The following is a 230,686-nucleotide window of genomic DNA, read 5'->3' on the forward strand; positions in this document are numbered from 1 at the left end:
TTCGGATGATCCCATTATCTGGCGGGATGCGTACAAGTTTGAATTCATCAACCAGCTGTTAGGTGGAGTGGAGTGGCAGGACCTCAACTTTCTGCTAATTGACCTGCCGCCAGGGACCGGGAATGAATCGGTAACGACGATTGATCTCATCGGTGATGTCACAGGTTGCGTTATTGTATCCACTCCACAGGAAGTAGCCCTGTTAGACTCCAGAAAGTCGGTTACCTTCGCGAGGGATAGTGAGCTTCCCATCATTGGTATTGTGGAAAATATGAGCGGGTTAGATTGCCCCCATTGCCACCAATCCATTGAGTTGTTCAGAAAAGGTGGGGGTGAAGCCTCGGCCGCGGACATGGGCGTCCCCTTCCTCGGCCGTGTACCACTGGATCCGGAAATGGTTCTCCAGTGTGATCGTGGCGAACCCTATGCGCTGTTTCATTCGGATCTTCCCACGGCTGACTCCATTCATGGCATTGCAAACAAAGTGGAGGAGTTCTGTAAAAAGAAAGATTCGCTGGTGAAGGTGTCGGCGAGGCCGGCTCCATTCAAAAAGGCCTAACCGGTCGCCTCGAGCGGGTCGTGGGTGTGTTTCCCTATTATCTGGCTAATTGATTAGAACGGCAGAGCCTGGCCGGGTGTACAAGCATTGAATGTGTATAAACTACCGTAACGAAATAAAAAAACAGATGTTTAGTGTGCTCGTGGCGGGACTCTGAAGAGGGTGCCGCTGTCTTCAGAAAACAACTTCAACCTTCCGAATGATTAGGCAAGACTCATGGATCAGCTTACTTTGTTAACTTCCGCCCAACAAACTGTCCTGGATGCGGCGCATCCCTTAGGCTGTGAAAAAATCGGGCTCCTTGATTCCCTCGGCAGGGTTTTGGGAGAAGACATTCTCGCCCCACGATCCAATCCTCCATGGGACAATTCGGCGATGGATGGCTTTGCCGTCCGGTGGGCCGACATTAAGCAGGACTATGCCATTACTCGAATTCCGGAATTGACTATTGTGGAAGATGTCGCAGCAGGAGCTGTGGCTACGAAAACCGTCGGCCCAGGCGAAGCGATTCGAATTATGACCGGAGCCCCCATGCCGGCCGGAGCAGATACTGTCGTGAGGGTGGAATACACGGAGCCTTCAGGGACGAAGGTGCGAATCATGAAGACTGAAGCCGGTCAGGGTTCCAACATCAGACCAAAAGGGGAAGATGTGACGGAAGGAGAGTGTATCATTCCAAAAGGGACCCAACTGCGTTCCGGGGAAATCGGCATGTTGGCCATTCTGGCCAAATCTTTTGTCCTTGTGTCGCAGCGTCCTCGAGTGGCCATCCTTTCTACAGGAGATGAATTGGCGGATCTGGATGAATCATTTGATGAGCATAAAATCGTAAATTCCAACAGCTATGGCATTGCTGCTGCGGTTCAAGAGTCGGGAGGAATCCCTGTCCTCTTGGGAATTGCCAAAGACAACCCTGATTCCTTAAAAGACAAAATCCGACAGGGGCTCACCTGCGATATTTTGGTATTATCGGGTGGAGTCTCCATGGGAGATTATGACTTTACCAAGCCGGTGTTTGCCGAACTCGGTGCAGACATGAATTTCTGGAAATTAGCGATTCGCCCCGGACAGCCGGTAGCCTTTGGTAAAATCCAAGGAAAGTTGGCGTTTGGCTTGCCGGGGAATCCCGTTTCTTCAATGGTTACCTTTGATCAACTCGTGCGACCAGCCATGTTGAAAATGGGCGGACATCGAAAGTGGGAACGACCGGTTGTGAAAGCCATTTTTCAAGAAACATTCTCCAAACATCCCGACCGGCGGCATTTCCTCCGCGGCATTCTTCAACAGGAAAATGGGGTCCTCACGGTCCGGACGACCGGTGGCCAGGGGTCCGGCATCCTCACCTCAATGGTGAAAGCGAATGGATTCATTGATGTACCGGAAGAGGTCGAATCTCTGAAGCCGGGCGATTGGGTAAACGTCCAACTATTATCACGAAATTTTTAAAAGATATACGACATATTTTTCATCAGTCACGCTGTCTTTTTGGCATCATTCGACCTCATAGAAGGGAGTACAGGCTTCATCATGACACCTCCCATTTTGGGTTTTGTTGGCCGCTCCAACAGTGGCAAAACGACCTTGATTGAACGGCTTATTCCGGAGCTGACTCACGCGGGTTATCGAGTGGCCACCATCAAGCATGCGGGGCATGGGTTCGATCTCGATACTGAAGGCAAAGACAGTTGGCGCCACAAACGCGCAGGGGCCAGTACGGTCATTGTCTTGTCCAAGGGTAGCCTGGCCATGTTTGCTGATGTTCCGGAAGAACTTCCTGTCGATCAAGTGCGGGACCGATTCATCAAGGGAGAAATCGATTTAATTATTGCCGAAGGCTGGAAAAGCCACGGGTTTCCGAAAGTCATCGTTGTGCGCGAGCAGCTACAAGAAGTAGATGTGTCATTAGATGGTTTATTGGCCGTGGCTTCAATGAAACGTATTGAATGCTCGGCCCCATGGTTTGATCGGGATGACGTCCAAGGGCTGGCGCAACTGATCATGAAAAAGTTCCCGCTGCAAAGGGATTCGTAACGTTCATGGGAAAAGGCCTGACCCTCATTGCGGCCACACTCCTGGTGCTGGCTTTAGGAGGGGCCGCGGCTATCCCGCTGACCAATCAGCCCACCTTCTGTGCGAGTTGTCATACCATCAGACCATCCTACGATTCCTGGGTACGATCCAGTCATAAAGATGTCACCTGTGTCGATTGCCACGTCCGTCCAGGTATTTCCGGGTTTATTCAGGATAAAGTCTTTGCCGGAATAGAAGACGTCGCGATCACCGTTTTGGGAACCCCGACCGAACCGCATAACCTTGAATCCCATGTAGCTTCTTCCGTGTGCATTGGTTGTCATCGAGCCATCTTGCGGGTGACGGAAGTCTCTGCGCGTGATTTGCCCCAACCGGTCAAGGATGTCGGGCTAATCATGAATCATCGGGAACACATGGAGGCGTTTCAGAAACGCGGAAAAGGGGAGGGGTGTACGACCTGTCACGGACGGGTCGTACACGGGACGCCGATTAAAGGGTATCCCATTGTGATTCCGCGCGGGCATGTCAAACTCGATGATCAACCACATGAGCCGGATCATCCAAAAGACTCGGCGCTCTGGAAAGCGAACATGGCCGATTGTCTGCGCTGTCATGATGGGGAACAACGTTTCGAGAGTGAAGTGCTGAGCAATCGCTGTGAAACTTGTCACCTGCCCGATAAAATCGGTGGGTTTTTGTTTTGATACCAGCCTCAGATTCCATGGCTTCCCCCGTCGTTGAAGTTCGAAATCTCACCAAGCGATTTCAGGGTTTTACCGCCGTCGATAATATTTCCTTTGACATCAAAAAAGGTGAAATACTCGGTCTCCTTGGGCCGAATGGCGCCGGCAAAACCACCACCATTCATATGTTGTTAGGGCTGATCACGCCGACCGGCGGGAACATTCATATGTTCGGACTTGATCTGGCCACACATCGGGAAACCATTCTGAAACAGGTGAATTTTTCCTCTACCTATATTTCGATGCCTTTTTCTTTAACGGTAGAGGAAAATCTCAAGGTCATTGCGAGGCTTTATGAACTCAAGCATATCCAGCAACGCATTGATGATATTGTGAAAAAGCTGGAAATGGAGGACATTCGGCATCGACTGACCAGGAAACTATCTTCAGGCCAAATGTCGAGGCTCACCCTGGCCAAAGCCATCATGACCGAACCCAAAGTGCTGTTTCTCGATGAACCCACCGCGAGTTTGGATCCTGATATCGTCAATAAAATCAAATCGTTCTTGAAAGAATATCAACGCTCGGAAGGCTTGAGTATTCTCTATACCTCACACAACATGCGGGAGATGGAGGAGATGTCCGATCGCATCATCTTCCTGCAACGGGGCAAAATTGTGGCGGAAGGTACCGCCTCCGAAATCATTCAACGCTACGCTCAACGAGATCTGGAAGAGGTCTTTTTGAAACTGGCCAGAGAGCAAAACGGTCCATGAGTCTCGGTCGTATCCTTGCCTTGTTGTCGCGTCATATGTATCTCTACAAGCGAAGCTTTGCCCGGTTACTGGAGATCTTTTATTGGCCGTTTTTAGATTTGGTGGTCTGGGGATTCATTACAATCTACCTGGAAAAGGTCGGCATGCAAGTGCACGGGGCCGTCACTTTTTTTCTGGGAGCGTTGATTTTGTGGGATGTGTTGTTCCGTGCACAGCAAGGCATTGCTGTCTCATTTTTGGAAGAAATGTGGGCTCGAAATTTGATGAACCTGTTTGCCAGTCCGTTAACAGTCGGAGAATATCTCGTTGCGACCATGACCATGAGTGTGCTGAAGGTTACTGCCGTGGGTGGGTTGATGATGCTTTTCGCCTGGGTGTTTTATTCCTACGACATTCTCCAGATGGGCCTTTCCTTGCTTCCCTTTGTTCTCAATCTGGTCATATCCGGCTGGATCATTGGTGTGCTTACTACCTCCATCATTATGCGCTTTGGACAGCAGGCTGAAGTGCTGGCCTGGGGTATGGTCTTCCTTTTCCAACCTATCTCATGTGTGTTTTACCCGATTGAAGTCCTTCCCCCTGTCTTGCAATCCATTGCCTGGATGGTCCCTCCTGCACATATCTTTGAAGGGATGCGTGCGGTCCTCACCACAGGAAGCGCACCGGTGACTCATTTGCTTTGGGCCGCGGGCCTCAATTGTGGCTTCCTTGTGATCATCGTGGCATGGTTCTACCATACCTTCAATATCTGTAAAGAGCGCGGTATGCTGGTTCGGGTGGGGGAATAGGTTCTTCCATTAGACTAGTCGTTTGTCATCATTTTCCCATTAAAACGTATAGAAATCAAAGAAAAGTGAAGGCACCTCAGAAAACCTTTGGTTATTAAAGAAGGAGAAGTCGGTTCGATAAGCAGGGTGTTGTGGGGTATCAAGCGAATGGATCTGAGCCGAATGGTAAGTTTAGCCGGCCCCTCAAGGATATCAGCGCGGGGGTTGGGGACCATGAATTCTTGGATCCATAATCATATCTTCCTGTATCGAATTTTCATGATGATCGGTAGTCCAATAGGACCTACCCAAGCCGTCCGGATCCCGATCGAAGCTCTGCCCCCTGCCGTCCTGGCTTTTCATTTCCTCTCCTAACTGGCCTTCCTCTACAAAACGCGTACGAAAGACATTCGGCACGTGCTGAGTATTGTCCGGTTGATCAGTATTCTCTCGTTCGAATTCCTTAATTATGCTGATACCTTGTGTGGTCAGTTTCCATGCCTCAAAGTCACGTCGACATTGCTCCAGATCTAATTCGCACCAGACGAAATGCTTATCATCCAGTGTGCTGAGATAGAGATCAATCTGTTCATCAACAGTATTATGGGTCGAATGCTGCGATGCGCAGGCACCAAGGAGTACGAAGAAACTGACAACACCAAGGGTACAATTATTTCGCATATCCACCTCCGATAGCTCACCCTATCGGTTGGATGCGAATATCCTATATATGCATGAACGACACGTTAAGCATGTTATGTGAAGATCGGATGGTTTAGAGATGAACGGGGTTTGTTTTTTGCCGTTTTTGACGATTTGAACGGATTTACATAGTCCTCACCCTGTTTCCTGGGCAGAGTTGTTAAAAGCTTTAGCCTTGCTTCGTTTCTGTAGAGCAGATGATACCCTCGTTCAAAACCTATGTTTTTTTATTTGATTTTCTGGGCTGAAATGCCGGCTGCAATAATTGGCACCCCAGGCTGCCGGGTCGTTGACTCAAACTCCCTAACTATGCGATTTTCCTACCGTGCGCCCGTAGCTCAGTTGGATAGAGCACCGGCCTTCTAAGCCGGGGGTCGCAGGTTCGATTCCTGCCGGGCGCACCATCTACACCAAAACAATCAAATCGTTGGAAGACCGCATTTCACTGATCCAATTTCTGCTTCAAGCTTAGTTCCAATCACCCACCATTTTGTTCAATCCTCGCTCTGGGCCATCCATTTCGGACCACTCGGATACTTTTGTCACGGATTAAAAATGCGCTTAGCTTAGATGGGTATGCCTCTTCCCTGAGGACACCATCCTTACCCTCGAGTTGGCATGATGTTAAAAAGAATAATCCTTTCTTGAATTAACGATCTGCATTTAGGCGGAGAAGCCTGTTGCCCTGATAAGTTAAAAATCTCTAAGAAAACCTCCCCGATCCTTACTCAGCCAGGATTAAGGACTCCCGTCCTCCGTGATTAGCTCGCTTGGAAGACTTAACAGAGAAGTATAGGAATATGGCCAGATCGTTCATGTCTCGGTAGCTTCCCGGAATAATTCCGGCAGGGTATTCCAGAAATCATTATAAATTTTCCAATGGAGCTCAACGGGTTAGTTCACTATGCTGCCATCCATTGATGGTGTTATCCCTAAATACCGTGAACAACCAGAAAAGTTCTTTGTCGATAACTTCAAATGACCAGATTATATCCAGAAGAGATGAAGGCGAAGATGTTTTTGGGCTGCTCGATATTTAAAAAGTCAACAGACTATTTGGGCTCAGTACTTTTATGCGGGAACTTGATTCTGAATGCTTCTGGCATCCCTAAGAAACTTAATCCTACTTTCTGACTTCTCACCATATAGAACATTGAATCCATGGTCCGGCAGGGATGCAGAAATAATTGCCGGAGAATAAATCCACAATAGAGAATGTAGGAAAAGAAGCCAGCCTTCCCTGAAGAGCTCAGTCTCTTTTGGGGGTATCACAATCAAAGGGATGTTGTTGCCTCGAATGCGATATCTGGATGGGTGGAGTGCGCAACTTTGTATTACTCAAGGGCACTTAGGGATCTGATTATTTTGTCTCCTTCAGAGATGAAGTAAATTTTTGCTATGAGATTGCCGAAAAGGTCAAGAAAAGGAAAGTCTGAAATGCTGACTGTCAGAGAACATGTTCGCCAGGATACAAAAGTTCTGGAGTTATCCGGTCGTTTTGATTATGACTCTAAGCTTGGGCTCGAAGTGGCTATTCTGGGTGCTCAGGAAATAGGATGCCATCATATTATTCTCAATTTCTCGAACATTACCTGGATTGACTCGATGGGTTTGGGGCAAATGTTTCTTTGGTACCAGCGAATGAAGTCCGATCGCATTCAATTGAGTATTGTAAGTCCTCAATCCCATGTAAGAGAGTTGCTGGAATATGCGAATTTGCATCAGGTGATTCCCATCTATCAGTCCGAGGAAGAGGCCGTCAGAGACAGCGGCCGTTGATCCCCGTTAGATCTTTCTGGGATTTTTGAAAATCTTCTGATCCAGCCTACATGATTTATTCCGGAAGCCTTAGTTCCTGGGGGTTCCTTCGTTCATCCCTCGGCTGATACACAGGGGAGATTTGTATTCCCAGCATATCAAGGCGAGATGATAAAAAAATCCCCTGTGAGTGTGACCCACAGGGGAGAATGTTTAAGCGTTGGCTATGCGTTAACGGTTATTTAAATCGACGGTCAAATTCTTTCACGACTTCATTTGTGAGATCTAACCCATCTCTATTGTACAGCACAATTTTTAGCGTGTTTTCACTACCTTTATCAATGACCACATCAAAGCCATGGCGTGCGGCCACGGCACTTGTGGCTTCTTCGATTTTCTTCATGTATTCCTGAACCAGGTCTTTTTGTTTTTGCCCGAGTTCATTCTGGAAATCCTGACCTTGCTTTTGCCAGGCTTGATATTTTTGCGCAAACCGTTCTTGTTTGCGTTTTTGTTCTTCCTCACTCATTTTGGAGTTGGACTCTGCGGCTTTGAGTTCTTCCTGAAGACTCTCCAATTCTTTTTGATCATTTTTCATCACGGTTTCTCTGGCTTGGGCATGTTCCTTCAAGGCCGCCAAGGCGCGGCTTCCCGCCTTTGACTTTTCAATCACGGTCTGGGGATCAAGGACACCGACGCGGAAGGAATCTTTTCCAGCGGCAAGGACCTGCTGTTCCGAAGTCAGACTCAGGATACAGATACCGGTGATGAATAGGACCCCAACAAGTTTTGTCAAACCATTCACACACATCTTCTTCATGCTTTTCCCTCTAGCGTTTAAAGGATAACCCTCCACTCGGTCTGAGATGCCGAAGAGGCTAAAATTACTGGTAAACCTGATGAGAGTACCGACGGTAGGCGGAGCTGTCAAGAGTCACAACTTCTTGTGGATAAACAGTATTGCTGTTGTAAAGTGCTCTGATATCTCTTGCAGCCGAAGCAAAAGATATTCGCTCCTCCTGAGGATAAGGTCGAATTTGGGCTCGTTGCGAGGGGCTGATGATCCTGATTAATGGGACTATATTTTTGAAGAGCCTGAGGAAGCAGGGTTGCAATTTAAGCCGGGATATCATGTGGATAGGATCTCGGTTAGTTATGTTGTCGTGCCGGTGCCCCCGGCCAGTGCATCTGCATGAGGAGTCAGGACTTACTGCTAGTAGAAGCCACGGGTCCAGTGGAGGCACCGGAACTTGACGATGTCCCTGATCCCGAAGTCGTCCCTGATCCGCTAGACCCAGAGGAAGAGGCAGAGGGTGCGGCTGTGGAGGTTGTTGAACTGGACCCACTATCAGAGCTGGTCGAACCGGTCTTGGTGTCTGTTTTGGATTCGCCGGTGCTGGTATCAGCGGATTTTCCTTTGTTCTCCGATTTACTCTCGGGCGCTTTGAGTTTGTCCGAGTAGTCCGTAATATACCATCCCGATCCCTTGAACATAATGGCGGGAGCCGAGATGACTTTAGTGACGGGTTCCGCTTTGCCACAACCACAGGCTAACTGATCGCAGGTTTGAATAGGAGGATCTGACATTTTCTGTTGAATTTCAAAACGCTCACCGGTACCGGTGCATTGGTATTCATAAATGGGCACGGGCTACCTCCAGAAAGTAAACGTCAATTAAGGGGATTTGTATCCATATGGTTATTAAGAATAAGGCTGATTCTAATCAGGTCAAGGTTTGGTGTTGTTTGAATTAAAAAAATGTAAGCCGGACTGAAAGCATAGGCTACTCAAGTTTAGCCACGGCCTCGGTAAGGCGTTGCAAGCCCTCCTCAATGACCTCCAAGGTTCCAGTATAGGAAAACCGCAGATGCGTGGAACTGCCGAACGGTTCACCTGGGACGCACGCGACTTGCGCTTCTTTGAGAAAAAAATTGGCAAAAGCCAGCGGTGTGGGCAAGGATTCTCCCTGGAATCGGCGGCCCAGGAGTTGAGCAACACTCGGGAAAGCATAGAAGGCGCCTGCAGGCATAGGACAGTGAATACCCGGGATCCGATTTAACCCCTCGACAATGGCCTTTCGCCGGATATCCAACTCCTTCACCATGTGTTGAATAAACGCATCTGCCCCGCGGATGGCCCCAATTGCTGCCTTTTGAGAGATGGAGCTGGGGTTTGATGTGCTTTGGCTTTGGATGTCACCCATGGCCTTAATCAGCGTCTCGGGTCCAGCGGCATAGCCAATCCGCCATCCCGTCATGGAATAGGTTTTTGACACCCCATTGACAATGATGGTGTTCTTGGCAATGTCTGCTCCGAGTGAAGCGATGCTATGGTGTTGGTGCCGGTCGTAAACCATCTTTTCATAAATTTCATCAGAAATGATGAGCAGATCATGTTGGAGCGCTATCCGGGCAATACCTTCTAAAGTTTCCCGGTCATACATGCTCCCGGTCGGATTACACGGAGAATTGAGAATGATCGCCTTGGTGCGATCCGTGACTACGGATTCCAGCGCCTTTACGTCAATAGCATAGCCGGACGACTCGGAAGTCCGAAGAAAGACGGGCTTGGCATCTGCCACGAGGATTTGTTCAGGATAAGAGACCCAATAGGGTGCGGGTATAATGACTTCATCTCCGGCCTCAAACAAGGCCAATGCGAGATTGAATAAGGTGTGTTTGGCTCCACACGATACCAGGATTTGCGACCTTGAGTAGGTCAGCCCCTGATCACGTTGAAATTTTTCAATGATGGCCTCTTTGAGATCATCAATGCCGGTGACAGCCGTATACTTGGTGAAACCGGAGCGAATGGCTTGATAGGCGGCCTCTTTAGCCTCTTCAGGAGAATCCAGGGAGGGTTCTCCCGCAGTAAAATCGAAGACCTGCTGCCCTTGCGCGACCAGAGCTTTCACTGTTGCGGAGAGTTGCAACGTGGGGGAGGGGGTAATGCGAGTCGTTCGCGCGGCAAGGTTCATTCGGCATTTCTCCGTAATCGACCCTGGAGCCATTCGGCAACCTCGGGATGAAGGAAATGGTGGAGGGGACCGCCAACCGAGGCGACCTCTTTGACCATGCTGGAGGTGAGATACGAAAATTCCTCACTCGACATCAAAAAGACGGTTTCCAGGCTAGAGTCAAGTTTTCGGTTCAGCAGGGCCATTTGAAATTCATGTTCGAAATCTGACACGGCTCTTAGTCCACGAATAATGGCCAAAGCTCCGCGCCTCCTGACGTAGTTCACCAGTAAGCCGTCAAACGGTTCAACCGTGACACCCTTGAGGTCGCTTGTGGCGATTTTGGCCAATTGGACTCGCTCGTCTAAGTCGAACAAAGGGGCTTTTCGAGGGTTGGGAGCCACGGCGACGATCACCTGCTCGACCAGCCGGAGGCTCCGGGCAATGACATCGGTATGGCCCCGGGTGATAGGATCAAATGTACCTGGATAAATGCCGATAGTCATTGGTCAAAGTCTTTTGCGGTGAGGGAAACGGGTCGGTAAAAGGTCAATGCCGTATCCCCATAGCGGGCGGTTCGGATGAGCGACCATTTTCCAAGAGGAATTGGAGGAGCGGTTTTATGGAAATGTTCATAAATGATTCGACCGGTCGGGGCCATGACGTCCGCTTCCTCTAATTGATGCAAGATCTGTTGAACATTCGGGAGCCGGTAAGGCGGGTCCATGAATATCATGTCAAACGGACGCCATCCTACCAAAATTGAATTTTGGATGGCGAGTGACGCATCCTCAATGAGGACCTTGCTTGATGGGCTAACCTTGAGTTGGGTAAGCATCTGCTGAATCCTCGCTCCGGCCAATGGATTTTGCTCAACAAAGAGCGCCTTAGTCGCTCCCCGGCTTAAGGCCTCCAGTCCCACTGCTCCTGTCCCCGCGAATAAGTCAGCCACGGTGGCATCCTGAATCTGGCCGCCCAATATAGAAAACAGCGCTTCTCTGGCCCGCTGGGAGGTTGGACGGGTGGTTCGCCCAGGAAGTGTAGGGATTGTTCGACCTTTAAATTGCCCTGCAACGATCCGGATAGAAGATGGTTTCATATGGGAGTGGACGATATCATAATTCTGGAAACCTCAACAATCTCAATAACAGAATGGGAAGAATCGTTTTTGACGAGGTGAAAATTAGCTGCGTATAGTTCAACCCACGCTTGTACGGCATACCCTGGTATTATCAGTATGAATGATCTACCCCCAAAAAAGGGCATTCAATCCTGGCCTGAGAAGGAGCGGCCCCGCGAACTCCTTCTAAACAATGGCGCTCAGGGTTTATCTGATGCTCAATTGGTGGCCATCCTGCTGCGGATCGGGCGGCCCGATTCCTCAGCAGTGGATGTGGCATTGGACCTCCTCGCCCGGCTCAAGGGACTGCGGGGTCTGGCCAATCGAAGTTTGCAAGAACTGTGTGTCGTTCCAGGAATTGGTCCGGCAAAGGCTGCTCAAATTCTCGCAGCCGTTGAGTTGGGAAAGCGGGCCTTAGCGGTTCCGTTAACTGCGGGATTACGGATTCATCATAGCCATGATATTTATCAGCATTACTATCCTCTGTTGCGAGACCTTCGGCATGAGGTCTTTAAAGCCCTGTTGTTGGATGCCAAGCATGGGCTTATTCGAGATGTCACCGTTTCGGAGGGAAGTTTGACCGTGAGTATTGTTCATCCGCGGGAAGTGTTCAATCTGGCCGTACGAGAATCTGCGGCAGCAGTCATTTTTGTCCATAATCATCCCAGTGGTGACCCTCATCCCAGCGAGGAGGACCATGCCTTAACCCGTCGACTTATGGCAGCAGGAGAAATTTTGGGTATCCGAGTATTGGATCACATTGTGATTGGGGATGGGCGCTATGTGAGTTTTGCGGACGAAGGCTTTCTTCTTTCTTCAACGCCCACCTTGGACCATTGATTGCCTCAGCTTTTTCCTCTAGATTTTCTTGATCTCCACTTTTGTCACCGCTGCTTCAATCCGTGGTTCTGAGTAGCTTTTCATGAGAAATTCATGGTAAAAATACGTGCTGTTTGTGGTTTCCGCTTTCAGCGTCTCCATGTTTTTTAAATTCCTGCTTTCATCATAAGGATCAGATATGGCCTCCATTACTCAACAAGAAGTCGAACATGTCGCCCAATTAGCCCGCTTAGACTTATCGGAAGCGGAAAAACCCATGTTTGCCGACCAATTGAATCATATTTTATCGTATGTGGATCAATTGCAGGGGGTGTCGACGGAGGGCGTCCCTCCTACGGCCTCCGTCGCTCATGAGGAACAGCAATTCCGTGAGGATAGCCCACGCGAATGCTTGTCTGTGGAGAAGGCGCTGGCCAATGCCCCGGAGTCACATAATGGATTTTTTGTCGTCCCGAATATATTAGGAAAATAAAACCCACCCGAGATATTGAGAATGCTCGGTTTGAGCATGACAAGGAAAATAGGAATTTAATATGTATCGACAATTGTTACGATGTAAAATCCACCGGGCAACCGTCACCGGTTCCAGTCTGGAGTATGAGGGGAGTTTAACGATTGACGAAGACCTGATGGAGAGGGCAGGTATTATGTCTTATGAAGCGGTGATGGTATCCAACTTGAATAACGGAGAGCGGTTTTCGACTTACGCCCTTCCAGGGACTCGTGGCAAGGGAGAGATCATTTTAAATGGTCCCACAGCCAGGTTGGGAGTGATTGGCGATAAAGTCATTATTTTTTGTTATGAATTATTCAATGACGAAGAAGCCAAGCGGCACGTCCCTCAGATTATCCAAGTCGATCATCAGAATAAAGCAAAGTAGCCAATTCCCGTGTGAGCGGGTTGCTCCGGTTGAAGGCCTGTTTCTTTTCATTTCCTTTTACCCACTAATCCAGAATCGGTTTTGTATGTCTCTATTTAAACTTACGCTAAAAGAGCTTCAGGGTAAATTTACCGCTGGTGAGATTAGTGCTGTGGATATCGCCAGGTCTTATTCCCTGCGGCTCAGCCAGGTGGAGCCGAAAATTAAAGCCTATATTACCTTGACACCAAAAGAGACGCTACTCCAACAAGCCAAAGCGATTGATGATGGTCTGAAAGCCTGGCGAAAAACACAGCCGCTCATGGGCATGCCATTGGGTATTAAAGATAATATTTGTACTGAAGGGATCCGGACGACATGTGGATCTCGAATGTTGGAAAGCTTTGTTCCTCCTTATGACGCCACAGTGATGAGTCGTCTTCGAACTCACCAACCTTTGATACTGGGCAAAACCAATCTGGATGAGTTCGCCATGGGTTCATCCACGGAACATTCGGTGTTCGGGCCGTCCAGAAATCCCTGGAATCAAAAGTTTATACCGGGAGGATCCAGTGGAGGATCGGCTGCTGCAGTGGCAGCCGATGAATGCGTGGCGGCATTAGGCTCTGATACCGGAGGGTCCATTCGACAACCTGCGGCTTGTTGCGGGGTGGTTGGGTTCAAGCCAACCTATGGGCGGGTGTCTCGCTTTGGGTTAGTTGCCTTTGCCTCATCCTTGGATCAAATCGGCCCTATTACCAAAACCGTAACGGATGCGGCTATCCTGCTGAATGTCATTGCCGGATTTGACCCGATGGATTCGACTTCCGCTAATCGTGACCTCCCGGATTTCACCAAGGCTGTGAAGAAGAAAGATATCAAAAAACTTATTATCGGGGTGCCGCGGGAATATTTTTCTGAGGGGCTTGATGCAGAAGTCCATGAAAAGGTTCAAGATGCCATACAGGTGTTGCAGGAGCTGGGCGGGACCATTCGCGAAGTGACGCTTCCCTTAACTGAACGGGCCATTGCAACCTATTACCTCATTGCCACGGCAGAGGCCAGCTCTAATTTGGCTCGCTATGACGGGGTCAGGTTTGGTTTTCGTGCCAAGGAGTCCCGGGAATTGGCAGAAATGTATCGGAGCACGAGATCGCAGGGGTTTGGCCCTGAAGTGAAACGGCGTATCATGTTAGGAACCTATGCCCTGAGTGCGGGATATTACGAGGCGTATTATGGGAAGGCCCAAGCTGTTCGCACCTTGATTCAACAGGAATTTGATGCCGTGTTTCAGGAGGTCGATCTGTTGGTGAGTCCGGTTATGCCGACGCCTGCCTTTCGATTAGGAGAGCGATTGGACGATCCCTTGCAGATGTATTTGTCCGACATTTATACCATTCCTGCGAGTTTGTCCGGACTTCCAGCAATTTCTGTTCCCTGTGGTTTGAGTAAAATGGGACTTCCTATCGGATTACAACTGATGGGGCGTCCGTTTGAAGAAGCCATGGTCTTGCGTGCAGCCTATGCCTATGAACAAGCCACGGACTGGCGAATGAAACGACCCGTAATTCGGTCATGAAAGGATAGCGAGGTATGGTGGATTTGGCAGCGATCATCATTGCCGTGGCCTTTGTAGTCTTGGTGGGCTATCTAGTACCAATGATTCTTCAAGTGAAACGCACGGTTGGGCAATCAGAGCGCCTGCTGATTCGCCTGAACCATGAATTGCCGGGATTATTGAAAGACGTCAAGGGGACCAACGAAAACATTTTAGCGTTAACCGATCAAGCCAGGCTTGGTATGGATCGGGCCACTATTTTCCTGAATGCAGTAGGAGATGTGGGGGAAACCGTGAATCAGGTCCATCAGACCGTTCGCGGGAAAGGGGGTGCCCTTGCTGTGGGCGTTACCAGTGTCCTTGCCGGACTCAAAGCAGCCAGTTCGACTATGAGAAAACGTATCCATAAAGAACAAAAAGGAGGGCCATCCTATGGCAACTAATCATTCAGGTGCATCAGCAGGATCGGTGGCGTTGGCATTTTTAAGTGGAGCGCTATTGGGAGCCGTGACCGCGATCATGTTAGCCCCTCAGCCGGGTAGAGATTCCCGTGAACGAATCACGGGGTATGCCCGGCGAACGGGTGAAGATTTACGAGACATTAAAGAACGGGCCACGGATGCGGTAGAAGATGTCGTGGGTCGTGGCCGTGAACTGGTGGAAGAAATTTCCTGTGCCGTGCGTGAAGCCTTGGATGCGGGTCGGGATGCTATGCGCCGCGAACGTGAAATGAAATCCCTGGATTAAGATTTAAGAACAGACGAAATCGAGAGGAATGGCTCTGTTGCGCTATGGCCTATGAACCAGTAATAGGAGTGGAGGTGCATGCCCAACTCCACACACAGACGAAATTGTTTTGTGGCTGCCCGACCTCTTTCGGTCTCCCTCCGAATACTCAGGTGTGTCCAACCTGTCTGGGGTTGCCAGGAAGTTTGCCGGTGCTCAATCGACGTGCGGTGGAAATGGCCGTCCGCACGGGACTCGCGCTTCACTGCGAGATTATGCTGACGAATCAATTCTCCCGAAAAAATTACTTGTACCCTGATCTGCCGAAGGGCTATCAAATTTCGCAATTTGATTTGCCGATCTGCGGACCCGGATGGCTGGACATTTCCCTCAACGGAGAATCAAAACGCGTGCGGATTCGCCGGGCTCATTTGGAAGAGGATGCCGGAAAAAATGTTCACGATGTACCCGTGGAAGGCAGTGGTGTCGATTTAAATCGAGCGGGGACCCCATTATTAGAAATTGTCACCGAACCCGACTTACATTCGTCCGACGAGGTTGATGCCTATTTGAAAACCCTCCATGATCTTTTGGTTTATCTGGATGTGTGTGATGGGAACATGGAGCAGGGGAGTTTTCGTTGTGAACCGAATGTGTCGCTTCGTCCACGGGGGCAGGACGTTCTTGGGACCAAAGTCGAATTGAAAAATATCAATTCCTTCCGTTTTGCCAAAGAGGCATTAGATTTTGAAATCTCCAGACAAACCGAGGCATTAATGGAAGGCGAAGCCATCCGTCAGGAGACCAGGCTGTGGGACGTTCAGAAAGGGCAAACGGTTGTCATGCGAAGCAAGGAAGAGGCTCATGACTATCGGTATTTTCCCGATCCGGACTTACTGTCCATCCGGATGGATGCGGAGTGGGTTGAATCGTTGCGTCAGACTATTCCGGAACTTCCCGCCGCCCGCATGAAACGATTTGTGTCTGAATATCAACTCCCTGAGTATGATGCAAAGATTCTGACCGACTCCAAAAACCTGGCCGACTATTTTGAGGCCTGCGTGCAACACTTTCCCCAACCTAAAACAGTTAGTAACTGGGTGATGGGCGAATTACTGCGTGAGCTCAATGCCGCTAACACCAGTCCCGAATCTTCCCCGGTAACTCCCGAACAATTAGTAGGACTCTTACAATTGGTAGAAAATGGGACTATTAGCTTGAAAGTTGCCAGAGATCTCTTCCCGGAATTTTATGCCAGTGGAAAAACTCCGGAACAATTGGTGAATGAGAAAGGTCTGGTCCAGGTTTCCGATGAGGGTATTCTGGGAAAACTGATAGAGGACGTGCTGGCCAAGCATTCGACTCAAGTAGAGCAATATCGTGGCGGAAAGGAAACCGTATTAGGTTTTTTGGTGGGCCAGGTGATGAAGGCGTCACAGGGCAAAGCGAATCCTGGCAAGGTCAATACGCTATTAAAACAGCATCTTGCATCTTGATCTAAGGCTCATCTCGGGGTACAAGATTAAGACAGGTGCCATTATTCACGATGTAAAGGAATGACAGTTTCTATGAGTCTTATTCAGAACATTACCTCACGGATGATTCTGGATTCTCGCGGGAATCCAACGATTGAAGTGGATGTGCATCTTGCCAGTGGCGTGGCTGGTCGAGCGGCTGTTCCCTCCGGAGCCTCCACGGGGACCCGTGAAGCCTTGGAACTGCGGGATGGGGATAAAAAACGATGGATGGGCAAGGGCGTCGCTAAAGCCCTAGCCGGGATTCAAAAGCAAATGCTTCCGGCTCTTCGAGGCATGGAAGCCCAGGACCAGGTCGGCGTTGACTCCCGATTGATTAAACTTGATGGAACCAAGAGCAAGACGCGATTAGGGGCCAATGCCACACTTGGCGTGTCCTTAGCCGTGGCGCGGGCGGCGGCACAGGAGCAGGGAATTCCCCTCTTTCGTCATCTTGGCGGGATTTCGGCTCGGGAATTGCCGGTGCCTATGATGAATATCATCAATGGTGGTGCGCATGCAGATAATGGGCTTGATATCCAGGAATTCATGATTATGCCCGTTGGGGCCAGGAGTTTCGGCGAAGCCCTCAGGATGGGAGCGGAGATTTTTCATCACCTGAAGGCCATCTTGAAATCCAAAAACATGAGCACAGCGGTCGGGGATGAGGGCGGATTTGCGCCTGCGGTTCGGTCGAATGAAGAAGCCCTGGATTTCATTATCCAAGCGATTCACCAGGCAGGCTATCGCTCAGGAAAAGATGTGGTATTGGCTCTTGATGCGGCGGCCAGCGAGTTTTTTGAGAAAAAGATGTATCATGTGCGGAATGGGGTTAAACCCAAAATGTCTTCAGGTGAACTGGTTGAGTATTATGCCAAGTTAGTGAAGCAGTATCCGATCGTCTCGATTGAAGATGGGCTTGATGAAAGTGATTGGGCCGGATGGAAACAGCTTACAGATCAACTCGGGGATCGTGTGCAGCTTGTCGGAGATGACTTGTTTGTGACCAATGTCGAATTTTTGGGTCGAGGGATTCGTGAAGGCATTGCGAATGCTATCTTGATCAAAGTAAACCAAATCGGCACGCTTACGGAAACGATTGAAGCGATGCGTATGGCCCAGCGGGCCGGCTATGGAGTGGTGGTGTCTCACCGATCCGGTGAGACGGAGGATACGACCATTGCAGATTTGGCTGTGGCGTTAAACGCCGGGCAGATTAAAACAGGTTCCCTGTCTCGTACGGATCGTTTGGCCAAATATAACCAGTTACTCAGGATTGAGGAGACATTAGGCTCAGCTGCCTTATATCGGGGGAAAGCTGTTCTTCCAGTACAAGCATAATTTTCTCGTATGCGTCCTAATAATAAGAAACGGGCATCCACTGGGCTTGGGGGTGATCTGTTAGAGCGCCTTCCAATGGTTGGGGCCTTTTTGATGATGAGTGTGCTGGCGGGTACCATGTTTTTTAATGCTGATGGATTGCCTTTATACTTTCATATGCGAGAAACGCGTCAGCATTTGACGGAACAAATCCAGCAGTTACAAGACATCAATGCCTCGATCGAAGAAGATATCATGCGTATTCAACGGGACCCGCACCGACTGGAAGAACTGGCCCGAAATCGTTTGGGTATGGTTCGGCAGGGAGAAGTGGTCTATCAATTTGTAGAACCGGTCCCTTCCTCGTTTACGGCCCGACCTTAGCGGCAAGACTTCTTGCGACTTACCCCTGTAACCCTTCATACTCATTCATTGCTGTTTCTTTGGTTTTCCCATACTTGAAAGCTTTTCTATGAAATCAGGTCAATTAGCCATTCTCGGCCGACCCAATGTCGGCAAGTCGACGTTGCTCAACGCATTGGTACGGGAAAAGATCGCCATCGTCTCTGATAAACCACAAACAACTCGAAACCTGATTTTAGGGGTGGGGCATTACCCTGAAGGTCAGCTCATTCTCATTGATACGCCTGGCCTCCATACGCCTCACCATCGTCTGAACACACAGATGGTGGAATCGGCCTTAGGGACCCTGACTCAATCCGATGTGGTCTATATGGTTGTGGACAGTCAGGTGTTGCCGGGTCCTGGGGACCGACAAGTTCTGGAACAGATCCAGTCGTCTCATCAAGAGCGACCATTTAAGGGGGTGTTTTTATTATTGAATAAAGCCGATGCGGTCGCCAAATCCAGGCTGCTCCCCCTTATTGGTCAATATCGCACATGGTTTCCATGGACAGAAATCATCCCCATTTCCGCCAAGACCGGAGTAAATATCCCGCAATTAGTTGAATTAACCTTTGCATGTCTGCCCGTATGTTCGGAATTAATGTATGACGAAGATTTTTTGACCAATCAACCTATGCGCCATATGGCTGCGGAGCTCATTCGTGAAAAAGTGCTGGCCCAGACGTACGATGAATTACCGTATGCTGTGGGTGTCTTGATCGAGGAATTTCAGGAAGAACCAGGCTTGACGACCGTTCGAGCCGTTATTCTTGTCGAAAAAACCAGTCAAAAAGGGATTGTGATCGGGAAAAAAGGCATGCGCCTCAAAGAGATTGGGCAAAGTGCCCGGTTAGATATGGAGCGACTCTTCGGCATGAAGATTTATTTGCGGATGTGGGTGAAAGTGCAGGAAGGCTGGCGTGATAATGTTCAAGTGTTGGATGAACTGGGATATGGATGAACAATGAGTGATTATGGCCTTAGTATTCATTGCTGACCTGTAGAACGTACTTGTAAACTGCTCATGCCGCTCTTAAGAACTCGCGCGGTCATTATTCGAAGCCAACGATGGGGTGATGCCGACAGAATTGTCACTCTGTATTCCCCCGATTTGGGAAAAATTCGATGCGCCGCTCGGGGCGCTCGCCGGATGAAGACACGCTTCGGGGGAGTTCTTGAGCCTTTTGGGATTATTGATGTCACGCTATTCCAAAAAACTCCTGACGCTTTGGGGCAGATTAGTCAAATAGATCTGGTCAGAAACTTTAAAGCCCTACGTGAAGATTTAAGCGTGATGGCTGCTGCGGCCAAGATGGTACATATGGTGGAGCTGATTACGGCCGATCGTGATCCCAATCCGGAAATGTATTCAGCGCTGGTATATGCCCTGGAACACTTAGTCCCGGAGAGGGACGTGGCCCTCACCACATTATTATTTCAAATTCATGTGCTGGGCTATACTGGTTTTCGTCCACAAATTGATCGGTGTACTGAATGCGGAAATATAGCCTCCCCTCACATGCCTCAGTGGTTTTCGCCTCGATTAGGGGGGATGGTATGCCACGTCTGTGGTCAACGGGGTGTAGGGCGGGTACTGTCTATTTCTAAAGGCAGTTTAGCGTTTATTGAACAAGCTCGACGCCTGCCTATGGCCAGTCTGTCTCGATTAAAAGCGATCGGAAGGGTCAGAATTGAGGTGGAAGAGGCGATTGATGCCTATTTTCAAGCAGTCGTCGGAAAAGCTCTTCCAGCATTTGAACAATGGGTTTCTATGCCCCACTCATAAGGACAATTAAGTATGACTTCTCAAACATCACTTGAACCGACGGATATGGAATGGCTGGAAAACGGGGTTTTGGGCATTACGTGGAGTGATGGGCATAAGGGCATCTATCCGGTTCGATATTTGCGCCAACATTGCCCCTGTGCAGCCTGCACGGACGAATGGACCGGGGAGTTGCGTCTTAAGCCGGACTCCATCCCACTTCTCATACTCTTACAGGATATAGAGCCGGTTGGGCGCTATGCCTTTCGATTTAAATGGAGTGATGGGCATGATACCGGGCTTTATTCCTATACGGCACTACGCCGTATGTGCCAATGCGACATTTGCCAGCCCAATAAGCCCAGAAGCAAGCAACTCCTCTAGGTTCTCATGTTTTTTGTTTTTCTTTGCCTCAGGATACCCCCACGTAAGAAAGGCCTGTGATGTCCTGAAATAAGGCCTCAACCGACGATTTTTCAAAAAATGCCAAACTGGAGGCCTGAAAGAATTAATTGAAAAATAGGGAGGGAGCGAGTTTAGTCAACCAGGGCTTCCTGGAAAGAAAGAGAAACAGGTCGAACGGTGGTTAGTTGTTCCATCGCCTGATTGGCTTTACTGACGTAATAGGCATATTGAGGTTCAGGGTAATTTTTCAGGATGGCCTGAAATGTGCGCAGTGCCGTTGGCCAATCTGCTGACAATTGGGCGACTTCAGCGAGATGAATTGAGCAGGAGGCAGCCATGGCTCGAGGATCGACAGCCAGACGTGAACCTCTCGCCGTAGACCATTTTTTCAGAAAGGCGGGGACTGGAATCGGAGAATCGTCAAGTGAGATCGGTTTTGGTGCTGAGGCTAAGACGTCAAGATTGGCCTGCATGTGCTGGATATCCGAGCCAGCTACACAGTGGTTATAGGCGTCCCAAATCCCAAGAAAATCATGATCTTCCATGGCCAATTCTCCAGTGGATTTTGGCTGGAAACCCTGACATCCGATAACGGTGATCGAAAGTAAAATCAGCAGGATATATGTAATACGTGTTGAAACAAGAAACTTGTTGTCCATATTTTAAATAATTCCTAATAAATCATATTTTTTAAAAGGCAATATCAAAATAGCTCAAGGACGCAAAATTTATGCTAAAAAACAATTATTAGGAATGTGAATTTTTTCCCGTAAAATAGCAATATTGACACTCGATTGAGTGCCAAAACGTATATTAATTACCACATTGTGTTGTTTTTTTATCACAAACGCCAGTGGCTTTAAATTTAATGATTTGCATTAGCTTTGGTAATGAATAAGGACCATCTAAAAAATTTAACGAAATGGTTTAATTTCATATTCGGCGAACAACTGCTTCGTTTCCGGATGAAATGTGTAGCCTTTGCCTTGGATAATATCCTGGTTTTTAAATAGCGGAACGAGTTGCCCTGTAGGATGCAGATACAGCCCTCGAAGAGGAACGGATCGTTTGGCATGGCGGATAAGATGGCAGGGTATAGGCCTGATGGCCTGTAGCCATTCAGCCAGATCCTGCGGATTCCCGATAGAGGCTGAGAGAAGAAGAAGCCGTGCTTGAGATGGACACAAAATAATGGTTTCTTCCCACACCACCCCCCGCTCCGGATCCGCGAGATATTGGGATTCATCCAAAATGACCAGCCCGAGAGTATGCAGCCGTAAATCGATCTCCCCGCTGGCGGCATCATAAAATAAATTTCTCAAAATTTCGGTCGTCATGACCAGGAGCGGGGCTTGCGCGTTGTCGCGCCGGTCTCCGGTTAAAATCCCGACTTGATCCGGCCCAAAAAGGTGGGTGAATTCCATAAATTTTGTATTCGAGAGCGCTTTCAGTGGAGAGGTGTAAATCACCGTTTGGTTGAGGGCCATGGCCTGTCTGATCGCTTGTATGGCGACATAGGTTTTTCCGCTTCCCGTTGGAGCACTAACGATGACATCTGAATGCGCCAGATGCTCCACCGCCTCAGTTTGCCAGGGATCAGGAACAAAAGGTTGGGGCTCAGGAACGCCAATCCCCTCCAGGATTTGCTGAAGCGTGATCGATGGCTGAAAAGGGCCGAAGGTGGGCCTCTTCTTATTGGGGCGATTTTTTCCTTGAAAGGGCGAAGCGGGAATTTGAGGCCGTGTTGCGGCGCGGGCTTCTTGTGCGGCCAGGCGTTCCCTGCGGGTAGTCAGGATCTGCTGCAGTTCCGTTTCGATGGCCAGAATCTGGTCTGGTGGAAAGGCCAGCATTAATTCAACAAGTCGATGTTTCCCGAGACGAAAATGGCGATGGATGCGGCCTCTCGCCATGTGATGTAAATATTTTACCGGTAAACTTTGGAGTTCACGTTTGAGATCATCATGATGCATGGCGTTTTGTTCCCATCGGTGGCTATGGAAGTTCTTGCAGGACTTCCCGGCGCATCGTCACCATCGCCGAGTGGGCGGTATCGGCCAGGCTGGGATGCGTAACCTTGAGTCCATATATTTGAGAGAGAAATTCCAGAGTTCTGGCTAAAAGGCGATACACATCCCCTTCGGCCATGGATGTGGAACGAACCAGTGAAGCCCAAGTAAGCTGGGGATTGCCGATCCAACTTTCCACCAGTGCCGCGACATCCGAGCGCAACAAGGGTGGAGGTTCATACGGGCTCAAAGAATCAGCGACGGCCCGCACCTGGGTCAACATGGAGGCCAGTCCAGACGGGAGGCGCATGTAGGATCCCGGACGATCATCGTCATGGGAAATACTCGCCATCACGCCTGCTAACAATCCTGGAGCAATACCTGAGAAGGCTTCCATACGAATCAGTTCTGTGATGAGTAAGGAATGGTTAATACGAATGAGTCTAGCCCATTCACCGTCAGCGGTGAGTTGCGAGTTGGCGGTGATATATCCGAATTTATGGAGTACGTCGGCTTTTTGTTGAAACCGGTGCCACAGTCCATCACGGAGCGCTTGAATCGTTTTGGTCAATTGCTGGGATTTCTGGCGAAGTTTCGATGCCAGGGGAAAGTCTTTTTTGCATGCCGAATGGGAGGGGCAGGTGGGACAGGGAAATTCCTCCGTTAATATTTCTGCAAGGAGCGGATCGTCTTTTTCCTGGGTTTCCGGCAAAATCGGGACGGTGGGCAGACGCGCAGGCAATTGGGAGAGCTCTTTCTTGAGTTGAGCGAGCACTTGTGGCTGACACCAGGGAATAGTGCGAGAGGGCTGAAACTCAAACAGACGGTCGTAGACCTGAGTGACCGAATGGGCAGGACACTCACCCAGGGTGCCTTTTGCTCGAATCACAGATAACATTGGGGCAAAGGTTCCACGACTTCGATACTGACGGAGAATAATCGCCGGACCTTTTGGCAGTCCGATGAGGCGTCCCGGAGTTAGAAACGGAAGGCAGGCCGTCAGGAAGGGCGTGTCGTTGGTTACGATAGGATGTCGGTGCGCCTTGCGCCGCCGGGCCAGATCAAAGCCTTTCCATTGAGTGATCCAGTCGGCGCACTCCCTGGGTCCGTAGGGTGTTAATTGTTCCTTGATCTGATCCAGATGATCTTGATGAATACTGGATCGTTGATTCAGCTGAAATTGCGCAAAGCTTTTTGCGAGGAGTCCCTCAATCTGATCCAGGGAATGGGCCTTTAGCAGATTCAGCACCATGGGATAGGACACCACAAATTGACTGTCAATCGGTTCCGGATAGCCTGTGAGTCCTTTGCCAAGAATGTGTAAGTCAATATAAGGAGAAGGCGTAATGACCACCACACCCACCAAATCTTTGCCTCGACGGCCACCGCGGCCGGCCAGCTGTTGAATTTCACTGTTTGTCAGATCCGTGAAATCCTGCGATTTGCGCACGCTGGATTGGGTAATAACCACGGTTCGTGCCGGGAAGTCGACCCCCGCAGCCAAGGTCGTTGTGGCAAACACTGCATCCAATAAACCCTGGCGCATGAGTTCTTCAATCGCAATTTTCCAGGAGGGGAGATGTCCTGCGTGATGAGCTGCGACTCCGAATTCTTGTACAACAGGAATTAAGGGGTGATGCTCAACACTCGGGAAGTCTTGGGTAAATTTCTCCAGAAACTCCCGAATAGCCTCCGAGCGTTGAGTCGACATCCTGGCAGAGCTGTGGGCAAAAGTATCAATGGCCTCATCACAGGCCCGGCGAGACGTCAAAAAGACAATCGCGGGGGTCAGGCGATGCCGGCGGAGTATTTCTATGAGATCAACAGGATGAATGGCCGGTGGCATGGATACTAAAATTGTAGCAGGAGTCGGTGGTTGAAAACACTAATTTGATACAGATCGATTAAAAGAAAAGAAACCATGCTCTTTGCCTTCACTATGGGTGGTGAGATGAGCAGCCAGGAAGAAACGTTCGTTAAGGTCTGACGTATTGGACCGATAAAGTTTTTTAAGATTATGGCCATTGAAGTCATTATACGTGGAACTCAAGGCGCTACCGTCGTAGATTTTCATGGTCGGCTAGATATGCATTCCCGATGGCATGTGAAGGCCATTATCAATCAATGTTGCCATACCGAACAAGAGCATCTGATTCTCAACCTCAAAGGCTTAACGTTTGTGGATAGCGCTGGATTGGGTTTTCTGGTGTTGTGCTCTTATCAATTCAAGGAATTACGACGCAGGATAAGTTGGATTCAACCGCAAGGTTGTGTCGGGGAATTGCTTCAAAATCTCCAAATCCATGAACTTATCTCGGTGTGCCAGTCCGAACAGGACGCCTTATCTGCGGTCTCTCCCTCCTAAATTCTGCTCATTCCGAGTTTTACGGAAACGATGTTGGTGGCTAAATCGCTGGGATGCTAGCATCGAAGATTGCCCAAGAGGCAGCCCGTTTCTGGGCAGCCAAGTCCTTCTCTCTCCTCTTTACTTTCCAAAAGTTTCCCCCTCACCAGTAAGTGATTTGCCCTTGCCAGCACGGTCTATAAAACGGCAAGATGATTTTTTTGTAATGAAGGCTCAAGGGGCACGGATGAATCAACGGGTGATTCTTTTTAAGATGCCAAAAGAATGTATTACGTGGAGTGAATCAATGGCGAAGGGTATCGGGTAGGGAAAAATAAGGTGTGTTGAAATCATCAAAGAGGAAAATATGCACTTTTTTCTGTCAGGCTGTTTCTATGGATGTCATAACCAGTAGAAAAAGCAGGTATTCTTTAAGTCGATAGTTTCATACACACGTGTTGAGAAATTAAAGATGAGACCCCCAGGGTGGACTGAATGGTCACTGTTCCCCGATTAATGAGTCGATTGTATTTTCCAATTAGGTCGCGTCCTGGATACTGGAATTCCGGGTTGACTCTTAAGGTCAAATTTTGAGGGAGGAGATTTGTGTGATGGATGGGTATCGGGGCAAAAGACAGGAAAGGCAATGGAGAGTCCTCCCCGTGTTCATCGTGGGGTTGGTGTTGTGGGCTCTGCCGAGCGGAGGAATGGTGAGTGCCTATCAGGAAGAGGTGGTTGCCGGTGGAGGGTCGATCACTGGCGTTATGAAATTTGAGGGAATTGTTCCAACGTCCAAATCCTATAAAGTCACCATGGGAAGCAATCCCGAATTCTGTCAGACCATTGCGGACAAAAAAGGGTTCATCAATATTCCGAAAGTCCGTGTGTCTTCCAAACTGCACCTGGCGGATGTAGTCGTTTTTCTGCAAGAAGTTGATCGTGGGAAACCTCTCCCGAAAGAAGGGCCGATCCTGGCGGTGGACCGATGTCAATTTGTGCCACGAGTCATCGGTACCGTGGCTGATCAAAATCTCCGGCTGGCTATGCGCGATCCCATTCTTCATCAGATTCGGGGGTGGGAAATGTTGGATAATGGCCGGCTGCCGCTTTTTCATATTCCCGATTTGGGAGAGGGGGGCGAAGCCACGCTTCCACTCAAAACACGGCGTAGCAGCATTATCAAATGGTCATGTGATCAACACAGCTTTATGGAAGGTTGGCTTTTGTTAACCGCGAATCCGTATGTGACGGTATCCGACGACCACGGGCTTTTTCGATTGACGGATATTCCTGCTGGCACACATACGGTCGGGGCCTGGCATCCGGTGCTGGGTTATCAGGAAACCAAGATAACGCTCATTGCGGGCCGACAGGAAACCCTCGAACTCACGTTCGTATCCCCATCGAACCCATAATGCGTGCTGGGTCAATCGGCGGCTGATCAGGCCATCGATAAATTTCTTTAAAACCATGGCATGTGGAATTTGACTATGTTGAATTTTGTTTTTCTTCTCAGTATCTCGTCATGACTTCGTTTTTTCACCGGCTCTCCCGTTCGTCTGGTTTCTAGCATGAAAGATTCAAAGACCTTTATCAGTCTTTGTCTCGTCGGTTTTTGCAGTTTTGTCAGTTATGACATGGTGCGTCGACCGGCCCTGGCTCTGTTTGTAGAAAGCCTTGGAGCCGGCCCATTCCTTGTCGGCCTCTTAGTGGCTGTCTCGACAGTGACCGGTATGGTCCTCAAGCTTCCGATAGGATTGCTCTCCGACCAGATCAATCGAAAACGGTTGATGTTGGGAGGAGTCTTGGCCTTTGCGATTCCGCCTTTTCTTTATCCGTTCACCTCGGATCTCTGGACGTTAGGTATACTCCGATTGTTTCATGGATTAGCGACCGCGATGTTTACGCCCCTGGCCTTAGCGATGGTGGCAGAGCTTTTTGCCAAACGCCGGGGGGAAGCTTTTGGCTGGTATACCTCGGCAACCCAGGGCGGGGGACTGCTGGGTCCAATGATTGGGGGAGCTATCGTCTATCAATATGGATTTGCCCCCACGTTTCTCCTAGCCGGATTGTTTGGGATGTTGGCTTTAGTCTTCTTCTGGATGATCCCCCGGACGCCCAGACCTTCGCGTGTCCGCCAATATTCCCTCCCTGCCCTATGGAAGGAAATGGGTGAAGGCCTCCGCCGAGTCTGCCAGATCCCACCCATCCTCATCACGAGTAGCGTGGAAGCTGCCAAGATGATGGGCAACGGCACGCTGATGGCGTTTTTACCCCTCTATGGATTGACAATCGGATTGAACGCCGCCGAAATCGGGGTTTTGTTTGGAGTGCAGGCGTTGACTTCGTTTATTGCCAAACCAGTGATGGGGCGAATTTCTGATCGTGGGGCCAGGCAGCCGCTGATTTTTGGCGGGCTGTTTCTGTGCGGTCTCATGGTCATGATTATTCCCCAGATCCAGGGGTATATTCTGTTATTAGTGGTCGCCGGAGCGTTTGGATTTGGCGAAGCGGTGGTAACGTCTTCGACCACTGCCCTGGTTGCTGATTATTCAGAAGGAAAAGATCTGGGAGCTGGTATGGGATTACGGGGAACCATTATGGATTTCGGGCATGCAGGCGGACCGCTCCTGGCCGGCCTACTGATCCATACCTTTGGTTATGGAGGAGGGTTTTTCTGTATTGGGGTCCTTTTATTACTGACGGCGGCATTTTTTGGTGTCACAATGATGGGGATCAAAAAACCAGTTGTGTTATAATGGCTTTTTCCTGAAGGGCAGGCAAAGGAGTCGAACGCCATGAATGAAGAAATGGGAACCGGTGATCTCATCATCGGGATTATGGCGTCCATCGGGGTCGTGATCTTAGTGCTGGTCTTTATTGTGGTCGTGAAAAATGTTTTCTTAAATAAAGACAGCGATATCCAATAACCAAACAGGTGGGACATGTTTAGCGGAATTGTTGAGGAAATCGGTGCGATTCAGGGAATCGATAAAGGTTTGGCTGGTGCAAAATTTTCCATTTTGGCTTCGCTGACTTTAGAAGATCTCAAACTGGGAGATAGTATTAGTGTGGCCGGTGCCTGCTTAACGGCAAGCCAGGTGGGTGATACGGGCTTTTCAGTGGATGTGTCCACCGAAACATTGAACTGCACAACCTTAGGCACCATTACTGTCGGGACACCGGTTAATCTGGAACGTGCCATGAAACTCAATGCCAGGATGGGAGGCCATCTGGTTACAGGTCATATCGATGGCACTGGTCTTTTGCGTGCCCGACAGCAGGATGGAAATTCGATTCAACTCACCATTGAAGCGCCAGAGGAAATTATCCGGTATTGTGTGCCAAAAGGCTCCATTACGGTGGATGGGATTAGTTTGACCGTCAATGCTGTGTCGGATCGTTCCATTGCCGTAGCCATCATTCCGCATACCGCCAAAGTGACCACTATGGGCCTTAAGCAAATAGGGGACATGGTCAATCTGGAATCCGACTTAATTGGAAAGTATGTTGAACGCTTGTTGCAAGCAAGCGGAGCTCTCCCGCCAAAACCCGCCACGGTGATCAATCGAGACTATCTTGAAAGACGTGGCCTGCTATAGTTTCCTTCCACCTGTCATGTCACAAGATTTTTCCCCAAAACCCAAACATCCTCTCTGGCGATTATTTGCTGTCGTCACCCTCTTTGTTATCATCATTCCCGCAACCTTATGGGGCATCGTTCAACTCTACGAAATCATTTGTGCCTGGTGCGGCTGCTGTAGTGCCATTGATCGTCCACCCACCAGGTAGATTCCCACTCAGGAATTTACCGACATCTTCAATGAATGAGGAGAGCGGGTTTTTCTCCTTATGTATTCAAGCAAATTATACAACCCAAAAGATTTTATCTTAACCCTAATCCTGGCTGGTGGGGTTTTCACGTTTGACCTCCTGCTCCCGCGAGGATTTGCGGAAGAAATGTTGTACACAGGGGTGGTGTTCTTTGCGACCCAACGTTTGCCACGAAGGATGGTATATGTTGTGGCCATTGGATGCACCGCTCTCACGATCATAGGCTTTGCCCTCACGTTTTTTGCCTCCGAGGGGGCACCTTCATCATTGAGTTGGCCATTCCGGTTTCCCATCATCAACCGAGCTTTTTGTATCGCCGGTATTTGGGGCATTACGCTGTTGGCCCTCCAACGAAGGCGGGCGATGGAAGCTCTTCGAACCAGTGAGGATCGATTTGGGCTGGTCGCCGAAAGCATCAAGGATTATGGAATTGTGATGCTGGATCCGGAAGGGAAAATCGCCAGTTGGAATGCCGGTGCGGCGCATATTTTCGGTTATTCCACGGGCGAGGTTCTGGGTCGGCCTCATGGCGTGTTATATGCACCCTTAGCTATTGATTCGGGCGTTCCAAGCAATTTTCTTACTGAGGCTAGAGTTTCGGGGAGTGTCATGAAGGAGGAATGGTTGATATGCAAAAACGGGTCGAGGTTTTGGGGGCATGTGGGCATCACCGTCTTACGTGATGAACATGATCAACTTCATGGGTTTGCCGCGGTGATGGGGGATCTCACCAAGCGAAAGCAGGAAGAAGACGTTATTCGAGCCCTGCTTCGTCTGAGTGAAAAATTGAATTCGACATTCGTGCTCGAAACGCTTCTGGACGAATTGGTAACAGAAGCCATTCAACTGGTCCAGGCCCATGCCGGGTTTGCCGGGTTGGCCTCGGGTGAAACGTTGATATGTGAAAAATATATTCAAGGTCGGACAATAACCCCCTGTCATCGTTCCTGGTCTGCGGGGCAGGGATTACCCGGCTGGCTTCTCCTGCATAAGACGGCCTATCTCACGAATCAAGCACAGGAGGACAGACAGATTGAGATGGATTTTCGTCAAGCCTTTAATATTCATTCAGCTTTAAGCATTCCGATTCTGGATGCCAAGGATACTCTTTTGGGATGTATTGAAGTCCATAACAAAGAGAAGGCCAGTGGCTTTACACATGTTGATCAGCAAACCATGATTGGGGTGTCGCAAGTAGCCTCTATTGCCATTCAGAATGCCTTGGCCTATCAAAAACTTCAAAAAGCTGAAGCGCTTCATAGCCATCTGTTGGACAAAATCATGACGGCTCAAGAAGACGAGCGGCGTCGAATCAGTCGGGAATTACATGATGAAATTGGCCAATCGCTAACTTCTCTTCTGGTTAGACTTCGTGCGGCTGAGGATGAAGCACGTTCAGATGGAATGGGAGCCCGGGTGAATGATCTTCGAAAGATTACGAGCACGATACTGCAGGAGGTTCAGCGACTGGCAAAAGGTCTGCGTCCAAGCGTACTGGATGATTTTGGACTAGAGGAAGCCATCTCCCGCTATGGGGCCGAATTTAGTTCGACCTATGGGATAGAGGTGGATGTAGCGCAAAACTGGCAAAGTAAGGACCGACTGGCTCCCGCAGTAGAGACCGCATTGTATCGAATTGTTCAGGAAGCGCTGACAAATGTCGGCAAATATGCCAAGGCCACTACCGTGTCAATACTTCTACAGCAAAATCCGGCACAGATTCGACTTATTGTGGAAGATAATGGCCAAGGATTTGACGTCCAGGCGATTGTTCAAAAGGCTGCGGCAGGTGCGCATCTTGGCCTGCATGGAATGCGGGAGCGAACCCTGTTGCTCAATGGTTCGATTTCCATTGAATCATCTGCCGGAACCGGAACCACCATCTATGTCAACATCCCCTTAAAAGGAGAGGGGGCATGAAGATCCGGATTTTTATTGTCGATGATCACGCAGTCCTCCGAGCGGGATTGCGCCTCTTGATCAATGGGCAAGCGGACATGGAAGTCGTTGGTGAATCCGGAGACGCCGCTTCCGCCATTGGGGTTGTTCGAGACCTGATGCCTCATGTCATAATCATGGATCTGGCCATGCAGGGTCATATGCATATTGATACAATCGGCGAACTGAGAAAATGTTGCCCTTCCGGGTACATTCTTATTCTGACGATGCACACCGAAAGCGGCTACGTTCGCGGGTCATTAGCTGCCGGCGCTTCCGGGTATGTCGTCAAGAGCGCGGCCGACACTGAATTGTTAACGGCGATCCGTACCGTGGCCCAAGGAAAGACCTTTGTGGATTGGACGGTAGGGAAAGGGGTGGGGCAGGATCTCTCCGGAGCCTCCAAGAAAAGTCTGGCCGACAGGGCCCCTGGATTGCTGGGACAACTCAGTCCGAGAGAGCGCGAGATTTTCCGTCTGGTCGCACAAGGGTTTACCAATCAGCACATTGCCGATCAATTGGGGATTAGTATCAAATCGGTTGAAACGTATCGTGCAAGGGTTATGGAAAAACTTGGTCTTCGTAGTCGTGCCGACCTTGTGCAGTTTGCTCTGAGTTGTGGTGTGCTGACGTCCGGAAATCTTCTCTAAACTCCCACCCCCTTCCTCGATTGAACAATATTTCAATCGGTCTTGTGTGGTCCTGTCAGGTTTTCCCCTCTGCCATTTCATCCGTTTTCCCGTTAATTTATCCAGTAAGAGCAGAAAACTCAATCGCATAAATCTTTTCTTCCATTTTCGCCGGTATTTCTTTTTAGCAACAGGCACGATGGAGGCTAATCTACAATAGAGATAAAGGTCATGTTCTTCTCCGAGGCACCCCCCAACACACACGGCAGCAGGCAGGACGCCTGATTTGCCGAAAGTCATGGTTTCGAAGGATTTCATTCATAGAGGAGTAAGAGAGACGATGCCCATGATTCATGGACTGCATTTCAATAACCTTCGAGGGGATATCTACGGTGGAGTGGTGGCGGCTGTGGTCGCACTACCATTGGCCCTCGCTTTTGGAGTGGCTTCAGGGGCCGGTGCGATTGCCGGGCTCTATGGCGCTATCTTTGTCGGATTGTTCGCATCCGTATTCGGGGGGACCCCTGCGCAATGTTCCGGCCCCACCGGTCCCATGACGGTGGTGATGGCTGGAATTCTGGTTCAATTCTCTGACCATCCCGCCCTCGCATTTACGGTGGTGATCATGGGTGGGGGGATGCAAATTTTGTTCGGATTGCTCGGATTCGGGCATTATATTGCCCTTGTTCCCTATCCGGTGATTTCAGGATTCATGAGCGGAATTGGATGCATTATTCTTATTTTGCAGGTGGGACCGCTTGTTGGATTCGAGGCCAAGCCGGAGGGAATTTATGCCAATCTGGTCGCCATTCCGGAATTTTTATCAAATCCTTTCCCCCAAGCGACCATTCTGGGGCTTCTGACTATTGCGATCATGTATCTGACACCAGTACGAATGAGTCAATTGATTCCTCCCCAACTGCTGGCCCTATGTGCAGGCACCCTGGGAGCCTATTTCTTTTTTCCTCACGCACCCGTGATTGGAACTGTTCCGGAAGGTTTTCCGTCTTTGATGATCCCTGATATGGAGAGCAGTGTATTTCTTCTAATGATAGAGGGGGCGGTGGTGTTGGCTCTTCTAGGAAGTATCGATAGTCTGCTCACCTCCCTGGTGTGTGACAACATGACCCGTACCCAACATGATTCGAATCAAGAATTAATTGGTCAGGGAATTGGCAATATGATGGCCGGCCTATTTGGTGGGCTTCCGGGAGCAGGCGCGACAATGCGGTCGGTGGCAAATATTCGGAGTGGCGGCCGAACGCCCCTGTCGGGAATCCTCATGTCATTGGTGTTATTGGCCACATTGCTGGGGCTGGGACCGTTAGCGGAACAGATTCCTTTGGCTGTGTTAGCCGGGATTTTATTCAAGGTGGGGCTGGATATTATCGATTGGAGATTTCTCCGACACTTGGTCAAAGCCCCACGAACCGATGTGCTGATCATGGGAGTGGTACTGATCATTACGGTTCTTGTGGATCTCATCTCGGCTGTTGGCGTGGGTATCGTCCTGGCAAGCCTTTTGTTTGTCAAGCGCATGGCCGAACTTGAATTAGCCAATTTACGGGTCATTAGTGAGCCGACACAGGAGATCCCGTTTCATCCTGAAGAAAAAACGATTCTTGAACGCAACAACGGTCGGATTGTCCTGATTCATGTCGATGGCCCGATGAGTTTCGGTTCGGCAAAAACCATGGTGAGACGCCTGGAGTCGCTAAAAGGCTTCAACACTTTTACCCATGTCGTTCTCGATTTAACGGATGTGTCGGCCATTGACGGAACTGCCGCCCTTGCGGTTGAAGATATGCTTCGCATGGTTGAGGCACATCGCCAGAAGCTATACTTTGTGGGAATTAAACCGGGAGTCCTTAAAGTTCTGGAAGGATTGGGGGTTTTGGACCACATTGGACCTGAACAACGGTACGACCTTCGATTGGATGCCTTGCGTCATGCCGATCAAGGATCTCATTTTCCACCTAAAGATGAATTCTCCGGTGCGCAACGGGCATGACCAATATTCTGTGTTCCCTATTAGGTTGAAAAGGATTGGCCACGGATGTGATCGCTAGAGCTTTTGGGGCATGGCTCTGCTCAGGAGCATGAAGGTTTGTCATTATCCCTGCCTGGTTGTCTGCTTCCCTGTCTGAATAGAGGGGGCATTCAGGGTTATCTGCCCAGCGACGAATGCAATGCTAACAAATAGAAATTTTTGACTCCGGAAATCGGTACAGTGTTCTTCCTTTTTCCTGAAATGAGCCGAGCCCGAGCAGCAACGGACCAAATCGCCCGATGAACATGCAGAGAATAATGACAAATTTACCAAAGCTTGTCAGGGATGCAGAGAGGCTTAGTACGCCGCCATTGCCCACGGAGTACCCGGTTGTTCCCAAGGCCGACGCGACTTCAAACAGGAGAGAGAGAAATGGATGACTTTCAACCATGGATAAGAGGTGCGTGAACACGGTCAAAAGAAGCATGGCGAGAATAGCCAATGCCAGGGCCCGGTGGACGACCAGCGTCGGGACCCGGCGCCAAAAAAAATTCACGTCTTCACGATGCCGCAAGATGGTCCACACAAACATCCCGATAATCCCGAACGTGGTCGTCTTGATTCCACCAGCGGTCCCTCCGGGTGATCCACCGATGAACATGAAAATGACAATGAGATAGAGAGAGGCATTACCCAATTGACTCAAATCTATAGTATTGAAGCCTGCCGTCCTGGCAGAAATTGCATGAAAGGTCCCCACCAGGGCTTTATCGATCGTTGGTAAAGCTCCCAGGGTTTTGGGGTTATTCCATTCAAGAAACAAGAGACTCAAAGCTCCTCCGACAATCAGGCAGCCGGTAATGACAAGCACCAGTTTGGAATGTGCCTGAAGGCGGTGACGTTCTCCTCGAAAAAATTGCGCCACGTCAAGCAGGACAATAAATCCTAAGCCTCCGATAATGATCAAAATCGGCACGACCAGATTCACGGTGACGTCGGTCTGATAAGCGATCAAATTTGTTGAAAATGAAGAAAATCCGGCGTTATTGAAGGCGGATATCGCTTGAAAGGTTCCATGGTAGATTGCCTGACCAAGCGGATAGTCTTGAAGAAATCGAATGCTTAACAACATAGCACCTGACAGTTCGAGTGTAAAAGTCCACAGGACAATGGTCTTGATAAATGGAATTAATCCTTGCAAATTGAGTAAACTTAAGGCTTCAGCCATCATCAGCCGATCCCTCAATCCTATTTGACGCCCCATAGTCAGAAGCAGCATGGTGACAAGCGTCGCGTATCCCAGTCCGCCAATCTGAATAAGAATGAGAACAATCGTATGGCCAAAGATCGTAAAGTCTGTAGCGGTGTCGGCAACGATCAGGCCGGTGACGCAGACAGCTGATGTGGCGGTAAATAGCGCGTCAATGATTGACAATGGTTTTGACGCCGGTGTTGCCCATGGAAGCAGTAAGAGGATCGTGCCTGTCATAATGGCGGCGACTCCTCCCAATACCACAATCGTGCCTGGAGAGAGTCGATGGAGTTTAAGAAACCAAGGGGGAGAATATCGAGTTACAGGGGTTCGCGGAGACAAACGTACGCGGTCGGAGGCAGTCTTCACGTGACTAGAAATATATTAAAAGATCCGAGCCATTCGTTTCGACGAATTATGGCGAGACCGCATTGAGTCTGAAGCATTATAGGCCAAATGTAAAACGAAATACACCGAAATAATGAAAGAAGAATCCTGCCAAACCCTGGGGATTTACCCTTCGTAGCTGAAATGTAACCACAGTCTGGAATTCAAAAGACGTCGAACCAGAATGCTTGGGGAAAGCCCTATGAAAGTCACAAAATCAACAAATAGGTTATGCTAAAGAGCTGCGCGAAAGACTGTTGAAAAGTTTGACTCATAGAGAGCCTGTACTTTTTCCCATGTGTTGGCTACTATTTTCACTTGAGAATTGACTGTTCTACCTCCACGATATCTTCCGCGGATTCTGTGCGGACTTTTACAAACCGTGTCTTCGCTTGGTTTTTTCAATTTTTGATGCCGGGCATGAAATCCGTTCGGAATGGGCCACGGTGCCTGTCCTTGTTCACCATATGAAAAATCTTTCTATTGAAAAACTCATACAGGTGGGATATCGCTATGTGACGAAATCGCAAGGTCGGTTTTATCTCTATTTGGCGATTTTTTGTAGCGTTCTCGTGGTATTGGATGCCGGCTCGTTCGAATTGATTCGCGGAATGAAACTGAAGACATTTGATGTGATCATGAAAAACCGGATCCTGTTTCACAAAGCCGACCCCGACATTGTGATTGTGGATATTGATGAAGCCAGTTTGGAGGCCATGGCTCAAGAATATGGCCGGTGGCCCTGGCCCCGTCAGGTTTTTGCGGAATTTCTGGAAACCTTAGAAGAGCAACAGCCCTCAGCGGTGGTGTTTGATATTTTATTTAGTGACCCTGATGTGTTCAATCAAGAATCGGATTCGTACTTCAACGACGTCGTCAGTGAATCGGAAAATACATTTTTCCCCATGATGCGGTTGTCTCCAACGAATGATGAACTCAGCAAGGTGACCCCTTCCATGATTCCCGGCGTAGAGCCCGTTCATGGCGAGGCACAAGAAGAAAAAGGGATTGCCCTGGTCCTGCCCGCCTTCACCGGCATTTTACAGAGCGGAAGAATGGGGACCAACAATGTCTATCCGGACCGGGATGGCATTGTGCGCCAGTACCCCATCTATCGCGATCATTTTGGATGGCGTGTACTTTCCCTTCCTGCCAAGCTCGGAGAACGGCTGGGGTGGAGACTCCCGAATGATTCAAATGTGTTTTTAAACTGGCGTGGAAAATTCGGCGCCTTCAGATCGGTTCGCTTCAGTGACGTTTTTGAGGATTTCTTAAGGAGGGAAAAGCAACGGGCTTCGGATGAATTCACGGACAAGATTGTGATTGTCGGGTCCACAGCCGCGGCCCTGTTCGACACCAAGCCCACACCCATGGAGAAGATTCATCCCGGTGTGGAAATTCTGGCCACGGCGATTGGAAATATCAAAAACGGAGATTGGATCACCCAGGCCCAAAACCCCTGGCTTTTTACGGCTCTGGCCCTTGGACTCATCTGGGCGACAGCCTTGGCCTTTTTGACCGGGGTGAAACGAAAAGCCATTGATATGGTGTTTGCCGGTTCGCAAGTGGGTTTGATGGGCTTTACTTTCGCGAGCTTGAATCTGACCACCTACTATCTTGATTTAACGGCACCCATCACCGCCGGATTGATCTATTTTTCCCTCGCGCGGGTGTATGCCTATGCCGAGGCCACGATCATGGAAAAATATGTCTGGCTCAATGTGGAAGAGGGGGTGGAGGGATGGCAATATACCGTGGTGGCGGTGGTGCAACCGGAGAGCTTGGAGGAAATCCCGGAAGGGAGATTCCTGACCCTGCTAAAGCATGGCCTGTATGGCAAAAAGGTTGGATTCACGATAGAAGCCTTCTCACGGAAACCTGCCGGCATTGAAAAAGCCTTTCAGAATATGTTCCTCATCTATTGGGTGGAAAATCATGTACAAACGAAGCCATGGCAGGTGGAAAAATCCGGTGAACAAACGGTAGCGCTGGTTCGGGAAGTGGTTCGAAGCATCTGTGAGAATGATAGAATAGGATGTAAGCTTGGATGGTGCCAAGGTCCGCTGACCTATGGAAATGAAAATTCCAGACTGGAGGCATGGCAACATTTAGTGATTAAAGCCATGGTTAATCTCAAGGAGCAGCCGATTGAGATTACCGCATGATCCTTTACCCGAAAATCCCACCACTCATTCAGTGATGCACCCGGAACCGCGGTGTATACACAAGGCAAGGAGGAGGACGGTGATGATGAAATGGTTAGCCTTCCTGACAATCGTCATGATTGGAGTCTTTCCCGAAGAGGGGAAAGCTTCGGATCCCGGTGTCGCTCTTAGAACGTGCCAGGTCATGAGCGAACCCTTTAAAGATGCTCGAGAAGTCCTATCGTTAAAGGAAGGGGATCCTGTGGAGATTCTGAGAAGAAAAGGCGGATGGTTAGAGGTGTCCCGAAAAGGTAAAACCGGATGGGTAAGAATGCTCTATATCCGGCGGGGAGGCGCTTCGGAAAAGGTTTCCGCCGTAACTGAAGCCTCAGGAGTGTTGGGCATGGCCACTGGGAGAGCCGGTACTGGAAATGTTGTGGCTGCTACCGGAGTTCGCGGATTAGATGAGGAGGAGTTGAAAGAGGCCGAATTTAATGAACAGGAATTACAGACACTCAAAACCTATCGGACTTCAAAGAAACAAGCACAAGAATTTGCCAGTCAGGCAGGGTTACAAGTACAAAAAGTTCCGTTCATGCAGCCGACAGACGGGAATTAACATATGAGCCATCAACATCATATGAAGAAAAATATACGCGGTGAATTTTTAGGGCCCGGTCCTCTAATGTTCCACAATCAACAGGCACGTGCGGGTTTGAAAGGATTCCTTCTGCGTGCATGCATTTTGACATTGGTATTCTCCGGAATGGGAAGCCTCACGCATGCCTTTGATTTGGGTGATGCCCTCAAACAATTAGGGCAGCCGGATGAAACCACCACAGGAAAAACACAAGACGGTACTCCGCAGAAACAAACGGGCAAGAAAACTCCATCACTGACAGACCTGACCGACCTGGTCAAAGGGACTTCCACAGAAGAGGAAATAGCCATCGGGCAAGAGATTGCCGGACGACTGCTTGGGGCTGCGCCCCTGGTCAAGGATGAACGCTTGCAACGGTATGTCAATCAAGTTGGAAAGTGGCTAAGTCTGCAGAGTGGAAGAACCGACCTTGATTGGTATTTTGGAGTGATTGATTCCGACGATATCAATGCCTTTGCTGCCCCGGGTGGATTTATTTTTCTCACCAAAGGTTTGTATCACCAACTTCATTCTGAAGCCGAATTGGCCGGAGTCCTGGGACATGAGATCGGTCATGTTGTCAAACAGCATCATCTGACCATCATTAAACAAAGCCAGGCGATTGATATGGGAAGCAGTTTGTTTTCCCAAAAACTCGGCAAAATAAAGAATGAACAAGCGAAGCAGGCCGTGAATAATCTTATCGGAAGTGGAGCAGAAGTGATGGCACGCGGATTGGATAAAGACGCCGAATATCAGGCCGACAGAATTGGGGTGGTGTTGGCCACCAGGGCCGGCTATGACGCCTATGGCCTGCCAATGGTCTTGCAGGAAATTGGTCATGCAGGTCTCAATGACAGCAGCGTTGCCTTATTATTTAAGACTCATCCCCATCCAGACTCGAGATTGGCAGAACTCGGTGATTCCATGGGAGAGACCTTTGATAAATATTCTAACGGCAAAATCATGAAAGACCGATTTTACACACTGTCAAAATAACAAGCTCGAGTTCAAGCGATCCGCAGTGGATTCGCTTTGCTCAGAAATACCAGAGACTTTTGCGTGATTAACCGCGAGAACCGGCGTGATCCTTGCGTAAATGGTGAAATGGCAAAAGTCCGTATCGGGAATATCCTTCGGCTTATTATTTCCGCTTTCGAAAAATTTTGCTATTTCATTGGGGGAGGCAAGAACTTAATCGGCGCTGACCGGGGCACGGATCAAATGCTCTGTTTGAAAGCCAAGGCGCTGAGTAAAGGAGACCATGTCCTGATAGCTGGCTTCATCGATCGAGGGGGTTCGTGCCAGGATCCAGAGGTAGTCACGATCAGGGGTGCCGACGATCGCAAGCCGGTAGTCGGGATCGACCCGAAGTATCCAATAATTCCCCTGCTCTGATGAGGTGAGTAACGCCACAAGTTTAGCGGCCCACTGATCGAAGACCACATTCAACTTTGCCCGATGTTCAGGGTCAACAACTGTGGCCACACCCTCAATGCTGATTTCCTCGCCGGTTGACGTGGTACATGCGTTCCGGACGGCAACCTTCCCCGAATCCAGTAACCGGTATTCGGCTGTCGATCTTACGCAATTTCGTTGCCCCCACATCGGCAGTCGTGCTATTTCATGCCATATTCCGCTATACCGGGAGAGATCAACTGACAACGCGGTGGGTAATTGTCCAGCCGGTTCAACGCTTGAACAGGCACCTAGCATCAAGCAGAAGACTCCCATTGTCAAAGTTTTCAACATGTCAACAATCCTGGAAGCAGGAGACCTTTACGGGACCTTTTAAAATTTCTCTATCTTATCATGCTCTCCCGGCAGGTGCATCTTCAGGCCAATGATTCCCACTTTATGGAGTGTACTGGTCGGTACGTGGTCCACAACCAGCCGTTACTCGTGAAGATCTCCTGCCGGCTTCAGATGCTCTTGGTTGAAGGGGGTTCCGCGGATGTCCAAGGGCCCTGGAGGAGACTCATCCTGCTAAGGTAAAGCGATGAGAACGGTTCAATTCCGACTTATCCTGTCTTGCAAGTCCCTAACAGGAATCCTGTCTTTTGATGACGTTCATGAAGAAACTTTCATGGGGTATTCATGGTACCTTCATTTGCGTGTCGTATTTTGATCTTTGAACCTCATGTGAGGACACATGTCGTTAGCGTATGCAGCCAAAAAGGAAAAGAATTTCGATGAACAATTCAAAAGGCACCGATTGGCCTAGCCGTTGAGTGCAGGGAGACCACACATGGAAAGAGAGTTAAGCACTGTGAAGATCGGCCTGGCACTCGTGTTGCTGGGGCTCTTGTTTGGGGTGGGAATGGGTAGTGTGTTTGGGGTCAATGAAGATGTGTTCAAGGATTATATTGCACAAGGGGTCCTGGCCAATCCGGATGTGCATGATTCAAAAAGTGCTGACAAAATTTGGCGGTACGCTCAACGGGCCCATTTCCATGCCACAGGAATTGGGGCGTTTTCACTTGGCCTGATCATCATTGTCATGTTTTCCACCCTCACACCCACCTATAAGAAAGCGTCGGCCATCCTTCTGGGGCTAAGCAGTTTTTATCCACTCTCCTGGTATACGATGTTCTGGTTGGCGCCGTCCATTGGTCGGGGACCGGCCCACGCGCATATTCTGACAGAGTTCTTTGCTTATACCGGGGTGGGTGGTCTATTGCTTGGAGCTTTTATCCTCTGCGCGAATGTGTTTCTGGGCTCCTTTCGAGAGAAACCCGGAACGTAGTTATCCGTTTGAGATGACCCGGAATCCCCGGTGAAAGGGGGCCTCCGCAAGCCAAGCCTAACCGTAACCAGAATGGTTACAGATGAAATGGCCACAACGGTATCGTTGTGTGTACCGGTCCACATTTCTTCCCGATATGCTTTTTATTATTTTTGAGAAGCCGGGTCTTGGAATGCACCCTTTGAGGCGAGTGGTTTGCTCTCAAGGCCATCATGGGATATGGCTTGACTTAAAACATGAGGGAGGCCTGCAATGTGAATGGTAGGTGACGTATTAGAAATTTCAGAAGAAAAGATGAAAGGACTGAACAGAAAAAGTAACAACAGCAGCGGCCAGAAGACAGGGGTTTTTAATGGACAATCAATGCAGTCCTGAGATGGAGTTATCCGGGGTTTGGGCTTTTGCTTTCCTGTGTATGTGTAGCTCATCGGGCTGCTCATTTAAGGTCGTAGTGATCACCTTGCCGTCCTGACACCGATTTTGTCCTTATCGGATATTCATTGAGATTTATTGATGGTCCTCATCTGAACATTTCAGGCCTCACTTGAAGTGTCAGGCCCGGTTACCACCAGGGTTCCTTGCATGATGGGATGAAATGAACAATGGTAAGGATACTGGCCGGGAGGTAAATGACGTAGCGTGAACGTGCGGTTGGGGCCAAGAGGGCCGGAATCAAAGGCACATCGTTCCCCGTTCTTACATTCATCATGAGTGATGGAATGAAGATCGGCGGTCGGGTTTTCCCAGGAAATAAGAGTGCCTGTTCTAATGTGGGCGATGTTCGGGGAATAATAGGGAGAGAATGTGCCGAGGATAATTCTAAAGGTAGATGGGCCTGCTGATGCGAAAGGTGCTACCCAAAAAAGACTTACCATCAGAAAGATAAAAACTCTTCTTACTAGTTGTCCATACACCGCAAATAGTGTCGTCATCATTTTCTCGTTTTTGATTGAATTTTGTGTGACCACTTTTTTTAGTTATACCTCTCAATTAGTTCCTAGATAGCATTTGGGGAAACCCTTTCCCAAAATGGTCTTGGAAAATATCTCATCTCATTATACACGTTACGGTCCTGGTGTCGTCAGAGGAAGGAGAGCTATCCCGAGGCCTTTAGGAAGTCCGCTCTCTATGTGAGAAATAATACAATCCGCATATTTTGTGGAAGAATAGGGGGAACAGATTAAAGGGAAATTTTATGTGGTCCAGTTGAGATGGACACCTCGAAAAGATCGCCACCGAAGCTGTGTTATGGGGAAGTCATGGGAGGAAACCGAAGACGGCAGACTTTTATATGGAACAAATCCGGCATATTTCTTCCACCTTAATATTCTTCAAAAATCCCCTCACGGTTGCGTTTCTTGTTGATGCAAACTACATTACCACTTTGAAAGCTTACTTGAAGAGGGAAGTCGTGGAAGAAACCATCCTCCTCATTGAAAGTGAGCCTGAAAAGCCGAAGGCCCTCCTTTGCTGTCTGTCGACAGATGACCGGGTCTTGACCGCGAATGCCGAGAAACATGCCCGGAAGGTCCTAGACCAAATTCCCCCCATAGACGTCATCTCATTCGATGACCGAATTGCCGATGTTTCCAGCGACGAATTCAATCAAGAAATTCAGGCCGTTGGCTTCTTCTCCAAACTGCGTCTCATCTGGTCGACCATAATGCCAGCCTGTCTTGGCCCCGGACCGGGACACTCAACATGCCCTATGGAGTCACGGCCACTGGTTCCTGGTTAATCGTGGCAGATACCGCAAAGTCCCCATTAATTGGTCTGCATGCTTCCAACCCCCAGACAGGAGCCAAGGCGCAGACGTTGGCCGGCCAACCAACTTTTCAGGCTACAGGGGATAATCAATGGAGTTTTCCCGTGAGGGGAAGTTTGTGCTTGCCTTATCATGTTCAGGTGTGTGGCACGTTTGTCGTGGTGTCGGACAAAGGCAACAACCGTGCTCAACTGTGGGACATTGATGGAGCCTGGCTTTCAGGATGGAAACTGTAACCCTAAGAAGCTCCAACGAACAGGCTTTCACTATCCAAGTGTCTGGATTGGTCCAGGGTGTCGGTTTTCGTCCGAGGGTCTGGCAACTGGCTCGACGCCTGGATCTTCGAGGGCGTGTTTCCAACAATGGAAAAGGTGTTCAAATTCTGGTGGCCGGCGAGGAAGAGAACCTCAGGCAATTCATTCATGAACTGACTCACAATCCTCCACCACTCGCTAAAATTGCCGAAATCTTCACAAGGGGCATTTCCCTGTGTGAGGTCCCCGAAGACACGTTTGTCATTGCCGGTACCGACAAAAGTCCTGTGCAGACCGGCATTGTTCCGGATGCGGCCCCTTGTCCGGAGTGCGTGAAGGAAATATTCGATCCATTTGCACGGCGCTACCGCTATCCCTTTACCAACTGCACGCATTGCGGACCCCGCCTGACGATTCAGGAAGGGATTCCCTATGACCGGCCTTCCACCACACTGAAGGATTTTCCTCTGTGCGAGGCCTGCCTGAAGGAATATCAGGACCCCCAAAACCGCCGATTTCATGCCCAGCCGATCGCGTGCCATGCATGCGGACCGAAGGTGTGGATTGAACGTCTGGATGGAAAACCCGTGACGGTGCATTCCTATACGATGCTGGATGAGGCCGATGCGGTCTGCAGTCTTCTCCAGAAAGGGCACATTGTGGCCATTAAAGGATTAGGCGGTTTTCAACTTGCCTGCGATGCCACCCGGGAGGACGCGGTCAGCCGGCTTCGGGCCTTAAAACACAGGGAGGGAAAACCCCTGGCATTAATGGCGCGCGATCTGGAAGTGATTCGCCGGTATTGTGCGGTAGGGGAGAGGGAAGCCGAACTCCTACAAAGCCAGGCGGCCCCCATTGTCATCCTTAAGCGCCATCCGGAGAGGGCCCTTGCGCCAAGTGTCGCGCCCGGCATGTCGACCTATGGATGTATGTTAGCCAGCTCACCGCTGCACCATTTGATCCTCCACCGCATGGCTCAGCCGATTGTATTAACCAGCGGAAACCATGCCGGCGAACCCCAGTGGATCGACAATGACCAGGCCAAAGTACATTTGAACAACATTGCCGAGTTTGTGGTCCTGCATAATCGGGGGATTGCCCAACGTGTTGACGATTCGGTGGTCAAAGTCATGGATCAGGTCCCACGGGTGCTGCGACGCAGTCGAGGGTTTGCGCCCATACCCATAGGGTTTCCCCAGGGCTTTGAACACAGTCCTGCGATTCTTGCTATGGGCGGTGAGCTCAAAAATACCTTCTGCTTTCTCAAAGATGGACAAGCCCTGCTTTCCCATCACATTGGAGATTTGGAAGACTCGTTGACCTATGCCGATTATCAACGAGCCATCTCTCATTACCAACACCTCTTTGAGCACAAACCTGACTGCATCGCCGTTGATTTGCACCCGGAATACCTGTCGAGCAAGTTGGGACGGGCCCAAGCCAACTTCGGACATCTTCCGGTTTTTGATATCCAACATCACCATGCTCATCTCGCGGCCTGTCTGGTCGAAAATGGGATTTGCGTAACAACTGCACCGGTCCTTGGGGTAGTCTTGGATGGGTTGGGCTATGGGGAAGACGATACGATGTGGGGCGGCGAATTTTTGCTGGCGGATTATGCGGGCTTCACCCGGGTGGGCACCTTTAAGCCCGTGCCAATGCTCGGCGGAACTCAGGCCATTAAGGAACCGTGGCGAAACACCTATGCGCATGTGATGGCAGAAATGGGATGGGCGGAATTTGCGATGAACTACTCCGATCTGCCATTGTGTAATTTTCTCGAGAAAAAACCTCGCGTGATGTTGGATCGCATGCTGAACCACCGGATTAATAGCCCACTGGCGAGTTCCTGCGGTCGGTTGTTCGATGCCGCCGCCGCTGCGATGGGTATTTGCACAGAACACGTGTTCTATGAGGGGCAGGCGGCAATGGAGATGGAAGCGCTGGTGGATGAGGACACACTTCATCATGAGGACGAATCGTTGGCGTATCCATTTTCTATTTTGCGCCTGAAGCACTCTGGATTACCCTATGTCGAACCGTTGGGAATGTGGCAGGCCCTTTTGGGCGACCTTATCCTCCACACGCCCGTTCCGGTCATGGCCGCACGGTTTCATAAGGGACTTGCCAACGTGATTTGTCAGATGGTTACACAGGGCTCACAATCTCCTGACGGTCATGACCGGCATCAAACGGTAGTCCTTTCAGGTGGCGTGTTTCAAAATCAGGTGTTGTTTGAACTCGTGAAAGGCAAATTGACGGCAGAAGGGTTCAACGTCCTTTCCCACAAACAGGTTCCCATGAACGATGGTGGCATTGCCCTTGGACAGGCCGCGATTGCCGCCGCTCGTTCGTTGCAAGAGACCAATGAGGTTCGATCCACATGTGTTTAGGCATACCCGGCCAAATTGTAGAAATCAGCAATGTGGAGCATAAGCTCGCGATCGTGAACGTGGGTGGAGTTCGACGGGAAGTGAATATCGCTTGCATTGTCGATGAGGAGCATTCCCCTGTGTCATGTGTGGGGGATTGGGTGCTGATCCACGTCGGATTTGCCATGAGTCGTATTGACGAAAAGGAAGCTAAGCGGACGCTAGAGTTGCTGACTGAAATGGGAGAAGTGCAAATAAAAATCCAGGCGATGCGTCAGTCAAATACCTCCTAAAGGATAGCCGCGTGTCTAATCACAAAACATTAGCCTCCCTCTATCCCTTCCTGCAGCCGTCTTCGAAAGATTCGGCACGTGTACAAGCCGGATTGCTCGAATCGGTGAGAATGAAATCACAAGATAGCCGGCAGGTCATCCAAACCTTTTTCGACGCACAGGCCGAAAAAGTCTTGGCCGCTGCCATGGCCATAGCGGATATGTATCAACGAAACGGGCGCCTGTTTACCATGGGCAACGGCGGATCGAGCTGTGATGCGGCCCATATTGCCGTGGAATTTTTGCATCCAGTCACCACCGGGCGCCCTGCGCTCCCCGCCGTCAATCTTGCGGCGGATCAGGCCATGATGACCGCTGTGGGAAATGATGTGGGGTTTGATCACATTTTTGTGCGCCAGTTAATCGCTCAGGGAAAGTCCGGAGACGGATTGATCGGCGTGTCCACCAGCGGCAATTCCGAAAATATTATGCGGACTTTTGTGAAGGCCAAGGAGATGGGATTGACCACCATCGGCCTGACGGGGGGAGCGGGCGGAGCCATGGCCACATCTTCTGCCATTGATCATTGCCTGGTTGTGCCGACTGAGAGTATTCACCGGATTCAAGAGTGCCATGTTTTGATCTATCACATTCTTTGGGATCTCGTGCACACCCTGCTTGCTGATCATCGCGGCGCGTCAGCCACGAAAAAGGACACCCCATGAAATTTGTCGATGAATTTCGGGATCCCCAAAAAGCCCGGATCCTTCTCCAGGAAATTGAGGGGCTGGTGAGACGAATACCCGTCTGCCGCGACCGGCCCATTTGGATCATGGAGGTCTGCGGTGGGCATACACACACCATCTTTCGCTATGGTCTCCATAACATGCTCCCGAAGGAAGTGGAGTTTATCCATGGACCGGGCTGCCCGGTTTGCGTCCTGCCACGAGGCCGCGTGGATGACTGTATTGCCCTGGCTGAACGGGACGAGGTGATCATGACCACATTCGGGGATGCCATGCGAGTGACCGGCTCAAAGAAAAATCTTTTGCAAGCCAAAGCCGAGGGAGCCGATGTGCGCATGGTCTATTCTCCATTAGACGCCTTGAATCTCGCGCGAGTGAATCCTGCTCGAGAAGTCATATTTTTCGGGCTTGGTTTTGAGACCACCATGCCCAGTACGGCGTTGACCATACTCCAGGCAAAGCAAGAAGGGATCAACAATTTTTCGATCTTTTGTAACCACATCACGATCATTCCCACGATCAAGGCCCTTCTGGATTCTCCTGATCTTCAGCTTGACGGCTTTTTGGGCCCCGGCCATGTGAGCATGGTGATCGGAACGAAGCCCTACTCATTTATCGCTGAATTTTATCGAAAGCCCATCACCATCGCCGGGTTTGAACCACTGGACATTTTGCAGTCCGTGTGGATGGTTCTGAAACAATTGGCGGAGGGACGCTGTGAAGTCGAAAATCAATATACACGGATTGTTCCTCCTGATGGGAACACGCAAGCGTTAGAGGCTATTCAAGAGGTGTTTGAACTCCGGGAGTTTTTTGAGTGGCGGGGGTTGGGGTCCATCGATCACTCCGGGGTCCGGGTCCGTGAGGAATTTTCTGCGTTTGACGCTGAACGAAAATTTCCTCTTCCCAATCTGAAAATTGCCGATCCCACGTCCTGCCAATGCGGGGAAGTGTTGAAGGGGGTGATTAAGCCGAGCCAATGTAAGGTTTTTGGTATGGCCTGCACTCCCCAAAATCCCTTGGGAGCGTTGATGGTTTCGACGGAAGGCGCCTGTGCCGCCTACTACAACTACGGCTGGATTCCTGAAGAAGATCTGCATGCAACCAGAAGCTCCGTATAAGAAAATGAAAAATCTAAACGATCAGTTGAATATGATGAATCCTGAATCGCTTATTTCCTCTCAACAGGCTTTTGTCAGGGCCAAGCCCATGCAGAACCGAACCACTAACAATGAACGGATTACCCTGGCTCATGGGAGTGGCGGCAAAGCCATGCGAGATCTCATTCAGAATCTGTTGGTCCCAACCTTTAATAATCCCCTCCTCGATACCTTAGAAGATCAGGCCACCATCCCGTTGGGAGAATTACTCCAACATGGTGACCGGCTGGCGTTTACGACGGATAGCTATGTTGTGGATCCCTTATTTTTCCCGGGAGGCAACATTGGCGAATTGGCCGTGAACGGGACGGTTAATGACCTGGCGGTCAGCGGGGCACGCCCGCTATTTTTGTCTTGCGGACTGGTGATTGAGGAAGGTTTTCCCTTTGAAACCCTCGCCCTCATTGTCGAAGGTATGAAACAAGCGGCTGATCGAGCTGGTGTATCCATCGTCACGGGCGATACCAAAGTCGTCGAAAAAGGTTCCGCGGATAAGCTCTTCATTAACACGGCGGGTATCGGTGTGATTCGAGAAGGGGTGGCCATTGCGGCAACTAAGGCTCAGGCGGGGGATGCCATCATTACGAACGGTTTTATCGGTGACCACGGCGTGGCCATTCTTCTGGCTCGAAATGAATTGGCCCTGGAAGCCGATGTCCAAAGCGACACTCAGCCGGTCCACGATCTGGTGTCCCATATGCTGGATGTCTGTTCCCGGATCCATTGTTTGCGTGATGCCACGCGCGGCGGGTTGGCCACCGTCCTCAATGAATTCGCCTCGGCCTCAAATGTGTCGATTCAGATCAACGAACCCCATGTGCCTGTTCGAGAATCGGTTCGAGGGGCCTGTGAAATTCTCGGACTCGACCCTCTGTACCTGGCCAATGAGGGAAAAATTGTGGCGGTGGTCCCTTCTGAGAACGCTCACGAACTTGTTGAAGCCATGCGGGACCATCCCCTAGGCAAAGACAGCGCTATCATCGGGAAGGTCAACGCCTCACCGGCAGGAACCGTGATACTTGCCACCACCTTCGGAGGAACACGAATCGTGGATACGCTGGTGGGCGATCAATTGCCGCGAATCTGCTAGAGAAGAATAGTCATGAAATTTATGACGTCTGAAATACTGGAAATCCTTGAGGAGGGGCAACTCTACCGGTTGACCTATGCGGCGGGTTGGGCTCTGTCTCATGAGCGATAAGGGGATCGTTCGGACCGGGCAACCCCCTTCAGACTCTCTCGATCTCGAAAAACTAAAAGCCGTTCTCACCGGGCGGCTGCGGCATGAATCCTTAGCGGCTCTTTTTAACATCACCGCCAGTGGGAAATCCACTGCTCTGGACAGGTTCACATGCACGAATTAGGGATCACTCGAAATATTGTGGCCATTGTCACAGAAAAGGCCGGTGGAGAGCCGGTGAAGCGCGTGACGATCGGCATCGGTAAACTGAGTGCGGTCTTGCCGGAAGCGATCCGGTTTTGTTTCGACATTGTCAGTCAAGGAACCGTGGCGGAGGGTGCTGACTTGGAGATCCTTGAAATACCGGGAACAGCTGAATGCCGAACCTGTGGAACGCATTTTGAACTCGAGCAACTCTACGGCCAATGTCCGTGTGGTTCTGTCGACATCACGCGGCTCACGGGAGAGGAACTGCTTGTGAAACACATGGTGACAGCCTGATGTGTACGACATGCGGGTGCTCTGATTCAGCCAATCCGAGAGTGACGAACTTGCAATCCGGGCATACCGATAAAACCATCCCTTCAAATGCCGATCACTCTCATTCCCATAATGCCCATGATCATGGGCACCACCATCACGAGCATGAGCTTGGTTCTCAACATGATCGGCGACACGAACACGAAACCACTGTTCACCTGGAACAAACCATTTTAGCGAAAAATGATCGCCTGGCTGAACGAAATCGTGGATGGTTTCTCGGCAGAAACATTGTGGCCCTCAACCTCGTGAGTTCGCCGGGCTCAGGTAAAACGACGCTTCTCGAACGCACGATTCATGATTTGAAAAATGCCATATCCATTTCGGTGATCGAGGGGGATCAGGAAACCCTATTTGATGCCCAGCGCATACGAAAAGCGGGGTGCCCGGTCGTACAAATTAATACCGGAGCCGGGTGCCATTTAGAAGCCGACATGTTGGCACGAGGCCTGGAAACGCTCCGGCCTCCATCCAATTCACTAGTGTTGATTGAAAATGTCGGCAATCTGGTCTGTCCTGCGTTATTTGATTTAGGGGAACAGGCGAAAGTCGTGGTTCTTTCCGTCACGGAAGGGGAAGACAAGCCGTTAAAGTATCCGCACATGTTTCAACATGCCAGCGTCATGATCCTGAATAAAATCGATCTTCTGCCTCATCTCACGTTTGATGTTACAAAGTGTCTGGAATTTGCTCATAAGGTGAATCCCAATCTTCAGGTGTTTCAGATTTCAGCCACGACTGGCGAGGGACTTCAACACTGGTATGACTGGGTCACTGCACAGATCAACGCTTCAAACAGGCAGGGTGTTCGCTAATGGTCAGTTTATTGGTGCTCGGGTTTCTGGTGGGAATGAGACATGTAATCCAAGCCGACCCTCGGCGGCGGGCGCCACACTTGGGACCAAAAACCATTCGGTGGCCAACACGCTCAAGCAGGGATTGATCTGGGGGCTGGGACATACGATCACGCTTCTGTTGTTTGGCTCAATGGTATTCCTTCTTGAAGCCGCGGTTCCAGAACAACCGGCCAACTTGCAGGAATTAGGCGTGGGCGTCATGCTGATTACACGATAGGGTTGAGCCTCTTGAGTTAACCTTTCGGTCCTTCCCAAAAATCAAACATTATTCTCTCCTAAACGTAAATTCAATTTTTTGAGCTTCAGCGGGCTCAGGTACAAGGATTTAATCTAAGAATACGCAATCTGCAATCAGGATTTACTCCTCGAGTGTTGAGATGTCTCCAGGGTCCTGGCCGAGTTCCTTGGCCTTTAAGACCCGGCGCATGATTTTGCCGGAACGGGTTTTTGGTAGTGATGGGACAATTTCAATTTCCCGTGGGACGGCGATCTTGCCTAATTCCCCTAAGACATGATCCTGCAAACTTTTGATGAGATCGGGCGTTTCCTGTTGCCCTTGCTTGAGGATGACAAAGGCCTTGATCTGTTCCCCGGCGGTTGGATGCGGTTTGCCGATAACGGCCGCTTCCACCACCGCTTCATGGCTGACTAAGGCGCTTTCGACTTCAGCGGTACCGATCCGGTTCCCGGCGACTTTCACGACATCATCCGCCCGGCCCATAAACCACAAGTAGCCGTCTTCATCTTTATGACACACGTCGCCGGCGGTATAGACCCCGGGAATGGTATTCCAATACAGGAGATAGCGATCCGGCTCGTTATAGATGGTGCGCATCATCGATGGCCAGGGTTTTTTAATGACGGCAAAACCGCCGCCATGCTCCACCGTGTGGCCTTCGCGGTCCATGACATCCGCTTCGATGCCTAAAAACCCACGGGTGGCAGAACCCGGTTTGAGCGGGACGCAGGGGAGGGGTGTGACCATGATCATGCCCGTTTCCGTCTGCCACCAGGTATCCATGATGGGTTTGGTGCCACCGGTCACCCGATGGAACCATTCCCACGCTTCCGGATTGATCGGTTCACCCACCGATCCTAAAACCTTGAGGGAGGAGAGGTCGTATTTTTTCGGCCAGTCCTCTCCAAATTTCATGAGCAGCCGAATGGCCGTCGGGGTGGTGTAGAAAATCGAGACGCCATAACGTTCAATGAGATCCCACCAGCGCCCCGGATTGGGATAGTCGGGTTTGCCTTCCGCCGTTAAAATCGTGGCTCCGTTTAAGAGTGGTCCATAGACAATATAGCTGTGGCCGGTGACCCATCCCGGATCCGCCACACAAAAATAGACATCTTCATCTTTCAGGTCGAAAACATATTTGGTCGTGATGTAGGTCCCCACCATATAGCCGCCGTGAACATGGACCACCCCTTTGGGTTTTCCCGTGGTTCCTGAGGTATAGAGGATGTAGAGCGGAGTTTCGGAATCGAGCTGTTCGGCTTCACACTGTGGAGATTGGTCTTTGAGCCAGGCTTCCCAATCCAATTCCTTCGGGGCTTGAAGCGGCGAGGATGATTGTTCCCGCTGGACTACGATGACTTTTTCCACGGTCGGACATTTGGCAACGGCTTCATCGACGACCGGTTTGAGGGGAATTTTCCGACTGCGGTCATACCCCACATCCGCCGTGATGACCACCCGCGCTTCGCATGCCTCTATGCGTGCCGCTAATGCTGTGGCACTAAAACCCGAATACACCACCGTATGGATCACTCCGATGCGGGCACAGGCCAACATGGCCACAATTTGCTCGGGGATTTTCGGGAGATAAATGGTCACCCGGTCGCCCTTGTTGAGGCCCAGGCTTTTGAGGGCATTGGCGCACTTGTTGACCTGCCGGTATAACTCGCCATAAGTCAGGATTCGTTCCTGGCCTTGTTCTCCAACCCAAATAACGGCCACTTTGTTTTTTCGCCAGGTTTGGACATGGCGATCGAGGCAGTTATAGGCAATATTGCAGGTCCCTCCCACGAACCATTTGGCCCAGGGATAATTCCATTCCAGAACTGTATTCCAGGGAGAAAACCAGTGGAGTTCCCTGGCAATGCCGTCCCAGAATTTTTCAGGGTTCGCAATGGACTGCTTGTAGGCGCTTTCATAATCTTGAATATGGGCGGCAGCGGTGACGTCGGGTGGGGGAGGAATGACCCGGGTTGATCGTTGCAGTGTTTCAATATTTTCACTCATCAGGTTTGTTCCTCCTTAGTTACTCTTTTATACACCATCAGAAACATGTTTTCTCAGCGGGAAGGCTGATAAGCCCATTATGCTGCCCTTGGCTCGTTGCTTCAAGAGGGCAGGGGGTAAAGACCATAAAAAAGAGGTGAGTATTGAGGAGGGTTTGGAGGCGATGAATAGGAGACCCGCCGCTGAACGCAAGCTGTTGAGAGGTTTATTGACAATGGCATTGAGATGGATGAGAGGTGTTCAGAGGGGCTGCGTTTTTTAATTAAGCGCGTGGCGGGGGTTGGCAAGTTGGGCTTGGAGGTGTCCATATTTCGCAGCGTAATCCTGTTGACTACGGCGAATGACCTCATGGGCTTCTTCGCGGCCATACACATGTGTGATTTCACAATTCTTTTTTTGAGAGCCGGGAGCATCTTTGTAAGTCAGGAAGTAATGCATGAGACGTTCCACAAAGTGAACCGGACAGGCTTTGATATCTGTCCATTGTTCATGGAGCGCATCACCCTTAAGGACGGCCACAATTTTATCATCGGCCTCATCCCCATCGATCATACGCAAGCCACCAATCGGAATAGCCTGAAGCAAAACATCTCCATGGATAATGCTTTTCTCAGTCAGAACGCAAATGTCTAATGGATCCAGGTCACCGACGAGGCCGGGCCGATTGGTACATTTGGCGCTGAATGCTGCGACGGACTGCCCGCAGTAGGTTTGAGGAATTAATCCGTATAGCGTGGGGCACACATTGGAGTAGCGCTGGGGGCGGTCCACGCGTAAATGGCCGGACTTTTTATCCAATTCATATTTAACCGTGTCGGTGGGCACAATTTCGACATAGACCGTGACGGTGAGGGGTGCCTCTTCTCCGATTTCGACACCGTGCCACGGATGAGATTTACAGGGAAACCCAAAATTTTGCCAAAGGGAGAAAAATTCTTGTTCGTTCATGAAGTTTTTCCAGGTGTGGGATGAGTGAGCCCGGTACAGGCGCAATGACCTGCACTAGGTTTCGGTCTGAACCTTCCTCATCTTAACCGGCTTCGCTTGCGGAGGATGCGTAGTTAACTATTGAACAGAACGAAGAAAAACGAAGCAGATGTGTAGCCAACCGAAAGTAAAGTTACCGTTTTGTCTGAGGTTGATGGGCCGGGTGAAGCCAATCAAGGAAGGTTTTGACGGGATTAAAGTTGGCGCGAGGAATTTCCACGAAAATGGTAATCCAATGTGCCATTCCTCCATTCCACAAGCCTGGCCATTCCAAGGCTTTGAGGGGACGACCCTGGTAGGATTTCATGCCGATGAACCCGGTTCCGGGATCGACGTACTCCAGGAGGTTAAAGGGATTTCCCTGAAAATCACGGACTCCGCAGACCAAATCAACCGGATTGAAATGAGTTCCGGAGGCAAAGAGTTTTTGTTGGGCTTCAGAATCGGGATTGACTTGTGATTGCTCGACGATTTGCCTGGACGGGGCGTCCTCGGGATGCGCAACCCAAAATGGCCCTCCACCCGGATCGCCGGTATTGGGGACCACACCACAGACCCGGATGGGCCGATTCAAATACTGCTTTAACAATGTGGCTTGATCGGGAAGCGCCAATTCTCGATACGATTGGGGAAGTGGAAGAAGGAGTTCATGCAGGATACAGGATTCCGCCTGATGGACACTTTTCGCATCTGCGGGGAGCGAGCTGAGTTGTGCTATATGGTGAAACACATGTTGTTGTAGCTCAACCAGGTAGCCTCCCAATGCCTTTCTCCATGCGACGATCGAATCTTTCAAATAGTCGGGGACGACGTTGTCAATATTGGAAATAAAAATAATGTCTCCCTGGTAGTCATTTAAATTTTCCAATAGCGCCCCATGCCCTCCCGGTCGAAAAACCAGCGTGCCATCTTCGCCACGAAATGGCTGGTTGCTCGAGTTCAGTGCGACGGTGTCGGTCGACGGTTTTTGGAAGGAGACTGTGCAATCGAGTTTCCACCCCTGTTTTTCGAAAGTCTGTTGGATGGTATGCAAATGGGTTTGAATGGCCTGTTCATATTGCGGAGAAACGGTCAAATGAATCTTTATTGAATTGAGTTGATTCGGATGATATCTGATAGCTTCGTGAATATGTTCTTCGAGTGCAGTTCGAGGACCTTCCGGATAGCGATGGAAGGAGAGGAGGGCCTTGGGCAATTCGGCATAGCCAAGGCCTGGCGTCTTCAGGACTGCTTGAAGAATCGTATTGAGATCATGTGTATGCTGGTCCGTTGGAGGGGGTTGTCCCTGCCCATGGAGATATCGTTCTAAATCGGGAATAAACGGGAAATCCTGTAAGCGCGTCCAGGCTTGATCGACAGCGTGGGGCAGAGATGGGGCCTGATTGGAAGAGGATTCGGGTGAGGCCTCCTGGGACAAAAATTTAAGGAGGTCATTGAACATACGAGTGGCGGCTCCGGATGCAGGTATAAATTTACTGACCCGGTCCGCCTGCCGGGCCCCTTCAAATTGTTGTTGATACCGGGGGAAGTGTTCTGGCTGGAGTTGGATAATCCCATCGTTCAACCGGCATGGACGAATGATGGTGATCGGAGGGACTCCATGACGCAGTCGCTGAAGTTGTGATTCCACCTGGAATGTGGAAATCCCGCGGCGTATTAACTCAAGATGATCCTCAGGCGTCAGCATAGCGTTTGTATAATTCAGTTTAACCCAGATTGATCAGAGATCACATCAGATAGAAGTTGTATTTCATGATGAAAAATGTCAAAGTTTTCATGTCCTGCATTCGACAAAAATGTAATTGTAAACTGCCATGACGTCTCTGTCATGTGCATGCACTCAGGCAAGGAGGACTATCATGATACAAAGCGTGAAATCGTTTCAAGGTCTCGCGGCATTAGGGATCTTCCTTTTGGGAATTTCTTCCGGTTGTACCATCAAAGCCACACTTGATACGACTTCGGATGGCGTAACCAATTTTCTGTCTTCAACGTCGGGCAAATCCTGGTGGACAGAGGATGGGCTTGTCAAACATGGCGAACATGCCAGAGTCTTTGTGGTGACGAACCATGACATCCTCCTTCAAGAAATCGCCCAAGGGCATGGGGAATATGTCCAGGCCTTCGGGACGATTTTAGGTGTCTCATCTGATCACCAGGCTCACTTTCAGGAAGTGATTCAGAACGAGTATCCCGTCCTGGTCGAGATACCCATTTTTCTTGGAGATGATCAGTTAAACAGGTTTATCGGTCATGCCCAGCAAGCCGGGATGTATGCAGCGTCCTCAAATCTATAAACCCTGTTGTGTTTAACAGCACGGCCACGAGGGTGTTTCCCTTGTGTGACATTCATCATTAGCCAAACAGCACTTAGGCGATTAAAAGGATGGAAGCCATGGTCAAGGCTCTGCTCCTCCTTTTAAAAAGCCCAGGCCAATCTTTACCGCACGTCTGGTGATTTCGGCCCATTTGGCTTCCGGATATTCAGCCAGGGCTTTGGCCGCTTTTCCATCCTGAATGTCCAGGTCTTTTACACGGATAATGCCATCCTCAATTGTTACATCAGCCACAATACATCCTCCTTGGTTTTCTGCATGTCTCGAATGATGATGAATACAATTCGATGTGAGACAGGGTGAGATGGTAAAAAGTCCAAATTTCTTGACAGGTTGTAGGTCCAATGCTAGCATTTTCTTAGCCCGTCTGACAGGAAACTCTGATAAAAATTTTCTAAAAAAGGTTAAGGTACCCTAATGAATGTACAAGGCCATGATCTGCGTCGGAATGTTCTCCGCATCGGAGGGTGTGTTCTTTTCGCTTTCATGCTTGTGGCATGTGGAGGGCCTCCCAAGTGGGTTCAGGAAGGATCGGGTGTGATGAATGCCGATGATTCCAAGTCCATTTATGGTGTCGGGGCTGTCGTGGGTGTGAAAAATGAACCTCTCGCTTGGGAAACTGCTGAAAATCGTGCACGCGCCGAGTTGGCAAAAACGTTTCGCACCTATACGGCCTATCTGATGCAGGACTATGCCGCTTCAACCTCTGCGGGAAATTTCACCAAATCAACGGAAGAGCAAAACGTAGAACGGGCGGTCAAGACCTTTTCGGCTGTTACCCTTAATGGAGTTCGTCCCATTGACCGTTACAAGGACGACGAGACCTCCACATACTATGTATTGACCAAGCTGTCTTTTGCAGAAATGAAGGAAGCGCTGCAACAAGCGCAGGAACTGGACGAAGAGGTTCGGGACTTTGTCCGCAAAAACGCTGAAAAAGCCTTTAAAAAACTGGAGGAGGAAGAAGCCAAGCGCCCGGGAGGGCTTTGACTCAGGCTTATTGGCGGCCTTTAGCCTTCTTGATTCATCATCACAAAGGAATCACCTTGTTCCCCATTACTCGATTCATCAAATCCTGCGCGGTTGTGGTCCCCTGCCTCTGCCTTTTCGTATTGGGCGGATGCGGAAAGGAAAAAAAGGTAACCAGAGTAGACCCCGGGGTCGTGACCGATTTTAGTGGCCGGTGGAATGACACGGACTCAAAGTTAGTGGCCGAAGCCATGATGAAGGAAATGGTGAGCCGGCCCTGGTTGGAAAACTTTTCGAATCAACACAATCGAGTCCCGACGGTGATTGTCGGGACCATCCTCAATAAAAGTCATGAACATATCGATGTGGGCACCTTCGTGACCGACTTGGAACGGGAAATGACGAATTCTCAAAGAGTGCTCTTTGTGGCAAGTCAACGGGATCGCGATGAAATTCGTCAGGAACGACAAGAGCAAGCGGTTCATGCCAGGGAAGATACCCAGAAACGCCCGGGGCAGGAACTGGGAGCGGATTTTATGATGAAGGGCACGATTAGTACGATCGTGGATGAATCCGATGGGGTCAAAGGGATTTATTATCAGGTTGATCTAGATCTCATCAATGTTGAGACGAATGTGAAATCCTGGTACGGGCAGAAAAAAATCAAAAAAGTCGTCGAGCGTAAACGTCTCCTCTTTTAACGCAGGGTCATCCAATCCCTTCCGTAACGCGCGGTCGGTTGTTCGGTCCTTCTCTCCCCCTGGCTTTAATCGTCAGGGGCCTTGTGTTCCACTTGCCCACCCTGGCCCTAGTGCCTTCTTCTCCATGAGAGTTGAACCGAGAATCCTCCTGCTTGCCTTCGGAGCCATCTGGTTTGTCGGCTGTAGCGGCTCTATGTCCCACTACGCCAAGGTAGAACGTAGTCTATCGGCAGGGAACGCAGCCCAGGCTGTGACAATTATTCAATCGGCAAAGCCCGACTATGGAGATAAGAATCGCTTGCTCTATTTACTGGATGAGGGCATGGTGCTGCATTTGGCCGAACAATACGCTGAAAGCAATAAGGTTCTGGAGAAAGCGTATACTCTTGTCGAAGACATGTATACCCGGTACCTTCGAGACGAGGCATCAGCTCTACTCGTGAATGAGGCTCAACGACCCTTTGAAGGCGCTCCTTATGAACATGTCATGATTAACGTGGTGAAAGCGCTGAATTATGCAGCCCTCCAGCAATGGAATGAGGCGTTGGTGGAGGGACGGAGAATTGATCATCGTCTCAATGTGCTGCATGACCAACAAGAGGGAAATGAGACCTACCAAGAAGATCCGTTTGCCCGGTATTTGGTGGGGCTGCTCTATGACATTGCCGGTGATCTTAATAATGCCTATGTCGGATATCGAAAGGCCGAACAAGTCTATGAGGACAGTCGGGAGTGGTCCCGTGTTGTTTTTCCGGATATCCTGAAAGCTGATCTGATTCGAACGGCAGAACGATTGGGGTTGTCTGATGAAGTCCAACAGTATCGTGAAAAATATCCGGAAGTCAGTCTTGCTTCAGTCTCTGATGGCTTATCCCCTCAGGCCCAACTTATAGTGATCAGTTACCACGGCCAAGGACCCAAGAAAGAAGATGTCATTATTGATGTTCCCGTGAGTTTAGACGCCTTGTACCTGGTGGCCCTTACCAAGCCCTGGTTTGGCCGGAGTACTCGGGACACGCGAGGCGGGGAGTCTCTGCTGTATGGCATTCACGGACAAATCGCGCGAATTGCCTTGCCCCGGCTTACGGTGAAAAAAACCTCGTTAGCCCATGATGTAATTGAAGGCACAAATCAGACTGCCAGTTTTAAAACACAATCGGAGCGGGTGTATGATATTGCCGCCGTAGCCGAAAAAAACCTCGCCGATGACTATGATGGACTCGTCCTCCGGGCAGTGGCTCGATCCGCCATGAAAATGGCCGCGGCTGAAGGCATCACCATTGGGGCGAGAGCGGCCGCGGGACGGAACAATCAGGATTGGGTCGGCTTGTTAGTGGGCGCAATTGCCAGAATTTTTGCCCTAGCCACAGAAGAAGCTGATCTTCGGTCGTGGCGAACTCTTCCAGGTGAGCTTCAGTTGACGCGACTCTGGGTTGAACCGGGTGACTATTCCGTGGCAATCCAGTCCATGGATTACCAGGGACGGAAGGCTGGAGAGTCTCACCATCATCGTCTGCAACTTCTCAAAGGCGAAACAACGCTTGTCATTCACCAGAGTTTCCAATAAGCCATCATGAATATGCTGAGAATAGTGGTATGGAGTGGAGTATGCATTCTAGCCGGGGGCTGTTCCTGGTTCGGCAGGGAGACTCCCCCTGAATGGATCATGTCGCCTCACCAAGCATACCCCGTGGAACGCTATCTCACCGGTATTGGAGAAGCCGAATCCCGGGCACAAGCTGAAAAAAGGGCATATGCCGCGGTTGCCAGAGTATTTTCTGCGCAGGTGAACACCCAATCGATGGATCATGAAACGTACTCCATTCAAGAGTCCGGGGTGGGGAGTCAAACCCGACGGGAGTTACAACTCGATCAACGGACACAGGTGACGACCAGCAAAGCCCTGGAAAATGTCCAGATATTGGACCTCTGGTATCAGCCGTCTACCAGACATTTTTGGGCTTTGGCGGGCCTCGACCGGCAACAAGCTGAGAAGGCCATTCTGGAACGATTACAGGAATGGGATACCAAGATCGAGAATATGATTCATCAAGGCCGAACACATCCTCAGAAAATTCAACGCATCCGGGGTTACAAAGAAGCCATGATTTTATTAGCCGATCGGGATACCCTCAATACCGATCTCCGGGTGATCCGCACCAGTGGAGACAGTCTACAATCATCCTATCGTATCCCAGAGATCCAACGTGAATTTATGGATTTTGTCGCCCAAAATTTGGTTATTTCGGTGGCGATTGAGGGAGAATACCATGAGGACATTGAACGGGCGATTTTGGAGGGGCTCAAGCAAGAAGGCTTATTAGGCCATCCCGCCGATTCAAAGTCCTCGGAGGTTGCGGACCTGGCTATTGTTGGGCAGGGACAATTTTGGGTCGTGAATTTACCGGATCCCCTGTTCAAATATGTGCGATGGTGTGGGGATATCGATATCTATGAAAATCCTTCTCATCGACTTATCGGGGTGATTTCGGAGACGGGGCGGGAAGGGCATGTGACCGAAAGGGAAGCACGGATTCGTGCCAGCAAAGTCATGCAGGAGGTCATCTCCAAAGAAATCGCCCGTCTGCTCACTCGATCCGTGTTTAGTACCGAACCGGACCCGTCACAGAGTCAGAGAGTTCCCAACGCCTGTTCTCGCTAACATACGGTCTTCTTGGTCTCTTAATAGACGTCTCTTGATAGATTGGGTCAGTCAGACAAATTGGGAAAAGGCTAACACGACAAGTCCTGCTTCAGGCCGTGGAGAAGTCTTTCCCATTCTTGGGTCTTGCCGATTTGCCGGTGCCGGCGGTCCCCCAACGATTCATTCGTGAAATCGGGCAAGGCCCTGAGTTCCTTTTGTGATTGTTGCACCTTTTCATCAGCCTGTGCGAGATATTGGCATACACCCCGGGAGGCCGGAGGCTGCCCTCCCGCTCGTTCAAAGAGTGCGAAGGCACGGTAGCCCTGTTCTTGGCCTCTAAATAGGATTTCTGCTGCGTGATACAGAGAGCGGGTCTGTTGGGACTCTTCCTTTTGAGCGAGAATTTTTGCCATGAGAGCGGCCTTCCCAATGGAGAGTGCAGCGCCCTCAGCGTCTCCATTCGCAATGGCCTCTTCGGCATGTTGTTCCAAGCGGTCCATTTCCCCGAGCTCTCCGACCATTTGTGTGGAGCCTCTTTCCGCAGAGGCAACCATGAGGACCATAAAGACAAGACCAATGCAGGGAAGCCGGGTGGAGACCAATCTCATGCCCTCAAGAGATAGGCATCAGGAGGAATCTCGCGGATGGGACATTGGCTGGAATTCAAAATATCCCCGTCTACTGAACCTGCCAGTCCATATCGATTTGTTTATAGGTCCAGCTTGTGGCCTCCCGCAGTTCGGCCATCTCATTCGAATTGTCAAAAATCACCCAGATTTTGCTTTGTAGCTCATTAATGGGGCCGATAGACTTTTCATTTCGCAGTTTGCCTAAACTCCACACGACCTCTGTCATAACCGGGAAATCGATGTCTGAAGATGATTTAATGTGGGGCAGATTTTTAACCACATAATCAAGCATTGGCGGGGTGACTGAAGGGTCTCCGGTATGGGCGCCAATTTCCCCTAATCCTTTGGCTGCGGCCGCTCGTATCTTTGAGTCCTTCTGGGTTTGAAAAATATCCGTTAAGAGGGGAATGCCTTCGCTCCCAGTGCTGGAAAGCGCCACGATGGCCTCTTCTGCCAGTTCAGGATCTTGAATGAGTTCTTTAAGGAGAGGCAACGTATCATGTGATTCCACTTGAGGCAGTAATGATAAAATTCTTAGCTTGCGTTTATTGGGGGTCTGGGGGTTATTGAGTAGCTTAAACAGGCGGGCATCATGCCCCCATTCCGCCGCGAGCATAACGGGAAAATCAAACTCTTGAACCCGTTCGGCTAATTGTTGAATTGCATAAAGACCGGATTGTGGAGCGTGAGCGACCTTCGCGGCTTCCCCAGGATCTTCAAAACTGGTTCGCGCTTCTCTGTACCACCCCAAGTCTCGTCCATCCAATTGATAGGAAAAGAGGCAGGCCGGGCCTTTCCAGAGGCGGGATGGAGCGCCGGAATGGTCGGCATCACCACCGCCGCGAGTTGTTCCCGACCATTTTTTTATTTCTTCGCATTTGACGTTCACCCTTACATCGAATGCAGCATCGCGATCGGTTACCACGGTATAACCCAATTCTTCTAAACGTTGCTTCACTACATTTTCGATGACTGTTCCATCGACTTTTCCCCGCTCTGTCAACGCCAGGACGTGAACCATAATCGTTTGAATGCCGTCGAGTTGCGCCTTTTGTTCTTGATCAAGATAGGTCCGTCTGGCCAAACTTTCTGAACCGAAAAGTCCAACGAGCAAAACTATAGAGATGAATCCACATGCCGCCCATGTCCTCATACCTGATCTCCCACCGTACAATGTTGTGAGGAATTAACTGAGATGGCCATCCAAGTCTATTTGTTTATAGGTCCAGCTCGCGGCCTCCCGTAAATCGGCCATTTCTTTCGAATTGTCAAAAATCACCCAAATCTTCTGCTGGAGTTCTCTCATGGGTTTCAGTGAACCCTCCCATCGTTGCTTGCCTATTGCCCAGACCACTTCGGTAAGCACCGGAAAATCAATATCTTCCGAAGTTTTTAATTGCGGTAATAGCGCGGACACATACTTCACCAATGGGGGAATTGGTCGGGGGTCTCCCGTCTTGGCTGCGATATCTCCCAAGGCTTTTGCCGCTTCGGCTCGTATGCTGGACTGCCGACTGGTTTGGAATAAATCGATGAGCAAAGGGATGGAATGCCCTCCAGCGCCGGAAAGCGCATTGATGGTTTCTTGCTGCAAGTCTGTGGATTCCAGAAGTTTGGTCAATTGCGGCAATGCTTCCTCGGCATGCACATCGCTGAGGACGGAAAGGATTTTTACTTTTCGCAGTTTAGGCGTATTGGGATTATCCAGCAGCTTGAGCAGGCGATCGATTTGCCCCCATTCGGCCGAGAGCAGGACGGGGAAGTCATATTCCGAAAGCCGTTGGTTGAGCTGGTCCATTGCATAGGCGCCGGCATCGTCAACCTGGGCCTGTTGGGCGGCCTGCCTGGCATCGGCAAAGGTCGTGCGCACTTCTTTTTTCCATTGTAAATCAGTCTGTTTGAGGAAATACGTCAAGAGACAGGCCGGGCCTTTCCAGAGGCGGTCTGGGGCATCAGCCAGGTCCACATCCCCGCCGGAGGGAGAAGTGCCAGTCACAGTCTTCTGTTCTTCACATTTAACTTTCACTTCCACATCGTGCGGTTGAGAGCGGTCCGTGGTGACCGTATACCCGATGTCTTCCAAGCGCGCCTTGACGGTGGCGGCCAGGGGACTGGGGTCATACGACCCTTTTTCTGTTAAGGCAAGGACCTCCACCAATACGGTCTGGGCATTTTCCAGTTGCGTTTTTTGCTCTGGTGTGAGGTGAATTCGGCGAGCTTCGGATGAAGTACCTCCGATACAGAAAGTTGCCAAAATGAGGAAAATTGGCCAGCGTTTCATGAGTAACCTCCTTGTATGATCGCAAAGTCCCAACCCTCATGACTCTCATGGGTAGGTGACTTGGTTAACAGGAAGTCGAACTGAATTTCTTAAATTGTACTGTATACAGGCTGCAACATGGCAGCATCTTGCAATTCTATTGCCTTGAAGGTCCAATTAGTGGCCTCTCGCAGCTCAGCCATTTCCTTTGAATTGTCATGAATCAACCACACTTTATCCTGGAGTTCTGCAATTGGTTTCAAGGAGTGGGCCCATCGTAATTTTCCAATTGCCCAGACCACTTCCGTGAGGAGAGGAAAATCAATATCTTCAGAGGTTTTCAATTGGGGTAATACTTCGGCAACATATTCTACCAATGGGGGAATCGTGCGAGGATCTCCCGTTCTGGCGGCAATATCCCCCAGAGCTTTTGCCGCTTCGGCCCGTATGTTTGATTGAGGACTGGTTTGGAATAAATCAATAAGGACCGGTATGGAATCGGCTCCTGCGCCTGAAAGCGCATTGATGGTTTCTTGTTGCAAGTCCGTGGACTCCAGAAGTTTGGTCAATTGCGGCAATGCTTCCTCGGCATGCACATTGCTGAGGACGGAAAGAATTTTTACTTTTCGCAGTTTAGGCGTATTGGGATTATCCAACAGCTTGAGCAGTCGATCGATTTGCCCCCATTCGGCCGAGAGCAGGATGGGGAACTCATACTCCGCGAGTCGTTGGTTGAGCTGGTCCATCGCATAGGCGCCGGGATCGTCAACCTGAGCCTGTTGGGCGGCCTGTCTGGCATCGGCAAAGGTCGTGCGCACTTCTTTTTTCCATTGAAAATTGTTCTGTTGAAGGAAATACGTTAACAGACAGGCCGGGCCCTTCCAGAGACGGTTGGGTGCATCAGCCAGGTCCACATCCCCGCCGGAGGGAGAGGTGCGGGTCGACGTTTTAGCTTCTTCACATTTAACTTTCACTGCCACATCGTGCGGCTGAGAGCGGTCCGTCGTGACCGTGTACCCGATGTCTTCCAAGCGCGCCTTGACGGTGGCAACCAGTTGACTGGGGTCATACGTCCCTTTTTCCGTTAGGGCAAGGACCTCTACCAATACGGTCTGGGCCTTTTCCAATTGGGTTTTTTGCTCTGGCGTGAGAGGAATTTGGCGAGCTTCGGATGCAATGCCCCCCAAACCCAATATTACGAAAATGAAGAAAACTGGCCAGGCTTTCATCCCTTCCTCCTTGCTTCTAGTTTTTAATCATTGTGGATTGCACCGTAGGCGAAATGGAGCCTGAACAAACGTTTCTCAACGAATGTACAAGGTTGTCTAATATACTCTTCACATTAAGGGAGGGGCAACTCAATGCCGTCCGGAAAACTTCCACCCGTTAGGATTGGCAAACAACTGAGGGCCCTCCTTTATGCAAGGGGTCATCAAAAGGCTTGTTGTTCAATGGAATATTTTTATAGAAGCAGTTCCTGAAGGTATTGTTGTGGGAAATCGTGTGTGAGGGATCTTGTTGATACTCCCTGAAGCCAAGTTGAACCCCTTTCAGTCTCAGGCTATACTGGGTGAATGGGTCAGTCACCGAAGTTTGTATTTTTAGGGGCAGGCAACATGGCTGATGCATTGGTGACGGGAATTTTGAAGGCCCATCTTGCGCCTCCCGCCAATATTTCTGTTACCGATATTTCCTCAATCCGGTTAGAGCATTTTCAGAAGACATTTCAAGTTCATGTGGGATCTGATAACGCTGATGAAGTGAAATCGGCTGATATCATTGTTCTCTGCGTGAAACCTCAGGTTATGGATACTGTGCTGGCAGAAATCAAAGGGCAGATTTCGAAGGAGCACTTACTGATTTCCGTCGCAGCGGGGTACCCCTTGGCACGCATTCAACACCATCTCGGGGAAAACATTTCCCTTGTTCGTGCCATGCCTAATACCCCTGCGGTCATCCAGGAAGGTGTCACCGCATTGGTCGGAAGTTCAGGGATCTCCCATGACCACCTTCAACTGGCTCAATCAATCTTTGAATCGGTTGGCAAGGTCGTCATGGTGGAGGAATCTTTAATGGATGCCGTGACGGGCTTGAGCGGAAGTGGTCCTGCGTATGTCTATCTGGTGATTGAAGCACTCACAGACGGTGGGGTGCTGCTCGGTCTTCCACGAACCGTAGCCAGTGTCCTTGCGGCTCAAACGGTATTAGGGGCGGCCCGGATGGTGCTAGAAAGTGGGGAACATCCTGCTGTCCTTAAAGATCGGGTGACGTCTCCCGGAGGAACAACAATTGCTGGTCTCCAAGAATTAGAAACAGGAAAGTTACGAGCGACCTTCATGAAAGCCGTCAAAGCTGCCACGGCTCGGTCTCATGAGCTTGGACAATAATCACGAGGGCATCGCTGACTTTTAATGCAAACCTTGCATAAGGTTTTATTGAAAGGAGTACACGGTGCAGTATTGGGTCAAGGTCACCTTTGTTGATAATAAAGAATTAGAATTTAAGGACGCTATTCGCCATACCATCAGCGATGATATGGAAATGCTTGAAATTGATACTCCTAAGGAAGTCACCATCATTCCCTTGAAGCAAATTAAGTATTTTTCTTGTGACGCCGGCGTCTTTAACAAGTCGTAAGGTAGAGGCGGTACGATGTGATGAGAAGTCTCTCAATATTCTAATTGAATTATCCGAAAAGGTTGGTAAAGTGAAGTTATGTTTCTATTCGTTATATGATCGAATTTCTCATTTACATGATAATGTCGAAAATATTTATCATATTGGTTCGAAACCAGTCAGTCGGAATGTTTTATTTTTTATATTAGGTATTAGGGATATCGGGGAAACTCTTCTTGCCTAATTCCTCTCTTTATGCCACCATGACCATATTCTGTCATCCAACGTGGGTTTTCTTCCATAAATACACCCAGTAAAAATGTTTGGTGTAACGATTCCTTGTAGATGCGGAAGGAATGAGGGTGGTCATGAAAACAATTAGACAGGTCGGTAGACAAATCGGTCTGATCCTGGCGTTATTGGGAATACTGTTAGTTCTTTGGGAGCTTCCCCATCATGATCGAAATTACCTTTCCCATCAGGAGCGGACTGCGCAATTAGGAACAAATCTGCCCCCGTATGAGGTCAAGACCTTTCTGCGACATATTGAGACCAGGCTGCCTTCCTACCGCGAAGAATTTCAGGAAGCCGAAAAAAAATCAGGTATTTCATGGATGTTGTTGGCGGCCATGGCCTATCAAGAGTCTCAATGGAATCACAAGGCCGTCAGTCCAACAGGGGTTCGAGGAATTATGATGCTCACACGTTCCACAGCCTCGGATCTGGGAATCAAAAACCGGCTTGACCCGTCAAAAAGCATTGCCGGTGGGGCTCGCTACCTGTCCTATTTGCAAAAGCGGGTTCCTGACCACATTCGCATGCCGGATCGCATGTTTATTGCTCTTGCAGCCTACAATGTGGGTATGGGACATATTAACGATGCTCGATTGCTTGCTGAACGTTTAGGTAAAAACTCGAATCAGTGGGAAGACATTAAAAGCATTCTTCCCCTCCTGGCTCATAAGGAATATTACCAGGATCTGCCTCATCGTTATGCCCGTGGGTGGGAGCCTGTAAAATATGTAAAGCGGATTCGAGCCTATCGGAACATCCTACAACAGGTTGTGAAGCGGGAGGGAAAAAGCTCGCAAGTGGATATTTAACTCATCCCTATTCAGCATTCGATATTTAGCTTTCCTACCGTGGCCTTCCTCCCAGTTCTATTCGCTTAGTTTTAGTTTTTCCCAATTCCTTTCTCCCCCAGTCGGGTTGCCCATCCAAGGATTTAAGAACAGAACCATTGCACTTTGGCGGTTTTGCAAAAAGAAAAGACATCTGTTTCGTGATTTTTAAAAATGAAACGATGCATTTTTCGGAGAAAAGGAAAGCTGCGCTCTAGGGCGTCTGAGTCCCAAGTGGTTCATCTGGCCGGGCACGTTCAATGGATAGTGCGGTATCATTTGGCAGAATTTTGGCCTTAATCCTATCCCCAAACTTAAAGGATTCAGAGAGTGTTGTACCACCAGTGACCTCGATACGAATTTCTCCTCGCCCCCCCCTGACAACATAAAAATTTCCATCAATCATTAGGATCTCGGCCACAATCGTACGAACTTTTGGAGAAACCGTTGGAGTAGTCGTTGCTGTGTCCTTTTTGGAATCTGTGGGTTCTGTTTCCGGGGCAATTACAACTGGTGGTGCCGTCGGAGTCGAGGCCAAAGGGCCTTCCTCCAGGCGAATCCCAGGCGAATCATCTGGACTCGCGCGAACAATTGATAATGCCTTATCTTGTGGGGTAACCCTTGCTTTGATCCGATCCCCAAACTTGAAGGATTCGGATAACTGGGTTTGGGGCGTCACTTCAATTTGAATTTCTCCATAGTCGCTTCTGATGATATAAAAATTGCCATCAACCATTAAAATGTCAGCAATGATAATCCGCACATTTGGCGATACTTTTGTCGGGGGAGTTGATGGTTTGGTTTTAGCGCCTGGAGATGGAGGGGATGGAGGAGCGGAGGTGCCGGGAGCTTTGTTTGTTGTCCCAATCGGTTCCCCTGGTTGTGCTCTTGTGATGGAAATGGCCTTGTCGTCTGGTAAAAGCACGGCTTTTATACGATCGCCAAAGGCGAATGACTCCGCCAGCTGAGTTTCAGGGGTGACTTCGATACGAATTTCTCCACGTTCCCCGCGCACCACATAAAACCCGCCATCAATCATTAGGAGGTCCGCAACAACAGTTCTGGTTTTTGGGGGAGGGGATGGTTGAGAAGAGGCTTGCGCCAATTTTACACCATCACCTTCAGAGGCAAAAAGTGATTGAGAACCTAGTAATATAAAAAAGACGACAAGAAGCAATATCAGATCAGTAAGAGTGCGAGGAGGCCTGAGTATCAGAAGGTTCAGCAGCTTCATGCTGATGGGTCATGAGGACATGTGAAGTTTTTGTTTTCGTGGTGCCGAGGCGCAGAATCGAACTGCGGACACCAGCCTTTTCAGGGCTGTGCTCTACCAACTGAGCTACCTCGGCACACTCCTAGAACCATTGACTTCGGCCTGATTTTATAACACAAAGGCTTCTTCATTTTCCAATCAATTCCATCAACTTTTTCCTGTTCGGAGGATTTCTAGAATTGGAAAAATTCTTGGACCTCCTGACCTCAATGGCGTGGATTCAGAGTCCTATGTTTAGGTGGAATGACGTGACTTTTGTTACCAGGTGAACCGGAGAAATCCTCCATTGTAATCTGGGGCATTGATTGAAGGGGAGAGCAGAAGAGGTTGTTCCCGCTTAAGGTCCAGGACTTTTGGTAAATTCTCTGAAGGAACGACCGATTGAAAAGCCTGAATGCTATGCATTTCGATTCCGAATTCGATGCCTGCCAGTTTTCCTGGTGATTTCAGATGAAACAGAGAGCTATTTTGGGATTGATTTTTTTGGAAATGGCTCTGAGAAAATGTATCCCTCAATAACCTTTTCTCCCAACCTTGCGGCTTTCGCCAGTCGATAGACCTTTTCCCGGTCGAATGGTCCACTGGGACCTGGTCACTAGCGGTCAATACTTCCTCGGATTTCAGAGCTGCCTCAACAGTTGAATCTTGCACTGGGAAGAGGGCAAACCACAAATTAAATGAAACAAATGTGATTGTTAGAAAGAAAAAATTGGTTGTTTTTACTTTTACCATGATAAAACTCTCAACTTCTTCGATCCTCATAATGACTCTACCATAAGATGAAGGCCATTGTGGTCCAGACCGTTTTTTGCTTACGTTTTTCTAAGGAGGCTCTCATATGGTGCCCTATTGTCCTTTCCCCGAAGGCAGACTTTACAGGACCCCTTTTCTTGTATACCTCAATGTTCGGATTCTGAAGATTTCGGCACTTTATGATTAGTTTCCGGACTGATTCAAAAAAGGAGTTATCCGATTTAATCCTCTAAGAGAGAGCCAAGATTTGCCGGCAACGTTATCAGCTAGGTTCAAAAATGGTGAGATGCGTTATGAGTTGCACGGATGCGCTAGTCAAAAACACCCGTTATCTTGAAATTTCAGGGAACACGTTCTGGTTCCCTGACATCATATATTTTCAGAATATGCCGCTACGGTCCCTGTTACATTCTCTTTCTTCTACATGGCGGCCTGTATCGCCAAAAAGATGGACGGACGCGACAGCAGAATATTGATCAACTCCACTCGAATATTTTTTGACGGGGGAGTAGCCCTATCTTGAATGTAATACACGCTCGAGCAGGTCGTATATAATGTTGAGCAGGAAGTCATTGCACGCTCATTCCAACCCTCGCTTCCTTGACGGTTTTTGTAACTGCCAGGTATTCTCAACGCTATTCCGAACATGAAATATTGTTACCTCAGGAAAACAAAAGGCTATGCAAACAAATAAATCTCAAGATGAACTTGAAATTTCAGGAGAAGAGCAAGAGCTTTCACCTGAGGAATACCTGAAACCATTGCTTCAACGAGCGAAACAGGCTACACGCCAATTAAGCGGGTTGATTGCCATGAAAAAGAATGCGGCGTTACTGGCTATGGCCGATGGGCTAGAAGCTGGGGAAGAAGCCATCCTCAAGGCCAATGAAGAAGATCTTTCAGCATTCGAGGGGAATCCCTCACGAATGGCTATGGCTGATCGACTTCGCTTAACGCCAGCCAGAATTGCCGATATGGCAGCGCACATTCGCGAAATTGCGCAGTTACGGGATCCAGTTGGCGAATCGATGGGATTCTGGCAACGACCGAATGGAATGAGAGTCGGTCGAGTGCGTGTGCCGATTGGGGTGATCGGAATCATTTATGAATCCCGCCCCAATGTGACCGCTGATGCGGCGGCTCTCTGTCTCAAATCCGGCAATGTGTGTGTACTGCGAGGGGGATCCGAGGCGCACCATTCCAATTTGGCTCTTGCCACGATTCTTGAGGAAGCCGCCCAAACGGCTGGAATTCCTGAAGGAGCAATTACCTTTATCGACAAAACTGACCGCGAGGTTGTTCTTGAGCTGCTTAAAAGCCACCAGTTCGTTGACCTCATCATTCCCCGTGGTGGCGAGGCGCTGATGGACACGGTCACACAGCACGCTACCATCCCGGTGATCAAGCACGACAAAGGTGTATGCCATATTTATGTGGATTCAGATGTGGATCTGGCTATGGCCCAACGAATCAGTTTCAACGCGAAAGCCCAGCGTTGCTCGACCTGTAACAGCATGGAAACCCTTCTTGTACATGAGAAAGTGGCCAAAAAATTCCTACCGCCCTTGGCCGAAGAATTTATTGAGGCAGGTGTCGAAATCCGGGGATGTTCGAAAACCTGCCAGATCCTTTCTCAGGCTAAACCTGCACAAGAAGACGATTTCGGCAAAGAATTTTTATCCCTTATTGTGGCGATCAAAGTGGTGAAGGATATGGAAAGCGCCATGGACCACATTCACCAATACGGTTCCCGTCATACGGACTCTATTCTGACCAATGACTATGACCGGGCTCTACGATTTTTGCGGGAGGTGGATTCCAGTACCGTGATGGTCAATGCCTCAACGCGTTTGAACGATGGCTATGAGTTTGGGTTGGGTGCCGAAATTGGGATTAGCACCACCCGTATTCATGCTCGTGGGCCGATGGGGTTAGAAGATTTAACCTGTTCGAAATATGTGGTATACGGTTCCGGTCAAGTCCGGGAGTGAGGGCCCGATCGGTTCGATGCAGTATTCCCACCCTTTGTTTCGCATACTAATTTCCGTCTCCGGTTTTTGTTTTTTGTAAAGGTAATCTGCCATCTATGCTTTTCCCTGCCTTATTATGAACCTTCAATGCGTATTGAATCATCCCCAAGCCCTACGTTTTCCTGCCAATCAGATCTATAGACAGGAATGGGAGTCCGCGGGTGGATGGATCTTAGAACAGCCTACTGGTCATTGTATTTTTTATGGCAATCATGGGCAACGGATTCTTTTAGCAGATCCAGAGGGGAATCCTCTCCATGAATGCTTGTGGGAACAAAAGCCAACGGGTGCGCTATCCCTTGTCTCTGCCCGTCTTCGTTTGGATTGGGGACAATGGGTCGGGATTAAACCCGAAGGGTTGGTCAATACCATCACATTAGATTTATCTCGGCGGCCAGGCTGGGAACAGATCACCCAAGACGACCTGCGTCAAATGGCAGCCCGGTCCTTGCATTCCGACTTGGCAATGGTCCGATTTTTCTATCGGGATGAGGATGTCGTTCTCCATGGTAACGGACAAGCCACGATTCACCAGGTTAAAGACGCCTTTTATGTGTTGCCCAATGGATCCTTTAAAGAAGCCAGGTTCATGTCATGTATGAGTCGAATGGAGTGGAGTCAGATTGACTATCTCCCAGTGGTAGAATTGTTTTTATCCCTTTTGCCGGGAACCGGTAGTGCGACCTTTGAATTGATCCGAGGTCTCTACGACGATCAAAATAGTAATGGTGGACGTGCCCTGCAATACCGGGGTATTCCGGCATATCCCTCCGAGGCGGCATTCCGGCTCTTCAGCCTATTTTTCACCCCTTCCGTTGCTTCCAGACAATCCCCGCTGGAAGTGTTTTTGGATATTGAGCGATCGCATGAAGTCCACTGGCTGCCCGCTTCCGGTTTCCCCGTTCGCTATATGGATGAAGAGCAGCATGTTTGCGTGACGGTCCGAAACCAGATGATTCAAAAAGTTACCTGGTGGGATGATCCCTCCGGCCTATCCTTTAACCGAATTCCTGAGTCAGGTCTGCCGGTGTCGGACAATCGAGGAGCGGGAATCACGGCGGACGGCCTATGGTTATTTGATGGCTCTGGACAAAAGGAATTGACCATTCAACCCTGCTGGCAGCTGTCCCAACCAAACCATCCGGTTTCCTGGAAGCCGCTTGCCTCAACTTGGCGGGACGGTTTTCCCATGAAGCCGCCTTTGTTGACTCCCCAGGAAGCCTTCTCTTCGGTGTTACTGTACCCTGATAAATCTGAAATGATTGGGGAAAAGGAAAGTCAACCTTTTGTTTTTGATTTTTTTGATGATTTTTTTGAAGAGCACCATGATCTTTTTCACTTTCGATCTCATGCCAAACGAGTCTTACTTTCGCATTGCGAAGCGGGATTGGGTTCATGCCTTCAGTTTCAGGAAGATCAAATTCATACCATTTGGTACACCTGGCCACAATTTGCTCAAAAGCATGCCCAATCTGTTTGGAATAGGCTTTCTCGGATGGATCGGTTGGCGTGGTTTTCAAATTTTCAATTTATCCCCTTTGAGCTGTTCATGTTGAAAGCCTTACCAACCAGGTACGATTGGATTTACCTCTGGATTCCCTATTCAGACTATTCAAATTCCAATATGATCGACTGTTGGGTGAAATTTTTACGCATCAATCTTGTTGAGGGGAGTGTCGGTTGTGTGGCCGGGCCCCGGGTTCTGGAAGAGAATTTTCACCGGCTAGGCCTTGAAATTCTCCATTCTGCCGCAGGAGATTCTTTGCCTCCCTTCCGGATTCACCAAACGATACTTCCGAATGGATGGTTAAATCCTGAATTGGCGGTCTGGATTATTCAAAATCCCGTTCGGTCTCCTTAGTTCCAAGGAGCCCTTCTGTAAAATCGCAAACGTTGGTTGGTCCCGTTGAATGAACATGCCCCCTTCCGATCTTGACAGCCGAACGTTGTGCGAATAGTATGGGGAAACCTTTAAAACCCATCCGGCGAGGTGGGTAAGGAGAGTCAAGCGATGACGGCCACTCAATTGGCCATTTCATGTGCGCCCTTCTCATGTCGTTCTGAGAAGGGTTTTTTTTGGCTTCATGGGACACGATGACATGAACACTTCCCCTCGACCACACGAACGACTGTTAATGGATGGTCAGGAAATGGCCAGAACCCTAACACGCATTAGTCATGAGATTCTCGAGCGGAATAAAGGCATTGATGGGTTAGCGTTAGTGGGAATCCGCACTGGCGGAGTGTTTCTCGCCCAAAGGATTGCACTCAGGATTCAGCAGATCGAAAAACGGGACGTGCCTCTTGGAGAGTTGGATATCACATTGTACCGGGATGATCTCTCCATCAGAAAAGATCAGCCGGAAATCCGAAAAACGACCATTCCGTTTCATATATCCGGTTTGAAAATCGTGCTGATCGATGACGTACTGTTCACGGGTCGAACCATTCGTGCTGCCTTGGATGGGTTAATGGATTTAGGGCGCCCTGCCGAAATTCAACTGGCTGTTCTTGTCGATCGTGGACATCGGCAGCTTCCCATTCGTGCCAATTATGTCGGGAAAAGCATCCCGACTGCGCGGGAAGAAAACGTCCAGGTCTTTTTTGAGGAATTAGGGCAGGACGACCGGGTCTCCATTTTAACACCATAAATTCATTATGGGTCTAGAACGTAAAGATTTATTGACTATTGCAGCCTTAACAGCTGACCAGATTCAATTGATTTTAACAACAGCCGAATCCCTGAAAGAGGTCGGAGGGAGGGACATCAAGAAAGTTCCCGCTCTGCGGGGGAAAACGGTGGTGAATTTATTTTTTGAGCCCAGCACTCGTACCCGAACATCTTTTGAATTAGCTGCTAAACGATTGAGTGCCGATGTCATTAATTTTTCGCCTTCGACCAGCAGCATGGTGAAAGGAGAAACCTTAGTCGATACGGCCAGAAATATTGAAGCCATGCAGGCGGATATTATTGTGCTGCGTCATCCATCACCCGGTGCCGCAGAAAACCTTGCACGTTCGGTCAGATCATCGGTGATCAACGCAGGAGATGGGTGGCATGAACATCCCACTCAGGCCCTTTTGGACATCTTTACCATAAATGAGAAAAAAGGGCCCGTCCCAGGCTTAGTGGTGGTGATTGTTGGCGATATTGCACACAGCCGTGTGGCTCGCTCGAATATCCTTGCTCTGACCAAACTGGGGGCCGAGGTGAGAGTCGTGGCGCCACCAACCATGATCCCCTTCGGCCTTGAACATTTCGGCGTGAAGGTGTTTTACGATCTTGATGAGGCATTGGTTGGAACCGATGTGATCATCATGCTGCGATTGCAACGTGAGCGCTTAGGGCGGGCCTTACTGCCCAGTCTTCGAGAATACGCCAAGCTGTTTTGTTTAACTCCGGAAAGACTCAAACTCGCCAAACCGGATGCCATTGTGATGCATCCAGGTCCTCTGAACCGGGGCGTGGAAATTTCGCCATCGGTCGCGGATAGCCATGTCGCGGTGATTCTGGATCAAGTGACCAATGGAGTCTCTGTGCGAATGGCCCTTATGTATTTATTATCAGGATTTAGTGAACGTTCAACCCTTAACGAATAATCGGACTACATGACCAAACAGACAGGACCGTCTCCTACCTCTTCTCATCTGCTTTGTATCCAAGGTGGAATTGTGATTGACCCCGGCCACGTGAATGGACGGGCCGATGTGCTTATTCAAGATGGAAGTATTCTTGAGGTCGGTTTCCCCCTGACGAATCCCCTTTGTCAGGATTCATCAGTTACAATTCTTAATGCCAATGGCTGGATTGTAGCGCCGGGACTTGTCGATCTGCATTGCCACTTACGGGAACCCGGGTTTGAATACAAAGAAACTATCGCAACCGGCGCGGCCTCGGCTGTGGCAGGAGGATTTACGACCATTTGTTGTATGCCGAATACCCAGCCCGTGAATGATAACGCTGCCATCACCAAATTTATGTTGGCCCAAGGACAAGTGGCCGGCAAAGCCAGGGTGTTCCCGATAGGGGCCATCACCAAAAAATCCGAAGGAGAAGAACTTGCGGATATTGGTGAGCTGGTGGACGCCGGATGCGTGGCCATTTCGGATGACGGGCGTCCCGTGATGAATAGTTTGGTCATGCGGCGGGCCCTGGAGTATGCCAAGGCTTTTGGAATTCCTGTTGTGGACCATTGCGAAGACCTGCATTTAACCGATGGCGGATGCATGAACGAGGGTATGGTATCGACCGAACTTGGAATGCCAGGGATTCCCGATGCCTCAGAAGAGGTGATGGTGGCTCGAAACCTGGCTCTGGCGGATCTTACCGGAGTTCATGTGCATCTGGCCCATTTGAGTACCGCCCGTTCGGTGGAACTGGTCCGTCATGCAAAAGGGCAAGGGTTGCCGGTGAGCGCAGAAGTCTGCCCTCACCACTTCTCCATTACTGAAGAAGCTGTCCGCTGTTATAATTCCAACGCCAAAATGAATCCACCGCTGCGGACGGATGAGGACGTGCAAGCCCTTAAGCAGGGGTTGGTTGATGGAACCATTGATGCCATTGCCACCGACCATGCTCCTCATGCTCTCCAAGAAAAACAATTGGAATTTGATACGGCTCCGTTTGGGATTGTAGGGTTTGAGACCGCTCTTCCCTTAACCCTCCGTCTGGTGCATGAGGGGGTCTTGTCCCTTGAACAGGCGCTTGATAAATTGACCAGATCTCCTGCTCAGCTTTTTCATCTACCTGTTGGAAACCTCCAGCCAGGGTCACATGCCGATATTGTGGTGTTTGATCCTCATGAAGAGTGGGTGGTAGATCCAACTAAATTTTTCTCAAAAAGTCAGAATACGCCATTTGGGGGTTGGACAGTGAGGGGAAAGGTGAAGATGACATTGGTTGATGGCAGGATGGTCTATGATGCCCGTTAATTCAAACGTATGAAGCGGATTAATTGGGGGGTCGTGGGTTTTCTTTTTGAACTGTGTGCCTTAATCTTATGGGTGGGCGGATTAGTCGTCATTATTGCGTTGGTGATTCCAGCCGTTTTTAATTCCTTCGGAATGGAACCAGCCGGCCGTTTTTTACGGAGAGTATTTGATGGATTTGGCTTAATGAATGTCTGGATTTTGATTGTGTTGGGTGTAGTGGCGGTGATTCGCTTCCGGGCTTTTGGCCATAATCCCTCCGAGATGTTTGCCGTTTCTTCCGTAGAATGGTGGCTCCTGGCCGGAATGGCCCTCGTGACGTTCAGCATACTGGTGGTGTTGGGTCCCCAAGCCATTACGTTACAGGAAGAAGCCTTTGAGGCCGTTTCAAAAGAGGACAAAGATATCGCCTATGCAAAATTTTTTCGTCTTCACATGGTCGTACGCGCCTGCCATCTGGTGAATTTTGGTCTCGCGGCTTCACTGTTTATTGTAAAGGTACGGAAAGCTCTTTTTTACCACGCCATGACTCCTCGCTCATAATTACCCCTGATCGTAGAACGGAAATAAGAAGATGAAAAAGGAAAGACCATGAAGCCCGCAGTCCTGGCGTTAGCCGATGGAACCATCTTTCAGGGACGTGCACTCGGTTTCGAGGGCGAAACCGTGGGGGAAGTGGTATTTAATACGGCCATGACGGGGTATCAAGAAATTTTGACGGACCCTTCCTATAAAGGGCAGATCGTGCTGATGACCTCAACCCAAATAGGAAATTACGGGGTGACCCCGGAAGACAATGAATCGCACCGGGTCTGGGCGGAAGGATTTATTGTTCGTGAAGCAGCCAAGTACCGGAGTAATTGGCGGAGCCGGCAATCCTTTGACGACTATTTAATTGAGCATCGTATTGTGGCCATTCAAGGGATAGACACGCGAGCATTAACCTGTCATGTCCGTGATCACGGCTCACAAATGGGAATCATTTCCCATGTAGATTTCGATGACAAGGCCTTGCGGGAAAAGGTGAAGGCCGTGCCTTCCCTCGTTGGACGTGATTTAGTGAAAGAGGTCACCTGTCCGGATGCGTATGAATGGACGGAGAGATCCAGCGTTATGGATCCCGCTGGCGGTGAATCATCCATTTTCACTCAAAACACCGATCACCCCCCCTTGAAACTGGTAGTCATGGATTTTGGTGTGAAACAGAATATTTTACGAAGTCTTGTGGATTTGGGATGTCAGGTTCAAGTTGTGCCAGCTTCGACGACTGCGGAAGAAGTCCGTCGACTTAATCCGGATGGAATTGTGTTATCCAATGGCCCGGGAGACCCTGAAGGGGTCCCCTATGCAGTAAAAACCGTCACGCAGCTATTGGGTTGGAAACCACTGTTGGGGATTTGTTTGGGACACCAGGTCTTGGGATTATCCCTTGGATTGCACACCCATAAGCTAACCTTTGGGCATCATGGAGCCAACCATCCAGTCATGGATCTTCGCACCCGAAAGATTGAAATTACCTCCCAAAACCATAATTTTGCTGTCGGCCTTCCTCGCAAGGAAGGCGCCTGTGCGACGTTGACACCTCAACAGTTTGACTCTTGCGTTGGACGGATGGAAATCACGCATCGGAGTGTGAATGATGGATGTTGTGAAGGAATGGCGGGCTTAGAGAGTCCAATTCTTTCCATCCAGTATCATCCGGAAGCCTCGCCGGGCCCCCATGACTCTTCATATGTGTTCCGACAGTTTCTGGAAATGATGAAAGGCCGATGATAATGGTGATAATGCGTTGTTCTCTGATGCTTCTTCTTTTTTTGGTCAGCGGATGCATCCACGTTGATCTGTTTCCGGGTGGAGGAAAACTTCAGGAAGCCATCATATCTGGTAAGGGAAAGGATAAGGTATTATTGATTGATATCTCTGGCATGCTGACGACAGGCAAAGCCTCGGGTCTCCTGGAGGAACCCAGTCTTCCGGCACGAATCAAAGAAGAGTTGACCAAAGCCGAGGAGGATACACATGTCAAAGCGATCATCCTTCGAATCAATACTCCAGGAGGCTCGGTCACGGCATCAGATCTGGTCTATCATGAGTTGAAAGTCTTCAAGAAAAAACGGGCTGTCCCCGTCATTGCGGCCATTATGGATTTGGGCACTTCTGGCGGATATTACATTGCGATGGCCGCCGACCATATTCTTGCACATCCCTCAACCATTACCGGTAGTATCGGGGTCATTATGGTGACTATGAATGCACAGGGGCTGTTGGAAAAAGTCGGCGTCCAACCGGCTGCGATTGTTTCGGGTCCCAAAAAAGCCATGGGTTCTCCATTTCGGCCAATGAATGATGAAGAGCGGGCTATTTTCCAAGGGACCATTGATCATTTGTTTGAGCAATTCCTTTCGGTGGTGAAAGAGGGCAGACCCGGATTAAGCATGGAGCAGATTCGCATGGTGTCTGACGGACGGATTTTTACGGCCGATATTGCCAAAACCAAGGGTCTTGTGGATAGCATTGGATATTTGGATGAAGCGATTGATTTGGCCAAAAAAGAAGCCAATTTGGAACAGGCCAAAGTCGTCACGTACACCAGGGGAAGGGGAACTCATCAGAATATCTACTCACGGTTCGATCCACCTCAGATTGGGCCTATCGGGTTTCCTCAGATTGATGCCCACTCTCTCTTCAACGTCTTGACCGGAGGGACACCACAAATGCTGTACATGTGGATGCCGTAAAGTCGGTGTTGTCCTGATGTAAGAAATGCTGTTCCCATGATCAACGATCCACCGGGTTCTGGAAAGGCATTCCAATGGCTCTTGGCCAGTGCGGTGTGTGCGCTCCTGTTGCTAGGTTCAGCATGTCAAAAGGCTCCGGGTACGGCTAGAGATCAATTAATTTATATTTCGGAGGAAAAGGAAATTGCCCTGGGACTTGCGGCATTTCGCGAAGTTTTAAAGTCGGCACCATTAAGCAGGGATCCGGAAATAGCGTTAATGGTAAATCGTGTGGGACAACGTATCGCCAAGGCAGCCCAAAAGCCGGAATATGTCTGGGAGTTCGCCGTCATTCAGGATGATGATCAAGTCAATGCATTTGCATTGCCTGGTGGCAAAGTGGCGGTGTTTACGGGCATTTTAAAATACACAAAAACAGAAGCCGGATTGGCAACGGTCATGGCACATGAAGTTGCTCATGCGTTGCAACGGCATGGAGCCGAGCGATACAGTCGTGGAATTTTGGAACAAATTGGTCAACTTGGCGCTTTGGCTGGGGCCGCCGCCGGTGGCGTCGACCCTGGCTTGGCTATTGGAGCCATGAGCGCCTATGGAGTAGGCGTGGCCCTCCCCAATTCCCGTGACCAGGAAACCGAAGCCGATTTTATCGGGCTGCAATTGATGGCCAAGGCCGGCTACGATCCGAGGGAAGCGGTACCGTTTTGGGAACGTATGAGTGGATGTCCGAGAAAAATGATTGGAAAATTTTGTTTTCGCAGTCAAAATGCGATTCCGGAATTTCTGTCCACTCATCCTTCGGATGTGACCCGTATTAATCAAATTGAAGCCTGGATTCCCCAAGCATTGAAATTTTATCATCCTGAGTCATCACCTCCCGAATCTCCCACTAAAAAACCGATATCCGGATCGGTTTTACAATCCTGAGAGCCCATCATGCCACGAAGAAACGACATTCATCGAATTTTATTAATCGGCTCTGGACCGATTGTTATTGGACAAGGTTGTGAGTTTGACTATTCTGGAACGCAAGCCTGCAGGGCCCTGAAGGAGGAGGGCTTTGAAGTCATCCTCGTTAACAGTAATCCCGCCACGATTATGACCGACCCGGATCTCGCCGACCGGACCTATGTGGAGCCGATTACGGTTGAAGTCGTGGAAGCAATTCTAGAGAGAGAGCGCCCTGATGCCCTACTTCCCACCATGGGCGGACAGACGGGCCTGAATATCACTGTGGAATTAGTGAAACGGGGTATTCTGGAAAAGTACGGAGTGCAACTTATCGGAGCCTCCTATGAATCGATCCAAAAAGCGGAAGATCGGGACTTGTTCAAACAGGCGATGACACGTATTGGATTAAACGTGGCGGCAAGCGGATCTTTTCGCTCAAGAGAAGAAGCCCTACGGCTTCTTGAAACAATTGGATTTCCCGCTATCGTCCGTCCATCATTCACTTTGGGAGGAGCGGGGGGGAATATCGCCTATAATCGTGAGGAGTTTGATAAGTATATTGATTGGGCTCTTGTGACCAGTCCGGTTGGCCAGGCCCTGCTCGAACAATCGCTTCTGGGGTGGAAGGAATATGAATTAGAAGTGATGCGGGACTCCAAAGACAATGTCGTCATTGTCTGCCCCATCGAGAATTTCGATCCAATGGGTGTGCATACCGGAGACAGTATCACGGTGGCCCCGGCCATGACCTTGTCTGATAAAGAATATCAGCATATGCGAGACGCGGCGATCCGCATCATCCGAGAAATCGGTGTTGATACCGGCGGATCCAACATTCAATTTTCTTTGAATCCGGACAACGGGGCATTGATGGTTATTGAAATGAATCCTCGCGTATCGAGGAGTTCCGCCTTGGCTTCCAAGGCCACCGGATTCCCGATAGCCAAGATTGCCGCGAAGTTGGCCGTCGGGTATACCCTTGATGAGATTCCCAACGATATTACGCAAGTCACTAAAGCCTGTTTTGAACCGACCATCGACTATGTTGTCGTGAAAATTCCACGGTTCACATTTGAGAAATTTGATGGTGTTGATCGGGTGCTGACAACCCATATGAAATCTGTGGGAGAAGCCATGGCACTCGGATCCACCTTCAAAGAAGCTTTGCAGAAGGCTATTCGTTCCCTTGAAACGGACCGGTATGGGTTGATGTCGTTACATGGGCTTAATGGGAAAAGGGAGTCTGCCGGTTCAGCGCATCCGCTGTATGAGCGTCTTCAATCTCAGGTTCGAATCCCGACCGCTGATCGCCTTTGGTTTCTGGCCGATGCCTTCCGAATCGGAATGTCGGTGGAGGAACTATACCATCTCTCGCGCATTGACCCCTGGTTTTTGCATGAAATTGAAGAACTCGTAGAATTTGAAGCGGAATGGGTTCGCAGAAGTAAGGGGGAAGTTGGGAACGATCGAACACATGACACCCGCAAAGGATGTCCTGATTCCCTGATGCCTCTCCTTGAACAAGCGAAAGGTCTTGGGTTTTCAGATCAACGGCTCGGGCAACTCATCGGCAAAGAGGAAGATACCATTCGTCAATGGCGACAAGTCAGGACGTCAGCCTATAGCACGGTATTTAAAAGAGTGGATACCTGTGGCGCAGAGTTTGAGGCGCATACCCCCTATCTCTATTCCACGTCGGGTTTCTCCTGTGAATCTCGTCCTACTCAAAAAAGAAAAATAATGATCTTAGGCGGAGGGCCGAACCGGATTGGACAGGGCATTGAATTTGATTATTGTTGCGTGCATGCCGCAATGGCCCTAAAAGAAGAAGGCATTGAAACGATTATGGTCAATTGTAATCCGGAAACCGTCAGTACGGATTATGATGTTTCCGATCGCTTGTATTTTGAACCGTTGACCAAAGAAGAGGTCTTGCGAATTATCCTGACTGAACGACCGGACGGCGTCGTCGTGCAATTCGGTGGACAAACGCCTCTTAAGCTTGCCGTCCCGTTAGAGCAGGAAGGGGTTAGAATTTTGGGGACACAACCTGATGCCATTGACCGTGCGGAAGATCGAAAACGATTCAGTGACCTGTTAATTGAATTGAACCTCCTGCAGCCGCAAAACGGCACCGCACGGTCTTCACATGAAGCTCATATCATAGCTGTCAACATTGGGTATCCAGTGATGGTTCGCCCATCGTATGTGCTGGGGGGCCGTGCCATGCAAATCGTGTATGATGCCGACGCATTAGATGAATATCTGCAGAGACACGAGATGGATTTGGGAAGATATCCCTTGCTCATTGATGACTACCTTGAGGACGCCATAGAAGTTGATGTGGATGCCATAGCCGATGGGACAGACGTCGTGGTGGCTGCCATCATGGAACATGTCGAAATGGCAGGAATTCATTCAGGGGATTCGGCGTGTTCATTACCTGCCCATTCCCTCAATGCCGATATTCTGAAGACCATTAATCACCAAACCATTCTTCTTGCCAAGAAATTACACGTGGTGGGCCTGATGAATATTCAATATGCAGTCAAAGATGGGGCGGTGTATATCTTGGAGGTCAATCCTCGCGCGTCTCGCACGGTCCCCTTTGTCAGTAAGGCCATCGGTGTGCCTTTGGCCAAACATGCGATGAAAATCATGGCAGGGCGAACCTTGAAAGACTTAGGCTTTACGCAGTGCCCCCTTTTTTCCCACATTGCCATAAAAGAAGCTGTCTTTCCATTTACCAAACTTGGTGTCGCCGATGTATTGTTGGGGCCCGAGATGCGCTCGACCGGCGAAGTCATGGGGATTGATCGAACCTTCGGTTGGGCGTTTGCCAAATCACAAGCCGCGTCGGGAATGCCGTTGCCATTGGCAGGGACGGCTCTTCTCAGCGTGAAAGATGGAGATAAACCCGCGACGCTGGCTATCGCCCAGCGACTGTCGCAGCTCGGATTTTCACTGAATGCCACCAAAGGAACGGCGGCCTTTTTGCGGACGCATGGGATCACCGTGGTTACGGTGAACAAAATCAATGAGGCTCGGCCACATATCGAAGATTTACTCAAAAATAAAGAGCTGGCATTAGTCGTCAATACGGTGGGAGGTGCCTCGTCCCAGGATGATTCTGCGCCGATACGCAAGGCGTCCGTGTTCGGTGGAATTCCTTATTTTACGACCATTCAGGCTGCGCAAGCCGCAATCTCAGGAATAGAGTCGATGAAGAAAACATCCATGGAGGTTCGCTGTCTACAGGAATATCATTCTGCGATGCCAAGCGGGTAGGCCTAGATGGACATGCCCGATGATGGATGATTGATCTTCCAATTTCCATGATCTAGAGAGAGGGGGAGTGAGGTTTCATGAAAATTCCTATGACAAAAAAAGGGTATGAGGCACTACAAGCGGAACTGGCCAGACTACGAAGGGAAGATCGCCCTAAAAACATTCAAGCAATTACCGAGGCTCGTGAGCATGGTGATCTCAGAGAAAATGCCGAATATAAAGCCGCCAAAGAGCAACAACAATTTATTGATACACGGATGTCCGAACTTGAGCATAAACTCAGCCTTGCCCAAGTGGTGGAAATATCGCCCGGGCAGAGTGAAACGGTCGTGTTTGGAGCCACAGTCACCATTTTAAGCTTAGAGTCACAAGAAGAAAAGCGCTATACCTTGGTGGGACAAGAAGAGGCCGATATCCAAAATGGTTTGATTTCGGTTCAAGCACCTATTGGGCGTGCGCTGATCGGGCATCGAGTCGGGGATATTGTTGAAGTGCATCGACCCGCCGGAGTTATTGAATATCAAATTCAGTCCATTTGTTTTGAGGAGCTATAAGCATGACTTCCGCCATTTCCTTGGTTACGTTGGTTACTGATTTTGGGGATGTCGATTATTTTGTTCCAAGTATGAAGGGCGTGATGCTCGGCATTAATTCTCAAATACGCATCGTCGATCTGACGCATCGAATTCCGGCACATGGGGTTGAACAAGCCGCATTTTTTTTGAAATCATGTTATCAATATTTTCCCGATGGAACGGTGCATGTGGTGGTCGTAGACCCCGGGGTAGGGAGCTCTCGAAGAGCGATTTTGGCTTCAACGTCCAGGCATTTTTTCCTGGCTCCTGATAATGGGGTCTTGACCTATGTTCTTCAAGAGGAAACCGGAGTTCAAGTCCGATCGATTGAAAATAAACAATATCGATTGGACTCCATTGGAGCGACGTTTGATGGACGGGATTTATTTGCTCCTTCGGCAGCGTGGCTGACGAAGGGACAGGTTCCCGGTTCCTACGGGCGTCTCATTCATGATTACGTCAAGCTTCCCCTTGATCCCCCACGTATGGAAGGACATGCCCTCCATGGGCGAATTGTTTATATCGACCATTTTGGCAATGCCATAACGAATTTGACTTTAACCGACATCGAAACGTTTCGATCAGTGACCAAAAAAGAATACTCCGGGCTCAAAACTGGAGAGATCGTCATTAAGGGAATCAAAACTCATTACGAAGAAGGCGCCTTAGGATACCCGGAAGGTCTCATAAATAGTAATGGGCATATCGAGATTTTTGTGAAGCAAGGACGAGCCGTGGACCGGTGTCAATTGCGCATTGGCCAGACGGTTGAGCTTATCTAGTCTCGTCCGAGATACGCTTCAATCCTTCCGGCGTTGATGATATTGGGGAAGATGTGTTGGATTCACGGACCACTGAAATGGCCAGTTTTAAAATAGACACCATTTGATCGAGTTCCTTGGCGCTTGCGGAAAGAGGGGGAATGAGAATCATAATGGTCCCGATGGGACGGATCAGTAGTCCTAATGCTCTCGCGGTAAGGGCTATTTTCTGGCCAATACGTTCGGTTGCCGGGAACGGCATTTTATTGGATTTCTGTTGAACTAATTCAATCCCAACCATAAAGCCACATTGCCGGATATCCCCAACCCAAGGGTCTTCGGTCAGGGAGTCAAGAGCTCTGCGAAATTTAGGGATCCGCCGTTGAAGCTTTGCGAGGGTTCGTTCACTTTTAAAGATGGCAAGGTTGGCCAGAGCCGCCGCGCATCCCAAAGGATTCCCGGCATAACTATGTCCATGGAAAAAGGTTTTGTTTTCGTGCCCTTCTCCCAAAAACGCTTCATAAATGGCGTTCGTGGTCAATGTGGCGGCCAATGGGAGATAGCCTCCCGTTAAACCTTTGGCTATAGCCATGATATCCGGAGAAATTTCTTCATGCTCACAAGCAAACATCCGACCTGTTCGTCCAAATCCGGTGGCAACCTCATCGGCAATGAATAGGACCTTATACCGCGTGCATAACTCTCTGACGTGTTTTAAGTATCCTGGAGGCGAAGGAATGATCCCGGCGACCGCTTGCACCATGGGCTCAAGAATGAGGCCTGCAATTTCTTGATGCTGTGTGGAAAGAAGCTTTTCAAGCGGATCAAGGCAGGCAAGCCCACATTGAGGGAAATGTAATTGAAGGGGACATCGATAGCAATAGGGGGAATCCACATCATGGCTGGCAAAGAGGAGCGGCGAAAAAGATCTACGGAACAGTTCGACTCCGCTGAGGCTCATTCCTCCCACCGTGTCCCCGTGATAGGACATGCCAAGATGGATAAACCGAGTTTTTCGTGGTTGGGGATTCGCACATTGTTGCCAATACTGAATGGCCATTTTTACGGCAACTTCAACGGCGGTAGAGCCGTTATCGGAATAGAAGACTTTTTGTAACCCTTTGGGAGCAAGACGAATAAGGGCCTTCGCCAATTGAATGGCTGGTGGGTTGGAAAGTCCCAGCAATGTCGTATGAGCCACCTGGGTAAGTTGATGGCGAATGGCCTCATCAATGCGAGGATGTCGATGTCCATGAATATTGACCCAGATGGATGACGTCGCATCGAGATAGGCATTGCCATCCATATCATAGACGTACGAACCTTTTCCGCGTCTGATGATGAGAGGTGGCTGGCGTTCCCATTCCTGCATTTGGGTAAAAGGGTGCCATACGTAATCGCAATCGTCTTTTTCTAATGCTGTGCGGGTCGTCTTGAAAGTCATGGTCTTTTTTTAAGGAAATAACCTAGCGGAATCCATCGAATTTTGACAACCTTTTAGGGTCTCATTACAATCAGAGTCACTTCGAATGAGTAAAGCCTTTCCTCAAACCCACATCCGCAATTTTTCAATTATTGCTCATATCGACCACGGCAAATCCACTCTTGCCGACCGGTTTTTGGAGATCACCGGCGCCGTATCTCCACGTGAAGCCCGTGCGCAATATCTGGATGCCATGGACCTGGAGCGTGAGCGCGGCATTACGATCAAAGCACATGCGGTCACAGCACGGTATCGGAGTTCGGATGGACAGGAATACCAGTTTAACCTCATTGATACTCCTGGACATGTGGATTTTGCCTATGAGGTATCACGCAGCCTGGCTGCCTGTGAAGGAGCACTTCTGTTAATCGATGCCACCCAAGGCGTGGAAGCCCAGACGATCGCCAATGCCTATCTGGCGATTTCGAATGATTTAGTGATTATTCCTGTCATCAATAAAATTGATTTACCGAGTGCCGATGTCGAAGGGGTCAAAGTCCAAATTCGAGATGTGTTGGGATTGTCAAGTGAAGAGGCATTTTTAGTCAGTGCTAAAGATGGACGAGGGGTAAAGGAGGTGCTTGAAGGAGTCGTCAAGATAATCCCGCCTCCCGCCGGTTCAATAGATCAACCGTTAAAAGCCCTGATTTTTGACTCCTGGTTCGACAATTATCAGGGCGCGGTGGTGCTTCTTCGAGTCATGGATGGCGAAATCACCCCCAATATGATGATTAAGCTCATGTTTTCCGGACGTGAATTTGAAGTCCTGGAGGTGGGCGTCTTTTCACCGAAACGAACCAAGGTGAATCGGCTGGGGCCCGGGGAAGTCGGATATATTTGCGCCGGGATGAAAGAACTGTCGGACACGAAAATTGGCGATACCATTACCGATTCAAAGCGCCCTACCAGCGTGGCCTTGCCCGGGTACCGGGATGTCAAACCGGTAGTCTTTTGCGGGTTATATACCACCGACAATGCCAAGTTTGAGGACCTGCGGGATTCTCTGGAGAAGTTGCAGCTGAATGATTCCTCCTTTGTTTATGAACCGGAAACGTCACTGGCTTTGGGATTTGGGTTTCGATGCGGGTTTTTGGGGCTTCTTCACATGGAAATTATTCGGGAACGCTTGGAGCGGGAATACGGACTCGATCTGATCAGTACCGCCCCGACGGTGGTATATCGTGTGACGACCACCAGGGGTGAAACCCTGGTCATCGATAATCCCTCCAAACTTCCGGATCCTTCACAAATTGAACGCATTGAAGAGCCCTATATTAAAGCCACGATGATTACGCCTGAACGCTATATCGGAAATGTTCTTCAGTTGTGTCAGGAGCGTCGGGGCATCCAAGTCGGGCTACAATATCTCGACCCAACCCGCTCCATGTTAATCTATGAAATCCCGCTTAATGAAATTGTGTTAGACTTCTATGATCGCCTTAAATCACGTACGCAAGGCTATGCATCATTGGACTATGAATTGCTCGGCTATCGCGAGTCTGAATTGGTGAAATTAGATTTATTGCTGAATGGTGAGACGGTAGATGCGCTTTCCATTATCGCCCATAAGGATAAAGTGCAAAGCCGCGGGCGACAATTAGCCGAAAAAATGAAAGAACTCATTCCCAAGCAAATGTTTGAAATTGTCATTCAGGCGACCATAGGCAAACGCATTATTGCCAGGGAAACCATTGGCGCACTCAAGAAAAATGTGACGGCCAAGTGCTATGGTGGGGATATTTCCCGAAAACGCAAATTGTGGGAAAAGCAAAAAGAAGGGAAAAAACGGATGAAACAATTAGGGCGTGTCGAAGTCCCTCAAGAAGCTTTTCTGGCTATTTTAAAGACCGATCCGAACTGAACCGCTGATGACCACTCAAGACCCGCAACAACCCAAAATGACCGAATCTTCCGAAAAAAATCTTCAGGAGGAATCTTCGGTTACCTCAAGTTCCAAGGAAATGGAGGTATCCAAAAAATCCATTATTCGAGAATATGCCGAAGCCTTGATCATTGCGATTATTCTGGCTCTAACCATTCGGGTCTTTGTGGTCCAGGCCTTTAAGATCCCATCAGGGTCGATGATTCCGACCTTGATGATTGGCGATCATATCCTTGTTTCCAAGCTGGCCTATGGGTTCCAGCTGCCGAAAGATTGTGAATTTCAGGTCTCGTTCCCGCCCGTGACGTGTTTTTCTTCAACGATTGTGATGAATTTCGATCCTCCGTCGCGTGGGGATATCATTGTGTTTCGTTACCCCGAGGATGAAAATAAGGATTTCATTAAGCGGGTAATCGGACTACCTGGTGATACTATTCATATTCAAAATAAACACGTGATTGTGAATGGACAGCCATTGTTGGATGAAGGATTTACGCAGAGAGTCGATCCTGGAATTATTGATGGTCGTATCAATCCTCGGGATAATCTTGGTCCCTTAACCGTTCCTCCGGACTCCTACTTTGTGATGGGTGATAACCGTGACCAAAGTTTGGATAGTCGGTTTTGGGGATTTGTGCGAATGGATAAAATTAAAGGTAGGGCATTTCTTGTGTATTGGTCATGGAATGGGCAGGGAGCTTGGACCGATTGGATCCGATGGGAACGAATCGGGAAGATCATTGAATAGTGAGGCCCAACTCACTGACTCAACCAAACTTCAGGCTTGTGCTGACTCAAGGATGAAACCGCTATCCGTTGTCCCATCGATTTCCGCTCGGAAATTTAAGGAGTATATTCAACGCTTCTCCCGTGCTCGCATTCTGGTTGTCGGAGATCTCATTCTCGATCATTATGTCTGGGGCAAGGTGCATCGTGTCTCTCCGGAAGCGCCTGTACCGATCGTTCATGTGGATTCTGAATCGTACAGAATGGGTGGAGCAGCGAATGTGTATCATAATATTCTGACATTAGGTGGACAGGCTGAACTGTGTGGCATGGTTGGTGCCGATCATGTTGGAAAACAATTCCTTGCCGACATTCGACGATCGTCCCCGTTGACTTCCGGTGTGTTTGTAGACTCTAGTCGTCCTACCATAAAAAAAACCAGAGTGGTAGCCCATAATCAGCAAATTGTTCGATTTGATGTGGAACAACGCCATGATATTTCCTCTCAACAGACAAAAAAAATAATAAAACATGTGGCTTCTCGTCTTCCTGAAGCCTCCTGCCTGGTGATTTCCGATTATGCGAAGGGCATGATCACAGTAGACCTGATGAAGGCCATTCAAAGTCTGGCTGAGCAATTCGGCGTGCCGGTTGTGGTGGATCCGAAGGTCGAGCATATGGCGTATTATCAGGGAGTGACGGTTATCACCCCCAATCATCTCGAAGCCAAACAGGCAGCTGGATTCCTCCCAAGCCAGGATGTTCCGATTGAACACATCGGCCTTGTGCTCCAACAACGATTACAGTGCCAGGCAGTCGTGGTCACGAGGGGAGAGGAGGGAATGAGTATTTTTGAAAAGAACGGCCAAACCTGGACCATCCCAGCCGTAGCTCGACAAGTCTATGATGTCACCGGAGCAGGCGATACCGTCATCAGCACTCTTGCATTAGCGCTGAGTGCAAAAGCCCCACTTTCTGAAGCCGCGGTATTAGCCAATCAGGCCGCAAGTATTGTCGTGGGTATGGTGGGTACCGCCACAGTGACGCGGGCACAACTCCAAGAGGCTTTACTCCATGGCCACAACTGACTCCCTCGTCAGCCTGTGTATTCCTGCTCGCTACGGATCGTCACGATTTCCTGGGAAACCGCTCGCTCTTTTAGCCGGAAAGCCCCTTATCCAGCATGTCTATGAAGCGGTTCAACAGGTTTCGCAGGTAGGACAAATCTTGGTTATTACCGACCAGGAATCCATTGAACAAGTGGTCAAAAGTTTTGGTGGAGAAGTCTGTCTCGTCAAGGAATACTGTCGAACCGGAACGGACCGAGTGGCGAAAGTGGCTTCTCAGTTCAAATATGACGTGATTGTGAACCTGCAAGCTGATGAAATTCCTCAGCATCCTGGGTTGCTGGATGATCTCATCCTTCCTTTTTTGGCATCTACGGCAGGGGTGGGGACATTGAAAAGGCAACTACACCGCACACAAGACCTTACCAATCCGTCAATCGTCAAGGTGGTGACCGATATCAATGGGCAGGCCCTGTATTTCTCACGGAGCCCGATACCCTGCTGGCGCGATGGGGTACCTTCAGGAAATAATCATATCGCCTATATGCATTTGGGAGTGTATATTTTCAAGAAATCAGATCTATTACGATTTGCCGGGTTGCCATCGGGATATCTTGAGGAGGCAGAAAAATTAGAACAATTGCGGGCATTAGAACATGGCCTGCCGATAATGGTTTGGGAAACGAAACACGAATCTATTCGTATCGATACTCCTGAAGATATTATGACTGCGGAGGGCCTTTTATCCAGGGACTCCTGGAACTCGAAAGAGAGTCTGTTGGGGACCGGAGAGAGGGTTGAAAATAGATAGAACAATATGGTGGAGTCGACAGATCAAAGGGAGGCCATGTGGATCATTTTCCAACTAACCAGAAAATATCATGAGTAAATTTCTTTTTGTGACAGGCGGAGTAGTGTCTTCCTTAGGGAAAGGGTTGTCTTCTGCGGCTATCGGGCATTTATTAGAAAGCCGTGGCATGACTATCACCTTTCTCAAGCTGGACCCCTACATCAATGTCGACCCTGGGACGATGAATCCCTATCAACACGGGGAAGTCTATGTCACCGATGATGGAGCGGAAACCGACTTGGACTTGGGGCATTATGAGCGATTTACGACAGTGCAGTTGCATCGTGAAAATAATTGTACGACAGGGCGGATTTATGAGTCGGTGATTCAAAGGGAGCGAAGAGGGGAATATCTTGGAGCGACGGTTCAGGTCGTCCCACATATCACGGACGCCATTAAGCAAACGATTCTCAATGTGGCCCATGACGTGGATGTCGTGATCGTGGAAATTGGAGGGACCGTTGGAGATATTGAAAGTTTGCCCTTTTTAGAAGCCATTCGGCAAATGCCCTATGAGGTTGGTCGGGAAAACGTCTTATATATCCATCTCACCTTGGTGCCCTATATCGGAACGGCGGGGGAACTTAAAACCAAACCCACGCAGCATTCCGTTAACAAACTTCGTGAAATCGGCATTCAACCCAATATCCTGCTGTGCCGGACGGATCGCTTTCTCCCTCCTGGCGTGAAAGATAAAATTGCCATGTTTTGTAACGTGGATAAAGGTTCTGTCATTACGGCCAAAGATGTGGACTCCATCTATGAGGTACCGATTATCCTGAGAAAAGAGGGCCTAGATGAACTTATTGTCCGCTTACTCCATCTTGAAACGCGCCCACCGAACCTTCGAGATTGGGACATTTTAGTCCAGAAGATTAAGCGGCCTCGCCATGAAGTCACGATAGCACTGGTTGGCAAATATGTAGAATCTCGAGAATCCTATAAAAGCGTATCGGAAGCCTTGACTCATGGCGGATTACACGATGAAACAGGTGTTCATATTCAATGGGTGGAATCAGGTGACATTGAAAAGGACGGGCCCGAACGTCTGTTAGCTGATGTAGACGGAATCTTAATTCCGGGAGGGTTTGGTCTTCGAGGGATCGAAGGGAAAATTGATACGATCCGGTATGCCAGGGAGAGACATCTTCCTTTTTTTGGAATTTGTTTGGGGATGCAATGTGCAGTAATTGAAATTGCCAGAAGTCTAGGCGGACTTCAGCATGCCAATAGTTCAGAATTCAATCCTGACACGCCGCATCCCGTAATCGACCTCCTTCCTGAACAACGATCCATCCAAGAAAAGGGCGGGACAATGAGATTGGGAGGTTTTCCCTGTCGATTGATTCCCAATACGCTGAGCTTTGCCGCCTATGGGCAATCGGATATTCGTGAACGACACCGCCATCGCTATGAATTTAACAATGAATACCTTGAAGCGTTGACCTCAAAGGGTTTGACAGTTAGCGGGACATCCCCTGATGGAAGGTTGGTAGAAATCATCGAATTGCAAGGGCATCCCTGGTTTGTGGGTACACAATTCCATCCAGAGTTTCAGTCTCGCCTGTGTTCTCCTCACCCTCTTTTTTCTGCATTCATTGGCGCCGCACTTCAAAGAAAGTTCGGTACGTAAGGAACTGAATGTAACATGGCTCAATCCACTCAAGTCGATATTGGCCAGTTCTCCGTTGGCGGGAGTTGTCCGCATTTTTTAATTGCGGGACCTTGCGTGATCGAAAGCGAAAAGTTGGTTATTGAGACCGCTGTTGCAATTGCGGAAATTGCCAAAGATCTTCATATCCCATACATCTTTAAGGCTTCCTATGATAAAGCCAATCGTACCTCGATTTCTTCATTCAGGGGATTGGGCATAAAGGAAGGATTGAAAATTCTTAAGAAAATTAGTCGTGAATTGGGTATCCCCATTTTAACGGATATTCACGAAGTCCACGACGTTTCTCAAGTTGCAGAGATTGTAGATGTGTTACAAATTCCTGCTTTTTTATGTCGACAGACCGATTTGCTCATTGCTGCCGCCAAATCCGGCCGGGTGGTCAATGTGAAAAAAGGACAATTTTTATCTCCTTGGGATATGGCAAATGTTGTCCATAAACTTCAAGAGGCCGGGAGTAGCAAAATTTTCTTAACTGAGCGGGGAGCTAGCTTCGGCTATCAAAATCTTGTCGTCGATATGCGCTCATTACCCGTCATGAGAAACCTGGGATACCCCGTGGTATTTGATGCAACCCATAGCGTGCAATTACCTGGCGGGGGGGGAACGGTCTCTTCAGGACAACGGGAATTTGTGGCGCCCTTAGCCCGTGCGGCGGCCGCAGCCGGATGTGACGGATTCTTTATGGAAGTGCATCCTCGTCCGGAGGAGGCACTTTCCGATGGGCCAAACATGATACGATTGAGTGAGTTGCGAGGTTTATTAGCACAACTTCAAGCCATTTGGCAGGTAACCGGGAAGGGAGAAATCTCTCCTCTTACTTGAGTTTTTGGAAGAAAAATTTGAATTTTTATGAATCAATCTGAAGGAGTAAAAGAAAAGTCAGAACAACATGATGTAATTATGGAAGAAGTTTATCTCAATCTTCCTAATTCTCTTACTCTTTTGCGGATCCTGCTAATTCCTGTTTTTGTCTGGTTTTTCTCCGAATCAAGTCCTGACCGGGCACTGGCAGCCGGCCTGGTGTTTGCCTGTGCGGCTTTCACGGATTTTCTTGACGGATATTTGGCCAGAAAAAGTGGGCAGATAACCAATTTAGGGAAATTGCTGGATCCGGTTGCCGATAAACTCCTGGTGGCCTCTGGGCTGATTCTTCTTGTGCAATTTCAACGTGTTGCGGTGTGGTTGGCGATTGTGATGATTGCACGCGAATTGATTGTGACCGGAGCCAGGGTGGTCGCAGCGAAAGAGGGATTTGTGGTTCCAGCTGACTCTCTTGGAAAATTTAAAGTCATCGGCCAAATCGGAGGGATTCTATGCCTTATTCTCCAGGGCGTTTGGGTACAAAGTGAGGGCCCACTGGCTGCTATTGGAACCGGACTGTTGTACATAGCTTTGTTCTTCTCCTTATTTTCCGGCTGGCGATATCTCATGCAAATCTTTAAAAAAATTAGTCCCCAATATTGGTAGGAGTGCTCACAAGTCACCAGGAAATGGAACTGTATTTTTTATTAGGAGTGATCGGCGCTTATCTCTTAGGATCTATCCCGTTTGGCTTGGTCAGTTCTCGCATTTTCGGAACGGATGATCCACGCACACATGGGAGCCATAATATCGGTTTTACTAATGTTCTGAGAGTATCCGGCAAAAAAGTCGGAATCTTTACTTTAATTGGGGATTTAGGGAAAGGAACGGTTGCGACCGGCATTGCAGGCTTCGCCGGGCTTCCCTGGATCTGGATCCTTGCCATCGGCTTTTCAGTCATTCTTGGTCATGTTTTTTCTATTTTTTTAGGATTTAAAGGGGGAAAAGGTGTCGCCACAGCCTTAGGTGCCATTATTGGCATTCATCCGTTGATTGGATGGCTTCTTGTTGGTGTGTGGTTAGGAGCCGTATCGGTTTTTGGATATTCCTCAGGGGGAGCACTGCTGGCTTTTTGTGTGTTTCCATTCTTGGCTTATTTTCTGACGTACGACTTTTATTTTTGCCTTTTTGCTTTGGGAGTTACTGTGGTCATTTTTTTCTGCCACAAAGAAAACATTCTCCGTCTTAGCCAGGGAACCGAAAGCAAAATGAGACTATTTTCTATTTAACATAATATTTATTATCCGACATTGCAAAAATTAAGGTTTAGAATGAATTTAGGGAATGCTTCACTCATATTATCATTGTGTGGCCTTCTGTTATATATCTCTCCGTCTCCCGCAGTTAGCCAGACAGCCAAAGAACTTAGAGGGCTACAACTTCTTGAAGATATCCAACAGGCCATCACCAGCCTGGCTGAACGGGTGACGCCCACCGTCGTCAATATTACACCAATTCGGGAAATCGCTCAGGGACAAGGCTTTCAGCGACGTGCGCCATTTTCTCAAGGGAGTGGCTCAGGCGTTATCGTGCGGGAGGATGGAATCATCGTAACCAACAATCATGTAGTTGGGGAAGACGCCAGGGAGGCAGATGTTCGGCTATCCGATAAGTCCAATATGATTGCCCGGGTCATTGGGCGTGACAAGGAAACCGATATAGCGGTCCTCAAAATTGAATCTGACCGGAAATTTCCAGTTGCTCATTTTGGGGACTCCAACGCCTTAAAAGTCGGACAATGGGTATTGGCTGTCGGAAATCCGATGGGACTAGACCGAACGGTGACCTTAGGCGTTGTGAGTGGTATTGGAAGGGAACGCCTCAATTTATCCCGGTATGAAAACTTCATTCAAACGGATGCTGCAATCAATCCTGGGAATTCAGGAGGGCCGCTCTTTAACCTGCAAGGTGAGGTGATCGGAATCAATACTGCCATAATCCATATGGCACAAGGCATAGGATTTTCCATTCCCGCCGATATGGTTTCGCGTGTGGTTGATCAACTGGTGTCACAGGGGCGAGTGGTTCGTGGGTGGCTTGGTGTCGGGATTCAATCTCTCACGAAAGAACTTGCGGAACAATTTGGGATTAAGGAAGGCCGTGGGGTTCTTGTCAACGAAGTTTACGAACACGATCCAGCCCATGTGGCCGGCATTAAACCAGGGGATATCATTGTGTCCGTAGACGACAGCTCGGTTGATTCGCCCAACCAACTGTCAAGACTGGTTGCGCGCGTGGGACCTGGTGAGAATGCCAAAATTCTGGTGTTACGGGACGGAAAAGAATTGACTTTCCTCGTGCCGATGGCGGAGAGGCAGGAAAAATCCATGTTAGCCTCACTCCCCTTACAAAAATCAGAAGTCACTTTAGGGCTTGATGTCCAAGGGCTTACCGCTGCACTCGCTGAGCAATTTGAATTAGAAGAAACCGTGGGAGTGCTTGTGACCAAAGTTGAACCCGGCGGTCTCGCAAACTCTGAAGGGATTCAAGAAGGAGATCTGATTAACGAGGTCAATCGGCAAACCGTCCGGACCGTCACACAGTTTTCCGAGGAAGTCGCCAAGGTGAAGCCGGGTCAAACTATTTTACTTCGAATTATTCGAAAGACAAGGGCATTTTTCATTGTGATCAAAACGCAGCCTTAAAGCCACTCACAATATGAGAGGGGGTCAGTGAGACGAAACGGCTTCCTTGTCTTTTTTATGTTCTTCCACAATACGGTTCAGACAATCCTTCGGTACCTCCTCGTAACCTGAAAATTCCATCACATAACTACCCTTTCCAGCCGTCATGGATGTCAAGGAGGGAGCATACTTCAGCATTTCCGCCAGCGGCACAAAGGCTTTCACAATTTGATTGTGACCCTTAGTCGCCATTCCCTGTATGCGTCCACGGCGCGAGTTAAGATCTCCAATCACGGTTCCCACCAAATCATCAGGGACTAGAACATCTACTGACATGATAGGCTCAAGAATCGTGCTTTGAGCGGCTTCCAGAGCATGCTTGAGGGCCATTGATCCGGCCACTTTAAAGGCCAACTCCGAAGAATCAACGGGATGATGAGATCCATCATAGACAGTCACACGAATATCCACGATGGGAAACCCAGCAACAATCCCATGCTGCAGGGCTTCAATCACACCCTTTTCCACTGCCGGGATGAAATTCCGTGGTATGACGCCACCCACAATTTTGTTGTGAAATTCAAACCCAGCCCCTCGGGGAAGCGGCTCAATTTGTAACCAACAATCCCCATATTGTCCATGCCCACCGGTTTGTTTTTTATATTTTCCTTGGGCCTGAGCCATACGATGGATCGTTTCCTTATAGGGCACTTTCGGCATGTGCAAGTCCACTTCAACTCCATACTTTCGCCTCAGTTTGTCTAAGGTGGCATCGATGTGGCTCTGCCCTACCCCACTTAACAGCATTTCTTTTGTCTCTTCATTCCTAAGAAATTCGAGAGACGGATCTTCTTCAACCAACTTGTGAAGACCTAAACTGACCTTGTCAATCTCATTCTTGCTTTTTACCTCCAAGGCATACGACATGACCGGCCGCGCTATTTTCAGTCCGGGGAATATAATGGAATGTCGTTCATCGCAAATAGTGTCGCCGGTTTGGGTATCCTTTAATTTACCGATGGCCGCAATATCTCCGGCATAGACCTGATGAACCTGGTGATGTTTTTTGCCCAGGGAGAAAAAGAGATGCCCACCCTTCTCCTTAGTCTGCCGGGAGGCATTATAAAACCCTGAATCGGCCTGTAAAGTCCCTGACAACACCCGTACAAATGATAGACGCCCCATAAATGGATCGATGGTGGTTTTAAAGACGAAAGCTGAAAACGGATCATGTGGATCAGAATTTCGTTGACCTTCGTCATGCGTCAGAGGTTGCAGGCCGACATTGGGATGGAGACTGGAACGATCTGAAGGAGACGGAAGATATCGTCGTATCGCATCGAACAGGCTTGTGGTTCCAATATTGCGAATAGCAGATCCGCACAACACCGGCACAAGCTTCCGCTCTAATGTGCCGAGCGTCAATCCATCCTGTAAATCTTCATCTGAGATCTCACCCTGGGTAAGATATTTTTCCAACAATTGATCATTCGTTTCTGCCACCTGTTCCATAGCTCGGCGCCGGAATTCATTTGCAACTGGTTGGTGCTCTGGGGAAATCTCCGTTTGATGGACTTTGGGCGTGCCGGAAACCGGACTTATGACATTCCTCGAAATGAGATCAATGACACCAGTTAGCGTGGCTTCCTCTCCGACAGGAATGGTGATGGGGACTCCGGTAAATCCCAATGTTTTTTCACACTCTGCCAGAAAGGAGCGATAGTCCGCCCGTTCTTTATCCAGTTCATTTATAAACAGGAGACAGGGAAGTTCGTGTTCCTGAACAAGGTCCCAGACTCGTTCGATTTCTGACCGTAGCCCTGTACTGGCCCCGACAACCAGCACCACGCCATCCACCGCCCTGAGAGCGGATTGAACCTCAAAGGCATAATCGCTCATCCCCGGTGTATCAATAATATTGACTTTTGTACCCTGCCATTCGAACTGGCAGATGGTCGAACTGATTGAATGGTGCCTTTGGACCTCTTCAGGTTCAAAATCACCAATGGTGTTTCCCTGAGGAATGGTCCCCATGGTCGGGATGATTCCCGTGGAAAAGGCCAGTGCTTCACACAGGGTGGTCTTCCCTGCTCCAGGGTAGGAACAGATGACCACGTTACGGATGGATGGGGCCGATTCGTGTGACATGCGAACCTCCTCTCAATTTCCCTGAATTTTAGGTAGGAGTGGAAGGAGTGTCAATGAAAAAGAACAAGGGGCTGTCAGGAGACCAACGCTCTGTTTATCTCATCGTCAGTGGACCGACAGATAGGACTTCAAAAAATCTTCAAGATGATTCGGGGGAAAAAACATTCAGGCAAAATTTTCCTAGTAAATTCTGAGGTTTTTTCTTGAAAATGGTTTCGAGCATTTTGTTCGGACATTTTGGCACCCAGGTTGCTCTAGTGTCCTAACCAAGAGAGAAAAATTGATACCAATCCCATGGTGGCCCATACACCGGCATCAATGAACGGAACGATGTAAGTCGTTTCATCTCTCGCCCCTCTTCTCGTACAGGCTGATACAGACATCAGGATCTTTTGAGATCCAGGGAAATTTTTACGCCAAAGACTAGGTAATAACACTTACTTCAGGTGGGGGATCGAATGAGCACATTAACACCAGAGTTAGCGGGTATAACTTCAACGAATCAATGTGCTGGATTGAGGCAGATAACTCAGGAGCTAGTTCCTGGTAATCTTTCCAGAGCTCGTGACCTTGCGCCACTTTCCTTCCTTTTACATTGTCTCGGAGGGACTTGGGACGGGTACCTGGTTGGATGGCACGAGAACAATATGCACTTCCGTCTGACCGGATTCCCTCCCATAGAACTGTCGCAGATCATTGAGTTGAAATATGGCATTTCAGGTCAAGATCATCTCCTAAAAAAGTTTCAGGGAATTATAAAAAATATACAGTTGGTACCAGGGCAGACCCCTTGGTCAGGGACAACAGACATTCTTCTAGACTGCCAAACAGAGAATGATGCCGCTGGTTCATTTTCGTCAGGTACAAGAGTTCTGCTGCCCCAAGAAGAGGGCCTCATGGTACATGGACATGTTTTAAAAGGTTCGTTCAATTCGTCCTGGAAAATTCAAAACCACGAACTCTCCGACTCAATAGCAGTTGTTTCTTTTCCTGAGAGGGAAGAAGAAATGAAAAATGGGCCACTTATTCTTCAAAAAACGGGCGTGTCTAGCAGTCGTCTCACTATTAAAAAAGGCAATGGGCAGCGGATTAGTGCCTACCATGACCAACCTATGGAGGAAAATTCAACGGAAGGACCTGTCGTCGTTCTTGCCCCGGGGTATGGGGAAACCAAGCGGGATTATTTAACCTTGGCATATTACTTTGCCAGCAATGGGTTTCATGTCGTGCGCTATGATCATACCAATCATATCGGCGAGAGCGATGGACTGCACTATCAAATATCCCTTTCATCAATGAAGGATGATTTTCAAACTGTGACCCGTTATGTGAGGGCCACTTGGCCGCACGCAGCCATAATCGGTGTGGCTGCCAGCTTAGCTTCGCGAGTCGCTCTCAAAGCCGAGGCTGAATGTCCATCATTATCCCTCCTGATCATGCTCATGAGCATTGTCAATGTCCAACGGTCTGCAGCCACGGTTCATCAGGAAGATCTCTTCGCAGCTTATGGAAATGAGCAGTGCCCTGACTCGGCAAATTTTTTGGGCTTCAATGTGGGCAATCAATTTTTGGGTGATGCCCTTGCCAACAAATTTGTCACGCTTGAGGACACCCTCATTGATGCGGAATCCTTAACCTCCCCTGTCATACTGGTTTCCGCCGAGAAAGATGCCTGGGTCGCTCCCGATGATCTTCATGCGTTTCGGAATGCATTAGGACGACGTCTTGAGCATTGGATGGTGGTGCCAGATGCATTGCATCGTCTACAGGAAAACCCCAAAAGAGCTCGTGAAACCTATCGGCAACTCATTGCACAATGCCATGAGCACGTGAATCAGAACGCGGCTCCTGATGTGATCCACACCCCCAATCGACTAGACTTGGGGCGCCAAAATCGACGAGAAAAATTTGCGCAACAACGACAGGCCGAGACCGACGTCGGCAAAGGATTTTGGCAGGATTACTTGGGCCATTTTCAGTCGGTGGCGCAATGCCGGGATTATGTGAAACTCCTGGACCATGTGTTTCATGCCTTAGGCCCCATCGCACCTGGCCAACGGTTTCTGGATGCCGGCTGTGGAAATGGCAATGCAGGGTTATATTTTTTGGATAGGCTTTCCGCCACCATTTCCAGTGGGATCCCGTACCGAGAGAAGTCCATTCAGTATGTGGGGATTGATGTCGTTCCTGACGCCTTGAAACGGGCTAACAAAGCGATGCTTGCCGCCGACACAGAATGGCAACATGGCATGACCTCTCCGACGCCCTTCGTCACGAAGGCATGGGCGCAGGTAGATTTAGGTCAGCCACTCCCCTTTCCAGACAACCGATTCGACCGGATTGTTTCTAATCTGGTGATTGGATATGTCCCGGATCCGGGCGCTACCTTACGAGAACTGTATCGTGTTCTCGCTCCAGGGGGACGAATCGTTATTTCCAATTTAAAACCCAATGGTGACTTTTCCGGCATTTACCAGAATCTGGTCAGTAGTGCTGCTCTCCCACAACAACGAGAGGAAGCACGGGATCTCTTAAATAATTACGGGAAAATCCGACAGGCCGAAAAAGAAGGGCAATTTTGTTTTTATGATCAAACCCAATGGGAATCCATCGTTGCCACCTTGGGCTGTACGAATGGGGGTATTTTTTCAACTTTTGCAGGACAAGCGTATCTGGTTGTTTTAGACAAACCTATTGTCTGCACGCAGGCGAAAAGGCCCATTATCCAGGATGCAGAACCATACCCCACACGGAACCAGCGGACAGGACTTCTGAAGCAAGTGGCATAGGATGGTCCCTTTCTATCTCTAAATATTTTTCAAGAGGAACGCATGGCATGAATGGGACATCAAGATGACAATGACTGAGCATGGATGGCTCAGAAAAGTGTCGTTCACGGAGGCACAAGAGGAGGTATCCACCGACCTTCAGGGACTTAACTCTTTTGACTTCTGCCTGCATTTATTGTCCAATAGGCTTTCAAAGATGTCAGAGTCTATGATGTAGTGTGATCTCTCTTCTGTCATTGTTTTAGACGTGAATTTTTACGCCTTCAGCGGACTCCTGAATGGTCTGGCCGCCACAGCCTCCGGCCTTATTGTCTATGCCAAAAATCCTCACAGCTCCAAACATCAGGCCTATGCCCTGTATTGTTTGGCTGCCGCCATTTGGGGATATGGGTATTGCGCATGGCACCTTTCCTCAACGCACGATCTCGCCCTTCTCTTTGTTCGCTTGTTAATGGCCGGAGCCATTTTTCTTCCGCCAGCCTATCTGTGGCATGTCCTGACCTTATTGGATGATGTGGAAGCCAACAGATGGGTTATTCGTCTTGGATGGGGCGCTAGTTGTATTTATTTCGGCGCGAATTTTACCACCTATTTCGTGGCTGATGTCCATCATGTCGGGGATTTTCCATTTTGGCCGCAACCCGGTCCATTTTTCCATATCTATCTCCTGGGGTTTGGCCTATCGACTATTTATGGAACGTGGCTGCTTTATCGTGGAGCACGGACCAGAACCGGGCTTGAACGTTCACGATTTTTCCTTCTCACCATCGGATCAGTCATTGCCTACTTAGGGGGAATGACGACTTTTCCGCTCTGGTATGGAATTGAAATTCCACCGTACGGCACAATCCTACTGACGGTCTATACGTCGGTTGTCGCCTACACGCTCCTACGATACAGGCTCATGGATCTCGGGACGGCTGTTGAACGAAGCATTACTGGAGGCCTCCTATTAGCACTCGTGGCTTTTCCTGCCTATCCGATCCTCCTCCTGGGCCAGAGTCTGTATTTTGGGCAAATTAATATCGCCTATTCTTTTGTGGAACTGAGCGTGTTGCTCATCTTAGTGCTTGGAGCGTCCTCCTTGAAGCGGGAAGCAAAAACATTAATTACGAAATCACTGTTCAAGGAACGATATAATCGACATGAAACGGTGGTACATTTCTCTAAGTCCCTCCTCTCCATATTGGAATTAAAAGATTTGACGGCGACTATCGTGGAATCCATTTGTCCCACATTAGGATTGCAGTGGGGAGTGTTATATTTACGAAGTTCCAGTAGTCAGGATTATCGTCCAGTATCCAGCTTTGGAAAATCCACCACAGATTTTCCAATCCTCCATTTGCATAAAACTCCTACGTTGCTAGAAATGTGGAGACAGGGCACGTCCTGTTTTGTCATCCATGAATTGCAACTCTCTACCATCAACTCCGACTCTGAAGCCGTCATTGCGCAGCTCGCTCATATTGGAACAGAAGTGTGTTTGCCCTTGGTTAACAAAACACGGCTCTTAGGTTTTTGTGTGTTTGGACCTAATACGAAAAGTGGAGGAGGGTATACCACCCAGGATTTGGATTTATTGACAACCTTATCCCAAGAAGCATCCGTGGCGTTAGACAATGCCTTGCTCTATGAAGAGCTCAAGCGTTCCCAATCGTTAGTACGTCGAACTGATCGCCTTCGTTCTCTGGAGACCATGGCCGGTGGATTGGCTCACGAAATTAGAAATCCATTGACGTCGATTAAAGCCTTTGTGGATCTGGCACCTGAACGAAAGGATGATGAACAATTTCTGGTTCGATTCAGTAAGGTCGTCAAAGAAGATGTCTTTCGCATTGAGCGGCTCACGCGAGAGATCTTGGATTATGCTAAACCGATGGAGCCGTTTCTCAAAGAAGAAGATCTCAATGATATTGTAGAATCCTGTCTGTATACTCTTAGAATTCGACCCTCTCATGAATTAATTGTCGTCGAAACAGATTTGGCTAACGGATTGCCAAGGGTATTTGCCGATCGGCAGCAATTGAAGCAGGTATTTCTCAATCTGTTGTTTAATGCCGTGGAAGCCATGCTCCCAGAAGGTGGGGTGTTAACGGTGCGCACTCGAAAGATTGGTTCAGGTATGGCGCAGGATTGGGTGCAGGTGGATATTCACGATACTGGAAAGGGAATAAACCCTGAAGATATCGAGCATATATTTGATCCATTTTTCACCACAAAACACTTAAGTCAGGAACATGAGGGAACCGGCCTGGGATTGGCCATTGCCCATCAAATCATTCAAGAGCATCGCGGAAGCATTGAGGTCCAAAGTGTGCGAGGCGGGGGAACCACGTTTCTCGTGAATCTCCCCAGTTCTCTAGCCCCCACATCAGTTTCTCCAGCCCAGAGTCTGTCGCCCGAGTCTGACCACCCCACTCTCGATTGACCCACCCTGTGCCGTTCGCTCCATGTGGTCTTCACACCACAAGCGGTAATCCCTTAAAAGCCAAAAGAGAGAAGGCTTCTGAATAAGATATTCAGACAGGGGGACAGGTAATGGCGGCTTGAGAAGCCATACAGAGCGGTCATCTAGCATGCGGAAGGCGTCCTTCAATCAATTGCCCCTCCCAATCTCCGGTTCCCTTTTTCAGATGAAGAACCCGGGAGCGAGTGAGGCCAGCCCTTTGAAGCCACTCCCGAACATCTCGCACGGAATAGGTGTTTCCCCGCTGGGTATAGAGCAACATGGAGACCGCAAAGAGATTGGCTTCAAGTGGCTGAAGTTCGTTCGAATCCTGCAAAAAGGTATCTTGAATGAGCAACCGTCCACCAGGATTGAGAATTCGTTTAATTTTTTTGAAAATTCTGAGATTGTCTGCAGGAGAATAGATATGGAGCACATTGGAATACCAGACAACATCATAGGTGCCTGAAATGGGTGCTGTTAAAAAATCACCAGCTTGATAGGTCAAGCGGTTTCCCGAAGAGGACTGTTCCGCCAGCATACGCGCCACGTCCAGAGCGGCAGACCGATCCATCACTGTAGCGTGAAGTGTTGGATTCTTGGCTAAAAAGGCCAGAGCATAGGTGCCAGGTCCCCCGCCTAAATCCAGTAGAGTGCGATGCGCCTTCAACGAAATCTGTTGGGCAACCTCCCTGGCCGGTTGGATCGACCGGTGATGCATGGCCCAGGAAAATGACCGTCGATATTCCGTGGTTTCCGGTTCCTGGCTGTCCAATGGCTGACCGACACGTATCACTTCCGTTAACCTAGACCATTCGCTCCATTGACGCTGCATGAGCACTAGATAATCTCCCCGAAAGTCCGGTCTTGATTCTTGGAGGTAACGTTTGGAAAACGGAGTCAGACGGTATCCTGACTGTGATTTGACTAATAACCCAACACTGGCAAGATTCCGGCACAAGATTGCGAGTCCACGTTGGCTCACCCGCACTCGTTTGGCTAACTCTGGAATCGTCCAATCCCGATCTTCCATCTTCGTAAATAAATTCAGATCTAATGCCGAAAAAATAATTCTTGGCAATCGAAAGGCATAGATGGCCTCTCGAAATTGCTTAAAGGATTTGATGGAACTTGCGATCGGTTTCACGATGATCTGGAAAATCTAAGTGAGTATTTCGATGTGGGAATCGGACCTGTAATTAGCGAGTTGAGAACCAAGTCTGGCAGGTCTTGATTTGTTGATGGAGGTCAGCAAGGTCACCGAAGTCGACCGGGCGTTCATAGTAGGCGGCAACATGCGACTCATTCATCTCAATTCGTTCGGTGAAACCGAGACGCATGAGTTTTGGCCGGTATTTGGAAACAGTTTGTTGCAAGTAAAATTTGGCTTGTTTCGCAAGCTCGTCGGTTCCCAAATCTTCTGGCGTCCCATCCGACAGCATGCTTTTCATATCCTCCAGATCGTATCCCGCCATACACACCAGCTTGCCATCGGCGGTGATTTCAAGTAACCAGTCTTCGTCCGGTAAGGGAAGGGTTAAGGCTTCCATAGAATCGATATCCATCCACCCGTGAATTTCATCCACAAGATACATTCTGGCCTCAGGCCATAGAATTGAAGGGGTGCAGGACTCACTCATGCGTTGTTCCAGTTCGGGCGCTCAGCTGGGATTCTAAAACCTGTAAGCGCCGTGTATTTTCGTCGAGTTTCGGCAGTTGATATTTTTGGTCTATGCGTACAACTTTTCGTAAGTATTGCACGGCCTGACTCCATTGCCCTTGGGCTTCATGGCAACTGGCCAGAACATACCAGGCACCGCCCATTCGCAGTTCATCTTTCAACCGTCTGGCAACATCCAGGCTGGTCAAGGTACAGGATTGCGCTTCTTCAAATCGTCGTTGACTTAAATACAACCGTGCCATCATACGAAAGACATCGGACTGTCCAGCTTCATTCCCGACCCGGCGCATCAAGATTAAGGATTCCTGATAATAGGCGAGTGCATCCTCTTCCTTGCCCGTTTCCCTCGCGACTAATCCCAAATCAGAGAGTAAAACCGCCTTTCCGGCATAGTCGGACAAATGATTCATTAAATCCAAAGCTTCTAGATAATACGCCCGGGCGCGTTCCCATTCGCCGGCATCGGCCGAAAGGTTCCCCAAATTGGCTAAAGTCGTACTAATCCCCCGTTCATCACCCAGAATTTTTTGAAGCTCTAACACCTCACTATAATAGGCTCTGGCTTGTTCCCGGCGACCACTCACGGCGCAAATATTACCCAAATTGCCCAATGTCGTGGCCAATGACCGTTGGTCTCCATTTTGACGATCAACTTCCAGAGCTTGCGCATAACATTGAAAAGCTTCTGTATAAAAGCCTTTGGAAAAGTGGCGATTGCCTAAGGAGTTGAGATTGGCGGATTGAGACCAAGCCATGAATCCTCACGTCTGGTCACAGTGCGGATGAAAAACCTTACAGGCCATTATCAGGGTTTCGATTCATTCATTTTCCAGTAAACCTTCAAGTGCGGACTTGGCTCCGGTGAGCAGGGATGTGCCATCTCCAACTAGAAGGCTATTAAAGTTATACTTTAATAATCGACGGAGATTGTCGCGGGCTTGAAGAATATTATTATATTTTTCCGAAGGCAGCAGCCGCAGTGAACCTGGAGGATCTCCAATGATCGCATCTCCCACAATAAGTACTCCCTGACCCTGCTGCAAAAATAAGGCACTTTCTCCCGGAGATTTTTGATGCGAAAGCTGAACAACCCAAATCCCCCCTGGAAGCAATTCCCCATCCTTAAAGGTCTTATCAATGGGAAGAGTCATCTCTTTAGCATCTAATTCCGGGGCCATCACCTGACAGTTAAAGATTTCCCGGAAATTGGCCGCTTCTCGTCCATGGTCTCGATTGGTCAAGATAATATAATCTAGCCCACCTCCCCGCTGCGTGATGGCCCTATCACTGGCATTCATGGGAGGTGGGTCAACTACTATTCGATGCTCCCCCACGGCCAATAAATGACCGTTAAAATTAATTTGTTTTTCCTCAGAAAACCAGGACCATTCAGAAATATTGGGCAGAATGGTTTTCATAAGGTTTCCAGAGTTTCTTGGAGAAGGGCTGTGGTTTTGGCTTGAACGGCCGGTTCTTCTGGAAGATCCAACATGTCATCCTCGTGGACCGTAATAAATTTACGATTGGATCCTTTGGTAAGAGAAATGAGTAAAAGACTGCGCGAAGGAGTGGTCGGAATGACGACCTCAACGGCCGCATCAAGGGATTTCACGATCTCAAGAAATCTTTGTTTCCCGTTTTCTAGTTCGTCCATAGTGCCCTAACATTCGGGTTAAGAATGCGTGAGAGGAGTCATCAGCCTACATAGTCGAGCGAATAGGCCGTGCCTCCAACAATTTCTCTACTTCCTGAAGAATCGCTTCATGCCCAGCTAATGTGCCGTCAGTAAAGAAATTCCCCACACGCTGCCAACGAATTAGGCCATTTTGATCAATGACGTACACATTGGGAATAAATTTTCCCCCGCCATAGAGTTTGTCCGTCTTCTTTTCGGGGTCTAAAAGATAGGGATATGTAATCTTCAACGGGAACCCTTGTAGAAATTCCCTGACATCGGCAAGGGAATCTCCAGATGAATTGACTCCAATCACCGCAACAGGCTTGTCTTTGGTGGCATCATGTACCCTCTGGAGATTGGTACTTTGGATTAAACACGGCTCGCAAATATGAAAGAGTCCCAGAACCACCACCTTACCCTTAAACTGGTCAAGGGAGAGAGGTCGTCCATCCAGACCTGTCAGGGAGAAATTAGGAGCGGACTCCCCGACTTTAAAAAAACTTCCCGCCTGTGCGATAAAACCAGTGCTCAGTATTAAGATAACTATGATCAATACCTGAAGATTATTCCTTTTCATAGGCTCCTCCTGTTCATGATGCCTCCTAAGGCATATAATCAGAGATTTAACCTTTACATCTTCTAAAAGCCTACCACACGAATTTTTGGGGCGGCAACAAAACGAAAATACATTTAAGAGCGAGAGAGTTGATCCGGTTCGAATAATCCGAGTTGTAATTGCTCGGCTTTGGTCAACATGATGGGATAATTATCCGTAAAACAGGCATTGCAATAATGATGGGAAAAGCCGGGAGCCATTGCCAACATACCTTCTAGGCTAAGGTACCCTAAACTATCGGCCGTCACATAACGACGAATTTCTTCAATGTTGAGATTTGATCCTATGAGTTCTTTTTGGGTCGGCGTATCAATTCCATAATAACATGGGGCAATGACCGGTGGGGAACTGATACGCAGATGAATTTCCCGAGCGCCGGCCTGTCGAAGCATTTTGACAATCTTCCGACTGGTGGTGCCTCGAACAAGGGAGTCATCCACAACCACAATCCGTTTCCCTTCCAGGACCTCCGGGACCGGATTCAGTTTCAACTTTACGCCAAAATGGCGGATGGCTTGTTGCGGCTCAATGAAGGTTCGTCCCACATAGTGATTTCGGGTTAGTCCGATCTCAAACGGCAACCCCATCCCTTCAGCATAGCCCAGGGCTGCGGGAACACCGGAATCCGGAACAGGAATGACCATGTCTGCGTCCGCTGGACATTCCTTAGCCAATTGACGACCAAAGGCTTTACGAACCGGATACACGGCATTCGGGCCAAAAATTTTCGAATCCGGTCTCGCAAAATAGACATATTCAAATACACACTGGGCGCGCGAGCGCTCGAGAAACGGATGATAGGAAGTTAATTCTGTACCCTGAATGACAATAATTTCTCCCGGTTCAACTTCACGGACAAACTTGGCATCAATCAGATCGAAGGCGCACGTCTCGGATGCCACGACCCAACTGTTTTTATACCGCCCTAAACACAGCGGGCGAAATCCAAACGGATCGCGGGCGGCGATTAATTGATCATCCGTTAGCAGCACCAATGAAAAAGCTCCACGAACCAGACTTAATGCGTCAATCACCCGATTCACAATCGTATCGCCCTTGGAGTGAGCAATCAGATGAATGATGACCTCGCTGTCGGAGTCCGATTGAAAAATAGCCCCATAGGCCTCGAGTTCACCGCGAAGCACCCCGGCGTTCACTAAATTCCCATTGTGAGCCAAGGCCAAATTGCCAAAAGCGAAATTAACGGACAAAGGTTGAACGTTTTGCAACTGTCCACTGCCTGCCGTAGAGTATCGGTTATGCCCGATTGCCTTGGTTCCCGGAAGTTCGCGTAAGGTTTTTTTTGAATAAATATCAGCAACGAGACCTAGGCCTTTTTTTTGAAAGAATTGCTCTCCATCCGAAGACACAATACCGGAGCCTTCCTGCCCCCGATGTTGTAGGGCATAGAGTCCCAGGTACGTCAGATTCGCAGCTTCTTTCGATCCCGCAATTCCGAAGACAGCACATTCTTCATGAAACCCGTCCTGGGAAGGCATGGACTGTACCATTGGTAACTTCCTCATGATGTCCACCAATAGGCCAGATCATCTTGAGCCACCACAAAAGCTGACCGATTTAAATAATAGGAATAACCAATCCTACTCACCATGCTTCGGCTCCAAATTGTCGTGCAAGAGCATGATGCCATTGGTCTGACATTTCAGAAATGGGCAGGCTTATCTGACATACTGGCCGGTCATGAGGTCCGCGAACAGTAATGTCCATATTTCCTTGAGTGACTTGGCCTAATTCGGTGCATGGCATGCCTGAGCCTTCAACGAGTTCTTTCAACGGCTTGACATGCTCAGGTTTGACCGAGACGACAACCCGTGAAGGACTTTCTCCAAAAAGTAGAGCATCAAGACGCAACCGATCTTGAGTCAGTATAACAGTTGCTCCAAATTGCGCGGAAGGATGGGTCAGACAGCATTCGGCTAAAGTCACGAGTAAGCCACCTTCTGAGCAATCATGCGCTGACTGGACAAACCTCTTTTTGATTAAGCTGAGTAGGAAGGGATAGAGAGCCTTTTCTCGATCCAAATCCAACCAAGGAGGATTGCCTTGTTCGCGAGAATGAATGACCTTGAGATATTCCGTCCCGCCTAAGTCCTCTTTCGTCTCCCCCAACAGGAAAATGTGATCGCCTGATTGTTTGAACCATTGAGTAGTAATGTCTTCCGGGCGCTCAATCAGTCCCACCATTCCCAAAATCGGTGTTGGGTAAATGGACACGCCATTCGTCTCGTTATAAAAGCTCACATTTCCACTGACGACAGGAATTTGGAATGTTCGACAAGCATCGGCGATCCCTTCGACCGCCATGATGAATTGCCACATAATGTCGGGACGCTCCGGGTTGCCGAAATTTAGGCAGTCGGTCACTCCGATCGGTTGGGCACCCGCACAGACCAAATTTCTCGCGGCTTCAGCCACGGCTAATCCTCCTCCCAAATAGGGATTCAGCAGGCAGTATCGGCTATTGCCATCCGTCGTCATGGCCAAGGCTTTCGTGGTCCCTTTAATGCGGATCACTGCGGAGTCGGAACCGGGACAGACCACGGTGTTGGTACCCACCATATAATCGTATTGCCGAAAAACCCAACGTTTGCTCGCAATAGTGGGTGAAGCTAATAATTTCAATAGCACCTCGGCAGGATTTTTGACATCTGGAAGCGTATCAATATTTAAGGATTGCAAAAACTCTTGATACGGTGGTGGCGCAGCAGGCCGTTCATAGCGTGGACCTTCTTCAGCGAGAGCATGCGCGGGTATTTCCGCTACGATCTGGTTGCCCTCTCTAATTCGTAAGAATCCATCATCTGTCACCTGCCCGACCACGGCGGCATCAATGCCCCATTTTCGGCAGATTGCCAGCACAGACTCTTCCTTTCCAGGTTGAGCTACCAGAAGCATTCTTTCCTGGGATTCCGAGAGTAATATTTCATACGGAGTCATGTGCGGTTCACGGCGTGGCACCTTGGCTAAATCCATGTCAATACCGGTTCCGGCGCGGGAGGCCATTTCGCAGGAGGAGCTGGTCAGCCCGGCCGCCCCCATGTCCTGAATCCCAACTAAGAGGTCCTGTTCTAAAAATTCAAGGCAGGCTTCAAGCAATAACTTCTCTAAGAAGGGATCACCGACTTGGACATTCGGACGTTTCTTGTCAGATGCATCGTCAAAACTGTCAGAGGCCATGGTGGCCCCATGAATCCCGTCTCGTCCAGTTTTGGCACCAATATACAGCACTTGATTTCCAGCACCTTTAGCTAGCCCACGCAAGAGCCGATCTTTTTTCACGATACCCAGACAAAAGACATTAACTAATGGATTTTTTGAATAAATATCGTTAAACGTAATTTCCCCCCCTACTGTTGGCACTCCCATGCAGTTTCCATAGGAAGAAATTCCAGAAACGACACCTTTCAGAATATGCTGATTTTTGGGAAGGTCCAATTCACCGAATCGCAGGGAATTCAACAACGCGATCGGGCGTGCTCCCATGGTAAAAATATCGCGCAGAATCCCACCGACACCTGTTGCAGCCCCTTGAAAAGGCTCAATATATGAGGGGTGGTTGTGCGATTCCATCTTAAACACTGCCGCGAGGCCCTCTCCAATATCCACGGCACCGGCATTTTCTCCTGGCCCTTGAACCACGCGCTCCCCCTCGGTCGGAAATCGCTTCAAATGAATGCGTGAACTCTTATAACTGCAGTGCTCGCTCCACATCACAGAAAAGATACCCAACTCAGTGAGATTCGGCTCACGACCAAGATGCTTGAGGATTTGCTGGTACTCATCCTCGGACAGGCCATGCTGTTCAATTATTTTTGCCGTAACAGGCTCCTGCGGCAAGCCTTTTGATTTCTGGGTCATGGCAAACAACTCATTTTCTATGAAAATCATTCCCAATTAGCAAAAAGGGAAGGAAACTGAAGGAAAACCGAATAGGTCACTAATAATTTCTAAACAAACCCGCAAAGTCGATTTCCTTCATGCTCCAGAAACGCACATTGGACAGTCGGGAAAGTCATTATTTCCATGAGGGGGAATTTAGCATACACACTGTCATACTGTCCTGTGGCCTAATGACCTGAAGGGAGGCGAAGGGGCAAATGATCAGTAACATAGGAAGCATAGCGCAAGGCCGTGAGCACTTGTTCATAGGTCAGATTCAATGCTTCCTGAACGTCATGAAATGATTTTCCGATCCCAAGGGTTCCAACCACGGTGGCCACATCAACGGCAGTGCCTGCCACACATGGCTTCCCGTGGCAGATGTCTGAAGTCATCGTAATTCCTGGAAAAACTTCCATGGTGACCTTGACCGACAAGGGAGGGCGGATATTGGCAATCGAGCCTATACCGGTTGAGGTGTTTTGTGTGTTTCCAACGCCGAAATCATAGATCGGAAAATATAAATTCCATCCTCATTATTGAGCAAGACTTCCGCGCCTCGTTCTGGATGAGGCATCAGACCAAGGACGTTGCCGGCCGCGTTGCGGATTCCCGCAATGTTATCCAGGGACCCATTGGGATTGGAATGAGAAGTCACTTTGCCTTCGCGATCACAATATCGAAATACGATTTGCGCATTGGCCTGCAAGGCGGACAATGTCACAGGGTTTGTATAATAATTTCCTTCAGCATGGGCAATCGGGAGTTTTAGAATCTGTCCGGGTTCACAGTGATTGGTAAAGGGGGTATTCGCGTTTTCCACCCGTATATAGTGATCTTCACAAACAAAGGAAAGATCCCTGTTGCGCAACATAGCACCAGGTAATATTCCAAGCTCTAAAAGCATTTGAAATCCATTACAGATGCCCAGGACCATTCCTCCTCGCCCAACAAACTCAACGACGGCCTCCATGATGGGAGAAAATCTGGCAATGGCACCCGTGCGCAGATAGTCACCATAAGAAAACCCCCCTGGCAGAATGATGGCATCCATGCCCTTGACGGATCGCTCTTGATGCCAGATAAACTCAGCCGTTTGTCCCATAACCTCCGAAAGTACATACGCACAATCCCGATCACAATTGGATCCTGGAAACACAATGACGCCGAAATTCATATCGTTCTCTGCTCGCTGACATTGATACAGAGATAAGAGCTATCAGAATAGAAAGCATCGCATTTAATCATGAAGACCATTGGAGAGACCATTATGCCTCAAGGATCTCGTATTGATATTCTTCAATGACCGTATTGGCGAGAAGTTTTTCGCACATCGCTTTGATGGTCTGTTCACCAGCCGTTGCGTCTGTTTCACAAAGATCCACCTCGATAAACTTTCCAATTCGGACCTCTCCAACCGATCCAAAACCAAGCGTTTGAAGCGATTGCTGAATCGCTCGGCCTTGAGGATCAAGAATTCCGTTTTTGAGTGTGATGTAAATTTTGGCTTTCATAAAGTTCCGGAAGGAGTGACGTGCACCCCGTGAATAAACGCATTACGATATAGGTCCACCATCAGGATGGCCAGTGGCAAAGTACGAACACAAGGCTCGCTACATCAGGAATTACCCGCAAACCCGCTTGAGAACTTCTTGATAGGTTTCCTCGATCCGGCCCAAATCTTTTCGGAAACGATCCTTATCCATGCGTTCTCCGGTTTGGATATCCCAAAAACGGCATGTGTCCGGAGAAATTTCATCTGCCAAAATAATCTGACCACTCCATAATCCGAATTCTAACTTAAAATCCACCAGAAACATGCCCTTTTTCTGGAAAAAAGGTTTGAGCACTTCGTTGACTTTGAGAGCCTGTTGCCGGAGTTCCTCGATTTGCCCGGGTGTGGCTAATTTCAACAATCGAATATGATCTTCAGAGATAAGAGGATCGCCCAGTGAATCATCCTTATAGAAAAACTCGACTAAGGGTGGATCAATAATCAAGCCTTCTTTTAAACCTAAACGTTTGACAATGCTGCCAGTGGCTCGATTACGCACCACCACTTCAACCGGAATAATTTTTACCCGACGCGTTAACATCTCCCGGTCATTGATTTGCTGAATGAAATGACTGGGAATTCCAGCGTCGGCCAGATGTTGAAACAGTTTTGCGGAGATCGCATTATTGACAATACCTTTTTCCAGAATCGTCCCACGTTTTTCGGCGTTGAAGGCAGTGGCATCGTCCTTGAAATACTGAATGAGCTCGTCATCCTTTTCGGTCAGGAAAATCTTTTTGGCTTTTCCTTCGTAAAGCATATTTCCTTTAATCAAGGTATTTTCCTCTTTTTAAATTTTTCTTTGGAGGAGTGATCCGGGTCGGTGTTGAGCTCTTTTTTCGAACTTTCCTCCCAAACACGCGCGTAAAAATTTCCTGTTGATGGCGCAAATAGGTTTTGGGATTAAAGCATGTCGCAATCTCTTTTGTATTGAGATGTTTGGCAATAAAGGGATCCTGCTCAACAAAAGTTTGGAAACTCCCCTCTCCCCTCCAGGCAGCCATGGCATGCTGCTGCACATGCTCATAGGCGTCTTTTCTGATCGCACCCTTCTCCACCAGCGCCAGGAGCAGTCGTTGCGAATAGATGAGGCCACCGGTTTGATTGAGGGTGGCCATCATTCGATCGGGATAGACTACCAGTTTGGATAACATGTTCGTTAAGCGGACCAACATGTAATCGATCAGAATCGTGCTATCAGGAAGAATGATCCGCTCCGCAGATGAATGGCTTATATCTCGTTCATGCCACAAAGCGACATTTTCTAGGGCAGCCAGACTGTTACTGCGAACCACTCGAGCAAGACCGCATAAATTTTCCGAGCTGATCGGGTTTCGTTTATGAGGCATGGCAGACGAGCCTTTTTGACCAGGCTCAAAGAACTCCTCCGCTTCCAAGACTTCGGTTCGTTGCAAATGACGAATTTCCGTAGCCACTTTTTCAATACTGGCTGCCATCAGAGCCAACGCTGAGAGGAAAGCCGCGTGCCGGTCCCGCTGAAGCACCTGATTTGAAATGGGCGCCGGCTTCAATCCTAAACGCTGACATACCGTTTTTTCTATCGCGGGAGAAAGATGGGCAAATGTTCCCATAGCCCCGGAAAGCTTGCCAACGGCAATGTCGGCGATTGCGGCTTTGATGCGGAGTTCCTGTCGTTGAAACTCCTGATACCAAATGGCCACTTTCCATGCGAAGGAAATAGGCTCTCCATGAATCCCATGCGAACGCCCCACCATCAAAGTATTCTGATGCGCAAAGGCTAAATTCCGTAAGACACTAAGCAAGCCCCCGACATCCTCACGAATTAATTGGGCCGCTTCCACTAATTGCAACGAAAGGGACGTGTCAACAATGTCCGAGGAGGTGAGCCCAACATGGAGAAATCGACCGTCTTTGCCTGCCTGCTCGGACACGGATTCCAGAAAGGCAATAACATCATGTTTTGTAACTTGTTCGATAGCCGCGATTCGTAAAGGATTAACCGTGATTTTTTTTCGAATGCGGCCTGCCACGCCAGAAGGGACCTGGCCCATTTTTTCCATGGCTTCGCACACCGCAAGTTCGACCCGTAACCACAACTCATATTTGTGGGCCTGGGTCCAAACGGCCCCCATACGGGGTAACGTGTAACGGTCAATCATGGGAAAGGGCAATTAGGCGGTAGGTGACGGATCACCGAATTCCGGTGAAGAATTTTTTTGTTGAATCTGGCTTCGCTTAATTGAAAGCTTTGGTTCGGCCCGGAGCACATGGTCTAACAGTCCGTTTACGAATCGTCTGGCCTCATCATCTGCAAATAGCTTAGCTAATTCCACCGCCTCATTGATGGTGACCATGGCCGGAATATCAGGTTCCCACAAGAGTTCGTAAATGGAACATCTCAGTATATTCCTATCCACTACCGGCATCCGCTGCAAAGACCAGTCGATGGCAAAATCACGAATGATCCGATCAATTTCGCACTGATGCGTTATGACACCAAGAAAAAGGTTAGAGGTAAAGGTTTGGACTTCTGGTGAAGCCGATTGACTTGCCCAAAACTTTTCTTGCCATGTAGGGTTTTGATCCTGAAATTCATGCTGGAAGAGCATTTGCAAGGCAAGCTGGCGGGCCAGGCGTCTGGATGGCCGTCCATGTGCTTGATTGGCTTGGGGTGTATCGGATGGAACAGTCATGGTCATGATGTTGTGGATTCCCTTAAAAAGCCAGACTGACGGATGCTGGTCTTATTCAAACGTTTCATTAAGGCTGCCATCTCAAGAGCCGTACGGGCTGCATCCGCTCCTTTATTCCGTTCTGGTGGCCCAGAACGTTCCATTGCCTGATCAACCGTATCTGTAGTCAACACTCCAAAAATAATTGGAATACCAGTTTCCAGAGATGCTTGGCCGATCCCGCGACTTGTCTCGGCACAAATATATTCGAAATGTGGAGTTTCTCCGCGAATTACTGCCCCTAAACAGATAACGGCATCAAATCGATGTGATTGGGCCAGTGTCTTTGCAATTAAAGGAATCTCAAATGCTCCAGGAACCCGAATAACTTCCCTGTGGTCTGGTGGAGTGCCTAATTGGGTTAAAGTGGATTCAGCTGCAGCCAATAAGCGGCTAGTCACAATCTCGTTGAAAGTACTGACCACGATCGCAACTTGACAATCTGCTTTGTCACCACCGCCATGATTCGCCATTTTAAATTAATATTTCCTTTGAGCTTCACTTTCTCACTACAAAACGTGAGAAGTTTGCGATTCGCGATCCTGTGTGTACCACTTGCCAGAGAGAACCGCAAGTCCCCACTACACATTATTCAAGAGGTGGCCTAATTTGGCTTTTTTCGTGCGCAAGTAGTGCACATTTGACTCCTGGGGAGTAATCTCAATGGACACTCGTTCGACCACTTCCAATCCATAACCTTCGATTCCCACAATTTTCCTTGGATTATTGGTGATGAGCCTGATTTTTTTAAGACCTAAATTTACTAAAATTTGGGCACCAATTCCGTAATCCCGCAAATCAGCCTTAAACCCCAATTGCAAATTCGCTTCGACTGTATCACTGCCCTGGTCCTGAAGGTGGTAGGCCCGAATTTTATTGGTCAATCCGATTCCCCGTCCCTCCTGATTTAAGTACAGCAGAACCCCTTTGCCTTCCCGTTCAATTATTTCCATTGCTCGATGCAGTTGCTCCCGGCAATCACAACGCAAAGACCCAAAGACATCGGCTGTCAGACAACCCGAATGGACTCGCACCAACGTTGGAAGGTGATCGATCTCGCCTTTCACCAGGGCGATGTGCGTTCCGGCATCAAGTTCATTTTCAAAAATAACCGACCGAAAATGACCAAAACGTGTGGGAAGATTCGCGGTGGCAACTTGCTTCACAAACGTTTCTCGATGCAGGCGATATTGAATCAAATCTTTAATTGTGATGATTTTCAGACCATGGTGCTTGGCAAATTTCATTAAGTGGGGAACTCGGGCCATTGTCCCATCATCATTCATAATTTCACAGATCACTGCCGCTGGATACAGCCCAGCCAGCCGGGCAAGGTCGACAGACCCCTCGGTTTGTCCGGCACGCCGCAATACTCCACCTTTGTTGGCTTTTAAAGGAAAGATGTGCCCAGGTCTGGCAAAATCGCTTGGCTTGGCTGTTGGATCCACGGCCAACTGAATCGTGGTGGCTCGATCAGCAGCCGAGATCCCCGTAGTAATATTCTTGGCGGCATCAATCGATACCGTGAAGGCTGTGCCAAACGGTGCGGTATTTTCATTAGCCTGGGGAGGTAGTTTCAACTCCTCAACCCGGTCGGGGGTGAGGGCCAGGCAAACTAATCCTCGGCCGTATTTCGCCATGAAGTTAATATGTTCGGGCGTGACCTTTTCAGCTGCCATGACCAAATCGCCCTCATTTTCCCGATCCTCATCGTCAACAAGAATGATGCATTTGCCAGCCTGAATATCCTGTAAAGTTTCGGCAATGGTGTGAAATTGAGGTTTGTGTATTGGGGCCGTTTCTTTTTTCATGGGTGACTCCCCTGACGGACAAATGTTTCAGTCACAGCTCGTTAAATTTCTGGAATGGATTTGTGTTTGGTTAACCGAATCGACCGCTGACCTATCATAACACTAATGCCTGCTAATCCTGAAACCAGGGCCAAGGTGAAAAATCCCGAAGAGAAGGTGCCGGTTAATTCCTTTAACCATCCAAATCCATAGGGTAAGAGGAATCCTCCAAGACCTCCCGCCGCACCAACAAAGCCGGAAGCTGTACCTATTACGGATTTGAATCGACAGGAAACAACCTGAAAAATGGCTCCGTTTCCAAATCCAAAGCAAAGCATAATTAGGAGAATCATGGCATAGGTCAAAACGAAACTATCTAGATTCCCGGAAACCAGGCATAGGGCGGCTATTATAAGATAGAGCCCTCGCAATAGGGCGATGCCCCCATGGCGATCCGCAAGAAATCCTCCTAGAGGACGGACCACACTTCCCGCTAGAGCGCAAAGCGCGGTCAATGACCCAGCCCTTACCATGCCAACTTGAAATTGATCGTGAAGAAAAATGGGGAGATAACTTGAAAGCCCTACAAATCCTCCAAACGTCACACCATACAAAAAACATAACCAGTACATGAACGGATCCTGAATACCTTTTCTCAGAAATATCCCAATACTGTTTTCTTTTGAAGAATCGGCTCTCTTCCGTATCGGAGCTGATTGAACTAACAAAGAAAACAGGAGGGCTGTCCCAATAACGGGTAGGAGCATGATACCAAAAACCTGATGCCATCCAACCCCTTCCGCAAGGCGTGGGGCCATAAACGCAGCCAACAGCACACCACTATTTCCAATCGCGACTACCCCCATGGCCAACCCCTGATGGGCTGAGGGATAGGCTTGGCTGGCCAGGGGCAGAGCAATCGCAAAGCTCGCGCCGGCAAATCCTAAAAAAAGTCCAATTCCCAGCATAGACTCGAAACTGGTTCCACCTAACCATCCCAACAGTAACCCAATGCCTTCCAAGCCCAGAATGGCCAATCCCACAACTTTGGCCCCGAATCGGTCTCCTAGCGGACCCACAATAATTCGAAGCAAGGCGCCACTCAGCAATGGGAAGCCGACTAATAGGCCTTTTTGAGAAGACGAAAGAGAAAATTCTTCAGATATGGCAATACCCATGGCCCCAAAAAGAAGCCATACCATGAAGCTTATCTCAAAGTGGAGCCACGCACCGAGGAGAGTCGGCCAATGCCCGGAACGAAAGGACTGAAATACTTCTTTCAACATAGTTCTTTCAAGGGCATAGGAGGCCTTTCTGTTTAAATTTTTCAAGCCTGTGGTCAGAGGCTGACTATAAAAAGATTTATCCGAAATAGACAATATTTCTATAAAGCAAAAACTCCAGAGAACTCTTTTTCACCTCAAAATTGGAAAAAATCCGTCATTGCGTTTGGTGATCCAAGAAAAATTCATTACAATATAACAGAAGCATGCGGCATACACCCTGCCTTCTGAATCTGCAAACCAAAGCATGACGCAAAAATCACCAAAAAAGCGGACTCCCGACGTGATCGACGTCGTGGTGAAAAAATCTATTTCTGAACTACCGAATGAAGAGGTCCATGAAGAAATCTTCCTTGATGATGCCAAGGAACCGGAGAAACAACCTGAAAGTGAAGAGACCTCCAAAGAACAGACGAAGTGGGATTCGATCTCAACCGCACTGACTCCGACCACAACGCTCAGTCGATTCTTAGCCGAAGTCCGCCGGTATCCATTTCTATCAAAAGAAGAAGAACTTCAACTATTTCATGAATATCAGACATTAGGGACACGAGAATCTGCAGTGAAATTGATTTTAGCTAACCTGCGTGTGTGTGTCTCCATCGCCTCGGAATATGGTCTTGCCGGCATTGATCAAATGGACCTGATCCAGGAAGGGAATGTCGGGCTTTTGCAGGCCATGAAGAAATTCGATCCGACCAAAAATGTTCGCTTTTATGCCTATGCAGCCTGGTGGGTTCGAGCCTTTGTACTGCGGTATCTCCTTAATAATTTTCGCCTTGTCAAGATAGGCACAACCCAGGAACAACGACGCCTTTTCTATAATCTTCGTCGCGAAAAAGCCAAATTGGAACGACAAGGCTATGTCCCCGATCCAAAGTTACTTGCAGACCGCCTTAATGTGCGTGAGCGAGATGTTGTGGAAATGGATCAACGGTTAGGAAGTTGGGAACTTTCCCTCGACCAGCCAATGACCTCAGAAGGGGATGGCACCTTTCATGACCTTCTTCCCTCTACCCAAGCTCCCATTGATGACCAGCTGGCCGACACGCAGTTGCGTCTTCTCTTCCGAAAAAAGTTAGCAGAATTTGCACAAACACTATCAGAGCGAGAGGAAGACATTCTTCGCAATCGCCTCCTATCAGAATCTCCCGTGACCTTGGAAGACTTAGGAAGAAAATATATGATTACCAAGGAGCGGACTCGTCAATTGGAGGCTAAAATTATTAAGAAGTTACGAGAGCTTATGAAAAAAGACATTCAGGATTTTGAACATCTCAGAAAGTAGCCTTGTAAGTTTATATACGTACAATTAGCTGTTTGCCGCAAGAATTGAAGGTGCTTTCTTTTTTAATGTATGGACCTCCACCTCTCGTCATTTATTGAAAATCTTACCTTTCCCTCTTGACTTCAATTTAACCAGACTTATCTTCCCCCCCAAGTTTGACACACTTTAGAAAATTCAAACAGGTGTGCGTCATCCTAAAAAGTAATCACCATTCTCTTATTCAATTAGCAACAACCAAAGAAGGAGGCAGACATGGCAGCCACAAAAGAAAAGGAAAAGAAGGAAGCCAAAGAGGGCAGCAGCGCGAAGGGATTCCGGCCTTTAGGGGATCGTGTGTTCGTAACTTACACCGAAGAATTGGAGCGAACAGCAGGGGGAATTTATGTGCCGGATTCAGCTCGTGAAAAACCACAAAGAGGCACCATTGAAGCTGCAGGACCTGATGTTGAAAATGTGAAAGTTGGCGATCAAGTCTTGTTTGACAAATATTCTGGAACCAAAATTAAGGTTGAAAACGATGACTGTTTAATCTTAAAAGAAGAAGATATTTTGGGCGTCTTCGAAAATTAACACCACCATCAAGTTCGAACTCACATTATCTAAGTGGCAATCACATCACTAAAGTATTTTTTTAAAGGAGGATATGTATGGCTAAGCAGTTGCAATACAGTGAAAAGGCACGTGCGTCTATATTGAGCGGAGTGAATCAATTGGCAGATGCGGTGAAAGCGACATTAGGGCCAAAAGGCCGGAATGCGATTCTCGACAAGAAATTTGGTGCCCCAACCATCACCAAAGACGGCGTGACGGTAGCCAAGGAAATCGAGTTAAAGAATCCGTACGAAAACATGGGCGCCCAGCTTGTTCGGGAAGTGGCAAGTAAAACGAGTGATACCGCTGGTGATGGAACCACCACTGCGACGGTATTGGCACAGGCCATTTATCGTGAAGGGGTCAAAAATATCACGGCAGGCGCCAATCCAATGGAGATCAAACGGGGAATTGATAAAGCCGTTGAAGTTGCGATTGAAGAATTGAAAAAGTTCAGCAAGCCTTGCCAGACAAAAAAGGAAATTTCTCAAATTGGTTCAATCTCCGCCAATAATGATCACACCATTGGTGACCTGATCGCCGAGGCAATGGATAAAGTGGGGAAAGATGGCGTCATCACCGTAGAAGAAGCCAAATCCATGTCGACCTCCTTGGATGTAGTCGAGGGAATGCAGTTTGATCGCGGGTATATCTCTCCCTATTTCGTAACCAATGCCGATCGCATGGAAGCTTCATTGGAAGACGCGTTCTTACTCATTGTTGAAAAGAAAATTAGCGCCATGAAAGACTTGCTCCCTATTCTGGAGCAAGTTGCGAAAATGGGGAAACCGTTAGTCATTATTGCTGAAGATGTCGAAGGCGAAGCCCTGGCAACATTGGTGGTCAACAAACTTCGTGGCACGTTAAATGTGGCAGCAGTTAAGGCTCCTGGCTTTGGTGATAGACGAAAGGCCATGTTGGAGGATATTGCCACCCTGACGGGCGGGCAAGTGATCTCCGAGGAAGTGGGACTCAAACTCGAAAGCGTGAAACTGACGGACCTCGGTCGGGCCAAACGGGTAAACATTGACAAGGACAATACCACGATCGTGGAAGGGGCTGGAGATCCCAAACGGATTGAAGGTCGCGTGAAGCAAATTAAAACACAGGTTGAGGAGACCACATCCGATTATGATCGGGAAAAATTGCAAGAGCGATTGGCGAAAATGGTTGGTGGCGTGGCCGTAATCAATGTAGGCGCCGCAACGGAAACAGAAATGAAGGAAAAGAAAGCTCGTGTGGAAGATGCCCTTCATGCGACAAAAGCCGCAGTAGAGGAAGGTATTGTTCCTGGCGGAGGCGTGGCTCTCCTTCGTTGTGTACCGGCTTTGGAAAAGATGAAATTAGACCACGATCAACAAGTCGGCGTAAATATCGTCAAGCGCTCCCTGGAAGAACCTATTCGACAAATTTCCATCAATGCAGGCGCAGAAGGCTCCATTATCGTGGAAAAGGTTCGAGGTGAAACCACAAACCGAGGATACAATGCAGGTACCGGAGAATTTGTGGATATGGTTGAGGCCGGTGTGATTGATCCGACCAAGGTCGCACGTTGTGCGTTGCAAAACGCTGCCAGCGTAGCAGGGCTCATGCTCACCACAGAAGTCATGGTTACAGAAATCCCAGAAGCAAAGGCAGAAGGTGCTGGAATGCCTGGGGGCCATGACCACGGCATGGGCGGTATGGGCGGCATGGGCGGATTCTAAAATCCGACTCACGAATATAAGAAAACCCCCTGGAGGATTAAATCCTCCAGGGGGTTTTTTATTTCTGAACCTTTAATTCTTTCGCCGATCAGACAGTAAACTTCATATAACTAAGTCATCCTACGGATCAGTTAATTGATAGCTCCCCTGCATAAGGAGACGGGTTTTTTGACAGATTGTTTGAGTGATGTGGTATAAAGAAGTCCATCTTTATGAAATCTTTCTATTGTATTCCTACACCAATGCTCATCTTTTGCTGCAGAATAAGCTAACTATGAATTTTTACTCCAACACAATCAAAGTAATAATTGCTCACACAAAAACCGGTCGGCTATTGATGTGGGCAATTGTGTTTTTTCTCCTAACCGCAATCGGCATACTTGGACCTACCTATAAGGGGGAAGCAGCCAATTCCCAGTCACGAACAGAAGCGAATTGTACCATTGGTATGGTAAAAGGCGAGGCCAAGGCTGAATGTCGAGTTCCAATTCCCAATGGCTGTACTGTCGCCCAGTTTCCTGGATACCCCGAACCGTGGATTGATATTTCCAAGGGAGGGGGAACTTCTTGTCAATTTGATGAAAAACAAACTGACTGGAAAACTTCCATTCTCGGATCATGCCAAGCTTGCACCACTGAGCAATGTACAGGAAGATTTATCGTGATGTTTAATTGTGCGAACCTTGTTCCTCCTGCTAATCCAGGAACCCCTGGCCAAAAGTAATTCTCCAATTTACCCTGAGGAGTAATACTCATGCCTCCTCGGTTGATCCTGGCAAATAAAATCAAGGAAGAGGCCCGCCGACTAGGCTTTGATGCTGTTGGGATTACTCGCCTGCCACCGCCTTTACCCACCATGCCCTTCAGTCCGGCTCAAAACACGATTTCCCATGCAGAGGAATCGATTACTTTGCGATTGTGGGAAAGGCTGAAGAAATGGCTGGACTTGGGCTTTCATGGAACTATGGAATGGATGGCCAAGGATCCGAAACGCCGATCCAACCCAGAAGAAGTCCTTCCAGGCTGTCAATCCCTGATAGTCGTGGGGATGAATTATTACACCGATCACACTCCGGATGAGTCAAATGCGGCTGGACGAATTGCCCGATATGCCTGGGGAAAGGACTATCACGGGTTCATGAAGGATCGGCTAAGACAGTTAGAAAATTTTCTTCATTCACACGTACCGGATATTCAGACGCGGAGTTATGTGGATACCGGGCCCATCATGGAAAAACCGTGGGCCCAGGAGGCCGGAATTGGCTGGATCGGCAAACATACCAATATTGTTTCCACCGAGTTTGGGTCTTGGTTATTGCTCGGAGAAATACTAACGACCTTGCAGTTGGATAGTGATGAACCCGCCATGGATTTATGTGGAACCTGCTCGCTCTGTATTCAGGCTTGTCCCACCGGCGCCATCGTGGAACCCTATCTCCTTGATGCGGAACGATGCATCTCGTATTTGACGATTGAATACCGTGGTAGTGCAGATGACCTGCCAGCCGAACTGAGAAAAAAAACAGGCAATAGGATTTTTGGCTGTGACGATTGTTTGGACATTTGTCCTTTTAATGTGAATGCAAAAGCTACTACGGAACCAGGATTCCAACCATCTCCATGGACATTACATCCCCGATTACCTGAATTGGCGAAACTGACCAAAGATGAATTTCAATCGCTCACGATAGGAAGCCCCTTGCGTCGCCCTAAGCATGAGGGCTTTATCCGAAATGTACAGATTGGACTCGATAATCACGCTCCACATATTCCTTTATCGTAATTCGATTATGGTCACACCGTCTCCTCCCTCGGCTGGATCACCGGGTCGAAAGCTTTGAATATAGGGAGAGGATTGACAAAAATTTCGAATTCCTATTTTGAGTGCGCCAGAACCCTGGCCATGGATGACTTTAAGGTATTTGGCTTGGTTGATCAGAGCATGGTCTAGGGCCGCCAGCGTCATCTCCATCGCATCGTCCAGCCGAAACCCACGAACATTCAATTCCTGTGGATATTGCCCGGGTGCCTGATGAGAGCTTGGGGGATTCGTCTCAGTGGAAATGGTGTAGAGAGATCGTTTCCGACTCAATTGCTGTGGCCCTGACAGGGATTTATTGCCGAAAGAAGCTGTTGCTCGACGTACAGCTGAAGGGGCGGTTTTAATCGTCTGGGTACCCACACGAATGGAAACCTGCTTTTTCCCTTCAAGACTTTCCTGTAAAATCCCTATCGTCCCCAATGGGTCAATTTCCACAAGGTCTCCTTCGTGTGGAGGCTCAGATGATTCCAGAGAATTATTGGGAAGGCGGGAGAGTATTTCTTGATTCACCGAACCAATAGTTTGCCGGGTAGAACGAACCTTCGAAAGTGTTTTTTCCGTTTTTAAGTCATTGATGATTTGATTAAGTTGCCGTTGTGCTTTGGAAAATTCTTGTTGCCACTGCTTACGATATCGTTGCCGGTCTACTCGTTCCTGCGCCTGCAATTGGTTGCGAGTGACTTCCGCCTCTTCAAACAAGTGTTGTGCTTCTTGACGAAGGTGTTGGGCCTGTTCACATTCACGTTCTAATCGAGTCTGTGTTTCCTGCAGAGCACGGAAGATGACATCAAGATCGCAGTCGTGTCTTTGTATCAAAACTTGGGCTGATTGAATGATTGTAGAATCCAACCCCAATCGTTCCGCAATCGCTAAGGCTGAAGACCCCCCGGGAATTCCGTCTATGAGCCGGTATGTTGGAGCGAGAGTAACCACATCGAATTCCTGACTGGCATTTCTAACATGAGGATTTCGAAAAGCAAGGGTTTTCAAGGTGGGATAATGAGTGGTCGCGATAATCGTACACCCGAATTCGCAAAGACGGGTTAAGAGGGCTTCAGCTAACGCGGCGCCCTCAATAGGATCCGTCGAGCTTCCGACTTCATCCAGGAGTACAAGGACGTCCCTGTTGGCTGGTTTCGCTAGCGATCCGATATTTTTCAATAAGGCGATCATATTGAGAATATGGCCTGAAAAGCTGGATACATCTTTGCTGAGATCTTGAGAATCCCCGATATCCGCATACACCTGTCCAAACAGTGCCATCCTAGAATCGGGGCCACAAGTCGGGTGGAGCCCAACTTTCACCATCATCGCGAATAATCCCACCAGTTTCAATGACACGGTCTTCCCACCCGCATTAGGTCCAGAAATGATGAGAACTGTGGTATCGCCCTCAATACGAATGGAATTGGGTATGACGTGTTCCTTAGTCAACGCCAGAAGTGGATGCCTGGCTTGTTGCAGATCAATACAATGATCTTGGTTTAGATTAATGGGTGAGCCATGCGTTTTAATGCTTAAACGTGCTTTGGCCATGAGGCAATCGAAATCGGCCAAACAGGACAAATTTTCACGAATGGCCCAAACATGTTCTGCGACACGACTGGACAAATCTTGCAGTATATGCCGTTCTTCTTGAGCCACCTGTAAGTCGGCAAATTTTATGGAATTATTCAATTCGATGAGATGACGGGGTTCAATAAACACCGTGGCTCCACTACCGGAAATGTCATGGACAATCCCATCAATTGCGTGTTGTCGTTCGGCTTTAATCGGAATCACGTATCGATTCTCACGCTCAGCAAAGTATTGTCCTTGAAGAAGATCCTCATATTCTTGAGAAGCCAACATCCCTTCCAACTGTCGACGCATGGTTTGACGAAGCCCCTGACGTTTCTGTGTCAATTGATAAAGCTCAGGGCTCGCGGATTCTCGCAAATGGCCGTTGAGATCAATGCATGAATCAATCACTTGTTTGATCCACAGCAGATCTTGAAGTTTTTGACAACGGGCTCTGATCATCGGAAATGAGGAGCCATAAATCTCAAGATGGTGTCTGATCGTATAACCCAGGCCTACAACCAAAGCAATATCTCGAAGGTCCGTACCTTCCAGAACTCCTTCTTTTTCAGCCCGTGCCAGCACATTTCTGATATCGGGAAACACCATGGAAGGCAGAGGATGACTGCCTTCGAGGATTTCAACCATTTCTGTGGTTTCTTGTTGATGAATACGGGCAGTTTGAAGGTCAGCTGCAAAGACGAGCGCACGACAGCAAGCAGCCCCCATCGTGGAGGCGGCTTCATTGGCAAGACAATCGATTAAAACAGGCCATTCCAAGACCTGTTCTGTGTGTTGAAGCATGCCAGACACCTTTTATTGTAGCGCGTCAGATCAAAAAGACATTCCATTGGATGCATGCCTTGGATTTAGCGCTGAGATTTTCAAGAAAACGGGTGATTAAGGAAATTTTACTGGAAGGATATAAAAGCGAGGAAGCCCTGGCAAGTAACCAACTGCAAACCTGAAAGCTACCCGAGAGGCCGGCGCAACGTTATTTTTTCATAGAATCAACGGAAAGTTTGAGGTCTTCAATGGCTTTTTGAATATTTTCCTTGATGTCCTGCCAAGCGGTTTCACTATTGTCACGAAGTTGCTCAATACGAGGAATAAGGGTATCTTGTTGCTTCTTGAAGTTGTCGAGTTGAGCTTGAAGTTTGGCTCGGGTTTTTTCTTGAAGCTCGATGCTTTGATCCCGAAGTTTCTGAATCTGTATTTCTAAATCGGTAATTTGTTTATTCAGACTCTCGGTGGAAAATTCGTCTGCTGTAGCTGCAACCGATCCTGTTTTCCTGCCAGCTGTATCTTCTGCCGAAACAAATGCCGCTCCGCTTCCCAGGAACAGACAGGCCATGATCCATCCCATTCCCAGCATAGAGGCGGCACCTCTGGTTTTTAGCAAAAAGGCATAGTGCATAATGAATCCTTTCCTCCCAAAACCCTGTTTTCTCGCCGGTTCGAATTTGATAATTCTTCTAGTCATCAAAGCAACCAGGATTCCACAAAAATTGCATGGAAATTCATACGATGCCTTGCTCAAGTGACGAACTTATCTTAGAATGCCCTCCCGTAAAATAAGGATTCATATGACTCAAGAAGACGCTCGCGCTTATCTCAACTATCTCCTGACCCTCCATTTACGCCAGGAGGAAGCCTTTGGTCCCTTAGGTTTAGCTTTTGTCAAGGAGAACGACCTGAACAAATTATCCCTCCTTCCTGAGGAACAGTTTAATTTGTTGATGGCCATAGCGACGGTCTTCTCTGCCGAACCCAAACGTTACACCATAAAATTAGAATTATTGCAAAAAGCCTACCAACTTCTACCGCAAACACGCTACCACGATCCTGAATTAGGGCGGGACCTTGAGCATTTAATCAAAAAAACCCAGAGTGATCTCCATCGTTACAGTGAAGCGATGAAGGTTGCCAGATCACAATCTCCAGATCGACAAAGCTTAATTGTCGAAACCGATATCCCTGAATATTTTCTCGAAACCGCACAAAAACGGGCCTCAGCCTATTATCAAGAAAAATATCGATTAACCAAAGAGGCAAAAACTGCCCAGCATTTTGGTGGAGCCGCAAAAAAGTTTGAACCGGACAATCTGGCGATTCATAAGGAATTTCCCGGTGCCTGCGCTCCATTTATCAATGCCCGGACCAATGCTTTTCATATTGTTTTACCTTTTGACTTAAAAATCAGTCGAAGCCCGGAAGATCCGTTGGAAGCTGGAATTCGAATTTTCTATGGAAAAATGGGCTATTCATTTCCTTTACGCTATGAGATGGGGAAATTATGCAGTTACCATGACGGCCAAGTGCTGGATGTGGATCTCCGCGATCCGAATCTTATCTTTTTCTCTGTATCGGGCATCAAGGACCCAGAGTTTATCACCCAAGCCTCTGAAAGCGATCCCTCTCTCCCACCGGAATTGGTCTACCCTATGGCCGTCTTAGAGCACACCGGTAGTTTGGGGCCATTTATTCAGGTCAGTTGTAACATCAAGGTGTGGTTCGATGCCTCTATGGTTTCACTCCTCATTCAAGGTGCGCCGGATTTACCCGATTATGGATTGCAAGGGGGAGCGGGCCTCATGACCAGAACGTACGCTTCCGATAAAGTTGAATCATATGTGCACAATTTATCTCAACCATGGCAAGAAGGCTTGAGTTTTAATTTCATAAATCTCCATCTTCAACTAAGCCGTGGCATTGACAGTGCAGTTGTACCCTGTGGAACACCGATTTTTTCAGTATATCCGGTGTTCAATCGACAGAGCTACCGCTTTGTCGACCGCCGAACGATGGACCAGGCTCCCTAGGCATCCACGGCTAACTGGTGAGTCCGTGGGACTCATACGCTTTCCAAATCATCCAACTCGCAAAGGCACCTCCCCTTTACTCTCAAGAGAGGGAAGCATGTCATGAATAGTGGCATTCCAGTCAAAAGGATTTGTCTTATCCTGACTGTCCTGCTCATGGCTGGATGTGCAGGTGGCCAATCCCGAACCCAGCCGAGGATCTCGGACACGTTTCAACGGGGAGTGGCTTCCTGGTATGGCCCAAGTTTTCATGGTAATCCGACTGCCAACGGTGAACCCTATGACATGTGGGCACTCACGGCCGCACATCCTACGCTACCCTTCGGCACACGAGTCCTCGTCCAAAGTCTCGATACCGGGAAATCCGTGACCGTTCGCATTAATGATCGTGGTCCTTTTATTCGGGGTCGAATCATTGATCTGTCCTATGGAGCTGCCCGGGAGTTGGCCATGATTGGAAGAGGAACGGAAAACGTCAGCTTAACGATCCTCGAATCGACAAACGCCAGTTCAGGCTATATGTCGAAGGAAGGATCTGATAGTTTTTGGGTGCAGGTAGGCTCTTTCACGACCTTAACCCAAGCGGTCGCCTTGCATGAACAACTGGCCGACCACTATCCCAATATTCGATTGACTACCGTGGACCTTCCATCCGGACAATGGCACCGTGTCCAGATTGGGACATTTCCCTCTCAGGAAAAGGCCAAAATTGTGGCCATAGAACTAGAAAAACAATTCGATCTTGACTCTCTTCTGATACAAGGTAACTGACTGAAATAAAAGAGCTAATCTGAGAATTCATCACGTATAATTGCCTTAAACCAATACCCTATGGTACTTTGGACCCAATCAAGCATTGAGGGCTCAAAACCTCTCATAAACAATGAGACTTTTGGCCTTATTATGAATCCCTCTCAAACTCTTCTGATACCTACTTCCTACAAGACCAGACTACCAGATCTTGCAGCTCACCTTGCTGTAACGACATATCTTTGTCACGTCGGAGCTCGTTAAGCCCTCTATGGATTTTATCGCCGTCCTTATTTGTCTAGGACTTTCCGCTTTTTTCTCCGGAGCCGAGATCGCATTTTTTTCAATAACGGAAACCCGGCTGAAAGCACTGTCCGATGAAGGTCATAAAGGGGCAAAACTGGCCCTCAAATTACGGTCCAATCCACAACGCCTTCTCTCGACAATTCTGATTGGCAATAATTTGGTCAATATCATGGCGGCCTCCATGGCAACCTTGATTGCCATCCGCTTGTTTGGATCTGAGGCCGTGGCCGTCGCTACGGGTCTCTTAACCTTTATGGTCCTGTTATTCGGTGAAATCGTCCCTAAAACGCTTTGTGCCAAATATTCTGAAACGGCCGTACAATTACTGGCATACCCCATATATCTTCTCGAACAATTATTTTTTCCTTTTCTCTATTTTTTAGAACCGTTTATTTTAAAACTCACAGGGGGTCGGGGATTAACCGTTCCGTTTATCACGGAAGAAGAACTCAAGATCATGCTTGATGCCGGAGGAAAAGCGGGTGTACTGGAAACCGATGAAGTGAAAATGATTAAAAACGTATTTGATTTCAATGACGTGACGGCTGAAGATGCGATGACGCCAAGGATATATATGTTCGCCCTCGATGGCAATCAAACACTTGGAGAAACACGGGAAGAATTATTTAAAGCAAAATATTCACGAATTCCCATTTACGAAGGAAACCCGGACAATATCACCGCCATTCTCTATCGCAATCATGCCTTGATGGAACTGGCTCAAAGTCATACAAACCTCACCCTCAAATCATTTGCCAAACCCGCATTATTTATCCCCTCAACCAAAACGGCCGATGATTTATTACGGCAATTCCAACAGGAAAAACGACATATTGCGATTGTGGTCAATGAATTTGGGGGAGTGATGGGTTTAATTACCGTCGAAGATCTGCTGGAAGAAGTGGTAGGCGAGATTCTGGATGAAGGCGACCTGAGTGAAGAATGGATTCGCCGGACGGGGAAAAATCAAATATTAGTAGATGGGAGAACCGAGGTCCGCCGCATCAATGAATTTCTTAAGGTCGAACTCGACGAAGAGCAAAATACAATCAGCGGACTTATCCTCGAAGAATTAGGCCATATTCCTGCTGTCGGTGAGAAGGTTCAAACGGACAATTGTCTTTTAATTGTCCAAGAAGCAGATGAACGCTCTATCAAGGGTGTCCAGATCATCAAGGAAGAACCTGTTCCCGAAACGCCTCCCACCGAACCATCTACGGTGTCTTCGGAATCCTAACACAAACTTTCCGGTTGTATAATGTAATGTAACCTGCCGGTACAATTTACCAACGTCACCTTTCCTCAATCCCAGCGAAACAATTGATCTATGCTTTTCTTGCAACCCACTCTGTTTCATAGTCAAGCCTATCGATTATTCGATAGAAACTTTACTCGTTGGATGATGAGGGTAAAGTGTTCCCGGATTGAATTAATAAGCTGAATGCATTTTCATCTAAAATTCGAACTCCTAGTGTGGCTGCCTTGTCATATTTAGAGCCGGGGTCTTCGCCGGCTATAAGATAATCTGTCTGTTTACTGATGCTGGAAGTGACACGTCCACCTAACTCTTCGATTTTGTGTTTTGCCTCCTGACGGGAATAACCGTTCAACGTTCCGGTAAGCACAAAAATCTTCCCCCTTAGGGGTTGAACATGCGGCTCTGACATATTTGCTTCCTGTTGAACCCGAACTCCCAACGACTCCATGTGTTGCCAAACCTTCAAATTACGGGATTCTTTAAAAAAATGTGTCACGCTCGCAGCAATCTCTGGGCCGATGTCACGGATTTGCAAAAGTTCCTCTTGGGTAGCCTTCTTCAAATTGTCGAGTGAACCAAAATTTTGCACCAAAACTCTGGCGATATGAGCCCCCACATGACGTATGCCAAGGCCAATCAACAGGCGCACAAAGGGAACCTCCTTGCTCCTTTCGATTTCTCCCAAAAGCTGCCTCGCGGATTTGTCTGCAAAACCTTCTAATTGAAGAAGGTCGTCAACATCTAATGTATACAGATCGGACAAATCCTTGACGAAGCCTTTGTCAACCAGCTGTGCGACAGTTTTTTTCCCAAGCCCTTCGATATTCAAGGCACCTTTTGATGCAAAATGTTCCAGGGATCCCTTGAGTTGGGCGGAACATACCGTTTGGCCAGTACAATACAGAATGGGACCTTCCTGAATGGTATGAGACTGACAAACGGGACAGGTTGTTGGTGGCTGAAAAGGAGCCCCACGCACTTCATCCGGCACGGGCACTCGTTCCACCACATCGGGAATAACGTCCCCTGCCCGTTCGACTTTTACGGTATCACCCACCCTTACATCTTTACGGGCGACTTCCTCCACGTTATGCAATGAGGCCCGACTCACCGTCACACCACCGATTTCCACCGGATCCAATAGGGCAATGGGCGTGAGGGCCCCGGTCCGACCAACCGACATGGCAATCTCCTGAACTTTAGTCAGTTCCTTTCTTGGAGGAAATTTGAAAGCAATGGCCCATCGGGGGCTGCGGGACTTTTCGCCAAGCGCCTTTTGCCAATCGAACCGGTCAATTTTGATGACGATGCCGTCAATTTCGAACGGCAAAACATCCCGTTGTTCAAACATTTCACGATGAAATTCCAGAGCTTCCCGGATGGAATGGCAGTGACGGCGAAATTGAGGGATGGGCAATCCCCAGGCCTCCAGACACGTGACCGCTTCAAAATGGGTGCTGGGTCTCCTTGGCCCCGAACTCATGAAATCATAGCAGGTGATGGTGAGTGGGCGGGTTGCGGTGATCGCCGGATCCAATTGGCGTAAGGTTCCGGATGCCGCATTGCGCGGATTGGCAAAGGGTTCTTCACCTTGTTCGGTTAAGCGCCGATTCAAGATGTGAAAATCCTGGAGCTTCATAAACACCTCACCCCGCACCACCACATGGGAGGGAACAGTTCCGCCTTCCTTCAACTGTAATGGCAGAGCACGTATGGTACGAAGATTGTGTGTCACGTCCTCCCCTATTGCCCCATTTCCTCTCGTAGCCCCTCGCACAAATACGCCATGGTCGTAAGTGAGGGCAACAGATAATCCATCGTATTTGGGTTCGGCCGAATAGCTCGGCTGTCGCACATCTAACTCCCGGCAAACCCGCTGATCAAAGGCCAATACACGCGCTTCATCCATTTCCGAATCCAAGCTAAGAAGAGGGAATTCGTGTGTAATTTTATTGAATTGGGCCAGTGGCGCACCCCCGACCCGCTGGGTTGGCGAATCTGGGGTCCTGAGGTCAGGGTATTGGCTCTCTAAGTCTTGAAGTTCTCGAAAAAGTTGGTCATATTCCGCATCAGAGATTTCCGGTCGGCTTCGAACATAATACAATTCATCATGTCGACGGATGGCGTGCTTTAATTTTTCAAGCTTCAGTTGAACCTTTGCGGATGGCACAGCACGAGATTGAGGAGGCTTGGAAGAATCCTCTACTCCGGTCTCATCAGGATTATTCTCGAATAAATTTGGCTGCATAACTTCGGATTTCGTGCCCATTCAACACATGAAATTGCCGCAGACGAGCAATGGTTTGCCCTGAAAACCGATGCAAGGGAATGGGCAGGAGCTTCCGGCCGAAGCGACGGGCCATCTTTCGCCAGGCCCAAGTCAGCGGAACCGGAGAGACGACAGCCACAACAGGTTCTTGTGAATGGGCGCAGGCTCCGGCAAGCAATCGTTCTTCGAGCGAAGTCGCAAAATCGAATAGGGGATTTTCCCATATATCAGGAATAAGGCGAGGCGGATACAGAAAAAGCGCGCCTCCATAACATGCTTGTCCGATTCCTGGTCCGACCATGTTCGGCGAAAAGGGGGTCGCGTAAAAACTGAGAGTGGACTCTTCTTGATGTTCGGCATACCAGGTCGTTTGCCAGGAAAACTTCTGGGGATCAGCCGGCACCTCAAAGAAAAAAACCAACGATTCAATGATTCCTCGCACGGGAGGGACTACTTTAACATGAATATCGCGCGCGGATCGTTGTGGGGTAATAGCCCACTGGCGCAAGGTCGCCCGGAGATCAATTCCATCTTCCAGCGAGTTGGTGAATCGTTCAACCCTGCCTAAATCTGCCCCTAAGACCTGTCGACTATGCTGTCGAACATGCGCCGCAAAGGATTCAATGCGCTGATCTTCAGGAGGCCAGGAACACTGGCGGTAAGGATTCCATTGTTGGGCCCAAGCCTGTGTTTTGGGTCTTGTGGGGTCAGGCCGGAGGGTAACACGGCGCCAAACCAAAGGATCTCCTTGCAGCCGATTCACAGCCGGAAGAATAGTGCCCCCAGGGTCTTGAAGCTCGCCAATTCCCATCAACACACTAGGCCTGGTATCCAATACGGATGGTTGAGTTTGGTAGTCATAGGTTTTGGCGGTTTCCAATAACCTCAAGGCAAATTCATCTCCAGCCATTTGCTTGGCAGCCAGAACCAAGGTATACAAATCCGGTTTAAGCCGATGCTCGAGAAGTGTCAAGTTCCGTACATATTGAAAATAGCGTTGCAATAATTGTGGGGTGACCCAATTAGTTTCGTGCGCGATAGCCGTGGAACGAGATGTCAGCCAGCGGGCCCGTGCTTCTAGAACGAGTTCTTTAATGCCATCAATAGCCAAATGCGTATCGGCACGGGCTTCTTCCCGTCTTTGCTCATAGAGATGGGTAACATAGGGTAATTCGCTCAACGCAAAGTAAAGGGAAGACGGTTCGACCTTCCACCACTCGGGAAGACTTATGTTCTGCTCGGGTGAAATATACGGCATCCGCTCGCGATAGGCCTGACGCAACCAGGGCCAATCCGTCATGGGGCAGAGAAAAAGAATGGACGAAAAGTCCAGTTCGAGTTCATGAAGTCGAAAGGCCATCCAACGGATGCGTTCCCAACGAGAAGATGGGTCTTGAGGTGGCGGCAAAAAAGGTGTGGTGGCCGCAGAGAAGGCTGCCAACGGCACAGCCTTTAAGGTATAGGGATCAGGCCCGACCCAGGAGACGGGATGATAGCGTCGGACTTCACGATCGATATAGGCTCGGGGGATCATTTCCGACATGGCTGCTCGAATCCCCATGATCACCGGTTGGCAGGGATCAATCGGCACATAAGAGCAGCTCGAGGCTCCATCGTCATGCTGTTCTGGAAGAACCACCAGACTGATGACAGGCAACTGGTCGATCCCTTTTTCTAGGAGGAATTGCACCGATGGTGGTAGAGGAAGGACCACACAATCAATGTGGCGGGACACAATAATCTCGCGGACGACATGAGCCATATCTCCACTTCCATGCACGACCGGCAGGACATGAATATTGGAAGAGAGAGCAAAGATCGTATCGGGGGTCAACGAGGAGAGAGTCATGTTGCGTCCTGCAGGAAAAGCTGTGAGGCTTTCCGACTCAAGAATTAGAGGACGGGCTGTGCATCAGGGTCACCAAGGGTTACAGGTCTGAAGGCCTACTGGTCGGGATGCAGGGGATGATCCTCTTCAAAGAAGAAATCCCCCAATCCTTTAGGGAGAGCATGCCCGTGCAATGTCTGTGACCGGCGTTTTGCCAACACATCAAGATCTTCTGCTTCTTCTCCCAAAACATTGATCAGGGCTTCACGCCAAGCCGGATCACGGGCCACGGGATGGTGAGGGTCTTGGGCCATCCGTTTCATCGCATATTGCACCATGTGCATCCCGTCCCGAATGGAGAACGGGAGATCCAGCTGATGCGCTTTTTGAAGAAAATTCACGGTGAGTGTTATTAATTCCGCAGATGCAAACGGAAGGTGATACCGCAAAATGGCCAATTCATGTTCCTTGTTAGGAAATTCCACCTTCAATGTCGGTTGAAGGCGAGATAGGATATAATCCGGCACCTCATAGGTTGAGGCATCCTCATTCATCGTGACACAACACCGAAAATTCTCATGCGCATGAATTTGAACACCCGCCACGACCGAATCGACCGAGCGTCGATGATCAAGCAGGGAGGCAAGCGAGGCCCAACTCTTTTCATTCATCCGGTTGCCTTCATCGAGCAGACAGACATTGCCGGTGACCATAGCCGTGACTAAAGGAGAGGCTTGATAGGTAATCGTGCCTCCCTCAGAAATGACCGGGGAGACGAGAAGGTCTTCTGGCCTGGTATCCGCCGTACATTGGTAAATGAAAAGTTCCTGCTTCCGCTCCTGAGTGGCCGCCATGGCGAGTGTGGTCTTCCCTACACCCGGCTGACCGATAATTCTCGGTGATAAAGGCACATCTTTTTCATCAACGATAAACCAACAGGCGAGAAGCTGGCGTAAAATTTCCTGATCGCCCATCCAGGCTTGCGTGTACGTAAGGGGACGGGCCAGGCGAAGCGCAACCTGCCCGATGTGCATAACCGTAGGATCCGCAGAATGTGAAAATGGAGAGGTCATAGAAAAGGATGAAGGCAACTTGTAAAGGAAATTATCATAGCCATTTTTCTATGGTCAATGAATCGTGGTGTTCGGTTACTTCTGCTTGCATGCAAAATAGTTGTTTGACATTATCCCTATTCCGAATTATTGTGTAGCAAAAGATGACCAGACGGTGCAGATGTTCGCCTTCTTGTTATTGACCATTGTCCCTAAAGGAGGGATACATATGAACCTCAGAGGAGGAATGCGTAATATGGTGCAACCATTGTTCGGGGGACGTCAAGGAGATCCCCACTTATCGAGTTGTTTTGGATACCTGAAAATTGCAGCTGGCATACTGGTCTGTAGTGGAGTCTTGACCGGATGTGTCAGCACGGAAAAGTTTGAAGCCGAGAAGGCACGTGCGTTAAATTTCCAAAGGCTGTTAGCGCAGGAAGAAAAACGAACCGGTGAATTAAATGTGAAGTATCAAGACACGCAACGACAACTGGGATCATTGGAGTCGCAAAACCGAGATTTAAATGCCGAATTAGAAGCATTGCGCGACCAATTGAACCGTTCCCATGACGAACTTTCGCGTGTAAGAGAGGGAGGGATGGGAAAATCAGATGATCTGAAACTTTCCGAGCCTTCAATCTCTGAGTTTGGCCTGAATGATCTTGACTTTAAAGATTCAGATATGACGAAACTTGATTCGGACTTGAATTTGGGGGACAGCATTCCTCTGGATTCACCGAGTATGGATACGATGGGAAGTGATACCATAGGAAGTCATGGAGAAGGGTCACATATTGTAGCGAAAGGCGAGACCCTCTACCGGATTTCCAAAGAGTACGGCGTATCGATCGCCGATCTCAAAGCCTGGAATCAGTTGACGGATAACACCATTCACGTTGGACAAAAGCTTATCGTCAGCGGTCAGTAATTTCACCTCCATTCATTCTTCACACTAAGGTCGGAATCCCAGGGAAAGTCGCTTCCTTCGGTTCCGGCCTTTATTTATTCCTCCCTTGCGAAGACCTGTGTCTCACCGGCACTTTCGTTGACACCTCATAGGCCATATGCTACCGTCAAATCCATGAAAAATGCTTATTATTCAGTGAGTTTTGATGAATTTTGCCAATTCGCCTCACAAGGAAACCTCGTCCCCCTTTATCGAGAAATTTTGGCGGATTTCGAGACGCCTGTGTCGGCATTTTCCAAAATTAATACGGGAGCCAATGCCTTTTTATTTGAAAGTATCGAAGGGGGAGAAAACTGGGCACGATATTCCTTCCTGGGTAGTCACCCTTCCGTCATGTTGTGGGAGGAGAACGGCGAAGTGGTCACCCAAAAAGGCCGGAAACAACACCGTGTCCCGCTGCAGGACAACCCCTTGGACCATGTTCAGAATACCATGGCAGAGTATCATCCGGTTGTCGTACCCGGGTTACCACGATTTGTTGGTGGTGCAGTGGGTTATTTGGGTTATGACGTGGTCAAGTCTTTTGAGCCGGTTCCGTCTCGAGCGAAACCCGGGATTAAAACTCCCCTCTTTGCGTTTTGCATAACCGATACCTTACTCATTTTTGACAATGTCGCCCATACCCTCAAAGTCGTGGCCAATGCCCATATTACTTCTGCAAAGAAGACCCAACTTCGCCAGATCTATCAAGACGCCATCAAGCGGATTGAATCAATCATTGCCAGACTTCATAAACCAAGCCGGCGACCTACGGCCTCGATTCGACGTGCACCACTCAAATTTCAATCGAATCTGTCTCCTGAGGACTTTGAAAAAATGGTGCTTCGGACAAAGGAATACATTCAGGCCGGGGATATCATCCAGGGTGTCATGTCCCAACGCTGGCAGACCACGATCCACACTGATCCCCTGGAGATTTATCGAGCCCTGAGGGTGCTCAATCCCTCACCCTACATGTTCTATTTACGCATGGCCGGCGTCGAACTCGTGGGATCTTCTCCAGAAATTCTTGTGCGATGCGAAGAAGGTCATATTGTGGTGAGACCCATTGCCGGAACCCGTCCCCGTGGCCAGACGCCAGACGCTGACAACGCATTGGAACAGGATCTCTTATCCGATCACAAGGAATTAGCCGAACATGTCATGTTGGTGGATTTAGGTCGCAATGATGTGGGCCGAGTGGCCAAAACCGGAACAGTCAGACTTGAACGGTTCAAGAACGTTGAACGGTATTCCCATGTCATGCATATTGTATCTCAAGTCAAGGGAGAATTAGATCCGCAATACACTGCCTATGATGTCATGAAGGCGTGTTTTCCGGCCGGGACGGTGTCCGGTGCGCCGAAAATCCGAGCCATGCAAATCATTGAGGAGTTGGAACCCACTCGTCGGGGACCTTATGCGGGAGCGGTCGGGTATTTTAGTTTTTCAGGAAATATGGATACCTGCATCAATATTCGTACGGTCGTCGTTCAAGGACAAAAGGCGTATATTCAGGCCGGTGCCGGAATTGTCGCGGATTCTGACCCTACCCGCGAATATGAAGAAACTCGAACAAAAGCCGGCGCCATGATGAGAGCCATCGAAATGGCTGAACGTGGTCTCGCGTAAAAAGATTTGAGAAGAACCCTATGATTCTGGTTATCGACAATTACGATTCGTTTACCTACAATCTTGTCCAATATCTTGGAGAGTTGGGAGCCGATCTTAAGATTTTTCGAAATGATGCCCTCACAATTGATGACATTCACCGCCTGGCACCTGAACGCATATTAATATCACCCGGCCCCTGTACACCTAACGAGGCGGGCATTTCTGTTGCCATCATCAAGCATTTTGCCGGCCGTCTCCCCGTCTTTGGCGTCTGTCTCGGGCATCAATCCCTGGCCTATGCATTTGGAGGTCAAATTATTCGAGCCCCCAGACTTATGCATGGGAAAACCTCCATGGTCCATCATGACGGAAAAACAATTTTTGAAGGCCTCCCGAATCCCTTTGAAGCGACCCGATATCATTCCTTAATCGTCAAGCGTGAAACCTTGCCCACGGGCTTTGAAATTTCAGCCGAAACCGTGGAAGGCGAAATCATGGGGCTTCGACATATCCCAACTGGAGCGGAAGGCGTGCAATTTCACCCTGAATCGATTCTCACCACGGCGGGGATGGACCTTTTGCGGAATTTTTTATTATTACCCGTCTGCTCTTCAACCGACCACTAAATCCAAGACCTCCCAGTCATCTGTCCATGAGCCTGTTCACATGCCCCTACTCAAAGACCACATCGCCAAATTAGCCGAGGGCCTCGACCTCACAGAACTCGAAGCGGAAGAAGCCATGCGGGAAATCATGCAAGGAGGGGCCACTGAGGCCCAAATCGCAGCCTACTTAATGGGCTTACGCATGAAAGGCGAAACGATCGATGAAATCACTGGATCAGTGCGAGCCATGCGCGAACGGGCGATTCGAATTCCTATTGCCGATCCTCAGGTAGTGGATACGTGTGGAACCGGTGGAGACAAAAGCCACACGTTCAATATCTCGACGGCCGCCGCCTTCGTCGTGGCGGGAGGGGGGATGACGGTTGCCAAACATGGGAATCGCTCCGTGTCCTCTCAATCAGGGAGTGCGGACGTGTTGGGTGCCCTTGGCGTGAATATCGACTTGTCCCCTGAAAAGGTGGCCGATTGCATCAATGAAATTGGCATTGGGTTTCTCTTCGCACCGCTTTATCACGGAGCCATGAAGCATTGCGCCAAACCGCGGTCGGAGCTCGGGATCCGTACCTTGATGAATATCATGGGACCACTGGCCAATCCGGCACGAGCCACGATCCAGATTCTGGGAGTGTATGATCAGGCTCTCAACGAAAAGTTGGCCCAGGTTCTATTGCGATTGGGCACACAACATTGCTTTGTCCTTCATGGGATGGACGGGTTGGATGAAATTTCATTAACCAGTCGCACAGGGATTGCTGAAGGAAAAAAAGGACGGGTACTGAGCTATTCCATCGGGCCGGAAGATTTCGGCCTTCACCCGGTTTCGCCCAAAGAACTGTTGGGAGGAACCGCGGAAGACAATGCCCAGATCATTCGAGAGATTTTTCGAGGACGAAAGGGCCCCAAAAGGGATATCGTCTTGATGAATGCCGCGCCGGCCTTTATCGCCTGCCAGAAAGCGACCTCGCTGAGAGAAGGATTCGAAGAAGCCGGTCGCGTGGTGGACAACGGAGCGGCATTTGAAAAGCTGGACAAACTCATTTCCCTGACCAAAAAGTTGGCAGCATGATTCTTTCTCGTATTCTCGAACATAAAAAAGCCGAATTGCGTCGAAAACAGAGTCGGGGATACCTGGCTGAGCTCAAGGGCCGGATTGTTGATCGAACGCGACCCCTGGGTTTTATTCAAGCATTGGAAAAGGGATTGACGTCGACCGCTCCGGCATTAATTGCCGAAGTCAAAAAAGCTTCGCCCAGTCAAGGCCTGATGCGACCGGAATTTCACGATCAGTTCGAGCCAGTGACCATCGCCTCTCAATATCGCGATCATGGAGCGAGTGCCCTATCGGTTCTTACCGATCAGGATTTCTTTCAGGGGAACTTGGAATATCTGCACAATGTCAAAGAGGCGATTCACCTCCCCACGCTCAATAAAGAATTTATGGTCGAGGAGATTCAATTTTATGAAGCCCGGGCCTATGGAGCAGACTGTGTTTTACTGATTGCGGCCGCGTTGGACCGATTCCAGCTTGAAGACTTTTTTACAGTTGCCCAAGAGTTATCGCTCGATGTGCTCATTGAAATCCATAATGAACGGGAATTAGATACTGTCCTTGAACGGGTGCCCTTGGCCAGACTGATCGGCATCAACAACCGGGATCTCAAAACCTTTCAAACTGATTTGAGTGTCACCGAACGGCTGGCCAAACGTATGCCACCGGACAGACTGATTGTTAGTGAAAGTGGCATCCACAACCGTGCACATGTTGAGCGGGTACTGGAAGCCGGAGCTAAAGCCATGTTGATCGGCGAGTCCTTATTGCGCGCAGACTCGATTCAAGCCAAAATTCAGGAATTATTACATCCCCCGGCTTCTCCAAAAAAAGAAGCATCCACCACTCGTTGGGTCTAGGATTCGATTGCGGGTGACTCTCGACTGTACCTGTTCTGTTACACCAAAAACCGGCCAAATTCATTGAGATGCCTCACTAGACAAGAAAAAAATGAGACTGAAGCCATATACCGTGGTTCTTACGAACCTCCCTAACAACCGGCGAATGTTTTTATGGCCACAAAAATAAAAATTTGCGGCATTACGAATCAGAAAGATGCCGAATTCGCAGTTCAGGAAGGGGCCGACGCATTGGGTTTTGTGTTTTACGCCCAAAGCCCTCGATATGTCCAACCTGCGACCGCCCAACATATCATTGCCAGCCTTCCCCCTTTTGTGGTGACGGTGGGTGTCTTCGTCAATCACGATCTCGATATGGTAAAACGCGTATTTGATGACTGCGGATTGAGTCTGGCACAACTGCACGGTGACGAATCTCCCGGTTTTTGTGAATCGTTACAGCGTCCAGTGCTACGCGCCATTCGGCTAAGGGATAGAAGCAGCTATCTCGCATTGGCAGAATGGAAAGGACGGATAGGCGTGAGAGGATTTATCATTGATGCATTTTCTCCTACCGCGTACGGAGGAACCGGGCACACGACCGATTGGTCACTTGCGGGCGAAGTAGCCAAAGCCGTTCCCATGCTGTTGGCCGGAGGACTCACTCCTGAAAATGTTCAAGAAGCTATTTGCCAGGTTCAACCCTATGGGGTCGATGTGAGTAGCGGTGTGGAACAGAGTCCTGGGCGTAAAGATCCGGCTAAAATTCGGGACTTTATCCAATCGGTTCGTCTTGTGTGTTAGCCATTCCATCGCTATACTCTCTTCTTTTTACGTCCTCTTTCAGTAAAGCGTTTCATGGCAATCACTCCCAACAAACACGGGCGCTTCGGACAATTCGGAGGCAAATATGCTCCGGAAATCCTGATGCCCGCCATCCATGAACTGGAACAGGCGTATCGTGCGGCTAAGAAAAGCCGGCCCTTCCAGCAGGAATTTCTGAATTGCCTGAAACAATTTGTCGGTCGTCCGACTTCCCTCTTCTTCGCTGAACGTCTCACCAAAACCCTTGGAGGAGCCAAGATTTACCTCAAAAGAGAAGACCTCTGTCATACCGGTGCGCATAAGATCAACAATACCGTCGGGCAGGCCCTACTCACCAGACGAATGAAAAAGAAACGGGTCATTGCCGAAACCGGTGCCGGACAGCATGGCGTCGCGGTGGCCACTGTGGCCGCTATGTTCGGTCTGGAGGCTGAAATTTACATGGGCACCGAGGATATGGAACGACAGGCATTGAATGTCTTCCGAATGCGGTTACTTGGATCTAAAGTGACGGGGGTGAATTCCGGAAGCCGCACACTCAAGGATGCCATCAGTGAGGCAATGCGGGACTGGACCACCAATGTAAGCACGACTCACTATTTGCTTGGGTCGGTCCTGGGCCCCCATCCCTACCCCATGATGGTTCGGGATTTTCAATCCGTGATTGGTCGGGAAACCCGAAAGCAAATCCTTGCACTGGAAGGTCGTTTGCCTCATTGCCTTGTTGCTTGTGTCGGCGGTGGCAGCAATAGCATTGGATTATTTTATCCATTCGTCAAAGATACCCAAGTCAAAATGGTCGGCGTAGAAGCCGGCGGGTACGGGATAGAAAGCGGGAAACATGCCGCGCGCTTTGCAGGAGGAAAACCCGGCGTTTTGCATGGCACGATGACCTATCTTCTCCAGAATGAGGATGGTCAGGTCAATCCCACCCATTCAGTGTCTGCGGGATTGGACTATCCGGCAGTCGGTCCTGAACACAGTTACTATCATGATACCGGACGCATCCGTTACACCTCCGCAACGGATGCTGAAGCCTTAGCCGCGTTCGACTTACTCGCCAAGGAAGAAGGCATCATTCCCGCATTGGAAAGTGCCCATGCGGTTGCAGAAGTCGTTAAGCTGGCACCCACGATGAAAAAGTCGCAGATCTTAATTATGAATCTCTCCGGGCGCGGAGATAAAGATGTTCAACAATTAGCCAAAATGCGCGGAATTCCTCTCTAGGAGAGGGCATACTCAGTGGACAGAGAATCACCAGGCCACGAAGGCCACCAGGTCCTCCGGTACATTGGAAATGTTCTGACATGAGCAATCGCATTCAAGCCACATTTGCACAACTCCACTCCAAGGGTGAAAAAGCCCTCATCCCATACATCATGGCTGGCGATCCGACCCTAGCGATGACGGAATCTCTTGTATTAGCGTTGGAACGGGGTGGGGCCGACCTGATCGAATTGGGTGTGCCATTTTCGGATCCTATCGCCGATGGTCCGGTGATTCAACAAGCAGCAGAACGGTCTCTGCGCTCAGGGACTACCCTTAAAAATATTCTTTTCACTGTCGCCAACCTGAGAAAAAAGACGTCTATTCCCCTTATTTTGATGACTTATTACAACAGCCTCATGGCCATGGGGATCCCGGATTTTTGTGCCACTGCCGTTGATGCGGGCATCGATGGCATCATCGTGCCGGATTTGCCTCCGGAAGAATCCGACCGTCTTTATCACGCCACTCAAGCAGCGGGAGGACCGGTGAGTATCTTTCTACTTGCTCCCACCAGCACGGCGGAACGACGACGAGCGGTGATCCAGCGATCACATGGATTTATTTATTATGTCTCTCTTACCGGCATTACCGGGGCCAAGCTGACCGATCTCAGCCTGGTGCGCCAAAGCGTCCAACAGCTGCAACGAGCCTCACGAAAACCTGTGGCAGTGGGATTTGGAATTGCCTCCGCCGAGCAGGCCAGAGAGGTTGGACAATTTGCGGATGGCGTCATTATTGGAAGCGCCCTGGTTCGATACATTAGCGAACACCATTTCGCCCCATCATTTCTCACCAACATTCAGGGCATGGCACAACAATGGAAATCCGTCCTCACGCCCGTCACAGCAAAACCGTCGGCTATCCTTAGGCAAAAGCCATAGGGCCCCTGCACCTTCCAAAATGCTGGTTGTGTTCAAACAGCAGCTTCAAAGGCCATAAGCGACTGAGTCATTCCTGATTGTCGGCGGCTCTTACTGCCACGGTTGGCTTGGAACTGAATCATCCCTTTCCTCATCCGGGTATGGAACTTTCCGACGAAGGGAAGCTTCACCAACTTCTTTAAAACAGGGAGGTGAGACGGCTTCTTCCAAAAAAAATTCCGCGAAGCTTCCACTCGAAGTTCAGCAGGAAAAGGGGCTGTCAGGCGCATCCCGCATCTTTCACGGATTCTTCCCCGTTTCGATGTCCAATCCACCCGTTAGAGGACAACAAGGTCAACGATTGAGAGACGCCCCTCAATGGTAGATCCAACCATCCTACATGGCCTTTCAGTATACAGCCGGACGAACTGCCCCATCCTCGTTTGCCAGATTGGCAAACTCTTGGGCCAATGCCTCAGCCCATCTAGTCTTAGAGCTGTCTACTCTTCTTTTAGGTTGAACTCCATTGAGGACCAGGACATGTATAACCCTGAAATGAAGACCCTTAGGAACGAACCACTTTCCCTTCCATGATGATGAGCCCTGGAACAATGAACCGATTGGTTGCTGTCGCATCCCCCTATATCATGTGGCTCCTTCTAGAGAAGAGGAAGATATCCGTCTCCCTCCTTATGCCGATTTCCAGAAAAATCCGGCAAATCTTTTTACCTAGCCCGGGCAGTCCTTGCCTGGTGTCAAAATTTACACAGCACCAAAAAGGTAAAACTTACCAGGTTTTCAAGGATTTTATGCCATCCAGTCTCCGAAACTTTTGGCATGGTTCTTGGTTTAGTAAACAGCATCGAAATGCCAAAACGTCCATAATTAACAAGGGGTTGTTCATGGGTGAAACCGAATACCTAGACAAGGAAGATCAGGAAAAAGCGGTGGAAATTCGCATTGAAGATGTTATTTATCGCTCTGATGAAAGTCCTGCGGTCGTGCTGGCGATCAAACGCACCTGCTCCTTGAGTGGAGAATGCAAAGTCGGACATGTCACGTTGGGACATGAAAATACCCTTCGTTTATATCTAGAAACCTAATCATGCAATGACTGTCCTCAATGCGTTCTTGCATTACGCCTATCGATCAACTCCATGCTCTTATCCTGGCTTCATGTTCACATCCCCAAAGGTTTTGGCAAAGCGAGATTACATTGATCAGGGAGCAATCGGCAAAGCTCTCATGTCTCAAGTGTTTTATAAGAGTTGACTAGGCCATTCCTGGAAGACTCACCGCTTATCCCCACTATGAATCTCGATAATTTCAGGAGTAAGGCCGGTATCCGTCAAATGAAGACGGGCCACGGAAATCGGGAGAGTAAACCGACGAGGGCCTGCACTGCCAGGATTCAGGTAGAGTATTCCCTTACGTCTCTCGGCAGAGGGACGATGAGAATGACCAAAAATAACGGCAGAAAATTCCGAGGCAACCGGATCTACATCCAAGTGATCCAGTTCATGCACAACATAAAAACAATACGATTGATGTTCGACAACATTCGTCAGGGGAATCTTCTCAGCCCAAGGGTCCTGATCATTATTTCCACGGACGGCAATCACCGGAGCAATCGCCTCCAGTGACTTCAGGACGCCAGGGCTTCCGATGTCTCCGGCGTGGATAATCAATTCCGCACCGGTCAAAGCCGCAATTATTTGGGGACGCACTAATCCGTGCGTGTCAGAAATAATCCCGATCATCTTCTCTTGCTTACTCCATACTCTCATCCTACAAGTCAGGATTCTATTGTCGGTCTATCCCCCGTTTTGTAAAATTCCCCGTAATGGCGTTGGCCGCACTCCGGACAAAAACCATGGGTAAAGTGGGCGTTGGATCGATCACCAATAAATTGTTCGAGCGGTTGCCAGTTATTGTTGTCATCACGAATCTTTTTGCAAAAACTGCAAATAGGAAGACAACCCTCCAATACGTTGACTCTGTTGGCTAAGGCTCGTGTTTGCATAGCGGTTCGACTGACCAGGAATGCCGCCCCGCCCAGGACAAGGATTCTGATCACCGTGTTAATGGAGGCATCTAATATGGTGAGGGAAACCGACCAAAACTGTATATTAAAAAGTAATCTGATAAGAGACAACGTCACAGCAAATGTCAGTCCCCAGGAAAATCCCCTATACCAGGAGGCGAGCGACACCGGAATCAAATACAAAATAGGAAACTGAATGGTTGGACCTGCCAGGTAATCACCAAGCAAAATTACGAGGACCAACGCACTCAGATAGGCGGGAAATAATGTTGGGTGTGTGCAGGCCTCCTTCCAAAAGGCTGTTTTGGGAGGAAGGTTAGGAAATAACTGAAAAGGCGGCATAGGCCTAAACAGAATTGGGTAAAAGAAAAATCTTTTGAGTGATCATAGCATAAGCGTCATATGTCGAGCATGGCGTTCTGGATCATATTATCCGCCCGCCCCGCCCCTTACCTGGAGGACCTTGTGCGATGATTGATGGTGAAACCCATGGGCAACCAGATCAATCTGCTCAGGCTAAAGGAAAAGACCTGTCCTCCTTCGGGAATCTGACCATCCCCGTTTGTGAATCCCATTGAACCTTCCATGGCTCATCTATCGGAGTAGCTTTTTCTGGAAAGCCCACATCATTCAGAACGCACCGGTGTTCCTCAATCCCCTATGGGAACTCCGGACAGTCAGGCGTGGATAGCGCTTATCCCTGGAAATGGTATAGTAATAAATACAACGGTCACGGTTATAAGGGCTGCGTGGCATTGTCGCAGCCTTTTTTATCAGGCAAAGACCATTATGAGGAATCCCGTTTCATTCCTGGGCTGGATTATATTCTCCATGGATCCCCGATGCGAATGACGCTTCCGGAAAGGTAAGAGAGTCAGTGAAAACTTCCCATCCAGTGTTCGACCACGCCGATGAAATGAAAGAAAGTCCTCTCTTCCAACAACCCAGTAATGGGCAAACGCGACCGCCCACCTTATTTATCATATTTGGGGCCCAGGGAGATCTCACGAAGAGAAAATTGATTCCCGCGTTATATAACCTGGCCTCAAGTCATCATCTCCCTCAAGAATTTGCCATCCTTGGCATAGATGGGATTCCCATGCATACGGATGAGTTTCGGGAGAAGATCCGTCAGGACATCGATGAGTTATGTCCCCGCCCCATCGATGCCTCCATCAAAGAATGGCTCCTTGATCGCCTGCATTATCTGTCAGGGGATTTCCGGGATCCTCAAACCTACGAACGCCTTCAGTCTCTGTTGACACAATTAAATACCGCCCATGGGACCCAGGGAAATTTTCTCTATTACATGGCCACCGCTCCAACATTTTTTGCGGAAATCGTTGCGCAATTGGGCGCCAAGGGATTAGTCGAACACCGAAAAGATTTTTCCCGTCGTATCGTCATTGAAAAACCCTTCGGTCATGATTTGCCATCGGCACGGTCGCTCAATCAAGCTCTGAGACAGGTGCTCGATGAAAGTCAGATTTACCGGATCGATCATTATCTTGGCAAAGAAACTGTTCAAAACATTTTAATATTCCGCTTTGCGAACGGCATCTTTGAACCAATCTGGAACCGTCAATATATTGATCATGTCCAAATCACGGTTGCGGAAACGTTAGGGGTTGAGCATCGCGGAGCCTATTATGAAAAAGCCGGTGCGCTCCGAGACATGGTCTCCAATCACCTCCTGCAAATCTTGGCTTTCGTGGCGATGGAACCACCGAATACATTTGATCCCGAAGCGGTCAGAAACGAGAAAGCCAAGGTGCTCCGTGCCATCCAGCCAATGAACCCCGTCGAGGTTTTGCAATCAACAGTTGCCGGACAATATGAGGCCGGATCGATTAATGGTCACAGTGTCCTTCCCTATCGAATGGAGAAGGATGTCGATCCAGCTTCCTTGACGGAAACCTTCGCCGCAATGACCTTAGGTATTGAAAGTTGGCGCTGGGAAGGCGTGCCCTTTTATCTGCGGACCGGCAAACGGTTGCACACCCGGGTCACCGAAGTGGTCATTCAGTTTAAATCTGCCCCGCTGATGTTATTTCGTAAAACTCCCGTCGACCGACTCACGCCGAACGTCCTCGTCATTCGCATTCAACCGGATGAAGGCATTTCCCTCAGTTTTGGGGCCAAAATTCCAGGTCCCAAAGTCAAGGTCGGGACGGTGGATATGGATTTCCAATATGCGGAATATTTCGGTGATGCCCCGAGCACGGGCTATGAGACGCTCCTGCACGACGTGATGGCTGGAGATGCCACACTTTTTCAGCGAAGTGATAGCGTCGAGGTGGGCTGGAGTATCGTCGATCCCATTGTCAAAGTGTGGGAAAGCCTGGGCTCGCATGCCATTCGTCCCTATAGCTCAGGGAGCTGGGGACCGCCGGAAGCGGATGCCTTGCTGGCCAGGGACGGCCGAATGTGGAGAAACCACGGATAAGGAAATCGTTGAATGTCGGCGAATGTCACCTGCTGTTAAAATCGATGCGTTTCAGAAAAATTGGCTTTCAGCCTCATCAAGGGCGGTCACTCATATTTTTCACGCGACAATCGGCCTAACCGGAGTCAGTATCATTCCTGATCGTGGTCCCAGGCCGGATAAGACAACTTTTCCTTGTTCACACTTGAACGTGTGTCCAGTAAGCTGGTCCTCAAGCCATTGGGGGGTCTTCCCCACCCACTGGGCAATATCAATGTGAATGGAGGTGGGGTGATCATCATTATGAATAAGGATAAAACCAAAGGTTCTTTGCGTCTTTCTCAAAAAGACACAACACTGTTGACTTGAGAGTACCTGGACCACAGTCCAGTTCCCTTCTCGAAATATTGGAAAAGATTTCCGGATTGCAATTAGCTGTTTGGTGTAATTCCGCAACTCATGATTCCATTTACGGTGATTCCATTCCATGCCCCGACGATTGTCGGGGTCCTTCCCTCCCTTCATTCCGATTTCATCCCCATAATACAAGGCCGGAATCCCTGGATAGACAAACTGAAACAACATGGCTAACTTCAGGCGTAACATATTTCCCCGGGCTAAATCATAAAGACGTTCAGTGTCATGGGACCCTAACACGTTCATCATCGCTAAGGTCTTCTCCCATGGATACATCCGGAGGAGCTTACTCACGCGAGACACGAATGCCCTGGTTGAAATAGAACCGTGAATAAAGTAGTCCAAGATGATCTGACGGAGTACGTAGTTCGTTCCACCGTCAAATTGTCCATCCCGAATCCAGGAACAACCAGGACCCCAGATTTCCGCCACCATATACGAGGACGGATTTATGGTTTTCACCTCCTGCCAGAGCGCCTTCCAAAACCGATGCCCACGGACATCAGCCACCGCATCCAACCGCCATCCATCGATACCCTGACTTGTCCAATAAGCTGCGACGTCCAGAAAATACCGACGGGTGGCAGGATTGGCTAAATTGAGAATGGGCATGAAAGGCCGTTCCTGCCAACCCCGGTAACGAAACCGCCCGAACGCATTGACCGGAAATTGTGTAATGAAAAACCAGGAGGTGAAGGGGGAAGCCGGACCACGTTCCATGACATCATAAAAGGGAAAGAATCCCCGGCCGCAATGATTGAATACGCCATCCAACAATACGCGAATGCCATTCGCATGAGCTCTGGATAACAGAGTCTGAAAATCAGCCAATGTACCAAGACGGGGATCAATCCTATAGTAATCATAAGTATTGTATCGATGATTGGCCGAGGCACAAAAAATGGGGGCCAGATAAATCAGATTGACTCCAAGGTCCAGAAGATAATCAAAACGCTCAGTGATTCCTCGCAGCGTACCTCCCATAAATCCATGTGCTGTGGGCTTGGATCCCCAGGATACGAAACCAGATCCTTGCTTGGGCAGTTGGCTATCCCGCGCAAACCGGTCAGGAAAGATCTGATAGATTATGGCCTCACGCGTCCAGGATATGTCAGAAGCAGACTGATGACGTCTCATAGATTTACAATCAAAAACTCTTTCACGGGTAGGAGATGAACATTGGTGTGCAAAGAAAAAACGAAACCCGGAGTCATAAGAAACTCCGGGCTAGAGGAAGAGGAAGAAATCCGGCGGCAATCGTTCAAAACTAACGTCTAACAACACGAGCCTACACTGGGAGAACACCCACAGCTGGCACACCCGAAGGACTGACAACAATCCACGCAATCGCAGCCACAGGTCATTTGACACCCATATCCATGAGATCCATGAAAATGATCGCCGGCCCCGTGGGGGTGGCCCCATCCTGGGTGTCCATGATGATATTCAGAGCTGGCTAACCCCTGAAGAAACCGTAATCCGACCCCCAACCCAGAGTTCAGAAGATCCATCCCCAACTTCAAGGTTTCCCCTACCCGGTTAGCGATCTCTCCACCCGTTTCACCCGCAGGTTGGCCTGAGGCAGGATGCAAACCAGTCATCTGGGGAATCTGAGGTAAGAAACCGGTCATAGGGGGAAGTGGCCATCCCATCGGCATGTGAGGCATTCCTGTCGCACCCGTGCCGAACTGCGGGCCACGGGGTTCCATTCCCGGAGCGTGTTGGATTCGTTTTTTATATTCCTGGAATTCCACTTTGGCTTTGTTCGCTGCGCCGACCTTTTTCTCTTTTGATGAACCTTTTGGGGTTGCCGCCATCATCATCTCCTGGTTAAACCGGTTAACAACTAAAGACTTCACACCATCGAACCCTGGCCGTCATGTTGACGACCAGGACCGTCAAATGGGCACCTGGCTTGGTGGTGATAATTCCTTCCTTAATTTGATAGCCGTCCTGAGGGTTGGCCTGTTTCATCCAGCCTAGAGTCGTTTTTTCGCTGTCCTGTACGACCACAAAAACTAACGCAGGTGCAGTCGATGCGGCATTCGTCGGGGTATATTCAATGGAAAGATGCACGCAACATCCTCCCCCAATAAAGGCCTTGCCGATTCCGGCTTTTCCTCGCACATCCACCTCACCGACAATCGGAGCCACGGCTGCCTTCGTTTCTGCGTTCCTGCCAGGTGTCTCGCCGGCTGACATCTCAACCGGAGCCGTGAACATGGCCATTGCACGGACTCGTTGGAGGACCATGGAATTGGGATCTGTCTTTCCGTCGACACTGGTGTCCGCTTCAACCAGCAATTCCTTGGCTTCCTTCCGGCATTCCCGAAGCCCACAACAACATTTAGCCCTGGGATGGCAACAACCAGGACAAAACCCGGGGCCCCCATGCTGAAAGTGTGGTCCGGAAAAGGCTCCGGCATTAGAATACGCATGAGCGGGAATTCCAGAAAACATCGGCTGAGTGTAATTCATTGGTGTGCCCTTCCTTAATCTTTCCTCAAATTGAATAGCCCTTCAAAAGGCAATAGGCCTCCGATTGAAAGATCCCGATCCGATCAACAGCAGACTGTTTCGCACCAGCGCAATCGGGCCATCGCCTCCGTCGTTTCCAACGTCACCCTAGCCCCTGGCTCGATGGACAGCAAATGCGATTTCACATGATAGCCGTCAGTGATTGAGGTTTCCTGCCATGTTGAGGTACTCCCATCAAGGTCCACAGTGACCTTGACCAAGGGGGAAGTCGCCCCGGCATCCGGCGCGTATTCCAGTGTCAATGAGGCGTTGGTGGTTCCTCCGATCAACACTTCTTTCATGCCGGTTGCGCTGTCCACACTGACTTCCTGAGGAAGAGGCATGGAATGGGTGGCCTGAGCTCCCCAGCCGTACGCGGGATACCCGACGGACGGGTAATATGGCATCGGCATCAGGACCGGATACCCCACTGGAACCATGCTGCGATGACCAGCCGTGTGATAATGCGGTGACGAATGGTGGGACGTCGAAACACAGCAATGCGGTAAATGGTGATGCATTAGGAATCTCCTTGGTTAGAGTCCGATGCTTTCGTCAAATCCTGGGTAATCTTCAACACATCTTCCACAATCTGGAAGCCCGTATTGACCACGGTATTGACCATGTCGGCCATTTTTTGAGGGATATGATTCTCTAGGATTTGTGTGGAAGTCTGATTGATGAGTTTGTTGACGGATTCTATAACGGTGGCCATGTCGGGTACCTTTCTCCGGACGGGTTGGAATCCCTGCCGGTGATCAAATTGGACATTTTTCCGATGCGGGGCCTGTCGACGTGAATGATCCTTCAGCATGGCCCCTGGCCAGCCGAAGAACTTTGGTCATCACCTCGAGGCTCCAGTTTAAACTTTGCCAAGGACTCATCAGCATGCGACTTGACGCTTTCGCACTACTGGTTACTGCGTCGACAGCCAGACTCAGAGGCCCCGTCACTAATCCTTTTTCGTCTAATTGTAACATAGCCAGCCAGGCCGCCGGATTACGTGGCATCGCATGAAACAAGGCTTGCGGAACAAGACAGATATTCTGAGAAAGGACCCCGCTGAACACTCCACTACAGAATTCTTGAAATTGCCGGTCATGCGTGGTCATCCGAGCAATGTTGGCAAGGACAAACAGACAGAATTCTTTCAAATCGGGATTTTTGGCTACGGATAAAAATAATTCCCCCGTCCGCCAGTCTAACTCAAATTGTTGTTCCCATTGCGTTTGGTATTGTTGAAGGACACGGACGGAACAATCCCCACTCAACACGGCCTGATGCGCGGTTTCGGCAGCTAAATACGCCCCTTCCATCGCTTTATGAATACCTCCGCCATTCAGCGGATCAGCTTGATTAGCCGCGTCACCCACCAGCATCACCCGATCTGCCACGATAGCCTTGGGTTTAAAAAATGAGACAGCCCCACCTGAAACGGCTCCGCACCGTGAGGCATGACGCAAGAGGTGGCCCAGATCCTGATCCAGAAAATCTTGGAACACCTGCTTCAGATTCGGGATCATGGGAAACGGCTTATCAAACGCGTACCCCAACCCGATATTGGCAAAGCCGTCATCGTCCACAAAGACCCAGGCATACCCGGGGAAAAAACGCTCATCGAAATACACCTTGATCTGGGCGCCTTCAGCCTCCACATTTTGGTAATAGGCTCGGAGTGAAAGGGCGGTCGCTCCATTTTTTAAGACATTCCCGATAGAGCGGGACACGACGGAACTCACGCCGTCTGCCCCGATAACAATTTTTCCCTGTACTTCCATGCGCTGCCCTTTATGATCCAGGATAACGCGGGCATGATCGGGAGTCTGGTAAATTTCTCGAACAAGTGAGTTCGCTTGGAATTCGGCTCCGGAGGCCACGGCATGTTGAAGAAGAATGTGATCAAAACGCCGGCGATCCAACAACACGCAAAAATCAGGATACTGCGTGGTATTCGGAAACCCTCCGGTCAGCAGTAATTTCCCGTTAATAAAGAGGTCGCACGTTTTAATGCAGGATTTCGTGTGAGTCAGCACTTCGTCGATACAGCCCAACTGGTCCAGCCAATATAAAGCTTGAGGGGTCAACCCATCCCCACAGACCTTATCCCGCGGAAAATCCGATCGATCAAGGATTAAGGTCGACAGCCCCTTCCGTGCCGTAAACGCCGCGGTGCTGCTCCCTCCCGGTCCGGCTCCAACTACAATCACATCATACGTCATCGATTCTCCCGTCAACCATCCCTATGGGAAGAATAACTCTCATTCGAGAGCTTCTCCCCCTTTACGTTGCCGACGTCACCAATAATTTCACCGGGATTTCGATTGCCTGTTCGGACATCACAACAATACGTCCATGATAAATGTCCGGCGGAAGGCCGGCGGGAATCACACCTTTCAAAATAAATTTTTCGAAGTCCATCGGTTCAATCGTTTTCGTTCCAGGGCTGACCGTGAAGCCTTTGCAAGGAAATACCTGTCCTTGAGTCGATCCGATAAATCCGTCGACCTTCAACTTGACGTTCTTGGCCGCGTCCATCGAATCATTATTAATAGAAAATGACACATGCACAGATTGCCCTGGATTAAGTGGTAAACGATTCGCGATGTAATAGGCGGGATCCTGGGGTTCGATGCCTTCGGGATGTTCCGGGGAAGGCCCCGGAACAGTCGAATCATGTGATCTGGAGGACGAGGGAGCGGATTCCTGAGATGAAGCGGTGGCGGCGTCCATGACCCCGGAAAATTTCTCCAGCACGGATTCCTGCATCATCGTTCCAAAACGGTTGATGAGGGTCAAGCCCAAACTCAAACCCGCTTCAGCCAGATCCAATCCTTTCGCAAACGTCGTGCCGATTTGATCGCCATGCCCGAACATCGAATCCTCCGATTTGGTGTTTTGGTCCGCGTGAGCAGACGCTTGGGCTGTCGACTTTCTTTGAGTTGAAGATCGCCGTGACGGAGATTTTTTCTTACTGTTTTTACTGGTCGTAGCCTTGCTCTCGGACTTCATGCTCAGGACTCCAAAGACAATGTGCGTATTAACAACATGAATGGCACGTACAGGGTGAAGGTTGGCACTGCACACAATAATGGTGCTGGACAACCGGTTCACACCCACAACGCATCGTACAGGCGCATCCGTGAGGACATGGTGGCTCCTGCCAGATGAGCCCGTGCATGAATTGCCGGAACAATTGGGCACCAGCACCGACCAGATGGAAGGCCAGGCCAATAGCCTGACCAGTGGTCTGGCCCATTCTAGTAGCCCCATCATGTCCATGCTTTGAGTATGAGCATTGCGAATGTACACAGGACATAGGTTAATTCTCCCCGCTGCTGACAGCACTATCCATGACATCCATCTGAACCACGGCCTTAGTCATCGGAAAGGTTCGTGAAGGCACATTTCCCACTTTCAATCCACCCGAAGAGACTTGTCTGTCCCCTCCGTACTCACTTCCAGGTCTGAAACCCTCTCTGCTTATAGGCCGCCCCGCAGAGGTCCCGGGTTTTGACTGATGAGACGAAGGCATGGGCTGACAAGGTGATCCTGTAACCACGACCCGCGAGCCCTTGCGAACGGATCGAGATGGAATACCCGGATTGCCGGCTGCCGCCACCTGAGGAAAGCTTTGCGCGGGAATACGCGATTGCTCACGCCTGACCTTATCCCTTGGGGAAACCATGGTCCGTCCCTCCAGATTGAGGCGGAGGAATTCAATTCCTAAAACCCGTGCGCGTAACGTGTAGCTGGAGGGAAGACAAAAATCCTGATGAAGTCCGATCGACACAGGGGGCAAGCGCCGGATATTCATATCAACCGCAGGGAGTTGCCGGAGAGACAAATTGACGGTTGGCAGGTTGGTCACATTGAACTGTTCAACACGGACCGGATCCAGGTTGCGAACTTCATTGATGCGGAGGGATTCAATCGTCAGGGGATCAATATGATTCAGTTCTTTAATGTGAACGGCGGCCGGGGCAATTTGTCGAACTTCGCTGATCACAAGCGGATCAACATTACTCAGTTCACTGATCCGCAATTTATCGAGATTTTTTGCTTCTTTAATTTTTATGTCGCCCATATGGATGCCCTTCCTTGGCGGATGCTACACAAGTCCTGGCCAGCTATAGTTTAGGTGAATCGCCTTGGCCTCATCGATAATGGCCGGCTGGGTTTGTAGTCGGGCTGAAATCGTCACAACTTTGGAAGCGCCAGACCCTGTAAGCTGATAAAGAAACCAGGGAACAGTGCCCGCCCCGCTCTGAACCACAGAATCCACAAGCCACTGAACAGCCGTTCCTGAACTGTGCCGAATGGTCGCCCGAAATAATTGTTGGGTGTTGCTCTGATCGATATAGGCGTTATCATGACCTTGAGGGTAATAGAGATACGCCTGTTTGGGGAAAACTTCAAGAATTGGTTGAGGAAGCGGCTCTGGTCCATTTCCCATCAACGTGACAAAGGCATAGGCTTTCCGAAAAGGGCTTTCTGCCGCTGTGGCAATAATGATGTCGGTTGTCCCGTGAGAAAGACTGCCTTTCGGTGGAGCAAGATATAAGCCGGTTGGATCAATCGAACCAGCCCCGGGATTTCCTGCAGGATCCTGAACAGCCCAATTCACCTTGCTGCTCATCCCGTTATACACCGAAGCGTGAAACCGGACCTGGGTATTCACAGGATCGGCATATCGTTCATCGCGAAAATACACTTCAGCGCTGGCCGGCCAGACCTCCACTTCGATTTGATGCTGACAGACGACCTGATGGTAGACCTGGTAAGTCGAATGGGAGTGACGGCATGGTGCAGGATGAACTGACACGGTCAGACCTTTCTCAATCACATTCTCACGCTGACAGCTACATCGTGTCGACGTGTTCCTCAAAATCATCGTCCGGGAGATCAACGGAGCAATTGGCAATCTTCCCGAACAGCTTGCCATTGAAACTTAACTTTGATTTACATCCAACCTTCCCCTCCAGTTGCGTGGTGATACCTTTTGTGCCCAGGACCCCGGCTAATTGCACATTGGCCCCTTCAACAGCGACAGTAAATGGAGAAAGTTTAATCCCAAAACTGCCAATCGAAGCCACCGTATGGATTCCACCCGCACGCCGAAGAAAGGGAATCGACAGGTTGATCGGGATCTCCCCTACCCGTACCGAGATTGAACTCACCTGTGCCACCAACGATCCTTTGGCCTTCGTGGCAAAGGCGATTGGTTCGGTTTTGGCCTGGACAGAAAAATCCGGGCAACTCTCCATACCCAGGTGCCCCTTGAAATTCACGTTGCCTCCTCCTGTCCCGTTTGCTGAGCCGTCATCCCATCCGGATAGACCCGCTCGGCCAGATCACTACACATCGCATCAATCCGTTCATTCAATTTTTCAAACCCCTTCAAGGATTGACAAATTTCTTCACAGTTCTCCCCTTCAATCTCAAACGAGACAAAGGGACCGAGTTTAATTCGAAGGACCATATTGGCCGCCATTCTATCACCTTTGGTAAAAAATGAAACCGGGGTGCCCAAATAAGGGCGTTCCCTTCAATACCTTGCTTCTCCTGAATTTGACGTGGCCATTCTCACCCTTGATTATTTCGACTTCCTTGAATCCTGGCGACGCACCGGACGCTTGCCGTTTCCATTCCCGGCTTTCATCGTTCCGGTCCCATTGGCCTTCTTTTTCGCCAGTCCGTGACCATTCGTCTGCACGTGACCATTAACCGGCTTGTCGTGCACCTGACTTAGGTTTCTATCCGCCTCGCGCAGGAATTTCACCATCTGATCCATAGAATGCAACATCACTTCAAGCGTGTCTTTTTGTTGTCGATCAAGGTTTTGATATAAATTTTCAAGTTTTCGTTCAAGTTCCTGTCCGTCGCTGGAAGTGCGATATTCTTTGCCACGTTCCCGCAAAACACTTCCGAACTGATCCAGAATGGAGATCACACCAAATAAAATATCCAACGTTACGTCCTGTGATTCCCGGCCATGAGGATAGGGGTGCGGACGGCAATGGGAACAGGCCAGGAACTGTTCATCTCTTCCCATGCTCCATCTGGCAAAAAGCGCCGACCGGGAATCGTCAGCAATATTCGAACATTCCCGGCGATGAAGTTTCCCATAAACCGGATCGAATTGATACGGGGCCATGGCTGCTTCGGCTTGGCCATCAATACGTAACAGGGGGCGCGCATCGCTGACCTTTCCTTGAGACCGCAGCTCCTGAAGGGCAATCGCAAACATATCACCCCAATACACTTCTGTGGTTCCTGTTGTATCCTCAGGAGAACGTCCCATATTTCTCTGTGCGCCTGACCACCGGGCCTCCTCTTTTATGCACCTGTGCCTCCCTGAAAATAGGATCAACCGGAGACACCACTTCCATCACAGTCGAGGTGATACCGCCTGGGAGCTTAATCATAGACCGCCCAGGCCAACTCTCGATGCGTTTTTTGCAGACGATGCTTTTTGAGACGGGTTGCAAAATATTTGGTCAAAAAGGCAATCAGCAAATCCCGCCCTGAGCCTTCCGGTAGCCCCTGCCGCAAACGGGCAATATGCCCTTGAAAGATCCGACGAAGAGTGCGTTCGGGGTCGGCAACCTGATTGAGGTAAGTCAACCGATGATAATGCAAGTCTGAATAGCAATCCCCGTGATCATCGATATGCATGATCAAGGAGCCTGCGAGAAAGATCATACTTACATAATGCAGCGGAACCGCTGGGACTAAAAATCCCGTGAGAACTAAAATCGCATGGCCGCTTCGGTTCCTGGCGCTTTCCCGTAAGATTCGCAATTGTTCCCGGCGGGGACGTGAGCGAATGCTCTCCGGATCAGAACGGAAGGCCACATCCCGTTTTTGTGCCTGAAAGAGCAACAGTATGGCTTGCCGAAGGAGAGGATCCAAGACGTCCCGTTCAGCAAATAACCGCGCAATAATCACATAAAACAGTTTTTCTCGATCCGTCTGAATTTCAAACCAGCCCTTGGTCAACAGATCGTCCATCCGATCAATATAGGAATTGGCAACATCCAATCCAAAGTCATCAATAAAGCTATCCGCAAGAAAACAACATCCGCCGAACAAACTGCCGATCATTTGCCGACGCGCATCATAGGGGAACCCGGCAATCTCCGCACAGGCATGGCCCACAACAGTCATTTTGGCACTCAATTCCATCATCTTCCGGTATTCATCCTGCCGTTGGTTAAACAGGTCGGGATAATACTCCAGCACTAACGGCTTCAGAGAGACCACCACCTGTTTGCGATAAAAACTGAACAATTGATCAAGAGGCGTATGGAGGGATTGGGACGCATACATGGGAAAAAATTCTCGTCGGAACGAATGGGTTCCTATTATAAAGCGTTGAAACCAAACTTTAAATATTACCCAATGAATCCTGACAAAAAAGTTCAGAATTAAAACAAGCGTATAATCCAACTAATGCAACGGTTATGCCTTTAGGCAGTCATGCCAGTGTGGATAACTGTAAACGGAGCCGGATTCGTGTTTCATCCCAAATCTCCACCAAATGAAAGGCTTGTATCAGAATTCTGGCAACAGCGGACCCCACTGAAAAAAACTCGTGGGATTAGTGTGCGAACGGCGTAGGCATTCAACTTCACCGCACTAATGCATGCGTCAACGGCATATTTGATATCTCATAAAAGCTGAGATACCTTGCGATAAAAAACAATCGGAGGGTTGCATGTTGTCAAATAATTAGAAGATAGGGATAGGCCAGAGTTCAGCATTGACGAGAAGGGCTGTCATCCTAGCTAGAACTTATTCCGGCTTGACCGCTGGATTTTTTTCAGCGTCTGTAAAACCATGCAGCTGAGCCCTGGTATCTAGCTCGTGAGCTTTTCGCCCGCCTCTCGCCGTGCGGCATTCCCCCAAATCTCCGTGTACCAGGAGGCGGGCCATTTGAACGCAGCGTTCTACCAAGGCCATCGCGCCCTCCCGGAGTGATCGGGACTTCTGCACATAGCGCATATTATTTTGCATGTCCTCCGCACTCCATCCCCGGGAATGGGCAATGTAGGGAAACTGCGGAAACTGCACACCGATTTCGGCGAAAAATCCGAGTAGTTGCCCGGCCACGGCCTGAATATTATCCTGCCCGCCGGTAATGATAAACCCGCCGACTTTATTCTGAAGCAGATGGGTATCTGAAATCGTTTCTTGATTCTGAATGCAGTTCATCCGCTCAACCATCTTGAAATAAAGGCTGCTTGCGGCCCCCCATCGAATGGGAGTGGCCAGTACCAGGACATCAGCCCAATGGACCAGCCCTTCGTAGACCTGGTCCATCTCATCTTGGGGATCCATCTGCGTAATCGAACAGGGCCAGGTACAAGCCCGTGATGATTTGGAATAAAAACCTTCACAGGGGCGAAAGGACAGATCCCGAAGACGCAACAACCGCGTTTCACATTCTAAATTGTCCGAGGCATGCGTCAGCCCGACTTCAAGCAAATCATCTGAAGTACTGTAGCGCGGATGACCAGGCGTCATGACCGTCGTGGAAAGTCCCAGAACCCGGATCGGACCGTCCTCCCTGCGGGGAGGTCGAGCAAGCGGATGGGGTTCATGTGCTTGACGCGTTCGTTTCGAAATCGGCGTGGATCGAATCAAGACCCGCCCGTTCTTTACTTTCACGTCATAGGCCGGCACTGCATCTTCTTCATACCCGGGCTCCCCTTTACCGGTCTGATAATGAAACTTCCAATAATGCCAGGGACAGACGACGTACTCTCCCTCCAATGTGCCTTCACCCAACGGCCCGCCCACATGGTTGCACGCGCCATTGATCGCTCCGAACTGCTCATTGCAGTAAGTTAACGCCACTGGTGTTCGTCCGATCAGCACTTGCTGCACCGGCTGATGTTTCAACTCGTCTGCACCACCGACATCGACCCAGGTTTCATCGGGCATGCGAGCTCCTCGGTTAGATTATCCCGTCCATTTTTTACAGTAAAAATGTCATGGTCAACAACTGGAGAGAGCGTGCAATCCTATTGCGGAGGAGCAGCTCTGCCTTTCGGATCCTCTACGATTAACGTTCCGCCCATAATCGGATGGATTTGACAGTGGTATGAATAGCGGCCAGGGGGTAGCCCTGGGAGGGTATACGTCTTTCCGGGTGCGACCTTCCCGGAATCAAACAGACACGGTTTTTCTGTTCCACAATCATCATGCTGGACGGTATGAGGAGATGCGGTCGCATTAATCCATTGAATGGGAACATCGGCCCAGACGACGGCTTCATGCGGATAATAATAGGGAGGGAAATGTTCCATCCGGATTGGTTCATTTATTAATTCAGCCGCTACCAAAAGGTTGCTCATCAAAAACAAACTTATACAGATGATAAAATGAATCTTTTTCAGAATTCTATCTCCTTTTTGTGAAGTGGCAGAATTGTCGCCTTTGTACTCACATGTTACCAAAGCTCAAAAGGGTAGCAAAAATGATCGCAACCCTCCGAACTCCATCATGGTTTAGTGACATGGCCGATACTTTTGAGGGACTGGTGCAGTCTTATAGAAAGAGAACATCTACGAGCACGGCACAAATGGAGATAGTGGATAAGGCAATCGCCGCAAGGCTAAGTTTCAAGGTGCGCTGCTGATTGGATGTGGCCACTGAGGCGGCCTGTTCGATGGCCGCAACGGTGCGTTGCAATTGTTCGGCGAGTTCTTTGACATGTGTGGCATTTTGGGAGGCAGCTGCTTGTAATTCGCTGATCTGTTGTTGCAATAGATGTGCTTGATCCGTGGTAGGAGCAGCGCCTTTTTTAGTAAATGCGGGTGCGGTGGCCGAAATAATTGTTCCGATATGTGGAAGAACGGCTTTCAGTGCCGGAATAAGCCATGTTGCCATAGAAATGCCTCACAACAATAAAGATCAGTTGGGTCGAACGAAGTCCCAATAGCAATATGCTGAAAATGTAGCCATTTGTCAAAGACATGGCGATGAAGCTTATGAGACGTCCAAAAACAGAATCGGGAGGGACGCGCAGAGTTACGGTGGGGCACCCATCCACTGCGGGATACGTAAGGCCTCCATGACGAATTCAGTCGATAACGCAGCTAGAATCATTCCCATGACCCGAACCAATATCGAAGCCCCGTTCATCCCGATCACCTTGAGTATGGGAGTGGCTGCGAGCATACAGACCAGTGTTACGGCCAGTATGCTTAAAAGAATGGCCGCTGTGGTCGCTTGGGTAGGAATGGAATACACATGGTTATCCGTTAACAGGATGACAGCCAATATCGCCCCCGGAGTCGCGATAGACGGCACGGCTAGCGGAAAGACGGCGATATCGTGGCCGGGCTCCTCGGTCGTCTGGTTGCTGGTGACCCCGCTTCCAAAAACCATTTGAAGACCGAATAAAAACAGGATGACTCCTCCGGCCACTTGCAAAGACAGGAGCCGGATGCCCATGGCTGAAAGCAGAACCTGACCGATGACAATCGCCCCCAGGAGTATGGCTGCGCTGTATAAGATGGCTTTCCATGCGGTTTTTTTGCGCTGCTTTTGGTCCAATTTACTGGTAATCGCGGTAAAAATGGCCAATGTCCCGATCGGGTCTATTGTGGTCCACAAGATCAAGGCATCCCGGATAAACTTCTCAGTCATATGAATGTCCTTTTTCCGTGCTCAACGTACATTTCAATTTTTGACTATCACACAAAGAGCCAATGAAGCGCAGGCTTACCCTTTCCGCACCATTGCTTGACAGGTCATCAAGTCTTACTTCTTCACAAAGAGATAAATGGCCAAACCCATGAGCAGGACCGCAAAGATTTTCTTGAACAATTCTGTGGGGACACCTTCAACAAGGCGTGCACCGATTTGTGCCCCAATGATTCCGCCCAGGCCGAGCAGGAGGCCATATTTGTAATCCACATGAGCCATCCTCCCGTGGGCAATTAAGGCCGAGACCGCAATCACCAGGATTCCGACGAATGAGGTGCCAACGGCTTTTTGTGCGGTGAAACCGAGAAATAAGAGCAGAGGGACCATCAGGAATCCGCCACCGAGCCCGGTGAAGGCGGCGCCCATACCCACAAATACCCCGCTCGCGATAATAGCTAACGATGTACCATCCATGTAAACTTTCCTTTTCGATCTTGTGTGGAACCAAAGAATCAACGGTAACAATGAACTGCGCAGTTGGCTGCCAACTGCGTATTCAATTCGAACAGGTGATGTGCAAAACCCCTTTTCGCCTTCCTTCAATCCAGTAACCATGGCTCTGATAAAGTGGAAACAAGGGTGCACATGGAATGCGTATCAAGAAATTCAACCGTGCCTGGGCGATATCCCTAGAAAGAAACCACCGTATTCACGTAAAATTGACCCACACAACGAGCTGTAATTTGAAAGTTTTCGAGTTTCAATAATACCCCACTCCACCGTTAAGCGATATCTCAAAATAAATTCACTCTCTTAATCGAAACGAGGCTTTCATGACTTCTCCTGAATATGACTCTCCCCAACCGGTTTCAATGGCTCAATTGGCCGATGCCCATCTTCTTTACCAAAAGAGCGTGCAAAGCCCTGAAGTGGATATACCGTTCCTCACCGAATATTTCGAGGGATATACCAACACTTCGCTACGCCATTTTCGGGAGGATTTCTGCGGAACTGCGTTGTTATCCTCCCATTTCGTGACCCGGCATCCCGACAATCATGCCTTGGGCATCGACTTGGATTGGCCCACGCTGAATTGGGGTATCAAACACAACGTTGCTCATCTGACTCCCCAGCAACAGCAGCGCCTCACATTGGTGAATGACAATGTCTTGAACGTCCAACACCCTCTCTCGCAACTCACCGTCGCCATGAATTTTAGTTATATGGTGTTCCGTGATCGTCCGACTCTTTTACAATATTTCAGGAATGCCAGGCGGTCGCTTCAGCCCGGCGGGTTGTTTGTGCTGGATATCTGGGGAGGCAGCGAAACGCAGGTGGAGCAAGAGGAGCATCGAGACATCGACAATCCCGCTGACGACGGCATTGGCGATTTCATCTTCGTTTGGGATCAGGATGTCTTTGAACCCTCCACGTATTTCTGTACAACCCGGATTCATTTTCTCTTCCGCGATGGCAGTGAGCTTCGTAATGCCTTTGTCTATGATTGGCGCTTGTGGACGATTCCCGAAGTCACGGAACTCCTGCAAGAGGCCGGTTTTGAAGACGTGCACTTTCTCTGGGAAGGCCTCGATGCAGAAGCGAATGAAGGGACCGGTACGTATCATCGCGTCGAGAAAGGTGATTCCGACCCCTCATGGATTGCCTATGTGGTCGGAAAGAATCCGGAATAAGGGATGGTGTTCCAACTTAATCTAAGACCTCATATCTCCAGATCAATCTTTGCAACCGGAACAACCGCTGCCGGGGATGTTTCCGAAAAAATTGACATATTCATTTCATTTGTCCCCCATCTTTTTCGAGCCGGCACCACGTAACTATGGCGCTTTCCCTTTCTGAATGTGAGTCCATTGTCAGGGAATTACGCAAGGCTCTGGTCGGAGGATTCGTCCAGAAAATCCACCAACCCCGGGACTTGACCTTAACCCTCGATATTCGCGCCCAGGGACAGACCAGCCACTTACTTGTGTGCGTGGAGCCCCGGTTTGCCCGCCTGCATCTGACTTCTCAAAAGTTTGAGAATCCGCCGACTCCCCCACCCTTTTGTGCCTTTCTGCGTTCTCATGTGGAGGGTGGACGCATTGCGGAGGTCAGCCAAGAGCCGGGAGACCGGATTGTGTGTATCACAATAGCAAAAGCCGGGCAGATGTCTGTTTTGGTGATTGCGTTGACCGGCAATCAGGCGAATGTGCATGTCCTCAATGAGAAAAAACTGGTCTTGAGATCCTTACGGGATTCCCGTGTGAAGGTGGGAGAGCGCTATACGCCCCCAACGTTGAGGCCGGTGTCTTCCCAGGAAGCTCTCCCTCCTTCCGCCATGGATAGTCTCGTCCCTCAGGACGAGATTGTTATCACCCGGGAGGGGAAAATTCGTGAACCGCTTTCTGAAGCTGCCACTCAAGAAACAGGTACCTTTGGCGAAATGTTCCCGGTGTCGTCGGAACTGGAAACCCGATATGGGCAGCGTGAAGAGGAGGAAGGCCGGGATACCATCCTTGAACAGCAACTGTCGCAGGTTCGAAAAGCACTCAAACATGCCAAACGAAAAATCCAGGCGTTACAGGAAGATTTCAAAAAGACCGAGCGGTTTCGGGAATATGCCCGGTATGGAGAACTATTGAAGAGTCATCTCCATGAGATCAAAAAGGGACAAGAGACCATCACCATAATTGATTATTATGATCCGGCCCTGCCTACCCTGACGCTCCCTCTTGACCCCGCTAAAGATGGGGTATGGAATATGGAAGATTACTTTCGGAAATATCATAAATACATCGGGGCTCAGGAACATCTCCAACCCCGTGTGAACGAGGCCCACAAGGAGGTGGCCCGATTGGAGGGGAAATTGGCTCAGTTGGAACAAGGGATTGTGGATCCTGAAGGTTTACCAAGAACGAAGAAAAAAACAGATCCCTCGATTCCCCAGGGGACGCGGGCATCCAAAGGCCGACCGGCTCCAGCCCAGGGCTACCGGACCTATACCTCTGCCGATGGGCTTCCTATTTTAGTTGGGAAAACGGCAAAGGATAATGATCATCTAACATTGAAGGTCGCCAATCCGGATGATCTCTGGCTTCATGCGCGAGGGACACCGGGTTCGCACGTGGTTGTCCGGTTGGAAAAAGGGGCCACGGTACCTCCAGAGACATTAAAGGATGCGGCGACGTTGACCCTGTGGTTTAGTGATTTGCGGAAAAGCGGGAAAGGCGAAGTGATCTATACACTCCGAAAGTTTGTGAAGAAAGCCAAAGGCTTCAAACCCGGCGCCGTGACGGTCGAAAGGGAAAAGTCGATCTGGATTGAACTCAAAGAAGACCGATTACAACGCCTCAAAGGTCTCCCTTCCTAAAACCAGCCCTCAGTCTGCTCACGTTAGATGCATTATGAAGAAACAGGAATGGGGCTCAAAGGAAAGGAGTCGAGCTATTCCTGAAAATCCGGGCTATACCCACTCGGATTCTAACTCAGGAAGTTACAATCTGATGTTCCTGGATTATTGAAAGAAGTGCGAAGGAAGCGAGAGCTTGACGTTGAAGGACGAGTTCGTATGAACCCCATCTTGACGATAGAATTCGAGAGATCCGTTGAGTCCAACCACGAGAACTTCCTGAATGCCAGAAGCAAGATAGACTTGGACTTTATAGTTGATTTCGACCTGCCGATTTCCAGGTGATAGGACCTCAACGATGAAATCCGGAGCACGAACTAATCCCTCTTCGATGGTCACGACCTGCCACTTTTCTTCAGGCATCCAGACAATATCAGGTACCCGAATGCCTGCTGATGTGGTGAGGACCGCAACCTCAGGGACCGCTTTCCCGCCAAGCTGTGCGCGCAGTTGATAGGCAATCTCTGCGCAAATAACCTGGCGACGGTTGCTTGGCTTTGGACTCATGATCAGTTCTCCATGTTCGGTGAGCTCATACCAATCTGGAAGCTGATCATTCTGCGCGAGGTCAGCCCAAACCTGAGATAATTCTTCTGATGAGAGAACAGTGGCAATATTCGACATTTGGTTCATTTTAGGAATCTCCTTTCATCCTGTCAATGAATCTAAGACCGCATAAAAAGCCAATTACTACCTTAACGTTCCCTCTTAAATCCTTTTAAGGACGGGGTTTAGAATATGGAAGACTACTTTCTGCTACCGAACGTATATGTCTGCCGATGGGCTTCCTATTTTAGTTGGGAAAACGGCAAAGGATAATGATCATCTAACATTGAAGGTCGCCAATCCGGATGATCTCTGGCTTCATGCGCGAGGGACACCGGGTTCGCACGTGGTTGTCCGGTTGGAAAAAGGGGCTACGGTGCCTCCGGAGACATTAAAGGATGCGGCGACGTTGACCCTGTGGTTTAGTGACTTGTGAAAGAGCGGGAAAGGCGAAGTGTTTTACACGTTACGGAAATTCGTCAGGAAAGGCAAAGGCTTCAAACCTGGTTCCGTGACGGTGGAGAGGGAGAAGTCGCTCTGGATTGAAGTAAAAGAAGACCGATTGAATCGGTTGAAAGGCGGCACCAAATAGGATGTTCATTGGTTGGTAAAAATTAAATGAGGATGCCGATGCGGTAACTGACTAGACGACGGGATCTGGCGTTATTGAAAACGAATTAGGTGAGTTGGTTACTGGGGGAGTAAATTCACGAGCGGATGAATGTGGCGAATGTCGTCCATTAGTGGCTCAAGGAACAAAAGCAGGGGAACCTTCACTGGATACAGAGGGGGGGCCAGCGTCCGACGCATGATCATTCAGGAGCTGATCGATGATGGTTTGAAATTTCACCAGCGGTTGGGCACCACGGATGATCGTACCGGTTATAGAATCTCCAGAACCACTTTTTCCGACAAAGAAGGATGGGGTTCCTCTAATCCCGGCAGCGCCGCCCTCATCAATGTCCCTCTGAATAGCCACTTGGTATTTCCCGCTATCTAAGCATTCCTCGAACGTCGCGGAATTCAGTCCGAGTTCCTGCGCATAGTGTTTCAACGAGGAAACCATGAGATCATCCTGCTTTTCAAACAACATATCATGCATCTCCCAGTACTTATTGGATTCCCCTGCGCAGTGGGCGCTTTCATGAGCCTTTTCTGCCTGTTGATGAATACTGGTCAAAGGAAAATCTCTGAATACATACCGAACTTTTCCTGTATCGATATACTCACGTTTAAGTACAGGAAATACCGTTAACGAATACCGTCGACAAAAAGGGCATTGATAGTCTGAGAATTCCACGATCGTGACCGGCGCATCGACTTCCCCCAGAACCGCACCCCCGGTCACACCCACCGTGCCTGTACTTTTCTCCGGTCTTTGCCGTTTTGTCGCACTCTGAAGGATACTCTTGATTTCAGCAAGATCTTTCTTCACCTGCTCCATATCCTCGCGAAGGGCCCGGACATCTTCTTCAACAACGGCCCGGCCCGATCCAGGGTTGATCAAGAGCACACCTACACACACCAGCAGGCCGATCAGTCCTGAGAGGAGTCGGCAATTTCCTCCTGGTCTGTTCTCCGGTTTTTCAATTTCCTGAATTCGTCGATTCATGACCACCTTTCCAGAACTTTCAAATAATTGCCCATTCGGCACGCAGCCTGCCGTGCGAGGTTCATCACGCTCCACATCGATCAACACTTGCTCGCAAAGAGAAGGTAACAAATCACGGGCTGAAGATCGAGGGATTCCATGACATTGTTCAACACAGATTGCACAACCACGGGAAAGCGATTTCCACCAGAATTTTCTTGACTTTTCCGGTCGACCGATCAAAAATCTTCGGGTTTGTTTTGAGCAGGTAGATGAAATTAGAGGAAAGGATCACATCAAATGCCTTGACCAATCGCAAGTAAACGGAAATGGACCAACAGGAAAAGCCTGGTAGGTGTACAGACGCCCGCATCGGATCCGCAGACAACGAATCCGTTTAAAGCAATACAGGCTGTAGAGGGACCATCAAGAAAGTGGTCCACAAAGACCGGAAGCCTTTCGATTCGCCAGAGTTTGTGGCTTACAAATGTCCTGAATGGAGGTTGATCATGAAACACATCACCAGTCTAGCCTTGCATTGGCGGGAAGCGGGCCACTTACTCTTCGGCTTGAGTATGCTTTTGGTTTTCATGCCGGCGATTGGCAATGATCTCTTTGCCGGCGACAGGGATCGCCGTGACGGGTTTTCTTCAAAAACCAATCCTAGCAACTATGGGCATCGATATAGTAAGTCGATCCTCCGTGGCGTGAAACTCAGTGATGTGTATACGTTCAATGATAAGGAAACCACAGATTTTGGTCCGGCTTATGCGAATTTCTGGACGTCCACGGCGAATTTTCTGCAATGTACTCCGCCATCAGGCAGACCTTTTTCTTATGCCCTGTGCTATTACTCAGGCCCAGATGCCCCGACAGGGAATAGTGATGAAAACCCGTCTTTGCCCTGCACGCTTTCCCCGGATGGAACATTGGCCTATTGCACGTGTTTCGAAATATCTACTGACGAGGTATCTCCTAAGATGCCTTACCTTGTGGATATTCATGCCATTTCCAATCTGGATATCTATCAGGAGACGGTTGAAGCTTGCGGAGAACAAGGAGCGGAATGTTTGAATAGCAGAAGAATTCCACCGGTATGTGAAGCGATCAATACCAATTTACTGGTTCCCGGCGCCGACCTGATATCCGTGTATTCAGAACGGTATAAACCCAATTACGTCAGCATGGGAGAAGACACTTCGACAGAGTGTACAGATAGAGAGGATCAGGGGGTCTATGCGGGTTGCATGACAGCGCCTTGCTACCGCACGGGCTTACAGGATGCGGCTGGCCGTAACCTCGTGGAGTGCAAATGCCCGGTCTATGATGGACCGTTCCAAATTGGTCAAGGAGACCAAAGTTGCAACGCCAACGACCCGCCTCCCGTCACCACCCCCTCCCGTACCCAAAAGCGGCATGGTCGAGGCGACAATGTCTGGTCGGCAGCGTATAACCCTGCCGGTGGCCCTATCATCCTTTCCGACCTCCCCTGCATACCTGATTTACCAGGGGATAGTGGTTGCCCTCTGTATGAAGCAGGAAAAGACTACAACATTGAGTTTGATGGGGCGCTTTGTCAAAGCGTCTGCGGTTATTATGGATCAAGCAACGCAAATAATCCCAATGATCCCGACATTCAGTTAGGCTATTCCTGCGATGCGACACTCTGCACCACGGTGGGTATCGGACAGGACGGCCCTCCGCCGGACCATCAAACCGAGGCACAGTTATTGGAAGAGGCCTGCAGCGGCATCCAGAATATGAATGGCTTGACAGAAATCACGTTGGTCGAGGCGCTGGCCGGATGTAGTTGCTGTGCCAGTCAAATCTGTGGATGCAATAATATCAACGCCCAGACAAATGGGGCGATCGTGAACCTTAATGCCGAACAAACAGGAGCCGGCATTATGACCCAATGCGTTATCAATAATACCCTCTGTGGGGCACCTTAGGCATTCTTTGTTATGCTCCCTACACCAAAAACTATCGAATCTCTGGCCTCTGCCAAACGCCTCCGGTTTAGAAAAATCGGAGTTGGCCCATCACTCTAAGAATGAGGAAGTAAAGCAGATGACCCGAATAAAGAACGTGCGATGGATCATGATTTGTTGGCTGATTTTGAGTGTATCCGGCTGCGCCATACCCTCAAAGAAGGCTACGGATCCCCTGACACCCACCGAGCAATTGTTATTCAGCTCAGCGATCAACAAAGGCCTGAAGAATTATGATGTGAGCATTCTCAAGGGTGCATCCATACTCCTGACCGCTTCAGATCTGAGGGTGGACCAGAGTTTAAACGGCGATGTCATCAATCAGCATATGAGGCAGGTCGTTGCCGGTTGGCTAGGAAAACAGGGAGTGATCATTCGGGAAGAGGAAGAGGATGCGACGTACCGTGTGCATTTAATCGTTGAGTCTATCGGGACAACCCAAAACGCGAGGTTGTTGGGGCTACCGGCCACCCAGGCAACGATATTTCCCATAGCCACACCCGAATTGGCATTCTATAAACGCGTGCAGAGCCAGGGCTATGTGCGATTTTATTTTGATATTTTCGAAAGAGCATCCGGACGTTTTGTGCTCTCAACCGAGCCGCAGGTAGGATCGGTGACGCAAACTGTCTATACGGCATTTTTCTTTTTCAACTGGAGAAAAACCGACATGGAGGCCTCCCCGCCGATATTTGAAAATAATTAGATAACAATTGGGGGTTCGGCCAATCTCACAACCATAGAGAGATTATTCACCTGAAGATCACCTGGCCCTATCTGAGGGACAGGATCCGGCTATCATACCTAAGCCGAAACTCTGCCTTACGATGACTAGCCACGAATTTTCGACTGAACCGTTTAGAATGGTCCTTTCAGGACGTTGAGCCGGGTGAGCCTTCCCCGATGATAGAGTCCATCATCCGCCACATGGGGCAACACATGGCAGTGAAAAAGCCACGTGCCCAAATTTGATCCTGCCACACAACAACCTTTCAACACATGACTGTTAGGCGAGTAAATTTCCTAAACAGGAAATCATGAGGAGGATCCTGTCGACTTGGCGTCAAGAGGCAGCGAGTAGAACATTCAAGGAATCAATTCAGACAGTTAAGGGAAAAACGATTCTTTTTTGCTGATGAATGTACATGACACGTGGCAGCGCTAGTCCAGCCACTCGTACAATTCATTGGCGTCAAGGGCTTTCGCCCACAACCATCCTTGTCCTTTTTCGATCCCAATAGCCCGAAGAAATTCCGCTTGTTCCGGGGTCTCAATGCCCTCGGCAACAATATCCACCTTGAGAACAGTGGCCAAGGCTGCAATCCCACGCACCAGGCGTTCTGCCGCGACATTGTTTCCCAACTGCTGAATAAAGGATTGATCAATTTTAAGGATATCCACTTCCAGGTCAATGAGTTGTTGCAGCCCTGAATGCCCGGTGCCGAAGTCATCAATAGCCACTCTGGCACCCAATTGCCGAGCCAGGCGGATGGCATCCCGGCCTTTCTCATTGAGTGCTTGCCGTTCAGTGATTTCCCCGGTGAGCTGTGGGAGATGGGGTATCAACCCTAATTTTTCCAGCACCGGCAAGATCTTGTTTTTTCCCATCACAATAGGGGGCAGATTCACGCTCACTGAAAACGTGGGATGCTCGAGCAGCAGAGTGCCTAAATCCGCTTTAAGACAGGCAAACATACAGGTGGTTAACTCTAAGGCTAAGTCTTCCTGCGATTCGAATTCGTCAATGACGGGTTCTATACTGATCTCAGGTCCATTATCCGCTCGCCACCGGGCAAGGGCTTCACAGCCAACGATACGATTGGTGGTGAGATCGATGATCGGTTGATACTTAGCGAAAATGGAAGACCGAACGGTATGAGTAGAAATAGTAGACATGACTAACGAGCGTTTTTTGTGAGTGTACCCTCATGATCCAGTAGATGATGAAATCACGGCATATCAAGTCAGAACAATATCATCCTACCTCAATTAGCTAGCCCACGGCGAGAGAGCGATCTCTCTCGTCCCCAATATACGGGTAAAGTTAGAGGAGTCATACAAACACAACGCCTGGGTTGTTCAAACTCGTCTATCCAACTCAGCGCCAGGCGCCCAGCTTGCTGATAAAAAATTGGGAGGGGTGATACGAGGAGAAGAGGTCTTAACGGAATATTTGGTCGGAGCGAGAGGATTTGAACCTTCGACATCCTGCTCCCAAAGGTGATTATCTATTGCAACGCCATTCAATCTGGCCCAAACCGTTCCACAGAAACGTCAATACTGACAAGGCGTTTAGTCGTTCATTGTCGTTTCGTATTGCCTACAGTGGTACGGTCTAACTGCCTCTCCAATTGCCATCACAAAAGGGAGATTTTTCATTGAAAATGTGTGTTAATTTGATCCACCAAAACAAGGGAGGGAGGAGGCTAGCTAATCCCTAGTTCGGCGGCCGTTTCCTGGTCATCGTGCCTCCCCTTCCGTATTAAGAAATTCGACAGGAGGGGATAATGACACGATCTACTAGCCCGTCCCCACAATCCGGGGATTCTACCACCCCACACCTACTGTTTGTGGTTTAACGCAATAATCCTGTTCTGCGAAACAAAATATGCCCGCTCCTTCCATCCATGATTTGTCTTTTCACACAAAAATGCTTCACTCTCCGCTCTTTGTTGCCGATAAACCTCTTATGCAGGACTTCGATAGTGCCAACCATCCTACCACTAGAGTATTGACTCTTTCTGGACACCTGGATGCCCTTCAAACCCTGAGGCTTGAAAAATTCATTGAGGAGGCCCAACAAGGAACCTGCCGCCACGTCATCCTCAATCTTTCCAACGTGGCCACCATGGACCTTGGAGGAGTAGGCAACCTTTTTACCTGGTACCACGCTTTGCATATCAATCAGGTGCGCCTCAGTATCGTGGCCCCGTCCCCCATGGTCCGCAATACGATGGAATCTCTTCATTTGACGGAACTCATTTCGATCTATTCTTCTGTTCCTGAAGCCATCAGTCACCATCCTACCCCCAATTCCATTTCTTCCTAACGACCTCCTGGCCATGGGCATGACGGTTTGATCCTGAACCCATCGGTCTCCTTGGGGCAGATTAAATTTTAACCCCCCGCCGATTCACAGAGGGAATCCGCCCCTGATTGACCATTTTGTAGAGCTGGGCAGAGACAAGCAGGAATGGATTGCTAAACATTTGAGGTCCATCCTCGTAAAACACTGAGTTCGAGGTTTTTATTTAGACTCACGACCCTCGCCTTAAAAAGGCAAACTTGGACGATCACCCTAGAGAATGAATAAGTAAGACCAGGAGTGATAATCCATTTGACTGACAAGGCGATTGACCATTTTCGAGTGTGATCAACTGAGATTGGGGTCCATCCTAAATCGTGACTAAAACCGTGACCAACTTTTCCATCAAAACTCTGCCAAAGCGCCCTACCTCCAATGGGTTTATTCCCCGCCAATCAATGCCGCGTAAAAGCATTATTGCCTATTTTTAACCACAGCCTCCCACGACAGGACTCCAAAAGAGGCCACCGTGCTGGACCGTCGACGCACGTGCTCACCAACGGGACACAGAATGCGCTCGGTTCAAGGTTGCCGAAAAAATCAAATGTCCAACCCCGTAAGAAGTCAGCCTCATGTGAAACCTATTGAAAAGAGATAAGGCCTGCTGCCTATTGAATCTCCCAGTCGGTGGAGACGGCCCCAGGTGAGCCCATAGTGGTGATGGTTAAGCCATTCATGATCCACACCTCTACGGCACTGAGCAGGCTGTTGCGCCAGACAAGATCGGCCTTGCCGTTCCCATCGACATCCCCGACCTGCGCAATCTTCCACGACGAGCCGAGGCCGCCCAATACGCCAGAGGAGGCAATGGTGGCTCCATTCATCAGCCAGATGACCACCACGCCGCTCGTGTCATTCTTCCAAATCAGGTCAGCCTTGCCATCACCATTGGTATCGCCCACCCCCTCAATCTTCCAAGCCACGGAGGTGGTGCCCGGAAAGCCCACCGAGGTGATCGTCAACCCATTCATGAGCCATATCGCCACTGTCCCACTGCTGCCCCTGCGCCAAATGACATCAGCCTTCCCATCACCGTTCACATCACCCACCCCCGCCACCTGCCAGGCCAACGAGACCCCGGGGGGAAACCCCGCCGACGTGATAGTCGCCCCATTCATGAACCACACCGACACGGCGCCTGAACTGGTATTGCGCCACACGATGTCGGCTTTGCCATCACCGTTAACATCCCCGACGGCCTGAATGCCCCACGCCGGTGGTGCACTGCCGGGAAAGCCCACAGAGGTAATGGTCACCCCGTTCATCAGCCAAATAGCCACGGTGCCACTGGTGCTATTGCGCCAAATGACATCCGCCTTGCCATCACCATTCACATCGCCCACCCCTGCGATCTGCCACGCTAACGGCACTCCACCGGGGAAGCCAGCGGAGGCAATCGCTGTTCCGTTCATGAACCAGATGGCCGTGGCACCATTACTATTGCGCCAGACCAGGTCGGCCTTCCCGTCTCCATTCACATCACTGCTCTGTCTTCTGCCACTCTGATTGTTGACCGTAATAATGACATCCGCACTCGTAGAGAGTGCCCCGTCCGTGGCGGTTAGCCGCAAGACATAGGTCCCAGGGAGCGTAAAACTCCCGGTAGTATCCACTGCTGCGGGATTGCCGAAGGTGACCACACCTGGGCCACTCACCTTGCTCCAGAGGGTCGTGACCACGCCGGGGGGTTTGGGCAGGCCATCATCCGTCACGGTGCCATCAAGAATCGCCGCATTCGGCAACGTCACGATCTGCGGGGTGCCCCCATTGACCGACGGGGCTTGATTCATGGGCGGAGGGGGCGGCGCGGGATTGACGGTGATGGTGACTTCTGCACTCGTGGTTAGTTCGCCATCATTGGCAGTGAGGCGCAAGACATAAATTCCCGGAGCACTGAACCTGGCCGTGGTATCAACAGAAGAAGCATTGCCAAAGGTCACGGTTCCCGGCCCACTGACCTTGCTCCATGTGGTCGTGAGGGAACCAGGAGAAGGTGGGTGACCATCATCGCTGACCGTGCCATCAAGAGAGGCTATATTGGGAAGCGTGATGGTTTGATTTGTCCCCGCATTCACAGAAGGGGCTGTGTTACCGCTGTTACCCACATCGGCCACTCCCACGACATTCAGTTCTGCGACATAGCAGTAGTTGTCCAGAAAACGAATGCGGATATAAGCCCCTCGCGTGGGTGGAAAGCTGGCTGTCTTCTCCGTAATATCGTTGGCCCACGTGCCAGATGCCACGGGGCTTCCCCAGTCGCCATTCGTCGCCGACACATACACTTCGTACTGCGTACACTTTGTCCAGCTATAGGGGAGATATCTAATTTCACTGACGAGGTAATTGCCCCCAAGCGCGAGGACTATTTCATCATCTTGCCGGTTTCCCGGTCCCACGCTCCAGAAGGTGCCAGGCTTCCCGTCTAACACAACCTCTGGGATAAATACCCCCCCCCCCATCAAACAATCCAACAACAGCATCAAAAGAACTCGGCGGGACGATGCTCATCAGCCCTTGCGAAAGGACACTCAGCACCGGTGACACATCGCCGTCACGGACGGCCCAGGCGAAGCGAGCCAATACTTCCTCCTTCGGAAACACATTCTGATTATCGGTACCCCAGGCGAAGCCCCATGCGTGGCTGGAGGGCGATAATGAATCTTCCGTACCAGACCAATAGACGTCGATGGGGCCAGTATCAAAATGGTTGGCACCATTCTCCTGGACGTTTGTAAAAGGTAGAAGCCATCGTTGCAATAGCCGGAGGCCCAAAAAATCAATATCAATCCAAACTCCCCCCATTTCAGCGTTAAATAAGTGTCCCAGCTCACTGCCTATACAGTATTGGCCGACACCCCCCGAAGGGCTTTGTATCGCGCACGACGGATCGGGCTGGGAAGTGGTCGGTAGTCGCCAATTGGAAAAGCCACCCACCGTCAGGCTGGCCGCCCAATTGACCGCATTTTGCCAGGACATCCCGCCATCGGTTGTGTTGGCTCCATCATCAAAAGCTGACCCTGCCCCAAAGTTGGCATCTCCTAACCAGGTGATATTTCGGTCCTCATCGTATATCAACCGCACTGTGGCGCCCCCTGGAATGCCATCGGCATCATGTAGACCTCTATCACGCAATGCCAATGCCAACGGAATCGGGGGACGAGGGGGAATGACGGTAATCGTCACATCAGCACTCGCACTCAGTTCCCCATCATCACCGGTGAGACGCAACACATATGTCCCAGTAGCACTAAAACTGGCCGTGGTATAAGCGCTGTTGGGATTGTTAAATGTCACGCTGCCCGACCCACTTACTTTCGTCCAGGTGGCGGTAACGGTGGGACCGGGTAGTCCATCATGGGTGACAGTACCTTCAAGCTGGGCATTGTTGGGAAGGGCGACCGTTTGTGGTGACCCCGCATCAACCGTTGGCGGTTGGTTCATTGGCGGGATGGGATCCACGGTGACAGTCACCTCAAGGAAATCCAATTCAACAGTCGCGACCCCGGCGATAAACATATTGATACGTAGATCACTATCTGTATAGTGAGGGATGAGCATGTCCACCGTTGCGGTCCCGATTGACGTGCCATCTACCCACCACTCTATGCCGCGAGAAGTAACCCGGTATCGATAGACGTGCCAGTTGTCTCCATCAATGGGTTTATTAATCAGGAGTCGGTTAGAAGGTGGCCCAAGAGAGGTAATAGAATCAGGTCCAACGCTCAAATCTGCACGAACAAGTCCATTGTACAACCAGACTGAGAAGGGCGCCCGCTCATCGGATGGACTCTCGCCCGATAGAACACGAGCACGAAATTCGACTTCAATTATTTGGCCAGGATCAAATGGTAACCGGCGAAGGTAGCCAAACGAAAGTGATGATGGGTCTTCATCAATCATGTGTAGCACACCGTCTTGAACAAAAACTGTATCTTGTGAAATTCCTCCTGATCCGTTATTTACGAATTGCCAAGGTGGAGGTGGCAGTGTATCGGCTGAATAGTCAAGCAAAACTTCACCTAATGCTATATTACTCGTACAGAAAATCGTCACTATAACCATTAATAGTATTCTGATCTTCATGACTATATTTCTCTTGTTTCTCCTTTTGGGTTAATAGTGACCATACAAAGTAAAAGCTAAGAACTTGTAAGGCCTTCCGGCCAAGGAGTTGTGGCTACTTTACGCTTTCCAGCTTAAAAATCAACCAGCCATCAAAACAGGGGTAATGGAAGACACAAAACGAAAAAGGCCGGGATGACCCCCAGCCTTCTCCGCAGGTGAGAAACGTAACAACGGGAGGTTCCCGTTATTCCAGAGTCAATCAGATTAGAATGTTAGTGCCTATCCCTGGGAAGGGGAAGGTGCTTCTGCTCACACCAAAACCCAACCCCATGAGAAGTCAGGTATACCAGAAATCTCTATGAGGAATAAGTTTTGCTTTTTACCAATTCGATGTCACATTGTTTCTACAATTGGTTGTACGTAAGAAGTGCGGACCTTTAGTTTTTCTGGGTCCACGGGAACTCTTTTTAATATCCGCTCCAATTTTGTGGGGTCTTGATTGATCTTGATTATAGATATTCTAAATCCTAAGGCTTCACGAATTGAATAATATTTCGAGCTATTAACAATTGCGGTTTTTGCAATTCTGGGAAATTCAGCGAGGAAGTCACTTAATTTCTGTAAATTCTCATCGGTACGTGAAATGGCCTGTTCCGTTTCCGAAATCAAATCGGCAAGTTTTATGGGGCCAATACTTTTCAAAATTTCCACTTGCGAAACCCTTGCTCTGTTACCTCCTGTGTGGTGTTCGTCTATAATTTTTTTTAGCAATGGGCGAACGAGCTCATTCCTATGCCTCCATTGGGCCAGTAAAATGTTATAGTTTCGGAACATGGCGTTGATTGGGGTTATACTATCAAAGCCTAGTTCTCCAACAGGTGTATTGGGGGGATGGGTCTTAGGTGCAATAAAGGCCAGATTGGTGACGTTCACATCTAAGTCCGGAAAGTGGAAGGGAATAACTTTTATAAGACATCGCTGAAGGGGTTCGTCAGTTAATGAATCTATATATTTGTGTTTTATTGAAGATAAATTGGAAAAGCAGTCTGACGCTGCAAAGATCCAGAAATTAGCATCATCAATGGCCTTTTTTATCCTTTTATTTTCTTCTTGCAACCAAACAATTAAATAACCCAATAAAACACCGAAAAGGGCGGAAAAAAACGACAGGGTTATGGGGTAGATGTATTCATGCCCAGAAGGTTCTTGCTTGAGTGACTTAATGGCAGACCCAAGCAAGTTCACGGCATCAATTAACTGCTCGACTTCGCTTGCTATTTCAAATCCCATTGGCTGACCTTCTGGGGGGAACGTGGTGCGTCAGGACCATATTCTTTTATGAAACCCCCATCTTCCCTTTCGGCAGCATCCCCTTCCTTTCCAACTCCTGAATTTTTCCTTCAATCAACTCAAGCAGTAAGTCCTTCACCGACTTGTGTTCGGCAGCGGCAGCCATTTTGAGGCGATAATAGGTGTCAACGGGGATACCCCGAAGATTTAAGGCCGTCGTTTCTTCTACCTTCTCTTTTCCTCGTCTCGCTACCATAGGGCCGGAATCATATCACGGAGCTATTTATTCGTCGATAGAGGTTGCCCTACTTTTATATAATATGTTACAAAGATATATATGTATCAAAAAAATCAAATAACTCATGGAGGTTAACTGATGGCCACAATGACGAAGATATTGATCCATTTGCCTGTGTCCATGAAGCGGAAGTTGGACGCTTTGAAATCCAAGGGCTACACAGCCAGCGGGTTTATCCGGGCACTGTTGGAGCGAGAACTGAATCCACCTGAGATGAAGAAAGGGGGATAGGTAATGGCACGCAAAGGCCGAGTAGACCGAGGGTTGTATTCTAAACCCAATGTTCAAGGGAAACTGTTGTGGTATGTGCGCCTGTTTCACCATGGGAAGGGGAACAGGTTTGGTCCGTTCACGACGAAAACCATGGCACGGGAATTCTATGAAAAGTGTAAGCGAGAACAACGCGAGGGACAGTTTTTCCCTGAGCGGTACCACCAGCAAGGCACTCCTCTCGCGACTGATTGGATTGATCAGTATGTAGGAAAATTGTCGGTATCGGGCAAGAGTGCCAAAACACAATATGAAGAACGCCGCTACGGAGAATGGTGGAAAACGCGGTTGGCCGGAAAACAGTTGTCCCACATTACCCCATCGGACCTGGATGAGGCCAAAGAGAAATTGGTGGGAAAAGGGTACGCCGCCGAGACCATCAAGCACTACTTGAAATTCTTGCGGCATGCCCTGAATCTGGCGGTTCGGGACAGCAAGGTCGAGAAGAACCCGTTTTCTCGATTCACGATGCCCAAAACCGGGCACGGTAAGACCCGTTTCCTTACTATGATGGAAGAAGCAGCTTTGCTGAAAGCGTTGGGGCAACCCTATGCCACATGGGCACGGCTGGCGATATTGACGGGGCTGCGAAAGAATGAACTCTTTTCCCTTCGGTGGACCAACGTTGACATGGAACAACGATTCATCTCTTTGCCGCAGACGAAATCTGGCAAGGCGCAATATGTCCCGTTGAACGAAGAAGCCAAAACATTGTTGAGGGCCTTTCCCTCCTGGGAACACTCCGTGTGGGTCTTTCCGAGCAAGATCCAGAGGAGTCGCAAGACTAAGAGGAGTCATTTGGATAGCTACAACTTCTACGGGCGGATCTTTCGGCCAGCGGTCAAAGAAGCCAAACTGGAAGGGGTTACCTGGCACACCTTGCGGCATACCTTTGCTAGTCGATTGGCCATGAATGGGCAGAGTGACAGCACCATTGCTGCCCTGCTCCGGCATAGCGGTACGGCCTTGGTTCAACGGTATGCCCACCTCTCTCCCACACACTTGCGAGCGGCAGTCGAAGGCGTGGCAAGTTAGGGGAAGCCAGTTACAGGTGGCCTGAAGGTTGCCACTGAAGATCAGGCTAACGATGGGAAGGGTTCGGTTGGAATTGGCTCTCCAATTGCCACCAAAGCAGAGTCTGAGGAAGCGAAAAATGCGTAAGCGGTTGTTTTTATTGGTCGGGGCGAGAGGATTTGAACCTCCGACATCCTGCTCCCAAAGCAGGCGCGCTACCGGGCTGCGCTACGCCCCGACTCTTGTGCTAAATGACGATGTGTGGTGAGAAGACTCTTGGCATTGGTCACCGCTTGAGCGCGATGGCTTATTCGATTTTTTTCTGAAAAGGTCATCTCCGCTAGTGTTTTTCCTATTTGAGGAACATAGAATACCGGATCGTACCCGAATCCACCCGTCCCGTGAAACTCCTGGGTAATAATTCCTTCTAACACGCCTTCCACGGTTTCTGTCTCTCCATCCGGATTGGCCAGCGCCACCACGGTGATAAAACGGGCGGTTCGCTGATCTGAAGGCACCCCGTGTAATTCCTGCAACAGTTTTTGACAGTTGTCCTCGTAAGTGGCATGCTCCCCGGCGTATCGGGCTGCATAGACCCCAGGACGTCCTTGTAAGGCATCCACTTCCAATCCGGTATCGTCAGCCAAGGCCCAGTGTCCGGTATATTTGGCTGTGGCCACGGCCTTTTTCACGGCATTGGCCTGACAGGTGAGCCCATCTTCTTCAACAGCCGGAAAATCAGGAAATTCATTCAAGGTTAGCATGCGAATGCCCACATCATTGAGAATAGATTGAATTTCCTTAACTTTATGCCGATTCCCGGTTGCCAGAACTAACGAATCAATGACCATTACCCGTATCCGACTCAGGCAATAGAGCCGATGAGTTCCTTCTGCAAGGTAATTAAGCGTTGAATGCCCTCCCATCCCATCGCCAAAAACTCATCCAGATCTTTTTTGGAAAAAGGAGATTGTTCGGCGGTTCCCTGTACCTCAACCATCCGCCCATTTCCGGTCATGACGAGATTCATATCCACGTCCGCTTGAGAGTCTTCGTCGTAGGACAAGTCTAACCGGATTTCCCCGGCAATCTTTCCAATACTGATGGCCGCCAAATAATCCAGAAGGGGGCACTGTTTGATCAGACCTTTTTCTTTCAAGGTCGAAAAGGCATCGGCCAGAGCAATATAGGCGCCCGTGATCGAGGCGGTCCGTGTTCCCCCATCAGCCTGAATCACATCACAATCAATCCAAATGGAGCGTTCTCCCATTTGATGCATATCCGTGACAGCCCGGAGCGAGCGTCCCACCAGCCGTTGGATTTCCAGGGTTCGCCCGCCCTGCTTGCCTTTGCTGGCTTCACGGGACATCCGGTCATGGGTTGAACGGGGCAACATCCCATACTCAGCAGTAATCCAGCCCTGTCCTTTGTCCCGTAAAAAAGGCGGAACTTTTTCTTCCACCGAGGCCGTACACACGACCTTCGTCTCTCCCATTTCAATAAGCACCGACCCTTCGGCATATTTGGTAAAAGGGCGGGTAATTTTGACAGGCCGCAGTTCATCCGCCCGTCGATTATCTGTACGCGGGATTCCAAGTGTCGGTAACATTATTCCTCACATTAAAAAAAGGGATTGAATTATAAAGAGGGACCCTGCAAAACACAAATGCACCATACATGTTCGCCATATACGGTTGAAAGAATAGCTGATCTATTGGGATGGCGATGACGTACACTCTGCATCCTGAATCTTTGATAGCCAGCTGAATCATTTTTTACGATCCTGAACGACATACCATCTAAAGACCAGCAATCCCGCAATGATCACACTCACCAGGACGACAAACACGTCTTCATGAGGAAAGAGATAGGGCATGGATGCTCGGCTCCGACCGAAATGACAAGGGTTTTCCGGTTTGTATTCATTGACTGCGATGAGGACTCATGATAGATTCGGTCTCCCTGCCAGGCCACCATGCACGATATCCGAATCCTTAGCGACCAACTCGACTCTCTCCGCTCCCAACTCGGTGCCCGGGCTGGCGATATTCCCTGGGAAACCGTCCAGACCTTAGCGGACCAACGACGTGTCCTCATCTCCCAAACCGAGGAGCTTCGCCACCAGCTCAAAAAAGGATCGGATCAGATTGCCGAATTGAAGCGTACCAAACAACCGTGCGAGGATGCCACAACCGCTCTTCGGGAAATTCGCGACCGCATCCAGACCATGGACGTGGAATTGCGCACCACCGAAGAACGATTACAAGACCAGGCCCTCAGAATTCCCAATATTCCTCACGAATCGGTTCCGCCGGGGAAGGACGAACACGAGAACGTTGAGGTGCGACAATGGGGCACCCCTCTGGAATTTTCCTTCCCCGCCAGATCCCATCAGGACCTGGGAGAAGCCCTCGGCATTCTCGATTTCAAACGGGCCACGAAAATTGCCGGAGCCAGATTTTGCGTGTCGATGGGCGTAGGCGCGCTTTTGGAAAGAGCGCTGGCCAATTTCATGCTTGATTGCCATACCCAGGAACATGGCTACACGGAAGTGCTTCCGCCCATGCTCGTCAACCGGCCCTCCATGACCGGAACCGGCCAGTTACCCAAGTTTGCAGAAGATCTCTTTCATCTTCCGGAAGAAGATTTCTTTCTCATCCCTACGGCTGAAGTTCCCGTCACCAACCTGTTGCGAGAGGAAATCCTGGACGCAGAGCAACTCCCGTTACGCCTTGTGGCCTATACTTCCTGTTTTCGACGGGAGGCCGGGTCCTATGGTAAGGACACACAAGGCCTGATTCGCATGCACCAATTCCAAAAAGTGGAACTCGTCAACTTTGTTCGTCCGGAAGATTCCTATGACCAACTGGAACGCCTGACCCAAGCCGCGGAATCCATTCTTCAAAAATTGGGACTTTCCTATCGTGTCGTCGCATTATGCTCCGGTGACCTGGGATTTTCTGCCGCAAAGACATACGATCTTGAAGTCTGGCTTCCTTCGCAACAACGGTATCGGGAGATTTCATCCTGCAGTAATTTTGAAGCGTTTCAAGCCCGTCGAGCCAATATCCGCTTTCGCTCTAAAAAGGACAAACCTCAATTCCTCCATACACTCAATGGTTCAGGCCTGGCCATTGGGCGAACGGTGGTCGCCATTTTGGAGAACTTCCAGCAAGCCGATGGGACCGTGCATATTCCTGAAGCCTTGCAACCCTATATGAAGGGAGTTAACGTCATCCGTCCGGTTGCTTTTCCATAAGTGAAATATTGATGAACCAATCCCCATTTGAGATCTTCGAGCTCATGGATGATACAAAAATTCTTCATAGGCTCCCACCAAATTTCATTATGCACAGTTCACATTCCTGCCACAGTCGGCTACTATAAGCGTGCATGGAGATAAGCCTTGTGAGATTTATTGCATACCGTGTCAAACGGAACGTCTTGTCAGATCGTTGGAGTTAGGGCCGCAATTGGGTGAGAATGAGTCCTACCAAACAATCCTCAGGTTTTTGACGCTAAATAATTCGGAGGGGTGCTAGAGTGGTCGAATAGACCGGTCTTGAAAACCGGCGTCGTGAAAGCGACCGTGGGTTCGAATCCCACCCCCTCCGCCAGCATAAAAATACAGAAGACTACGACCAGCTGGCGAGCACAGAAGAGAGCGAAGGCTGTCCGCAGAAGCTTTAGCGCAGGAGGACACAACCACTCTTCGAAATAGAATCTACTTTTCGCTTTATCCTCAAAAAGGAGCACACATGTCGAAGACTCTTCCATCCTGGGACCTTCAAGGTCTCTTGCGCCATCCAACCAAAGACTTCAAGCGGATCACCAAAACACTTGACTCGCTTATTTCCGAACTCGAGGCCACTAGACCGCAGTTATCTCCCGATATCTCTGTTGCCCGGTTCAAAACAATCTGGGAGCAATACGAAACCGTCACCGAGCACATGACGACGTTGCGGGCCTTTTCGTTTTTATGGTTTTCAGAAAATACGAAAAATCAAGAAGCCCGGGCATTTGACACACAGGTACGAAACCGACTGACAGACTGTTCCAATCGCCTGGTGTTTCTTGACCTCTGGTGGCAAAGCCTCGATCCCACCAACGCGGCCCGGCTGACCGCAAAAGCCGAGCGGTTTCGGTATCACCTGGAAACCCTAACTCGTTTCACACCGCATACCTTGAGTGAATCTGAGGAACGGATTTTAACCATTAAGAGTACGACCGGGCGTCAGGCCCTCGAAACATTGTATGGCGTCACCACGAATAGTTTGACATTTTCCATGAAAATGAAAGGCCGGACGACCCGTCTGACCCGTGAACAACTGATGGGATATGTCCGGCATCCCTTGGCTTCGGTTCGTCGAGGAGCCTACCACGCGCTCTTCAAAGTCTATGGTGAACACCGGGATGTCCTTGGCGAAATGTATAAAAGCCTTGTTCAGGATTGGTGCAATGAAGGGCTCACCTTGCGGCATTACGCTTCTCCCATGGCCATGCGCAATGTCACCAATGATGTCCCCGAAAAAGCCGTTGATGCTCTGCTCAAAACCTGCCGAAAGAATGCCGGCATCTTCCAGGAATATTTTCGGTTAAAGGGACGGCTCCTGAAGATAAAACAGTTTCAACGTTACGATCTGTATGCGCCCTTCGCCGCGAAGAAATCCAAATATTCTTTTGCCAGGGCGAAAGAGCTGGTGATGGAAGCATATCAAGCCTTTTCACCGGAGTTGGCCCAACGGGCGAAGCGGGTTCTTGAAGAGAATCACCTTGATGCTGCGATTCGACCGGGCAAAATGGGGGGGGCTTTTTGTTATAGCGTGCTCCCCACGCAGACTCCTTATGTCCTGGTGAATTTCACGGGAGAGCCCCGTGATGTCTCAACGTTGGCGCATGAACTGGGTCATGCCGTCCACGCGATGATGGCAAGGGAGCATTCCATCTTCACGTTTCATTCGTCGCTCCCACTTGCGGAAACGGCCTCTGTATTTGGCGAGCACCTGCTTTCGGATTTGCTTTTGCAACAGGAAAAGGACCCCAAAATCAGGGCGGGACTCCTTGTCGACCAACTCGACGATGCCTATGCCACCATTATGCGACAGGCCTACTTTGTTCAATTTGAACGGCAAGCGCATCACATGGTTCAACAAGGCGCGACCATTGATGCCCTCGCTCAAATCTACCTAACCCTCCTTCGAGAGCAATTCGGGCCTCGCCTACCCGTGGACCAGGAGTTTCAATGGGAATGGCTCGCCATTCCTCATATCTACTCCAGTCCATTTTATTGCTACGCCTATAGCTTTGGCAGTCTGTTAGTGCTGTCGTTGTTTCAACGCTATCAGGCAGAAGGGCCCTCGTTCGTCCCGCGATATCTACAATTGCTGTCGGGAGGTGGGTCGGCCAGTCCTCAAGACCTGCTCAAACCCCTACAGGTGGACATCAACTCCACGGCATTCTGGCAGGCAGGATTTACACGGATCCAGGGGTTGGTCAATGAACTGGAACGAAGTATGCCGTAAAAGATTTGGCTCCAACCGTGTTAAACCGGTGGGAGCAAATCAAAGTCAGTGTTGGCGCAATGATGTCCCATAAGGAAGGCGGCTGAATCGGGCAACCTCCGGTACTGTCTAGAAAATTCCAGCCTGGCGCTGGAGCCACCGGATATATGCAATGATCTGCGTGACGTCATCTGCCGTCACGCCTTCGATCTTCGGCATGTTCCCGAATTTCCAATGGTGGGCTTTGACCCCTTGAGCCGCAGCCCGTTGAAAAGCGAAATCCGCATGGTGACTGGGCTCATAGATTTTATGCACCAAAGGGGGACCTTGAGCCGTTCCCACCGCCTGCACTCCATGGCAAGGAGAACAAAATGCTTTGAATTTTTCTTCGCCCTCTTTGAATTCTGTTGGCAGGTCTTTCTCGGTCGATACTTGCGCAATGGTTGCGGGAGGAGAGGATTGCCCGGCACTCGTCCCATTCTCGGAACATCCAACAACAAACCAACAAAAAACCCCTGCCACACCTCTGAGAAGTATTTGTCTTGGTTGCTTGTTCATATCCACGTTCCTTTATACCAGACTCATTCGCAATCAGACGAGGCCACGGTCCACTTTATCCGGCGAGTAACGGATCAGGAAGTTGTGCCTCCTTAAATCCCTCTTGACGAATCACGCAACTATCACAGTGACCGCACGGCTGATTTTGTAGACCTGGATTATAACAACTATTCGTCCATTGAAAAGGCACTCCTAAAGCGTGGCCTTTTTGGATTATCTCACGCTTGCTCAAAAAGAGCAGCGGAGCGAGAATGTCGACCGGTTGGCCTGCCAATCCCAATCGTGTGCCAAGACGCGCCACCTCCTTGAAGGCTCGAATAAAATCCGGTCGGCAATCCGGGTAGCCGGAATAGTCACGAATATTGGCCCCAAAAAATATGTTGGAAGCACCCAACACTTCGGCATAGGCCAATGCCAAACTCAAGAAAATGGTATTCCTGGCGGGAACATAGGTAACGGGAATCTGCTGCTCCCGATCCTGTGGGGTTCGATTGGTGGGGACGGGAATCTGATCGGTTAGCGCGGATCCACCAAAGGTGCGCAAGTCCAATGGAACAATTTTGTGTTCTCTGACCTGAAAATAGTCAGAAATTTTTTGCGCACAGGCGATTTCCGTTCGATGACGTTGTCCATAGTCGACAGTCAAGAAATACAGCTCATATCCTTCTGATTTGGCAATGGCAGCCGTCACCGTCGAATCCAACCCGCCACTTGCCAGAACAACAATCTTTGACATGAGCTTACGAGAGCCGTTCTTGAACCCCTTTTCTCCCGCCTATCAAGTGGATCTGGACTTTTTTGTAAAGGAATGGTCGGTCACAGGCTCAATTGTGAAAGGTAGGATGGGTAAAGGCAAAAAAGGCCATTGCCAAATTGTATGGGTGTATGCCATTCCCAGCTACACACGGTAAAAGAACAGAAGAGGCCAACCTGATAATTATTGCCGCTGCTCCGATCGTTCAATTTTTTCCATCAGTTCACGTTTGGATTTACACTCAACGCATAAACGGGCAAACGGAAGCGCTTGCAAACGCTTTTCATTAATCTCTCCACCACATTCCGCGCACACGCCATAGGTGCCTTCATCCAAACTTTCCAAGGCGTCATCTATCAGTTGTCGTTCACGGTTTCGCATTTCCTGGAGCGAAATTCCCATTTCGCGATCCAAATCCACCAGCGCCTGGTCCCCGCTATCCATGGCGGCTTCCAGCCGTCGTTGTTGTTCTTCTGTCACTGATTGTCCAAGCTGTTGTTTGATTTCTTGAATCAGCGCTTCTCGTTTCGCCAAAAGAATTTCCTTTAACGCGACATGACGATCTTCTGTTGGAGCTTTCGCCGACTTCCGGGATGCGGGAGTTGGGGAAGTGGCTTTTGATGGGCCTTTTGCAGGACCTTTTTTTGTGCCGGCTGAGGCCGTTGTTTTTGTTTCCTTCTTTACTGGTCTTTCGGCCATACTACTTTCCTTTCTTCCTTCCAAAGTTAACCATCCTCTCACATGTCAGGAGGCTTATTTTCTACAGACAACTTACCAGTGCATCATGCCGTAAAACGGAAATCCAGGCACTTATCCGTACGAAATCAGGGAGTGAATCTCACACCCGTCCAAATTCTTTCGTCCTTCGAGCTTCAACAATTCAACTAAAAATGCCACGCCGGCAATATCGCCACCTAATTGCCGAATCAGGTGGACGGTCGCCCCGGCGGTTCCCCCAGTAGCAAGAAGGTCATCAACCACAAGCACTCGCTCTCCCTTTTGAATCGCATCACGATGAATTGCCAAAGTCGTCGAACCATATTCTAAATTATAATTGACTTCAAACACATCGGCCGGCAATTTGCCGGGCTTCCGAACCGGAACAAAGCCGGCTTTCAAGTGATAGGCCAATGGACTCCCCAAAATAAATCCTCGTGATTCAATTCCCACCACTCTGGTAATACCGGCATCCTGATAGTGACGAATGCACTCATCGATGATGGAACGAAAACACACAGGATCATTTAATAAGGGCGTAATATCATAAAAAAGAATACCCGGCTTAGGAAAATCGGGAACCTCACGAATATGTGCTTTATAGTTCATGAAATAACGACTCAATCTTGATAATGACGGTGAATGGTTCCGTTTTTGAAATCGGAATTACCCAATCCGCAATGCCCCAATCCCTTACAGAGAAGTACGAAGGACATGAAACCCTTCAGTTTGCCTGTTTGGGTCTTTCCAGTCAACCGTTACCTGAAGAACTTGAGAGAGAGGAGGTCCTTTGTGAAGGGCTTCAAGAAAGGTATGAACTGATGCTTGAGGCCCTTCAACTTCTAATTCGACTCCCCCTTCAGCACGGTTTCGCACCCAACCATGTAATGCCATTTTGTTGGCCTGCTTTTGCACAAACGCTCGAAACCCGACTCCTTGAACTTTTCCACTGACAAAGGCATGAGCCCGAACAATGGCTTCCATTTGCTCTTCCACGTTATCCAATCTGGCCCATTCCACCGGATTCTGTGCTTCCAGAATTCTTTATTGCATGGTTTTGGGCATGGTCCGGTAGGATTTGCTTTCCAACCTTCATGCCTTCCCGGATACAATCGGGGATACCGATGCCGTACAAGCCTGCTCCCGTGACATACAGACCTGGCGAACGGGCTAACTGTTCCTGAACCTTAGCCAATCGTTCCTGATGTCCGAGCACATATTGAGGCATTCCCTGCCTCCATCGATGGACTTCAGCATAGGTCGGGGCAGCCGTGATTCCGACCATAGAAAGTAATTCCCCGCGGACGCACGTCACAAGTGAGCTATCATCCTGCTCCACAACCGTCTCTCGCCCTCGACCTCCGATATAACAACGGATCAGAGTTTCCCCAGCCCGGCTGCGATCGGGCCACTTCAACGAAGTCCAGGTTGCGGCTAATAAGGGCCGCTGTTCTTTGTGGGGCACCACAAATCCGAATCCTCGTATCTGTGAAGCAATGGATTCAGCCGGATAGCCCATAGAAATCGTCGCGGTCGAAGCATAGGGAATCCCATCTAGCAGACTCGCTATTCCGGGTTGAAATGCCCGAAGTAAGCGGGCCGTCTGATATGCCGGAGTGGCCAACACGACCGCATCAGCTGGAAGCCGATTTCCATTCTCCAATATAACCTGGAATTCCCCGGACCCCAGGGTCGGAGATTGAATTTCCAGACACCCGACCCCTGCCATCAACTCTACTCCGCGTTTGCGCAATGTCTCCACCAGGCTCTGAATAAGCTCACCTAATCCACCTCGAAGCGACATAAACATGCTGGTGGCTGCGCCGGATGGGCGGGGGGCGGAGGGTGGGCTGGCCAAAGCCTTTCGCATTCCCTTAATGACACTGCCATGCTCTCGCTCTAATTCGCGGAATCGAGGGAAGGTCGACTCTATACTGAGTTCATCGGCATCCCCGGCATAGATACCTGCCACCAATGGCTCGATTAAATATTCAAAGGCCTCAGTGCCAAACCGTCGACGAAAAAACGCTCCCAAAGATTCGTCTGACGGCCAAGGATTCTGTTTTGGCCAAAACCGTTCGGCAGCCATGCGAAGCATCCCCCCCCAGCTTAAGAGCCCGCTGGAGACAAGCGTATCAACCCGTCTGGGTCGAAAGGCCAATAAGCCTTGTGGGAGTTCTCGCAATGCTCCCCGGCAAAATGAAAATGTCTGATTATGTTGGGGATTGGTAGAAATCAACTGATCCTGAAGTCCCAACGTGCGACACAATTCTAGAGCCCAGGGCTTGGAAGTCAGGAACGAGTCAGGTCCACCTTCGATCAGATAGCTGTCTGTCACATGCGTCAGGATTTTTCCACCCCACCGAGGCTCTCGTTCAACGACGGTGCATTGCACGGGTATCTGTATTTTCGCACCCTCCTCCGTGAGAGCATATGCCGTGGCCAGTCCGGATATCCCCCCTCCGACAATGACGACTTGGTATGGAATTTTCATCATGAAGTCCCGAGCAATCAAAAAGGAAATGACTGTATGTGGCTAAGCCATTGCAAAAAACAGGTTTTCATGGAGGGAGGGAAAAAATCAGACGGGGGAAAAGTACCGCTCTATCATTCACGTGAAGAAGCCGTTGAATACCGGCGAACACAGTCAATAGCAAATTCAACGCTGTGTAAAGGGGTATTAGGAAGAATGCCGTGACCCAAATTAAAAATGTGACCAGGTCTGCCCCCAGCTTGCTGCATTATATCCTTCACCCGACGCTCAATTTCTTTTTCCGGGGCGAACAGAACCATAGGATCCAGATTGCCTTGAATGCTCACATCAAACCCGATAGTGCCCCATGCTTCATCCAAACGCACTCGCCAATCGACACCCATCACATCGCTTCCCGCCTTTCGCATCAGCGGAAGAAGTCCGGTCGTCCCCGTTCCAAAATAGATGAGGGGAATCCCCTCAACCCGTAAGGCAGAAAAAATATTTTGAACATGAGGAAGGACATATTCTTCATAATCGCCAGGACTTAAACAACCGACCCAACTGTCAAAGAGTTGAATGGCTTGAGCGCCTGCTCGACTTTGGACCCGTAAATACTCCACAACAACCACGGACAGTTTGGACATCAATTGATGCCACACGGTCGGCTGCGAAAACATTAAATGTTTGGTTCGGGCATAGTCACGCGAGCTGCCGCCTTCAATAGCATAACTGGCTAATGTAAACGGCGCTCCGGCAAATCCCAGCAACGGAACTCGATTATCGAGAGCCTGAAGTGCCTGGCGAATGGCTTCTCCGGCATAGGCAAACGCCTCTCCATCGACCGGACGAAGATCCACAATGCCCATCTCACCTCGTATCGGGTTGTCAATGACCGGACCCTTCCCTTCTATAAATTCCAGGTTTAATCCCATGGCCTGGAGAGGCAACAAAATATCGGCAAAAATGATCGCCGCATCCAGATCAAAGCGATTAATCGGTTGAAGCGTGACCTCGGCTGCTAACTCAGGGGTTTTGCATACCTCCAAAATAGAATGCTTGCGCCGGATAGCCTGGTACTCTTCCATGTATCGCCCTGCTTGCCGCATAAACCAAACAGGGGTTCGGTCTACGGGCTGACGCAAGCAGGCTTTTAAAAATCGATCATTCATGGCGGGCATTCTACGAATGGAGAAGGAGTGAGTCAATCAATAACGACCAAGCTAGGCATGACGGGTCCATATGCACAGAGCAATTTCCTGGAGACCACTTATTACCATAAAATTTCACCCTTGGCCTTGGGTCAACAAAACCACAACACAAACTCGCATCCGGTCACGGCAGGAGAGGGGCTAGCTCTTTTCGGATCCGCTGAGACTGAATTTCCACGGCATCTCGTTCAACTTCGGACATTAGCCACGCTTCATTAGGCTGCAGTTCAATGCGATAATGTTGTTGCTGAGCAGAAAACCATTCAAAATAGGGATGAGGTTCAAGGAGAGGATGCGGATCAAACGACATGAGACTGACTTTTCCTAATTGAGGGACGGAAAAATCATATAACGATTCTCCTGCCTGAGGATCATCTAAAAAGCGCGGGTTACGAAAACCAATCACCTTTCCGGCAATCTCTCCAACAAAATCACCAACTAAATACACATCCACGGTCCCAAGCCCGGCAAAGGTAATTTGCCCAATAACGGATCCGACAACCCGATTGTCTAAAAATCCCTCCTTGACCCACCGGGCATTCGCAAATTTTTCAGCCATACAAAGAAACGAGTAAAAAAGGAACTATCCTGTTCCCGGAATAATGAGCTGATTAACACCAAACCACGAGTTACGGTTTACATAAGGGACATCTGAGCTGGAGGGAAGCTTCCGTATTCTCCAAATACTCCAGAGCCGTTTCCTTATCCGGATATTCGGTCCACCCACCCTCCCAAAAGTCAGACCGATGCGGGCCCGAAGGCACCTCCGGGCAACGATCCCGATGGATCATCGCTTCATCAAGTGATCGTTTCAAATGGATCCAATACCCCATAGTCGAGATGCTCCTTCACTGGGTGGTGAGCCAAGCCTGCCCTCACAAAGACGATCAAAGACTGACGTGGGAGCAACCTGCCGGAATATGGCGGAGAGGGAGCCTGCCCTGCAGGAATTCAGTTATCAACAAATTGCCATTCATCTTTGTCTAAAAAAACCTTTTGGCCGGCATCAAGCTTGGCCTGCTGCTCTTTATCAAAAAACTGCATATACCGCTCAATGCGATCTGGATCGTCAATACGCTCCTCCTTGACCATTCCAGTGGGCAATTTAAATTTCCGAATTAACACCGACATGACTCATTCCTCCAAAAATTGTCTGTAAAAAGACCAACGAAAAATTATAGTTAAATCATAAACTTGCCGTCAATCTTTTCTGGCCAATTTCACAAACACCTCAATTAGCTATTGGCCACGTCAATACAATCTTGGATATACTCTTGTTCTGACGGAGATACCATTCATGTTCATCCTCGTATAATTTCAAAGGAGTTACTTATGCCATTGTATGAATATGTCTGTGAAGGATGCGATCATCGGTATGAGGCCATGCAAGCCCTGAGCGCAAAACCCGAAGAAACCCTTTGCCCAAAATGCAACACCACCCAAAGCCGACGAATTATGTCTTCGTTTGCGTCGAAAATTGTGGGTACACATAAACCAGGATTCGCTGAAAGCAAAGCCTATAGTATGCTGAATGAAAGAATGGATAAGTTTTCCAAGCTCCCCCCAATTATGGGCCAGCGCGCGGCCCCGACCGAGGCCAATTCCCAACCCTCCGGAGGAGAATAGTGAAGCTTGGGCGGCCTCTTGAATGGTGACCGCCCAAGATTTTCCAGCTTCCCCATTCCTCTCCCCCTTGACATTTATTTCCATAAACCGGAAAGATGTGCCCGTTTTTTATTCTTGGTGATAACTTATTCTGTAATTTCGACCACTTGCACAACGGCTGTTCTTAGCTAAGGATCCTAAGGAATATGGCGGCCACCCGGCTCTGTAACAATATTCTGGGCAAGGTTTCTCTTGCCGTCGGGATAGGCATACTCTGGGGATTCCTTGTTCCACTGGCCCCTGTTCATTCAAAAGAATCTCCTACCTCGGAGGCTCCGCCTACGGCTTCATCTCCGATTTCAGGGACCATTCTTATCGTTGGAAATGGACCAGAGCGTTATCTTCTGGAAATTCTGGCTGCGGAATTTGAGTCCCGCCATCCTTCTGTTTCCGTTGATATTTTTTGGCATCCCAATGCCAAGCCCATTCGAACGATCGAACTCAACGAAGCCGACATTGGCATCACGGGAGAAGAGGTTCCATCTCTCAGATCTACCCTAATTGCCAGAGACGGCGTCGCTGTCTTAACCAATTTTTCAAACCCGGTGAAAGAAATGACCACTCAGCAAGTGGCGGATGTCTTTTCCGGAAAAATCCGGTATTGGTCTCAGGTCTATGAGGAAGCCCCTCAAACCAAAATTGTGCTCATCAATCGAACCACGAATGAAAATATTCGCCAAGGTTTCGAAAAGACATTACGCATTCCAGATGGGATTCCGCGCTCCGCCTATCGAGCGGGAACCGAGGATGAAGCCATTAAAGCGGTAAGTGGGAATCTTGAGGCCATCACATTTGTATCCATGACTCCGGCTCTCCGGGCGAAAGAAGATGGAGTCGCGATCAATCTTCTGTTTATTAATCGCGTGGAGCCTGAAGTACAAACGGTTCTGGATAATCGCTATCCACTCCAACGACCCGTGATGCTCATTTCGAATACCCATCCTTCACCACAGGCCCTGGCCTTTGAACAATTTGCCCTTTCACGGGAAGGCCAAAACCTGATGCGAAAAGGTAAATTTTATCCACTTATTACCGGTCAATAATTGACGGGAAACCCTGATTCGGTCGTCCATCTTCTGATACCATCTCAGCCTCATGAAACAGACCGGAGCTTTATCTGCCCCGGTCATTTATTTCAAATTATGACGACACGACACTAGATTCCAATGTTAAAAAAAGTTTTAGTTGCCAATCGAGGAGAAATTGCGATGCGGGTCATCCGGGCATGTCGTGAATTCGGCATTGCCACGGCGGCGATTTATTCAGAAAGTGACGCCACGGCTATTTACGTTAAAAAAGCCAATGAAGCGTACTTAGTCGGTCCAGGCCCGGTACAAGGCTACCTTGATGCTCGACAAATTGTAGGATTGGCGAAACGTATTCGAGCCGATGCTATTCATCCAGGATATGGATTTTTAGCGGAAAATGCCGATTTTGCCCGGCTCTGCGAAGAAGCCGGCATTCTCTTTATTGGCCCATCTCCCCATTCGCTTGAACTACTGGGCGATAAGGTCCAGGCTCGTGCACTGGCTATTAAAATTGGCGTCCCTGTTGTTCCAGGGACAGATGGCAGTGTGAGTACCCTCGAAGAGGCCCTGACGTTCTCCCATAAAGCGGGATACCCGGTTATGGTCAAAGCCAGCGCCGGGGGTGGAGGGCGAGGCCTCCGCGTCGTGCGCTCGGACGATGAATTACAAGATGCGATGGAAGCGGGAGCCCGTGAAGCTCTGGCAGCCTTTGGAAACGGAGAATTATTTCTTGAAAAATATGTGGAACGACCCCATCATATTGAATTTCAATTACTGGCAGACAAAAACGGCTATGTGATTCATCTGGGGGAACGGGATTGTTCCATTCAGCGGCGACATCAAAAATTGATAGAAATCGCCCCCTCACTTGTGTTAACCCCTCGACTACGGGCAGAAATGGGAGAAGCGGCCATCGCTATGGCCCGCGCCGCCCAGTTCTATAATGCCGGGACCGTGGAATTTCTGTTAGATCCCGATGGACGGTACTATTTCATGGAAATGAACCCTCGCATTCAAGTGGAACACACCGTCACAGAACAGATCACCACCGTTGATATTGTGCAATCCCAATTATGGATTGCCGCAGGGCGTCCTCTGGTCTTCGGACAGCATGAGGTCAATCTCCAGGGCTATGCCATTCAATGTCGGGTGAATGCGGAAGATCCCCAAAACGGATTTCGTCCCTCTTCGGGAAAAATCACGGCCTATTTATCCCCCGGCGGCGTTGGCGTTCGCATTGACGGAGCGGTATACAAAGATTATACCGTCCCGCCCTATTATGATGCTCTGTTAGCCAAGTTGACCGTTCATGGCCGAACATGGGACGAAACGGTTCGTCGAACTCATCGGTCACTGGAAGAATTTGTCCTGCGGGGTGTCAAAACCACTATTCCATTTATGACAAAGCTCATGGAAGAACCGGATTTTCGAGCCGGGCGATTTGACACCTCCTATCTTGAACGCCATCCAGAACTCTTCCAATATGAAGAAGCGGAAGAACCAGAGGATCTGGTTATTGCCTTGTCCGCAGCCATCGCCGCATTTGAAGGATTATAACAACCATCATGATAACGTTGTGATCCCGTTGAACATGTGAAAGGTCTCCTTATGTCACGAAAAACCGCACGCTCTGATAAAAGCAGGAAACCCAGTCGTCCCGTCCCCACCCGGACAAAATTGGATGCTGCTCCCGCTCTGGATATTGAAGCATCTCCAAAGCGCCAGGTCTTTTTAACCGATGTGGCTCTACGAGATGGACACCAATCTCTTTTGGCGACCCGCATGCGCACGGAAGATCTCTTATCCGTGGCATCCGAATTAGACGAAGTCGGATTTTGGTCATTAGAAGTATGGGGAGGTGCCACTTTTGATTCTTGCCTCCGTTTTCTTAAGGAAGACCCCTGGGAGCGCCTACGGGCCTTCCGGGAGGCCATGCCGAAAACCCGTCTTCAAATGCTCTTGCGCGGGCAAAACCTTGTGGGATATCGACACTATGCTGACGACGTCCTTGAAAAATTCATCGAATTGTCGGCTCAAAACGGCATTGATGTCTTTAGGATTTTCGATGCGCTGAATGACATCAGAAATATCAGGCCGGCTATGGAGGTGGTGAAAGCGTGCGGCAAGCATATCGAAGCGACCATTTGTTATACGGTCAGTCCGGTTCACAGTCTGAATCATTTTGTGGAACAAGCCAAGCAACTCGAAGATCTCGGGGCAGACACTATTTGCATCAAAGATATGGCCGGACTGCTTCCTCCCTTTGAAGCCTACGAATTGATTTCACGATTAAAGGCCACGGTTCGAGTCCCGATTCACCTGCACACACATTACACCTCCGGCATGGCTTCTATGTCTGCTCTGATGGCGATTATGGGCGGATTGGATATTTTGGATACCGCTTTATCTCCCCTTTCCGGCGGCACCTCCCACCCGCCGACCGAATCGTTCATTGCCGCCCTGCGCAACACGCCATATGACACGAAATTGAATCTTGAGCAAATTGCTCCGGCGGCGGATAAATTGCGCAAAGCCCGAAAACGCTATCGCCAATTTGAAAGCGATTTTACCGGTGTCGACACTGACATTCTTCTCTCGCAAGTGCCTGGTGGAATGCTCTCGAATTTAGCAGCCCAATTGGCCGAGCAAAATGCGTTGGGGAAAATCAAAGAAGTGCTGGAAGAAATCCCGCGCGTGCGAAAGGACATGGGGTATCCCCCTCTTGTCACCCCCACCAGCCAAATTGTCGGAACCCAAGCCACGCTAAATATTTTAACCGGCGAACGCTATAAAGTGATTACCAATGAAACCAAAAACTATTTTCAGGGGCTCTATGGGAAACCACCTGGCACCCTCAACTCCAAGATCCGGCAAAAAGCCCTGGAAGGCGACGTCCCCGTGGCCGGTCGTCCCGCTGACAATCTTGACCCTGAACTGGACGATGCAAAACAGGAACTCGTCGGGCGGGAGATGGCTGAAGAAGACATTGTCTCTTATGCACTCCTCCCATCAGTGGCGTTGCAATTTTTTGATGAACGCGAGCGTGGGGAGCTAAAACCCGAACCCCTGCATGATTCCTCGGAGAGTGGACCGGCTGTGGCTCACGATCTTCATTTAGCCCCGGTAGAATTTAACGTGACGGTTCACGGGGAAGCCTATCATATTCGCGTGTCGGGATCCGGACAGACGGTTGACGGCGTGAAACCCTATTATATTAAGGTGAATGATAAGCTTGAAGAGGTGTATCTCGAACCGATTCAAGAAGTCTTAGCCGGCTCGCCTGACCCTCCGCCATCCCACACATCAAAGGCGGAAAAACGTCCCAAGCCGTCACAACCTGGGGACGTGACAACACCCATGCCTGGCAGGGTGGTCAAAGTCCTTGTAACCGAGGGCTCGAGCGTCAACGTAGGTGATTCCCTGTTGGTGGTCGAAGCCATGAAAATGGAGAATCGCGTCCAATCGCCTATTGCCGGGTCCGTCATCACCATCTACGTGAAAGAAGGAGATGAAGTGAGTCCTGATGAAACTCTGATTCATCTGGAATAATAATGCAGGGCTGTTCTCACTGTCGATCATTCCTCCTTTTCATGGTCTCGCTAGGATGCTTGACGATCTTGGGTTGTTCCTCTCTCAGGGTGCTGCCTACCGGTATCGAACTGATCCAACGTGTGCCCTATCAGATCACCAGAGTCAACAACCATCGCATTGCCTATCTTGACGTCGGGCAAGGTCCACCGCTTATCCTGATCCATGGATTTGGCGGGTCGATGTGGCAATGGGAACATCAATATTCTGTTCTGGCCCACACGCATCGGGTCATCATCCTGGATTTACTCGGCTCTGGGCTCTCTGATAAACCGGAAGAGGCATACACACCCAAATACCTTTTGGAGTTTTTTCGGGAATTCATGGATACCCTCGACATTCCACGAGCCACCTTAGTGGGGAATTCCATGGGAGCCGGTTTGGCGATGGCCATGGCCCTTGACTATCCGGAACGTGTGGAACGACTTGTGCTCATTTCGGGATTTCCCGCTCAGGTTGAAAACAGTATCGCTTCCCCGCATTACCAAAGCTTTCTCTACCACCGCCCTCCCCTCTGGCTCGCAAAATTAGGAAATTGGATGGCAGGGAAAAGGACCACGGAACACATTCTCAAAGAAATCATTTATAATTCGGCCCTCATCTCCCCTATTATCATTGACCGTTCATTTCATAATCGCCAACGGGGCGACTTTCTTGGCCCCCTCTATTCTTTAATGGACAACATCAAGACATGGGAGGGACAATATGGAAGCAGGCTACAAAAGATTTCTCATCAGGTCCTCCTCTTGTGGGGGGAGCATGATCGGGTGTTTCCGCTTAAAGTCGGGGAACGGGTAAAGGACCAATTATCTCATGTCGAATGGCATGTCATCCCAGAGGCCGGGCACCTTGCACAATGGGAAGCACCCACTATCGTGAATCAATACATTCTCTCATTTTTAGAGCGAAAATCCTGAAGAAACCATTCTCCAGGGGACGACTCAGTCTACACTTAAAAGAAAATGATATTTTTTACACAACACAGCACCTCAAGCTCAACTCATTGATCGGGATAGAAGGAGCATCATTATGTCAAAAATTTCAATTATTTCGTTACTTCTCATCTTAACGGCTTCTGCATTGCCGGGTTGTTCGACCTTTAATGGGCAATCAGAACAGACGTTTTCCTATAAAAACATTCCAGTTGACAAGGAAACCGCCAGAACAGGAGAGGGTTCGACCATTCTATTTCGGGGCACCCCTTTGCCGCTGAGTGGTATTGAAGTGAAAGCCGGAGAGACTCTTCGTGCGGTCCCCTTGGCAAAGGGTGATTTATCACTCGTAGACATTCAAGAATCCCAAGGGAAAGTCCGCATCATCAACATTGTGCCTTCCCTGGACACGAAAGTGTGCGAACAACAGACGCATTACCTGAGTGAGAAAAACCAGGGTCTGGATCAACAGGTGCAACTGATTACCATTAGTGTCGATACCCCTTTTGCTCAAGAACGGTTTGCGAAAGAAGCGGGCATTACCAATGTTGAATTTCTGTCCGATTTTCGAGGTGGAGAGTTTGGTTCTTCCCATGGACTCCTGTTGGAGGGACCCCATGTTCTGGCTCGAGCCGTCATGGTTGTCGATGCGAATAATGTGATCCGCTATCTCCAGGTCACTCCGGATCTCGGCCATATGCCGGATATGGATAGAGCATTTCAAGTGGCTCGCTCCGTTCTACAAAATTAGTGACACCATACACGTCAAAAAAAACACCAGGGACCCTCATGACGTTCTCAGAACAATTACGAAATCGTGCAGCGCCTATTTGGGCAGCCCAGTTAAAACATCCCTTCGTCGTGGCATTGGGCAAAGGCACATTACCGGCAAAAAAGTTTCAATATTACATCCTGCAAGATGCAAGGTATTTGGAAGAATTGGCCAGGGTCTTTGCTCTAGGGTCGGCCAAAGCGACGGATGGAGATACCGCTCTGCGCTTTGCCAAGCTTGTTGAAGACACGATTACCGTGGAACGAGGGCTTCATGAATCGTATGGAAAACAATGGGCTCTTTCCCCCAAGGACATGCGATCCACCCCCCTGTCTCCAACGAATTATGCGTATTGTCGGCATATGAGAAGCGTGGCTCAAACCGGGACACTCGGGGAAATTACGGTGGTAGCCCTGCCCTGTGCATGGGTCTATTGTGAAGTCGGGCACCACCTTTTGAAAAAGGCAAATCCCAAACCCTCACATCCGTATTATGAATGGTTGCAACTTTATGGGTCACCCGAATTTGCGGAAGTCACCCGATGGTTACGGGAAGTTGTCGACCGCTGCGCGAAGACCGCTGGCAGGGCAGAAAAAATCAGGATGGAGGAAGCCTTTCTCATCAGTTCGCAATACGAATGGATGTTTTGGGATATGGCCTGGCGGGAAGAAAAATGGCCCATATAGGCGATAGGGTATGCTTATCTTTTAATAGCATGACGTGGGCCGAATTCACCCATTTCAAAACTCTGGGTTTTCTTTCACCCAACATCCGTCTTCGAGATCGCAAACATATGAAAAGAAGCCAAAACTCCTTATGGTATTTTCTGGCATTATTCAATTTATGTGCAGGGCTCCAGTTTCCGGAAGAGGTTAGCGGACAACCGCCCATGGCCAAAGGAATCCAACCTCTTATCCAACTGGAAAGCCAGTCTTTGCACCAACTAATCCCCAGGAATATCCGGCCACTCCTGCTTCCAAAAGAACAGGAAGAATTTCTTCAGGAACTTGAAGGCCACCCACCGGATTGGCACACCTTACAGAGCCTGGATCATACGGAGCAAAGCGAGCGCCTGTTCCAATTGAATCGCGCACGAGACGAGGCCCGCATTATCCACAGGAACATCTTACAGCAACCCATTGCCTTTCTGTGGTCAGGCTTTCTTCGAAGATATATGCCGGAATATCAGGGATTTCTGGTGGCCCTTGGCCCAGAACTCACATCCACATCATGGGGTATTGTTCGCTTTAAGCCCATGCGATTGCCCGACTATCTGGTGGCCATTCCCTCTCTTGAATCGGCCAAACACATGCGCCTGCAGCAACAAAAGGGTGAACAAATTGCCATCGGCGTCCTTTTTTTTGGCACTCTCGTTGCCGATGAATCACTCATCTATAGTTTTTCTCACGATCAGAAAGGGGACGGGATGATTTTGCCCGTCGTGGAAATCGAAGCCGTACGGTATTTCATCCCCCCCCCAAACCGGTTATCATCGAATAATTAAGCTACCCTTAAAAAAGGACGTGTCAGATTTCTCCGACCCAAACCATATCCAAACCATTCGTGATATTGAAGTATTGGGGACCAGTTGTCCTCTATGCGCTTGGTATTGTGTATCTCTCCTCTCAATCCAATCCTGCCCAAGAGCTCCACCTCCCTTCCTTTATTTTCAATATAAATGATAAATTTTTACATGCCTGCGAATATGGCGTACTCGGAATTTTGCTCTATCGCGCCTTAAAATATACGACCCCGAACGCCGGAAATATGGGCCTCGCGATCATCTGCGTCATTGCATTCGGGATTTCCGATGAGATCCATCAATGGTTTGTCCCCCAGCGTCAAGCTGACATTTTAGATCTCGTGGCCGATACTTTTGGCGCCGCATTTTTGATTTTTGGTTGGGTGCTCATAACAGAGAAAGGACGAAGACGGCTGACTATCCGCAAGTAACACTCACCCAACCCCATGGCACAGTTGTCCAAAAACTCATGCCTGCATTCCCACACTCAGACAGCATCGCTCAATGAAAAAATCGTTCAAGGAATATTGGGAAAGCCGGATGCCTTCTCTGACGAACCAGAATGGGGTAACCTACCTTTTCGTCATGATGCTGGTTGTCGTCATGTCCATTGCCACGATGGAAGTCACTCAACAGTGGACGGTCATCATGCAACGGGATCGAGAGGCTGAGCTACAATTTCGTGGGACCAGTATTGCAAAAGCCATTGAGCGATTTGTGGCGGACTGGGAAATTCAAAGGGCCACAAGACCCAACCAATGGCCGCGAACGCTTGAAGAATTAACGAAGAAGTCACCCAAACGGTATCTCCGGAAGGCCTACACTGACCCCATGACCGGGGACAAGTTTGCGCTTATAAAAATCGGCCAGGAGATTCATGGAGTCAGAAGTACCAGTACCGAGACCCCGTATAACCAGGATATGTTCAAGGGTGCCAAGACATATCAAGCCATCCGCTTCGAAGCCAAGGGAGGCACCAACTGCCAGGTCAACCCGCTTAATCCTAATGCAGCGACCAACTGTGCTCCCGCAGCGACCACACTTCCTTCAGGGGATAAGTCTTTAGGTGATACTACTTCTACAAATTCCCCGGTTCAGGCTCCATCAACAGAAGCCCCAGCAGAGGAAACCCAAACTTTCCAGTAAGATTAAACCATTAGAGTTTCGATGGAAATGTGTTGGTGCTCACATTCGAACATTCTCCAGGTACTTCAAGCAGCCGTAGTCAAGAAGCGCATAATAACCTTCCCCGGCTCATTAAGGCCTAACTAAACACCCCCTGTATTTTCTAACAAAGCTTTCAGGCTCAATATTGACGGAGAGATATCCGATACAGAAACTAGAGAAGCTTAAAGAAACGAGCAGGTATCTCTAGCTCGAACTTGACAGATGTGCTATGGTCAGGAGGACTTTTGATTTCTGCTGTCTTACCCCCCCGTCATTCTCATTAAATATAGCGAAGGTTCTAATGCTGAAATTGAATACGTTTTGCGTGTTGGCCACGTTCTCAATAATGCTTTTAATGTCCTGCACTCTTCGTGAAGCCCAGCTTGGAGATGAACTTGAACAAAAGGGCGATTTTGATGGGGCCATAGCGGCTTATCGGGATGCCCTAAAAAAAGACCCCTTCAATAAAGAAATTGATGAAAAATACAAAGCGGTGAAAATACGTGCGGCGAATCAACATTTCTCCCGTGGAAGACAAATGTTGAAAGAGCGGAAAATGGGCGAAGCCCTTCAGGAATTTCAAATAGCTGTGGGGCTGGATCCACAAAACAAAGAACACCATACGGCCCTCAACGATGTCTGGCGCTTAAAGTCTGCTCATCAAACATTTTTGGATGCCAACAACATGGAAGGCCTTGGCCGATACGACGAAGCCATGGCGCTCTATGAATCAGCCGTGGAATTGGATCCTTCCCTGTCGGAAGCTGTTGAAGGCATCACCAGAGTGGTTCAATTGCAGAAAACGACTCAAGCCATCGGTGGCTCAGCAGAACCGGTAACGCTTCGGTTTCAGAATACCCGACTCAAACAGGTCTTTGAAATTTTAGCAAGAACCGCCAACATCGATATTTTATTCGATAAGGATGTGCGAGATGACCTGGTCACCATTTTTACCAAAGACACGCCGTTTGATGAAGCCTTAAATCTCATCTTGACCACCAATCAACTGTTTGCCAAGCGCGTGGGTCCAGATCGACTTTTGGTCATCCCGGATACCAAGCAAAAACGGGAGCAATATGATGACCTGCAAATTCGCACATTTTATCTCTCCAATGCCAAAGCCAAAGATATCGCGAATCTACTCCGGACGATTCTGGAAACCAAGCGCGTCTATGTGAACGAGCCCTTGAATACGGTGGTCATCCGGGACGAACCGGCCAAAGTCACCCTGGCAGAACAGATTATCCTGGCCAATGATCGTAGCGACTCGGAAGTCCTGTTTGAAGTGGAAGTCTTGGAAGTTAACCGCAAAGACACACAAAACCTGGGTTTACAGTTTGCCAAAGAAGCCGGCTTTGGAGTTTTTCCGCCAAATTTCGATTCAAAGGATCCGACTAAACCTATAAAAGGAACCTTTGAAACACTTGCAACATCATGGACATTCCAAGAACTCACGAGCATTGGTCAAAGCTCTTATCTGTTTCGTTTTCCCAGCAGTGTGTTACTGAATTTTTTCAAACAGGAATCCCAGGCTAAAACCCTGGCTTCTCCTAAGCTCAGGGTACTCAATAATCAAAAGGCCTCCATCAATGTCGGAGATAAGCAGCCCATTCTTCTTTCAACCACCAATGTCTTGCCGGGACAAGCGGCCACGGGTGCCGTACCCACGACTTCAACGGTGACCTCCATTGAGTTTAAGGATACAGGCATCAAACTCACCGTAGAGCCGACCATTCACTTAAACAACAGCATTTCCCTACGATTGCAAATAGAAGTCACACGCGTAGGAGCCAAGGAAATTCTTCAAGTATCTCCTTTAATTACCCAATTTAAGTTTGGGACCCGTACCGCGGACACGGCACTCAATATGCGGGATGGCGAGACCGTCGTGCTCGGTGGACTTATTTCAGAGGAAGACTCAAAGACGCGGGATGCCGTTCCTGGAGTCGATGATGTTCCAGTTCTTGGTGACCTCCTCAGTAACACCAATAAAGAAAAAGTTACGACCGAGGTCATTTTGGTGATTACCCCCCATATTGTCCGAAACGTCCAACCTCAGCAATTAGCGAAACAGACTCTCTGGTCGGGCACGGCCAATCAGTACACCACTAAGCCGATGTTTTCACAACCCACCCCGGCAGTATCCCTTCTGAACACCCAGGACTTGCCCGCAGACTTGACCAATTCTTTTGAATCGGCAGCGTTCCCCAAAGATTCCTCATTAACTGAGGGAAAGGCCCCCATTTCGACATCTGTGGAACCAGGCTCGGCGGATGCATCGCAGTCTGTGACCGATAAGCCTCGCCTGCAGGTACTGCCGACCGCAGCGTCAGTGAAAGTGGGAGAGCAAATATCCTTCACCATTCAAGGGCAAAACCTGTCATCAGTCGGAAAAACTTCTCTGACGTTGACCTATGATCCAGCGGTTCTCTCCTTTATGCAGGCCAATGAAGGGACAGTATGGACATCTCAGCAAATGGTTCCAAGTATGACCGTTTCAGCCGTGCCACATTTAGGACAACTGGTTCTTCAGATGGGCCAGGAGGGAACAGCCGTCCAAGGGACCGGCTCACTTGCCACGGTGGCTTTCGAAGCCACCGGGCCGGGGACCTCAAGCATTCACATTCAACAATCAACGTTCTTGGGAGCCAATGGCCAATCTATCCCGGTCATGGTGGAACATGGCAGAGTGTTGGTGGAATAAATCCTCACCTGGTCAAAGGGGGGTAACCTTAATCGAACTCCTTGTCACGTTGGTCATTATGTTCATTTTAGCTTCCGTCGCCCTACCCATTGCGAAAGTTAGCATTAAACGGTCGCAAGAGTTGGAGCTTCGCCACACCTTACGAACGGTACGAACCGCCATTGATGCGTTTCAACAGGATTGGGCGAGAGATGGGACTGTGCGTACTGGAAAACTCTGCGTGGAAAACGTGACGACCTGCCAGGAGTCCACGGGGGTGACCGGATACCCCAAGACCTTGGAAACTCTTTTGAAGGTGAAATTAACAGGCGAGAAAGCCCAACTCGGAGAGCAATCGGAAATTAAACGGTACCTTCGGAAAATCCCGTTTGATCCCATAACAGAGACCACGGAATGGGGGCTTCGGTGCTTCCAGGATGAACCAGACGAAACCCGGTGGTGCGGGGAAGATGTCTTTGACATTTATACCACCAGTGAAAAAAAGGCAATTGATGGGACCCCCTATCGTGAATGGTAATGACCCACTTTGTAGTTATTGGCAAAAAGGGCTACACTTTACTCGAGCTCATGATTGTCGTCGCAATCGTGGGGATTCTGGTTTCTATCGCGATTCCCACTTTTCAACACACGGCAATAAAAGCCAAGGAAGCGGCTTTGAAGCAAAATTTATTCACAATGCGAGCGGTCATTGATCAATATTATGCGGACAGAAAGGAATATCCGGCGACCTTAGAGGACCTGGTGGAAGAGAAGTATCTTCGAGCCATCCCCGTGGATCCTTTTACCCACTCCTCGACCACCTGGGACGAAATTTATGAAGAACAGGAGGAGGGCGAGGACTCTCCTGCTGGAATATTTGATGTTAAAAGTGGGAGTGACGACCGGGCGCTGGATGGCACTCCCTATAGAGAATGGTAGGTAGGAAATGAAACGTACTCATTGGACACACATGATTCTGAGCGGAACATTCATATTGATTTTAGGCGGCTGTGCTCAAAAACCGACCAAACCGGTCACGGTCGATTCCTCGATAGAGTATGCCTCCAAGACTTCTCAACAACAGGTTCTCCTTCAAGAGGCCAGGACAGAAAATGATAATTTGCGGGCTGAAATAGGCGCATTAAAAATTCTCATGGCCAAACAAGCGGGTGAACTGCAATCGCTGAGAGGCCATACGCAATCCATTCAGCATCGGGAACAGGATCAAGGGCTTGAACTGCAACATATTCGTGGAGAACTTCTGGACACTCAGGCCGAGCGAGATCGACTCCGAAAGCACAACATGGAACTTGAAGGCCAGGTTGCCAGCATGCCGGACACCGCGCAACTGGTTTCGGATATTCAAATCCTTAACCAATCATTTCAGCAGATTATGGCGAGTATGCAACAGCTTTCCACTGATATCACGCTGATTAAACAGGAACTTCACAAATCCTCAGGTAAGGGACAACCCCTGCAAACAAAACTCTCAGTCCCCAAACCCCCATCCTCTTCCGGGGATAGACGCATGCCGGACTCCCAAGGACGCATCGTCATTCAAAGTGGCGACTCCCTCTGGAAATTATCCCAAATGTATCATGTCTCCGTTGGCCAATTACATGAATGGAATGACCTCAATTCTGACGTGATTATGACCGGGCTCAAACTTCAGGTCACCTCCCCGATGGCATCTCAACCGGATGCAGTAAACACTTCGAGTCATCCAATTGAGCCACCGGCTTCTCCTGCCATCCAAGAGGACCTGCCTGAACCGGTACAACCGGAAACCCTTCCCATACAGGACAATCGTGTGGAAAGTGCCCCTGAGCCCAAACATATACTCTCGCTTGGCAATCCTCATTTACCTGAGTCACCCTAGTGCCCCGGTTTCATTACAAAGCCGCTCGTCCGGATGGAACGATTATTGAAACTGAAGGGGACGGCGAAACATCTCAAAGCCTTCGCTCTCAACTCGAGGCTCAAGGACTGCTTGTTCTTGACCTGGCAGGCTCTGGCACCAGGCAGATCGTCTCACGAAAAAAACGGCAACGTCCTTTAGCGCTGAGAGATTTCCTGATTTTCAATCAGGAATTTTTAGCCCTGCTTAAAGCCGGATTGCCTATGTTGCGGTGCTTTGATCTTCTGGCAGAACGAAATACCCAGGGGGGGTTTCAACAAGCTCTGCAATCCGTTCGGGAGCATATTCGTGGAGGAGCGGCCATTTCCGAAGCTATGACCCATCACCCAACCTACTTTCCGGAACTCTATCAAGCTTCCTTACGAGCCGGGGAGCAGGCTGGCAACCTCCCTGAAGTCCTAAGCCGATATATTGCCTATTTAAAAATGCTCATTGGGGTTCGGGAAAAAGTCGTCAAAGCGACCATTTACCCTATATTTTTATTGGGCTTTGGTCTCCTGGTGACCATGGGGCTGCTATTCTTTGTACTTCCGTCATTTGCGGAAGTCTATCAAGAAAGTCGAGTGGAATTGCCCTGGGCCACCCAGCTCTTAATTGATCTGACACATTCCGCCACTCAATGGATGATCGGACTGCTGATTTTCATGGGGATTGGGGGAATGGTGATCTATTGGTGGAAAAATACCCCTCAAGGTCAATGGCAAATTCATTGGCTATTTCTCCATGCTCCGATACTTGGGCCCTTGTTTTTAAAAAATCAAGTGATTCGGTTAGCCAGAACGCTGTCAACCATTCTTGGAGGCGGAATCCCGTTGTTATCAGCCTTGCAAGTCACCGCGAAATCCATGCCTAATAAAGTCTTTGCCAAAGCACTCCAATCAGTCATTGTTCATGTTCGTGAAGGTACCAGCCTCTCGGCGGCATTAAAAAAAGAGAACTTTCTCCCTCGCCTTACTCTGGAAATGGTTGAAGTCGGAGAAACGACCGGTTCACTTGAAGCCATGCTTTTTGAGGTGGCCGAATTTCATGAAGGAGAATTGGACTTTCAATTATCTCGACTGATGACATGGATCGAACCCGTGTTCATCATTCTGATTGGCGTTATTTTAGGAGGGGTGGTGATTGCCCTCTATCTTCCTATTTTCCAAATGGCAGGAGCGGTGTAACCACCAAATGATCTCGACAAGAGAACGATCATGAGCACACCAGTTAAACGCATGCCATTCGAGGACCTCCTTGTAGAAAAGGGGCTCATCCTGGAACGGGAAAAAGAGACGTTGATCGAAACGGCCAGATCAACCAATCAGACTATTCCCAACATTCTGATAGAACGAGGCACCCACTCGGAAGAGGTGATCGGACAGGTCCTGGCTGATCAATATGGCTTACCATGGAATACGCTTAAGGAATTTCGTATTCCCTCACCGCTCATGGAGTCCATTCCGGTCGAACTCATGCATCGGTATGAATTCGTACCGATTGAACAAGAAGGTCCGATTCTGACCATCGCACTGGCAAAACCACATGACCTGCGAATGATCGATGAATTGGAGCACCAATTGGGTTTTGAGTTGCGATTAGTGGTGACATCTCACTCGGCTATAGTTGAAGCCTTGAGCAATAGCGAAGGCAACAGCCAGGTGCTCACACGCATCAAAGCGGAATTGGATCCAGTGCTGATTAAAGAAGACGAGAAAGGTGAAGAAATCCTCTCCGTTGAACGAATCACTAAGGACCTCAGCCCGGTAGTCAAACTAGTCAATACGATTATCTTAACCGCCCTGCAAAAGCAGGCAAGTGACATTCATATTGAGCCCACGGAACGCACGGTGGAGGTCAAATTCCGGATTGACGGCGTCCTCTACTTAGCCATGGATCCTTTTGATACCGGGATTCACTCCTCTCTTATTTCGAGGCTCAAAATCATGTCGGAACTCGATATTGCCGAACGTCGTACGCCGCAAGATGGCCGGTTCAAGTTACTGCTGAATCAACGAACCATTGATTTCCGGGTCTCCATATTGCCAAGCGTGTACGGAGAATCGGTGGTCATCAGAATTCTGGATAAACAGCACATATCGGCAGGGGTTCAAGGGCTACGCCTGGAAGCCCTTGGGTATACGGGAGAAGACCTTCGGCGATTCCGGCGAGCCATCACCCGCCCCTATGGCATGGTGCTGGTTACCGGACCCACAGGAAGCGGAAAAACGACGACCCTGTATGCCGCGATCAATGAGGTGCACTCCGACGAAGATAAAATTATTACGATTGAAGATCCCGTGGAATATCAATTAAAGGGGATTGTTCAAATTCCCGTTAATGAAAAAAAGGGGCTCACATTTGCCAGAGGGCTTCGATCCATTTTGCGGCACGATCCTGATAAAATCATGGTCGGAGAGATACGGGATTTAGAGACGGCACAAATTGCCATTCAATCGGCACTCACCGGACATTTGGTTTTTTCCACCGTCCATGCAAATAATGCCTTTGATGTCATTAGCCGGTTTGTGAATATGGGCATTGAGTCGTACAATTTTGTGGCTTCTTTGAGTTGTATTCTCGCCCAACGCCTGGTGCGGTCCATTTGCCCTACCTGCCGGATCCCCGTTCAGATACATCCTGAGCAGTGCCAGGAATCCGGCATTGAATATGAAGACGTGAAACACCTGACCTTTTTCGAAGGGAAAGGATGCAATGAATGCCACGGTTTAGGTTTTCGAGGTCGAAAAGCCATTACAGAATTTTTGGATATGACCGACTCCATCAAGGAAATGATTTTAAACGAGAAATCTATTTCAGAAATTCGCACGGCCGCCATGGCACAGGGAATGAGCTCGCTACGACAAGCAGCCCTAGAAAAAGTCTATCGAGGAGAAACGACGCTCAAAGAAATAAACCGGGTGACTCCGATCGAGGAAATCTAATGCATTTTTTCCCCATCTCGACACCCACCGTCGCGCTCTCTCTTTCTGATGAAGGGCTGTGCCTGGTGGAAATCAAAAAACATTGGCGTAAAAGTTCGCTTCGACACATCGCCAGACTCCCGCTCTCCCCGGGGTCCCTTACGCTCTCTTCGACCAAGCCCAACATTGCTAATTTCGATGAGGTTCTTGCTCAGCTCAAGGCACTGGCCAAGCCCTATCGTCGCCCAATTTCCATCGCTCTCAGTCTCCCGGACATATGCGCCCGGACGAGCATTTTTGATTTTGCATCCTTTCCCACAAAAAAACCGGAGCAGACGGCATTGGTGAATTGGCGTTTTCAACAAGACCTCAAACTCGATACCTCCCAGGCACGCCTGGCCTTTGGCCTCTATGTGCCCACGTCGGTCAGGGATTCCCTCTCCCCGGATACCACAGAACATGTCAGAGTCTTAGGCACGGCCATTCGCCATGAAATTATTGAACAATATGAAAACATCTGCTTAGAGGCAGATCTCATCCCGACTTCTGTAGGAATGTCAGGGCTCGATGTTTTTGATCTGTACCGCCCCAACATCCAGGACAGACTCACGGCTGAAAACTCTTCTTGGACCTCTCATCCCCCAACATTCCTGTTCCTCTTCATCAGTCATTGGGGGTTTACATTCTTGGCCTTTCAGGATGGCAGCCCACGTTTCATTCGCACGAAAGCTCTGGCCATCAAAACGGAGGCGCATGATCTTCAAGTTCCTTCACTGGATCCTGAGTCCGAGAAGCACGGGGAGACCAGAGATTATCGTCCGACATCCTCAGGAGATCCGTCTTCTGACGCACATCATGATTGCGCCACCGGCAATACTCCTTACCCTTCATACACCGCCATGAAGGTGGAAAAGGAAATCCTGGCCACATTGCAATATTATTTCGAGATGTTTCCCCCATCTCCTGCCACAGCATCTTGTCCGGTGAATCTGTTCCTCACTACCGATCTGACCCTTGGGCAGAGCCTTATGCCGCCTCACGATCACATTCAACAGACCCTTAAGGCCAGTGGAGGACATGAACCTCAAATTCGAGTCACCTCACTATCCCCTACCGCACATTTTCATCTATTACATACACACCTGGCGTTGAGCAGTCACCAGGAAGAAGCGGCATTACCAGGCTATGCCAGTCTGATGGTGGCATAATGATCCCAAGTGTCCATAGGAATTTATCTGCACCCGGAATTACTTTTCTTCAATTGTCCCAAGTCGGGCTTACCCTTCTCACCGCCGGGGCACTCGCCCTTACGGCTTCATTCTGGTGGGAAGGAAACTCATTACATGAACAGATTGATGTCCTGGAAAACCAAGCAGCCAGTGTCGAGACGGCCAACCAAGAATTGGTTGCCCAAGCCAGAGCAGCCGGGCTTGACCTTTCGCACCAGGCCATTCGAGGCATTCCGTCAAAAATCACTTTTGTGAAACAGGTTCGTGAACGCGTGGGATTTTCCTGGACACAATTACTGACTGATCTGGAAACAGCCATTCCTTCGGATATCACCCTGAACTCGGTGTCTCTCGATGAAAAAACCGACACAATCCTTCTCCAAGGTTCGGCCGCATCTTTACCCGACCTCAATCGACTCCTTCACCATTTAGAGAAGCACCCAGCCTTTCAGAATGTATTGCTATCGCAGCATTCCACAAAAACGACCAAAGAGGAACAAGGTGGCTCACATAGCGTATTTTCGCTCACCGTCACCTATGATGGCCGACATCCAACTTCTCACCTGGCAAAGGTTCCCACGCAACGATGAATTCTTTTCAGATCATACAAGGATCAAAGACGACGATCCGGATTTCAAAATATTTAAGCCCGTTGTTCATCGTGACGGTCCTTGCCGGCTTGTCATCGGTCGGGATGTTTGCCTTCATCTTTTACCCGGCCCAGGACCGTTTTCAACACATCACCGCCCTGAATCAAACTTCCTTGCATACCCAGACCACCATGCAGACAGCCAGGCAGACCCAAACCATTCTATCCACCATGTGGAACGCTCTTCCGGATTCCGCTGAATTCACAGATTTAAGTTTGGACATTGCCGATTTGGCGAAGCAAAATCACGTACAAATTCCTGGCATGGGATACGACTTCAAACCCCTCCCCCATAAACTGGCCACGAAAGGCACATTTGCGTTTGAAGCCGCAGGCCCCTATGAAGCTATTCGAAAATTCATTTTCGAACTGGAGCAACGCTGGCCCTATCTCTTTATCGAAAAACTTTCCGTTGAAACATCTAAAAAACAGAAAGGGGTCATCTTTAAGCTGAAGGTCTCCACCTTTCTGAAAGAATTCCCTGAACCGGTTAAAAAAACAAAAACCTAATGACGAATCAACGAAAATGGCTGGTGTTAGGAGGCTTATTATTGGCCTGGGGAATGGTGACGATCTTCCAAATGTGGGATTCGACGCCAACAGATCCCCTACTTTCCTCTGCCACGTCAGGAGTTTCACTTCCCCCGATTAAAGATCTGGAGTTAGATCCAACATTTTCTAATCCGCGCCAAACCGCAAAATTCTCTTTACCCCGCAATATCTTTGCACCTTTAGGCATGTCCCAGGTCGCCCACCAAAAAAAAATAGACAAGGCCCCCACTATTCACCCTCCCAAAACAACGTTCTCCCCGGCTCCCCCCCCACCCCCACCCCCAGGTCCCTCTATGGCCGATCTTGCAGGGCAACGGGCCAGAGAACAACTTAACCAATTCCGGTTCCTGGGATATTTAACCAAAGGGGGTGAAAGCCAGGCCTTTCTCACCAATGGGCAGGCCATCTATATCGTCAAACAGGGAGAGATGTTGGAAGGTCGCGTGCAGGTACACAAGATCGAACCAGAAACCGTGGTCCTATCCACCGAGGTGTTGGAAACCGGCTCGCATGTGCAGGCCACCATTCCTTTAACACCCGATACCAGCGGATAATCTCCTTCATAGCGTTTCCCCCCCGCATCTTGGTATCCTTTCCCATTATGTATGAATGTTGCCGTGTTTTATTTCTTAGACTTTCTCAGCACACCACCTTATGGTGCCTGGCCGCAGTGATGCTGCACAGTGCTTTATTGGAGTCTCCAGGGCATTCCGCGACGTATGACTGTTTTGATGAATCCGGAACACGCGTTTTAACAGACAATCCAGCCCAACTCTTTAACTGCACACGATTGCCATCACAAAGCTCATCTCTTAGCAATCAATCGTCATCCACGACTGCCACGCTTCAAGCCACCCCCATGTCTATTCCCGACCAACCACCTCCTGACACCCAGATTTCTACCCGTGTGTCCTCCCTGAATGAGGAAGAGCAGGACAGACTTGTTAATCAGGAAATCACCATACCCCTCACCAAAAGTGGAGGATCATTTGTCGTTCCTGTCCTGTTGAATCAAGAACGATTCGCCCAACTCATTGTGGATACCGGCGCCTCCATGACAGTCCTCTCGACTCAGGTCGCTATTGATCTCGGAATCCTGGGAACAACCGACAATGAACTCTTGACCGTCAATACCGCTGGAGGGTCAGTCCAAGTCAACATGAATTATCTCTCTTCCATCACGGTTGGAACCGCACGGGCCACCAATGTCGCCGTAGCCCTTCATGATCTTCCGGATATTCCTGAGCACATCGAGGGCCTTCTCGGCATGTCCTTCCTTAAACACTTTCTCGTTACGCTGGATGCGGAGCATGCTCAATTGATTCTCCGTCCCAAGCAAAAGCCTTAATCAAAAACGCTGTCTGTTCGGGATGTTCAGAATCCTTGGATCTGTGTGGCATGGCGTTGGTGCGAGGCAAGGGAGTGCCAGTTCATGGATTCCTGCGCCAACCTCGTCCCACCACAGAGAGGACTCTTGAAGGTTTTAATATTCCGTCTTCTCATTCACGCTTTGGAGAAAAACCCAACCGGAGAGAATTCATTGAGCATTGAAAAATACTCGTCCGGTCATGCCCTGAGACCTCTCGAAGCGAAGGCCGCAGACACTTGGAAAGACAGAATGGAAATGGAAATTATGGGTTGGAAGAAATCGGAGGCAGAGCCCCTAAATATGGAAAGGCGCCAACCTGGATCATGGAAGAATCGGACTGAAGACGAAAATCTCCATTTTCAGGACTGACAAAGCCGGGAGAAAATTTCACATCAGTTTTCCCTGCGCGCTCCGGAGCCGGCATGGGTGGAGTCCCTGTCATGACATAATCCCCCTGGTTACCTGACAAGGCGTTAAAGCCCAGCGTGGTGTGACTCCCCGGAAAAAACAAAAAACCGACTGCGCTCTGACTAATAATATTTCCCTGCACATCGGCTTGCACATCGTCATGAAAAGCAGCCCCGCCTCCGTTCTGAGCGAGGGTATTTTGAATCAACCGGGCTTTGGACTGATCCGTCATTAGCACGGCTTCATAGAGACTTCGGGTTATGACATTCTGCTTGAGGGTCACATCAGAGTTTCCTCCGATAGCCACGCCATGATCATTATGGTAAATCAGATTGCCGGATAGGGTGCCTGTAGAATCCGCAAATGCCACACCTGTGGTCTCACTCTCACCAATCACACAATCTTCCAAAAGAACATCCTGCACCTGTTGACTAAACACCATTCCATTGACACGAATCCGTGTTAATCGCACCCCACGGCCATTAAAAATTCCAACTCCCAATCCTCCATGTTGAATCACGGACAGATCTTGAATCCTCACATTCGTTGCCCCATACGGCCATTTACCAATATGGAGAGTCCCGACACGCTTTTTCCCGGTCAAAACGACCAGGTCCATGCCTTCACCGATAATCGACAAACCCTCCTTGCTATGCACCGTAACATCCTCGGCATAGGCTCCCCGTTTAATCAAAATCGTATCACCTGATGCGGCCTGATCAATCGCTTCTTGAATCGAGGTAAAATGCCCTGATCCATCCAAGGCAACCTGCCATACCGACGAGACAAGGGCCTCAGAAGGCGCAGGTTCCTCATTATTGGCAAACGCTAATCCGGCCAGAACCCACAAAATCAGTGCACATAAAAAGAGACCTCGTCGAATGATAGTCGGCATGTCTTGAACTCTCACGGTGTTCATTCTCCCTTATCAGGCTCTTGGCAGTCGATCGGCTCACCCAAAGAAAAGAACCCTCATCGAGTCAATAACCCAAGGCGTTTGGCAGGGTCAAGCTGGTGCCAAAATTTTCCCTCGTTTATTGTCGCTCCCAACCCCCTATGCTATGGTTGGCTATGGTCGTCGTCGGGTTAACTGGAGGATTGGCATCAGGAAAAACGACCGTCGCCAAGATATTTCAATCGCTTGGAGCCAGGATTATTGACGCCGACAAACTGGCCAGAGCCGTGGTCCAACCCGGAAAGCCGGCCTGGAGGGATATCGTCAAGGAATTCGGGACACAAGTGCTTGCCGAAGATCACACCGTTAATCGCCAGGCTCTCGCCGATATCGTATTTAAATCCCCTAAGAAATTACACGTTTTGCAAGCGATCATTCATCCCCGTGTCGCCCGGGAACAGGCCAAACAGGTGAAAAGCATGCGACACGAAGATCCCCATGCGGTTATCATTTATGATGCTGCGTTATTATTGGAAGCCGGTGCACACAGGCGTATGGATCATATCATCGTGGTGACCACCGACCGGGCCACTCAACTCGCCCGCGCCTGCCGGCGTGATGGGCTGACCAAGGCCCAAGCCCTCCGGCGGATCAGACAACAAATGCCCCTTCGTGACAAACTCGACTATGCCGACGCGGTGTTGGATGGAACATGGTCACGTACCCAGTTGCGCCATGCGGTCCAGTCATTGTATAGGACATATGTCAGTGAGGCGAGGTCACGAACGGCCCGCCGCAGCCTCAATACCCCATAGACCGTTCAACGACATGTCTAACCGTAAGGAGTCCACGCATGGTGCATGACGTCATTATTCTGGGATCGGGCCCGGCTGGATTAACCGCCGCCGTCTATACCGCTCGAGCCAATCTTTCCCCCTTGCTCATTGATGGTTCGCAGCCTGGCGGACAATTAACCATTACCACCGATGTAGAAAATTTTCCGGGATTTCCCAAAGGCATCATGGGGCCTCAACTTATCCAAGACATGCGGGCCCAAGCCGAACGGTTCGGCACGCAATTTCGCCAGGGGCATGTCACCAAGGTAGATCTCCAGGTGCGCCCCTTTCAGATCACGGTTGACGACGAGATCACTCTGGAAACCCGAACCCTGATCATTGCGACCGGGGCCTCGGCCAATTTACTGGGCCTGCCCTCCGAAAGCCGCCTCATGGGTCATGGTGTCTCGACATGTGCCACCTGCGACGGGTTCTTTTTTCGTGGCAAAGAGATTGCGGTCATCGGCGGCGGTGATAGCGCTGTGGAGGAAGCCACATTTCTGACCAAATTCGCGACAAAAGTCACCCTCGTTCATCGTCGCGATAAATTGCGCGCATCAAAAATCATGCAGGACCGGGCCATCAACAATGAAAAGATCGCCTTTCAATGGAATAGTACTCTTGAAGAGGTTCTGGGCGATGACGTCGTGAAAGGAATCCGGGTTCGCAATGTACAAACCAACCAGGTTGAAGAGATACCGGTAGCAGGCGTCTTCGTTGCCATCGGCCATACACCGAACACCAGCCTGTTTACCGGACTCATCGATATGGACGAGCAAGGCTACATCCGCACGCAGCCAAATCGGTCTACCACCAACATCCCCGGCGTTTTTGCATCAGGTGATGTGCAGGATTCACATTATCGGCAGGCCATTACGGCGGCCGGATCGGGATGCATGGCGGCCATCGACGCCGAGAAATATCTAGAATCACTCCACTAATGCTTCATGTCTTAGTGCATTATCATGAACTCGCCCTCAAGGGAGGCAACCGAAAACACTTCGAATACCGGTTGGTCCATCATCTGCGGGGAGCACTGAAACCCCTGGCACATGTGCATGTCGAAGCACTCCAGGGACGAATACGGGTGAGCTTCGAGGATGAGGCGGCGTGGCCTCGCTTGCAGGAACAAATCAAGCGCGTATTCGGCATCGTCAATTTTTCTTTGACCAGAGCCGTGCCATTGGCTTACGACCAATCCGACCTTACGGTTCTCAAAGACGCGATCATTGCGCACCTACCCACTCATCCTTATGCCACCTTTCGGGTCAGCACCAAACGGGCAGACAAGCGATTTGTCAAAACTTCAATGGACGTGGAACGAGAAATCGGGGCTGCTGTCGCCGACCATACCGGCAAACGAGTCAACCTTTCTCACCCCGATATGACGATTTTGGTAGAGTTAGTCCCGCCCTACGCCTACTACTCCTGTCAACGGGATGCCGGACCCGGGGGCCTACCGACGGGAACCGGCGGGAAAGTCATCTGCCTCATTTCCGGAGGCATTGATTCTCCAGTGGCAGCCTATCGCATGATGAAACGTGGCTGTAAAGCCGTCTTTGTGCATTTTCACGGTCGACCATATCTCTCACGGGTTTCTGAGGAAAAAGTCCGCGATCAGGTCGCGTTGCTCACGAAGTATCAACTGTCTTCCCGCCTTCATCTCATTCCCTTTGGTGATATTCAAAGCCAAATCGTCGTCACCACACCACCACCCGTGCGCGTCGTGCTTTACCGTCGCTTGATGCTCCGCATCGCCACACGAATTGCCGAGCAGGAAGAGGCATGGGCCCTTACGACCGGGGACAGCCTGGGTCAGGTCGCATCCCAAACGCCGGAAAATATTTCTGTCATTAACGAAGCCACATCACTTCCCATTCTTCGTCCCCTCATCGGAATGGATAAGCTGGAAATCACGCAACAGGCTCAAGCGCTGGGATCGTTCGAGACCTCCATCGAACCTGACCAAGACTGCTGCACCCTCTTTGTCCCAAAACATCCACAAACACGATGCCAGCTACCCCATATCTTCCAAGTCGAGCAAGCCCTCGATATTCCGCAGCTGGTCCAGCAAAGCCTGGAAGGGAAAGAATTGGTCACCTTCTCTCATGCAGAACGGATGGATCGGAGGGCACCACAGTAGAATGCTGTTTCAGAGGTTCAAACGATCGCACTCCAGCAGACGGTAACCGTCCATACTTTGAATAAACGACATGACAATCCTGTTGAGCGAAATGGGCAAACCCTATGACCAAAGAAAAATCATCAATGAGGAAAACGTGAGCATCATGCCTCCTACTATCCTGTTTACCTGGCTCTATCGTGTTTTTGTCGGATTACTGGTTATTCAGGGCCTATGGGAACCAATAAATCCTAATCTGCACCTTGGGGAACCTTCCGCCTGGGCCGAACCACACAGTATTTCGGAGGAAAAAACTCACCACAATCACACGACCCATTTTCAGGACGCTGCTCCGCAGGCCGGACAATGGGAAGGCTCACCGGAAGGGATTGCCTATAGCGAATTCAACCATGCTCTCGCTGGAATCGGTGTCATTCTGGTGGGAGTCAGTGAATGGCAATCAGCCATGGGCTGGCAGACATTCATGTGGATTCGTTGGCTGTTGCCGGGCTCACTCATTGGATCAGGAATTTTCCTGCTGATCTGGAGCGATCATTTGGCATGGCCCATTGGCTCATGGACATTAGCCGAAACCTTATCCGGGAAAGACCCTGAAATGCTGCAACACAAAATATTCGGCATCCTGGCCTTGGCTGTCGGCCTAGTGGAAGGGTTCCTTCGGACAGGAAAATTTTCTCACATGTTCTGGCGATCACTTTTGCCGGGTTTTGCACTGGTCGGTGGCCTTATGTTGTTTCGCCACATGCATGGCCTCCATCCAGGTGGCCACGACATTCAGACTCACCATAACATCATGGGCACATTGGCCTTGGCGGGTGGCCTAGCCTGGTTTGCCGGCGAGTTCATACCACGATCCCATGCCGCGTTACAGATGACTTCCCGCGTCAAATTTGCATTTAAAATCCTCTGGGCTCTCCTCGTCATCACCATCGGCGTGCAATTATTTTTCTACTCAGAGTCCTCATGAGGTGCCCTCGCCACATAGCAATAAAGGAAAACCCGCTTATTGATCTACCTCATATCCCATATCCACTAGAGCGAATGAGTGCCATCATTCAACCCGTGAATCAACGATCCGGACCAACTGCCAAATGCAAAGGCCGTCTCATGAGAGCCCAATAGAGTACCGAATTCTTCAACAGTCCCCGTTCACCCTGTATCCTCCATTCACCAAAGATGTAACACTCCCTCTCGCCATGAGGATCAGGAGAGAATCCGAATACGGGTCATTCCCCGGATTCTCTCACCCAACCACCACACCCCAAGCGGTTTCCGTGGAAATTTTCCCACAATATGGGATCAGGAATGGTGACCAAAGTAAAGGTTATTGCTCTCGGCTTCCCCACTTCAATGAACCCCTTTCCTGAATTCGCACCCTCATGGAGGACCTGGACTTCTTCATAGGCCCAGGACGGACCGACACCGAGAATCAAAAAGAGTAGTAAGAGGAAGACTTGAACCATGATAGTCTTCCAAAAGTTATAGATACGTATAAATCCGGCAGGGGGCTATTACAGCCCCGTTAACAAATATTTTTTGTCCTTAAAAAATTCTCCTGACTCGGCTGGCTGTGTTTATCACAACACCTTTACGGGTTCCCCGAGAGTTTTCTAAAACGCCTGGTAAAGGTCGTGACGCCCCTCCGAAGCAGCGTCAAGGCCTCAATAATTTCGACCGGGCGGGGAGGACATCCGGGGATGCGCACATCAACCGGAATATGTTGGTCGACCGGACCGGTCACCCCATAGCTTCCTTTGAAGATTCCACAATTGATGGCACAATCACCTAAGGCAATGACTAATTTTGGATTGGGCGTGGTTTTGAATACGTCCTTCAGTGGACCTTCCATGTTCACCGTGACCGGACCAGTTACTACCAAGGCATCCGCGTGACGAGGCGACGCGGCAATATGAATTCCAAGGCGTTCGATGTCATAGACAGGATTGGCTAAGGCATTCATTTCCATCTCACAGGCATTACACGAACCGGTATCCACTTCACGAATGGTTAGCGACTTTCCAAACAGTTCGGCCTTCTTTTGGGCTGTTGGCGCAACAGAAATTTTCTGCCCGGCAGGAGCAGGGGGGTATTGCCCGATCACTATTCCTGTTTTGAAACTTTTTTTGAGAATCTTAAACATAGTTTCTCCTCATTGTTACCCGTCATAACCCCCTGAGACGTGAAGTGAGAAATAGGGCTTCCTGTCGCTCTTCCCTGTCATCATGCTGGTTGTGTTAGCTGTTTACCACCCCTCACCCGATCCTTCGCATTGCTCCTCTTGTCCTGTCTTACAAGTCATTCCCCGCATAAGAAAGACTGAAACTTTTATTGATGAGAGGAAAATCGGGAATAATATTCCCGATGACCGCCATTTGAATGGCCGGCCAATTGACGAAGGAGGGATCACGGACCTTACAGCGATGAATTCGTTCATGCTCGCCAATCATTAGGAAGTACAAAATTTCACCACGCCAAGCTTCAACCGCAGAGAGTGCCCACGCTCCGGAGTCAGGAACCGCCTGACGTTCGCCCTTCAGCGGACCATCAGGGAGCATATGGTGAATTTCGCGAATGATTCGGATTGATTCATGAATCTCACTCACCCGGACCTGAACCCTGGCTCGCACATCCCCATGTGAAGAACCGGCCACACGCACCGAAAGCTCATCATAGGCTGCAAAAGGCCGATCTCTTCGGAGATCCCGATCGATGCCCGAAGCCCGACCAACCACGCCGACGACCCCATGGTCCCAGGCGGTCTGCTTCTTGAGAATCCCCGTGCTCTCAAACCGATCGATCAATGAGGCATTAACGGCGATAATCTGTTCCAGTTCGGAAAAATCTCTTTCAATGTGTTCCAGTTCGGTGACCAGCTCGGAAAACTGATGCGTCGAGAGGTCGATGCCTACCCCTCCCACGCAATTCACCCCTCGAAGGAATCTCGAGCCTGTCAGCCGATCATTCAATTGCATCACCCGTTCTTTCAACCGACTGCAGTGAGCATGCGCGAGCCCATAGGCCGTGTCATTGCAAATACCTCCAACATCACCAATGTGATTGTGGAGGCGCTCTAATTCCAGGAATATGCTTCTGAGATACCTGGCCCGACGAGGGACGTGAATCTCCCATAACATTTCTACGGCCTGGCAATAGGCGAGGCTATGGCCAAGGGTAGTGTCCCCTGATATTCGCTCCGCCAATGCCACTCCACCGGATAGCGTCTGTTGTTCAAACAACTTTTCCACGCCACGATGTTTCCAAAAATGTTGGAGATCGAGGTGCATGATGGGTTCTCCGGCCACAGTAAACCGGAAGTGCCCGGGTTCAATGATACCCGCATGAATGGGACCCACCGGCACCTCGAATACGCCTTCCCCATGAATAAAATGACCATCGACCGATCCGGGAGGCTGGCGCCATTGCAAGACCGAATTCCATGGGAAATTTTTTTGTAGCGGGTGAATACCCTTGGGCCAATGATTGTGCCGGACTAAGCGCCGAAGGTCCGGATGCCCTTGTGCGATCAGACCAAACATATCCCGGATTTCGCGCTCATACCAGTTGGCCGCATGAACTTTGGGTGTGATGGACTCAAAGAACCGTTCTTCCCCGGAGAGATCCGTAGAGACAATAATCCAGTCCTTGGATTCACCGAGCGTAAACAGGTACCAGAGTTCGTAGCGCACGTCACGAGGACGGTGATCGACAGCCCATAGTAAAGAAAGGGTCCCTCGGAGTTCCTCGTTGGCATGAATATATCTGGTAATCGACGAAATCTGATTGGTGTGCACGCGGACGACAGGAATCCCGTGGTTGGCAAAGACACGTTGAATCGCCGGACCAAATATGCTTTGCAAGTGTTCAACTGAATTCAAAACCGGTTCCATGTTTGGCTACCTTCCTATCACCACGTCGGTGGCCCGTTGTAAGAGAATTTCAACCTGGGTGGGAAGATAAAACCCCATCCACACCAACGCGAAGACCGATAAGGCAAGCGGGAGTTGCCCGATGTGCCAGGCTTCTCCTTGCCTGATTCCTGCAGGTGGCGTGCCCCATACCATGCCGGTCAGCCGGTAGATAAATCCTCCAAATAACACCACCGATAGCAGGACGATTATCATGATGATTCCAAGGCTTCGAATTTCATGTGATACCGTAATGGTCAGGAACCGTCCCAGATGAAACGAATCAAATTGAAAGGTCATTTGAGCCAGCGAAGTGATCATTAACAGTTCACTATTTAAGAGTGAAAACGGGGGCATTCCCACCAGAGCCAGGCCCCCGACAAGAAATGCGATCGCGGTAATGGGTTGGGCTTTGACCATGCCCTGGACCTCATGAATCTGGCGGGTTCGATATCGGCGAAAAATATTGCCGACGGCAAAAAATCCAAGCGATTTGGCCAAGGCATGATTGAGGAGATGCCAAAGCCCCCCGAAGGTTCCTAATGGTCCGCCAATACCAAACCCCAACATGGCCAGGCCCATATGCTCGATGCTGGAGTACGCAAAAAGGCGCTTGTAGTCACGTTGAATCAGGATAAATAGCGCTGCCGTCCCAAACGAGATCAATCCGATACAGATCAAGAGGTTCCCTGTAAACCCCGGAAAGACGGCCTGATCTACGATGGATTTACTCCGGAGGACGGCATACACCGCAACGGTTTCAAGCACTCCGGCCAGCATGGCGGTGACCGGGGCCGGCGCTTCGCTATAGGCCTCAGGCAACCAGGTATGCATCGGGACAAGACCAATCTTCGTGCCGTACCCGACCAGAATAAAGATGAACGCCAGCTTCAGCACGTGTCCATCCATTTGAGCAGCCACCGGCAATAGGCTGGTCAGGTTCAACGCAGCGTTTTCTTCTCCAAGCACACGAATAGACGAATAATACGTCAGGACCGTTCCGAATAAAGCGAGGGCAATGCCGACAGAGCAGAGGATGAGATATTTCCATCCGGCCTCCAAGCTTTCCCGACTTTTAAAAAAGGTAATGAGGAACACGGTCGCAAGCGTCGTCGCCTCTACGGCAACCCATTGCACACCGAGACTGTTTGCCAGGGTTGCGACAATCATGGCAAACAAAAATACGTGATACAGAGGGAAAAAAGTCCAGAGGCGCTGAGGCTGAACTAACTGTTGAATAGCCTCATCATCAAAATACGACCACAGATAAATCGAACAGGAAAAACCAATACCCACGACGATTGAGAGAATGAAAATCGAGAGGCTGTCAATAAACACCACATTTCCAAGTGCCGTAAAGGATTCCACACGAGCCACGGTTGCCCAGAGAACCAGATCGGCCACCACCAGGATGACCATAGTCATGACGTTCAAGCCGTGAAGCATATGAATATTTTTGATGAAAAGACTGAGCGTTGCGGCAACAACCGGTGCAGCCAGGATCATTAACGAGACATGATTCTGATTCGGCATTTAGAAATACTCTCCTTCGGCATGAAAAAATGGCAGTATCCCCCCGATGAGATTATGAAGACCATCGGGGATATAAAGGCCCAAGAAAATCAGTGCGCCCAGATTTACCGCCATCGCGGCGGTCGAAAAGGCCCGGCATCGTGGCCCCACGGTGGAGGTATGCGTCTCCATAGGCACGCCTAGGACCATTCGCAGAATTTGAAACAACAACGTCGCAAAGGCCACAGTCAATACACCGAGAAATCCATACGCAATCGCAGGGGCCGTGGCCATGGCGTTCGCAGCGATCGTGATTTCACTCACGAACAGGCCGAAGGGAGGCATGCCGGCAAGAACAAGACCTGCGACGAACAATGCCACTCCCGCAGCTGGATGCTCACGTAACAGGCCGGGGACACGAGCGATAAACTTATGTTCATGGGTAATCAGTACAAGGCCGGCGCCATAGAACGCAGCGGATTTAGCCAAAGCATGATTGAGCAGATGCCACAATCCTCCAAATACTCCCAAGCCGCCAAGACCAAATCCAATTAAGGCGATACCAATATGCTCGATACTCGAAAAGGCTAACAGTCGTTTAAAATCCTCTTGAAGTAACAGGACAATCGAGGAGAGCGCGACAGAGAAAAATCCAAACCCCAGGAGCAAGGTTCCCGTGAACTCTGTCCCCACCGATTGATCGGTCAGGATCTTAAACCGGAGAATCGCATAGATCGCCATGGTCAACATATTGGCGGAAAGCATCGCACTCACCGGAGTGGGGGCTTCTCCATGCGCATCGGGTAACCAGGTATGCATCGGGACGAGACCCGCCTTGGTCCCGTACCCAACCAACACAAAAATAAAGGCAATTTTCATCACGGAAGGATCGAGTTGGTCCCCGACCTCGTACAATTTCGCCCAGTGCAGCGCTTCTTCGGTAATCCCAAGCAGTTGCTCCGAGGAGTAATACACGAGGATCGTCCCAAAAAGAGCCAAAGCAATACCGACTGAACTCAGAATCACAAATTTCCATCCCGCCTCAAGGGCTCCCTTGCTCCGCTCAAATCCGATCAGCAAGGCGGCCGACAAGGTCGCTCCTTCAATGGCAATCCACATTATCCCAAGATTTTCAACATTGATGGCCAGCAGCATGACCCCCAGATACAGATCGAATAACATAAAAAATTGACGAAATCGTTTGAGGGATACATGCCCACGGTCATACTGCTCCCCCACATACCCTACGGCATATAAGGTTCCCGTCCCTGCCACGATCCCGATCACCAAATCAAACCATGCGCTCATGGCATCGGCATGAAGGAAGTAGAAAAAAGAAACCGGTCCGCTCACGGACACCTCATCGACCAACAACATTGACGAAACCACCATGATGCCGGCTTGCACGCAATGCAGGACATCCAACGTCTGCCGATTTCGTACGACAAGCCCGATGACACCAATCAAGAACGGGGTCGTAATGAGAAGGATAATCGGCCAAATCATGAGGCTTACTCTTTGAGGGCCTTCATTCGACTGGTATCCACACTGCCGAAGGCCTCCTGAATTTGATGGGTATAAATACCGACGATCAAGCCGGCGACCAGCACATCGAAAAAGATTCCCAATTCCACGATCAACGGCATCCCATAGGCTGCAGCAGTGGCCGCGAGAAATAGCCCGTTTTCAATCACGAGAAACCCGATCACTTGCGTCACGGCTTTTAACCTGGAAACCATGATAAAAAATCCGATAAGCACGATGGCCAGGGCAATCGCCAGGGAATCTTGAGTCAGTAGGAATCCGAGATGAACAATCGGTTGAGTAATAAAAAATGCAAGAATCACCAATCCTCCACAGATCAACAAACCGGTTGGAATGTTCACGTACATACTGACCTCGCGCTGAACATTTAACTGCCTCACGATCTTCTTTAAAATTCGTGGCAGGATAATGGCTTTAATTGCGATAGTGAGTACTGCCGCCAGGTAAATATGGTGAATGCCGGTCAAATACGCCACCAACGTGGCCGTCACGGCCAAAAACACTGACTGCAAGGCGAACAAGTCCACGCAGGCCATCAGGCGTCGTTGTGCGACGATGGCAAAACACGTCAGCAACAGGAGGGCCGAGCATAGATTGACCAGATATGAACCGATATTGATCGGGAGAGTTGGCATGTCACACCCGCAGGATATAAAAAAACACCAGAGCTAATAATGACAGAATAAAGGCTGCCCCAAGTAATTCCGTCACGCGAAACAACCGCAATTTGGCAAACATACATTCAAACACCCCAACCACGACGGCCAACCCCACTACTTTCCCCACAAAGACCAACAACCCCAATCCCAGAGCTGACGGGGACAAGGTCGTGGCAATGCCCCAAGGTGCAAAAATGTTGGCCAGCAAGGTCAAAAAAATCATGAGTTTCATTCCGGCTGCCCACTCAACTAGGGCCAGATATCGCCCCGAGTATTCCAAAATCATCGCTTCATGAATCATGGTCAATTCCAAATGCGTCGCCGGATTATCCACGGGCACACGACCGGTTTCGGCCAGCGTAATGATAAACAGTGCCACCAAGGCCATTAAGTGAGGCGGAGGATCCAGCACAATACCCTGCAAGATCGCGGTCTTATACACGATGGCGCTGATATTGGCCGAGCCCGCCGTGAGAGCCACGGCAAACAAGGACAAAATCAAGGCCGGTTCGGTCAGCGAGGCGACAATCGCTTCGCGACTGCTGCCCATTCCACCAAAGGCGGATCCGGCATCCAGGCCCGCCAGCATCAGGAAAAAGGTCCCTAAGGCCAGGAGATAGACCAGGGCAATAATATTTCCCGCAAAATTGAGCGGCATGGGCGCAATAATGGTGGGGACAAGCAGACTGGCAGCCAACGTTGAGGAAAACAGAATGTACGGCGTGGCTGGGAAGATCCACGAGGCTGTCGTAGAGATAACCGGCTCTTTGCGAAAAAGTTTGGCAAGATCCGCATATGGCTGGAACACGTTTGCCCCATGCCGACATTGCAGGTGGGCTTTCACTCTTCGAATGACTCCCACAATCAAGGGGGAAAGCCCTAGAACCAGAAACATTTGCAGAATAATCAGCAGGAAATCGATTGCGCTCATGAGTACGCTCTACCCCATTACCATCAATAAAAACACCAACGTCACAAAAATGTAGGCCAGGTACAAGGACAAATTTCCGCCTTGGATCACACGAGAACGATCGGCCAGGGTTGAAAAAAATCCCAGGATCGGATGATACAAATACTTGAGAAAAATGGGTTCAATGGAAAATTCGAAATGTCTCCGCTTGGCGAAATAATGCGATTCTTCAAGAAATTCCGTTTCAAGCTTGACCGTCGGTTGATAAATGGTGCTAAACACCCGCTTAATGGGCTGGACGAAACCGGTCGCGGTGTATTCCATTCGTGCGGTCACATTTAACCCACACCCCCATGTTTTATAGAATCGCGTTTTCCCCTTCCCCCCCAGAACATAGGCAACTCCCCACCCCAACGCGGTGAGACCGGCCAAGACAATCGCCAGGACCGGAGTGGAGAGACTTGAAAACTCTCCGCTTACCGGTGCGAGTGTCCATCCACCCATTTCAAACACTCTCCCGGCAATTGATATCCCCACAAAAGGTTCACTCACCCGATCAAGGAGGGGCACCACGACTGCAGGCCCCAATCCTAAAACCAGACAAAGGCCGGCTAGGAGTCCCATCCCGACGCGCATAGGGACAGGAACCTCTAGCGCTTTTCGTGCGTGGGATGTTCGCGGAAGAGCCAGAAATGAAATACCAAACGCCTTGACAAAACAGGCCAGAGCCAACGCCCCAGTAAGCGCAAGCAGAGCCGCAGCGATGGGAAGCATCAATTTCAAAAATAGAGAGGGGATTTCCAAACTTAAAAAGAGCCCCTGAAACACCAGCCATTCACTGACAAATCCATTCGTCGGTGGGAGGGCCGAAATGGAAACGGCCCCGATTAAGAAAGACAGGCCGGTCCAGGGCATCCGTCGAAGGAGTCCTCCATACTCTTCCATGTTCCGGGTGTGGGTGGCATACAGGAGTGAACCCGCGCCCATAAAGAGTAAGGCTTTAAACACCGCGTGATTGAGAGTGTGGTAGAGCCCTGCGATAATTCCCAACGCCGCCAGATGGGGCATATCATAGGCATAGAACACCATGCCTGTTCCAATTCCCATTAAAATAATGCCGATGTTTTCAACGCTGTGGAAGGCGAGAAGACTCTTCAGGTCATGTTCCATCAACGCATACATCACCCCGAGAAGCGCCGACACCGTGCCGACCAACAAGACCACAAATCCCCACCACCAGGGAAACGGCCCTCCAAGAAAATCAAAATACACTCGAAGGAGGCCATAAATTGCCGTTTTAATCATGACACCCGACATCAAGGCGGAGACATGAGACGGTGCGGCCGGATGGGCATAGGGCAACCAGACATGAAGTGGCACAATGCCCGCTTTGGTTCCAAAACCGATGAGGGCTGTCCAAAAGACCAGAATCCGCAACCCTTCCGGCAGAGATTGGTCGGCGCTTCGAAATGCCTCAAAGGCAAACGAACCCGTCTCCTGATAAAACATGAGAAACGTCACCAGAATAAATGCCGTGCCCACATGGGTCATAATTAAATAAAATAATCCCGCAAAACGGACGTCCGGTTTTTCATGCTCCGATACCACGAGAAAATATGAGAGGAGGGACATCAATTCCCAAACGATTAAAAAGAAGAAAGCATTATCCGCCGTGACAACCAACAACATGGACAGGAGAAACCCGTTATAGAGGAAGCCGAGAAGACTGACAGGAATTCGTCCGTAAAATTCCCGGACGTAGCCACTGGCAAATACGGATACCGCCAATCCCACAAGGGAAATCGTCAAGACAAAAAAAGCACTCAGGGAATCGAGCCGGAGAGAAAACGTCAGAAGAGGAATAGAAGACGGCAGGAACCAAACCAGCGGTTCAGGGGCCAAGAGCCCAATCAGACCAAGGGCTATTCCCAGGCCGCCAGCCACAGCAGCTGATCCATGCGCCATCACATTCTGAATATGGGGTCGATGTGGGAAACACAGCGGGAGAAGCATCCCACACGCATAGGCCAACAACAGAGCCAAGAACAGGAATATCGTCATGCCTTGCTTACGGTGTCACTTTCATTTGCCAAACGGGCAAGAGGAGGTGTCAAGGCAATTGGCCTCACCTGATTGAGAGAACAGGAATATCAAATGCTGGTCATAAGAACGTTTCATGGGCATCGCATAAAGAGACACATGATTAGAGGAGAAAACACCGGATTTCCTCGTGAGCAGGCTTGGTGGGGGCAAAGGAGTTCTGGTTTCCTTGAATGTGTGACCCGTGCGTAAAATTATTGGGGATTGGGAAAATGGCCAGGCGATGAAAGAAGCAAAATACTGATCGCCTGAGGGGAAGATCGCCATTCTGAGACGTATCTGTTTACCCGTACCCTCAAATTCTCTTATGGTGTTGTGGCTTTCATGCACAGATCCATTTCTGTGCAAAAGCTATACCTTGAAAATTCATTCTGTTCTTGCTCCAATGTTCCGCGTAACACCAGCAAAAAGCCCTAAAGATAGCTCGAAGCCGGTTAAGGAATTACAAGGAAACAAAGCATTTCAGTATCACGTCTGCAAACCTTGCAGGTCTTAGGTCCAGATGATTCATTTAGCTGACCTGCGCCCCATTTTTAGCCTGATCAACAGACCAATAGGGTTGCATTTGGCTTTCAGATTGCTCCCTCATTCCAAGAAGGCTTTATTCAGTATGAATCGACCACTTCCCGCTCATTGGATTTCTATCAAAATAGCCAGGACGGACGTGATGCACATTCCATATACCCAAGGAAAACAAGTGAACCCTTGATCCATGTAGACTCTATTTTCCTGAAGAATTTCCTAAGTGATGATGCAAATTTTGCACATGTATGTTTATGCCTATTTATCAAAATTCTCTATGGATTAAAGCCTTTTCTGAATTTATGGCTCGCAAGGCGGACTTCCCCATGCAAATTTTGCGTGAATACCTTTATTGATAGACAACTAAAAACCATTCAATCCATAAAACACGAGGGAAAACTCAGCTCTTCTTCATTCTTCAATAAGCGATGATCGATCCCTCATATGCCACTTGGCACGTCCATTGCTCTCATCATATCTTTCCAAAAGGGGTCATGAGCACAACCAAACGACGCATGGAAAAGCAGGTAAAGGGATTGGACTTCAACCGCCTCCGACACCTGATCACGTTCATGCAGAATTTCTTAATAAGGCCGGGCCAACCATTCTTACCACCCTGTCGCCCCAACGCTGGCATTCTAGATATGGAAATGCTTCATATGGGTTTCCAGGCATGGCCTTGAATTTTCAATTAAGAACAAAAATTTCTTGAGATGCAATGTCCGGACAACGCATCGATCTATGCTGAATCCCCCTACCCTTGCACAAGGCTTGTATGGGTTAGGGATGAAACATCATCGGTGTATTTCCAATGTGCCCCATAGAGCTGTGGTCATGATTCTCTTGACACCTAATCGTAAAATTCCCTCATCTCAGTATCCTCTCAATGGAAAAAGCTGTAATGAGGACATTTCTGCCAATCGTATACGGAATAGACAGAATGGATGGGTTGACATGGAAGGCATCATGGCCGCACTGACATCATTTTAAGAAGAGAGGTGTGCACAAAAGGTTCCCCGGCATAGCCGAAAATTTCCGAATAACAGAACATTTCCACCGATAGAGTTGGAACGCCGTCTTTTGATGAAAAGTTGTTAAAACGAATGGACATTGCACCATCCCCCTTTCTTCGCCTATGGTAATAGGAGAGAAATAGTCAGTATTTACGATAGTTTCCGAGAATATTTCATACAAACTAGAGCCAGAAATGTTTCGTCCTCGCCCTGAAACACCACTTTTTCACAATCTGCTCATTCGTCAAATCGTACCCATTCTTATTATTGTGGGCGTAGTGGTTGGAGTGCTCTTGATCTTCAGTCTAGAGCATCAAAGTATGGTGGTGGTTGGCCTCACGGAAGGCAGGACCGTATCTTCGGAATTAAATGCCGCAGTCGGACAATCCCGGCGTGATTTGATCGCCATCACACTTCTACTCTTCATCGTCGGTGGGGTTGGTATTTCCGCTGTCGTCACCTATCTCCATTACGCCAACGCCAAACAAAACCTGGAAGAGGTCAAAGGGCTAGCCCGGCACATATTGGAAAGCATCCCGACTGGTGTATTGACAGTCAGTGAAGATGGAGTAATAACCGCAGCCAATCCAACCGCTGAAGCCATTCTTGAGCGCCCTGCGATTTCTCTATTGGGCAAGCATTACGGGGTGGTGTTTGGGGAAGGGCATCCCATTCATTTACTCCTTGCCCAAATGGTGCACCATGGCGGATCCATGCATTCCAAGGAGATTACCTTCGATTCCCAAAATGGGGAGGTCCGGACAATCCATATTAGCAGTGTAGATTTGACGGATGATAATGGCAAACCGGCAGGAATGATTTTTCAACTGCACGATGTCACCGAGTGGCTAGCGCTCGAAAAACAGGTAAACGAAGCCCAACGACTGACTGCGCTGCATACGTTGTCAGCCGGAGTTGCGCATGAACTTCGCAATCCTCTCAGCGCCCTGGATCTCAATCTTCATTTACTTGAAGAAGAACTCCGCGAGACAACCGACTTGTCCAGTCGGGCCAATGACTATTTTACAGTACTGAACGCCGAATTACGGCGGCTATCGGCTATTTTGGATAATATTATCCGATATGCACAATCACGCCCTTCTCAATTTCAGGAAGTCAACATTCAGTCCCTCGTGTCACATGTCACACAGTTATTACAACATGAGGCCGAGGACAGGAACCAACAGCTTCAGGTTTCGGTCCCGACGAACCTTCCGAATGTCCAGGGTGACGAAACGCAGATCGCACAGGCTCTAATAAATATCGTAATCAATGCCTTTCAGGCCATGACCGCAGGCGGAGTCTGCCGAATTATCGTCCAGGAACGCGAACGACAAGAGCGGCGCTGGGTGGAGATTGCCGTTCACGATACCGGACAAGGGATTGATCCACAATCGCTTGTCCACATCTTCGACCCTTTTTACACGACAAAAGAAACCGGGACCGGCCTTGGCCTCGCCGTCGCACATCGAATATTACAAAATCATGGGGGCCGCATTGACGTGACCGCACTTCCCGGCGATGGCACCTCGGTCACAATGAGTTTACCCGTGTGTGTGAATGCCCAGGCCATAGCCGTGGAGGATGTGTGAAACAAGAAACTCACATTCTGGTTGTCGATGACGAAATCAATATTCGTAATGCGTTAGTCACGATATTGGAAAAAGCAGGGTACCTTGCCCAGGGCGCCGACTCGGCCGAATCCGCGCTGGCCTTGATGAAAGAGGCGCCCAGTGACCTTCTCATCACGGATGTAAGAATGCCCCGTATCGGGGGCATGGCCCTCGTTCCCCGAATAAAATCCCTTTGGCCTGCCACGGAAATCATCGTCATTACGGCCTATGGTTCTATTGAGACTGCTGTGGAAGCCATGCGGTTGGGAGCTTACGATTTTCTCACCAAGCCCATTGACCGTGAACGATTCTCCATTGTGGTCGAAAGGGCTTTGGATCGCCACAGGCTTGCAGCCGAAAATCAGAATTTGCGTCACCAACTTGAGACACGAAATCGCATCGAAGAAATGATCGGCGAAAGCGAAGCGATGCGTCGAATACACCATGTTATTGGAATGGTTGCCAAAAATGACGTCACGATTTTAATCGGTGGGGAAAGCGGAACAGGCAAAGAATTGGTGGCACGTGCCATTCATCAACAAAGCCAGCGGTCCAATGGCCCGTTTATCACGATGAATTGTGGTGCCCTTCCAGAGTCTCTTTTCGAAAGCGAATTATTTGGTTATGAAAAAGGGGCATTTTCTGGGGCGGTTGGGACCAAACCCGGTCGATTTGAGATGGCAGATGAGGGAACCCTCTTTCTTGACGAGTTGGGCGAACTTCCCTTAAAAGCCCAAGTCGATTTTCTCCGGGTCTTAGAAACCGGTGAATTTCGACGGCTTGGAGGGAAAACCCTGATCACCGTCAATACCCGGATTATTGCCGCCACCAACCGCAATTTGCCTCAGTTGGTCGAAACCGGACTGTTTCGTGAAGATCTTTTCTATCGCATAAATGTGGTGCCGATTCATCTGCCCCCCTTGAGAGAGCGTCGTGAGGATATCCCTGTTTTGCTCGACTATTTTCTCAAGGAATTTGCCCAGAAGCACCGGATTCCACTCAAAACCCTTTCTCTACCTTCCCTGAGATTTCTCGTTCAATACCACTGGCCGGGTAATATTCGTCAACTCCGGAATGTCATTGAACGCTTGGTCGTGACGGTGAAGGAGCACGCTATTCAGCCTGATCATCTTCCAGATGAAATTCGAACGAGTGTCAATCCAGGAAG

The 230,686-nt window shown here is 49.4% G+C and carries 220 protein-coding genes and 4 tRNA genes (2 of these 224 only partly in view); 128 read left to right on the top strand and 96 right to left on the bottom strand.

Annotation, left to right across the window (positions count from 1 at the left end; genetic code table 11):
• The 6 genes from H6750_09380 to H6750_09405 form a co-directional block, all read left to right on the top strand.
• Positions 1-559, top strand: partial view of an Mrp/NBP35 family ATP-binding protein gene (locus H6750_09380; GenBank protein ID MCB9774518.1) — the 3' portion only. Its footprint begins 407 nt before the window's first position; 559 of the gene's 966 nt are visible here — the last part of the coding sequence; the start codon falls outside the window, past its left edge; it ends in the stop codon at positions 557-559.
• Between the two features lie 216 nt (positions 560-775).
• The gene (locus tag H6750_09385) at positions 776-2,005 is read left to right on the top strand and encodes a molybdopterin molybdotransferase MoeA (GenBank protein ID MCB9774519.1); all 1,230 of its coding nucleotides are present in this window, start codon (positions 776-778) and stop codon (positions 2,003-2,005) included.
• A gap of 81 nt (positions 2,006-2,086) precedes the next feature.
• Positions 2,087-2,590: a molybdopterin-guanine dinucleotide biosynthesis protein B gene (mobB, locus tag H6750_09390; GenBank protein ID MCB9774520.1), complete on the top strand. Its 504-nt coding sequence runs from the start codon at positions 2,087-2,089 to the stop codon at positions 2,588-2,590.
• Positions 2,591-2,595: 5 nt separating this feature from the next.
• A complete protein-coding gene (locus H6750_09395) occupies positions 2,596-3,294 on the top strand; it encodes a NapC/NirT family cytochrome c (protein MCB9774521.1) in 699 nt (232 codons plus the stop codon).
• Between the two features lie 17 nt (positions 3,295-3,311).
• Positions 3,312-4,049: an ABC transporter ATP-binding protein gene (locus H6750_09400; protein MCB9774522.1), complete on the top strand. Its 738-nt coding sequence runs from the start codon at positions 3,312-3,314 to the stop codon at positions 4,047-4,049.
• Positions 4,046-4,837 (top strand): ABC transporter permease, encoded by a 792-nt coding sequence (locus H6750_09405; GenBank protein MCB9774523.1) that lies wholly within the window; start codon positions 4,046-4,048, stop codon positions 4,835-4,837. Before H6750_09400 ends, H6750_09405 begins: the two co-directional genes overlap by 4 nt.
• 192 nt (positions 4,838-5,029) lie before the next feature.
• Here the strand turns inward: H6750_09405 and H6750_09410 are convergent, their stop codons facing one another.
• Positions 5,030-5,497 carry a hypothetical protein gene (locus H6750_09410; protein ID MCB9774524.1) on the bottom strand — a complete coding sequence of 156 codons (468 nt, stop codon included), beginning with the start codon at positions 5,495-5,497 and terminating at the stop codon, positions 5,030-5,032.
• A gap of 348 nt (positions 5,498-5,845) precedes the next feature.
• Between H6750_09410 and H6750_09415 the strand changes: the two genes are divergently transcribed.
• A tRNA-Arg gene (locus tag H6750_09415) sits at positions 5,846-5,922 on the top strand.
• Between the two features lie 1,033 nt (positions 5,923-6,955).
• A complete protein-coding gene (locus H6750_09420; GenBank protein MCB9774525.1) occupies positions 6,956-7,297 on the top strand; it encodes an STAS domain-containing protein in 342 nt (113 codons plus the stop codon).
• Between the two features lie 217 nt (positions 7,298-7,514).
• Here H6750_09420 and H6750_09425 read toward each other — a convergent pair whose 3' ends face one another.
• The 5 genes from H6750_09425 to rsmD all read right to left on the bottom strand — a co-directional run bounded on the left by H6750_09425 (position 7,515) and on the right by rsmD (position 11,331).
• Complete coding sequence (locus tag H6750_09425; GenBank protein ID MCB9774526.1) at positions 7,515-8,096, bottom strand: OmpH family outer membrane protein; 582 nt, start codon at positions 8,094-8,096, stop codon at positions 7,515-7,517.
• A 380-nt stretch (positions 8,097-8,476) separates the two neighbouring features.
• Positions 8,477-8,923: a hypothetical protein gene (locus tag H6750_09430; protein MCB9774527.1), complete on the bottom strand. Its 447-nt coding sequence runs from the start codon at positions 8,921-8,923 to the stop codon at positions 8,477-8,479.
• Between the two features lie 136 nt (positions 8,924-9,059).
• Positions 9,060-10,253, bottom strand: coding sequence for a pyridoxal phosphate-dependent aminotransferase (locus H6750_09435; GenBank protein ID MCB9774528.1), 1,194 nt, complete (start codon positions 10,251-10,253; stop codon positions 9,060-9,062).
• Positions 10,250-10,738 carry a pantetheine-phosphate adenylyltransferase gene (coaD, locus tag H6750_09440; GenBank protein ID MCB9774529.1) on the bottom strand — a complete coding sequence of 163 codons (489 nt, stop codon included), beginning with the start codon at positions 10,736-10,738 and terminating at the stop codon, positions 10,250-10,252. Before coaD ends, H6750_09435 begins: the two co-directional genes overlap by 4 nt.
• On the bottom strand, positions 10,735-11,331 hold the full coding sequence (rsmD, locus tag H6750_09445; GenBank protein ID MCB9774530.1) for a 16S rRNA (guanine(966)-N(2))-methyltransferase RsmD: 597 nt from the start codon (positions 11,329-11,331) through the stop codon (positions 10,735-10,737). Before rsmD ends, coaD begins: the two co-directional genes overlap by 4 nt.
• A gap of 138 nt (positions 11,332-11,469) precedes the next feature.
• Here rsmD and radC point away from each other — a divergent pair, with 138 nt between their 5' ends.
• The 12 genes from radC to H6750_09505 all read left to right on the top strand — a co-directional run bounded on the left by radC (position 11,470) and on the right by H6750_09505 (position 20,724).
• Entirely contained in the window at positions 11,470-12,192 is a 723-nt protein-coding gene (radC, locus tag H6750_09450; GenBank protein MCB9774531.1) for a DNA repair protein RadC, read from the top strand.
• Positions 12,193-12,370: 178 nt separating this feature from the next.
• The gene (gene gatC / locus H6750_09455) at positions 12,371-12,664 is read left to right on the top strand and encodes an Asp-tRNA(Asn)/Glu-tRNA(Gln) amidotransferase subunit GatC (protein ID MCB9774532.1); all 294 of its coding nucleotides are present in this window, start codon (positions 12,371-12,373) and stop codon (positions 12,662-12,664) included.
• 61 nt (positions 12,665-12,725) lie between these two features.
• Entirely contained in the window at positions 12,726-13,073 is a 348-nt protein-coding gene (locus H6750_09460; GenBank protein MCB9774533.1) for an aspartate 1-decarboxylase, read from the top strand.
• An 85-nt stretch (positions 13,074-13,158) separates the two neighbouring features.
• Entirely contained in the window at positions 13,159-14,631 is a 1,473-nt protein-coding gene (gene gatA, locus H6750_09465) for an Asp-tRNA(Asn)/Glu-tRNA(Gln) amidotransferase subunit GatA (GenBank protein MCB9774534.1), read from the top strand.
• A 14-nt stretch (positions 14,632-14,645) separates the two neighbouring features.
• Positions 14,646-15,053 (top strand): DUF948 domain-containing protein, encoded by a 408-nt coding sequence (locus H6750_09470; GenBank protein MCB9774535.1) that lies wholly within the window; start codon positions 14,646-14,648, stop codon positions 15,051-15,053.
• Positions 15,043-15,357: a YtxH domain-containing protein gene (locus H6750_09475; protein ID MCB9774536.1), complete on the top strand. Its 315-nt coding sequence runs from the start codon at positions 15,043-15,045 to the stop codon at positions 15,355-15,357. Before H6750_09470 ends, H6750_09475 begins: the two co-directional genes overlap by 11 nt.
• A gap of 44 nt (positions 15,358-15,401) precedes the next feature.
• A complete protein-coding gene (gatB, locus tag H6750_09480; protein ID MCB9774537.1) occupies positions 15,402-16,832 on the top strand; it encodes an Asp-tRNA(Asn)/Glu-tRNA(Gln) amidotransferase subunit GatB in 1,431 nt (476 codons plus the stop codon).
• A gap of 72 nt (positions 16,833-16,904) precedes the next feature.
• The gene (eno, locus tag H6750_09485) at positions 16,905-18,191 is read left to right on the top strand and encodes a phosphopyruvate hydratase (protein ID MCB9774538.1); all 1,287 of its coding nucleotides are present in this window, start codon (positions 16,905-16,907) and stop codon (positions 18,189-18,191) included.
• A 9-nt stretch (positions 18,192-18,200) separates the two neighbouring features.
• Complete coding sequence (locus H6750_09490) at positions 18,201-18,554, top strand: septum formation initiator family protein (GenBank protein ID MCB9774539.1); 354 nt, start codon at positions 18,201-18,203, stop codon at positions 18,552-18,554.
• A gap of 88 nt (positions 18,555-18,642) precedes the next feature.
• Positions 18,643-19,536 carry a GTPase Era gene (gene era / locus H6750_09495; GenBank protein ID MCB9774540.1) on the top strand — a complete coding sequence of 298 codons (894 nt, stop codon included), beginning with the start codon at positions 18,643-18,645 and terminating at the stop codon, positions 19,534-19,536.
• A 63-nt stretch (positions 19,537-19,599) separates the two neighbouring features.
• Positions 19,600-20,361: a DNA repair protein RecO gene (gene recO / locus H6750_09500; protein ID MCB9774541.1), complete on the top strand. Its 762-nt coding sequence runs from the start codon at positions 19,600-19,602 to the stop codon at positions 20,359-20,361.
• 12 nt (positions 20,362-20,373) lie between these two features.
• Positions 20,374-20,724, top strand: coding sequence for a DUF971 domain-containing protein (locus H6750_09505; protein ID MCB9774542.1), 351 nt, complete (start codon positions 20,374-20,376; stop codon positions 20,722-20,724).
• A gap of 152 nt (positions 20,725-20,876) precedes the next feature.
• Here H6750_09505 and H6750_09510 read toward each other — a convergent pair whose 3' ends face one another.
• The 3 genes from H6750_09510 to H6750_09520 all read right to left on the bottom strand — a co-directional run bounded on the left by H6750_09510 (position 20,877) and on the right by H6750_09520 (position 24,597).
• Positions 20,877-21,404, bottom strand: a complete 528-nt coding sequence (locus H6750_09510; protein ID MCB9774543.1) for a hypothetical protein — start codon at positions 21,402-21,404, stop codon at positions 20,877-20,879.
• Between the two features lie 255 nt (positions 21,405-21,659).
• The gene (locus H6750_09515; protein ID MCB9774544.1) at positions 21,660-22,715 is read right to left on the bottom strand and encodes a DEAD/DEAH box helicase; all 1,056 of its coding nucleotides are present in this window, start codon (positions 22,713-22,715) and stop codon (positions 21,660-21,662) included.
• A 22-nt stretch (positions 22,716-22,737) separates the two neighbouring features.
• Positions 22,738-24,597: a hypothetical protein gene (locus tag H6750_09520; protein ID MCB9774545.1), complete on the bottom strand. Its 1,860-nt coding sequence runs from the start codon at positions 24,595-24,597 to the stop codon at positions 22,738-22,740.
• Between the two features lie 171 nt (positions 24,598-24,768).
• Here H6750_09520 and H6750_09525 point away from each other — a divergent pair, with 171 nt between their 5' ends.
• The 7 genes from H6750_09525 (at position 24,769) to H6750_09555 (ending at position 33,507) form a co-directional block, all read left to right on the top strand.
• A complete protein-coding gene (locus H6750_09525) occupies positions 24,769-25,116 on the top strand; it encodes an STAS domain-containing protein (protein MCB9774546.1) in 348 nt (115 codons plus the stop codon).
• A 590-nt stretch (positions 25,117-25,706) separates the two neighbouring features.
• Entirely contained in the window at positions 25,707-26,510 is an 804-nt protein-coding gene (locus H6750_09530; GenBank protein ID MCB9774547.1) for a carboxypeptidase regulatory-like domain-containing protein, read from the top strand.
• Between the two features lie 156 nt (positions 26,511-26,666).
• Positions 26,667-27,854: an MFS transporter gene (locus H6750_09535; GenBank protein ID MCB9774548.1), complete on the top strand. Its 1,188-nt coding sequence runs from the start codon at positions 26,667-26,669 to the stop codon at positions 27,852-27,854.
• 186 nt (positions 27,855-28,040) lie between these two features.
• Positions 28,041-28,697, top strand: a complete 657-nt coding sequence (locus tag H6750_09540; GenBank protein MCB9774549.1) for a riboflavin synthase — start codon at positions 28,041-28,043, stop codon at positions 28,695-28,697.
• A gap of 250 nt (positions 28,698-28,947) precedes the next feature.
• Positions 28,948-30,849, top strand: coding sequence for a PAS domain-containing sensor histidine kinase (locus tag H6750_09545; protein ID MCB9774550.1), 1,902 nt, complete (start codon positions 28,948-28,950; stop codon positions 30,847-30,849).
• Positions 30,846-31,517 carry a response regulator transcription factor gene (locus H6750_09550; protein ID MCB9774551.1) on the top strand — a complete coding sequence of 224 codons (672 nt, stop codon included), beginning with the start codon at positions 30,846-30,848 and terminating at the stop codon, positions 31,515-31,517. Before H6750_09545 ends, H6750_09550 begins: the two co-directional genes overlap by 4 nt.
• Positions 31,518-31,836: 319 nt before the next feature.
• Complete coding sequence (locus H6750_09555) at positions 31,837-33,507, top strand: SulP family inorganic anion transporter (protein MCB9774552.1); 1,671 nt, start codon at positions 31,837-31,839, stop codon at positions 33,505-33,507.
• A gap of 181 nt (positions 33,508-33,688) precedes the next feature.
• On the opposite strand, the gene H6750_09560 is transcribed toward H6750_09555, so the two are convergent.
• On the bottom strand, positions 33,689-34,975 hold the full coding sequence (locus tag H6750_09560) for a hypothetical protein (GenBank protein ID MCB9774553.1): 1,287 nt from the start codon (positions 34,973-34,975) through the stop codon (positions 33,689-33,691).
• 596 nt (positions 34,976-35,571) lie between these two features.
• On the opposite strand from H6750_09560, the gene H6750_09565 reads away from it, so the two are divergent.
• The 3 genes from H6750_09565 (at position 35,572) to H6750_09575 (ending at position 38,908) form a co-directional block, all read left to right on the top strand.
• A complete protein-coding gene (locus H6750_09565; protein ID MCB9774554.1) occupies positions 35,572-37,290 on the top strand; it encodes a CHASE2 domain-containing protein in 1,719 nt (572 codons plus the stop codon).
• Between the two features lie 82 nt (positions 37,291-37,372).
• Positions 37,373-37,888 carry an SH3 domain-containing protein gene (locus H6750_09570; protein MCB9774555.1) on the top strand — a complete coding sequence of 172 codons (516 nt, stop codon included), beginning with the start codon at positions 37,373-37,375 and terminating at the stop codon, positions 37,886-37,888.
• 66 nt (positions 37,889-37,954) lie between these two features.
• Positions 37,955-38,908 carry a M48 family metalloprotease gene (locus H6750_09575; protein MCB9774556.1) on the top strand — a complete coding sequence of 318 codons (954 nt, stop codon included), beginning with the start codon at positions 37,955-37,957 and terminating at the stop codon, positions 38,906-38,908.
• A gap of 195 nt (positions 38,909-39,103) precedes the next feature.
• Here H6750_09575 and H6750_09580 read toward each other — a convergent pair whose 3' ends face one another.
• Entirely contained in the window at positions 39,104-39,661 is a 558-nt protein-coding gene (locus tag H6750_09580) for a lipocalin family protein (protein MCB9774557.1), read from the bottom strand.
• A gap of 496 nt (positions 39,662-40,157) precedes the next feature.
• Between H6750_09580 and H6750_09585 the strand changes: the two genes are divergently transcribed.
• Positions 40,158-40,655 carry a hypothetical protein gene (locus H6750_09585; GenBank protein ID MCB9774558.1) on the top strand — a complete coding sequence of 166 codons (498 nt, stop codon included), beginning with the start codon at positions 40,158-40,160 and terminating at the stop codon, positions 40,653-40,655.
• A gap of 533 nt (positions 40,656-41,188) precedes the next feature.
• Here H6750_09585 and H6750_09590 read toward each other — a convergent pair.
• Both H6750_09590 and H6750_09595 read right to left on the bottom strand, forming a co-directional pair.
• A complete protein-coding gene (locus H6750_09590; GenBank protein MCB9774559.1) occupies positions 41,189-41,530 on the bottom strand; it encodes a cupredoxin domain-containing protein in 342 nt (113 codons plus the stop codon).
• A 446-nt stretch (positions 41,531-41,976) separates the two neighbouring features.
• Positions 41,977-42,174 carry a hypothetical protein gene (locus H6750_09595; protein MCB9774560.1) on the bottom strand — a complete coding sequence of 66 codons (198 nt, stop codon included), beginning with the start codon at positions 42,172-42,174 and terminating at the stop codon, positions 41,977-41,979.
• A 182-nt stretch (positions 42,175-42,356) separates the two neighbouring features.
• Here H6750_09595 and H6750_09600 point away from each other — a divergent pair, with 182 nt between their 5' ends.
• The 9 genes from H6750_09600 (at position 42,357) to H6750_09640 (ending at position 50,018) form a co-directional block, all read left to right on the top strand.
• A complete protein-coding gene (locus tag H6750_09600; protein ID MCB9774561.1) occupies positions 42,357-42,656 on the top strand; it encodes a hypothetical protein in 300 nt (99 codons plus the stop codon).
• A complete protein-coding gene (gene hypF, locus H6750_09605) occupies positions 42,644-45,067 on the top strand; it encodes a carbamoyltransferase HypF (protein ID MCB9774562.1) in 2,424 nt (807 codons plus the stop codon). The genes H6750_09600 and hypF overlap by 13 nt, the downstream gene beginning before the upstream one ends.
• On the top strand, positions 45,058-45,339 hold the full coding sequence (locus H6750_09610; GenBank protein MCB9774563.1) for a HypC/HybG/HupF family hydrogenase formation chaperone: 282 nt from the start codon (positions 45,058-45,060) through the stop codon (positions 45,337-45,339). Before hypF ends, H6750_09610 begins: the two co-directional genes overlap by 10 nt.
• Before the next feature lie 110 nt (positions 45,340-45,449).
• On the top strand, positions 45,450-46,043 hold the full coding sequence (locus H6750_09615; protein MCB9774564.1) for an SIS domain-containing protein: 594 nt from the start codon (positions 45,450-45,452) through the stop codon (positions 46,041-46,043).
• Entirely contained in the window at positions 46,040-47,185 is a 1,146-nt protein-coding gene (gene hypD, locus H6750_09620) for a hydrogenase formation protein HypD (protein ID MCB9774565.1), read from the top strand. The genes H6750_09615 and hypD overlap by 4 nt, the downstream gene beginning before the upstream one ends.
• Positions 47,186-47,219: 34 nt before the next feature.
• Positions 47,220-48,314, top strand: coding sequence for a hydrogenase expression/formation protein HypE (gene hypE / locus H6750_09625; GenBank protein MCB9774566.1), 1,095 nt, complete (start codon positions 47,220-47,222; stop codon positions 48,312-48,314).
• A 261-nt stretch (positions 48,315-48,575) separates the two neighbouring features.
• Positions 48,576-48,905, top strand: coding sequence for a hydrogenase maturation nickel metallochaperone HypA (locus H6750_09630; protein MCB9774567.1), 330 nt, complete (start codon positions 48,576-48,578; stop codon positions 48,903-48,905).
• The gene (gene hypB / locus H6750_09635; GenBank protein MCB9774568.1) at positions 48,905-49,759 is read left to right on the top strand and encodes a hydrogenase nickel incorporation protein HypB; all 855 of its coding nucleotides are present in this window, start codon (positions 48,905-48,907) and stop codon (positions 49,757-49,759) included. The genes H6750_09630 and hypB overlap by 1 nt, the downstream gene beginning before the upstream one ends.
• A complete protein-coding gene (locus tag H6750_09640) occupies positions 49,749-50,018 on the top strand; it encodes a hypothetical protein (protein MCB9774569.1) in 270 nt (89 codons plus the stop codon). The genes hypB and H6750_09640 overlap by 11 nt, the downstream gene beginning before the upstream one ends.
• A gap of 141 nt (positions 50,019-50,159) precedes the next feature.
• Here H6750_09640 and acs read toward each other — a convergent pair whose 3' ends face one another.
• From acs to H6750_09655, 3 genes are all read right to left on the bottom strand, one after another.
• Entirely contained in the window at positions 50,160-52,046 is a 1,887-nt protein-coding gene (gene acs, locus H6750_09645) for an acetate--CoA ligase (protein ID MCB9774570.1), read from the bottom strand.
• Positions 52,047-52,304: 258 nt separating this feature from the next.
• Positions 52,305-52,994: an inorganic pyrophosphatase gene (locus H6750_09650; GenBank protein MCB9774571.1), complete on the bottom strand. Its 690-nt coding sequence runs from the start codon at positions 52,992-52,994 to the stop codon at positions 52,305-52,307.
• Positions 52,995-53,166: 172 nt separating this feature from the next.
• On the bottom strand, positions 53,167-54,720 hold the full coding sequence (locus H6750_09655) for a DUF4301 family protein (GenBank protein ID MCB9774572.1): 1,554 nt from the start codon (positions 54,718-54,720) through the stop codon (positions 53,167-53,169).
• Positions 54,721-54,892: 172 nt separating this feature from the next.
• On the opposite strand from H6750_09655, the gene H6750_09660 reads away from it, so the two are divergent.
• Positions 54,893-55,330, top strand: coding sequence for a DUF3015 family protein (locus H6750_09660; GenBank protein MCB9774573.1), 438 nt, complete (start codon positions 54,893-54,895; stop codon positions 55,328-55,330).
• Positions 55,331-55,432: 102 nt separating this feature from the next.
• On the opposite strand, the gene H6750_09665 is transcribed toward H6750_09660, so the two are convergent.
• The gene (locus tag H6750_09665) at positions 55,433-55,603 is read right to left on the bottom strand and encodes a hypothetical protein (protein ID MCB9774574.1); all 171 of its coding nucleotides are present in this window, start codon (positions 55,601-55,603) and stop codon (positions 55,433-55,435) included.
• 183 nt (positions 55,604-55,786) lie between these two features.
• On the opposite strand from H6750_09665, the gene H6750_09670 reads away from it, so the two are divergent.
• The 4 genes from H6750_09670 (at position 55,787) to H6750_09685 (ending at position 59,701) form a co-directional block, all read left to right on the top strand.
• Positions 55,787-56,359 (top strand): hypothetical protein, encoded by a 573-nt coding sequence (locus tag H6750_09670; protein MCB9774575.1) that lies wholly within the window; start codon positions 55,787-55,789, stop codon positions 56,357-56,359.
• A gap of 50 nt (positions 56,360-56,409) precedes the next feature.
• On the top strand, positions 56,410-57,039 hold the full coding sequence (locus H6750_09675; protein MCB9774576.1) for a penicillin-binding protein activator LpoB: 630 nt from the start codon (positions 56,410-56,412) through the stop codon (positions 57,037-57,039).
• A gap of 124 nt (positions 57,040-57,163) precedes the next feature.
• Complete coding sequence (locus H6750_09680) at positions 57,164-58,606, top strand: hypothetical protein (protein ID MCB9774577.1); 1,443 nt, start codon at positions 57,164-57,166, stop codon at positions 58,604-58,606.
• Positions 58,607-58,612: 6 nt separating this feature from the next.
• A complete protein-coding gene (locus H6750_09685; protein MCB9774578.1) occupies positions 58,613-59,701 on the top strand; it encodes an LPP20 family lipoprotein in 1,089 nt (362 codons plus the stop codon).
• A 71-nt stretch (positions 59,702-59,772) separates the two neighbouring features.
• On the opposite strand, the gene H6750_09690 is transcribed toward H6750_09685, so the two are convergent.
• The 4 genes from H6750_09690 to H6750_09705 all read right to left on the bottom strand — a co-directional run bounded on the left by H6750_09690 (position 59,773) and on the right by H6750_09705 (position 63,801).
• A complete protein-coding gene (locus H6750_09690) occupies positions 59,773-60,291 on the bottom strand; it encodes a hypothetical protein (protein ID MCB9774579.1) in 519 nt (172 codons plus the stop codon).
• 70 nt (positions 60,292-60,361) lie between these two features.
• Positions 60,362-61,465, bottom strand: a complete 1,104-nt coding sequence (locus H6750_09695; GenBank protein MCB9774580.1) for a HEAT repeat domain-containing protein — start codon at positions 61,463-61,465, stop codon at positions 60,362-60,364.
• Between the two features lie 33 nt (positions 61,466-61,498).
• Positions 61,499-62,593, bottom strand: a complete 1,095-nt coding sequence (locus H6750_09700) for a HEAT repeat domain-containing protein (GenBank protein MCB9774581.1) — start codon at positions 62,591-62,593, stop codon at positions 61,499-61,501.
• Positions 62,594-62,682: 89 nt separating this feature from the next.
• A complete protein-coding gene (locus tag H6750_09705; GenBank protein ID MCB9774582.1) occupies positions 62,683-63,801 on the bottom strand; it encodes a HEAT repeat domain-containing protein in 1,119 nt (372 codons plus the stop codon).
• A gap of 345 nt (positions 63,802-64,146) precedes the next feature.
• Here H6750_09705 and proC point away from each other — a divergent pair, with 345 nt between their 5' ends.
• The 3 genes from proC to H6750_09720 all read left to right on the top strand — a co-directional run bounded on the left by proC (position 64,147) and on the right by H6750_09720 (position 66,291).
• The gene (proC, locus tag H6750_09710; GenBank protein ID MCB9774583.1) at positions 64,147-64,959 is read left to right on the top strand and encodes a pyrroline-5-carboxylate reductase; all 813 of its coding nucleotides are present in this window, start codon (positions 64,147-64,149) and stop codon (positions 64,957-64,959) included.
• A gap of 64 nt (positions 64,960-65,023) precedes the next feature.
• Complete coding sequence (locus H6750_09715) at positions 65,024-65,209, top strand: hypothetical protein (protein MCB9774584.1); 186 nt, start codon at positions 65,024-65,026, stop codon at positions 65,207-65,209.
• 347 nt (positions 65,210-65,556) lie between these two features.
• Complete coding sequence (locus H6750_09720) at positions 65,557-66,291, top strand: transglycosylase SLT domain-containing protein (protein MCB9774585.1); 735 nt, start codon at positions 65,557-65,559, stop codon at positions 66,289-66,291.
• A gap of 232 nt (positions 66,292-66,523) precedes the next feature.
• Here H6750_09720 and H6750_09725 read toward each other — a convergent pair whose 3' ends face one another.
• A complete protein-coding gene (locus H6750_09725; GenBank protein MCB9774586.1) occupies positions 66,524-67,543 on the bottom strand; it encodes a hypothetical protein in 1,020 nt (339 codons plus the stop codon).
• 39 nt (positions 67,544-67,582) lie between these two features.
• Positions 67,583-67,658: transfer RNA gene (locus tag H6750_09730), tRNA-Phe, on the bottom strand.
• Positions 67,659-69,015: 1,357 nt separating this feature from the next.
• Here H6750_09730 and H6750_09735 point away from each other — a divergent pair.
• The 12 genes from H6750_09735 (at position 69,016) to H6750_09790 (ending at position 83,625) form a co-directional block, all read left to right on the top strand.
• A complete protein-coding gene (locus H6750_09735; GenBank protein MCB9774587.1) occupies positions 69,016-70,326 on the top strand; it encodes a glutamate-5-semialdehyde dehydrogenase in 1,311 nt (436 codons plus the stop codon).
• 115 nt (positions 70,327-70,441) lie between these two features.
• The gene (locus H6750_09740; GenBank protein MCB9774588.1) at positions 70,442-72,226 is read left to right on the top strand and encodes a hypothetical protein; all 1,785 of its coding nucleotides are present in this window, start codon (positions 70,442-70,444) and stop codon (positions 72,224-72,226) included.
• Positions 72,227-72,464: 238 nt separating this feature from the next.
• Positions 72,465-73,016 carry a bifunctional pyr operon transcriptional regulator/uracil phosphoribosyltransferase PyrR gene (gene pyrR / locus H6750_09745; protein MCB9774589.1) on the top strand — a complete coding sequence of 184 codons (552 nt, stop codon included), beginning with the start codon at positions 72,465-72,467 and terminating at the stop codon, positions 73,014-73,016.
• 7 nt (positions 73,017-73,023) lie between these two features.
• Positions 73,024-73,965 (top strand): aspartate carbamoyltransferase catalytic subunit, encoded by a 942-nt coding sequence (locus H6750_09750; GenBank protein MCB9774590.1) that lies wholly within the window; start codon positions 73,024-73,026, stop codon positions 73,963-73,965.
• A 9-nt stretch (positions 73,966-73,974) separates the two neighbouring features.
• Positions 73,975-75,297 carry a dihydroorotase gene (locus tag H6750_09755; GenBank protein ID MCB9774591.1) on the top strand — a complete coding sequence of 441 codons (1,323 nt, stop codon included), beginning with the start codon at positions 73,975-73,977 and terminating at the stop codon, positions 75,295-75,297.
• A gap of 9 nt (positions 75,298-75,306) precedes the next feature.
• Complete coding sequence (locus H6750_09760) at positions 75,307-75,837, top strand: DUF4149 domain-containing protein (protein MCB9774592.1); 531 nt, start codon at positions 75,307-75,309, stop codon at positions 75,835-75,837.
• A 48-nt stretch (positions 75,838-75,885) separates the two neighbouring features.
• Entirely contained in the window at positions 75,886-77,067 is a 1,182-nt protein-coding gene (gene carA / locus H6750_09765; GenBank protein MCB9774593.1) for a glutamine-hydrolyzing carbamoyl-phosphate synthase small subunit, read from the top strand.
• An 11-nt stretch (positions 77,068-77,078) separates the two neighbouring features.
• Positions 77,079-78,032: a signal peptide peptidase SppA gene (gene sppA, locus H6750_09770; protein MCB9774594.1), complete on the top strand. Its 954-nt coding sequence runs from the start codon at positions 77,079-77,081 to the stop codon at positions 78,030-78,032.
• A gap of 36 nt (positions 78,033-78,068) precedes the next feature.
• Complete coding sequence (locus H6750_09775; GenBank protein ID MCB9774595.1) at positions 78,069-78,956, top strand: M48 family metallopeptidase; 888 nt, start codon at positions 78,069-78,071, stop codon at positions 78,954-78,956.
• 9 nt (positions 78,957-78,965) lie between these two features.
• Positions 78,966-82,268, top strand: a complete 3,303-nt coding sequence (gene carB, locus H6750_09780; protein ID MCB9774596.1) for a carbamoyl-phosphate synthase large subunit — start codon at positions 78,966-78,968, stop codon at positions 82,266-82,268.
• Positions 82,269-82,345: 77 nt separating this feature from the next.
• Positions 82,346-82,822 (top strand): transcription elongation factor GreA, encoded by a 477-nt coding sequence (gene greA, locus H6750_09785; GenBank protein MCB9774597.1) that lies wholly within the window; start codon positions 82,346-82,348, stop codon positions 82,820-82,822.
• Between the two features lie 2 nt (positions 82,823-82,824).
• Positions 82,825-83,625 (top strand): SAM-dependent chlorinase/fluorinase, encoded by an 801-nt coding sequence (locus tag H6750_09790; protein MCB9774598.1) that lies wholly within the window; start codon positions 82,825-82,827, stop codon positions 83,623-83,625.
• Here the strand turns inward: H6750_09790 and bioA are convergent.
• The gene (gene bioA / locus H6750_09795; protein ID MCB9774599.1) at positions 83,618-85,048 is read right to left on the bottom strand and encodes an adenosylmethionine--8-amino-7-oxononanoate transaminase; all 1,431 of its coding nucleotides are present in this window, start codon (positions 85,046-85,048) and stop codon (positions 83,618-83,620) included. The genes H6750_09790 and bioA overlap by 8 nt on opposite strands.
• Positions 85,049-85,133: 85 nt before the next feature.
• Here bioA and lepA point away from each other — a divergent pair, with 85 nt between their 5' ends.
• The 9 genes from lepA to H6750_09840 all read left to right on the top strand — a co-directional run bounded on the left by lepA (position 85,134) and on the right by H6750_09840 (position 94,793).
• Complete coding sequence (gene lepA, locus H6750_09800; protein MCB9774600.1) at positions 85,134-86,948, top strand: elongation factor 4; 1,815 nt, start codon at positions 85,134-85,136, stop codon at positions 86,946-86,948.
• A gap of 37 nt (positions 86,949-86,985) precedes the next feature.
• Positions 86,986-87,717, top strand: coding sequence for a signal peptidase I (gene lepB, locus H6750_09805; protein ID MCB9774601.1), 732 nt, complete (start codon positions 86,986-86,988; stop codon positions 87,715-87,717).
• A 52-nt stretch (positions 87,718-87,769) separates the two neighbouring features.
• Positions 87,770-88,783 carry a D-glycero-beta-D-manno-heptose-7-phosphate kinase gene (gene rfaE1, locus H6750_09810; GenBank protein MCB9774602.1) on the top strand — a complete coding sequence of 338 codons (1,014 nt, stop codon included), beginning with the start codon at positions 87,770-87,772 and terminating at the stop codon, positions 88,781-88,783.
• Positions 88,770-89,573 (top strand): 3-deoxy-manno-octulosonate cytidylyltransferase, encoded by an 804-nt coding sequence (gene kdsB / locus H6750_09815; GenBank protein ID MCB9774603.1) that lies wholly within the window; start codon positions 88,770-88,772, stop codon positions 89,571-89,573. Before rfaE1 ends, kdsB begins: the two co-directional genes overlap by 14 nt.
• Before the next feature lie 70 nt (positions 89,574-89,643).
• Positions 89,644-91,245 carry a CTP synthase gene (locus H6750_09820; GenBank protein ID MCB9774604.1) on the top strand — a complete coding sequence of 534 codons (1,602 nt, stop codon included), beginning with the start codon at positions 89,644-89,646 and terminating at the stop codon, positions 91,243-91,245.
• Positions 91,246-91,260: 15 nt separating this feature from the next.
• Positions 91,261-92,109, top strand: a complete 849-nt coding sequence (kdsA, locus tag H6750_09825) for a 3-deoxy-8-phosphooctulonate synthase (GenBank protein ID MCB9774605.1) — start codon at positions 91,261-91,263, stop codon at positions 92,107-92,109.
• Positions 92,110-92,187: 78 nt separating this feature from the next.
• Positions 92,188-92,754 carry a CDP-diacylglycerol--glycerol-3-phosphate 3-phosphatidyltransferase gene (gene pgsA, locus H6750_09830; GenBank protein ID MCB9774606.1) on the top strand — a complete coding sequence of 189 codons (567 nt, stop codon included), beginning with the start codon at positions 92,188-92,190 and terminating at the stop codon, positions 92,752-92,754.
• A gap of 23 nt (positions 92,755-92,777) precedes the next feature.
• A complete protein-coding gene (gene plsY / locus H6750_09835) occupies positions 92,778-93,377 on the top strand; it encodes a glycerol-3-phosphate 1-O-acyltransferase PlsY (protein MCB9774607.1) in 600 nt (199 codons plus the stop codon).
• 42 nt (positions 93,378-93,419) lie between these two features.
• Positions 93,420-94,793, top strand: a complete 1,374-nt coding sequence (locus tag H6750_09840) for a trypsin-like peptidase domain-containing protein (GenBank protein MCB9774608.1) — start codon at positions 93,420-93,422, stop codon at positions 94,791-94,793.
• Between the two features lie 24 nt (positions 94,794-94,817).
• Here H6750_09840 and fusA read toward each other — a convergent pair whose 3' ends face one another.
• The gene (gene fusA / locus H6750_09845) at positions 94,818-96,920 is read right to left on the bottom strand and encodes an elongation factor G (GenBank protein MCB9774609.1); all 2,103 of its coding nucleotides are present in this window, start codon (positions 96,918-96,920) and stop codon (positions 94,818-94,820) included.
• Between the two features lie 1,007 nt (positions 96,921-97,927).
• On the opposite strand from fusA, the gene H6750_09850 reads away from it, so the two are divergent.
• Entirely contained in the window at positions 97,928-99,709 is a 1,782-nt protein-coding gene (locus H6750_09850; GenBank protein ID MCB9774610.1) for a methyltransferase domain-containing protein, read from the top strand.
• A gap of 247 nt (positions 99,710-99,956) precedes the next feature.
• Positions 99,957-102,137, top strand: a complete 2,181-nt coding sequence (locus H6750_09855) for a GAF domain-containing protein (GenBank protein ID MCB9774611.1) — start codon at positions 99,957-99,959, stop codon at positions 102,135-102,137.
• A gap of 139 nt (positions 102,138-102,276) precedes the next feature.
• Here H6750_09855 and H6750_09860 read toward each other — a convergent pair whose 3' ends face one another.
• The 17 genes from H6750_09860 to H6750_09940 form a co-directional block, all read right to left on the bottom strand.
• A complete protein-coding gene (locus tag H6750_09860) occupies positions 102,277-103,302 on the bottom strand; it encodes a methyltransferase domain-containing protein (GenBank protein ID MCB9774612.1) in 1,026 nt (341 codons plus the stop codon).
• Between the two features lie 52 nt (positions 103,303-103,354).
• The gene (locus tag H6750_09865) at positions 103,355-103,741 is read right to left on the bottom strand and encodes a hypothetical protein (protein MCB9774613.1); all 387 of its coding nucleotides are present in this window, start codon (positions 103,739-103,741) and stop codon (positions 103,355-103,357) included.
• 46 nt (positions 103,742-103,787) lie between these two features.
• Positions 103,788-104,591 (bottom strand): tetratricopeptide repeat protein, encoded by an 804-nt coding sequence (locus H6750_09870; protein MCB9774614.1) that lies wholly within the window; start codon positions 104,589-104,591, stop codon positions 103,788-103,790.
• A 63-nt stretch (positions 104,592-104,654) separates the two neighbouring features.
• Entirely contained in the window at positions 104,655-105,254 is a 600-nt protein-coding gene (locus H6750_09875) for a hypothetical protein (GenBank protein ID MCB9774615.1), read from the bottom strand.
• A complete protein-coding gene (locus tag H6750_09880; GenBank protein ID MCB9774616.1) occupies positions 105,251-105,490 on the bottom strand; it encodes a hypothetical protein in 240 nt (79 codons plus the stop codon). The genes H6750_09875 and H6750_09880 overlap by 4 nt, the downstream gene beginning before the upstream one ends.
• A 46-nt stretch (positions 105,491-105,536) precedes the next feature.
• Entirely contained in the window at positions 105,537-106,091 is a 555-nt protein-coding gene (locus H6750_09885; GenBank protein ID MCB9774617.1) for a TlpA family protein disulfide reductase, read from the bottom strand.
• A 113-nt stretch (positions 106,092-106,204) separates the two neighbouring features.
• Complete coding sequence (locus tag H6750_09890; GenBank protein ID MCB9774618.1) at positions 106,205-107,629, bottom strand: amidophosphoribosyltransferase; 1,425 nt, start codon at positions 107,627-107,629, stop codon at positions 106,205-106,207.
• 106 nt (positions 107,630-107,735) lie between these two features.
• Positions 107,736-110,009: a phosphoribosylformylglycinamidine synthase subunit PurL gene (gene purL, locus H6750_09895; protein ID MCB9774619.1), complete on the bottom strand. Its 2,274-nt coding sequence runs from the start codon at positions 110,007-110,009 to the stop codon at positions 107,736-107,738.
• Between the two features lie 209 nt (positions 110,010-110,218).
• Positions 110,219-110,425 (bottom strand): DUF433 domain-containing protein, encoded by a 207-nt coding sequence (locus H6750_09900; GenBank protein MCB9774620.1) that lies wholly within the window; start codon positions 110,423-110,425, stop codon positions 110,219-110,221.
• Positions 110,426-110,493: 68 nt separating this feature from the next.
• A complete protein-coding gene (gene purQ, locus H6750_09905) occupies positions 110,494-111,207 on the bottom strand; it encodes a phosphoribosylformylglycinamidine synthase subunit PurQ (protein ID MCB9774621.1) in 714 nt (237 codons plus the stop codon).
• Between the two features lie 91 nt (positions 111,208-111,298).
• Complete coding sequence (gene purS, locus H6750_09910; protein ID MCB9774622.1) at positions 111,299-111,544, bottom strand: phosphoribosylformylglycinamidine synthase subunit PurS; 246 nt, start codon at positions 111,542-111,544, stop codon at positions 111,299-111,301.
• Positions 111,545-111,655: 111 nt separating this feature from the next.
• The gene (locus H6750_09915) at positions 111,656-112,360 is read right to left on the bottom strand and encodes a phosphoribosylaminoimidazolesuccinocarboxamide synthase (GenBank protein MCB9774623.1); all 705 of its coding nucleotides are present in this window, start codon (positions 112,358-112,360) and stop codon (positions 111,656-111,658) included.
• The gene (locus H6750_09920) at positions 112,353-113,726 is read right to left on the bottom strand and encodes an adenylosuccinate lyase (GenBank protein ID MCB9774624.1); all 1,374 of its coding nucleotides are present in this window, start codon (positions 113,724-113,726) and stop codon (positions 112,353-112,355) included. The genes H6750_09915 and H6750_09920 overlap by 8 nt, the downstream gene beginning before the upstream one ends.
• A gap of 12 nt (positions 113,727-113,738) precedes the next feature.
• The gene (nusB, locus tag H6750_09925; GenBank protein ID MCB9774625.1) at positions 113,739-114,260 is read right to left on the bottom strand and encodes a transcription antitermination factor NusB; all 522 of its coding nucleotides are present in this window, start codon (positions 114,258-114,260) and stop codon (positions 113,739-113,741) included.
• A 2-nt stretch (positions 114,261-114,262) separates the two neighbouring features.
• Positions 114,263-114,772 (bottom strand): 6,7-dimethyl-8-ribityllumazine synthase, encoded by a 510-nt coding sequence (locus H6750_09930; GenBank protein MCB9774626.1) that lies wholly within the window; start codon positions 114,770-114,772, stop codon positions 114,263-114,265.
• Between the two features lie 108 nt (positions 114,773-114,880).
• Positions 114,881-116,110 carry a bifunctional 3,4-dihydroxy-2-butanone-4-phosphate synthase/GTP cyclohydrolase II gene (locus H6750_09935; GenBank protein ID MCB9774627.1) on the bottom strand — a complete coding sequence of 410 codons (1,230 nt, stop codon included), beginning with the start codon at positions 116,108-116,110 and terminating at the stop codon, positions 114,881-114,883.
• A 41-nt stretch (positions 116,111-116,151) separates the two neighbouring features.
• Positions 116,152-117,291 (bottom strand): NarK/NasA family nitrate transporter, encoded by a 1,140-nt coding sequence (locus H6750_09940; GenBank protein ID MCB9774628.1) that lies wholly within the window; start codon positions 117,289-117,291, stop codon positions 116,152-116,154.
• Positions 117,292-117,619: 328 nt separating this feature from the next.
• Between H6750_09940 and H6750_09945 the strand changes: the two genes are divergently transcribed.
• From H6750_09945 to queG, 5 genes are all read left to right on the top strand, one after another.
• Positions 117,620-118,660, top strand: coding sequence for an RNA polymerase factor sigma-32 (locus H6750_09945; protein MCB9774629.1), 1,041 nt, complete (start codon positions 117,620-117,622; stop codon positions 118,658-118,660).
• 252 nt (positions 118,661-118,912) lie between these two features.
• A complete protein-coding gene (locus H6750_09950; GenBank protein MCB9774630.1) occupies positions 118,913-119,230 on the top strand; it encodes a co-chaperone GroES in 318 nt (105 codons plus the stop codon).
• Positions 119,231-119,307: 77 nt separating this feature from the next.
• On the top strand, positions 119,308-120,957 hold the full coding sequence (groL, locus tag H6750_09955; protein MCB9774631.1) for a chaperonin GroEL: 1,650 nt from the start codon (positions 119,308-119,310) through the stop codon (positions 120,955-120,957).
• Positions 120,958-121,141: 184 nt separating this feature from the next.
• Positions 121,142-121,681 (top strand): hypothetical protein, encoded by a 540-nt coding sequence (locus tag H6750_09960; GenBank protein MCB9774632.1) that lies wholly within the window; start codon positions 121,142-121,144, stop codon positions 121,679-121,681.
• A 30-nt stretch (positions 121,682-121,711) separates the two neighbouring features.
• Complete coding sequence (queG, locus tag H6750_09965; GenBank protein MCB9774633.1) at positions 121,712-122,740, top strand: tRNA epoxyqueuosine(34) reductase QueG; 1,029 nt, start codon at positions 121,712-121,714, stop codon at positions 122,738-122,740.
• Here queG and H6750_09970 read toward each other — a convergent pair.
• Positions 122,732-125,143, bottom strand: coding sequence for a Smr/MutS family protein (locus H6750_09970; GenBank protein MCB9774634.1), 2,412 nt, complete (start codon positions 125,141-125,143; stop codon positions 122,732-122,734). The two genes, queG and H6750_09970, sit on opposite strands and share 9 nt — an antisense overlap.
• Positions 125,144-125,333: 190 nt before the next feature.
• The gene (locus H6750_09975) at positions 125,334-125,756 is read right to left on the bottom strand and encodes a hypothetical protein (GenBank protein MCB9774635.1); all 423 of its coding nucleotides are present in this window, start codon (positions 125,754-125,756) and stop codon (positions 125,334-125,336) included.
• Positions 125,757-125,925: 169 nt separating this feature from the next.
• On the opposite strand from H6750_09975, the gene H6750_09980 reads away from it, so the two are divergent.
• The 3 genes from H6750_09980 (at position 125,926) to H6750_09990 (ending at position 129,454) form a co-directional block, all read left to right on the top strand.
• A complete protein-coding gene (locus H6750_09980; protein MCB9774636.1) occupies positions 125,926-127,161 on the top strand; it encodes a hypothetical protein in 1,236 nt (411 codons plus the stop codon).
• A gap of 102 nt (positions 127,162-127,263) precedes the next feature.
• The gene (locus tag H6750_09985; GenBank protein MCB9774637.1) at positions 127,264-127,932 is read left to right on the top strand and encodes a septal ring lytic transglycosylase RlpA family protein; all 669 of its coding nucleotides are present in this window, start codon (positions 127,264-127,266) and stop codon (positions 127,930-127,932) included.
• Positions 127,933-128,182: 250 nt separating this feature from the next.
• Entirely contained in the window at positions 128,183-129,454 is a 1,272-nt protein-coding gene (locus H6750_09990; GenBank protein ID MCB9774638.1) for an HlyC/CorC family transporter, read from the top strand.
• A gap of 151 nt (positions 129,455-129,605) precedes the next feature.
• On the opposite strand, the gene ligA is transcribed toward H6750_09990, so the two are convergent.
• From ligA to H6750_10005, 3 genes are all read right to left on the bottom strand, one after another.
• Positions 129,606-131,723, bottom strand: coding sequence for an NAD-dependent DNA ligase LigA (gene ligA, locus H6750_09995; GenBank protein MCB9774639.1), 2,118 nt, complete (start codon positions 131,721-131,723; stop codon positions 129,606-129,608).
• Positions 131,698-133,593 (bottom strand): hypothetical protein, encoded by a 1,896-nt coding sequence (locus H6750_10000; protein ID MCB9774640.1) that lies wholly within the window; start codon positions 133,591-133,593, stop codon positions 131,698-131,700. Before H6750_10000 ends, ligA begins: the two co-directional genes overlap by 26 nt.
• A 95-nt stretch (positions 133,594-133,688) precedes the next feature.
• A complete protein-coding gene (locus tag H6750_10005; protein MCB9774641.1) occupies positions 133,689-134,645 on the bottom strand; it encodes an AAA family ATPase in 957 nt (318 codons plus the stop codon).
• Positions 134,646-134,805: 160 nt separating this feature from the next.
• On the opposite strand from H6750_10005, the gene H6750_10010 reads away from it, so the two are divergent.
• From H6750_10010 to H6750_10050, 9 genes are all read left to right on the top strand, one after another.
• Positions 134,806-135,552 (top strand): LysM peptidoglycan-binding domain-containing protein, encoded by a 747-nt coding sequence (locus H6750_10010; protein ID MCB9774642.1) that lies wholly within the window; start codon positions 134,806-134,808, stop codon positions 135,550-135,552.
• 153 nt (positions 135,553-135,705) lie between these two features.
• The gene (gene trpE / locus H6750_10015; GenBank protein MCB9774643.1) at positions 135,706-137,202 is read left to right on the top strand and encodes an anthranilate synthase component I; all 1,497 of its coding nucleotides are present in this window, start codon (positions 135,706-135,708) and stop codon (positions 137,200-137,202) included.
• Between the two features lie 20 nt (positions 137,203-137,222).
• Positions 137,223-137,810 carry an aminodeoxychorismate/anthranilate synthase component II gene (locus H6750_10020; protein ID MCB9774644.1) on the top strand — a complete coding sequence of 196 codons (588 nt, stop codon included), beginning with the start codon at positions 137,223-137,225 and terminating at the stop codon, positions 137,808-137,810.
• A 40-nt stretch (positions 137,811-137,850) separates the two neighbouring features.
• The gene (gene trpD, locus H6750_10025; GenBank protein ID MCB9774645.1) at positions 137,851-138,876 is read left to right on the top strand and encodes an anthranilate phosphoribosyltransferase; all 1,026 of its coding nucleotides are present in this window, start codon (positions 137,851-137,853) and stop codon (positions 138,874-138,876) included.
• Positions 138,873-139,718: an indole-3-glycerol phosphate synthase TrpC gene (trpC, locus tag H6750_10030; GenBank protein ID MCB9774646.1), complete on the top strand. Its 846-nt coding sequence runs from the start codon at positions 138,873-138,875 to the stop codon at positions 139,716-139,718. The genes trpD and trpC overlap by 4 nt, the downstream gene beginning before the upstream one ends.
• Before the next feature lie 153 nt (positions 139,719-139,871).
• A complete protein-coding gene (locus H6750_10035) occupies positions 139,872-140,501 on the top strand; it encodes a phosphoribosylanthranilate isomerase (GenBank protein ID MCB9774647.1) in 630 nt (209 codons plus the stop codon).
• A 54-nt stretch (positions 140,502-140,555) separates the two neighbouring features.
• Positions 140,556-141,749 carry a tryptophan synthase subunit beta gene (gene trpB / locus H6750_10040; protein ID MCB9774648.1) on the top strand — a complete coding sequence of 398 codons (1,194 nt, stop codon included), beginning with the start codon at positions 140,556-140,558 and terminating at the stop codon, positions 141,747-141,749.
• Between the two features lie 80 nt (positions 141,750-141,829).
• The gene (locus H6750_10045) at positions 141,830-142,672 is read left to right on the top strand and encodes a tryptophan synthase subunit alpha (GenBank protein ID MCB9774649.1); all 843 of its coding nucleotides are present in this window, start codon (positions 141,830-141,832) and stop codon (positions 142,670-142,672) included.
• Between the two features lie 881 nt (positions 142,673-143,553).
• Positions 143,554-143,754 (top strand): hypothetical protein, encoded by a 201-nt coding sequence (locus H6750_10050; protein MCB9774650.1) that lies wholly within the window; start codon positions 143,554-143,556, stop codon positions 143,752-143,754.
• Positions 143,755-143,943: 189 nt separating this feature from the next.
• Here H6750_10050 and H6750_10055 read toward each other — a convergent pair whose 3' ends face one another.
• Both H6750_10055 and H6750_10060 read right to left on the bottom strand, forming a co-directional pair.
• Positions 143,944-144,438 carry a metallophosphoesterase family protein gene (locus tag H6750_10055; GenBank protein ID MCB9774651.1) on the bottom strand — a complete coding sequence of 165 codons (495 nt, stop codon included), beginning with the start codon at positions 144,436-144,438 and terminating at the stop codon, positions 143,944-143,946.
• Between the two features lie 8 nt (positions 144,439-144,446).
• Complete coding sequence (locus tag H6750_10060) at positions 144,447-145,037, bottom strand: hypothetical protein (protein MCB9774652.1); 591 nt, start codon at positions 145,035-145,037, stop codon at positions 144,447-144,449.
• A gap of 574 nt (positions 145,038-145,611) precedes the next feature.
• Between H6750_10060 and H6750_10065 the strand changes: the two genes are divergently transcribed.
• Positions 145,612-147,141, top strand: a complete 1,530-nt coding sequence (locus H6750_10065) for a glucose-6-phosphate dehydrogenase (protein MCB9774653.1) — start codon at positions 145,612-145,614, stop codon at positions 147,139-147,141.
• Positions 147,142-147,240: 99 nt separating this feature from the next.
• Here the strand turns inward: H6750_10065 and H6750_10070 are convergent, their stop codons facing one another.
• From H6750_10070 to H6750_10100, 7 genes are all read right to left on the bottom strand, one after another.
• Positions 147,241-148,674, bottom strand: a complete 1,434-nt coding sequence (locus H6750_10070) for a glycoside hydrolase family 13 protein (protein ID MCB9774654.1) — start codon at positions 148,672-148,674, stop codon at positions 147,241-147,243.
• Between the two features lie 137 nt (positions 148,675-148,811).
• Complete coding sequence (locus tag H6750_10075) at positions 148,812-149,396, bottom strand: hypothetical protein (GenBank protein MCB9774655.1); 585 nt, start codon at positions 149,394-149,396, stop codon at positions 148,812-148,814.
• Positions 149,377-150,015 (bottom strand): hypothetical protein, encoded by a 639-nt coding sequence (locus H6750_10080; GenBank protein MCB9774656.1) that lies wholly within the window; start codon positions 150,013-150,015, stop codon positions 149,377-149,379. Before H6750_10080 ends, H6750_10075 begins: the two co-directional genes overlap by 20 nt.
• 83 nt (positions 150,016-150,098) lie before the next feature.
• Entirely contained in the window at positions 150,099-150,575 is a 477-nt protein-coding gene (locus tag H6750_10085) for a hypothetical protein (GenBank protein ID MCB9774657.1), read from the bottom strand.
• Positions 150,575-150,769, bottom strand: a complete 195-nt coding sequence (locus tag H6750_10090; GenBank protein ID MCB9774658.1) for a hypothetical protein — start codon at positions 150,767-150,769, stop codon at positions 150,575-150,577. Before H6750_10090 ends, H6750_10085 begins: the two co-directional genes overlap by 1 nt.
• A 43-nt stretch (positions 150,770-150,812) precedes the next feature.
• Positions 150,813-152,273, bottom strand: a complete 1,461-nt coding sequence (locus tag H6750_10095; protein ID MCB9774659.1) for an NAD(P)/FAD-dependent oxidoreductase — start codon at positions 152,271-152,273, stop codon at positions 150,813-150,815.
• Positions 152,274-152,334: 61 nt separating this feature from the next.
• Positions 152,335-153,063: a hypothetical protein gene (locus tag H6750_10100; GenBank protein MCB9774660.1), complete on the bottom strand. Its 729-nt coding sequence runs from the start codon at positions 153,061-153,063 to the stop codon at positions 152,335-152,337.
• Positions 153,064-153,124: 61 nt separating this feature from the next.
• Between H6750_10100 and H6750_10105 the strand changes: the two genes are divergently transcribed.
• A complete protein-coding gene (locus tag H6750_10105) occupies positions 153,125-153,340 on the top strand; it encodes a hypothetical protein (GenBank protein MCB9774661.1) in 216 nt (71 codons plus the stop codon).
• A gap of 33 nt (positions 153,341-153,373) precedes the next feature.
• Here H6750_10105 and H6750_10110 read toward each other — a convergent pair whose 3' ends face one another.
• The 11 genes from H6750_10110 to H6750_10160 all read right to left on the bottom strand — a co-directional run bounded on the left by H6750_10110 (position 153,374) and on the right by H6750_10160 (position 161,184).
• Entirely contained in the window at positions 153,374-154,138 is a 765-nt protein-coding gene (locus H6750_10110) for a hypothetical protein (GenBank protein ID MCB9774662.1), read from the bottom strand.
• A gap of 24 nt (positions 154,139-154,162) precedes the next feature.
• Positions 154,163-154,876: a hypothetical protein gene (locus H6750_10115; protein ID MCB9774663.1), complete on the bottom strand. Its 714-nt coding sequence runs from the start codon at positions 154,874-154,876 to the stop codon at positions 154,163-154,165.
• Positions 154,877-154,913: 37 nt separating this feature from the next.
• Positions 154,914-155,342: a hypothetical protein gene (locus H6750_10120; protein MCB9774664.1), complete on the bottom strand. Its 429-nt coding sequence runs from the start codon at positions 155,340-155,342 to the stop codon at positions 154,914-154,916.
• A complete protein-coding gene (locus H6750_10125) occupies positions 155,339-155,545 on the bottom strand; it encodes a hypothetical protein (protein MCB9774665.1) in 207 nt (68 codons plus the stop codon). The genes H6750_10120 and H6750_10125 overlap by 4 nt, the downstream gene beginning before the upstream one ends.
• A gap of 102 nt (positions 155,546-155,647) precedes the next feature.
• The gene (locus H6750_10130) at positions 155,648-156,355 is read right to left on the bottom strand and encodes a hypothetical protein (GenBank protein MCB9774666.1); all 708 of its coding nucleotides are present in this window, start codon (positions 156,353-156,355) and stop codon (positions 155,648-155,650) included.
• Between the two features lie 116 nt (positions 156,356-156,471).
• On the bottom strand, positions 156,472-157,383 hold the full coding sequence (locus tag H6750_10135) for a hypothetical protein (GenBank protein ID MCB9774667.1): 912 nt from the start codon (positions 157,381-157,383) through the stop codon (positions 156,472-156,474).
• Positions 157,384-157,848: 465 nt separating this feature from the next.
• Complete coding sequence (locus H6750_10140; GenBank protein MCB9774668.1) at positions 157,849-159,000, bottom strand: NAD(P)H-dependent oxidoreductase; 1,152 nt, start codon at positions 158,998-159,000, stop codon at positions 157,849-157,851.
• An 80-nt stretch (positions 159,001-159,080) separates the two neighbouring features.
• Positions 159,081-159,413: a cupredoxin domain-containing protein gene (locus tag H6750_10145; GenBank protein MCB9774669.1), complete on the bottom strand. Its 333-nt coding sequence runs from the start codon at positions 159,411-159,413 to the stop codon at positions 159,081-159,083.
• A 193-nt stretch (positions 159,414-159,606) separates the two neighbouring features.
• A complete protein-coding gene (locus H6750_10150) occupies positions 159,607-159,948 on the bottom strand; it encodes a hypothetical protein (GenBank protein MCB9774670.1) in 342 nt (113 codons plus the stop codon).
• Positions 159,949-160,089: 141 nt separating this feature from the next.
• Positions 160,090-160,710: a MarC family protein gene (locus tag H6750_10155; GenBank protein ID MCB9774671.1), complete on the bottom strand. Its 621-nt coding sequence runs from the start codon at positions 160,708-160,710 to the stop codon at positions 160,090-160,092.
• 114 nt (positions 160,711-160,824) lie between these two features.
• Entirely contained in the window at positions 160,825-161,184 is a 360-nt protein-coding gene (locus H6750_10160) for a sulfite exporter TauE/SafE family protein (GenBank protein ID MCB9774672.1), read from the bottom strand.
• A gap of 359 nt (positions 161,185-161,543) precedes the next feature.
• Between H6750_10160 and H6750_10165 the strand changes: the two genes are divergently transcribed.
• Both H6750_10165 and H6750_10170 read left to right on the top strand, forming a co-directional pair.
• Positions 161,544-162,401, top strand: coding sequence for a class I SAM-dependent methyltransferase (locus H6750_10165; protein ID MCB9774673.1), 858 nt, complete (start codon positions 161,544-161,546; stop codon positions 162,399-162,401).
• A gap of 146 nt (positions 162,402-162,547) precedes the next feature.
• A complete protein-coding gene (locus H6750_10170) occupies positions 162,548-164,077 on the top strand; it encodes an NFACT family protein (protein MCB9774674.1) in 1,530 nt (509 codons plus the stop codon).
• 144 nt (positions 164,078-164,221) lie between these two features.
• Here the strand turns inward: H6750_10170 and H6750_10175 are convergent, their stop codons facing one another.
• Complete coding sequence (locus H6750_10175; GenBank protein MCB9774675.1) at positions 164,222-164,749, bottom strand: Uma2 family endonuclease; 528 nt, start codon at positions 164,747-164,749, stop codon at positions 164,222-164,224.
• A gap of 136 nt (positions 164,750-164,885) precedes the next feature.
• On the opposite strand from H6750_10175, the gene H6750_10180 reads away from it, so the two are divergent.
• Positions 164,886-165,098, top strand: a complete 213-nt coding sequence (locus H6750_10180) for a DUF814 domain-containing protein (protein ID MCB9774676.1) — start codon at positions 164,886-164,888, stop codon at positions 165,096-165,098.
• A 312-nt stretch (positions 165,099-165,410) separates the two neighbouring features.
• Here the strand turns inward: H6750_10180 and H6750_10185 are convergent, their stop codons facing one another.
• Positions 165,411-166,274 carry a DsbA family protein gene (locus H6750_10185; protein MCB9774677.1) on the bottom strand — a complete coding sequence of 288 codons (864 nt, stop codon included), beginning with the start codon at positions 166,272-166,274 and terminating at the stop codon, positions 165,411-165,413.
• Between the two features lie 488 nt (positions 166,275-166,762).
• Between H6750_10185 and H6750_10190 the strand changes: the two genes are divergently transcribed.
• Positions 166,763-168,205 (top strand): hypothetical protein, encoded by a 1,443-nt coding sequence (locus H6750_10190; GenBank protein MCB9774678.1) that lies wholly within the window; start codon positions 166,763-166,765, stop codon positions 168,203-168,205.
• A 118-nt stretch (positions 168,206-168,323) separates the two neighbouring features.
• Positions 168,324-168,950: a hypothetical protein gene (locus tag H6750_10195; GenBank protein ID MCB9774679.1), complete on the top strand. Its 627-nt coding sequence runs from the start codon at positions 168,324-168,326 to the stop codon at positions 168,948-168,950.
• A 455-nt stretch (positions 168,951-169,405) separates the two neighbouring features.
• On the opposite strand, the gene H6750_10200 is transcribed toward H6750_10195, so the two are convergent.
• Entirely contained in the window at positions 169,406-170,140 is a 735-nt protein-coding gene (locus tag H6750_10200) for an EAL domain-containing protein (GenBank protein MCB9774680.1), read from the bottom strand.
• 712 nt (positions 170,141-170,852) lie between these two features.
• Here H6750_10200 and H6750_10205 point away from each other — a divergent pair.
• On the top strand, positions 170,853-171,293 hold the full coding sequence (locus H6750_10205; protein MCB9774681.1) for an STAS domain-containing protein: 441 nt from the start codon (positions 170,853-170,855) through the stop codon (positions 171,291-171,293).
• Between the two features lie 644 nt (positions 171,294-171,937).
• On the opposite strand, the gene H6750_10210 is transcribed toward H6750_10205, so the two are convergent.
• The 4 genes from H6750_10210 to H6750_10225 form a co-directional block, all read right to left on the bottom strand.
• Entirely contained in the window at positions 171,938-173,788 is a 1,851-nt protein-coding gene (locus H6750_10210; GenBank protein MCB9774682.1) for an FG-GAP repeat protein, read from the bottom strand.
• Complete coding sequence (locus H6750_10215; protein ID MCB9774683.1) at positions 173,700-175,229, bottom strand: hypothetical protein; 1,530 nt, start codon at positions 175,227-175,229, stop codon at positions 173,700-173,702. Before H6750_10215 ends, H6750_10210 begins: the two co-directional genes overlap by 89 nt.
• Positions 175,230-175,787: 558 nt before the next feature.
• Entirely contained in the window at positions 175,788-176,684 is an 897-nt protein-coding gene (locus H6750_10220) for a hypothetical protein (protein ID MCB9774684.1), read from the bottom strand.
• Positions 176,685-176,730: 46 nt separating this feature from the next.
• A complete protein-coding gene (locus H6750_10225) occupies positions 176,731-176,940 on the bottom strand; it encodes a hypothetical protein (GenBank protein MCB9774685.1) in 210 nt (69 codons plus the stop codon).
• A gap of 120 nt (positions 176,941-177,060) precedes the next feature.
• On the opposite strand from H6750_10225, the gene H6750_10230 reads away from it, so the two are divergent.
• Together H6750_10230 and H6750_10235 are read left to right on the top strand one after the other, a co-directional pair.
• Positions 177,061-177,213, top strand: coding sequence for a hypothetical protein (locus tag H6750_10230; protein MCB9774686.1), 153 nt, complete (start codon positions 177,061-177,063; stop codon positions 177,211-177,213).
• A gap of 3 nt (positions 177,214-177,216) precedes the next feature.
• Positions 177,217-178,287 carry a site-specific integrase gene (locus tag H6750_10235; protein ID MCB9774687.1) on the top strand — a complete coding sequence of 357 codons (1,071 nt, stop codon included), beginning with the start codon at positions 177,217-177,219 and terminating at the stop codon, positions 178,285-178,287.
• A gap of 140 nt (positions 178,288-178,427) precedes the next feature.
• Here H6750_10235 and H6750_10240 read toward each other — a convergent pair.
• The 3 genes from H6750_10240 to rph all read right to left on the bottom strand — a co-directional run bounded on the left by H6750_10240 (position 178,428) and on the right by rph (position 179,875).
• Positions 178,428-178,504: transfer RNA gene (locus H6750_10240), tRNA-Pro, on the bottom strand.
• Positions 178,482-179,117: an XTP/dITP diphosphatase gene (locus tag H6750_10245; GenBank protein ID MCB9774688.1), complete on the bottom strand. Its 636-nt coding sequence runs from the start codon at positions 179,115-179,117 to the stop codon at positions 178,482-178,484. Before H6750_10245 ends, H6750_10240 begins: the two co-directional genes overlap by 23 nt.
• Positions 179,118-179,131: 14 nt before the next feature.
• Positions 179,132-179,875, bottom strand: a complete 744-nt coding sequence (gene rph, locus H6750_10250) for a ribonuclease PH (GenBank protein ID MCB9774689.1) — start codon at positions 179,873-179,875, stop codon at positions 179,132-179,134.
• Between the two features lie 366 nt (positions 179,876-180,241).
• On the opposite strand from rph, the gene serS reads away from it, so the two are divergent.
• From serS to H6750_10265, 3 genes are all read left to right on the top strand, one after another.
• Positions 180,242-181,525 carry a serine--tRNA ligase gene (serS, locus tag H6750_10255; GenBank protein ID MCB9774690.1) on the top strand — a complete coding sequence of 428 codons (1,284 nt, stop codon included), beginning with the start codon at positions 180,242-180,244 and terminating at the stop codon, positions 181,523-181,525.
• 270 nt (positions 181,526-181,795) lie between these two features.
• Positions 181,796-181,883, top strand: a tRNA-Ser gene (locus tag H6750_10260).
• 141 nt (positions 181,884-182,024) lie between these two features.
• The gene (locus H6750_10265) at positions 182,025-183,788 is read left to right on the top strand and encodes a M3 family oligoendopeptidase (protein MCB9774691.1); all 1,764 of its coding nucleotides are present in this window, start codon (positions 182,025-182,027) and stop codon (positions 183,786-183,788) included.
• 108 nt (positions 183,789-183,896) lie between these two features.
• On the opposite strand, the gene H6750_10270 is transcribed toward H6750_10265, so the two are convergent.
• The 10 genes from H6750_10270 to H6750_10315 form a co-directional block, all read right to left on the bottom strand.
• Complete coding sequence (locus H6750_10270; protein ID MCB9774692.1) at positions 183,897-184,325, bottom strand: cytochrome c; 429 nt, start codon at positions 184,323-184,325, stop codon at positions 183,897-183,899.
• A gap of 55 nt (positions 184,326-184,380) precedes the next feature.
• Positions 184,381-185,061 (bottom strand): 7-cyano-7-deazaguanine synthase QueC, encoded by a 681-nt coding sequence (queC, locus tag H6750_10275; GenBank protein MCB9774693.1) that lies wholly within the window; start codon positions 185,059-185,061, stop codon positions 184,381-184,383.
• Positions 185,062-185,262: 201 nt separating this feature from the next.
• A complete protein-coding gene (locus H6750_10280) occupies positions 185,263-185,523 on the bottom strand; it encodes a TraR/DksA C4-type zinc finger protein (protein ID MCB9774694.1) in 261 nt (86 codons plus the stop codon).
• 366 nt (positions 185,524-185,889) lie between these two features.
• Positions 185,890-186,405, bottom strand: a complete 516-nt coding sequence (locus H6750_10285; protein MCB9774695.1) for an adenine phosphoribosyltransferase — start codon at positions 186,403-186,405, stop codon at positions 185,890-185,892.
• Positions 186,406-186,489: 84 nt separating this feature from the next.
• Positions 186,490-186,780 (bottom strand): acylphosphatase, encoded by a 291-nt coding sequence (locus tag H6750_10290; GenBank protein MCB9774696.1) that lies wholly within the window; start codon positions 186,778-186,780, stop codon positions 186,490-186,492.
• Between the two features lie 13 nt (positions 186,781-186,793).
• Positions 186,794-188,293, bottom strand: a complete 1,500-nt coding sequence (hemG, locus tag H6750_10295) for a protoporphyrinogen oxidase (protein ID MCB9774697.1) — start codon at positions 188,291-188,293, stop codon at positions 186,794-186,796.
• Between the two features lie 110 nt (positions 188,294-188,403).
• Positions 188,404-189,441 (bottom strand): uroporphyrinogen decarboxylase, encoded by a 1,038-nt coding sequence (gene hemE / locus H6750_10300; GenBank protein MCB9774698.1) that lies wholly within the window; start codon positions 189,439-189,441, stop codon positions 188,404-188,406.
• 163 nt (positions 189,442-189,604) lie between these two features.
• Entirely contained in the window at positions 189,605-190,039 is a 435-nt protein-coding gene (locus H6750_10305) for a hypothetical protein (protein ID MCB9774699.1), read from the bottom strand.
• 70 nt (positions 190,040-190,109) lie between these two features.
• Complete coding sequence (locus H6750_10310) at positions 190,110-190,313, bottom strand: hypothetical protein (GenBank protein MCB9774700.1); 204 nt, start codon at positions 190,311-190,313, stop codon at positions 190,110-190,112.
• Between the two features lie 118 nt (positions 190,314-190,431).
• Positions 190,432-190,611 carry a hypothetical protein gene (locus H6750_10315; protein ID MCB9774701.1) on the bottom strand — a complete coding sequence of 60 codons (180 nt, stop codon included), beginning with the start codon at positions 190,609-190,611 and terminating at the stop codon, positions 190,432-190,434.
• 201 nt (positions 190,612-190,812) lie between these two features.
• Here H6750_10315 and H6750_10320 point away from each other — a divergent pair, with 201 nt between their 5' ends.
• The 21 genes from H6750_10320 (at position 190,813) to H6750_10420 (ending at position 211,436) form a co-directional block, all read left to right on the top strand.
• A complete protein-coding gene (locus tag H6750_10320) occupies positions 190,813-191,106 on the top strand; it encodes a zinc ribbon domain-containing protein (GenBank protein MCB9774702.1) in 294 nt (97 codons plus the stop codon).
• Between the two features lie 185 nt (positions 191,107-191,291).
• Entirely contained in the window at positions 191,292-192,188 is an 897-nt protein-coding gene (locus tag H6750_10325) for a substrate-binding domain-containing protein (GenBank protein ID MCB9774703.1), read from the top strand.
• A 123-nt stretch (positions 192,189-192,311) separates the two neighbouring features.
• Positions 192,312-193,730, top strand: a complete 1,419-nt coding sequence (locus H6750_10330; GenBank protein ID MCB9774704.1) for an acetyl-CoA carboxylase biotin carboxylase subunit — start codon at positions 192,312-192,314, stop codon at positions 193,728-193,730.
• Positions 193,731-193,781: 51 nt separating this feature from the next.
• Entirely contained in the window at positions 193,782-195,722 is a 1,941-nt protein-coding gene (gene oadA, locus H6750_10335) for a sodium-extruding oxaloacetate decarboxylase subunit alpha (protein MCB9774705.1), read from the top strand.
• A gap of 68 nt (positions 195,723-195,790) precedes the next feature.
• Positions 195,791-196,678 (top strand): alpha/beta fold hydrolase, encoded by an 888-nt coding sequence (locus H6750_10340; GenBank protein ID MCB9774706.1) that lies wholly within the window; start codon positions 195,791-195,793, stop codon positions 196,676-196,678.
• A gap of 112 nt (positions 196,679-196,790) precedes the next feature.
• Positions 196,791-197,444 carry a thiol peroxidase gene (gene tpx, locus H6750_10345; GenBank protein MCB9774707.1) on the top strand — a complete coding sequence of 218 codons (654 nt, stop codon included), beginning with the start codon at positions 196,791-196,793 and terminating at the stop codon, positions 197,442-197,444.
• Positions 197,445-197,482: 38 nt separating this feature from the next.
• A complete protein-coding gene (gene tenA, locus H6750_10350) occupies positions 197,483-198,151 on the top strand; it encodes a thiaminase II (GenBank protein ID MCB9774708.1) in 669 nt (222 codons plus the stop codon).
• A gap of 107 nt (positions 198,152-198,258) precedes the next feature.
• On the top strand, positions 198,259-198,969 hold the full coding sequence (locus H6750_10355; protein ID MCB9774709.1) for a hypothetical protein: 711 nt from the start codon (positions 198,259-198,261) through the stop codon (positions 198,967-198,969).
• A 26-nt stretch (positions 198,970-198,995) separates the two neighbouring features.
• On the top strand, positions 198,996-199,418 hold the full coding sequence (gene vanZ, locus H6750_10360; protein MCB9774710.1) for a VanZ family protein: 423 nt from the start codon (positions 198,996-198,998) through the stop codon (positions 199,416-199,418).
• Between the two features lie 73 nt (positions 199,419-199,491).
• Complete coding sequence (locus H6750_10365; protein ID MCB9774711.1) at positions 199,492-200,133, top strand: hypothetical protein; 642 nt, start codon at positions 199,492-199,494, stop codon at positions 200,131-200,133.
• 322 nt (positions 200,134-200,455) lie between these two features.
• Entirely contained in the window at positions 200,456-202,858 is a 2,403-nt protein-coding gene (locus tag H6750_10370; protein MCB9774712.1) for a tetratricopeptide repeat protein, read from the top strand.
• Positions 202,836-203,375, top strand: coding sequence for a type II secretion system protein (locus tag H6750_10375; GenBank protein ID MCB9774713.1), 540 nt, complete (start codon positions 202,836-202,838; stop codon positions 203,373-203,375). Before H6750_10370 ends, H6750_10375 begins: the two co-directional genes overlap by 23 nt.
• Complete coding sequence (locus H6750_10380; GenBank protein ID MCB9774714.1) at positions 203,375-203,776, top strand: prepilin-type N-terminal cleavage/methylation domain-containing protein; 402 nt, start codon at positions 203,375-203,377, stop codon at positions 203,774-203,776. The genes H6750_10375 and H6750_10380 overlap by 1 nt, the downstream gene beginning before the upstream one ends.
• 7 nt (positions 203,777-203,783) lie before the next feature.
• Positions 203,784-204,716, top strand: coding sequence for a LysM peptidoglycan-binding domain-containing protein (locus H6750_10385; GenBank protein MCB9774715.1), 933 nt, complete (start codon positions 203,784-203,786; stop codon positions 204,714-204,716).
• Positions 204,716-205,921 carry a type II secretion system F family protein gene (locus H6750_10390; GenBank protein ID MCB9774716.1) on the top strand — a complete coding sequence of 402 codons (1,206 nt, stop codon included), beginning with the start codon at positions 204,716-204,718 and terminating at the stop codon, positions 205,919-205,921. The genes H6750_10385 and H6750_10390 overlap by 1 nt, the downstream gene beginning before the upstream one ends.
• Before the next feature lie 30 nt (positions 205,922-205,951).
• On the top strand, positions 205,952-207,679 hold the full coding sequence (locus tag H6750_10395; protein MCB9774717.1) for a type II/IV secretion system protein: 1,728 nt from the start codon (positions 205,952-205,954) through the stop codon (positions 207,677-207,679).
• The gene (locus tag H6750_10400; GenBank protein ID MCB9774718.1) at positions 207,679-208,866 is read left to right on the top strand and encodes a hypothetical protein; all 1,188 of its coding nucleotides are present in this window, start codon (positions 207,679-207,681) and stop codon (positions 208,864-208,866) included. Before H6750_10395 ends, H6750_10400 begins: the two co-directional genes overlap by 1 nt.
• Positions 208,866-209,477 carry a PilN domain-containing protein gene (locus H6750_10405; GenBank protein ID MCB9774719.1) on the top strand — a complete coding sequence of 204 codons (612 nt, stop codon included), beginning with the start codon at positions 208,866-208,868 and terminating at the stop codon, positions 209,475-209,477. Before H6750_10400 ends, H6750_10405 begins: the two co-directional genes overlap by 1 nt.
• Positions 209,474-210,046, top strand: coding sequence for a hypothetical protein (locus H6750_10410; GenBank protein ID MCB9774720.1), 573 nt, complete (start codon positions 209,474-209,476; stop codon positions 210,044-210,046). The genes H6750_10405 and H6750_10410 overlap by 4 nt, the downstream gene beginning before the upstream one ends.
• Entirely contained in the window at positions 210,046-210,642 is a 597-nt protein-coding gene (locus tag H6750_10415) for a hypothetical protein (protein ID MCB9774721.1), read from the top strand. The genes H6750_10410 and H6750_10415 overlap by 1 nt, the downstream gene beginning before the upstream one ends.
• 47 nt (positions 210,643-210,689) lie before the next feature.
• A complete protein-coding gene (locus tag H6750_10420) occupies positions 210,690-211,436 on the top strand; it encodes a clan AA aspartic protease (protein MCB9774722.1) in 747 nt (248 codons plus the stop codon).
• Positions 211,437-211,719: 283 nt separating this feature from the next.
• Here the strand turns inward: H6750_10420 and H6750_10425 are convergent, their stop codons facing one another.
• Complete coding sequence (locus H6750_10425; GenBank protein MCB9774723.1) at positions 211,720-212,784, bottom strand: right-handed parallel beta-helix repeat-containing protein; 1,065 nt, start codon at positions 212,782-212,784, stop codon at positions 211,720-211,722.
• A gap of 152 nt (positions 212,785-212,936) precedes the next feature.
• Between H6750_10425 and H6750_10430 the strand changes: the two genes are divergently transcribed.
• The 4 genes from H6750_10430 to H6750_10445 all read left to right on the top strand — a co-directional run bounded on the left by H6750_10430 (position 212,937) and on the right by H6750_10445 (position 216,706).
• Positions 212,937-213,575 carry a dephospho-CoA kinase gene (locus tag H6750_10430; protein ID MCB9774724.1) on the top strand — a complete coding sequence of 213 codons (639 nt, stop codon included), beginning with the start codon at positions 212,937-212,939 and terminating at the stop codon, positions 213,573-213,575.
• A 41-nt stretch (positions 213,576-213,616) separates the two neighbouring features.
• Positions 213,617-214,537 (top strand): thioredoxin-disulfide reductase, encoded by a 921-nt coding sequence (trxB, locus tag H6750_10435; GenBank protein MCB9774725.1) that lies wholly within the window; start codon positions 213,617-213,619, stop codon positions 214,535-214,537.
• On the top strand, positions 214,537-215,739 hold the full coding sequence (gene thiI / locus H6750_10440; protein ID MCB9774726.1) for a tRNA 4-thiouridine(8) synthase ThiI: 1,203 nt from the start codon (positions 214,537-214,539) through the stop codon (positions 215,737-215,739). Before trxB ends, thiI begins: the two co-directional genes overlap by 1 nt.
• A gap of 70 nt (positions 215,740-215,809) precedes the next feature.
• Complete coding sequence (locus tag H6750_10445) at positions 215,810-216,706, top strand: hypothetical protein (GenBank protein ID MCB9774727.1); 897 nt, start codon at positions 215,810-215,812, stop codon at positions 216,704-216,706.
• A 259-nt stretch (positions 216,707-216,965) separates the two neighbouring features.
• On the opposite strand, the gene H6750_10450 is transcribed toward H6750_10445, so the two are convergent.
• The 8 genes from H6750_10450 to hyfB form a co-directional block, all read right to left on the bottom strand.
• Positions 216,966-217,202 carry a hypothetical protein gene (locus H6750_10450; protein MCB9774728.1) on the bottom strand — a complete coding sequence of 79 codons (237 nt, stop codon included), beginning with the start codon at positions 217,200-217,202 and terminating at the stop codon, positions 216,966-216,968.
• A 125-nt stretch (positions 217,203-217,327) separates the two neighbouring features.
• Entirely contained in the window at positions 217,328-217,879 is a 552-nt protein-coding gene (nuoB, locus tag H6750_10455; GenBank protein ID MCB9774729.1) for an NADH-quinone oxidoreductase subunit NuoB, read from the bottom strand.
• A 148-nt stretch (positions 217,880-218,027) separates the two neighbouring features.
• Positions 218,028-219,626 (bottom strand): NADH-quinone oxidoreductase subunit C, encoded by a 1,599-nt coding sequence (locus tag H6750_10460; GenBank protein MCB9774730.1) that lies wholly within the window; start codon positions 219,624-219,626, stop codon positions 218,028-218,030.
• 6 nt (positions 219,627-219,632) lie between these two features.
• A complete protein-coding gene (locus tag H6750_10465) occupies positions 219,633-221,177 on the bottom strand; it encodes a hydrogenase 4 subunit F (protein MCB9774731.1) in 1,545 nt (514 codons plus the stop codon).
• Positions 221,178-222,662, bottom strand: a complete 1,485-nt coding sequence (locus H6750_10470) for a hydrogenase 4 subunit F (protein MCB9774732.1) — start codon at positions 222,660-222,662, stop codon at positions 221,178-221,180. It abuts the gene before it with no gap.
• 5 nt (positions 222,663-222,667) lie between these two features.
• The gene (locus H6750_10475; protein MCB9774733.1) at positions 222,668-223,336 is read right to left on the bottom strand and encodes a hydrogenase; all 669 of its coding nucleotides are present in this window, start codon (positions 223,334-223,336) and stop codon (positions 222,668-222,670) included.
• Position 223,337: 1 nt separating this feature from the next.
• On the bottom strand, positions 223,338-224,291 hold the full coding sequence (locus H6750_10480) for an NADH-quinone oxidoreductase subunit H (GenBank protein MCB9774734.1): 954 nt from the start codon (positions 224,289-224,291) through the stop codon (positions 223,338-223,340).
• 9 nt (positions 224,292-224,300) lie between these two features.
• Positions 224,301-226,331 (bottom strand): hydrogenase 4 subunit B, encoded by a 2,031-nt coding sequence (gene hyfB / locus H6750_10485; protein MCB9774735.1) that lies wholly within the window; start codon positions 226,329-226,331, stop codon positions 224,301-224,303.
• Between the two features lie 1,768 nt (positions 226,332-228,099).
• Here hyfB and H6750_10490 point away from each other — a divergent pair.
• Both H6750_10490 and H6750_10495 read left to right on the top strand, forming a co-directional pair.
• Positions 228,100-229,497, top strand: a complete 1,398-nt coding sequence (locus H6750_10490; protein ID MCB9774736.1) for a PAS domain-containing protein — start codon at positions 228,100-228,102, stop codon at positions 229,495-229,497.
• On the top strand, positions 229,494-230,686 hold the 5' portion of the coding sequence (locus tag H6750_10495) for a sigma-54-dependent Fis family transcriptional regulator (protein MCB9774737.1). Its footprint extends 166 nt past the window's final position; the window shows 1,193 of its 1,359 coding nt (coding positions 1-1,193); it begins with the start codon at positions 229,494-229,496; its stop codon lies beyond the right edge, outside the window. The genes H6750_10490 and H6750_10495 overlap by 4 nt, the downstream gene beginning before the upstream one ends.

The sequence above is a fragment of the Nitrospiraceae bacterium genome (assembly GCA_020632595.1).
GTDB lineage: Bacteria > Nitrospirota > Nitrospiria > Nitrospirales > UBA8639 > Nitrospira_E.

Excerpts from the sequence above, each read along its gene's own strand:
- H6750_09385 (MCB9774519.1), top strand. The coding sequence starts at position 776 with ATGGATCAGCTTACTTTGTTAACTTCCGCCCAACAAACTGTCCTGGAT.
- mobB (MCB9774520.1), top strand. The coding sequence starts at position 2,087 with ATGACACCTCCCATTTTGGGTTTTGTTGGCCGCTCCAACAGTGGCAAA.
- H6750_09395 (MCB9774521.1), top strand. The coding sequence starts at position 2,596 with ATGGGAAAAGGCCTGACCCTCATTGCGGCCACACTCCTGGTGCTGGCT.
- H6750_09400 (MCB9774522.1), top strand. The coding sequence starts at position 3,312 with ATGGCTTCCCCCGTCGTTGAAGTTCGAAATCTCACCAAGCGATTTCAG.
- H6750_09405 (MCB9774523.1), top strand. The coding sequence starts at position 4,046 with ATGAGTCTCGGTCGTATCCTTGCCTTGTTGTCGCGTCATATGTATCTC.
- H6750_09410 (MCB9774524.1), bottom strand. The coding sequence starts at position 5,497 with ATGCGAAATAATTGTACCCTTGGTGTTGTCAGTTTCTTCGTACTCCTT.
- H6750_09420 (MCB9774525.1), top strand. The coding sequence starts at position 6,956 with ATGCTGACTGTCAGAGAACATGTTCGCCAGGATACAAAAGTTCTGGAG.
- H6750_09425 (MCB9774526.1), bottom strand. The coding sequence starts at position 8,096 with ATGAAGAAGATGTGTGTGAATGGTTTGACAAAACTTGTTGGGGTCCTA.
- H6750_09435 (MCB9774528.1), bottom strand. The coding sequence starts at position 10,253 with ATGAACCTTGCCGCGCGAACGACTCGCATTACCCCCTCCCCCACGTTG.
- coaD (MCB9774529.1), bottom strand. The coding sequence starts at position 10,738 with ATGACTATCGGCATTTATCCAGGTACATTTGATCCTATCACCCGGGGC.
- rsmD (MCB9774530.1), bottom strand. The coding sequence starts at position 11,331 with ATGAAACCATCTTCTATCCGGATCGTTGCAGGGCAATTTAAAGGTCGA.
- radC (MCB9774531.1), top strand. The coding sequence starts at position 11,470 with ATGAATGATCTACCCCCAAAAAAGGGCATTCAATCCTGGCCTGAGAAG.
- gatC (MCB9774532.1), top strand. The coding sequence starts at position 12,371 with ATGGCCTCCATTACTCAACAAGAAGTCGAACATGTCGCCCAATTAGCC.
- H6750_09460 (MCB9774533.1), top strand. The coding sequence starts at position 12,726 with ATGTATCGACAATTGTTACGATGTAAAATCCACCGGGCAACCGTCACC.
- gatA (MCB9774534.1), top strand. The coding sequence starts at position 13,159 with ATGTCTCTATTTAAACTTACGCTAAAAGAGCTTCAGGGTAAATTTACC.
- H6750_09470 (MCB9774535.1), top strand. The coding sequence starts at position 14,646 with ATGGTGGATTTGGCAGCGATCATCATTGCCGTGGCCTTTGTAGTCTTG.
- H6750_09475 (MCB9774536.1), top strand. The coding sequence starts at position 15,043 with ATGGCAACTAATCATTCAGGTGCATCAGCAGGATCGGTGGCGTTGGCA.
- gatB (MCB9774537.1), top strand. The coding sequence starts at position 15,402 with ATGGCCTATGAACCAGTAATAGGAGTGGAGGTGCATGCCCAACTCCAC.
- eno (MCB9774538.1), top strand. The coding sequence starts at position 16,905 with ATGAGTCTTATTCAGAACATTACCTCACGGATGATTCTGGATTCTCGC.
- H6750_09490 (MCB9774539.1), top strand. The coding sequence starts at position 18,201 with ATGCGTCCTAATAATAAGAAACGGGCATCCACTGGGCTTGGGGGTGAT.
- era (MCB9774540.1), top strand. The coding sequence starts at position 18,643 with ATGAAATCAGGTCAATTAGCCATTCTCGGCCGACCCAATGTCGGCAAG.
- recO (MCB9774541.1), top strand. The coding sequence starts at position 19,600 with ATGCCGCTCTTAAGAACTCGCGCGGTCATTATTCGAAGCCAACGATGG.
- H6750_09505 (MCB9774542.1), top strand. The coding sequence starts at position 20,374 with ATGACTTCTCAAACATCACTTGAACCGACGGATATGGAATGGCTGGAA.
- H6750_09510 (MCB9774543.1), bottom strand. The coding sequence starts at position 21,404 with ATGGACAACAAGTTTCTTGTTTCAACACGTATTACATATATCCTGCTG.
- H6750_09515 (MCB9774544.1), bottom strand. The coding sequence starts at position 22,715 with ATGCATCATGATGATCTCAAACGTGAACTCCAAAGTTTACCGGTAAAA.
- H6750_09520 (MCB9774545.1), bottom strand. The coding sequence starts at position 24,597 with ATGCCACCGGCCATTCATCCTGTTGATCTCATAGAAATACTCCGCCGG.
- H6750_09525 (MCB9774546.1), top strand. The coding sequence starts at position 24,769 with ATGGCCATTGAAGTCATTATACGTGGAACTCAAGGCGCTACCGTCGTA.
- H6750_09530 (MCB9774547.1), top strand. The coding sequence starts at position 25,707 with ATGGATGGGTATCGGGGCAAAAGACAGGAAAGGCAATGGAGAGTCCTC.
- H6750_09535 (MCB9774548.1), top strand. The coding sequence starts at position 26,667 with ATGAAAGATTCAAAGACCTTTATCAGTCTTTGTCTCGTCGGTTTTTGC.
- H6750_09540 (MCB9774549.1), top strand. The coding sequence starts at position 28,041 with ATGTTTAGCGGAATTGTTGAGGAAATCGGTGCGATTCAGGGAATCGAT.
- H6750_09545 (MCB9774550.1), top strand. The coding sequence starts at position 28,948 with ATGTATTCAAGCAAATTATACAACCCAAAAGATTTTATCTTAACCCTA.
- H6750_09550 (MCB9774551.1), top strand. The coding sequence starts at position 30,846 with ATGAAGATCCGGATTTTTATTGTCGATGATCACGCAGTCCTCCGAGCG.
- H6750_09555 (MCB9774552.1), top strand. The coding sequence starts at position 31,837 with ATGCCCATGATTCATGGACTGCATTTCAATAACCTTCGAGGGGATATC.
- H6750_09560 (MCB9774553.1), bottom strand. The coding sequence starts at position 34,975 with ATGACAGGCACGATCCTCTTACTGCTTCCATGGGCAACACCGGCGTCA.
- H6750_09570 (MCB9774555.1), top strand. The coding sequence starts at position 37,373 with ATGATGAAATGGTTAGCCTTCCTGACAATCGTCATGATTGGAGTCTTT.
- H6750_09575 (MCB9774556.1), top strand. The coding sequence starts at position 37,955 with ATGTTCCACAATCAACAGGCACGTGCGGGTTTGAAAGGATTCCTTCTG.
- H6750_09580 (MCB9774557.1), bottom strand. The coding sequence starts at position 39,661 with ATGTTGAAAACTTTGACAATGGGAGTCTTCTGCTTGATGCTAGGTGCC.
- H6750_09585 (MCB9774558.1), top strand. The coding sequence starts at position 40,158 with ATGGAAAGAGAGTTAAGCACTGTGAAGATCGGCCTGGCACTCGTGTTG.
- H6750_09590 (MCB9774559.1), bottom strand. The coding sequence starts at position 41,530 with ATGGTAAGTCTTTTTTGGGTAGCACCTTTCGCATCAGCAGGCCCATCT.
- H6750_09595 (MCB9774560.1), bottom strand. The coding sequence starts at position 42,174 with ATGTTTCTCGGCATTCGCGGTCAAGACCCGGTCATCTGTCGACAGACA.
- H6750_09600 (MCB9774561.1), top strand. The coding sequence starts at position 42,357 with ATGCCCTATGGAGTCACGGCCACTGGTTCCTGGTTAATCGTGGCAGAT.
- hypF (MCB9774562.1), top strand. The coding sequence starts at position 42,644 with ATGGAAACTGTAACCCTAAGAAGCTCCAACGAACAGGCTTTCACTATC.
- H6750_09610 (MCB9774563.1), top strand. The coding sequence starts at position 45,058 with ATGTGTTTAGGCATACCCGGCCAAATTGTAGAAATCAGCAATGTGGAG.
- H6750_09615 (MCB9774564.1), top strand. The coding sequence starts at position 45,450 with ATGAAATCACAAGATAGCCGGCAGGTCATCCAAACCTTTTTCGACGCA.
- hypD (MCB9774565.1), top strand. The coding sequence starts at position 46,040 with ATGAAATTTGTCGATGAATTTCGGGATCCCCAAAAAGCCCGGATCCTT.
- hypE (MCB9774566.1), top strand. The coding sequence starts at position 47,220 with ATGAATCCTGAATCGCTTATTTCCTCTCAACAGGCTTTTGTCAGGGCC.
- H6750_09630 (MCB9774567.1), top strand. The coding sequence starts at position 48,576 with ATGCACGAATTAGGGATCACTCGAAATATTGTGGCCATTGTCACAGAA.
- hypB (MCB9774568.1), top strand. The coding sequence starts at position 48,905 with ATGTGTACGACATGCGGGTGCTCTGATTCAGCCAATCCGAGAGTGACG.
- acs (MCB9774570.1), bottom strand. The coding sequence starts at position 52,046 with ATGAGTGAAAATATTGAAACACTGCAACGATCAACCCGGGTCATTCCT.
- H6750_09650 (MCB9774571.1), bottom strand. The coding sequence starts at position 52,994 with ATGAACGAACAAGAATTTTTCTCCCTTTGGCAAAATTTTGGGTTTCCC.
- H6750_09655 (MCB9774572.1), bottom strand. The coding sequence starts at position 54,720 with ATGCTGACGCCTGAGGATCATCTTGAGTTAATACGCCGCGGGATTTCC.
- H6750_09660 (MCB9774573.1), top strand. The coding sequence starts at position 54,893 with ATGATACAAAGCGTGAAATCGTTTCAAGGTCTCGCGGCATTAGGGATC.
- H6750_09670 (MCB9774575.1), top strand. The coding sequence starts at position 55,787 with ATGAATGTACAAGGCCATGATCTGCGTCGGAATGTTCTCCGCATCGGA.
- H6750_09680 (MCB9774577.1), top strand. The coding sequence starts at position 57,164 with ATGAGAGTTGAACCGAGAATCCTCCTGCTTGCCTTCGGAGCCATCTGG.
- H6750_09685 (MCB9774578.1), top strand. The coding sequence starts at position 58,613 with ATGAATATGCTGAGAATAGTGGTATGGAGTGGAGTATGCATTCTAGCC.
- H6750_09690 (MCB9774579.1), bottom strand. The coding sequence starts at position 60,291 with ATGAGATTGGTCTCCACCCGGCTTCCCTGCATTGGTCTTGTCTTTATG.
- H6750_09695 (MCB9774580.1), bottom strand. The coding sequence starts at position 61,465 with ATGAGGACATGGGCGGCATGTGGATTCATCTCTATAGTTTTGCTCGTT.
- H6750_09700 (MCB9774581.1), bottom strand. The coding sequence starts at position 62,593 with ATGAAACGCTGGCCAATTTTCCTCATTTTGGCAACTTTCTGTATCGGA.
- H6750_09705 (MCB9774582.1), bottom strand. The coding sequence starts at position 63,801 with ATGAAAGCCTGGCCAGTTTTCTTCATTTTCGTAATATTGGGTTTGGGG.
- proC (MCB9774583.1), top strand. The coding sequence starts at position 64,147 with ATGGGTCAGTCACCGAAGTTTGTATTTTTAGGGGCAGGCAACATGGCT.
- H6750_09720 (MCB9774585.1), top strand. The coding sequence starts at position 65,557 with ATGAAAACAATTAGACAGGTCGGTAGACAAATCGGTCTGATCCTGGCG.
- H6750_09725 (MCB9774586.1), bottom strand. The coding sequence starts at position 67,543 with ATGAAGCTGCTGAACCTTCTGATACTCAGGCCTCCTCGCACTCTTACT.
- H6750_09735 (MCB9774587.1), top strand. The coding sequence starts at position 69,016 with ATGCAAACAAATAAATCTCAAGATGAACTTGAAATTTCAGGAGAAGAG.
- H6750_09740 (MCB9774588.1), top strand. The coding sequence starts at position 70,442 with ATGAACCTTCAATGCGTATTGAATCATCCCCAAGCCCTACGTTTTCCT.
- pyrR (MCB9774589.1), top strand. The coding sequence starts at position 72,465 with ATGAACACTTCCCCTCGACCACACGAACGACTGTTAATGGATGGTCAG.
- H6750_09750 (MCB9774590.1), top strand. The coding sequence starts at position 73,024 with ATGGGTCTAGAACGTAAAGATTTATTGACTATTGCAGCCTTAACAGCT.
- H6750_09755 (MCB9774591.1), top strand. The coding sequence starts at position 73,975 with ATGACCAAACAGACAGGACCGTCTCCTACCTCTTCTCATCTGCTTTGT.
- H6750_09760 (MCB9774592.1), top strand. The coding sequence starts at position 75,307 with ATGAAGCGGATTAATTGGGGGGTCGTGGGTTTTCTTTTTGAACTGTGT.
- carA (MCB9774593.1), top strand. The coding sequence starts at position 75,886 with ATGAAGCCCGCAGTCCTGGCGTTAGCCGATGGAACCATCTTTCAGGGA.
- sppA (MCB9774594.1), top strand. The coding sequence starts at position 77,079 with ATGCGTTGTTCTCTGATGCTTCTTCTTTTTTTGGTCAGCGGATGCATC.
- H6750_09775 (MCB9774595.1), top strand. The coding sequence starts at position 78,069 with ATGATCAACGATCCACCGGGTTCTGGAAAGGCATTCCAATGGCTCTTG.
- carB (MCB9774596.1), top strand. The coding sequence starts at position 78,966 with ATGCCACGAAGAAACGACATTCATCGAATTTTATTAATCGGCTCTGGA.
- greA (MCB9774597.1), top strand. The coding sequence starts at position 82,346 with ATGAAAATTCCTATGACAAAAAAAGGGTATGAGGCACTACAAGCGGAA.
- H6750_09790 (MCB9774598.1), top strand. The coding sequence starts at position 82,825 with ATGACTTCCGCCATTTCCTTGGTTACGTTGGTTACTGATTTTGGGGAT.
- bioA (MCB9774599.1), bottom strand. The coding sequence starts at position 85,048 with ATGACTTTCAAGACGACCCGCACAGCATTAGAAAAAGACGATTGCGAT.
- lepA (MCB9774600.1), top strand. The coding sequence starts at position 85,134 with ATGAGTAAAGCCTTTCCTCAAACCCACATCCGCAATTTTTCAATTATT.
- lepB (MCB9774601.1), top strand. The coding sequence starts at position 86,986 with ATGACCGAATCTTCCGAAAAAAATCTTCAGGAGGAATCTTCGGTTACC.
- rfaE1 (MCB9774602.1), top strand. The coding sequence starts at position 87,770 with ATGAAACCGCTATCCGTTGTCCCATCGATTTCCGCTCGGAAATTTAAG.
- kdsB (MCB9774603.1), top strand. The coding sequence starts at position 88,770 with ATGGCCACAACTGACTCCCTCGTCAGCCTGTGTATTCCTGCTCGCTAC.
- H6750_09820 (MCB9774604.1), top strand. The coding sequence starts at position 89,644 with ATGAGTAAATTTCTTTTTGTGACAGGCGGAGTAGTGTCTTCCTTAGGG.
- kdsA (MCB9774605.1), top strand. The coding sequence starts at position 91,261 with ATGGCTCAATCCACTCAAGTCGATATTGGCCAGTTCTCCGTTGGCGGG.
- pgsA (MCB9774606.1), top strand. The coding sequence starts at position 92,188 with ATGGAAGAAGTTTATCTCAATCTTCCTAATTCTCTTACTCTTTTGCGG.
- plsY (MCB9774607.1), top strand. The coding sequence starts at position 92,778 with ATGGAACTGTATTTTTTATTAGGAGTGATCGGCGCTTATCTCTTAGGA.
- H6750_09840 (MCB9774608.1), top strand. The coding sequence starts at position 93,420 with ATGAATTTAGGGAATGCTTCACTCATATTATCATTGTGTGGCCTTCTG.
- fusA (MCB9774609.1), bottom strand. The coding sequence starts at position 96,920 with ATGTCACACGAATCGGCCCCATCCATCCGTAACGTGGTCATCTGTTCC.
- H6750_09850 (MCB9774610.1), top strand. The coding sequence starts at position 97,928 with ATGAAAAATGGGCCACTTATTCTTCAAAAAACGGGCGTGTCTAGCAGT.
- H6750_09870 (MCB9774614.1), bottom strand. The coding sequence starts at position 104,591 with ATGGCTTGGTCTCAATCCGCCAATCTCAACTCCTTAGGCAATCGCCAC.
- H6750_09875 (MCB9774615.1), bottom strand. The coding sequence starts at position 105,254 with ATGAAAACCATTCTGCCCAATATTTCTGAATGGTCCTGGTTTTCTGAG.
- H6750_09880 (MCB9774616.1), bottom strand. The coding sequence starts at position 105,490 with ATGGACGAACTAGAAAACGGGAAACAAAGATTTCTTGAGATCGTGAAA.
- H6750_09885 (MCB9774617.1), bottom strand. The coding sequence starts at position 106,091 with ATGAAAAGGAATAATCTTCAGGTATTGATCATAGTTATCTTAATACTG.
- H6750_09890 (MCB9774618.1), bottom strand. The coding sequence starts at position 107,629 with ATGCCTTCCCAGGACGGGTTTCATGAAGAATGTGCTGTCTTCGGAATT.
- purL (MCB9774619.1), bottom strand. The coding sequence starts at position 110,009 with ATGACCCAGAAATCAAAAGGCTTGCCGCAGGAGCCTGTTACGGCAAAA.
- H6750_09900 (MCB9774620.1), bottom strand. The coding sequence starts at position 110,425 with ATGACTTCAGACATCTGCCACGGGAAGCCATGTGTGGCAGGCACTGCC.
- purQ (MCB9774621.1), bottom strand. The coding sequence starts at position 111,207 with ATGAATTTCGGCGTCATTGTGTTTCCAGGATCCAATTGTGATCGGGAT.
- purS (MCB9774622.1), bottom strand. The coding sequence starts at position 111,544 with ATGAAAGCCAAAATTTACATCACACTCAAAAACGGAATTCTTGATCCT.
- H6750_09920 (MCB9774624.1), bottom strand. The coding sequence starts at position 113,726 with ATGATTGACCGTTACACGTTACCCCGTATGGGGGCCGTTTGGACCCAG.
- nusB (MCB9774625.1), bottom strand. The coding sequence starts at position 114,260 with ATGACTGTTCCATCCGATACACCCCAAGCCAATCAAGCACATGGACGG.
- H6750_09930 (MCB9774626.1), bottom strand. The coding sequence starts at position 114,772 with ATGGCGAATCATGGCGGTGGTGACAAAGCAGATTGTCAAGTTGCGATC.
- H6750_09935 (MCB9774627.1), bottom strand. The coding sequence starts at position 116,110 with ATGAAAAAAGAAACGGCCCCAATACACAAACCTCAATTTCACACCATT.
- H6750_09940 (MCB9774628.1), bottom strand. The coding sequence starts at position 117,291 with ATGGTATGGCTTCTTTTTGGGGCCATGGGTATTGCCATATCTGAAGAA.
- H6750_09945 (MCB9774629.1), top strand. The coding sequence starts at position 117,620 with ATGACGCAAAAATCACCAAAAAAGCGGACTCCCGACGTGATCGACGTC.
- H6750_09950 (MCB9774630.1), top strand. The coding sequence starts at position 118,913 with ATGGCAGCCACAAAAGAAAAGGAAAAGAAGGAAGCCAAAGAGGGCAGC.
- groL (MCB9774631.1), top strand. The coding sequence starts at position 119,308 with ATGGCTAAGCAGTTGCAATACAGTGAAAAGGCACGTGCGTCTATATTG.
- queG (MCB9774633.1), top strand. The coding sequence starts at position 121,712 with ATGCCTCCTCGGTTGATCCTGGCAAATAAAATCAAGGAAGAGGCCCGC.
- H6750_09970 (MCB9774634.1), bottom strand. The coding sequence starts at position 125,143 with ATGCTTCAACACACAGAACAGGTCTTGGAATGGCCTGTTTTAATCGAT.
- H6750_09975 (MCB9774635.1), bottom strand. The coding sequence starts at position 125,756 with ATGCACTATGCCTTTTTGCTAAAAACCAGAGGTGCCGCCTCTATGCTG.
- H6750_09980 (MCB9774636.1), top strand. The coding sequence starts at position 125,926 with ATGACTCAAGAAGACGCTCGCGCTTATCTCAACTATCTCCTGACCCTC.
- H6750_09985 (MCB9774637.1), top strand. The coding sequence starts at position 127,264 with ATGAATAGTGGCATTCCAGTCAAAAGGATTTGTCTTATCCTGACTGTC.
- H6750_09990 (MCB9774638.1), top strand. The coding sequence starts at position 128,183 with ATGGATTTTATCGCCGTCCTTATTTGTCTAGGACTTTCCGCTTTTTTC.
- ligA (MCB9774639.1), bottom strand. The coding sequence starts at position 131,723 with ATGCAGCCAAATTTATTCGAGAATAATCCTGATGAGACCGGAGTAGAG.
- H6750_10000 (MCB9774640.1), bottom strand. The coding sequence starts at position 133,593 with ATGACTCTCTCCTCGTTGACCCCCGATACGATCTTTGCTCTCTCTTCC.
- H6750_10005 (MCB9774641.1), bottom strand. The coding sequence starts at position 134,645 with ATGACCTCTCCATTTTCACATTCTGCGGATCCTACGGTTATGCACATC.
- H6750_10010 (MCB9774642.1), top strand. The coding sequence starts at position 134,806 with ATGTTCGCCTTCTTGTTATTGACCATTGTCCCTAAAGGAGGGATACAT.
- trpE (MCB9774643.1), top strand. The coding sequence starts at position 135,706 with ATGAAAAATGCTTATTATTCAGTGAGTTTTGATGAATTTTGCCAATTC.
- H6750_10020 (MCB9774644.1), top strand. The coding sequence starts at position 137,223 with ATGATTCTGGTTATCGACAATTACGATTCGTTTACCTACAATCTTGTC.
- trpD (MCB9774645.1), top strand. The coding sequence starts at position 137,851 with ATGCCCCTACTCAAAGACCACATCGCCAAATTAGCCGAGGGCCTCGAC.
- trpC (MCB9774646.1), top strand. The coding sequence starts at position 138,873 with ATGATTCTTTCTCGTATTCTCGAACATAAAAAAGCCGAATTGCGTCGA.
- H6750_10035 (MCB9774647.1), top strand. The coding sequence starts at position 139,872 with ATGGCCACAAAAATAAAAATTTGCGGCATTACGAATCAGAAAGATGCC.
- trpB (MCB9774648.1), top strand. The coding sequence starts at position 140,556 with ATGGCAATCACTCCCAACAAACACGGGCGCTTCGGACAATTCGGAGGC.
- H6750_10045 (MCB9774649.1), top strand. The coding sequence starts at position 141,830 with ATGAGCAATCGCATTCAAGCCACATTTGCACAACTCCACTCCAAGGGT.
- H6750_10050 (MCB9774650.1), top strand. The coding sequence starts at position 143,554 with ATGGGTGAAACCGAATACCTAGACAAGGAAGATCAGGAAAAAGCGGTG.
- H6750_10055 (MCB9774651.1), bottom strand. The coding sequence starts at position 144,438 with ATGAGAGTATGGAGTAAGCAAGAGAAGATGATCGGGATTATTTCTGAC.
- H6750_10060 (MCB9774652.1), bottom strand. The coding sequence starts at position 145,037 with ATGCCGCCTTTTCAGTTATTTCCTAACCTTCCTCCCAAAACAGCCTTT.
- H6750_10065 (MCB9774653.1), top strand. The coding sequence starts at position 145,612 with ATGAAAGAAAGTCCTCTCTTCCAACAACCCAGTAATGGGCAAACGCGA.
- H6750_10070 (MCB9774654.1), bottom strand. The coding sequence starts at position 148,674 with ATGAGACGTCATCAGTCTGCTTCTGACATATCCTGGACGCGTGAGGCC.
- H6750_10080 (MCB9774656.1), bottom strand. The coding sequence starts at position 150,015 with ATGAATTACACTCAGCCGATGTTTTCTGGAATTCCCGCTCATGCGTAT.
- H6750_10085 (MCB9774657.1), bottom strand. The coding sequence starts at position 150,575 with ATGCATCACCATTTACCGCATTGCTGTGTTTCGACGTCCCACCATTCG.
- H6750_10090 (MCB9774658.1), bottom strand. The coding sequence starts at position 150,769 with ATGGCCACCGTTATAGAATCCGTCAACAAACTCATCAATCAGACTTCC.
- H6750_10095 (MCB9774659.1), bottom strand. The coding sequence starts at position 152,273 with ATGACGTATGATGTGATTGTAGTTGGAGCCGGACCGGGAGGGAGCAGC.
- H6750_10100 (MCB9774660.1), bottom strand. The coding sequence starts at position 153,063 with ATGAAGTCCGAGAGCAAGGCTACGACCAGTAAAAACAGTAAGAAAAAA.
- H6750_10110 (MCB9774662.1), bottom strand. The coding sequence starts at position 154,138 with ATGGGCGACATAAAAATTAAAGAAGCAAAAAATCTCGATAAATTGCGG.
- H6750_10125 (MCB9774665.1), bottom strand. The coding sequence starts at position 155,545 with ATGGCGGCCAATATGGTCCTTCGAATTAAACTCGGTCCCTTTGTCTCG.
- H6750_10130 (MCB9774666.1), bottom strand. The coding sequence starts at position 156,355 with ATGGGACGTTCTCCTGAGGATACAACAGGAACCACAGAAGTGTATTGG.
- H6750_10135 (MCB9774667.1), bottom strand. The coding sequence starts at position 157,383 with ATGTATGCGTCCCAATCCCTCCATACGCCTCTTGATCAATTGTTCAGT.
- H6750_10140 (MCB9774668.1), bottom strand. The coding sequence starts at position 159,000 with ATGCCCGATGAAACCTGGGTCGATGTCGGTGGTGCAGACGAGTTGAAA.
- H6750_10145 (MCB9774669.1), bottom strand. The coding sequence starts at position 159,413 with ATGAGCAACCTTTTGGTAGCGGCTGAATTAATAAATGAACCAATCCGG.
- H6750_10150 (MCB9774670.1), bottom strand. The coding sequence starts at position 159,948 with ATGGCAACATGGCTTATTCCGGCACTGAAAGCCGTTCTTCCACATATC.
- H6750_10155 (MCB9774671.1), bottom strand. The coding sequence starts at position 160,710 with ATGACTGAGAAGTTTATCCGGGATGCCTTGATCTTGTGGACCACAATA.
- H6750_10160 (MCB9774672.1), bottom strand. The coding sequence starts at position 161,184 with ATGGATGGTACATCGTTAGCTATTATCGCGAGCGGGGTATTTGTGGGT.
- H6750_10165 (MCB9774673.1), top strand. The coding sequence starts at position 161,544 with ATGACTTCTCCTGAATATGACTCTCCCCAACCGGTTTCAATGGCTCAA.
- H6750_10170 (MCB9774674.1), top strand. The coding sequence starts at position 162,548 with ATGGCGCTTTCCCTTTCTGAATGTGAGTCCATTGTCAGGGAATTACGC.
- H6750_10175 (MCB9774675.1), bottom strand. The coding sequence starts at position 164,749 with ATGAACCAAATGTCGAATATTGCCACTGTTCTCTCATCAGAAGAATTA.
- H6750_10180 (MCB9774676.1), top strand. The coding sequence starts at position 164,886 with ATGTCTGCCGATGGGCTTCCTATTTTAGTTGGGAAAACGGCAAAGGAT.
- H6750_10185 (MCB9774677.1), bottom strand. The coding sequence starts at position 166,274 with ATGAATCGACGAATTCAGGAAATTGAAAAACCGGAGAACAGACCAGGA.
- H6750_10190 (MCB9774678.1), top strand. The coding sequence starts at position 166,763 with ATGAAACACATCACCAGTCTAGCCTTGCATTGGCGGGAAGCGGGCCAC.
- H6750_10195 (MCB9774679.1), top strand. The coding sequence starts at position 168,324 with ATGACCCGAATAAAGAACGTGCGATGGATCATGATTTGTTGGCTGATT.
- H6750_10200 (MCB9774680.1), bottom strand. The coding sequence starts at position 170,140 with ATGTCTACTATTTCTACTCATACCGTTCGGTCTTCCATTTTCGCTAAG.
- H6750_10205 (MCB9774681.1), top strand. The coding sequence starts at position 170,853 with ATGCCCGCTCCTTCCATCCATGATTTGTCTTTTCACACAAAAATGCTT.
- H6750_10210 (MCB9774682.1), bottom strand. The coding sequence starts at position 173,788 with ATGGGGGGGGGGGTATTTATCCCAGAGGTTGTGTTAGACGGGAAGCCT.
- H6750_10215 (MCB9774683.1), bottom strand. The coding sequence starts at position 175,229 with ATGATTGATGAAGACCCATCATCACTTTCGTTTGGCTACCTTCGCCGG.
- H6750_10220 (MCB9774684.1), bottom strand. The coding sequence starts at position 176,684 with ATGGGATTTGAAATAGCAAGCGAAGTCGAGCAGTTAATTGATGCCGTG.
- H6750_10225 (MCB9774685.1), bottom strand. The coding sequence starts at position 176,940 with ATGGTAGCGAGACGAGGAAAAGAGAAGGTAGAAGAAACGACGGCCTTA.
- H6750_10230 (MCB9774686.1), top strand. The coding sequence starts at position 177,061 with ATGGCCACAATGACGAAGATATTGATCCATTTGCCTGTGTCCATGAAG.
- H6750_10235 (MCB9774687.1), top strand. The coding sequence starts at position 177,217 with ATGGCACGCAAAGGCCGAGTAGACCGAGGGTTGTATTCTAAACCCAAT.
- H6750_10245 (MCB9774688.1), bottom strand. The coding sequence starts at position 179,117 with ATGGTCATTGATTCGTTAGTTCTGGCAACCGGGAATCGGCATAAAGTT.
- rph (MCB9774689.1), bottom strand. The coding sequence starts at position 179,875 with ATGTTACCGACACTTGGAATCCCGCGTACAGATAATCGACGGGCGGAT.
- serS (MCB9774690.1), top strand. The coding sequence starts at position 180,242 with ATGCACGATATCCGAATCCTTAGCGACCAACTCGACTCTCTCCGCTCC.
- H6750_10265 (MCB9774691.1), top strand. The coding sequence starts at position 182,025 with ATGTCGAAGACTCTTCCATCCTGGGACCTTCAAGGTCTCTTGCGCCAT.
- H6750_10270 (MCB9774692.1), bottom strand. The coding sequence starts at position 184,325 with ATGAACAAGCAACCAAGACAAATACTTCTCAGAGGTGTGGCAGGGGTT.
- queC (MCB9774693.1), bottom strand. The coding sequence starts at position 185,061 with ATGTCAAAGATTGTTGTTCTGGCAAGTGGCGGGTTGGATTCGACGGTG.
- H6750_10280 (MCB9774694.1), bottom strand. The coding sequence starts at position 185,523 with ATGGATAGCGGGGACCAGGCGCTGGTGGATTTGGATCGCGAAATGGGA.
- H6750_10285 (MCB9774695.1), bottom strand. The coding sequence starts at position 186,405 with ATGAACTATAAAGCACATATTCGTGAGGTTCCCGATTTTCCTAAGCCG.
- H6750_10290 (MCB9774696.1), bottom strand. The coding sequence starts at position 186,780 with ATGGAAGCCATTGTTCGGGCTCATGCCTTTGTCAGTGGAAAAGTTCAA.
- hemG (MCB9774697.1), bottom strand. The coding sequence starts at position 188,293 with ATGATGAAAATTCCATACCAAGTCGTCATTGTCGGAGGGGGGATATCC.
- hemE (MCB9774698.1), bottom strand. The coding sequence starts at position 189,441 with ATGAATGATCGATTTTTAAAAGCCTGCTTGCGTCAGCCCGTAGACCGA.
- H6750_10305 (MCB9774699.1), bottom strand. The coding sequence starts at position 190,039 with ATGGCTGAAAAATTTGCGAATGCCCGGTGGGTCAAGGAGGGATTTTTA.
- H6750_10310 (MCB9774700.1), bottom strand. The coding sequence starts at position 190,313 with ATGGGGTATTGGATCCATTTGAAACGATCACTTGATGAAGCGATGATC.
- H6750_10315 (MCB9774701.1), bottom strand. The coding sequence starts at position 190,611 with ATGTCGGTGTTAATTCGGAAATTTAAATTGCCCACTGGAATGGTCAAG.
- H6750_10320 (MCB9774702.1), top strand. The coding sequence starts at position 190,813 with ATGCCATTGTATGAATATGTCTGTGAAGGATGCGATCATCGGTATGAG.
- H6750_10325 (MCB9774703.1), top strand. The coding sequence starts at position 191,292 with ATGGCGGCCACCCGGCTCTGTAACAATATTCTGGGCAAGGTTTCTCTT.
- H6750_10330 (MCB9774704.1), top strand. The coding sequence starts at position 192,312 with ATGTTAAAAAAAGTTTTAGTTGCCAATCGAGGAGAAATTGCGATGCGG.
- oadA (MCB9774705.1), top strand. The coding sequence starts at position 193,782 with ATGTCACGAAAAACCGCACGCTCTGATAAAAGCAGGAAACCCAGTCGT.
- tpx (MCB9774707.1), top strand. The coding sequence starts at position 196,791 with ATGTCAAAAATTTCAATTATTTCGTTACTTCTCATCTTAACGGCTTCT.
- tenA (MCB9774708.1), top strand. The coding sequence starts at position 197,483 with ATGACGTTCTCAGAACAATTACGAAATCGTGCAGCGCCTATTTGGGCA.
- H6750_10355 (MCB9774709.1), top strand. The coding sequence starts at position 198,259 with ATGAAAAGAAGCCAAAACTCCTTATGGTATTTTCTGGCATTATTCAAT.
- H6750_10365 (MCB9774711.1), top strand. The coding sequence starts at position 199,492 with ATGAAAAAATCGTTCAAGGAATATTGGGAAAGCCGGATGCCTTCTCTG.
- H6750_10370 (MCB9774712.1), top strand. The coding sequence starts at position 200,456 with ATGCTGAAATTGAATACGTTTTGCGTGTTGGCCACGTTCTCAATAATG.
- H6750_10375 (MCB9774713.1), top strand. The coding sequence starts at position 202,836 with ATGGCAGAGTGTTGGTGGAATAAATCCTCACCTGGTCAAAGGGGGGTA.
- H6750_10380 (MCB9774714.1), top strand. The coding sequence starts at position 203,375 with ATGACCCACTTTGTAGTTATTGGCAAAAAGGGCTACACTTTACTCGAG.
- H6750_10385 (MCB9774715.1), top strand. The coding sequence starts at position 203,784 with ATGAAACGTACTCATTGGACACACATGATTCTGAGCGGAACATTCATA.
- H6750_10395 (MCB9774717.1), top strand. The coding sequence starts at position 205,952 with ATGAGCACACCAGTTAAACGCATGCCATTCGAGGACCTCCTTGTAGAA.
- H6750_10400 (MCB9774718.1), top strand. The coding sequence starts at position 207,679 with ATGCATTTTTTCCCCATCTCGACACCCACCGTCGCGCTCTCTCTTTCT.
- H6750_10405 (MCB9774719.1), top strand. The coding sequence starts at position 208,866 with ATGATCCCAAGTGTCCATAGGAATTTATCTGCACCCGGAATTACTTTT.
- H6750_10410 (MCB9774720.1), top strand. The coding sequence starts at position 209,474 with ATGAATTCTTTTCAGATCATACAAGGATCAAAGACGACGATCCGGATT.
- H6750_10415 (MCB9774721.1), top strand. The coding sequence starts at position 210,046 with ATGACGAATCAACGAAAATGGCTGGTGTTAGGAGGCTTATTATTGGCC.
- H6750_10420 (MCB9774722.1), top strand. The coding sequence starts at position 210,690 with ATGTATGAATGTTGCCGTGTTTTATTTCTTAGACTTTCTCAGCACACC.
- H6750_10425 (MCB9774723.1), bottom strand. The coding sequence starts at position 212,784 with ATGAACACCGTGAGAGTTCAAGACATGCCGACTATCATTCGACGAGGT.
- H6750_10430 (MCB9774724.1), top strand. The coding sequence starts at position 212,937 with ATGGTCGTCGTCGGGTTAACTGGAGGATTGGCATCAGGAAAAACGACC.
- thiI (MCB9774726.1), top strand. The coding sequence starts at position 214,537 with ATGCTTCATGTCTTAGTGCATTATCATGAACTCGCCCTCAAGGGAGGC.
- H6750_10445 (MCB9774727.1), top strand. The coding sequence starts at position 215,810 with ATGACAATCCTGTTGAGCGAAATGGGCAAACCCTATGACCAAAGAAAA.
- H6750_10450 (MCB9774728.1), bottom strand. The coding sequence starts at position 217,202 with ATGGTTCAAGTCTTCCTCTTACTACTCTTTTTGATTCTCGGTGTCGGT.
- nuoB (MCB9774729.1), bottom strand. The coding sequence starts at position 217,879 with ATGTTTAAGATTCTCAAAAAAAGTTTCAAAACAGGAATAGTGATCGGG.
- H6750_10460 (MCB9774730.1), bottom strand. The coding sequence starts at position 219,626 with ATGGAACCGGTTTTGAATTCAGTTGAACACTTGCAAAGCATATTTGGT.
- H6750_10465 (MCB9774731.1), bottom strand. The coding sequence starts at position 221,177 with ATGCCGAATCAGAATCATGTCTCGTTAATGATCCTGGCTGCACCGGTT.
- H6750_10470 (MCB9774732.1), bottom strand. The coding sequence starts at position 222,662 with ATGATTTGGCCGATTATCCTTCTCATTACGACCCCGTTCTTGATTGGT.
- H6750_10475 (MCB9774733.1), bottom strand. The coding sequence starts at position 223,336 with ATGCCAACTCTCCCGATCAATATCGGTTCATATCTGGTCAATCTATGC.
- H6750_10480 (MCB9774734.1), bottom strand. The coding sequence starts at position 224,291 with ATGAGCGCAATCGATTTCCTGCTGATTATTCTGCAAATGTTTCTGGTT.
- hyfB (MCB9774735.1), bottom strand. The coding sequence starts at position 226,331 with ATGACGATATTCCTGTTCTTGGCTCTGTTGTTGGCCTATGCGTGTGGG.
- H6750_10490 (MCB9774736.1), top strand. The coding sequence starts at position 228,100 with ATGTTTCGTCCTCGCCCTGAAACACCACTTTTTCACAATCTGCTCATT.